194 protein-coding genes and 2 tRNA genes (2 of these 196 cut by a window edge) are annotated in these 230,686 nt (G+C 42.7%); 80 read left to right on the forward strand and 116 right to left on the reverse strand.

Features of this window, described 5'->3' with window-relative positions:
* A protein-coding gene (locus tag AC59IL_RS09545) for a glycosyltransferase (protein ID WP_496551886.1) crosses the window boundary here: on the forward strand, positions 1-1,029 show its 3' portion. Its footprint begins 114 nt before the window's first position; only the last 1,029 of its 1,143 coding nucleotides appear in the window; the start codon falls outside the window, past its left edge; the stop codon is at positions 1,027-1,029.
* A gap of 10 nt (positions 1,030-1,039) precedes the next feature.
* Here the strand turns inward: AC59IL_RS09545 and AC59IL_RS09550 are convergent, their stop codons facing one another.
* The 9 genes from AC59IL_RS09550 to AC59IL_RS09590 form a co-directional block, all read right to left on the reverse strand.
* Positions 1,040-1,531 (reverse strand): SixA phosphatase family protein, encoded by a 492-nt coding sequence (locus AC59IL_RS09550; protein ID WP_496551887.1) that lies wholly within the window; start codon positions 1,529-1,531, stop codon positions 1,040-1,042.
* Positions 1,532-1,798: 267 nt separating this feature from the next.
* Positions 1,799-2,434 (reverse strand): response regulator, encoded by a 636-nt coding sequence (locus AC59IL_RS09555; protein WP_496551888.1) that lies wholly within the window; start codon positions 2,432-2,434, stop codon positions 1,799-1,801.
* A 258-nt stretch (positions 2,435-2,692) separates the two neighbouring features.
* Positions 2,693-4,540, reverse strand: coding sequence for an amidophosphoribosyltransferase (locus AC59IL_RS09560; protein ID WP_496551889.1), 1,848 nt, complete (start codon positions 4,538-4,540; stop codon positions 2,693-2,695).
* 495 nt (positions 4,541-5,035) lie between these two features.
* Complete coding sequence (locus AC59IL_RS09565; RefSeq protein ID WP_496551890.1) at positions 5,036-5,677, reverse strand: response regulator; 642 nt, start codon at positions 5,675-5,677, stop codon at positions 5,036-5,038.
* A 16-nt stretch (positions 5,678-5,693) separates the two neighbouring features.
* Positions 5,694-10,712: a PAS domain S-box protein gene (locus tag AC59IL_RS09570; protein ID WP_496551891.1), complete on the reverse strand. Its 5,019-nt coding sequence runs from the start codon at positions 10,710-10,712 to the stop codon at positions 5,694-5,696.
* Between the two features lie 367 nt (positions 10,713-11,079).
* Positions 11,080-12,450, reverse strand: a complete 1,371-nt coding sequence (locus tag AC59IL_RS09575) for a peptidylprolyl isomerase (protein WP_496551892.1) — start codon at positions 12,448-12,450, stop codon at positions 11,080-11,082.
* A gap of 219 nt (positions 12,451-12,669) precedes the next feature.
* Positions 12,670-15,855 (reverse strand): translation initiation factor IF-2, encoded by a 3,186-nt coding sequence (infB, locus tag AC59IL_RS09580; RefSeq protein WP_496551893.1) that lies wholly within the window; start codon positions 15,853-15,855, stop codon positions 12,670-12,672.
* Between the two features lie 207 nt (positions 15,856-16,062).
* Positions 16,063-17,310, reverse strand: a complete 1,248-nt coding sequence (gene nusA, locus AC59IL_RS09585) for a transcription termination factor NusA (protein WP_496551894.1) — start codon at positions 17,308-17,310, stop codon at positions 16,063-16,065.
* A 45-nt stretch (positions 17,311-17,355) separates the two neighbouring features.
* Positions 17,356-17,820 (reverse strand): LSm family protein, encoded by a 465-nt coding sequence (locus tag AC59IL_RS09590; RefSeq protein WP_496551895.1) that lies wholly within the window; start codon positions 17,818-17,820, stop codon positions 17,356-17,358.
* Between the two features lie 409 nt (positions 17,821-18,229).
* Between AC59IL_RS09590 and AC59IL_RS09595 the strand changes: the two genes are divergently transcribed.
* Positions 18,230-18,490 carry a DUF4834 family protein gene (locus AC59IL_RS09595; RefSeq protein WP_496551896.1) on the forward strand — a complete coding sequence of 87 codons (261 nt, stop codon included), beginning with the start codon at positions 18,230-18,232 and terminating at the stop codon, positions 18,488-18,490.
* 124 nt (positions 18,491-18,614) lie between these two features.
* On the opposite strand, the gene AC59IL_RS09600 is transcribed toward AC59IL_RS09595, so the two are convergent.
* The 8 genes from AC59IL_RS09600 to AC59IL_RS09635 form a co-directional block, all read right to left on the reverse strand.
* Positions 18,615-19,226, reverse strand: coding sequence for an HAD family hydrolase (locus AC59IL_RS09600; protein ID WP_496551897.1), 612 nt, complete (start codon positions 19,224-19,226; stop codon positions 18,615-18,617).
* A gap of 205 nt (positions 19,227-19,431) precedes the next feature.
* Positions 19,432-21,711, reverse strand: coding sequence for a beta-glucosidase BglX (gene bglX, locus AC59IL_RS09605; protein WP_496551898.1), 2,280 nt, complete (start codon positions 21,709-21,711; stop codon positions 19,432-19,434).
* Between the two features lie 234 nt (positions 21,712-21,945).
* Entirely contained in the window at positions 21,946-24,051 is a 2,106-nt protein-coding gene (locus AC59IL_RS09610) for a family 43 glycosylhydrolase (RefSeq protein ID WP_496551899.1), read from the reverse strand.
* 231 nt (positions 24,052-24,282) lie between these two features.
* Positions 24,283-25,662, reverse strand: a complete 1,380-nt coding sequence (locus AC59IL_RS09615; protein WP_496551900.1) for a glucoamylase family protein — start codon at positions 25,660-25,662, stop codon at positions 24,283-24,285.
* Positions 25,663-25,772: 110 nt separating this feature from the next.
* Entirely contained in the window at positions 25,773-27,290 is a 1,518-nt protein-coding gene (locus AC59IL_RS09620; RefSeq protein WP_496551901.1) for a RagB/SusD family nutrient uptake outer membrane protein, read from the reverse strand.
* Positions 27,291-27,307: 17 nt separating this feature from the next.
* Entirely contained in the window at positions 27,308-30,712 is a 3,405-nt protein-coding gene (locus AC59IL_RS09625; RefSeq protein WP_496551902.1) for a TonB-dependent receptor, read from the reverse strand.
* A gap of 176 nt (positions 30,713-30,888) precedes the next feature.
* A complete protein-coding gene (locus AC59IL_RS09630; protein WP_496551903.1) occupies positions 30,889-32,040 on the reverse strand; it encodes a FecR family protein in 1,152 nt (383 codons plus the stop codon).
* Positions 32,041-32,186: 146 nt separating this feature from the next.
* Positions 32,187-32,759, reverse strand: a complete 573-nt coding sequence (locus AC59IL_RS09635; protein WP_496551904.1) for an RNA polymerase sigma-70 factor — start codon at positions 32,757-32,759, stop codon at positions 32,187-32,189.
* A 255-nt stretch (positions 32,760-33,014) separates the two neighbouring features.
* On the opposite strand from AC59IL_RS09635, the gene AC59IL_RS09640 reads away from it, so the two are divergent.
* The 4 genes from AC59IL_RS09640 to AC59IL_RS09655 all read left to right on the forward strand — a co-directional run bounded on the left by AC59IL_RS09640 (position 33,015) and on the right by AC59IL_RS09655 (position 35,841).
* Positions 33,015-33,088, forward strand: a tRNA-Ile gene (locus AC59IL_RS09640).
* 213 nt (positions 33,089-33,301) lie between these two features.
* Complete coding sequence (locus AC59IL_RS09645) at positions 33,302-34,063, forward strand: outer membrane beta-barrel protein (protein ID WP_496551905.1); 762 nt, start codon at positions 33,302-33,304, stop codon at positions 34,061-34,063.
* Between the two features lie 147 nt (positions 34,064-34,210).
* Positions 34,211-35,398 (forward strand): GTPase HflX, encoded by a 1,188-nt coding sequence (gene hflX / locus AC59IL_RS09650; RefSeq protein ID WP_496551906.1) that lies wholly within the window; start codon positions 34,211-34,213, stop codon positions 35,396-35,398.
* Positions 35,399-35,484: 86 nt separating this feature from the next.
* Entirely contained in the window at positions 35,485-35,841 is a 357-nt protein-coding gene (locus tag AC59IL_RS09655) for a Rieske (2Fe-2S) protein (protein WP_496551907.1), read from the forward strand.
* A gap of 8 nt (positions 35,842-35,849) precedes the next feature.
* Here AC59IL_RS09655 and AC59IL_RS09660 read toward each other — a convergent pair whose 3' ends face one another.
* The 3 genes from AC59IL_RS09660 to AC59IL_RS09670 all read right to left on the reverse strand — a co-directional run bounded on the left by AC59IL_RS09660 (position 35,850) and on the right by AC59IL_RS09670 (position 40,559).
* Positions 35,850-36,299: a response regulator gene (locus AC59IL_RS09660; protein ID WP_496551908.1), complete on the reverse strand. Its 450-nt coding sequence runs from the start codon at positions 36,297-36,299 to the stop codon at positions 35,850-35,852.
* Positions 36,296-39,739, reverse strand: a complete 3,444-nt coding sequence (locus tag AC59IL_RS09665; protein WP_496551909.1) for an ATP-binding protein — start codon at positions 39,737-39,739, stop codon at positions 36,296-36,298. Before AC59IL_RS09665 ends, AC59IL_RS09660 begins: the two co-directional genes overlap by 4 nt.
* 340 nt (positions 39,740-40,079) lie before the next feature.
* Positions 40,080-40,559 carry a DinB family protein gene (locus AC59IL_RS09670; RefSeq protein ID WP_496551910.1) on the reverse strand — a complete coding sequence of 160 codons (480 nt, stop codon included), beginning with the start codon at positions 40,557-40,559 and terminating at the stop codon, positions 40,080-40,082.
* Between the two features lie 524 nt (positions 40,560-41,083).
* On the opposite strand from AC59IL_RS09670, the gene AC59IL_RS09675 reads away from it, so the two are divergent.
* The 4 genes from AC59IL_RS09675 to AC59IL_RS09690 all read left to right on the forward strand — a co-directional run bounded on the left by AC59IL_RS09675 (position 41,084) and on the right by AC59IL_RS09690 (position 43,738).
* Positions 41,084-41,157 (forward strand) — tRNA-Asn (locus tag AC59IL_RS09675).
* A gap of 226 nt (positions 41,158-41,383) precedes the next feature.
* Complete coding sequence (locus AC59IL_RS09680; protein ID WP_496551911.1) at positions 41,384-42,178, forward strand: hypothetical protein; 795 nt, start codon at positions 41,384-41,386, stop codon at positions 42,176-42,178.
* A gap of 71 nt (positions 42,179-42,249) precedes the next feature.
* Positions 42,250-43,221, forward strand: a complete 972-nt coding sequence (locus tag AC59IL_RS09685) for a hypothetical protein (protein WP_496551912.1) — start codon at positions 42,250-42,252, stop codon at positions 43,219-43,221.
* A 175-nt stretch (positions 43,222-43,396) separates the two neighbouring features.
* Positions 43,397-43,738 carry a HopJ type III effector protein gene (locus AC59IL_RS09690; RefSeq protein WP_496551913.1) on the forward strand — a complete coding sequence of 114 codons (342 nt, stop codon included), beginning with the start codon at positions 43,397-43,399 and terminating at the stop codon, positions 43,736-43,738.
* 39 nt (positions 43,739-43,777) lie between these two features.
* Here the strand turns inward: AC59IL_RS09690 and AC59IL_RS09695 are convergent, their stop codons facing one another.
* Positions 43,778-44,749: a sulfotransferase family protein gene (locus AC59IL_RS09695; protein ID WP_496551914.1), complete on the reverse strand. Its 972-nt coding sequence runs from the start codon at positions 44,747-44,749 to the stop codon at positions 43,778-43,780.
* A gap of 125 nt (positions 44,750-44,874) precedes the next feature.
* Between AC59IL_RS09695 and AC59IL_RS09700 the strand changes: the two genes are divergently transcribed.
* On the forward strand, positions 44,875-45,936 hold the full coding sequence (locus AC59IL_RS09700) for a class 1 isoprenoid biosynthesis enzyme (protein WP_496551915.1): 1,062 nt from the start codon (positions 44,875-44,877) through the stop codon (positions 45,934-45,936).
* A 126-nt stretch (positions 45,937-46,062) separates the two neighbouring features.
* On the opposite strand, the gene AC59IL_RS09705 is transcribed toward AC59IL_RS09700, so the two are convergent.
* Positions 46,063-46,209 carry a hypothetical protein gene (locus AC59IL_RS09705; RefSeq protein WP_496551916.1) on the reverse strand — a complete coding sequence of 49 codons (147 nt, stop codon included), beginning with the start codon at positions 46,207-46,209 and terminating at the stop codon, positions 46,063-46,065.
* 125 nt (positions 46,210-46,334) lie between these two features.
* On the opposite strand from AC59IL_RS09705, the gene AC59IL_RS09710 reads away from it, so the two are divergent.
* From AC59IL_RS09710 to AC59IL_RS09725, 4 genes are all read left to right on the forward strand, one after another.
* Complete coding sequence (locus tag AC59IL_RS09710; RefSeq protein WP_496551917.1) at positions 46,335-47,531, forward strand: hypothetical protein; 1,197 nt, start codon at positions 46,335-46,337, stop codon at positions 47,529-47,531.
* Between the two features lie 226 nt (positions 47,532-47,757).
* Positions 47,758-49,179 (forward strand): MBOAT family O-acyltransferase, encoded by a 1,422-nt coding sequence (locus AC59IL_RS09715; protein ID WP_496551918.1) that lies wholly within the window; start codon positions 47,758-47,760, stop codon positions 49,177-49,179.
* A 4-nt stretch (positions 49,180-49,183) separates the two neighbouring features.
* Positions 49,184-50,203, forward strand: a complete 1,020-nt coding sequence (locus AC59IL_RS09720) for a hypothetical protein (protein WP_496551919.1) — start codon at positions 49,184-49,186, stop codon at positions 50,201-50,203.
* Between the two features lie 163 nt (positions 50,204-50,366).
* Positions 50,367-50,900: a hypothetical protein gene (locus AC59IL_RS09725; RefSeq protein ID WP_496551920.1), complete on the forward strand. Its 534-nt coding sequence runs from the start codon at positions 50,367-50,369 to the stop codon at positions 50,898-50,900.
* A 239-nt stretch (positions 50,901-51,139) separates the two neighbouring features.
* Here the strand turns inward: AC59IL_RS09725 and AC59IL_RS09730 are convergent, their stop codons facing one another.
* From AC59IL_RS09730 to AC59IL_RS09765, 8 genes are all read right to left on the reverse strand, one after another.
* A complete protein-coding gene (locus AC59IL_RS09730; protein ID WP_496551921.1) occupies positions 51,140-52,567 on the reverse strand; it encodes a hypothetical protein in 1,428 nt (475 codons plus the stop codon).
* A 2-nt stretch (positions 52,568-52,569) separates the two neighbouring features.
* On the reverse strand, positions 52,570-53,820 hold the full coding sequence (locus AC59IL_RS09735; protein WP_496551922.1) for a HesA/MoeB/ThiF family protein: 1,251 nt from the start codon (positions 53,818-53,820) through the stop codon (positions 52,570-52,572).
* 2 nt (positions 53,821-53,822) lie between these two features.
* Positions 53,823-54,020: a hypothetical protein gene (locus tag AC59IL_RS09740; RefSeq protein WP_496551923.1), complete on the reverse strand. Its 198-nt coding sequence runs from the start codon at positions 54,018-54,020 to the stop codon at positions 53,823-53,825.
* 10 nt (positions 54,021-54,030) lie between these two features.
* Entirely contained in the window at positions 54,031-54,456 is a 426-nt protein-coding gene (locus tag AC59IL_RS09745) for a ubiquitin-conjugating enzyme E2 variant (RefSeq protein ID WP_496551924.1), read from the reverse strand.
* A 16-nt stretch (positions 54,457-54,472) separates the two neighbouring features.
* Positions 54,473-55,414 (reverse strand): hypothetical protein, encoded by a 942-nt coding sequence (locus tag AC59IL_RS09750; RefSeq protein ID WP_496551925.1) that lies wholly within the window; start codon positions 55,412-55,414, stop codon positions 54,473-54,475.
* A gap of 306 nt (positions 55,415-55,720) precedes the next feature.
* Positions 55,721-57,442, reverse strand: coding sequence for a CocE/NonD family hydrolase (locus tag AC59IL_RS09755; protein WP_496551926.1), 1,722 nt, complete (start codon positions 57,440-57,442; stop codon positions 55,721-55,723).
* Between the two features lie 27 nt (positions 57,443-57,469).
* A complete protein-coding gene (locus AC59IL_RS09760; protein ID WP_496551927.1) occupies positions 57,470-58,189 on the reverse strand; it encodes a LytR/AlgR family response regulator transcription factor in 720 nt (239 codons plus the stop codon).
* On the reverse strand, positions 58,186-59,247 hold the full coding sequence (locus AC59IL_RS09765) for a sensor histidine kinase (RefSeq protein ID WP_496551928.1): 1,062 nt from the start codon (positions 59,245-59,247) through the stop codon (positions 58,186-58,188). Before AC59IL_RS09765 ends, AC59IL_RS09760 begins: the two co-directional genes overlap by 4 nt.
* A gap of 254 nt (positions 59,248-59,501) precedes the next feature.
* Here AC59IL_RS09765 and AC59IL_RS09770 point away from each other — a divergent pair, with 254 nt between their 5' ends.
* Entirely contained in the window at positions 59,502-59,924 is a 423-nt protein-coding gene (locus AC59IL_RS09770; RefSeq protein WP_496551929.1) for a secondary thiamine-phosphate synthase enzyme YjbQ, read from the forward strand.
* A 2-nt stretch (positions 59,925-59,926) separates the two neighbouring features.
* Here the strand turns inward: AC59IL_RS09770 and AC59IL_RS09775 are convergent, their stop codons facing one another.
* The 7 genes from AC59IL_RS09775 to AC59IL_RS09805 form a co-directional block, all read right to left on the reverse strand.
* Positions 59,927-61,381, reverse strand: a complete 1,455-nt coding sequence (locus tag AC59IL_RS09775) for a glycoside hydrolase family 30 protein (RefSeq protein ID WP_496551930.1) — start codon at positions 61,379-61,381, stop codon at positions 59,927-59,929.
* A 73-nt stretch (positions 61,382-61,454) separates the two neighbouring features.
* Positions 61,455-62,921 carry a glycoside hydrolase family 30 protein gene (locus AC59IL_RS09780; protein WP_496551931.1) on the reverse strand — a complete coding sequence of 489 codons (1,467 nt, stop codon included), beginning with the start codon at positions 62,919-62,921 and terminating at the stop codon, positions 61,455-61,457.
* 25 nt (positions 62,922-62,946) lie between these two features.
* Complete coding sequence (locus AC59IL_RS09785; protein WP_496551932.1) at positions 62,947-63,783, reverse strand: glycoside hydrolase family 16 protein; 837 nt, start codon at positions 63,781-63,783, stop codon at positions 62,947-62,949.
* A 1-nt stretch (position 63,784) separates the two neighbouring features.
* Positions 63,785-64,642 (reverse strand): hypothetical protein, encoded by an 858-nt coding sequence (locus tag AC59IL_RS09790; protein ID WP_496551933.1) that lies wholly within the window; start codon positions 64,640-64,642, stop codon positions 63,785-63,787.
* A 70-nt stretch (positions 64,643-64,712) separates the two neighbouring features.
* Positions 64,713-66,236 (reverse strand): RagB/SusD family nutrient uptake outer membrane protein, encoded by a 1,524-nt coding sequence (locus tag AC59IL_RS09795; RefSeq protein WP_496551934.1) that lies wholly within the window; start codon positions 66,234-66,236, stop codon positions 64,713-64,715.
* Positions 66,237-66,261: 25 nt separating this feature from the next.
* Positions 66,262-69,384 (reverse strand): SusC/RagA family TonB-linked outer membrane protein, encoded by a 3,123-nt coding sequence (locus tag AC59IL_RS09800; protein ID WP_496551935.1) that lies wholly within the window; start codon positions 69,382-69,384, stop codon positions 66,262-66,264.
* A 244-nt stretch (positions 69,385-69,628) separates the two neighbouring features.
* A complete protein-coding gene (locus AC59IL_RS09805) occupies positions 69,629-71,380 on the reverse strand; it encodes a cellulase family glycosylhydrolase (protein WP_496551936.1) in 1,752 nt (583 codons plus the stop codon).
* A 245-nt stretch (positions 71,381-71,625) separates the two neighbouring features.
* On the opposite strand from AC59IL_RS09805, the gene AC59IL_RS09810 reads away from it, so the two are divergent.
* Positions 71,626-74,580, forward strand: a complete 2,955-nt coding sequence (locus tag AC59IL_RS09810) for a ligand-binding sensor domain-containing protein (protein ID WP_496551937.1) — start codon at positions 71,626-71,628, stop codon at positions 74,578-74,580.
* Here the strand turns inward: AC59IL_RS09810 and AC59IL_RS09815 are convergent.
* On the reverse strand, positions 74,577-75,560 hold the full coding sequence (locus tag AC59IL_RS09815; protein ID WP_496551938.1) for an aldo/keto reductase: 984 nt from the start codon (positions 75,558-75,560) through the stop codon (positions 74,577-74,579). The genes AC59IL_RS09810 and AC59IL_RS09815 overlap by 4 nt on opposite strands.
* Before the next feature lie 384 nt (positions 75,561-75,944).
* On the opposite strand from AC59IL_RS09815, the gene AC59IL_RS09820 reads away from it, so the two are divergent.
* The 3 genes from AC59IL_RS09820 to AC59IL_RS09830 all read left to right on the forward strand — a co-directional run bounded on the left by AC59IL_RS09820 (position 75,945) and on the right by AC59IL_RS09830 (position 79,687).
* Entirely contained in the window at positions 75,945-76,703 is a 759-nt protein-coding gene (locus AC59IL_RS09820) for a carboxypeptidase-like regulatory domain-containing protein (RefSeq protein WP_496551939.1), read from the forward strand.
* An 852-nt stretch (positions 76,704-77,555) separates the two neighbouring features.
* Complete coding sequence (locus tag AC59IL_RS09825; protein WP_496551940.1) at positions 77,556-78,167, forward strand: hypothetical protein; 612 nt, start codon at positions 77,556-77,558, stop codon at positions 78,165-78,167.
* Positions 78,168-78,394: 227 nt separating this feature from the next.
* The gene (locus tag AC59IL_RS09830; protein ID WP_496551941.1) at positions 78,395-79,687 is read left to right on the forward strand and encodes a hypothetical protein; all 1,293 of its coding nucleotides are present in this window, start codon (positions 78,395-78,397) and stop codon (positions 79,685-79,687) included.
* A 132-nt stretch (positions 79,688-79,819) separates the two neighbouring features.
* Here AC59IL_RS09830 and AC59IL_RS09835 read toward each other — a convergent pair whose 3' ends face one another.
* Positions 79,820-80,818 (reverse strand): hypothetical protein, encoded by a 999-nt coding sequence (locus AC59IL_RS09835; RefSeq protein ID WP_496551942.1) that lies wholly within the window; start codon positions 80,816-80,818, stop codon positions 79,820-79,822.
* 167 nt (positions 80,819-80,985) lie between these two features.
* Entirely contained in the window at positions 80,986-82,035 is a 1,050-nt protein-coding gene (locus AC59IL_RS09840; protein ID WP_496551943.1) for a hypothetical protein, read from the reverse strand.
* Positions 82,036-82,192: 157 nt separating this feature from the next.
* Here AC59IL_RS09840 and AC59IL_RS09845 point away from each other — a divergent pair, with 157 nt between their 5' ends.
* From AC59IL_RS09845 to AC59IL_RS09855, 3 genes are all read left to right on the forward strand, one after another.
* Positions 82,193-82,960, forward strand: coding sequence for a patatin-like phospholipase family protein (locus tag AC59IL_RS09845; protein ID WP_496551944.1), 768 nt, complete (start codon positions 82,193-82,195; stop codon positions 82,958-82,960).
* 409 nt (positions 82,961-83,369) lie between these two features.
* Positions 83,370-84,509 carry an FIST signal transduction protein gene (locus AC59IL_RS09850; protein WP_496551945.1) on the forward strand — a complete coding sequence of 380 codons (1,140 nt, stop codon included), beginning with the start codon at positions 83,370-83,372 and terminating at the stop codon, positions 84,507-84,509.
* Positions 84,510-84,516: 7 nt separating this feature from the next.
* The gene (locus AC59IL_RS09855) at positions 84,517-87,570 is read left to right on the forward strand and encodes a PAS domain S-box protein (protein WP_496551946.1); all 3,054 of its coding nucleotides are present in this window, start codon (positions 84,517-84,519) and stop codon (positions 87,568-87,570) included.
* Positions 87,571-87,574: 4 nt separating this feature from the next.
* Here the strand turns inward: AC59IL_RS09855 and AC59IL_RS09860 are convergent, their stop codons facing one another.
* The gene (locus tag AC59IL_RS09860) at positions 87,575-88,282 is read right to left on the reverse strand and encodes a Crp/Fnr family transcriptional regulator (RefSeq protein ID WP_496551947.1); all 708 of its coding nucleotides are present in this window, start codon (positions 88,280-88,282) and stop codon (positions 87,575-87,577) included.
* Positions 88,283-88,412: 130 nt separating this feature from the next.
* Here AC59IL_RS09860 and AC59IL_RS09865 point away from each other — a divergent pair, with 130 nt between their 5' ends.
* From AC59IL_RS09865 to AC59IL_RS09880, 4 genes are all read left to right on the forward strand, one after another.
* Positions 88,413-88,820 carry a glycine cleavage system protein H gene (locus AC59IL_RS09865; RefSeq protein ID WP_496551948.1) on the forward strand — a complete coding sequence of 136 codons (408 nt, stop codon included), beginning with the start codon at positions 88,413-88,415 and terminating at the stop codon, positions 88,818-88,820.
* Between the two features lie 12 nt (positions 88,821-88,832).
* Positions 88,833-89,438: a class I SAM-dependent methyltransferase gene (locus tag AC59IL_RS09870; RefSeq protein ID WP_496551949.1), complete on the forward strand. Its 606-nt coding sequence runs from the start codon at positions 88,833-88,835 to the stop codon at positions 89,436-89,438.
* Positions 89,439-89,625: 187 nt separating this feature from the next.
* The gene (locus tag AC59IL_RS09875; protein ID WP_496551950.1) at positions 89,626-90,723 is read left to right on the forward strand and encodes a DUF695 domain-containing protein; all 1,098 of its coding nucleotides are present in this window, start codon (positions 89,626-89,628) and stop codon (positions 90,721-90,723) included.
* Between the two features lie 242 nt (positions 90,724-90,965).
* Complete coding sequence (locus AC59IL_RS09880; RefSeq protein WP_496551951.1) at positions 90,966-92,240, forward strand: NAD(P)/FAD-dependent oxidoreductase; 1,275 nt, start codon at positions 90,966-90,968, stop codon at positions 92,238-92,240.
* A gap of 32 nt (positions 92,241-92,272) precedes the next feature.
* Here AC59IL_RS09880 and AC59IL_RS09885 read toward each other — a convergent pair whose 3' ends face one another.
* The 8 genes from AC59IL_RS09885 to AC59IL_RS09920 form a co-directional block, all read right to left on the reverse strand.
* Positions 92,273-92,968 carry a phosphodiester glycosidase family protein gene (locus tag AC59IL_RS09885; RefSeq protein ID WP_496551952.1) on the reverse strand — a complete coding sequence of 232 codons (696 nt, stop codon included), beginning with the start codon at positions 92,966-92,968 and terminating at the stop codon, positions 92,273-92,275.
* Between the two features lie 157 nt (positions 92,969-93,125).
* Positions 93,126-93,581 carry an RDD family protein gene (locus AC59IL_RS09890; protein WP_496551953.1) on the reverse strand — a complete coding sequence of 152 codons (456 nt, stop codon included), beginning with the start codon at positions 93,579-93,581 and terminating at the stop codon, positions 93,126-93,128.
* 73 nt (positions 93,582-93,654) lie between these two features.
* Positions 93,655-94,128, reverse strand: a complete 474-nt coding sequence (locus AC59IL_RS09895) for an RDD family protein (RefSeq protein WP_496551954.1) — start codon at positions 94,126-94,128, stop codon at positions 93,655-93,657.
* Between the two features lie 134 nt (positions 94,129-94,262).
* Positions 94,263-96,428 carry a S46 family peptidase gene (locus tag AC59IL_RS09900; RefSeq protein WP_496551955.1) on the reverse strand — a complete coding sequence of 722 codons (2,166 nt, stop codon included), beginning with the start codon at positions 96,426-96,428 and terminating at the stop codon, positions 94,263-94,265.
* Between the two features lie 114 nt (positions 96,429-96,542).
* Positions 96,543-98,813: a hypothetical protein gene (locus AC59IL_RS09905; RefSeq protein WP_496551956.1), complete on the reverse strand. Its 2,271-nt coding sequence runs from the start codon at positions 98,811-98,813 to the stop codon at positions 96,543-96,545.
* A gap of 181 nt (positions 98,814-98,994) precedes the next feature.
* Entirely contained in the window at positions 98,995-100,035 is a 1,041-nt protein-coding gene (gene obgE, locus AC59IL_RS09910) for a GTPase ObgE (protein ID WP_496551957.1), read from the reverse strand.
* A gap of 103 nt (positions 100,036-100,138) precedes the next feature.
* Positions 100,139-100,516, reverse strand: coding sequence for a four helix bundle protein (locus AC59IL_RS09915; RefSeq protein WP_496551958.1), 378 nt, complete (start codon positions 100,514-100,516; stop codon positions 100,139-100,141).
* A gap of 122 nt (positions 100,517-100,638) precedes the next feature.
* Positions 100,639-101,235, reverse strand: coding sequence for an acyltransferase (locus AC59IL_RS09920; RefSeq protein WP_496551959.1), 597 nt, complete (start codon positions 101,233-101,235; stop codon positions 100,639-100,641).
* 104 nt (positions 101,236-101,339) lie between these two features.
* Here AC59IL_RS09920 and AC59IL_RS09925 point away from each other — a divergent pair, with 104 nt between their 5' ends.
* The 6 genes from AC59IL_RS09925 to budA all read left to right on the forward strand — a co-directional run bounded on the left by AC59IL_RS09925 (position 101,340) and on the right by budA (position 106,812).
* Positions 101,340-102,242: a helix-turn-helix domain-containing protein gene (locus AC59IL_RS09925; RefSeq protein ID WP_496551960.1), complete on the forward strand. Its 903-nt coding sequence runs from the start codon at positions 101,340-101,342 to the stop codon at positions 102,240-102,242.
* 80 nt (positions 102,243-102,322) lie between these two features.
* Complete coding sequence (locus tag AC59IL_RS09930) at positions 102,323-103,330, forward strand: aldo/keto reductase (RefSeq protein ID WP_496551961.1); 1,008 nt, start codon at positions 102,323-102,325, stop codon at positions 103,328-103,330.
* An 86-nt stretch (positions 103,331-103,416) separates the two neighbouring features.
* Positions 103,417-103,704 (forward strand): YciI family protein, encoded by a 288-nt coding sequence (locus tag AC59IL_RS09935; protein ID WP_496551962.1) that lies wholly within the window; start codon positions 103,417-103,419, stop codon positions 103,702-103,704.
* Between the two features lie 94 nt (positions 103,705-103,798).
* A complete protein-coding gene (locus AC59IL_RS09940) occupies positions 103,799-104,968 on the forward strand; it encodes an MFS transporter (RefSeq protein WP_496551963.1) in 1,170 nt (389 codons plus the stop codon).
* 36 nt (positions 104,969-105,004) lie between these two features.
* Positions 105,005-105,982, forward strand: a complete 978-nt coding sequence (locus tag AC59IL_RS09945) for a zinc-dependent alcohol dehydrogenase family protein (RefSeq protein ID WP_496551964.1) — start codon at positions 105,005-105,007, stop codon at positions 105,980-105,982.
* A 5-nt stretch (positions 105,983-105,987) separates the two neighbouring features.
* Positions 105,988-106,812, forward strand: a complete 825-nt coding sequence (gene budA, locus AC59IL_RS09950) for an acetolactate decarboxylase (protein ID WP_496551965.1) — start codon at positions 105,988-105,990, stop codon at positions 106,810-106,812.
* A gap of 156 nt (positions 106,813-106,968) precedes the next feature.
* Here the strand turns inward: budA and AC59IL_RS09955 are convergent, their stop codons facing one another.
* From AC59IL_RS09955 to paaA, 6 genes are all read right to left on the reverse strand, one after another.
* The gene (locus tag AC59IL_RS09955; protein WP_496551966.1) at positions 106,969-107,397 is read right to left on the reverse strand and encodes a hotdog fold thioesterase; all 429 of its coding nucleotides are present in this window, start codon (positions 107,395-107,397) and stop codon (positions 106,969-106,971) included.
* A gap of 80 nt (positions 107,398-107,477) precedes the next feature.
* A complete protein-coding gene (locus AC59IL_RS09960; protein ID WP_496551967.1) occupies positions 107,478-108,254 on the reverse strand; it encodes an enoyl-CoA hydratase-related protein in 777 nt (258 codons plus the stop codon).
* A gap of 44 nt (positions 108,255-108,298) precedes the next feature.
* A complete protein-coding gene (paaD, locus tag AC59IL_RS09965) occupies positions 108,299-108,817 on the reverse strand; it encodes a 1,2-phenylacetyl-CoA epoxidase subunit PaaD (RefSeq protein WP_496551968.1) in 519 nt (172 codons plus the stop codon).
* 83 nt (positions 108,818-108,900) lie between these two features.
* The gene (gene paaC / locus AC59IL_RS09970; RefSeq protein WP_496551969.1) at positions 108,901-109,746 is read right to left on the reverse strand and encodes a 1,2-phenylacetyl-CoA epoxidase subunit PaaC; all 846 of its coding nucleotides are present in this window, start codon (positions 109,744-109,746) and stop codon (positions 108,901-108,903) included.
* 41 nt (positions 109,747-109,787) lie between these two features.
* On the reverse strand, positions 109,788-110,192 hold the full coding sequence (gene paaB / locus AC59IL_RS09975; protein WP_496551970.1) for a 1,2-phenylacetyl-CoA epoxidase subunit PaaB: 405 nt from the start codon (positions 110,190-110,192) through the stop codon (positions 109,788-109,790).
* 121 nt (positions 110,193-110,313) lie between these two features.
* Positions 110,314-111,261, reverse strand: a complete 948-nt coding sequence (gene paaA, locus AC59IL_RS09980) for a 1,2-phenylacetyl-CoA epoxidase subunit PaaA (RefSeq protein ID WP_496551971.1) — start codon at positions 111,259-111,261, stop codon at positions 110,314-110,316.
* A 465-nt stretch (positions 111,262-111,726) separates the two neighbouring features.
* On the opposite strand from paaA, the gene AC59IL_RS09985 reads away from it, so the two are divergent.
* The 3 genes from AC59IL_RS09985 (at position 111,727) to AC59IL_RS09995 (ending at position 115,357) form a co-directional block, all read left to right on the forward strand.
* Positions 111,727-112,131 (forward strand): hypothetical protein, encoded by a 405-nt coding sequence (locus tag AC59IL_RS09985; RefSeq protein WP_496551972.1) that lies wholly within the window; start codon positions 111,727-111,729, stop codon positions 112,129-112,131.
* 102 nt (positions 112,132-112,233) lie between these two features.
* Positions 112,234-113,628 (forward strand): amidohydrolase family protein, encoded by a 1,395-nt coding sequence (locus AC59IL_RS09990; protein ID WP_496551973.1) that lies wholly within the window; start codon positions 112,234-112,236, stop codon positions 113,626-113,628.
* 70 nt (positions 113,629-113,698) lie between these two features.
* Positions 113,699-115,357, forward strand: a complete 1,659-nt coding sequence (locus AC59IL_RS09995) for a SulP family inorganic anion transporter (RefSeq protein ID WP_496551974.1) — start codon at positions 113,699-113,701, stop codon at positions 115,355-115,357.
* A 74-nt stretch (positions 115,358-115,431) separates the two neighbouring features.
* Here the strand turns inward: AC59IL_RS09995 and AC59IL_RS10000 are convergent, their stop codons facing one another.
* From AC59IL_RS10000 to AC59IL_RS10040, 9 genes are all read right to left on the reverse strand, one after another.
* Positions 115,432-117,522, reverse strand: a complete 2,091-nt coding sequence (locus tag AC59IL_RS10000; RefSeq protein WP_496551975.1) for a copper-translocating P-type ATPase — start codon at positions 117,520-117,522, stop codon at positions 115,432-115,434.
* 105 nt (positions 117,523-117,627) lie between these two features.
* Complete coding sequence (locus AC59IL_RS10005; protein ID WP_496551976.1) at positions 117,628-118,938, reverse strand: efflux RND transporter periplasmic adaptor subunit; 1,311 nt, start codon at positions 118,936-118,938, stop codon at positions 117,628-117,630.
* 196 nt (positions 118,939-119,134) lie between these two features.
* On the reverse strand, positions 119,135-120,499 hold the full coding sequence (locus tag AC59IL_RS10010) for a heavy metal-binding domain-containing protein (RefSeq protein ID WP_496551977.1): 1,365 nt from the start codon (positions 120,497-120,499) through the stop codon (positions 119,135-119,137).
* A gap of 7 nt (positions 120,500-120,506) precedes the next feature.
* Entirely contained in the window at positions 120,507-121,790 is a 1,284-nt protein-coding gene (locus AC59IL_RS10015) for a TolC family protein (RefSeq protein ID WP_496551978.1), read from the reverse strand.
* 191 nt (positions 121,791-121,981) lie between these two features.
* Positions 121,982-123,919 carry an efflux RND transporter permease subunit gene (locus tag AC59IL_RS10020; RefSeq protein ID WP_496551979.1) on the reverse strand — a complete coding sequence of 646 codons (1,938 nt, stop codon included), beginning with the start codon at positions 123,917-123,919 and terminating at the stop codon, positions 121,982-121,984.
* Positions 123,916-125,205 (reverse strand): efflux RND transporter permease subunit, encoded by a 1,290-nt coding sequence (locus AC59IL_RS10025; RefSeq protein WP_496551980.1) that lies wholly within the window; start codon positions 125,203-125,205, stop codon positions 123,916-123,918. Before AC59IL_RS10025 ends, AC59IL_RS10020 begins: the two co-directional genes overlap by 4 nt.
* A 120-nt stretch (positions 125,206-125,325) precedes the next feature.
* A complete protein-coding gene (locus AC59IL_RS10030; protein WP_496551981.1) occupies positions 125,326-125,940 on the reverse strand; it encodes a DUF3347 domain-containing protein in 615 nt (204 codons plus the stop codon).
* Between the two features lie 35 nt (positions 125,941-125,975).
* Positions 125,976-126,311, reverse strand: a complete 336-nt coding sequence (locus AC59IL_RS10035) for a heavy metal-binding domain-containing protein (protein ID WP_496551982.1) — start codon at positions 126,309-126,311, stop codon at positions 125,976-125,978.
* A 105-nt stretch (positions 126,312-126,416) separates the two neighbouring features.
* A complete protein-coding gene (locus AC59IL_RS10040; protein WP_496551983.1) occupies positions 126,417-126,824 on the reverse strand; it encodes an HYC_CC_PP family protein in 408 nt (135 codons plus the stop codon).
* A 308-nt stretch (positions 126,825-127,132) separates the two neighbouring features.
* On the opposite strand from AC59IL_RS10040, the gene AC59IL_RS10045 reads away from it, so the two are divergent.
* The 4 genes from AC59IL_RS10045 (at position 127,133) to AC59IL_RS10060 (ending at position 130,783) form a co-directional block, all read left to right on the forward strand.
* Positions 127,133-128,230 carry a sensor histidine kinase gene (locus tag AC59IL_RS10045; protein WP_496551984.1) on the forward strand — a complete coding sequence of 366 codons (1,098 nt, stop codon included), beginning with the start codon at positions 127,133-127,135 and terminating at the stop codon, positions 128,228-128,230.
* Between the two features lie 11 nt (positions 128,231-128,241).
* Positions 128,242-128,940, forward strand: coding sequence for a LytR/AlgR family response regulator transcription factor (locus AC59IL_RS10050; RefSeq protein ID WP_496551985.1), 699 nt, complete (start codon positions 128,242-128,244; stop codon positions 128,938-128,940).
* A gap of 245 nt (positions 128,941-129,185) precedes the next feature.
* Positions 129,186-129,533 carry a hypothetical protein gene (locus AC59IL_RS10055; RefSeq protein ID WP_496551986.1) on the forward strand — a complete coding sequence of 116 codons (348 nt, stop codon included), beginning with the start codon at positions 129,186-129,188 and terminating at the stop codon, positions 129,531-129,533.
* 491 nt (positions 129,534-130,024) lie between these two features.
* Positions 130,025-130,783, forward strand: a complete 759-nt coding sequence (locus tag AC59IL_RS10060) for a DUF6089 family protein (protein ID WP_496551987.1) — start codon at positions 130,025-130,027, stop codon at positions 130,781-130,783.
* A 189-nt stretch (positions 130,784-130,972) separates the two neighbouring features.
* Here the strand turns inward: AC59IL_RS10060 and AC59IL_RS10065 are convergent, their stop codons facing one another.
* The 6 genes from AC59IL_RS10065 to AC59IL_RS10090 all read right to left on the reverse strand — a co-directional run bounded on the left by AC59IL_RS10065 (position 130,973) and on the right by AC59IL_RS10090 (position 136,696).
* Complete coding sequence (locus tag AC59IL_RS10065; RefSeq protein ID WP_496551988.1) at positions 130,973-131,794, reverse strand: murein L,D-transpeptidase catalytic domain family protein; 822 nt, start codon at positions 131,792-131,794, stop codon at positions 130,973-130,975.
* Positions 131,795-131,949: 155 nt separating this feature from the next.
* Positions 131,950-132,951: an MlaD family protein gene (locus tag AC59IL_RS10070; protein WP_496551989.1), complete on the reverse strand. Its 1,002-nt coding sequence runs from the start codon at positions 132,949-132,951 to the stop codon at positions 131,950-131,952.
* 70 nt (positions 132,952-133,021) lie between these two features.
* Positions 133,022-133,795 (reverse strand): ABC transporter ATP-binding protein, encoded by a 774-nt coding sequence (locus tag AC59IL_RS10075; RefSeq protein WP_496551990.1) that lies wholly within the window; start codon positions 133,793-133,795, stop codon positions 133,022-133,024.
* Entirely contained in the window at positions 133,796-134,596 is an 801-nt protein-coding gene (locus AC59IL_RS10080) for an MlaE family ABC transporter permease (protein WP_496551991.1), read from the reverse strand.
* A gap of 100 nt (positions 134,597-134,696) precedes the next feature.
* Positions 134,697-135,875: a S8 family serine peptidase gene (locus tag AC59IL_RS10085; protein ID WP_496551992.1), complete on the reverse strand. Its 1,179-nt coding sequence runs from the start codon at positions 135,873-135,875 to the stop codon at positions 134,697-134,699.
* 302 nt (positions 135,876-136,177) lie between these two features.
* Positions 136,178-136,696 carry an NADPH-dependent FMN reductase gene (locus tag AC59IL_RS10090; protein ID WP_496551993.1) on the reverse strand — a complete coding sequence of 173 codons (519 nt, stop codon included), beginning with the start codon at positions 136,694-136,696 and terminating at the stop codon, positions 136,178-136,180.
* A gap of 84 nt (positions 136,697-136,780) precedes the next feature.
* Between AC59IL_RS10090 and AC59IL_RS10095 the strand changes: the two genes are divergently transcribed.
* The gene (locus AC59IL_RS10095) at positions 136,781-137,524 is read left to right on the forward strand and encodes a TonB family protein (protein ID WP_496551994.1); all 744 of its coding nucleotides are present in this window, start codon (positions 136,781-136,783) and stop codon (positions 137,522-137,524) included.
* Positions 137,525-137,594: 70 nt separating this feature from the next.
* On the opposite strand, the gene AC59IL_RS10100 is transcribed toward AC59IL_RS10095, so the two are convergent.
* Positions 137,595-138,830 (reverse strand): DUF2264 domain-containing protein, encoded by a 1,236-nt coding sequence (locus AC59IL_RS10100; RefSeq protein WP_496551995.1) that lies wholly within the window; start codon positions 138,828-138,830, stop codon positions 137,595-137,597.
* A 146-nt stretch (positions 138,831-138,976) separates the two neighbouring features.
* On the opposite strand from AC59IL_RS10100, the gene AC59IL_RS10105 reads away from it, so the two are divergent.
* Complete coding sequence (locus tag AC59IL_RS10105; protein ID WP_496551996.1) at positions 138,977-139,408, forward strand: response regulator; 432 nt, start codon at positions 138,977-138,979, stop codon at positions 139,406-139,408.
* Between the two features lie 87 nt (positions 139,409-139,495).
* Here the strand turns inward: AC59IL_RS10105 and AC59IL_RS10110 are convergent, their stop codons facing one another.
* Complete coding sequence (locus tag AC59IL_RS10110; RefSeq protein WP_496551997.1) at positions 139,496-142,108, reverse strand: T9SS type B sorting domain-containing protein; 2,613 nt, start codon at positions 142,106-142,108, stop codon at positions 139,496-139,498.
* Between the two features lie 210 nt (positions 142,109-142,318).
* A complete protein-coding gene (locus AC59IL_RS10115; RefSeq protein ID WP_496551998.1) occupies positions 142,319-142,684 on the reverse strand; it encodes a winged helix-turn-helix transcriptional regulator in 366 nt (121 codons plus the stop codon).
* Positions 142,685-142,806: 122 nt separating this feature from the next.
* Between AC59IL_RS10115 and AC59IL_RS10120 the strand changes: the two genes are divergently transcribed.
* The 3 genes from AC59IL_RS10120 to AC59IL_RS10130 all read left to right on the forward strand — a co-directional run bounded on the left by AC59IL_RS10120 (position 142,807) and on the right by AC59IL_RS10130 (position 145,270).
* Entirely contained in the window at positions 142,807-143,862 is a 1,056-nt protein-coding gene (locus tag AC59IL_RS10120; RefSeq protein ID WP_496551999.1) for a zinc-dependent alcohol dehydrogenase family protein, read from the forward strand.
* Between the two features lie 343 nt (positions 143,863-144,205).
* Positions 144,206-144,736 carry a carboxymuconolactone decarboxylase family protein gene (locus tag AC59IL_RS10125; RefSeq protein WP_496552000.1) on the forward strand — a complete coding sequence of 177 codons (531 nt, stop codon included), beginning with the start codon at positions 144,206-144,208 and terminating at the stop codon, positions 144,734-144,736.
* Between the two features lie 282 nt (positions 144,737-145,018).
* Positions 145,019-145,270 (forward strand): hypothetical protein, encoded by a 252-nt coding sequence (locus AC59IL_RS10130; protein ID WP_496552001.1) that lies wholly within the window; start codon positions 145,019-145,021, stop codon positions 145,268-145,270.
* 91 nt (positions 145,271-145,361) lie between these two features.
* On the opposite strand, the gene AC59IL_RS10135 is transcribed toward AC59IL_RS10130, so the two are convergent.
* From AC59IL_RS10135 to AC59IL_RS10150, 4 genes are all read right to left on the reverse strand, one after another.
* Positions 145,362-145,568 (reverse strand): hypothetical protein, encoded by a 207-nt coding sequence (locus AC59IL_RS10135; protein ID WP_496552002.1) that lies wholly within the window; start codon positions 145,566-145,568, stop codon positions 145,362-145,364.
* A 166-nt stretch (positions 145,569-145,734) separates the two neighbouring features.
* Positions 145,735-145,911 (reverse strand): hypothetical protein, encoded by a 177-nt coding sequence (locus tag AC59IL_RS10140; protein ID WP_496552003.1) that lies wholly within the window; start codon positions 145,909-145,911, stop codon positions 145,735-145,737.
* Positions 145,912-146,213: 302 nt separating this feature from the next.
* Positions 146,214-146,693 carry an acyl-CoA thioesterase gene (locus AC59IL_RS10145; RefSeq protein ID WP_496552004.1) on the reverse strand — a complete coding sequence of 160 codons (480 nt, stop codon included), beginning with the start codon at positions 146,691-146,693 and terminating at the stop codon, positions 146,214-146,216.
* 80 nt (positions 146,694-146,773) lie between these two features.
* Positions 146,774-147,385 carry a TetR/AcrR family transcriptional regulator gene (locus AC59IL_RS10150; protein WP_496552005.1) on the reverse strand — a complete coding sequence of 204 codons (612 nt, stop codon included), beginning with the start codon at positions 147,383-147,385 and terminating at the stop codon, positions 146,774-146,776.
* Between the two features lie 590 nt (positions 147,386-147,975).
* Here AC59IL_RS10150 and AC59IL_RS10155 point away from each other — a divergent pair.
* From AC59IL_RS10155 to AC59IL_RS10165, 3 genes are all read left to right on the forward strand, one after another.
* Positions 147,976-149,412 carry an MATE family efflux transporter gene (locus tag AC59IL_RS10155; protein ID WP_496552006.1) on the forward strand — a complete coding sequence of 479 codons (1,437 nt, stop codon included), beginning with the start codon at positions 147,976-147,978 and terminating at the stop codon, positions 149,410-149,412.
* 220 nt (positions 149,413-149,632) lie between these two features.
* A complete protein-coding gene (locus tag AC59IL_RS10160; RefSeq protein WP_496552007.1) occupies positions 149,633-150,658 on the forward strand; it encodes an AI-2E family transporter in 1,026 nt (341 codons plus the stop codon).
* 220 nt (positions 150,659-150,878) lie between these two features.
* Positions 150,879-151,649 (forward strand): murein L,D-transpeptidase catalytic domain family protein, encoded by a 771-nt coding sequence (locus AC59IL_RS10165; RefSeq protein ID WP_496552008.1) that lies wholly within the window; start codon positions 150,879-150,881, stop codon positions 151,647-151,649.
* 173 nt (positions 151,650-151,822) lie between these two features.
* Here the strand turns inward: AC59IL_RS10165 and AC59IL_RS10170 are convergent, their stop codons facing one another.
* Positions 151,823-152,488, reverse strand: coding sequence for a hypothetical protein (locus AC59IL_RS10170; RefSeq protein WP_496552009.1), 666 nt, complete (start codon positions 152,486-152,488; stop codon positions 151,823-151,825).
* A gap of 8 nt (positions 152,489-152,496) precedes the next feature.
* Positions 152,497-153,987, reverse strand: coding sequence for an RNA polymerase factor sigma-54 (gene rpoN / locus AC59IL_RS10175; RefSeq protein ID WP_496552010.1), 1,491 nt, complete (start codon positions 153,985-153,987; stop codon positions 152,497-152,499).
* Between the two features lie 104 nt (positions 153,988-154,091).
* On the opposite strand from rpoN, the gene AC59IL_RS10180 reads away from it, so the two are divergent.
* Entirely contained in the window at positions 154,092-154,454 is a 363-nt protein-coding gene (locus tag AC59IL_RS10180) for a hypothetical protein (RefSeq protein WP_496552011.1), read from the forward strand.
* A gap of 58 nt (positions 154,455-154,512) precedes the next feature.
* On the opposite strand, the gene AC59IL_RS10185 is transcribed toward AC59IL_RS10180, so the two are convergent.
* From AC59IL_RS10185 to AC59IL_RS10215, 7 genes are all read right to left on the reverse strand, one after another.
* Positions 154,513-154,941, reverse strand: coding sequence for an immunity 22 family protein (locus AC59IL_RS10185; protein ID WP_496552012.1), 429 nt, complete (start codon positions 154,939-154,941; stop codon positions 154,513-154,515).
* 3 nt (positions 154,942-154,944) lie between these two features.
* A complete protein-coding gene (locus AC59IL_RS10190; RefSeq protein WP_496552013.1) occupies positions 154,945-155,475 on the reverse strand; it encodes a hypothetical protein in 531 nt (176 codons plus the stop codon).
* Between the two features lie 89 nt (positions 155,476-155,564).
* Positions 155,565-156,782 (reverse strand): DegT/DnrJ/EryC1/StrS family aminotransferase, encoded by a 1,218-nt coding sequence (locus AC59IL_RS10195; RefSeq protein WP_496552014.1) that lies wholly within the window; start codon positions 156,780-156,782, stop codon positions 155,565-155,567.
* A gap of 242 nt (positions 156,783-157,024) precedes the next feature.
* Positions 157,025-158,596, reverse strand: coding sequence for a glycoside hydrolase family 10-like protein (locus AC59IL_RS10200; RefSeq protein WP_496552015.1), 1,572 nt, complete (start codon positions 158,594-158,596; stop codon positions 157,025-157,027).
* A 36-nt stretch (positions 158,597-158,632) separates the two neighbouring features.
* On the reverse strand, positions 158,633-159,085 hold the full coding sequence (locus tag AC59IL_RS10205; protein WP_496552016.1) for a MarR family winged helix-turn-helix transcriptional regulator: 453 nt from the start codon (positions 159,083-159,085) through the stop codon (positions 158,633-158,635).
* A 45-nt stretch (positions 159,086-159,130) separates the two neighbouring features.
* Positions 159,131-159,592, reverse strand: coding sequence for a DinB family protein (locus tag AC59IL_RS10210; RefSeq protein ID WP_496552017.1), 462 nt, complete (start codon positions 159,590-159,592; stop codon positions 159,131-159,133).
* A 239-nt stretch (positions 159,593-159,831) separates the two neighbouring features.
* Positions 159,832-160,863, reverse strand: coding sequence for a radical SAM/SPASM domain-containing protein (locus AC59IL_RS10215; protein WP_496552018.1), 1,032 nt, complete (start codon positions 160,861-160,863; stop codon positions 159,832-159,834).
* A 136-nt stretch (positions 160,864-160,999) separates the two neighbouring features.
* Between AC59IL_RS10215 and AC59IL_RS10220 the strand changes: the two genes are divergently transcribed.
* Positions 161,000-161,773, forward strand: coding sequence for a glycoside hydrolase family 25 protein (locus AC59IL_RS10220; protein WP_496552019.1), 774 nt, complete (start codon positions 161,000-161,002; stop codon positions 161,771-161,773).
* 210 nt (positions 161,774-161,983) lie between these two features.
* The gene (locus AC59IL_RS10225) at positions 161,984-162,220 is read left to right on the forward strand and encodes a hypothetical protein (RefSeq protein WP_496552020.1); all 237 of its coding nucleotides are present in this window, start codon (positions 161,984-161,986) and stop codon (positions 162,218-162,220) included.
* A 153-nt stretch (positions 162,221-162,373) separates the two neighbouring features.
* Here AC59IL_RS10225 and AC59IL_RS10230 read toward each other — a convergent pair whose 3' ends face one another.
* The 9 genes from AC59IL_RS10230 to AC59IL_RS10270 all read right to left on the reverse strand — a co-directional run bounded on the left by AC59IL_RS10230 (position 162,374) and on the right by AC59IL_RS10270 (position 172,745).
* Positions 162,374-163,231 carry a DUF6089 family protein gene (locus tag AC59IL_RS10230; RefSeq protein ID WP_496552021.1) on the reverse strand — a complete coding sequence of 286 codons (858 nt, stop codon included), beginning with the start codon at positions 163,229-163,231 and terminating at the stop codon, positions 162,374-162,376.
* A 295-nt stretch (positions 163,232-163,526) separates the two neighbouring features.
* A complete protein-coding gene (locus AC59IL_RS10235; RefSeq protein WP_496552022.1) occupies positions 163,527-164,342 on the reverse strand; it encodes a prohibitin family protein in 816 nt (271 codons plus the stop codon).
* 204 nt (positions 164,343-164,546) lie between these two features.
* Positions 164,547-164,972 (reverse strand): YybH family protein, encoded by a 426-nt coding sequence (locus tag AC59IL_RS10240; protein ID WP_496552023.1) that lies wholly within the window; start codon positions 164,970-164,972, stop codon positions 164,547-164,549.
* Between the two features lie 171 nt (positions 164,973-165,143).
* Positions 165,144-166,016, reverse strand: coding sequence for a sugar phosphate isomerase/epimerase family protein (locus tag AC59IL_RS10245; RefSeq protein ID WP_496552024.1), 873 nt, complete (start codon positions 166,014-166,016; stop codon positions 165,144-165,146).
* 119 nt (positions 166,017-166,135) lie between these two features.
* Positions 166,136-166,711 carry a gluconate 2-dehydrogenase subunit 3 family protein gene (locus tag AC59IL_RS10250; protein ID WP_496552025.1) on the reverse strand — a complete coding sequence of 192 codons (576 nt, stop codon included), beginning with the start codon at positions 166,709-166,711 and terminating at the stop codon, positions 166,136-166,138.
* 96 nt (positions 166,712-166,807) lie between these two features.
* The gene (locus AC59IL_RS10255) at positions 166,808-168,520 is read right to left on the reverse strand and encodes a GMC oxidoreductase (protein ID WP_496552026.1); all 1,713 of its coding nucleotides are present in this window, start codon (positions 168,518-168,520) and stop codon (positions 166,808-166,810) included.
* 110 nt (positions 168,521-168,630) lie between these two features.
* Positions 168,631-170,310 (reverse strand): GMC oxidoreductase, encoded by a 1,680-nt coding sequence (locus AC59IL_RS10260; protein ID WP_496552027.1) that lies wholly within the window; start codon positions 170,308-170,310, stop codon positions 168,631-168,633.
* Positions 170,311-170,448: 138 nt separating this feature from the next.
* Positions 170,449-171,339 carry a hydroxypyruvate isomerase family protein gene (locus AC59IL_RS10265; protein ID WP_496552028.1) on the reverse strand — a complete coding sequence of 297 codons (891 nt, stop codon included), beginning with the start codon at positions 171,337-171,339 and terminating at the stop codon, positions 170,449-170,451.
* A 98-nt stretch (positions 171,340-171,437) separates the two neighbouring features.
* On the reverse strand, positions 171,438-172,745 hold the full coding sequence (locus AC59IL_RS10270; protein WP_496552029.1) for an MFS transporter: 1,308 nt from the start codon (positions 172,743-172,745) through the stop codon (positions 171,438-171,440).
* Between the two features lie 175 nt (positions 172,746-172,920).
* Between AC59IL_RS10270 and AC59IL_RS10275 the strand changes: the two genes are divergently transcribed.
* The 5 genes from AC59IL_RS10275 to AC59IL_RS10295 all read left to right on the forward strand — a co-directional run bounded on the left by AC59IL_RS10275 (position 172,921) and on the right by AC59IL_RS10295 (position 177,393).
* On the forward strand, positions 172,921-174,087 hold the full coding sequence (locus tag AC59IL_RS10275; RefSeq protein WP_496552030.1) for a Gfo/Idh/MocA family protein: 1,167 nt from the start codon (positions 172,921-172,923) through the stop codon (positions 174,085-174,087).
* Positions 174,088-174,128: 41 nt separating this feature from the next.
* Positions 174,129-175,184, forward strand: a complete 1,056-nt coding sequence (locus AC59IL_RS10280) for a sugar phosphate isomerase/epimerase family protein (RefSeq protein ID WP_496552031.1) — start codon at positions 174,129-174,131, stop codon at positions 175,182-175,184.
* A 54-nt stretch (positions 175,185-175,238) separates the two neighbouring features.
* On the forward strand, positions 175,239-175,631 hold the full coding sequence (locus AC59IL_RS10285; protein WP_496552032.1) for a c-type cytochrome: 393 nt from the start codon (positions 175,239-175,241) through the stop codon (positions 175,629-175,631).
* Positions 175,632-175,680: 49 nt separating this feature from the next.
* Positions 175,681-176,406 carry a 3-keto-disaccharide hydrolase gene (locus AC59IL_RS10290; protein WP_496552033.1) on the forward strand — a complete coding sequence of 242 codons (726 nt, stop codon included), beginning with the start codon at positions 175,681-175,683 and terminating at the stop codon, positions 176,404-176,406.
* Positions 176,407-176,607: 201 nt separating this feature from the next.
* Entirely contained in the window at positions 176,608-177,393 is a 786-nt protein-coding gene (locus tag AC59IL_RS10295; RefSeq protein ID WP_496552034.1) for a 3-keto-disaccharide hydrolase, read from the forward strand.
* A gap of 120 nt (positions 177,394-177,513) precedes the next feature.
* Here AC59IL_RS10295 and AC59IL_RS10300 read toward each other — a convergent pair whose 3' ends face one another.
* From AC59IL_RS10300 to AC59IL_RS10320, 5 genes are all read right to left on the reverse strand, one after another.
* Entirely contained in the window at positions 177,514-178,845 is a 1,332-nt protein-coding gene (locus AC59IL_RS10300; protein ID WP_496552035.1) for a Gfo/Idh/MocA family protein, read from the reverse strand.
* A gap of 120 nt (positions 178,846-178,965) precedes the next feature.
* Positions 178,966-179,835, reverse strand: coding sequence for a sugar phosphate isomerase/epimerase family protein (locus tag AC59IL_RS10305; RefSeq protein WP_496552036.1), 870 nt, complete (start codon positions 179,833-179,835; stop codon positions 178,966-178,968).
* A gap of 84 nt (positions 179,836-179,919) precedes the next feature.
* Positions 179,920-180,423, reverse strand: a complete 504-nt coding sequence (locus AC59IL_RS10310; protein WP_496552037.1) for a hypothetical protein — start codon at positions 180,421-180,423, stop codon at positions 179,920-179,922.
* 156 nt (positions 180,424-180,579) lie between these two features.
* Positions 180,580-181,254, reverse strand: coding sequence for a hypothetical protein (locus AC59IL_RS10315; protein WP_496552038.1), 675 nt, complete (start codon positions 181,252-181,254; stop codon positions 180,580-180,582).
* Positions 181,241-181,756 (reverse strand): RNA polymerase sigma factor, encoded by a 516-nt coding sequence (locus tag AC59IL_RS10320; RefSeq protein ID WP_496552039.1) that lies wholly within the window; start codon positions 181,754-181,756, stop codon positions 181,241-181,243. The genes AC59IL_RS10315 and AC59IL_RS10320 overlap by 14 nt, the downstream gene beginning before the upstream one ends.
* Before the next feature lie 212 nt (positions 181,757-181,968).
* On the opposite strand from AC59IL_RS10320, the gene AC59IL_RS10325 reads away from it, so the two are divergent.
* Positions 181,969-182,337, forward strand: coding sequence for an arsenate reductase family protein (locus AC59IL_RS10325; protein ID WP_496552040.1), 369 nt, complete (start codon positions 181,969-181,971; stop codon positions 182,335-182,337).
* Positions 182,338-182,439: 102 nt separating this feature from the next.
* On the opposite strand, the gene AC59IL_RS10330 is transcribed toward AC59IL_RS10325, so the two are convergent.
* Together AC59IL_RS10330 and AC59IL_RS10335 are read right to left on the reverse strand one after the other, a co-directional pair.
* Entirely contained in the window at positions 182,440-183,042 is a 603-nt protein-coding gene (locus tag AC59IL_RS10330; RefSeq protein WP_496552041.1) for a transposase, read from the reverse strand.
* Between the two features lie 472 nt (positions 183,043-183,514).
* Positions 183,515-184,042 carry a transposase gene (locus AC59IL_RS10335; protein WP_496552042.1) on the reverse strand — a complete coding sequence of 176 codons (528 nt, stop codon included), beginning with the start codon at positions 184,040-184,042 and terminating at the stop codon, positions 183,515-183,517.
* Between the two features lie 239 nt (positions 184,043-184,281).
* Here AC59IL_RS10335 and AC59IL_RS10340 point away from each other — a divergent pair, with 239 nt between their 5' ends.
* The 4 genes from AC59IL_RS10340 to AC59IL_RS10355 all read left to right on the forward strand — a co-directional run bounded on the left by AC59IL_RS10340 (position 184,282) and on the right by AC59IL_RS10355 (position 187,673).
* Positions 184,282-185,139: a DUF6089 family protein gene (locus AC59IL_RS10340; RefSeq protein WP_496552043.1), complete on the forward strand. Its 858-nt coding sequence runs from the start codon at positions 184,282-184,284 to the stop codon at positions 185,137-185,139.
* A gap of 193 nt (positions 185,140-185,332) precedes the next feature.
* Positions 185,333-185,674: a hypothetical protein gene (locus AC59IL_RS10345; RefSeq protein WP_496552044.1), complete on the forward strand. Its 342-nt coding sequence runs from the start codon at positions 185,333-185,335 to the stop codon at positions 185,672-185,674.
* Positions 185,675-185,785: 111 nt separating this feature from the next.
* Entirely contained in the window at positions 185,786-186,952 is a 1,167-nt protein-coding gene (locus AC59IL_RS10350) for a sensor histidine kinase (RefSeq protein ID WP_496552045.1), read from the forward strand.
* Complete coding sequence (locus tag AC59IL_RS10355; protein WP_496552046.1) at positions 186,945-187,673, forward strand: LytR/AlgR family response regulator transcription factor; 729 nt, start codon at positions 186,945-186,947, stop codon at positions 187,671-187,673. Before AC59IL_RS10350 ends, AC59IL_RS10355 begins: the two co-directional genes overlap by 8 nt.
* Positions 187,674-187,753: 80 nt before the next feature.
* Here AC59IL_RS10355 and AC59IL_RS10360 read toward each other — a convergent pair whose 3' ends face one another.
* The 5 genes from AC59IL_RS10360 to AC59IL_RS10380 all read right to left on the reverse strand — a co-directional run bounded on the left by AC59IL_RS10360 (position 187,754) and on the right by AC59IL_RS10380 (position 195,233).
* Positions 187,754-190,105 carry an ATP-dependent helicase gene (locus tag AC59IL_RS10360; RefSeq protein WP_496552047.1) on the reverse strand — a complete coding sequence of 784 codons (2,352 nt, stop codon included), beginning with the start codon at positions 190,103-190,105 and terminating at the stop codon, positions 187,754-187,756.
* Positions 190,106-190,344: 239 nt separating this feature from the next.
* Positions 190,345-190,698: a hypothetical protein gene (locus AC59IL_RS10365; RefSeq protein ID WP_496552048.1), complete on the reverse strand. Its 354-nt coding sequence runs from the start codon at positions 190,696-190,698 to the stop codon at positions 190,345-190,347.
* 298 nt (positions 190,699-190,996) lie between these two features.
* Entirely contained in the window at positions 190,997-192,862 is a 1,866-nt protein-coding gene (locus AC59IL_RS10370) for a M1 family metallopeptidase (protein WP_496552049.1), read from the reverse strand.
* 252 nt (positions 192,863-193,114) lie between these two features.
* Positions 193,115-194,701: a C1 domain-containing protein gene (locus AC59IL_RS10375; protein ID WP_496552050.1), complete on the reverse strand. Its 1,587-nt coding sequence runs from the start codon at positions 194,699-194,701 to the stop codon at positions 193,115-193,117.
* A gap of 283 nt (positions 194,702-194,984) precedes the next feature.
* Positions 194,985-195,233, reverse strand: coding sequence for a hypothetical protein (locus tag AC59IL_RS10380; RefSeq protein ID WP_496552051.1), 249 nt, complete (start codon positions 195,231-195,233; stop codon positions 194,985-194,987).
* Positions 195,234-195,446: 213 nt separating this feature from the next.
* Here AC59IL_RS10380 and AC59IL_RS10385 point away from each other — a divergent pair, with 213 nt between their 5' ends.
* Positions 195,447-197,696, forward strand: coding sequence for a helix-turn-helix domain-containing protein (locus tag AC59IL_RS10385; RefSeq protein WP_496552052.1), 2,250 nt, complete (start codon positions 195,447-195,449; stop codon positions 197,694-197,696).
* 32 nt (positions 197,697-197,728) lie between these two features.
* Here AC59IL_RS10385 and AC59IL_RS10390 read toward each other — a convergent pair whose 3' ends face one another.
* Positions 197,729-197,971 carry a hypothetical protein gene (locus AC59IL_RS10390; RefSeq protein WP_496552053.1) on the reverse strand — a complete coding sequence of 81 codons (243 nt, stop codon included), beginning with the start codon at positions 197,969-197,971 and terminating at the stop codon, positions 197,729-197,731.
* Positions 197,972-198,034: 63 nt separating this feature from the next.
* A complete protein-coding gene (locus AC59IL_RS10395) occupies positions 198,035-198,196 on the reverse strand; it encodes a hypothetical protein (protein ID WP_496552054.1) in 162 nt (53 codons plus the stop codon).
* Between the two features lie 278 nt (positions 198,197-198,474).
* Between AC59IL_RS10395 and AC59IL_RS10400 the strand changes: the two genes are divergently transcribed.
* Positions 198,475-199,176 (forward strand): phosphatase PAP2 family protein, encoded by a 702-nt coding sequence (locus AC59IL_RS10400; protein WP_496552055.1) that lies wholly within the window; start codon positions 198,475-198,477, stop codon positions 199,174-199,176.
* 98 nt (positions 199,177-199,274) lie between these two features.
* Here AC59IL_RS10400 and AC59IL_RS10405 read toward each other — a convergent pair whose 3' ends face one another.
* Together AC59IL_RS10405 and ypfJ are read right to left on the reverse strand one after the other, a co-directional pair.
* Positions 199,275-199,772 (reverse strand): META domain-containing protein, encoded by a 498-nt coding sequence (locus AC59IL_RS10405; protein WP_496552056.1) that lies wholly within the window; start codon positions 199,770-199,772, stop codon positions 199,275-199,277.
* Between the two features lie 131 nt (positions 199,773-199,903).
* Entirely contained in the window at positions 199,904-200,752 is an 849-nt protein-coding gene (ypfJ, locus tag AC59IL_RS10410) for a KPN_02809 family neutral zinc metallopeptidase (RefSeq protein WP_496552057.1), read from the reverse strand.
* A 312-nt stretch (positions 200,753-201,064) separates the two neighbouring features.
* On the opposite strand from ypfJ, the gene AC59IL_RS10415 reads away from it, so the two are divergent.
* The 7 genes from AC59IL_RS10415 (at position 201,065) to AC59IL_RS10445 (ending at position 210,058) form a co-directional block, all read left to right on the forward strand.
* Entirely contained in the window at positions 201,065-201,676 is a 612-nt protein-coding gene (locus tag AC59IL_RS10415) for a YceI family protein (protein WP_496552058.1), read from the forward strand.
* A 33-nt stretch (positions 201,677-201,709) separates the two neighbouring features.
* Positions 201,710-203,023, forward strand: a complete 1,314-nt coding sequence (locus tag AC59IL_RS10420) for a hypothetical protein (RefSeq protein ID WP_496552059.1) — start codon at positions 201,710-201,712, stop codon at positions 203,021-203,023.
* Positions 203,024-203,131: 108 nt separating this feature from the next.
* Positions 203,132-203,728, forward strand: a complete 597-nt coding sequence (locus tag AC59IL_RS10425) for a hypothetical protein (protein WP_496552060.1) — start codon at positions 203,132-203,134, stop codon at positions 203,726-203,728.
* A 5-nt stretch (positions 203,729-203,733) separates the two neighbouring features.
* Entirely contained in the window at positions 203,734-204,141 is a 408-nt protein-coding gene (locus AC59IL_RS10430; protein ID WP_496552061.1) for a hypothetical protein, read from the forward strand.
* 188 nt (positions 204,142-204,329) lie between these two features.
* Positions 204,330-205,667 (forward strand): TolC family protein, encoded by a 1,338-nt coding sequence (locus AC59IL_RS10435; RefSeq protein WP_496552062.1) that lies wholly within the window; start codon positions 204,330-204,332, stop codon positions 205,665-205,667.
* A gap of 19 nt (positions 205,668-205,686) precedes the next feature.
* The gene (locus tag AC59IL_RS10440) at positions 205,687-206,835 is read left to right on the forward strand and encodes an efflux RND transporter periplasmic adaptor subunit (RefSeq protein WP_496552063.1); all 1,149 of its coding nucleotides are present in this window, start codon (positions 205,687-205,689) and stop codon (positions 206,833-206,835) included.
* 64 nt (positions 206,836-206,899) lie between these two features.
* Complete coding sequence (locus tag AC59IL_RS10445; protein WP_496552064.1) at positions 206,900-210,058, forward strand: efflux RND transporter permease subunit; 3,159 nt, start codon at positions 206,900-206,902, stop codon at positions 210,056-210,058.
* A gap of 95 nt (positions 210,059-210,153) precedes the next feature.
* Here the strand turns inward: AC59IL_RS10445 and AC59IL_RS10450 are convergent, their stop codons facing one another.
* The 3 genes from AC59IL_RS10450 to AC59IL_RS10460 form a co-directional block, all read right to left on the reverse strand.
* The gene (locus tag AC59IL_RS10450) at positions 210,154-212,517 is read right to left on the reverse strand and encodes an ATP-binding protein (protein WP_496552065.1); all 2,364 of its coding nucleotides are present in this window, start codon (positions 212,515-212,517) and stop codon (positions 210,154-210,156) included.
* 380 nt (positions 212,518-212,897) lie between these two features.
* Positions 212,898-213,764 carry an OmpA/MotB family protein gene (locus AC59IL_RS10455; protein ID WP_496552066.1) on the reverse strand — a complete coding sequence of 289 codons (867 nt, stop codon included), beginning with the start codon at positions 213,762-213,764 and terminating at the stop codon, positions 212,898-212,900.
* 486 nt (positions 213,765-214,250) lie between these two features.
* Positions 214,251-214,715: a DUF4920 domain-containing protein gene (locus AC59IL_RS10460; protein ID WP_496552067.1), complete on the reverse strand. Its 465-nt coding sequence runs from the start codon at positions 214,713-214,715 to the stop codon at positions 214,251-214,253.
* Between the two features lie 753 nt (positions 214,716-215,468).
* Here AC59IL_RS10460 and recA point away from each other — a divergent pair.
* Positions 215,469-216,476: a recombinase RecA gene (gene recA, locus AC59IL_RS10465; protein ID WP_496552068.1), complete on the forward strand. Its 1,008-nt coding sequence runs from the start codon at positions 215,469-215,471 to the stop codon at positions 216,474-216,476.
* Between the two features lie 611 nt (positions 216,477-217,087).
* Here the strand turns inward: recA and AC59IL_RS10470 are convergent.
* A complete protein-coding gene (locus AC59IL_RS10470) occupies positions 217,088-217,714 on the reverse strand; it encodes a T9SS type A sorting domain-containing protein (RefSeq protein ID WP_496552069.1) in 627 nt (208 codons plus the stop codon).
* Between the two features lie 149 nt (positions 217,715-217,863).
* On the opposite strand from AC59IL_RS10470, the gene AC59IL_RS10475 reads away from it, so the two are divergent.
* The 4 genes from AC59IL_RS10475 (at position 217,864) to polA (ending at position 224,369) form a co-directional block, all read left to right on the forward strand.
* Positions 217,864-218,316, forward strand: a complete 453-nt coding sequence (locus AC59IL_RS10475; protein WP_496552070.1) for a methylglyoxal synthase — start codon at positions 217,864-217,866, stop codon at positions 218,314-218,316.
* Between the two features lie 629 nt (positions 218,317-218,945).
* Complete coding sequence (gene uvrB / locus AC59IL_RS10480) at positions 218,946-220,985, forward strand: excinuclease ABC subunit UvrB (RefSeq protein ID WP_496552071.1); 2,040 nt, start codon at positions 218,946-218,948, stop codon at positions 220,983-220,985.
* Between the two features lie 192 nt (positions 220,986-221,177).
* Entirely contained in the window at positions 221,178-221,306 is a 129-nt protein-coding gene (locus tag AC59IL_RS10485) for a hypothetical protein (RefSeq protein WP_496552072.1), read from the forward strand.
* Between the two features lie 210 nt (positions 221,307-221,516).
* Entirely contained in the window at positions 221,517-224,369 is a 2,853-nt protein-coding gene (gene polA / locus AC59IL_RS10490; protein ID WP_496552503.1) for a DNA polymerase I, read from the forward strand.
* A gap of 195 nt (positions 224,370-224,564) precedes the next feature.
* Here the strand turns inward: polA and tmk are convergent, their stop codons facing one another.
* Positions 224,565-225,221, reverse strand: a complete 657-nt coding sequence (gene tmk / locus AC59IL_RS10495) for a dTMP kinase (protein WP_496552073.1) — start codon at positions 225,219-225,221, stop codon at positions 224,565-224,567.
* Between the two features lie 281 nt (positions 225,222-225,502).
* On the opposite strand from tmk, the gene AC59IL_RS10500 reads away from it, so the two are divergent.
* The 5 genes from AC59IL_RS10500 to AC59IL_RS10520 form a co-directional block, all read left to right on the forward strand.
* Positions 225,503-228,097, forward strand: a complete 2,595-nt coding sequence (locus AC59IL_RS10500; RefSeq protein ID WP_496552074.1) for a hypothetical protein — start codon at positions 225,503-225,505, stop codon at positions 228,095-228,097.
* Between the two features lie 182 nt (positions 228,098-228,279).
* Positions 228,280-228,858, forward strand: a complete 579-nt coding sequence (locus AC59IL_RS10505) for a GNAT family N-acetyltransferase (protein ID WP_496552075.1) — start codon at positions 228,280-228,282, stop codon at positions 228,856-228,858.
* Between the two features lie 112 nt (positions 228,859-228,970).
* Positions 228,971-229,486, forward strand: a complete 516-nt coding sequence (locus tag AC59IL_RS10510; protein ID WP_496552076.1) for a hypothetical protein — start codon at positions 228,971-228,973, stop codon at positions 229,484-229,486.
* Positions 229,487-229,616: 130 nt separating this feature from the next.
* On the forward strand, positions 229,617-230,267 hold the full coding sequence (locus tag AC59IL_RS10515; RefSeq protein ID WP_496552077.1) for a DsbA family protein: 651 nt from the start codon (positions 229,617-229,619) through the stop codon (positions 230,265-230,267).
* Between the two features lie 80 nt (positions 230,268-230,347).
* Positions 230,348-230,686 carry the 5' portion of a 1-phosphofructokinase family hexose kinase gene (locus AC59IL_RS10520; RefSeq protein WP_496552078.1) on the forward strand. 615 nt of this gene lie beyond the right edge of the window, so only the first 339 of its 954 coding nucleotides appear in the window; its start codon is at positions 230,348-230,350; its stop codon lies off the right edge, out of view.

The raw sequence follows: 230,686 nt of genomic DNA on the forward strand, positions 1-230,686 counted from the left end.
ATTCACGAACTCATACGCCTTGGCTGCGAGGTTATTATTGCCTGTAATTCAACTCAAAAACTGTTGTTGCAACAGGAATTTCCGCAGCTCTCGTACGAGCATTTGCAAGGCTATGATTTAAGGTATGGGAAAACAAGGTGGGGTACGCCAGGTCGAATTTTTCTTCAGCTACCAAAAATATTGATCAAAATCAATAACGAAAACAGGTGGTTAAATATTTTTCTGAAAAGGCGGCCGGTTGATATAATTATTTCCGACAATCGTTTCGGATTCTATTCCAGATCGGTTGAATCTGTTTTTATCACGCACCAGCTATGCATAAAAACCGGTATGGGCAACCTGACCGACCGTTTTGTGCAATGGCTCAACTATCGCAAAATTGCCAGGTTTGCCACCTGCTGGGTGCCCGATTTTAAAGGAGTCAATGCTTTGGCAGGGGAATTATCGAATCCCGCTAAGCTGCCACCGGTTACGGTTCAGTATTTAGGAGGACTTTCGCGTTTGCAACCCTGTTCAAACTATCATAGTCCGGAGCCGCTTGACCTGTTAATCATTCTTTCAGGGCCCGAGCCGCAACGCACCATTTTTGAAAATAAATTGTTGATCAACTTACAGGAATATAAAGGTCGTGCAGTGTTGGTGCGCGGACTGCCCCAGCGTGAGCACGCCATTGAGCAAAAAGGCACTGTTACCATTTACAATCATGCGCCGGTAAGCGAAATAAATAAACTGATCTGCAGCGCCCGATATATTATCAGCCGGGGTGGTTATACAACTATTATGGATTTGATGAAACTGGGTAAAAAAAGCATTGTAGTGCCAACGCCGGGGCAGGCCGAACAGGAATACCTTGCTTTATATCTTTCCCAAAAACAGGTTGTGCACCATTCGAACCAGGCTGATTTTTCATTACAGCATGTTCTGCGTAACGCCCCTGGTTTTCTGCAGCAGCAATTGACACCATTGCCGATGGACGCCTATAAGCAGGTGGTTTATCAGCTGGTTGAACAATTCAGTAAAGAGGATTAATGACTCCGACTCACTGTGCTTTCGGAAAATCAAAAAACCAATATTGTTTTTGGGCATCTTTAAACTGCTTCCAGTCCTGTATATCGGCTTTTATTGCAAATATGGAGCAGGTGGGCATGTCATCGACCCGTACATCGGTCAATTCGTTGGCAAACTCGGTAATACCGGGGTTATGTGAAAACAGGGCAATAGTATTTGCTTTGGAAGGGGCATTGGCAATGGCTGCATAAAAAGCCCCGGTGGCCGGCAGATATAAATCAGGCACCAGAATAATTTCATCCTTATCGCCCTCAAATTCTTTTACAAAAAGCGCTGCGGTTTTGCGGGCCCTTTTGGCGGGACTTGAAATAAAAGCATCGATGAAAACATTTCTATCAACAAGCCGTTTAGCCATTCGGGGAGCATCTTCTTTACCACGAGCATTTAACGGGCGATCAAAATCCGATACACCGGCATCATCCCAACTGCTTTTCGCATGCCTGACGAGAATAACTGATTTCATTTAATTGGTTTTTTATCAAGGATACCCGGAATTTATATGCCACTCAGGTTGTTCCTAAAAATATAATAGGGGGAATAAAATCCCCCTAAAAATAATGAGTTCGATCAAAGGAATCAGAAATTTAACAGGCCTGTTACTAATGGTCCCTCATAGGAAGCTAAACGGTCGGCAAGCCAATAGTGCCACAAATACTTTGCCAAATGCATTTAGTTGCAAGGGAAAGTACGTAGTAAAATGATGTATTTATCAACAGAAAAGATCGGAAAATTACAATCCGCTTGAGTTAATATAGTTAATAAGGGAGGCTGTGTTCTTTACTTTTAATTTTTTCAGAATGTTATGCCTGTGAACTTCAACCGTTTTAATTGAGATGGCTAATTTATCGGCTATCTCTTTCGACGATAATCCGTTTCTGATGAGGTTGATTACTTCGATTTCGCGTTCAGACAGCTGGTTCAAACCATCTGCGGCCTCATCTTCATTCATCATTTGATCAGAAAGAATATTTTTTACTTCCTGGCATATGTAAACATTACCTGCCTGTACCTGTTGAATGGCATCAAGCATTTCTTTTCGGGGTGAATTTTTGGTTACATAGCCTCTGGCGCCAAGCCGCAGCATTTTTTTGGCGTAGGCGGGTTGTGAGTGCATAGATACTGCAATGACCTTTGAACCGGGAGATAGTTTGCGGATCATTTTTAAAATGTCGAACCCGTTCAGGGGCGACATGTTAATATCGAGCAATACAATGTTGGGGCGTTTATCTCTGGCAATTTCAATGGCTCGCTGACCGTCGCCCAGCTCGGCAATAACCTCCAGTTCTTCGTTCCTGCCTAATAAATATGACCAGGTTTCACGAATTAAGGTGTGATCATCTACAATCATAATGGTAATCTTACTCATACGATGTTTTTTTCAGTAGTGTGTGAATGAACTTTTAATCTGCACAACGGCACGCAAAAACAGCCAAAACTGTTTTGTTTGAGACCTTTTTGTACAACTACTAATGTATGAGTCTTATACCGTTGTTTTCTGCCGGGTATCGAAGATGGAGTTACATATATTCCCGTACCTGATATTAAGCATTTTTTCTGATATAATCAAACCTGATTTAAAAAATGCTTAAATAATCTGGTAATTGTCAACAGAATAGGGTCCCTTTTAGTATCCGCGTACGTTTTTGCCTTCCATATAATTAATAAACGCTTTATTAACTACACGGTTGCCGCCGGGAGTAGGATAATTTCCAGTAAAATACCAGTCGCCTGTATTGGTTGGGCACGCCTTGTGAAGTGATTCAATGGTTTGAAATATCACCTGCACAGGCAAGGTAAGGCCTTTTGGAGTAATTAATTCTGCAATTTTATCGGAAATCTGTTCGGTTGTAAATGGTTTATATACCTGTTTTACTACATTTTCGGTATGCAATTGACCCATACGCTGCAATTCTTTGCACTTCTCATACAATTCCTGTAAACAGGCTTCTTTGCCGTTTTCTTTCATCAGCTCAATAGCCGCTTTGAAAGCAATAAAATCACCCAGTTTGCTCATGTCGATACCATAGCAATCGGGATAGCGGATCTGCGGAGCACTCGAAACCACAATGATCTTCTTAGGTTCAAGCCTCGCCAGCATACGCACAATGCTTTCTTTAAGGGTAGTACCGCGTACAATGGAGTCGTCGATCACCACCAGGGTATCGGCGCCTTTTTCGACCGTACCGTAAGTTACGTCATAAACGTGTTGCACCATTTCATTACGGCTTACATCTTCCGTAATAAATGTGCGCATCTTAACGTCTTTTATAGCAATTTTCTCAATACGTATTTTACGATTGATCATCTCCGACAGCTTCTCTTCGGTAATATCTTTTCCCCACGATAAAATTCGTTGAATTTTTACCTTCTTTAAATAATCGTCGAGGCCCTTCCACAAACCATAAAAAGCTACTTCGGCCGTATTGGGTATAAAAGAAAAAATGGTATTCTTAAGATCGTAATCTACCGCACTCAATATCTGGTCGCTGAGGTTGTAACCAAGCGCAATTCGCTCGCGATATATCTTTTCGTCGCTGCCTCTTGAAAAATAAATACGTTCAAAGCTGCAGGCCCGGCGTTCTTTGGGCTCCACTACTTTATCTATTATGATCGATCCATCGGCTTTTGCTATCAGGGTCATACCCGGCATCAGCTCCTTCACTTCGTTTTCTCCTACATTAAACACCGTGCGAATGGCCGACCGCTCAGAAGCAGCTACAATTATATCCTCATTTATATAATAATAAGCAGGGCGAATGCCATTGGCATCGCGAAAAACAAAGGAGTCGCCATTGCCCAGCAGACCACCAACAGTAAAACCGCCATCGAACAAAGGCACTGCTTTTCGCAATACCCCAAGCACATCCACATCGCCGGGCGATTCTTCATCATATTTCACCAAAAAATGATGGATCACTTCCATCATAGCGGCCAGATCGCTTTGCTTCTGGAACTCGCCGGGTTCAATATTAATGAGGTCGAATAATTCGTCGGTATTAACCAGGTTAAAATTACCGGCCAGGGCCATGTTGCGGGCCGGGATGGTATGCCGTTTTATAAAAGGATGGCAAAATTCAGCATTGTTCTTTCCCTGTGTGCCATAGCGCAGGTGACCGAGCAATAATTCGCCTAAATACGAAATGTGCCCTTTCATGAGGCCGGGATGCTTCATTACATCGGGCTGGTATTTTTCCAGCTCCTTTACTTCCTGATTTATTTGTCGGAAAATATCGGCAATTGGCTGCGGAGCACTGCTGCGAATGCGTTGTAAAAAGGGATAACCAGGTTCAACATTCAGTTTTACAGCTGCTACACCAGCGCCATCCTGGCCCCGGTTGTGCTGCTTTTCCATGAGCAGGTACAGTTTATTAAGGCCCCACATTACTGTACCGTATTGTTGCAAATAGTAGGAGAACGGCTTCCGTAACCTGATGAATGCCAATCCGCATTCATGTTTTATTGCATCACTCATGAATAGCTCCTGGGTTGAAAAAGAAAGCGCAAAGTTACAGCGAAAAAAGTTACAAAGAAGATAAAGAGTAGAAGTGGGGAGAAGAAAATAAAAAAAACCCCCAGTCTTCATAGGTATTGGGGGTTGTTCCTCTTTAGGACATTGGATCAATATCTGCGCCGGTTTAGTTTTTAGTTAAACGGGCATTGGACGGTTCGGTTTTCATCAGGATTTGGACCTTTGGACGTTGGATTTTGTTGCTTCCATTGGATATTGGTACTGCTAAATTCCTACATTTTCTGAAAGAAATCATAAATCTTTCAGTGTATTTCTGACACTTAATGAATTTTTTCAGCCGGAACTAATGGTTTACACGTATATGACCATCTAAATGACCCCCATTTGGCCACTATGAAACCACTTATTTTCCGGTTTTTGCATATGTTGCCGCCAAAAATTCTACATATACTTTTTGCATATGTAAGTAAAAAACCAACTAACTGTGCATGGTACCTGCTAAATGCTGGTGGCAACGTTGTTGATAAAGTTCACCAGCGAAGCTGAATTTTTTAGCTTCAGTTTTTTCAGAATATTATGCCGGTGCACCTCTACAGTTTTGAGCGAAATATTAAGGGTACCCGCAATTTCTTTCGACGACTGGCCTTCTTTAATAAGGTTAATGATCTGAATTTCGCGCTCGGTTAATGCGTTTACATTCGGCACATCTTTATTTTCTTCAAGCACCAGTTCAGAAATATTATTTTTTATTTCATCGCAAATGTATTTGTTACCGTTATGCACCTCCATGATGGCAGTAATCATTTCTTCTTTGGATGAGTTTTTGGTAACATAGCCGCGGGCGCCTATCTGCAGCATTTTTTTCGCATATGCGGGCTGCGAGTGCATTGAAATACCAATAATGCGCGATGCCGGAGAAACTTTTCTGATTTTTTCGGTGGCTTCAAAGCCCGAAATAGGCAGCATGTTAATATCCATGAGCACTATTTGCGGTTTTTTGTTTTTAGCCATTTCAACCGCCTGCTCCGAATCGCCGCACTCGGCCACTACGGTAAACCGGGGGTCATTATTCAGAATGAAGCTCCAGGTTTCACGTATCAGTTTGTGATCATCAGCAATTAATACACTTATTTTTTCCATAACCAAACGGGGGATTTTAAATATTTGAAATAGGAACGTTTATTTTTAGCTTACAGCCCTGTTCCAAAGCCGTAACAATATTTACACTGCCATTAAATAACTGCACGCGACTTGTTATATTGGATAAACCAACGCCTTTTTTTAACCGAATATTTTCCAGTTCAAACCCTTTGCCATCATCGCTTATGGTAAGGTCAACAACATGGCCTTCGGCATCGGCTATTAATTCAATCACCAGGTTATTCGCCGCCGCATGTTTGAGCACGTTATTAACCTGCTCCTGAATGATGCGAAAGAGCATCAGCTTTCTTTTTTCATCCAGCAAATCGTCAACCGATCCTGTATAATAAAATTCAACATGTAATTTTTTGGTAGCTTTTATATTTTCAACCAGGTCCTGAATTGAATCTACCAGGCCGAGGTCGCCAACGCTGGGTGGTACCAGTGAACGGGAAATAGTACGAATTTCATTAATAGCATCTGAAATATTACGGGTGCACCGGCTGATGAGGTCGAGTCGGCTGTCATCATCGGTTTGCGCCAGTTCGAGGTACAATTTGGCGGTCGACAAAATCTGGTTTACATTGTCGTGAAGCTCCTTGCCAATTTCGGCCCGTTCTTTTTCCTGTGCATTTACCACTGCCTGTGCAATCAGTTTTTGTTTGTCGACCTCCTGTTTCAGCAGCTTTTTTTCAAGTTCCTTTTTATCGGTGATATCCTGCATCGAGCCCACCATACGGGCAATTTTTCCGGTATGGTCGTAAATCAAAAAGCCGCGGTCGTACACCAATGTATATTCACCATCGGGCTTTCTGAAACGGTATTCATCTTCCCAAATTTGTGAGGTGTTACCGTTTATAAACTTATCCAACCCCGATATTACCCGTTCCCGGTCTTCGGGGTGAATGCAGTTTTCCCAAAAGTTCGATGAGTTATCGATATAACCGGGCTTAAAGCCAAACAGGGTGTAAATGCCTTCGCCCCAGTACAGCGTATTGGTATTTACATCCCAGTCCCAGATAGCATCATTGGTAGCTTTTGTTACCAATAAATACCTTTCGTTGCTTAGCCTGATCTTCGACTCGGCGATTTTGTTTTCGATAATGATCCTCAGCAAACTGCTTACACGCTCAAATAAATTCAGTTCTTTTTCGGTAGGTACGGCGCAAAAACGGCGATACACGGCAATGGTTGCCAGCACATCGTTCGTTGCATTAATAATAGGGAACGACCAACATGATTTTAACCCATAGGGTAATGCGAGGTGTTTATAATCGGCCCACAGGGGGTCTGTTTCAATATCGGTTGTAATTATTCTTTCTTTCAGATATGCAGCCGTACCACACGAACCTACCACCGGACCAATTTTGGTACCATTAATGGAGGCTGCATACTCTGCCGGCAGGCTGGGGGCCGACAAATGTTGAATGGTTAATTTATCGTCGCTCAGAATAATTACCGAACACAATGTTTCGGGAAAAGTTCGTTCGAGCCCTTCAAGAAAAAAGTCAACGGTTGCTTTTAATGACGAAGCAGGCCGCGCATTCACTTTCAGTACTTCTTTCTCAAGTTCTACCAGACTTTCCTGCTTTTTACGTTCGGTTATATCGCGGAAATAAATAAATGCCCCCTGCGAAAACGGGTATATACTGGTTTCGAGCCAGCGGTTATATACCGGAATATAATGTTCAAAATTGGCTGAGGTGCCGTTATTGATTGCTTCAATGTAATGATGGTATTCGTCGGTTGCGCCTAAATTGGGGAATACCTGTTTTACGCTCAGCCCGATTACATTTTTTGCTTGCAACCCGGTTATGCGCTCAACGGCATGGTTCCACAAAATAATGTGCAGGGTTTTATCTACTGCAATAAATCCATCGGTTATGCTGGCTAATATATTCGTAATACGTTCAGAATATTCGCTAAGTTGCTGCTGGCTGCGCTTCAGCTCAATTTGCGCCGCCTTTTTTTGTGTAATATCAACAAACGACGATACTACAGCATCGGGGTGTATGCGCTGCTGTGTATAATAAACCGGCTCGGTGTTCATTGATATCCAAACCAGCGTACCATCTGAACGCTGAAAGCCAAGTGTTACATTTTGCAGCGAATTACCTGTTTTAAGTGTTATCAGCGAAGGATGCTGATCGGTAGCCAGGGGCGTTCCATCTTCATAAATACACAGGTTTTCGGTTCCGCAGGCAGTTCTGCCGATCAATATGCTGGCCGGTATGCCCAATATAATTTCTGCACTATGGTTACAGGTTATGATCTCGCCGTTTTTATCGTGCATCATAATGCCTTCGCCCAGGGCATGTACTACCGAGCGATATCTTTCTTCATTAATACGTAAGGCTTCCTGCGATTGCCGCGCCTCGGTGATATCGCGGTAAATACCTGCGAGCCCTATGCGCGTACCGCGCTCATTTTTTACAAACGACAGGGAGCAATACAGGTAAATACGTTTTGCATCGTGGCGGTTGTACCAGGCTTGTCCTTCCCAGTTGCCTGTTTCGTGCAGTTGTTTTAATGCATCTTCCCAGGTATTGGAAACATAGGTGAGATCGATAAAATCGGTTAACCGTTTTCCAACTATTTCATTGCGCTGAATGCCGTATATGGTTTCAGCCGCTTTATTAAATGATATTACTGTAAAATCAAGGTCGGTTGATATAATGCCTTCCGAAACATCTTCCATCACCTGAACCTGAAAGCGGATCTTTTCTTCGGCCAGCTTACGATCGTGTATATCTACTATGGAGCCGATATATCCTACAAAGGTGCCATCTTCCAAAAAGCGGGGGGCGCCGTGGTCGAGCACCCAGCGGTATTCGCCTTCTTTATTTTTAAGCCGGTACTCCAATACAACGGATTCCCTGAACTTAAAATACTTTTTATATTTTTCGATGGCTACCGGTATATCGGCGGGGTAAATGATCTTTTCCCATCCATCGCCTTTAACATCATTAATAGTTACACCGGTAAATTGTTCAAAACATTTATTTACGTATATCGTATTATCTATTTCATCCGACACCCAAATCATTACGGGGGCGGCATCGGCAAACTGCCTGAAGCGATCTTCACTTTCGCGAATCGCCTGTTCGGCCTGCCTTCGTTCGGTAATATCTTTATTAACGGCAATAATATCGGTAATGCGGTTATACTTATTTTTTAACAGCGAAACCGACGACCAGAAAACGATCTTTTTCTTATCTGATGGCCGAATAAAAAAGGCTTCTCCTGACCATGTGCCGTTTTCATACAATTCGTGCAACAGTTTTTCGGATGTGGTGTTCTGGTAGTTAAGCTCAATAAATCCGTCGAGCATATGGCCCATAATATCGGCGGCCTTTATACCGAATAATTTTTCTGCTGCGTGGTTCCAGCTTCTGATACGAAAATCGGCGTCGGAAGAAACTACAGCATCAAATACATTCTCAAGCACACTGGCCTGGTACCGGTTGGCTTTTTCGGCCATGCGTTGCTGTGTGATTTCGTTTTGGGTGGTCCAAACCCGCAACAGCCTGTTGTTTTCAACAACACCTACGAGGTTATTGAGAAAATATCGTTGGTTGCCTTCGTGATCGATGTGCATCGATAACCGGCGATACAGCTTATATCCCTGCTGAATAAACTCACGTACAATTTGATTGGTAACCGGCTCATTGCTATCAAAAAAAACGGATATCTTTTTGCCGGTTAAGGCTGCGGCATTTTTATAGCCGTAAAAATGCGCCATCTGATCGTTACATTCTGCCATATAGCCTTCGAACAATTGTTGCAGCTGTTCGTCTTCGCTATCGTGAATATTGATCGGCTTTTGTAATTCGCACCGCCATATAATTTCAGAGCTTTGCTGTACAAATACCTGGTACCGTTCAATTACATCTTTCAGCTCCTGATGTGCATTTTTTAACTGAATGCTTTTTTGTTCAATGGCCAGCTCTACCTTTTTCTTTTCCGAAATGTCGGTGATGCGCTGGGCAAGCCCTTTGGGCGATCCATCGGCATGAAAAAGGGGAGATATTTTTGAATTAAACCACCTTATTTCATCATCGGCAGCTATAAAAAAATCGCGGTATTCAATTTCGTTTTTATGCAACAATGCCTGCTGCAGGTCTTCGGTAAACAATTGGGCAATGTAGGGTTCGCCGGCAAATACCTGTTGTGGTGTTTTGCCTAAAAATTCAGCAGGCAATATTTTAAGCAATGTGCTGTTATGGCACCATACTTTTTTAAACCTGAACTGCTCATCATACTCAAAAACTATATCATCGAGCGAGGATACAATGAGATCAAGTTCTTCGCTTTTTGCTTTCAGCTCGGTTTCAAACTGGTTTTTGTCGGTAACATCGCGGCCTGCAAGCAATATTAAATGATCATCCTGCAAATGGGTAACCGACCACAACAGCCATTTTACCTTCCCCTTTTGGTAATATCTTGCTTCAAACTGTTTTCCGTTATTTAAGATATTATCAATATCAGGTATCGAAGGCCTGTCGCCGGTATGAACAAAATCAATAAATAATTTGCCGTGCAATACTTCTTCACCTTCGCCCAGCAGCTCAGTAAAAGCCTGGTTTACTTTTTTGAATATGCCCGAAGCATCAACAAGGCATACGGGATCGCCCGATCTGCGGAAAAATTTTTCGAACAGGTTAAAGGCGTCGCCTGTATTTGCCTGAGCTTTAACATCAACAGCCTTCCACTCTAATATGGCTGCTTTTTTATTACTCTTCTTTTTATGTTTGATTTTAAAAACAACGGTGTGGCCGGGGCTGCCTTTAAGATGCAATGGAACCAGTGAGCCATCTTCGATACCATTATTTAGTATGGAAGAAATTTTGGCTTTATGGCCGGCATCAATAATTTTTTTTATAGAATTTCCAGGGAGTTCTTTTTGCTGTTTACCTAAAAACAAAAGAAGTGAGGGGGAGGCAGACAGAATGATACCCGCGTTATCAGTTTGCAGGCGGAGGGCGCTAAAATCAGGACCTACATCAGGAATGGATTTCTTTGACTGTTTAAGCATACAGCTTTTGAAAGTATTACATGATAATTATAAGGCTCTATTTACATGTAAATACTTATACAAAGTACTACAAAGCTGGTTTATAAAAACATAATATCATACGTTTTCTGGGTTATTTAAGGGTTTTCTCTTACTTTTTTCTGGCTGATTACCGCATATACAGGTGAGATAGTAACTATGGGTATATATAACACTTTATCAATGGGTTGGCCATAAAAGCAAACCGTGCCACAGCTTTGAGCCGTGGCACGGTTAAAAAAAGGCACCGGTTTGGTATATCCGGTGCCTTTTTATAAATGATATTTCGACTTCGCTCAATGAAAAATCCCTTCGACCCGCCAGGTGGTCGGGCAGGCTTCGCTCAGGGCTACTTGCCGGGGGCCGAAGCATACTGCATCCAGTTATGCAGGGTGCTGCAGTTTTTGAACTCCTCGTCGATCATAATGTAATACGAAGGAATTTTAGAAGCGAACCAGGTTTCAAGCGAGCGTTGCTTTTTTATTTCTATGGCTTCTTTGGCCAAACGGTCGTAATCGTCTTTTATATTTTCACGGTGTGGCGTAGTGCGTGTTTTAAGATAAACGATCCTTACGCCTTTTTTGCCTCTTTCATCGGTGAACGGAGTAGGTTTCGAATACTCACCTGCCTTCAGGTTGGTTTTTGCCAGTAATTCAACCATGTCTTTATCTAACTGGCCCAACTCCATTAATGTACCTGTTTGTCCCTGTCTTATACCACCGGTGAATTTTGAATTGTCGTCTTCGCTGTATCTGTTCACTGCTTCACCAAAGGTTATGGTACCTGCAATTAATCTGGCGCGAACAGAATCTAATTTATTGATGGCTTCGTTGATTTCGTCGTCGGTAACTTTCGGAATACGTAATATATGGCGCACGACGGCATCGTCACCAGCCCGGCTTACCATTTGAAGAATATGGTATCCGAATTTCGATTTAAATACCGGGGAAATCTGTCCTTCTTTAAGCCTGAAAGCATTGTTCAAAAAGGCGGGGTCCCAGCTTTTTTCGGAACGGTTTATGGAATATTGTCCGCCGTTTTCCTTACTGCCGGGGTCATCGGTATACAACCTTGCCAGCGTTTCAAATTTCTGCTGGCCCGATTCAACCTGCTTTTTAAAATCATTCAGTTCGTCGATGGTTAATTTTTCGAGGTCACGGCTTGCTTTTGGAAAAACAATTATTTCGCCTATTTCAACCATCGATTCGTAAAAGGGTAAGTTATTCTGATCTTTCTTTGAAAAATAGTCTTTTACTTCCTGCGGGGTAATCTTAACACCTTCTACTATTTTATCGCGCATGCGTTCGGCCAGTTTCCTTTCTCTAAAAGTTTGGCGAAAATCTTCTTTGATCTGGTAAACGGTTCTGCCAGCGATCTCTTCGAGGGCTTCCTTGGAACCGTACATATTTATAAAACCGCGGATCTGATTATCGAGCAGGGCGTCTATTTCATCATCGCCTACCTGAATGGAGTCTTTCTCGGCCTGCAGCACCAATGCTTTCAGGGTAAGAATTTGTTCCATGATAGAACAATTGGCGTTTTCGGGTATTTGTTCCCCGCGCCGCTGCCGGTCGAGTATATCGTTATATACATCTGATTTCAGAATAATTTTATCGCCCACAATGCCAACTATTTTGTCGGCCACCACCTTGCGGGGAGCCTGGGCAAAAGCTATTGTACCTAACAATAAGGCTGAAAGGAAAGTAAAAACAGATTTCATCTTACAGTTTTTGAAGAGATAAGGCGAATTTAGTGGTTACCCCAATGATTATACAGTGGAGGTAAGGTTATTTAACAAAAGAATAAGCTGATAAGGCACAAGATTCAAGATACAAGGCTCAAGGTCCTGGAACCAGGGCATAAGAAAGAAAAAAGGCACAGGAAACAAGGGAAAGCCCGAAACTCAGGACTTGTACCTTGTAACCTGTGCCTTGTACCTTTATAATGTTCGTTTTACTTCTTCCAATTCAAAGGCTTCGATGATGTCGCCTACCTTAATATCATTAAAGTTTTTAACGGTTAAACCGCATTCCATACCCGAAACAACGTCTTTCACATCGTCTTTGAAACGCTTTAATGACTGCAGTTCAGCACTTTGACCTTCACCTTTGGGATATTCAACGATACCGTCGCGAATTACGCGGATCTTCGAGTTACGCTGAATTTTTCCATCCAGTACATAACATCCGGCAACGGTTGCTTTATCGAATTTGAATACATTGCGCACTTCAACATTGGCCACGATCTTTTCAGTGATCTTCGGCTCCAACATACCTTCCATCGCGCTCTTGATTTCTTCGATGGCATTGTAGATGATGGAGTACAGTTTAATTTCCACTCCTTCATTTTCGGCCAGTTTGTTAGCCTGTGCCGAAGGCCGTACGTTAAATCCTAATACAATGGCGTCGGATGCGGTAGCCAGCATAACATCGCTTTCGCTGATGGCACCCACTGCCTTATGTACAACCGATACTACAATTTCTTCGGTACTTAACTTCTGCAATGAGTCGCTCAACGCTTCAACCGATCCATCCACGTCGCCCTTGATGATCAGGTTCAACTGTTTGAAGTTGCCCAATGCCAAACGACGGCCAATTTCATCGAGCGTGATATGCTTTTTGGTACGTATACCCTGTTCGCGTAAAATTTGTGCGCGGCGGTTGGCTACTTCTTTAGCTTCGGCTTCATCTTCGTATACCCGGAATTTTTCACCAGCCTGCGGGGCACCATTCAACCCTAATATCAGCACGGGTGTTGAAGGGGGCGCATCACCCACCGATTTGTTCCGTTCGTTGAACATGGCCTTGACACGGCCATAAAACTGACCGGATACAACCAGATCGCCTTTTTTCAGCGTTCCGTTCTGAACCAGTACGGTAGCCACATATCCACGTCCTTTATCGAGCGTAGCTTCTATAATAGTACCTGATGCTTCGCGATCGGCATTTGCTTTCAGATCGAGCAGTTCGGCTTCAAGCAAAATTTTCTCAAGCAACGAGTCTACATTCAATCCTTTTTTAGCACTTAATTGCTGGCTTTGGAATTTACCGCCCCATTCTTCAACCAGCAGGTTCATACCGGCCAGTTGTTCATAGATCTTTTGCGGATTGGCGCCTTCCTTGTCGATTTTGTTTATCGCAAAGATCATCGGAACGCCGGCAGCTTGTGCGTGGCTGATAGCTTCCTTAGTTTGCGGCATCACCGCATCATCGGCAGCAACAACAATTACAGCAATATCGGTAACCTTGGCACCACGGGCACGCATGGCAGTAAACGCTTCGTGACCCGGTGTATCGAGGAATGTTATTTTCTTACTATTCGGCAATGTTACCTCATAGGCACCAATGTGCTGGGTGATACCACCCGCTTCACCGGCCACCACGTTAGCGCTACGAATGTAGTCGAGCAACGAGGTTTTACCGTGGTCAACGTGACCCATGATGGTAACAATAGGCGCCCGGTGCGACAGATCTTCATCAGCATCTTCTTCGATCTCTTCCTCCATTTCCATCTGCTTTTCCATATCGATGAACTCTGCCTCAAATCCAAACTCACCGGCTACCAGTTCAATTACTTCGGCATCGAGACGCTGGTTGATACTCACCATCAGACCCAGGCTCATACACTTGCTGATAACTTCGGCAAAGCTTACGTCCATCAGATTGGCCAGTTCGCTTACGCTGATGAATTCCGTTACCTGCAGCTTATTGTCCTGCTGATCGCCGGCGCCCTGTTCGGCCATACCCTGACGTTTTTCATAACGTCGTTTGGCTTTGAGGTTCTTTCCGCGGCCACCGCCACCAGACAATTTAGCCTGTGTTTCGCGTATTTTATCCTGTATTTCTTTTTCGTTGATCTCTTTGGGCTCGCGCGATATATGGCGATTGCCTCCTGGCCGGTTCGGGCCACGATTACCACCACCTCTGAAATTACCGCCGCCGCCTTGCTGGTGACCGCCCTGGCGGTTACCCTGGCCCTGGCCGTGACCATGTTGCTGGCCACCCTGGCCTCCACGCTGATCGCCGGGTTCTCTTTTTTTGAAGAGATGTTGAGCCCGTTCCTGCGGCGTTTGCTGTTGATCTTTCTTTTCTATAGGAATACGCTTGCGCTTCCTTTTTTCCTCGTTGGGCTGCTTCGGTTTGGTGCGGGCTTCGTCGCCAACCGGTAGTTCAATTTTGCCCAGAATTTTCGGTCCCGTAAGTTTATCTGCTTTAATATTTTCAATGACCGGTTGCTGCGCTTCCTCTTTTTCCTCTTCCTTTTGTTTCGGAATTTCTTTTACCGGTGGCACAGCTTCCGGTTCTTTTTTCTTTTCAACTATTATAGGCTGAGCAGGTGGGGCCACTTCTTCTTTTGGCTTTTTCACCTTTTCCTCTGCCACGGGTGCGGATTCTTCTTTGGGCTTTTTCGGCTTTTCTTCCCGAACCGGCGGTTTTTCTTCTTTCGGTTGTTTAACCGGCTGTTGTTGTTCAGGTTCTTTTTTCTTTACAACAATAGGCGTTTTCTTTGGCCTGGTCGATGAATCAATAGCCGAAAGATCGATTTTGTCTAATACTTTAGGCCCTTCAATTTCGGGCGTTTCGACCTTTGTTATTTCGGGTTGTTGCGGTTGAGGCTCAGGCTGAGGTTTTTCCTCGACTTTGGGCTCTTCTACAACTTTTTCTTCTTCTTTTACTTCTATTATCGGAACTACTTCCGGCGTTTCCGGAATTACCGGCGTTTCCGGCGTTTCAACAATTACAGGCGGTGGCGGAGGGGGCGGCGGTGGAGGAGCTACCTCAACAACTTCTTCTACTTTCTTTTCTTCAACAACCGGAGCCGGTTCCTGTTTTTTAACCACTTCTTTTTTCACAGCCACAGCAGCGGCAGCAGCATCTTCTTCTTTCTTTTTCTTTGCTTCCAAACTTCCCTTCGGCAGATCGATCTGGTCGCTTTTTAACTTGGCCACTTTATCACTCTGGAATTCCTGTTGCAAAGCGCGATACATATCCTCCGTCAGTTTAGACGTGGGTTTTAGATCGTCTTTGCTAAATCCCTTTCCTACCAAAAAGTCTACCAGCGTTTCCTTGCCGATGTTAAACTCTTTGGCTGCGGCCATTAATCTAAGTGTTGTTGTTTCTGCCATTCGTTATTGTAAGACAATTTTTTGTTTTGTTTGCTGTTTGGATAAGCAAATTACTCTTAAAAAGTCACATTGATCACATTTGTGACTACAGTCATAAAGTCAAAATAGTCATATTGTCCATAATAGTCATATAACAAAATCCTTTATATGACTTTTTGACTCATTTGACTTTTTTGGCATACCTAACCAGCATGACCTTGTCTTCGCCTATCCTTTTTCAAATTCTTCATTCAATATGCGGCGTACTTCATTGATGGTTTCTCTTTCAAGGTCGGTTCTTCTTTCCAGTTCTTCGGGTGTAAGATCCAGCACACTGCGCGCTGTATCACAACCGATGCGTTTAAACTCATCAATAACCCAGGTTTCAATTTCATCGCTGAATTCTTCCAGATCGATATCGAATTCCTGGGGTTCGCCTTCTGTATCGCGATAAACGTCGATACTAAATCCTGTTAATTCCTGTGCCAGCTTAATATTCACGCCTTTTTTACCGATTGCCAGCGACACCTGGTCGGGTTTCAGGTACACATTGGCCTGTTTTTTATCATTATCCAGCTCCATGCTGGTGATTTTGGCAGGTGTGAGCGAGCGCTGAATCAACAGCTGAATATTATTGGTCCAGTTAATTACGTCGATGTTTTCATTTTTCAGTTCGCGAACGATACCATGGATACGGCTACCTTTCATACCAACGCAGGCGCCTACGGGGTCGATACGATCGTCGTAGGATTCTACGGCTACCTTGGCTCTTTCGCCAGGTTCGCGCACTATTTTTTTAATAACAATTAAGCCATCAAATATTTCAGGCACCTCAATTTCAAGCAGTTTTGCAAGGAAAGAGGGAGAGGTACGGGATAAAATAATGACCGGAGAATTGTTTTTTAATTCTACTTTTTTAACAACGGCGCGGATATTTTCACCTTTCTTGAAATAGTCCTGCGGAATTTGCTCCGACTTTGGCAATATTAATTCATTCCCTTCTTCGTCGAGCAATAAAATTTCCTTTTTCCAAACCTGGTATACTTCAGCGCTGATAATTTCACCAATGCGATCGCCATATTTTTTAACCAGTACGTTCTTTTTAAGGTCGCTTATACGGCTTGCCAGGGTTTGTTTGGCGGCGAGAATGGCGCGACGGCCAAAATCGAGAATATTTATTTCTTCATATAATTCTTCCCCAACTTCAAAATCGGGTTCAATTTTTACGGCATCACTGTATGCAATTTCTGCCAGAGGGTCCATAACAGCTCCGTCTTCGACAATAGTACGACGGCGCATAATTTCCAGGTCACCTTTTTCGGCATTCACAATTACGTCAAAATTCTCATCACTGCCATATTTTTTACGCAGCAGGGTTTTGAAAACATCTTCCACCACTTTCATCATGGTAGGACGATCAATATTTTCCGCTTCCTTGAAGTCTGCGAAGGCCTCTATCAGGTTGATGCTTGCCATATGCTACATTTTTTTTTCCGTCCCGCAGGGCGGGAGCGAAAGCTATTAAAATACTGTTTGAATTTTTGTTGATTTTATTTGATCAAATAGAAAGTTATGCTGCAGCACTTCTTTCTTTTTATTTTTCCCTTTTGTTTCTTCTACCGTAATAGCCTGATCGGTTACTTCGAGCAGTTTACCGGTAACTTTTATACCGTCTTTCAATATCACTTCTACCATGCGGCCAATATTTTTTTTGTATTGCCTGAACAACTTGAGTGGTTCATCAACGCCGGGAGAGGATACCTCAAGCGAAAAATCTCCATTAGGGAACAGATTTTCCTCTTCAATTTTTTTGTATAAAGCCCGGTTCCAGGAGATGCACTTTTCAATAGTTACTCCCTGGTCACCATCCAAAAAAAGCTTTACGTTATTGGTGGGTTTTATCTTAATCTCAACCAGGAAGTAAGCCGGGTCATTAGCCAGCATATCCTGTAACATTTTTTCAATTGCCTGTACTGGTGTTTCCATGCTCTTACGGGAAATAAAGAAGGGAACGATTCCGTTCCCTTTCTAATCATCTTTTGCCTTAGCAAAGGTAAGGTAATTAGATAATTAATTCCAAAATACCTGTTGTTAATTTTGCAAGAAATAGTTTTAATACCCGAAGTCAGAACTAAGAAGTCGTCCCGATAGCTATCGGAACGAAGCAATTAATATGGCAGGGGGTAATGTATAAGATGGGGGAATTTTTGTTTGTACGCCTGGTCCGTTATGAACTTTTGGGGCGCTGCATTTGTTGATAGAATACGCATTGGATGTAGCATACCGGGGAAAGTTTATCGCTCTTTTTTCGGTTGTTGCACCACTGGTTAAAATTTGATTTTGTGCGCCTTAACAGTTTTTTTGGGGCGCCATTTGTACCTTTAGCTTTTATTGTATGATGTTAGCACGCATTTTATTATACATATTGCTGGCCTATTTCATTTTCAGGTTTGTATTTAATTTTCTGGCCCCGTTGGTAAAAGTTTCGTTAAGAATGCGCCGCCAGATGAAGGAATTTCAACGTCAAAACCAGCAGGGGCAGTATCAGCAAAACACCCCGAACGGTTCTAATAATAATACTACTACACAAAATAACGGCTCCGCTACCCAACCCAAAGCGGGGGAATACATTGATTTTGAGGAAGTAAAGGACTGAAAATAATGAATATCGAATGAAAAATATCGAATATCGAATTTTAAATGTCGAAGGCTGAAGTAACCCCTGAAGGTTGTTTTTACTTCTACATTCAATATTCGTTATTCATTATTCAATATTTATTTCAGAGGTCTACATCCAAAACAGTTTTACCATCTGTCAGATGCAGAGCCTGTAAACCAGCCTGGCGTGCGCCTTCAACATTTACAAGGGCATCGTCGATAAACAGGGTGGTCGAAGCATCTATCTTACAATCCTGAATTACATATTTAAAGGCGGCTACGTCGGGTTTTCGCTGGTTGATGATATGCGAATAATATGCCTTTTCGAAATGGTCGTCGAGCAAATTGCCATATACCGTTTGATAACTTTTTTGAAAATACTGCAGGTGAATGGCGTTGGTATTGCTGAATAAAAACAGGCGGTATCGGGTTTTTAACCGGTTTAAAAAATGCACCCTTTCCTGCGGAAAATCGAGCAACATCATATTCCAGGCATCAATAATTTGCTGATGCGTAGTACCCGGGTGCGCCAGCTCGCGTGCTTTTTCAACAAATTCCTCATCGGTTATTGTTCCTGTTTCGTACTGTTTAAAAAAGGAAGCTGCATGGCCTATGCGAAAAAGGTCATCAATTTGGGTAAGCCCCAGTTTGATGAACTCGTTTCGGGTACGTTGCATATCGAGGTTCAGTAAAACCCCGCCCAGGTCGAATATGATATTTTGTACGGATGGCATGCCGCAAAATTAGTCTGAAAGACCGAAAGTCAGAAAGTCAGAAAGAATCAGGCCGCCAACTGTATATTCTTCCGGACTTTTCGTCTTTCGGACTTCCCGACTTCCGGACTTTTCATCAGCAAAGCCGTGCCACGGCTTGCCCTTCGACTACGCTCAGGGCTTACGGAGCAATCCTTCGATTACGCTCAGGACTGCGCTCAGGACTTTACTGCACCAGCTTAAAATCAGCCTCTTTCACATCCCTGCTGTTGGTACCGATGAAAAGTTTAAAATCGCCGGGCTCGGCCACATATTTTAAATCGCTGTTATAGAACTTAAGGTCGTTAACGGTGATGGTGAAACTAACGGTTTTTGATTCACCGGCTTTGAGAAACACCTTTTGAAAGCCTTTTAATTCTTTTACCGGCCGGGTTACACTGCCCACCATATCGCGGATGTACAACTGTACGGTTTCTTCGCCATCATATTTTCCGTCGTTGGTTACCATAACCGTGGCAGTTAGCGATTGACCAGGTTTCATGGTTGTTTCGCTCAATTTTATGTGGCTGTAGGTAAAGGTGGTATAGCTGAGCCCATACCCGAAGGGATACAATGGGTCGTTACTAACATCGAGGTAATTGCTTTTGAATTTGGGGTCACCGCTTTCGTATGGCCGTCCGGTATTCTTGTGATTATAGTAAATGGGAATTTGTCCTACATTACGCGGAAAGCAGGTAGTTAGTTTGCCCGATGGATTGTAATTACCAAACAGCACATCGGCAATGGCGTTACCGGCTTCGGTTCCGGCAAACCAGGCTTCCAATATAGCAGGCGCCCGTTCCTGAATACGCGAAACAGTTAGCGGTCTTCCGTTCAATAAAACTACTACCAGCGGCTTGCCGGTCGTTACGAGGGCATCTATGAGCTTTTGCTGGTCGCCGGGAATATCCAAACTGGTACGACTGGCCGATTCGCCCGACATTTCGGCGGCTTCGCCTACTACAGCCACCACCACATCGGCCTTACCGGCTGCATCAACCGCTTCCTGAATCAGGGAGTCGGGCGACCGGGGATCAATTTCAGTGGGAGGCCCAAACGGACTGATGCGTTTGGCAAAGGCAGTATCGTTGGTAATATTGGCGCCTTTGGCATAGAGTATTTTCACGGCATTGCCCGCTACATTCTGAATGCCCTGTTGAATGGTAATACTTTTGGACCTATCGCCCGAAACAGCCCATGTGCCCAGCATTTCAGCCTGATTATTGGCCAGCGGACCCACCAGCGCAATAGTGCCTGATTTTTTTAACGGTAATACCTTTCCTGCATTTTTTAACAATACCATTGAACGGGCGGCAATTTCGCGGGCGGCCGAGCGGGTTTCGCCGGTTAATATTTCTTTAGTAAACCGTTGTTCGCTCACATACCGGTAGGGATCCTGAAATAAACCGAGCTTGTATTTTGATTCCAATATCCTGCGGCACGCATCATCAATTTGTTTTTGGGCAACTTTTCCTTCTTTCAGTGATTTGGTAAGTGTGGTTAAGAACCCCTCACCCACCATATCCATATCCAAACCGGCTTTCAGCGCCAGGGCAGAGCAGGTTTGCAAATCGCCCATGCCGTGGGCGATCATTTCGTTCACGGCGGTGTAATCCGATACTACAAATCCTTTAAACCCCCATTGGCGGCGCAATAAATCGGTAAGCAACCAGCGGTTGGCCGTAGCCGGAATACCATCTATTTCGTTGAACGAACTCATTACGCTACCCGCACCGGCATCAACAGCCGCTTTATAGGGCGGCAGGTATTCGTTATACATTCTGATTCGGCTTATATCGGTGGTATTATAATCACGGCCCGCTTCGGCAGCTCCGTACAAAGCAAAATGTTTTACACAGGCCATTACGGTGTTATCTTTTGCCAGGTCGTTGCCCTGATATCCTTTTACCATAGCCCGGGCGATTTTTGAACCGAGATAAGGATCTTCGCCGGCGCCTTCGGCAATACGCCCCCAGCGCGGGTCGCGGGCTATATCAACCATGGGCGAAAAAACCCAGCACAACCCATCGGCTGTTGCTTCAGTAGCCGCAATACGCGCGCTTCGTTCAATCAGCGCCGTATCCCATGAGCATGACAATGCGAGCGGAATGGGAAAAATAGTTCGGTGACCATGTATTACATCCAAACCAAACAGCAGGGGAATTTTTAAGCGACTTTCTTTCATGGCCAGGTCCTGCGCCTGGCGTACTTTATCGGGGCCCGTTACGCCGAACAGTCCGCCAACCTGCCCCTTTCGAATCTTATCTTCAACACCTTTACTTACTACCGAACCGGTTGGCACACCCCAGCCGGGCGTTAAAAGATTCAACTGGCCGATTTTTTCTTCCACCGTCATTTTGTTCATCAGGCTGCTGATGAAGGCATTCATTTTGGCATCGGGTGTAGTTTGAGCTATAGCCGGTACCGTAAGAATTATTGCAACAACTAATAAATAACTCCTGATCATTTGCTCAATGTTTAGCGTATCTTTAAATAAAAGTATGCGTTCTCAAATGTGCATAATAAAAAATCTGTGTTTATTGCCCCTTTGGTAACTACTTATGGACTCCTTTCTTACTATCGCCTTACTATTCTATTACTATTCCCTTACTATTGTCTTACTTTTTATATGCCGTTACCATGGCGCAGGCATGCCGCAGCTATACATGCGATATACATGATGTATGGCCCATTACCCTACTCATTCTGCTTTTATCACTTTACTTCGTGCCGACACCCCGTTCTCGTTTATAGCTTCTATGCAAAAATAATAGGGTTTTTCTCTATCCATCGACTTACAGTAATATTCATTGCTGCTATGCACCATAATACAGTTGTATAATTTATCGGGGGCGGTGCCCATATAAATATTATAGGCATAGGCGTTATCAACCGGTGACCATTTAATCCAGGCGCTTCGTTTGTCTTTTTCGGTTCGCAATACAATAAACTGTTTTACCGTATCAGGTTTTGGGCCGTTGCCATTGCCAAACACACGTAATCCGCTGATGGCAAATTTGCCGCCGGGCATATGTATGTTTTCGAGTTTTATAAATCTGGTTTGAACCGGATTTTCCAGTTCAACATAATCATGCGGCACATCGGTTTTGTTGTTGCTTTTATCAATCAACAGCTTCCAGTTTTTGCCATCGGCTGAATGATATATTTTATACTGATGAAAGGCCTCCCGCCAACCCTCTCCGGTGGAGGGGTAGTTGCCCTGTTGCTTGCCCAAAAAATCAACATCCTGATCGGCATAATTAATTTGAATGGCCTGTACGGTGCTGATATTGCCCAAATCGGTTTGTATCCATTCGCCTTTGTTGCCTGTGGCGGCGCTCCAGTATGTTTTTATGTTTTCATCAACCGCATAGTTGGGGTAATAGCTTGCCAGAGTAGAAGATACCTGAACGGGTTTGTTGTAGTTGAGGAGCATCCAGCCGCAAAAGGCGGCCTCCCCCCGGCCCCCTCCGGTGGAGGGGGAGGTTGGTGATACCCGACTATTTTCCTGAGCACCTTGCTTTTTAATCAGCGTAACGGGCAGTCTACTGCTATCATTTAAGTAATAAGCTGTTCTTTTATCTGTATTATTTGATTTGATTAACTCTGCGTTTTTTTCAGAAGAAGGTTGCTTGAGATAAATCTGAGTGCTGCTTTTTCCTCCCCCACCGGGGGAGTTAGAGGGGGCCGGGGCTGCTAAATAGTGCGGATAATCGCCGAAGGCGGCATCCATATAAAGTACACCGTCTTTATCAAAACCGGCGGGCCACAAACCGAGGCGGCGCTCGAAATTGTTCTTAACCGAAATGGCAATGGTTGATACATGCCACCAGTGATCGTTTTTATCTTTGAATGTGGCGCCATGGCCTGCCCCACGGGCAAAGCCACCTGGTTTATAACTAAAGGGCATCGACTGGGGCGTAAAAGGCCCCAGGGGATGATCGCCCACCACCACGCCATCGGCATAGCCGCTGAACTCGGTGCCGGGCGCCCCGTATTGCAGGTAATACTTACCGTTGTATTTGGTCATCCAGGCGCCTTCAATAAAAGGATCTAAAAATGTATTGTCGAGGTATTCGCCAAAGCGCTGCCAGCCGTATCGCCAGGGTTCAAGCAAATACATTTCTTTTCGCGTTCCTATTGGTTGAAAGGTTTTTCGATTGATTTCAATTCCATATAACGGATACCGGTTGCTGCTGCCATTATACATATACAATTTGCCATCATCATCAACAAAAAAATCGGGGTCCCAGCCGCCGATCTCAAAAGAATCTACTGCTTCTTTCCATTCATTGGCTTTTGGATTGGTGCTCATCCAAATGGGAAAGTTTGAGGAATACGTTGACCCGAATACCAGCAGGGTATCGCCCTGCACCCAAACCGCCGGCGCACATAAATCGTCGTATACTTTATGATATGGTTTCAAAAAATGGCGGGCAATAAAATTCCAATTATACAAATCATTGCTGTACCAGTAACCCCACTGGTTGGTGCTGAATAAATAATAATCGCCTTTGTACAGTACAATGACGGGGTCGGCCGTGGCGCGGTGTTTGCCCCATTCGGTAAAATTGGGTATAGGCGTATACCCGTAATCGATATTAAGGGGGTTGCAATACGTGCGTTGTTTTGTTTCGTTAGGGCCTGCCGGCAAAAGGGTGAGCCTGCTTTTCGAAGATGACTCACCCTTTTGCCGTTCGCCAGCCGGCGAACGGCCCCGTTCAACACTTATGCTTCTGCTTTGAGGGAATACCTGCGGAACTATCGTTATTACAATTACAACTATATTAATAAGAAGTTTCAGCATTACAATTTTGTTAAAGCTGAACGCTAAACGCTTAATGCTTAACGCTCAAAGCTAAATGCAACTTCCACATAAACAGTGCGCCATTTTGCGTACAGCGTAAACGTACTGCATTAAGCTTTTCGCGTTCTGCGTTTTGCATTAGGCGTTCTGCGTTAAGCGTTGGGCGTTGGGCATTAAGCGTTAAGCGTTTGGCGTTCTGCATTAAGCGTTTCGCGTTTGGCGTTTCGCGTTTTATTTAAAATACGGGCTTGTAAACCCTAATTTTTTCAACCCTGCTTTTACTTCGGGGCAGCTCATGAACAAACTCCACAATAAGCCACTGCGGTAGTTTTCCATCATTACAACAATCGGGCCCTGGTCAATGGCCAGGTACCGTTTCGGAAACCAGGCAGCGGTTTGACTAAACGCATCATAAAACCCATAAGGCCCCCATAGCTTATCTTTCATATCATTATACCAGTGGCGTATGGCCTGCATACTTTGTTGAGGCGTATACGGGAACGACGACAAAGCAGCCGTTGGCGCTATTACTCCCAGATCATTTTCTTTACCCGGTGCATGGCCTGCATAACCAACTACCGAGTAACTCGATGTAAGCCCCCAGTTATCGGGCCCATAGCCTTTGAAATATTTGGGATTTTTTACGCACCAGGTATAGTTGATCAGAGCCTGGTTTTTATTTTCGGCCCAGTAATCGGCATACCGGTCTTTTAACCCATGCGGATCAAGGCCGAGGTACGAATAATGCGCCCAGAACAACGGCCCTCCGTATGGTGAATCGCCCTGGTGGTATAACTGCAGCGTATAATCGTATATAGCGCACTTTGAAGCGATCTTTCCGTTTTGGGCCCAGCCCTGGTGATATACCTCAGCCGGCACACCAAATGTTGGCGACGATGCCGCCAGCACGTACATGATCAGGCATTCATTATAGCCATGCACCGGAAAATTCATTTCCCAATTATAAGCAGGGCTCCAGTGCCAGTATAAAACATTTTCACCATGGCGGTACCAGTTGAATTCAACCTGCCTCCATAAGGTATCGATACGGGCAGCGAGCACTTTTTCGGTTGAATCTCCCTTATAAAAAAACTGGCGGGCACACAGTAAGCCCTGCAGCAGAAAAGAGGTTTCAACCAAATCGCCGCCATTGTCTTTTTTGCTGAAGGGTTTTACCTTTCCTGTTTCGCCATATAACCAGTGCGGCCATGCGCCATGAAAACGATCGGCTGTTGCAAGAAAGCCAACAATCTTTTCAATTCGTTCCCGGCCCTGATCGCGGGTAATAAAGCCCCGGTGTATACCTGCCAGTAAAGCCATAACGCCGAAACCGCTGCCTCCGGTGGTTACCACATTTTTATCGTTTTCGGAATATTCGCCATCTACATGAAACCGTTCACGAGCCATACCACTTGCAGGCTCGGCTCCCTCCCAGAAATACTGAAAGGTTTGCTGCTGCACATCAGTAAATATTTGCTCATCATCCGGAGGAATTTTAGCCTCGGCAATAACTGTTTTCTGCGGATAAGTGCACCGGGTTATAACGAGGATACAAGTAATTGTTATAACGGTGACTTTAATTATTCCCATGATCTTATAAAATTGTTTCATTGTTAAATTGTTTGATGGCTGAACCTGCGTTTCAGAAATACTGCGAATAATTAATCAGATTTAAAATTCGAAGGACCAACCATCAAACAATTCAATCATCAAACCATCAATTAAAGATTCGGATTGAGATCTTTTTGCGCCGTTGGAACCGGCAGGTATTCTTTTCCGGGTGCAAAGCCAACCGGCGCCAGCACTGTAGCAGCCTGACCTGTACGAATAAGATCATTATAACGTTCGCCCCACCATTCGCAGGCAAATTCGGCCCGGCGTTCATCCAGTACATTTTGTAAAGTAACGCCGGTGATCGGGTTCAGTTTGGCACGTGTACGCACGAGGTTCAACGGCACATCGCCATTTTGCCCTTTACGAACCTTTGCTTCGGCATTCAATAACAGCGCATCGGCATACCGCAATACGCGCACATTATTATTAGATCCGTAGTTGGTTCGTCCGGGAGTCATTTGATTGGCCGGCAGGTAAACCTTTCCCATGAACCTCGATTGACCATTTGAATTGCCATATACCTTATCGCCGCTGGGCGTAGTTGCAAAAGTGCTTTCGGTAGCGCCGGCAAAAAGAACAGATGTTTTTAACCGAACCGAATCATTGCGGCCATTGAAAAAGTCAACAATGGTTTGTGTGGGCGACATAAATCCCCAGCCTGCAACCGGACTGCCATGCTGGTCGCCGTTTGGTCCCTGAAAATCGAAGAAGGCGCCCGGTGAAATAGATGTGCCTGTGCTGGTACCAAAGTCGGTGAACTGTAATTCGTACATCGATTCATCCGACAGCTTACCTGGTATCTTAAACAACTGGTAAAAATCAGCATACAACGAGAACTTACCGCTGTTGATAATATCGTTGGTTGCCGATAATACAATATCCCAGTACGGACTTCCATTATCGTTACCTGCCGCATCGGCAGCCGCTTTGGCTTTCAGCAAAAGAGCTGTGTACTTAGTTACGGCGCCTTTGTGCGAAGCCTGGTTTGGCCGCGCATCTTCGAGATTATCAATGGCACTATCCATTTCGCTGATGATCCATTTGCGCACATCCAGTACGCTGCTTTTGGCCACAGTTGTTAGGGTTTTATTGTCGGTAACAATAGGCACATCGCCAAAAACACGCGAAATCAGCAAATGGGCAAACGCCCTGATTACCCGCACCTCTGATCTGTATTGCCGGTACGAGGCCCAATTTTCCTGGTCGCTTGTCGAAATATTAGCGGCATATCTATCCAAATCATTCATGGCCTCGTTGCAATACAGCACCAAACCATAATGATCGTTCCAGTAGTTATTATTGCCCCAAAAAGAAACTACACCGGGGTTACTGTTTTGAAAATTCTTTATATCGGTAAGCGTTCCCTGGTCATTAGGGGCCGATCCTTTGGCCACATCATCGCCGCGAACGGTTCTAACCCCCACATCCATCCAGTGAACCAGTCCGGGGTTTTCGTTGGCCGCTGTTCTATAAACGCCCGAAACCGGAGAGTACATGGAGCCTAAATTGGTATAATCAATCGAAGCGCTCCTGGGCCTGTCTTCCAGGTCGCGGTCTAAAAACTTTTTACATCCCGCTGTTGCGAATACCAGCAAAAGGAGTATAATATTTTTAATCTTATTCATGATCTGAATTATTAGCATTAATAAGTGATTCTTACACCGATCGTATATACAGCAGTGGTAGGATACACATTATTATCGTATCCGAATCCCGAAACGAATGTTGACGGTGTGTTGGATGGACCAGCAGCACGGTCTTTGGGAAGTTGCTGGGGTGAAGCCACCTCAGGTGTTATACCGTGGTATCTTGTCCATATAACCGGGCGATCGGCTGTAGCATATAATCGAATGGAGGCGCCATCGCCTTTTCCAATCCTGAAATTGTATCCCAGCTGAATGTTCTGCAGGCGCAGATAAGATCCATTCTCTACATAAAATGAGCTGGCATTGTTGTTCCATGACTGGGTAGTTGCATAAGCTGATGGATATTTATTGGTAGAACCTTCGCCCGTCCACAGATGTGTTACAAAATCTTCATCGCCATTCATGTCGGGAAATTTTTGTCGCAGCGCACGATTAAAATTCAGAATACTGTTTCCGCCAACACCCTGGAAGAAGATGGTCAGGTCGAAATTTTTGTAGTCGACTCCCAGATTGAAACCATAAGTGACTTTTGGAAAATAGCTGCCGAGGTTTACGCGGTCAAGGGCATCGATCACCTTATCGCCATTCTGATCTTTGAATTTAAAGTACCCCGGTTTCAAATTATTGGCAACAGCAACGGGGTCGGCATTTATTTCGTTTTGGTTCTGATATATACCTTCTACCTGATAGCCATAGAAGAAATTAAATGGTTCGCCCACCTGCGAAAGCGTTGGAAATTCGGCAATACCTCCGGGCAGATTTTTGAGGCCCTGCAGGTCAGCCACTTCATTTTTTATCGTGCTCAGGTTACCTCCGATCTGGTAGCCAAAATCACCAATCTTGTCTTTCCAGTCGAGGGTAACTTCAATACCACTGTTATTTACTTTGCCCCAGTTACCAAACTGTTTTACGCTGCTTATAAAAGGTACATTTCTTTCAAAAGCCAGTTTATCTGTTTGCCGGTGATAATAATCGAGTGAACCTTTCAACCGGTTGTTCATCAAAGCGAAATCAATACCTCCATCCCATTCGGTCACCACTTCCCACTCAACCTTACCAAACAAAGGATCGATGCGATAACCTGTTTGCAATGTACCATTTGTAGTACCTGTGCTGCCAAACACACCCGAATAATCGTTACCGGTATATACCACGGCATAGCCGGTGCTTGGATTAACACCATCGTTCCCTAACTTACCCCATGACCCACGCAACTTAAGCAGGTTGAACAATTTTTGGTCTTTCATAAAGTCTTCATCCGAAATAACCCATCCTACACCTACAGAGGGGAAGTAGCCCCATTTTTCCTGGTATTTCGAAGTGCCATCGGCACGGAAAGTAGCCGTTAATAAATATTTGCCGGCAAAATCATAGCTCAGGCGTCCGAAATAAGATGATGAAGCGTTCCTGTAACCGGTTTCGTTGTAACCGGTTGGGCGGCGGGGTCCCTGATCGGCATACCAGTATATTTGATCACCAGGTATACTGTCGGTGATCATTTGTGAAGATCTGAATCGCTCTTCACGAATCGACTGGCCCAATAGCAATGTCCAGTGATGACGATTTATCGAACCTTTGTAGGTTAATAAATTATCGAGAATATAATTTTCAAACCGGTCTTCGGTTGTTGTTAAGGTAGATACTCTTAAACGCTGAATGTTATCAACGTAATATTCGGGAATATAATTCTGGTTCAGGTTCGAACCATAACGCTGACTTAACTGCGTACGAAACGACAGTTTGTTTTTTATGATGTCTGCTTCAGCATACAACGTTGGCAAAATCTGAAAGCCTTTTGTTTTGTCGTACCAGTAATCGGCAGCGGCCACCGGGTTGCTAAACACACCATTGGCAAAGCCCAGTGTTGATGAAGAAGCATATTTTTTAGGATAAGCCAGTGTATTTGTTTCGTCATACACAGGATATAAAGGCGAAGCATTATACGCCAGCGAAAAAGCGCCTGTATTGGGATTGCGCAGAATGCTGTTGCTCAAATGGGTGGTGATGCCCACTTTCAGCCAGTCGTACGGCTTTGCCTCCATCTGAAAGCGGAGGTTATACCTTTTATAATTGTTATCAAATTCCATTATCCCATCCTGATACAGGTAATTCAACCCAACCGTGTAGTTTACTTTATTACTGCCGCCGGCCAGATCGATACTGTGGTTATGCATAAGGGCCGACGCTTTCAGAATCTGATCGTACCAATCGGTATTGGTTTTTGGATTCAATCCGGTGCCACCAAATTTGGAAACAGACGAAGTAACCCTTGCCGTATCGGTACCGGTACCTTTTGCCAGTTCCATAGCAGCATACTGGGCGCCATTGGCTAGTTTATAATTACCGGTAGGTTTTTGAACACCGAAGTAACCGTTATAGGTTACCCGGGTTTTCATATTATACTTACCTTTTTTGGTAGTGATGATCACAACACCGTTGGCTGCCCGAACACCATAAATAGCAGCGGCAGAAGCATCTTTCAATACCGACATTTCGCCAATATCGTTCGTATTCAGAAAGTCGATATTATCTACAAACATACCGTCGACCACATACAGCGGAGAAGTATTATTGAATGAGCCCACGCCCCTGATGCGCACGGTAGGCGATCCGCCGGGAGCTCCGTTGGTAACCACCTGCACACCGGTAACATTACCCTGCAAAGCCTGCATGGGATTAGCCGCCATGCGTTTGTTCAGGTCTTCGGGGTTTACCACACCAACCGGGGCCGTTAAATCTTTTCGGGTGGCGGAGCCATAGCCTATAACCACCACCTGTTGCAGAGACGAAATGTCGGCTGCTTTCAAACTAACGTTAATGGTAGTTTGACCGTTAACCGGTATTTCCTTTGTTTCAAAACCCAGTGAAGAAATTACCAGCACAGCGTTATCGGGAACAGTGAGCGCAAAACTTCCCTGAGCATCGGTGGTGGTGCCTATGGTGGTATTTTTTACCACAACCGATGCGCCAATGATTGGTTCGCCGGTGGCGCCGGTTATTTTACCCGACACCCTGATATCCTGTAATTCGGCTGCCATGCCCGTTTTTAATATCACCAAGTTATTGGCCATTAGCTGGTACGATAAGCCGGTTTTGTTAAGTATTCGGGTCAAAACATCTGTTACCTCCGCATCGTTCATGGTGAGGGTAATGCGGGGTGCGTTCGAAACCAGCATTTCGTTATACAGAAAACGAAAATTGCTTTTTCTTTCAATAACCGACAGTGCTTTTTTTAATTGGGTCGCCTGAAAATCTACGCTGATCCTGTTTTGCGAAAAGCCACCGGCAGAAACATGAAGACAAGTGAGTAGTATTATGGCAAATGAAAGCTTCATAACCCGGGCTAACTTTAGTAAAAGCGGGTCCCTGCCGAAACTCAGCAGAATTCCGTTTTTTTTCATACTTTGTTAATTGGAAGGTTAAATAATAGGTGTTTCCTGTGCCTTAAACAGGAAAGCTCATTTCAGCCTGTATTTTACCTGGCGGAATCTCACTGCAATGAGGTTCCGCTTTCGTTTATAAAGAATTTATGTGCTGTTGTTTTTATTCATTTGGCAGTCGTTTTTATTTTAAAAAATCATCTTCCGATAATAACCTTATTGCCTTGTATCGAATAGCGAAAAGGCGCCGTTATGCTCATATAATCCAAAGCCTGCTGTATAGTTTCATTATTAAATGTTCCGGTAAAACGCAGTTGTTTCTTTTGCACATCGCTGAACTCGAACTGAACGTTGTACCAGCGTTCCATTTTTGCAGCCACGTCTTCAAAAGACTCATTATCAAAAACCAGTTTATTCTGAACCCAGGCCGTTTCAATCAATGTGCTATCTTTTTGGGTATAGTTTAATTTGCTCAGCGACACAATGGGTTGGTCATGTACTGCAGATGGTTTATCGGGGGTGCGGGCAGGTTGTACTTCTTCATTCAGTACTACCAGCTTTTCGTTGGGACGAAGAATTATTTTTTCATCGGGCCTGTTGTGGATTAACACTTCTACTTTACCCCGTACCAGGCTGGTTTCGGTTTGCCGGTCGCCGGGATATGATTTTACATTAAAAGCTGTGCCGAGCACCCGCACATCGATGTTTCGGGTATGAATAATAAAGGGCATTGGCCTCCCGCCGCTTCCCTCCGGGAGAGGGGGAGTAAGGTGAACCACATCGAAAAAAGCCTCCCCGCTTAATTCCACTTCACGTACGTCATTTCCGAAATCTTTATTATAGGTAAGTTTACTTCCGGCATTCAGCCACACTTTCGATCCATCGGGCAGGGTGATTTTTGTTTTAGAGCCGTTGCGGGTACTGATTTCATTTTTTTCATTGGTATGGCGGGCGATAAAAGGGCCGGCCGAAGCAGCCGGTTTTGTTTTTGAATAATACCAGATAAAACCGCTTACCAGCAGTAGCATGGCAGCTGCACTTATTAATAATATGCTTTTGCGTGAACGGGGTTTTGGGTAAACGGGGATCTCTTCACTTTGCGGCTGGTTGTTCCCATCCTGCCACTGAACGGCGGCCTCTTTCAGCCGGCCGACATGGCGGTCAAAAGCATCTGTTGCATCATCCTGGTCAGCAGGAGCATTCAGGTTCCACAGATCAGTAATATTTTGGAGGGCATAATGCATATCAGGATCGCTACGCAACAGTCCTTCCAATTCATTCAGCTCTTCGGCAGTTGCCTCACCCGCCAGTTTTTTGCTGATCAAAAACCATGTTCTGTCCTTACTCATGTGTTTAGATGGTATATACCAGTAAGGACACCATTAATAAAAGGATACCCCCATAAGACGCAAAAAAATATTGAATAATAAATGACGAATGTTGAATATCGAAGTACTTCAACATTCGACATTTAATATTGGATATTCAGTATTTTTCAGTGTCCGGAAAGGGTAGTACGAATGTCGAAATGAATAGCCGACCCGATTTTGCGGATGGCAGTAGTCATTTGGTTTTCAATGGTTTTTACCGACAAATGTAGCAGGTCGGCTACTTCGCGATACTTCAATCCATCTTCCTTAACCAGTTTAAAAATAAGTTGACAGCGGGGTGGCAGATCATTGATGGCTTTTTGCACGCGGTTCATCATTTCGGCGGTAAGCATAAGTTTTTCGGGGTCGAACCAGATGCTTTGCAGCTGAACCTGGTATTCTTCAAAATGCAGGAATGTTATCTTTTGTGACCGCAAATAATTCAGCGCCCCATGTTTGGTACTGATGAACAGGTATAACTTCAGGTTATGTATCCTTACAAGGCCCGCTCGTTTTTTCCACACCTTTATAAATACGTCGGATACGATTTCTTCGGCTATTTCGGGTGAACGAACAAAGGAACAGGCAAACTGCTGAAGGGATTTATAAAAGTGTACAAACAGTTCTTTATAGGCGAATTGATCATCGTATAGAGCAATACGTCGCTGCAGATCCTGTATTTGAGGGCTGGCAAGCATAATAAATTATAAAAAACCGCTAATCGTTCAGAAAAAAAGACCATTCCGGAGGTTGGAATGCTGCTGCACAAGGTAACTTAAAAATTAAATAAAGATTTGTATGGGGTACTGAATGAATTTTTCTAATTTTGCTGCTCTTTGAAACAATCCTTCGACTTCGCTCAGGACTTTTACGGTTGGAGCATCTGTTTAACAGGCAGGAAAGTCGCAGTAAAATTGAAATGTTCTTTTAAAAAATATTTCCTCATTCGAGGAGGATCCTTAGCTCAGACGGTTAGAGCATCTGACTCATAATCAGAGGGTCGCTGGTTCGATCCCAGCAGGATCCACATTAGTTGAAAGGTCGTTAGTCGATCAATACAGGGTTTTAATAGTTCTTATTTCATTGTTTGACGTATTGTATCCCGGTAGATACCGGGGAACGATCCTGAGAAAGTCAACATTCACCTCATTTTGCCCATGGCAGTGCTATGGGCTTTTTTGTAACCTTAACCTTTCATTAACCCTGTGAAAGATACTTTTGACAATCATTTGAGAACAGTATGAAAAAATTGATTACGCTTTCCCTCGCATTGGCATTTGTATTACCCTTGTTTGCACAGGATTCGACCACCACTAAGACTACTATTACAACAGTAAAGTCGAAAAAAAAGGACTGGAGTAAGATTAATCTTTCAAACAGGCCTAACGACCATTTTATGTTGCAGATAGGGTACAATGGCTGGGCGCAAAGGCCTGATACCGTTAATACGAAAGGCATTCCCCGTAGCTTTAATATGTACTTCATGTTCGACTTCCCATTCAAAAGCGATCCGAGGTTTAGTGTAGGTATCGGCGCTGGTTTGGGTACCGATAACATGTACCTGAATAAAATGACTGTTGATATCGCCGGCCGATCTAACAGCACCCTCGTTTTTAAGAATGTTGCGGATACCAACTATTTCAAGAAGTATAAGATTATGACCACCTACCTCGAAGCACCGGTTGAATTGCGTTTTGCCGCCAACCCGGCCAATACCAATAAAAGCTGGAAAGGGGCCATTGGCGCCAAGATCGGTACTTTACTGGCAGCCTCTGCCAAAGGAAAGAACCTCATGAGCCATAGCGGTGGTACCCTTAACACATTAATAGAAAAAGACAAATCAAAACGGTTTTTTAACGGAACCCGGTTATCGGTTACCGGCCGCATCAGTAAAGGGGTGTTTGGCATTTACGGTAGCTACCAGGTGAACCAGTTTATAAAAGACGGATACGGACCCGATATACGTCCGTTCCAGATAGGCATATCGATCAGCGGGTTATAATATAGTCCGGAAGTCAGCAAAGACCGGAAGTCCGAAAGAAGTTACCCTTGCCGGGAAGCTTCTTTCGGACTTTCTGACTTCGGGACTTTACCGACATCCCGGACTTTCGGACTTGTTTGATTACTTTTACACTGAAAACTGAAGGACTTGTTAGACAAGAAGAATATCATTCAAAAAGAAGAGAAAGCTGTACTGGTAGGACTGGTACATAAACTGCAAACGGAAGAACAGGTAAAGGAATACCTGGAAGAACTGGCATTTCTGGCCGAAACCGCCGGCGCCAAAGCCGTAAAGCGTTTTTTTCAAAAACTGCCTCATCCCGATAGCCGCACCTTTGTGGGCAAGGGAAAGCTGGAAGAAATAAAAAAATACATCGACGGACACGATATCAACATTGTTATTTTCGACGATGAACTCAGCGGATCGCAGATCAGCAATATTGAAAAAGTACTGGAGGTAAAAACCATCGACCGCAGTGACCTCATTCTCGACATTTTTGCCCGGCGCGCTAAAACCGCCCAGGCCAAAACACAGGTTGAGCTGGCCCAGTACCAATATTTAATGCCCCGCCTGCGTGGTATGTGGAAGCACCTTGAACGTTTGGGTGGTGGTATAGGAACCAGAGGTCCCGGTGAAACGGAAATTGAAACCGACCGCCGTATTGTTCGCGAAAAAATAGCGCTGTTGCGCAGACGCCTTGCTGAAATAGATAAGCAGTCGGCCACCCAGCGTAAAGACCGGGGTGAATTTATTCGCGTAGCGCTGGTGGGTTATACCAACGTTGGCAAAAGCACCATCATGAACCTGCTGGCCAAAAGCGAGGTTTTTGCCGAAAACAAACTGTTCGCCACGCTCGACACCACTACCCGAAAAGTAGTTTTTGAAATCACGCCTTTTTTATTAAGCGATACGGTAGGGTTCATTCGCAAACTGCCCCACCACCTGGTAGAAAGCTTCAAAAGCACCCTCGACGAGGTGCGCGAAGCCGATATTCTGCTGCATGTGGCAGATACCTCGCATGTGCAATACGAAGAACAGATCGGTGTGGTAAATAAAACCCTGCAGGAACTGAATGCGTTTGATAAACCGGTGATCACCATTTTCAACAAAATGGACCAGTACGAAAAAAACACCTTTGATCCCTGGCTTGAAGAAGAGGTAAGGGCAGAGATATTAATCGACTTAAAAGAACGTTGGGAAAACCAGCTGCAGGGCAATTGTGTATTTATATCTGCTACTGAAAGAACCAATATCGACGAACTGCGACGCACCATATTAAATAAGGTTAAGGAATTATATCATATTCGTTATCCGTATAAAACTGGTTTCTTTTGACGTGAAACGTGAAACGATAAACGTGAAACGGCCCTTCAACTACGCTCAGGGCGCCCAAAGAGTCCGGGATGTATATTTCTCTTCCTATGTCTGAAAAAAAATACACCTTTCATAAGGTAGCCGATCACCCTGCCGAGCTTTCCTTCAGTCAACAAGGTATTGCCGTGGTGGAAATAAAAGGCAAAAACATCTGCATTTCACGCTTCCGGGATCAGTGGTTTGCGTTCGCGTATAAATGTCCGCATGCAAGTGGTATTATGGCCGAAGGGTATATCGATGCTGTGGGAAATGTGGTTTGCCCGGTTCACCGCTATAAGTTCAGTTTACAAAACGGGCGCAATACCAGCGGTGAAGGGTATTACTTAAAAACGTATCCGGTTGAGGTAAGGGATGAATCGATTTGGGTAGGATTTCCTGAAGGCGGATTGTTCGGTTGGTTGTAGATGATTTACTATTCATTGGTCAACGCATTTTCGATATCGCCTCCTGCTATTAACAGCGAATTTTTATTGAGGTGGTTCACTACAATTTTCAGCATGGTTTGTACGGCTCTGAAGCTGTTGGGTTTTGTTACAAAACAAAGAGCGCCCATGTTCATGGCCATTTTTTTATCGCGCTCAACAGAAGATGTAGTATAAATTATAACGGGAACATCTTTATAAAAGATATCCTTTTTTAACCGGGTCAGCAGTTCCCAGCCGCTCATTACAGGCATATTCAGGTCAAGGAACAGCACATCGGGCGCGTTCAGTTCTTTATTCAGCAATATGCTTAATGCCTGTCCGCCGTCTTCGGCATAATGGCAAATTATACCAGCGTCAATAGAAACGAGCGCTTCTGCAAACATTTCACGATCGTCCCTGTCATCGTCGGCTAACAGAAATCTTTTGGCCTTTGTCATAAGGGAAATTTTCTGTTTTGCACCAATGGCAACAGAATTGTAAAAACAGCGCCTTTACCGGGTTCGCCATTGGCCGATATACTGCCCCGATGCCGTTCAACGATCTTTTTGCACAAAGACAAACCAAGGCCGGTTCCTTCATATCTGTCTTTTGAATTTAACCTGGTAAATGCATCGAAGATTTTAGATGCATCCTGCTGATCAAATCCAATACCGTTATCGGTTAATACAATTTTCGCATATTCACGGTCATCGGCAGTAACAATCAGGGAAGAAATATTAATAATGGGATCGGCTTTGCAAAACTTAATCGAGTTATTAATTAAATTATAAAAAAGCTGGTAAAGAAGTGTTCCATCTGCTTCCAATGTTGGTAAAGCGCCCTTCACTATTCGTACTTTCTTTTGATTGATCACCACTTCCAGATCGGCTTCAATACTTTTAATGATCTCATTCAAATCAATGGTTGTAACGGATTCTTCCGATGGATTCAGCGAGGAATATTTCAGCACACCTTCAATCATGGAAGACATTCTATCGGATGCATGCAGCATTCTATCGAGGTAATCTCTGCCTTTTACCGGCAGCGATTCGCTGTATTCATCTTTTAATCTTCCTATAAAAGTTTTGAATTTTCTTACGGGTTCTTTCAGGTCGTGGCTTGCCACATGGGCAAACTGCTGTAAATCGTCGTTCGACCGTTTCAGCTCTTCGGTTCTGTTTTCAACAATTACTTCGAGTTTTTCGGTAAGCTCCCTGTACCTTTTTTCATTTTCTTCAATTTTCTTCCGGTTTTCAACGGCTTCGGTTACCTCGATAGTAAAATTCAGCACACCCTGCACGCGGCCGTGCATATCGAACCAGGGTTGAAAAATAAAATTAAAGTACCGTCCTGTTAACCTGCCTTCTGCATTTTTCAACTTTACAAACCGTTCCTGCTGCGCTACCGTTTTACCTGTATGATATACTTCTTCGAGCAATTCAAAAATACCTTGTCCTTCCAGCTCGGGCAATGCTTCCCGTAAGGTCATTCCGGTATAGTCAACATCGCCCATCAGGTCTTTATTTTTAGGATGAAATAATTCGAACCTGAAATCGGGGCCTTTCAGTACATTAATAATAGCGGGCGCCTGCAGAAAAAGCTGATAAAACTCCTGTTCCGTTTCGCGGCGTACCGCACTAATATTTATAAGATTAGTTACCCGTGCAATCAATTCCTTTGCCGAAAACGGTTTTACGAGATAATCATCTGCACCGGCATCCAAACCTTCAACCCTTGCTTCTTCACCTGCGCGGGCCGATAAAAAAATAACCGGAATATTTTTGGTTTCGGGGTGTGAGCGGATCTTCTTCAATAATCCAAAACCATCCAGCTTTGGCATCATAATATCCGACAATAGCAGGTCGGGTTTATTCGCCAACGCCTTGCTGAATGCTTCCTGACCATTTTTGGCGGTAATAACAGTAAAGCTGTCCGATAGCAATCTTTGCACGTAATTTCTCATGTCGGCATTATCATCGGCCAAAAGCACTTTGCGAATGGGTTTTGTTTCGTTAGCATACCCGGCCATTTCGTTAACCAGTGGATTGTTACTGATCTGTTGGCATTTTTCTTCAGGCAGCCATTTCATGGCTTCTTCAACAAAAGCAGCGGAGTGTTTATATCCGGTAAGTATTGCCGGGGCATCTGTGATTTTATCTTCAGGCAAGTGGTTTTTACCTACCGGAATCGTCACTGTAAAAGTTGAACCTTTATTGGGTTCACTGGTAACCTGAATAGTGCCGTGATGCAGTTTAACCAGTTCTTTTACCATGGCGAGTCCAATGCCTGTTCCTTCCATGCTACGGCCATTTGAATTTTCGACCCGGTGAAAACGATTAAAAATTTTATCGAGCTGGTCTTCGGCAATACCAATTCCTGTATCGGTTACAGCTACCTGCACTTCGTTCTGTATCTGTTTTACTTCAATCGTAATGGTTCCTTCAATGCTATATTTAAAAGCATTGGAAATAAGGTTCAGAATAATGCGCTCCCACATATCGGGGTCGATATATACGTCATCTTTAACCGGGTGGCAACGAATGATCAATTTCATGCCCGCTTTTTCAATGGCCGAGCGAAACACACTAGCCAGGTCTTCGGTAAAGGAGCAAATATCCATACGAACAAAGCGGCCTTCGACCCGGCCGGCTTCAATTCTTGAAAATTCAAGCAGCGTGTTAACCAGTTTTTGCATTCTCAGGGCATTGCTTTGGGCAACGTTCATGAGCATTTTTTGTTCGGGGCTTGTATCCGGGCTGCTTAACACATCTTCAATAGGAGCCAGCAAAAGAGTAAGCGGCGTTCTGAACTCATGACTTATGTTAGAAAAAAATATAGTTTTTGCACGATCTATTTCGGCAAGGGCCTCGGCGCGTTTTCGTTCTTCTTCCAACACATGCACATCCGCAAAACTTGCAGCTACCTGGTCGGCTACCAAATTAAAAAAGCTGCTGTACTTTTCATCCAACAAACGATATGGATTAAAACCAACCACCAACAGACCATAAGGTTCTTTTGAGCCTGATTGCACTATTGGCAACACCATTGCTTTATCGGAATTAATTTCCCAGGCGCCTGTTGGCATATTGCCCAAACTGCTTTTTACCCCATCGAACATTTGCAGTTCTTTATTCACAATGGCCCGTTGTAAACAGGCAGCAAAAGGGGTATTGTCATGCAACCCGATCTCAACAGGCAAACCGGCGCCGGCCTCACCCAGGTTGGACGTTTGGGAAAGCAAGATTTTATCGTTCTTAATGGAATAAAATAATGTAAAAAGAAAATCGCGCTGGTTATCTTTTAAACTGTCGATAGTTTTTTCGATTACCTCTCCGTTTGTTTGACAGTTGTTGAGATTTTTACCCAGGTTGGTCAAAGTTCTTAATTGCCGTTCGCTGATAATGCGGTCGGTATCATCGGTATTGGCGCATATCATGCCGGCTGTTTCTCCATTATCGCCCGGGATGGGGGTATAGGAAAATGTATAATACGTTTCTTCGGGATAACCGTTGCGCTCCATGATCAGCAGCTGCGATTCAACATAGGTACCTTCATCGTTTACCATTACCTGCCTTAGCATGGGCTCAATATGACGCCAGATCTCTTTCCACACAAATGAGGCTGGCATACCCAGCGCATGAGGATGTTTACCCCGTACAATGGCTTTATATGGATCGTTATATAGCTTAATCATTTCCTTGCCCCAGCCAATCCACATGGGCTGGCGGGACGTGAGCATAATACGAACGCAGGTACGCAGGCTCTGAGGCCAGGTATACACCGGACCAAGAGGTGTTTTTGACCAATCGAAGTTGCGAATACGTTGTCCCATTTCGCCACCTCCTGACAAAAACTCCGGTACAGCCGAAAGCTGCGGTTGAGTCACTTGCTGTTCCATATAATAGCTGATGAAAACCGGAAAGTGGTTATTAAAAATATACTTAAAGTGTTATGCCACCTCACCATACGGGAAAGGAGATCAATAATAATTTCTGTGCCACGGACTGCACATTTCTGATTTTGGGATATATTGATTTGTGATTTCTCTTGTTTCGGTCTGAACCGGTGTTTTCCAACTCCAAAAATCTCCAAATCCCGAAATCCTCAATAAACTAAGATGCACCTTCGGCAGCATGAATATCACGAGTAGTTGGCAGACCAAAACATGCATATCATTACCTGCATTGCCTGTAATGCAATTAAAAACAACAGCAAAACACGCTATTACATACATGCCATTACTGTTGCGGCGACTGAAGGAGAAGTTTTTTTATCAGAACGATTTGACCGAGGTGATAGTGAGTGTGTTCTATTACGCCGTGCAGATTTCGGTAATAATTACCATATTTTTCGTCGGCAAATGTTTCCCAAAGCATGCTTTCGGGCAATTGCTCAACAAGGGTTGCGAAGGTTTCTGCATCGGCCCAGGTTTTATTTAATAATTGGTCCCAATCTTCTTTTGAGGCAATTGGCGGCAGATCGAAGCTATATTTATCACTGGCGTTAAGAGGATTACCCTGCAATACCATTAATATGGCGCTTACATAATAATTCATATGAAAAACGAGGGCGGCAATGGTGTTGAACGAATATACCTTTGTTGTGGCCTGTTGCCAGGTAATATCGGCGAGATGATCTTTCAGGTTCGACCAGGTCCAGTTACCACCATAATGTACGGCCCTGAATTGTTTTGCAATTTGTGCAGTTGTATTACTCATATAGGATTAGTTTTTGGTATTTGAAGGGAATTGTAAATTAAGATTTCCCGGGGGAATTGAGAATGGAGTTTAGCTGGCTTTTGAAATTAACCGGCGTGAAATCCAGGGGCATAATAAAAATTGGCTTTATTAAACGAGATCATTACCGGCCGCTATTTCAATGTTAACGTAATTCGTTTTTTAGTAAAGGTTAGTTTGCCGGATTCATTGTTCGGGTTTTGCTCATTTCTGTAAACGACCCTGTATTCCCAGGCTAAAAGCGCCTGTTTTCGCATTTCAGGAGCAGTATTAACCATTACGAAATCAGATTTTGCGGTGTTCCGATGGGCCAGGTGGATAACCAATTGAAGAACATGCCATAAAAATCTGATTTCCCGATTAATTTTTCTTTTTTCGTTGTTTTGTTAAATAGGAAAATCCCTTATTTTTGCAACCCCTTTCGGGAATGTCGTTACGGACCCAATGGTTTAAGCCAGATAAGCTTATCCTTTGGCCGGTTTCCAAGCCCGCAACGGCATACATATTCCTCCTTAGCTCAGTTGGTTAGAGCATCTGACTGTTAATCAGAGGGTCGCTGGTTCAAGTCCAGCAGGGGGAGCTGAAAATCAATCACTTAGAAAGTCGCCGCTTGGCGACTTTTTTATTTTTGCCAGTAATTTGCCAGCAAGTGGGCGAAGTGGTTTAAAAGAGCTTGTGTTGTTATATAAAATAAAGATTTGTATCTGAAGATTTTTCGGATCAAGTCATATTGTTGGAGGATGTTTTTAAGATTGACAAATTTAGAAACATAGCCTGTCATGACCCTATAATAAAACGAAGGCTCAATGGAACTCATACCGACAAATTATACTGATTTCCTGCATTGGTTGAAGAATCAAACTGAAAATTATTGGAGCCAGGATCCCAGGACATCACTGAACGAAGACAAATGTCCGCTATGGGTACATGGTGCTAAATGGATTGGCATGACTGACGAGCAGATCAATCTGGTACAGGAACGATATGCAATAACATTTTCGCCGGAGCATAGAGAATTTCTTAGGATCCTGCATACGATTGACCGAAAAGAAAGAGTATATGAAGAATATGGTAGTGAAAATGGTCCGTATTATGAAACCTCATTTTTCCGTAACTGGCTTGAAGACGACGAAGATATAAGACCCAGATTAAACTGTGTTTATGATCATATATCGGATGATATTAAAGCAAATAAATTTTGGCTGAATTCCTGGGGGCCGAGGCAGGATACGGCTGAAGAAAGAATGAAAGTTTTTAACGAACTATATGCAAAGGCACCTAAACTGGTCCCAATCATGGGGCACAGGTATCAGGTAGTAGATCTCTCATTGGAGAAAAGGCCTGTTTTATCAATCCTGGGGACCGATATTGTTTACTATGGCTCTGATTTTCGAAATTATCTCCTTAACGAAATCAGGAATCATCTCAATATATATCATCGGGAATATGATGAGGAAGATCAGGTATGGTATTGGGTTTTAAATGAGGAGTATAAAGACTGCTTTGAGTATTATGATAAAACCAGGCTCCCGGATATGCCATTCTGGAAGAATTTTGTTTTGTTCGATTGGACAAATCATGCGAATAATGCGCATTTGTAAACCCGGTGGTAGGAATGCGTAAAGATTAATTATAGATTTTTGTTGATATTAGCACAACTTTATCAGTTTACATGAAAAAATACATTGCATTAACCCTATTTATTGGAAGTTTATTACTATCTATCCTAAGTTGTCATAAAAACGACAACGAATCCTTATCTGACGAAGACATTATAGATATAGATTCGGGAAAATTTCTGGCTTTAATCGACAGCTCAAAATGGCATCCCCTATTACATTCTGCTACTTATTTTCCCAAATACAACCAATTGTATATTTCAGCTAAAGATAGCCGTTCATCATTATGGGGAGGAATAGATATTGACCCTACAAACCCCATAAAAAAATACCTGTTGGAACCAAATGGAGATAACGCTTTCAGTGTTAATATTAATTCGAAAAGGGAATTCTATTCAGACAATAATATGGCTGATGCCGGAGGAGAATTTACACTTACAAAATTCGATACAGTCAATAAGAAAATAAGCGGAATGCTTCAATTTATAGGATATGACAGGTACAGAACAGATAGAGGTAAATTTGCCTCAACTATTATTGAAGACATTCCATTAAAAATTGACACTGCAAATTATAAAGGCAATAACGTGTCCTGTACTGTAAAGGGAGCAACTACAACAAACTGGCAAACAAAAAATGTATGGGCATCCATCAACTGTAGTGTAGAAACGCAGTATGGAAAAGAAAGTACATTAGATATCCGGATTAGTTCAATGGTAAAAAATTATATCTCTGGAAAATCTCTTTTATTCATTATACCTTTAAAAAACAGTAAAGGAAAATATCAGATCTACCCTGAATTACCGCCTTATGATTATTGCGGTGATAATCGTATGAAGTCAAGCTTTTGCTCATACAATTATGATAATAAATATTATGCAACATCAGGAGAATTGAATATTATCAATGTGGATACAGCCCTAAGAAAATTAAACGCCACGTTCAATATTCAGTATCGTGATATAACCAGTAAAGGCGAAATAGTTCAAATTTCCAATGGAATAATCAATCTGAATACCTGGTGAAGATGAAATTGATGAAAACCCCATGATGTAAAGCAACTTAAAACTTTTCCAATGCTTGTTGAAAAGCTACATCTTTAAATTTTTATTTTTGGTCCGTTAAATGAGGTGTGCTGAGGTTGAAATCACAGGCTTCCCCGAACAGCCTCATAATAATTTTAGATACATATTATTCTGAATGAAAGAGCAACTGATTACTTTGATTAAAAAGGTAAAAGACAATTCAATCTCATTCAAAGAGGTGATTGAGTTTATAGAAACTTACTATCAACATCAACCAACAGCCTTTAAAAATGGTGAGGCACATAATGAGTCAACGCAAAATCAGGGCAGCGCAAAGATTTTTAGTTTCGCTCAACTAAATAACCTGAATAAAGAAGATACCCTTTACTTATTTGCAGAACACTATCAATCGGTATTAAATAATCCGAACGGCGCAGATCACCAAAATATCAGGCAATTTATGATTCATGGATGGCCAGGGATAGTTTTTGAAGGACAAGCCCTGCTTGCGAAATAGTAGCAGAAGAACCACCCTTGCCTTTTACTATATTGACATCTACAATTTTATGGCAACATTAGCCATAAAGCTCCTTCTTTTCTCAAGAGCTTCATATTTTTCATAAGCAGCCCTGCAATATTCAGGTACAGGATCACGGATTGCTTCTTCTGCAAAAACCTGTTCAGGGTACTTTGCATGATACATGGCCCGGCTTTTTATTTTTTCCATTTCGGTGCTGCCGATAGGAGCGCCGGATACGTTTGCTATCTTTTCTACCATTGCCATGGGACCTTCACTATAATTGATTGGAACGGCAAGGGCATCTTTTTCGAGTATGTTAAGAAAGGTTTGAAAATATTTTTCCAGTAACGTACCGAGATATACGTTCTGGTTCATATGACGCACTTCATTTTCATCAAAACCAAGCAGGGCAGGTTCAATCAGTCCGGGTATTGCATGCATTCCCCTTCGTTTCTGTTGAGACCTGATCACTTCATCGGGCCTGCGATACAATAAAATAAAAGGTGTTTGCGGATACAGTTCCCTGATCTGTTTGTAAAAGAAGATATGCCAGCTATCTGTTTTTATAAATAAGCGTTTTCTATTGTTTTTTACAGGTGCATAGAAGGTTATGGCAGCCTTCAGCAATTGCCGGGGAATATTTTTTTCAGACCTCAGTAACGCATCAAAAAAAGGAACTTCAGAAAGTACAATGTTGGTGTGATCCAGGGCCAGTAGCTGGGAAGCCAGCGTAGAGCCGCATCTCGACACATGGAAAATAAAAGCAGAAGGCGGAACGCTCCCGATTTCATTTGACCACTGTAATAACATATCTATACTACTGATGCTTTTGATGCTTTTGCGGCTGCGGTTGTTTAATTGCCGGCATTTGGCAATCGTTTCATCAAAAAAAGGTTCAGTAAAATCTTTGTCGCCTGTGTACAGCCATTCACAGCACGGCCTGTCTTCATCGAAAAAAAGTTTATACGGTATCCAGTTTGCCAGCGCCGATGATATATTGGCATCCATATTGGAGATTTTATAGTGTAAATCTTAAAATTATCAATTTACAAAAAGATATGTTTTATAAGCAACCGGGTCGATAGGCTTTCTGTATTATCATCTTTCATATATTTACCCAAACGTACATATACATGACCACAACCGGGAGCAATGCCCGCCTCCACCATGTTAGCACCTATAATATTTTGACAAGAGTGCTTACGATGTACCGGCAACTTAAAAAACAGGAACGATACCTTAACAGTTACCTGCCGGTGCTGATGGATGAAGTTGTACCCGGCTGTTATAAGACATTTACCCCAGCGCACATCAAAAGAACCACCAAATACTGGCAGCTGTCACTGAATGTAATATGCGACAACCTGTACAAACTGACCGGTGAAAAATTAAACAACGACGAACATAAGAGAATCATCCTGCTCAGTGTTTTTGGCCCTCTCTTCGACGACCTGTTTGATGACCACATCCTGGATCATGAACAGATCGCATCGCTGGTGGCAAAGCCTGAAACATATGTTCCGGTAAATACAGCAGACCATCTTGTTACAAAAATATATCTTGAATTACTGCGTCTCACTCCTCACCGGAAGTTGCTCATAAACCATATGCAGGAGCTTTTCCACTGGCAACAGGCCTCGCTGAAACAATTAAACGAAAGTATTTCAGAAGAGGAACTTTACCAGATCACCTACAACAAGAGCTACTATGCCGTTCTGTTATATTGCGCTGTGCTGGACCATTATCCCAATCAGGAAATACTGGAGATTCTTTATCCGGTAGCCGGCCTGTTACAACTCACCAACGATGCATTTGACGTATATAAAGATGTTCAGAAAAGCGTTTATACATTGCCTAATCTGTATCGCAATTTCGAACAGGTGCAGCAACAGTTCATGGCCGAAACTGCACTGATCAACCATAAGCTTTGGCAATTACCTTATCCGCCGGGGAACAAAAAGGCCTTTGCCATTACAGCTCATTGTCTTTCTGCAATGGGATGGATGGCTCTGGAACAACTTCAAAAAGTTATTGGAGGGATCTCAGGCTATGCAGCACTTCGCGGGTTAAGCAGGCAGCAACTGATCTGTGATATGGATAGTGTACCCCAAAAAATGAAATGGTTGCAACATATCCGGCGTTTTACGAATTATTATGCTGTTGCTTCATCTCATAAACCTTCCCATTTGCAATAAACCTCGTTTCCTTTACTGCCGCAGCGCCATTAAACCGGTATTGAACGCCGATAATGCCCGAGGTGTTGAGCGTTGTAGCACTATCATATTTCAATTTTCCCCATATGCGTTTGAGGGTGGTCACACTCAGGCGCACCTGTGTGCGGTCAAAATGGCGTTGGACAGTTTTTCAAAGTCGTATGAAATCCATCTGTCGCCGGCGCCCCGGTCAAATATCGCTTCGATACGTTCAAGTACCCGCAACAGATAATATTGCTCCGTGTTGTTATCCATTTTTTTGATGAAAAGTGAATTGAACCATTTTGTACAGGTTTGGCACGCACTTGCACACACTTGCACACGTTGTGCACGACCCTCCGGTGTAACTTGCCCGTACTGAAAGTTAAAAAACGGTCATTATGAAATCATCAAACAAAAAAATTGTAATTCTTTTCACAATCCTGCCGCTGATTTGCATTAATGCTATGGCTCAAAAAGGCAAACCAAAAGCTAACCAGGAAATCAGCATACCCATGGAGCCTGCGTATTGGGAGTACGACACGGCAAACGCTGAATTTATCATGAACAGGAATGTCAGGGCCATCCATACAAAAAAAGCAACACCGGTATTTCTGAAGGACCATCAATTTTCAAATGGAACTATTGAATACGATGTAGAACTGGTCCGCGGTTTTCCGGGCATTACATTCCGCATGTCGGGCGACAGGAAGAAGGGCGACCAGTTTTACCTGCGTTATTTTGGCACCACGTCGCCGGAAAACCGAACCACCATGCAATATTCCGCCATAATCGATGGCATGAGCATTTGGAACCTAACCGATGAATACCAGGCTGCTGCAACACTGAACATTCCAGGCTGGAACCATGTGAAACTCGTTGTGTCGGGCAGTCAAATGAGAGTCTATGTTAATGATATGAGCCGTCCGGCAATGCTGGTGCCTAAACTTGAGGGCGGAACAACAGAAGGCGGCATTTCTTTTTCGGGCGGAGAAGTAACAATCGCCAACCTGGTGATCAGGCCCGATGCTATTGAAAATTTGAATCCGGCCCAGGGATACATTTCAACGTATAATGATCCACGATATTTACGCAACTGGCAGGTAACCGCGGCCAGTGATTTTGCTTTTGGAAAAGATATTGTACTGCCACAGATGCTATTTGGCGGAAAGACCGTGCCCCCCGGATTGCCCGACAGCACCACAACATGGAAGCCGATAATAGCCGAAGACCGGGGAATAATCAACTTAACCAGACTTTATGGTCATGTTGAAAGAAATGAACGCCGGCTGGCATGGTTAAAAACAACGATCGAATCGGATCGCGCGCAGGAACGCACACTCAATCTGGGTTTTGTTGATGATATCTGGCTATTTGTGAATGGACAGATAGTGTATGTAGATAAAAACTATTTTGGATTTCCGGCTCAGAAATTCCCGAGGGGAAGATGTACGATCGAAAACGCAAGTATCAGATTGCCCTTGCAGAGTGGCAAAAACGAGATCCTGATCGGGCTGGCCAACAATTTTTTCGGATGGGGTATTATAGCACGGTTAGATGATATGGATGGGGTTCATTTACCTGCCAACCGACGATGAAATAGCTACAAACAGAGTCAGTTTGTCTGCAAACTGCGATATTCAGCCTTAACCAACCCGCTATTCTATTGAAAAAGAGACTGTCATAGTGTTGAGGCAATCTCTTTTTTATTTTAGCGCCGGCAGCAATAGTTTTGCAGCCGGGAAATCGCCATTAGCGGGGGTTTTGGCATAACCGGATGGTTCCGGATTTAGGCATATTTCGTAATAAAATCATATTGTATTAGTGTTATTTAATTCATTCGAGTACCTGTTTTTTCTACCGATCGTATTTATCCTTTATTGGTTTGTTGTCAATAAATCATTACGCTGGCAAAATGTATTGGTTTTAGTGGCCAGTTATTTCTTTTATGGCTGGTGGAGCTGGAAATTCATGATCCTTTTAGGCATCAGCACTTTTTTGGATTACCTGTATGGTTTTTCGGTAGCATCCAAAAACCGAAAAAAGGCCAAACTGTTTTTATGGCTGAGCATTATTAATAACCTTGGCATATTAGGCGTATTCAAATACTATAACTTTTTTGCGCTTCAATTTAAACAGGCATTCGAATTACTGGGACTGCATACCCATCCCGTTTTATTGCAGGTTGCTATACCCATTGGCATTTCGTTTTATACGTTTCATGGCATGTCGTATGTATTCGACATATACCGGGGCGTGCAAAAACCTGTTAAGAATTTTATTGACTACGCAGTGTTTGTTTCATTTTTTCCACTATTGGTTGCCGGCCCCATTGAAAGGGCCAGTCACCTGTTGCCACAGGTTCAGCAAAAAAGGATTTTCAATTATAATCAGGCCGTTGAAGGTTGCAGACTCATGTTGTGGGGATTGTTTAAAAAAGTAGTGATTGCAGATAGTCTGGCAGTAATTGTAGATAACATATTCACGCATTACCAGGACCAAAACGGTGTGTCATTGATAATCGGGGCCATTGCATTTTCATTTCAGATATATGGCGACTTCAGCGGATATTCAGACATTGCATTGGGTACAGCGAAGCTGTTCGGATTTGAATTATTAAGCAATTTCAGGTTTCCTTATTTTTCACGGGATATTGCAGAGTTCTGGCGACGCTGGCATATATCACTTTCAAGCTGGTTCAGAGATTATTTATACATACCGCTGGGAGGTTCAAAACAGGGAAAATTAAAAGCGGTACGAAATACTTTCATCATTTTTTTGGTTAGCGGCTTCTGGCATGGCGCAAGCTGGAATTTCATTACATGGGGATTTATACACGCCTGTGGTTTTTTACCCTTGTTATTGCTCGACCGAAATCGAAAATATGCATCAGATGTAGTGGCCCAAAACCGCAAACTCCCCACATTAAAAGAGCTATCACAGATGATCGCAACGTTTGCTTTTGTAACATTTGCGTGGGTATTTTTTCGTGCGGCCGGCATGAAAGAGGCAGTAGGGTATTTAAAAGGAATCATTACCAACTTTAAACAGCCAAAAGACACCATGGTTTATCAAACGGTGTTGTATTATATCCTTCCCTTAATACTGGGCGATTGGTGGTTACGAAGAGATGAGCGAGGATTAAAAGCTCCGAAAAGAATTAAGGGTATCATTTATGTTTTATTAGCATTATTTATAGTGTTCTACTTTGGGAAGAAAACAAACTTTATCTATTTTCAGTTTTAGTATAATGAAGCCATTTATAATAAAAGCAACCGGGTATCTTTTACTAATTGTACTGTTATCAGGTGCGATCATATCTCTATTCATTTGGCAAAAGCCTCAATTCTTTTTAGGCGCTCCGTTGGATTATTTCTATTGCAAATACCAGTATGACCAAATCAATAAGAAAACCGACTTCACAAATATTGTTATCGGCGATTCCAGGGGAAATGCATCGATAAACCCCAAACTGATGGGAGAAAAGTGGGTTAATTTGTCTATCCCCGGAAGCGATTTTTTTGAAGGATATATTACATTAAAGAGATATCTGCAGAAGAATAAAATTGATACGCTGGTAATGGTGTATGGACTGAATTATATAGCCGAAAACTCGCGTTTTTTTAATGCAAGGACCGTTCCTTTTCAATTTATAAGTTATAGTGAATTGAATAATCTTGAGCAGGTTGAAAAAAGATATAACTATCTGTTTCATGGCAGTGCAACTTCAGATCCCAAAAACCTTAAGATTGATCAATTCGACAGAAAATTAAAATACCTGCATTTCCCGTTTTCGTACCGCGAAACATTTATCGATGGGTTAAACAGTTATTGTTATCCTCAATTTGATGTGAATGTTAACAGAAAAAAAATCATTAAGCAGTTAAGTAACTATCTGGGTTGTATGAATTTTGGTGAAGCAGATTCGAATAACACGGATGGCGTTAATCCGGATTATGAATTTACCCCCGGATCAATCACCCAACATTATTTTAGTTTGATAATGGATCTTGCTTCAAAACATAAGATAGCGACTTATTTAATCATCGCTCCGATGAATGAAGCTTCGTATGAGACGTACAGCAAGTCAACATTTGAATCTACTGTAAATAAGTTTCTGGAAAGGCTGCAAAACAAATATCCCAAGCTATGTATTTTACAAAAACCGATTAATTTGCCCAATACGATGTTCGGGGATGCATGGCATTTGAATAAGAGGGGAACGGAGTGGTTTACGGAAATAACGAGGAGGAATTTGGATTGGAAGTGACTTAGATACCTGGTTCAAAAATGAACGCATTAATTCCAGCGTTTGTCGCAGACTTTCCCCGGTTTGTATCAAATTAATAATTAGCTCTCTGCACCAGCATTAATTTGCGTGAATACTAAATTTAGCCCCCAATCTCAGAATCAACAATCTTAAATTATAACATATGCAACAGAATGCAAATAGCACAAGGAAAAATCTTCGCTGGTATATGCGTTATCTTCACAACAAGATTGGTTTTTTCATTGTAGGATTGGTGATCATCTATAGTCTGAGCGGACTTATACAAACCTATAGAGATACCAATTTATTAAAGCATGAAGTATTGCACGAAAAACAATTGTCGCCAAATTTGTCTGAATCGCAGCTGGGCGCCAGTTTAAAATTGCGGAACTTCAAAGTCAATAAATCGGAAGGCAATACGCTTTATTTTCAGGAGGGTACCTACAATATTCAAACCGGCAAGGCCAGCTATGTAACCAAAGAATGGTATTCGTGGATAGTTCCTTTTACCGATTTACATAAAACAGCCAGTAAAAACATCACCCATTATTTCACAACACTCTTTGGTATTGCCTTGCTTTTTTTGTCGATCTCAGCATTCTGGATGTTCAAGCCCGGAACAAAACTTTTTAGTTCAGGAGTTTACCTCACCATTGCAGGTGTTATTGCTTCGATTATTTTGTTATTGCTGCAATAAAAATTATGTGTACTTCGATTTTTGGGAAAGGTTCTGCCCCTGGATCATAAATACTGTTTTGAAAGCCTGCCAGGGAAGCCCCCTGGCATCTTCATTAGTTTAGTTTTTCTAATGCCAGCTATTTTTTTAGATTATTGGTTAATATTAGCTACCTGTTGTTTACGGCCAATTAATTGTAAATATTTACCCCCGGGTAATTGGGAACAGTTGTGTTGATAAGGGCAATACACTTTAATGTATCAATTACCATTTATCTTAAATTCGGTACAAGCGCCCTCAACAACCTCAAATTCTCCCTTCCAGCCTCCCTGGCTCGATGATTCGGCTGAATATTTATAACGGCCTGCATGAATTGTTAAAGGAAGCGTACCCGACTGCCCGCAATCCGGTATTCCTCCCGAAGGAAAATAACTACTTAACATGCCCATATACGAAAAATAGGTTCCATCCATATTGCCTACATAAATCCGATATATTACATCGTTGCTTTTCCACAAACTTATTCTACCATTACCATCACCATATATATTCGATTTATGAAAATTTTCCAATGGATACGTTTTACATTGATTTTCACGTAGTGTAACATAGCCCGACCACTTATTGCCATCATCATCACTGGCCGTTATTTCATAAAAACCAGACGGCAAAATTTTAGTTATTGCCCTATTATCATTTGAACCGCATTCAGGGCTTTCATAATTTTTTAAATAATCATCTAATTTACCTATGTAATTTCTATCATTAATATATACCCGTACATTTCTGCACGACGAACAGTTATGATAAATGGTTAGCTGACCATTACCTTGTCCATATGGATAATTGCTTTGCAAATTTTCAGGCTGGTACAGTACACATTCACCTTCCTTTATTTCGGCATTGCCCGACAACATATTTCCATTATCATCCACAGCTGTAATTTTATGTGTGCCGGCATTTAAAACTGCCGAAACAGCAGCTTCAGTATTTAAACCGCACAATCCAAAAGCAGTATCTGTGTAGTATTTCGTTAAGGTTCCCACATAATGGTCATCGGCATATATCTTTAATGATGATACTGTGGGTGACGTATTGTAAAATGTAATTTGACCATTCCCTGCTCCAAATGCATTTGATTTTGTGGCATCTTCTTTGGCTATTTTTTCTGAAGTACAAATACCTGGTAATACTCTAAATCTGCGATCCCAGGTATTTCCATAACTATCCTTAGCCGTTAATTGATGATCCCCTGTTGTTAAAATGGCAGAAAAAGTAGAGGTATCACCACATTCAGGAAGGCCATGATTAAAAGATCGGTTCAATGTGCAAACCCATTTCCCATCAATGTATACCTCCAAACCAGTACAATCATTACACGTTTTATATATGGTTACCTTGCCATTGCCCCAGCCATAAGGATTTTCGTATGCCGGCGAAGAATGTGTTGTAGAAGAAGATACATTTTCAGTTCTATTAACTGGTTTTTCATTTTCGGTTTTGTATACGCTATATACAATGAATCCAACTAAAACCAATATAAACAAAAACGCACAGCCCGACCGGTTATCACCCCCCCGATCCGGGGGTCTGTTTACAGTCTGGCGACCAGAACTGGCTGTTGAAGTTATTTCACCTGTTTGTGGATTGAAAGTGGTATTGTCATCAATTCTAACTCTATTGGCCATATTCAGCGTATGTTACAAACCAAACATTCGGGGTCTTTCGGTACTTTTACACCAAACCACCTTAAAATGGTTGGCATATTGCCGGCATGGTTAAAAGGCGCCCAGTTCTTATACTCCTTGTCTCTTCTGTTTGCCCAGATATAATAGTCGTATGAAAGCTCTTCCTCCAGTAAGTTGATTCCGCTGTTCAACCCTTTTGATAATTCAATCAGCGCAAGCTTCACCAGCATATTCCAGAGCGGCAGAATGTCGCTCGATAACCCAACCTGTATTGCTGTGTTTATGCTTTCAGTAGATTGTTGCATATATGCAGGCAGTACTTTTTTTGCCTGATTCAAAGAAGAAATTTCTTCTTCTGCAACTTTTATATTACCTCCGATTAAACAATTGTAACAAGGGCCCTGGTGGGGTCGTAAACGAAAAACGTCGCCACCTTCGGCTCTTGTAATAGCCCTTCCAAAAAGCACTGTTTTGTTTAACGCCAGGGCTATTTCATTAATATTAAACCGACTTCTGTTATTATCGGTAACACATATAACAAGATCAACGTTCTCAATCGCATTTGTCAGTTGCTGCAGGTTAAGGGTAATATCCTGTTCAAATGTTGTGATTTTAGCGAATGGATTTTTTGTCAGAACAGCATCTCTTACAGCAAAGGTTTTGTATCTGCCCAGTTCATTGATACCGCAAATATGCCGGGAAATATTCGAAAGCTCAATCCTGTCAAAATCTATGAGCGTAAAATTGCCAACGCCCGATTTGGCGAGCTCAACTGCTATGTGAGATCCGAAACTTCCTAATCCAACAATCAGCACCTTTTTATTTTGAAGTACATCTGTTTCCAACAATCCATTACTTCTTGAATACAACTCGCTTTTTTCCGGAACATACTTTACTTCACAGATTTTGATGCCTTCATTGTCTTTAAGAAACCCTACCTGATTTAATTTTCTATTGTCAACGAACAAGGTTATGCCAATAACCGGGCTCATCGATCCATTATCAGATGCCGGAATAGAGGCTACATCCTGTTTAAATAAGCTTTCGGCATTTTCAAATTCAGCGCTGTTCCGTGCCATTTTAAGATAGGCAACAGAGGGAGTTCCTGATGGCGCTACTTTCGGGTATGTGGTATGAACATGAAAAACGTTCTCACCCTTCCATTCGAAAGCCACACCGCGGGTAACGATTTTATCAGTATTGGCGATAATTTCCCGCAACTGATCTTCGTAAATGTATATTAGCGGATTCATGTTTACTGATTTGCAAAACCATCCTGAGCTATTTGGTTAATGGTAGTAGCATCAGGCGATATTTGCTGATTGGCTTTTGCTACTACAAATTCACCAGTTGAAGGGTCAAACACCAGCTGATTACTATTGTTTGAATAGCCCTTGTTCATTTTCTCCAGTGTATTTGCAAGCTCCTGGTTGGTAGTTTTTTTATTCTCCATTTGTGTGTTATTAACTTTTTAAATAAGCATCAACCGGTTTACCTGTTGAAAGATGGGCTTCATATGCTTCAAGCCAGATCCTCGCTTTCAAAATAACCCTATATAATGTTACGTTGGGATGCCAGTTTTCTGATTTATAATGGCATAGTTGAACATTATCGCCATCATTTGAAAGTGTATGCATCTCGTGGTTAGCCCCCGTTATTTTTGATCCGTCTTTTTTATACATCGGCAACGGATAGGTTACAAACACCCTCGGCATTACATTTGGATAATCTTTCGCCAGCGTTATTTTAAGCCGGTACACATGACCCGATTGAACTTTTAAGCCAACATCCAGGTATTCGTTTTCCTGATTTAGATTTTCAAATTTGAACTTCCTGGGAAAATACATTTCCAGTATGGTTGATTCTATTTTCAATCGCTGGGGCGTCATATATCTGAATTGGAATCTACTTATCTGCAAAATTGTTTTGAGTAGCAAGACACTTAACACTATAGTTAATAGTCGAATCGGCAATATCGTTTTCCTGCGACCAGGGAACACCAACTTCAATTTCCTTTCCGCTCAATTCCGTTAACACAGGCTTTCCGGCCGGAAAATCGTTTGGAAATTGCAACCGGTAAGTCATGTTCTGCTGCATAAATTGTATATAAACCGACTTATCCGCTTCGTTTTGAAACGTATTTACATCAACGAAAATTTTGCTAAATCCATCAATTATTTTTTTCAATACTAAGTGATTCTCTTTATTATTCAACCAGTAATCCTGCTGATATTCCGGCTTTATATATTCCGTGTTATCTAACGAGGCTGTTGTTAAATTATGAATGGAAGCCTGCTTTGTTGCAGGCTTATAAACAAGCTCGTTATATTTTTTATCAAAATTTTCTCTGATTGGACTTTCTCCATCGAGAATAATCCAGCCGGTATAGTCAAATATCCGGCCTTGTTCACGCCTGAACATAAAACCGTTAATGGCAGTTGAGGTGTCATGAATGTTGGCAATTACCAAAAAAAACTTCCCGAGATTGTAATTGTTTATCGCTTTTACAACCGTCGAAACATCATGGCCGCTGGGCTCTGCAAGACCTAACCGGTGATGCGAATGCCATTCGCCAATATGCTGCAATCCATGGGTAGATCTTAATACTTTACCTACCTTATCGAGATATTCAATATCCTGATTAAAAAAAGCAATTTGATGATTGGCTCTTTTTCCCGGACCAATAACATATTGAATAACAGGGTAACCTGAATAGGTCCAAAATCCAAAAAGGTCGCCACCTGTTTCAATATGCGGATAATCGAGTACGCATTTTGAAATATATTCAAGTTCACCCTGATAAATGACCGCTTTTGACTTTATCGCATACTTGTTTAGGTAACTCATTGACTTTGTTTCAGTTTTGATAACAAGGCGCTCTACAGCAGTTTATTTAATTGAGTGAGTTTCAGTGAATAAAATATTAAACAACCCTGTATTTAATCTAAAATAAGCGTTTTCCTGAAAATATAAAATAAAGCAGGGCGTTAATCTTATTGACCGCGATCAATTTTTAGACAGCTTTGTTTTCGCATACCCGTTTGGGATCAGGACTAACGGCGCAAAGCATTGCTACACCTTCGGGAAAACCAGGAACTGCATAACAACATTAAGCGCATATATAACGCCACCCGGCCCCTTTTTCTAAACCACTCACCTGCACACCGGAATCTTTATAAAACTATCGTTATACCATTTTATCCGTAACGGCTCCTTTGCATCGTGAATGGTTTCATCACTTACAGCTTTACCGGTTCCATAATTGATCTGTGCGAATTTATTTTTATTGATATTCAACACAACCAGCAACCTGCTTCCCCGGCTTAGTTGACGGCTTACCATTCGTGTTCTGGTAAAAGGAATGGTTTCTACTTTACCTGGTGTTAGCAGGCGACGGGTGCTCATATCTTTTGCATAACTGGCTCTTCCTAAAAAATACGATAAATGAAAATACCGTCCGTCGGGCATTACTTCGTACAATACAACGCCAATGTCCATATCTTTTTTGTTGATGCTTGCTTTTAACTCTCCTACAAAGCTGCCATTAACTGAAACAGGTTCACTAAATGGTTCACTGATAAAGAATAGTCCGTTTGTATTGTTCAGATTGTCGCGTATAATAGGCCAGGGATAATAATCATTATTCATGGTTTGCCGGTCGGCAAAATCTACTTCCTGGTTCAGAAATCCGGGTGTTGCCGGCTTTTTTGCAGATAATTGATACTGGTCGGCGGCCGGTGTATTAGTTAGGTATAAAGTGAGATAGCCATTATTCATTTTTTCGAGCGATGGGGCATGCCTCCATTCGTTGGCGCCCATCACTTCATAGTTTATTTTATCTTTCAGCAGGCTGGGCTTCTTACCATTTTTTAAAATATAATCCATCCATTCAAAAGTTATTTGCCGGGTGTTGATGAGCGCTAAAGAGTCTATGGTATAATCGCGCAACACCGGCTTACCGCCCCGCTGTGCGCCTATATGATCATAGGGGCCGATGATTAAATAATGCTGTGCATTTTGGTTGTATGTATAATGCTCGCGTAAATAATGTAATGCCGATATCTGTCCGTCGTCATAATATCCTGTGATGCTTAGTACCGGAATATTAATGTTAGCATACTCCTGCCGGTAAGGCACCATTTGCTGCCAGTATTTATCGTAATCAGGATGTTGCAACCAGCGCTGCAACCATTTATTCGGTGTTCCGTCAATGCTGTCGATTTTGCGGTAGGCTACTCCGCCCGCATACCATTTGTTTTGCATGGCATTCCATCGTTGGGGATCATTATATACTTTATCGTCGAGGTATTTGTTATTGGTAACATAAAAGGCCCATCCATAATTGGCGTTTAAGAACACATTGTTTTCCATGGGTAAACCCAATCCGGGTATCGCAGCCACATAGGGCACAATTGTTTTGAGAGCCGGATGCAGGTGTTTGGTGGCAGCCCATTGCGCAAATCCATTATAACTGCCGCCATACATACCAACCTTTCCGTTACTCCATGGTTGCTGTATTATCCAGTCAATAACTGCATTTACATCATTCACTTCATTTTCATAAGGGGCTATTTCATCATTACTTAATCCTTTACCGCGACTATAGGCAATGATGCTTATATAATCATAGGCAGCAGCCGCTTTGGCCTGATCCCCATCTTCGGGCCTGGCATAAATGGTAAAGTTCAGCACGGCGGGTTGCGGTTCGTTAATACCTTTTTTTTGAACAATGATTGCTTCAATGGTTGCGCCATCTTTCGTTTTTATAAGTACACTATCCTTTATAAAAGGGTCAGAAGAAGAAGAAGATTGTTGCGCATATGAAGTTGTATACAGGGCAATACAAGCCCATAAAAGATGAAATATCTTTTTCATTATCTGGTATTTTAAAATGTTAGTGGATTATATACCGTTCAGGTTTTTGAATTTGACCGATTGACGGCCCGACACCTCGAGCAATTCGCCTGTTTTGAGGCGTATGGTGAGTTTACCTTTTGCTTCAGAATTAACCTGCTGAATATATTGGGTGTTGATGATATGGGTTCTGCTGATCCTGAAAAACTGCGTGCCATCCAGCATTTCTTCCCATTGCCTGAGCGAACGCTTCAGCAGTACTTTTTTTTGTTCGAAATATAAACGTGAATAATTGTCAACCGATTCAATCATATAAATGTCACTCAGCTTTATGAAATAACATTTCTCTCCATCCTTTATAAAAATCTGCCGGTCGGCTGGTAATTCTTTATCAGCAGAGGTTTTTTGATTGATACTGTTCCGGTATTTTTCAATTGCTTTTGCAAATCGTTCTTCCCTGATGGGTTTCATCAGGTAATCCAATGCATTTATTTCAAAGGCCTGCACGGCATACTGGTTAAAAGCGGTGGTGAATATAACAGCAGGCACTTCGTCGAGCGATTCCAGCAATTCAAAGCCGTTTTTTTCAGGCATCTGAATATCCAGAAAAATCAAATCGGGTTGCTTAGTTACGATCTGTTCTTTTGCCTCATCAGCGTTTTTTGCTTCGCCGATCACTTCAAAACCGGCATAGCTTTTCAACGCGCTTTTCAATTCTTCGCGGGCTGAACGTTCATCGTCAATAACTATTACCCGGGTCGTTTTCATGTCATGGAAATTAAAATGGTTGCCTGAATTTTTTCATCCGACAGTTCTTCAATGTTGAATGTGGCCTTTCCGTTGTACTGCAATTGCAGTCTTTCTTTCAGGTTTTTTAATCCCAGTCCTGTTTGCGTTGCAGCGTTCAGCTTTCCGGGATTTTGAACAGAGATGTGTAAATACCCGGCCTGTTTCACTGCTTTTATTGCTATAAGTCCTCCCGCGGCTCTTTTTTCAATTCCGTGTTTGATGGCATTTTCAACTAAAGTCTGAATGCATAAGGGAGGAATGTATATTTCTGCCAGGTCTTCTTCCACCATAATATTTATCTGCAACCGTTCTTCAAACCTCAGTTTTTCCAGTTCGAGGTAATCCTTCACCAGGCCGATCTCTTCTTTTAATGGCACCAGTTTATCGTTTTTACCATACAGCGAATTTCGTAGCAGGTCAGATAACAAATCAATCGCCCTTCTTGCCTGACCGGGATTTTCTGTTACCAGAAATTTTATATTACTCAGCGAATTAAAAAAGAAATGCGGATTAAGCTGGGCCGACAAATTATTTAACTGGGCCTCTTTTGCAATAACCGATAAACGGGCATTTTCTTTGGCGATGAATATTTCTCTTTGTGCATAGTGATAAAGATGCCAGGCCAATACCCAAACGCTCATCAACCTTGTACCCGTAATAAAAACGGTTAACCAGTTACCTGTAAAATACGCTTTATAAGAAACATTGAAATATTCATTAAACCACAAACGAATTAGATACAGTTTACCAATGATCAATACCATGTATAGCGTCGACAAAATAACAATGGTAGCCGCAATTCGTGATACCAGCTTTGTAAGTTTCAACTGGTGCCAGTTCTTTTGCCGGGCAAAACTCCGGTAGCAATGGGTAAGGCCGATGCCAATCAAAACATCAAAAGCAAAATCGGCCAATCCTTGTTTAAAGTTGAAATTACTGCTACCAGCAAAAGCCGCATATCCCCAGTAAAACGAAGCTATCGACCATCCGATAACCTGACATTTCCAATAAAGTGATATAGGGATATTTACCTTCATTCGCGCCGTTAATTCTAAACCAAAATAATACTATTCTTTTCAGGCTAAAAAAAGAAGGTACAGGAGTGAAGAATTAAGGGGGATGAGCGCAGTAATCTCTCGCGAAGGCGCCAGGGCGCAAAGGGAAATACGCAACACTGCTTTTTTAACACGTTCACTTCAAAGTATCCCTATTACTCAGACAAATAGGTTTCCGGCTTAACTTTCTTTCGCTAATTTCCGGATTTATAGAACATTCCCTGCAATTTTGTATTATGAAAATGTACCAGCAAACCATATCGTTGCCGCAAAGAAGAAGAGGTTTTCACCTGATAACAGATGAAGTAGAGCAGGCGTTGCCTGAAATAACAAATATAACCACCGGCCTTTGCCAGGTTTTTATACAGCATACTTCGGCATCGCTCACCATCAACGAAAATGCCGATCCAACTGTTCGAAAGGATTTTGAGATGTTCTTTAATAAAACGGTGAAAGAAAATGATCCTGATTATGCGCATGATTACGAGGGCTCCGATGATATGCCGGCTCACCTGAAAGCATCCCTGCTGGGAAGTTCAGTATTGATACCCATCCGCAACGGACAGTTAGCGCTTGGAATGTGGCAGGGCATCTATTTATGTGAACACCGTAACCACGGCGGATCAAGAACGCTGGTGATCACCGCATGGGGACAGTGAACCTACTCAATAACCAACGTAGCAATTGAATGCGGTAAACTGGTGATCGCCGCCGCATTGCCCTGCAACCATATATTGTAGCCAACCTCATCATTCGTTGTATTTAAAACCACTACTACCAGCTTACCATCAGGATTTATAAATGCAGTGGCAGATAGTTTATCGCGGCTCGAAGCAGTACCAATGCGGCGGGCGCCGGCTTTGACAAACTTTGAAAAATGACCTAAATAATAGTATGCATTCGTATACATCAGCCTGCCTGTTTTGGTATCGGCATGTACGGGCGCAAAACAAAAATTGCCTACGTGGTTCGGACCACCGGTTTCATCGAGCAGAATATTCCAGTCGGTCCAGGCAACGGTGCCGCTGTTAAAATCATTGATCATGGAATACCCATATCGCTCGCCGAGTGACCAGTCGTTTATCCGGTTGATATCAAATTTCTCAACACATCCTTCGGTAAAAATTAAATTCTTATCAGGAAAAGTTTCATGCACCCTTTTTACATTCTCAAATTGCATGGCACTGCCGGTCCAGGTTTCGTACCAGTGAAAACCTACACCCCAAACATACTTCGCCGCTGCCGGATCGTTTAATATGGTAGTGGCCCGCTGATACACCAAATCGCGGTTATGGTCCCACGCAATGAGTTTTTTATTTGCCAGGCCCTGTTGCTGCAACGTTGGACCCAGATATTTCTTTATAAAATCTCTTTCTTCTTCGGCCGTAAAAATGCACGACTCCCACCGTTGCTTTGCCATGGGTTCGTTTTGTACTGTTAAACCCCAAACCGGAATGCCCTTTGCCTCGTATGCTTGTATATACTTCACATAATAATTGGCCCAGCTTTGTTTGTATTCGTCTTTTAATTTTCCGCCCTGTAGCATGCTGTTGTTGTCTTTCATAAAGGCAGGCGGGCTCCACGGGCTAATGAATAATGGCAGCCGGCCGCCTGCAGCTGCCATAGCCCGCCTGATCATAGGAATACGATACGCCTCGTCGTGGGCAATGCTGAATGTTTTCAGGGCTGCATCATTGTCGGCCACATAGGTATAGCTGCTACCCGAAAAATCGCAGCTGTTCATATTCGTTCTGATCAGCGAATAGCCGATGCCTTTCTCTGTGTTAAAGTAGGCAGTTAATAACTCATCCTGACTTGCAGCGGGCAGTTTGGCAAATGTTTCGGCACTGGCATCGGTAATGGCGCCGCCGATGCCGGTAATGGTTTGAAATTTTTTGGCAGCATCGATAAATACACAAGGCTGTGTTTCCAGTGGCTGACCAAACGGTTTCAGGGTTAGGGTGGCTGTTTTTGAAAGGCGATCACCGGCTTTTTCGGCAGTGGTGTACACGGTAATGGTTGTATAGGTTTTGCTACCAGCCTTCACCGGTTTTTGTTGCGCCTGCAAACCCATTACATAGGATATCAGTATTAAAAACGGGGCTATATTTTTCATTTTAAGCTTTTAAAGTTCTCGCAAAGGCGCCAGGGCGCTTAGATGTTCGCTTGAAATCATTACCTCGAAGAGCTTACCACACATAAGTTCCTACAGCACCACCGTTCAAACCGGTGGTCACTATTTTGCCATTGAATTTTATATTGAAAGATTCGTTGTTCGTTCCTTTGTTTAAAACAATCAACACCTTTTTGCCTTCCGGGTTTTTAAAGGCTACGGTCAGCAATGCACCGGCATGATTAGATGCAATGCGTACCGAACCCGGACGAACGAATTTCGAAGCATGCGCAATAATGTAATAAGAAACATTTCGGGTTACCGTAGAACCAATAGTCAATGCTCCTAAACAGGTGGTACAACCGCCGGTTGTATGTGGCAGATAATTGGGATCAGCTGCCAGATTCCACTCCAAAACATTGCGGCTCCAGTTACGGGTAGCACCAATGATCAGGTTTTCGACATGCCATTGCAAATCGCTGGGAAAACTGCCAGGACCGCCCACCCATTGCTCCGTGAAATAAACATCTTTGTCGGGATGTGCATTATGCACCTGCGTTAAGGCCGTAATGCTACCACCGTATAAATGAAAAGCCGAACCGTTAACAAAAGGCTTAGCCGCCGCATCATCCAAAACCGCTAAAGGATAATCGGGCCGGTCGGCATTATGATCGTACACGATAATTTTGGTAGCAATACCTGCTGCTGCAAAAGCAGGTCCTAAATTATTTTTGATGAATGTTGCCTGTTCACCAGCCTGCATCACCATGCTGGGGTTATTGCCACCGTGCAATGGTTCGTTTTGCGGCGTAATGGCATCGATAGTGATGCCTTCAGCCTTCATGGCCTGTATGTATTTCACAAAATAGTTCGCATAGGCAGCATAGTATTCAGGTTTCAGACTACCGCCTACAAAGCTGCCGCTTGTTTTCATCCACAAAGGAGCCGACCAGGGCGAGCCTAATATTTTAATGGAAGGATTTAAGGCAATGATCTTTTTTAAGATGGGTATCAGATCCTGTTTTTCTTTTTCAATGCTGAAATGAGTCAGGTTGGTATCGGTTTCCCCGGCAGGCATGTCGTCATAGGTAAAGGTAGTTGCACTCATGTCGGAAGCGCCGATGCTGATGCGCAAATAACTTACACCAATGAACGAGCTGTCGTACAGAAACATTTCTTTTAACAACGGATCGAGCGTTGAAGATGGAAGCGAGTTCAATAATGAAGCGCTGCCGCCTGTTAGCGTATAACCAAATCCGTCGATAGACTGAAAGGTTTGGGTGGTATCTACTTCAATAGTAGCATATGAATTACTGTTCTGTGAAAACAGCAGACTAACATTTTGTTTTTTAAACAGGGTCGACTGATCGGATTGGGTTAAATAAAATTGCACGTCAGATGCTACCGGTGCAGGAGGCAGCGGGTCTTCTCCTTCCTTATCTTCACCGGCTTTTTTACATCCGCCGGTAAGCACAATCCAGGCCAGCATTAACACCGCCCCGTTGAGGATCCAGAATTTGTATATTGGTTTTATCAATTTCATCTGATTAATTTTTTTCAGGGCGCAATTATTTTTCATTCATCTTATAAAATCTTACATAATCAATTTCGAAAGAAGCTGGAAATATATTATCGTCAACACCTTTTACGCCACCCCAGTTACCACCTATCGCAAGGTTTAACAGTATATGAAAGCGTTTGTCGAATGGCCATCGGGCGGCGCCTTTTCCCTCATTAACAAAAGTGAATACCAGCTGGTCGTCGTAATAACCCCGCACGGCATAAGGCGTCCAGTCGACCCGGTATTTATGAAATTCCGTTAAAGCAGTTGGAATAATTCGATTGGCTGTTTTTTGTGTATTTATGGTATGATTATACGCTTCAGTATGCACACTAAAATGCACCCGGGTTGAATCATACCCTACATGTTCCATGATATCGATCTCGCCCGAGTTGGGCCATGATCCGTATTCCCAGTCGGTAGGCAGCATCCAGATGGCTGGCCATGTACCAACTCCTGATGGAAGTTTGGCACTTACTTCAATGCGGCCATATAAAAAATCGCCTTTGGTGCGGGTAACCAACCGGGCGGAAGTATAATTTCTTCCGCCCATTGGTTCTTTGATAGCAGTAATAACCAGTTTCCCATTAATCGCTCTTGCATTATTTAAGCTGTTGGTATAGTATTGCAGCTCATTATTTCCCCAGCCGCTGCCGCCAATATCATATCCCCACTTTGATGCATCGGGTGCCCCATCGGTTGAAAATTCATCGAACCACGAAGGCGTTGTATCAAAAGTCCAGCCTTTATCTACCGGGGTGGTATCTACGACTACCGGCGGATCAGTATCTTTTTTCGGCGAGCAGGCTGTTAAAAATAATATAGCGAACGAATACAGTTTCATATTACATCCCTCTCAGTTCTACATTATCGATTGAAATTCCCGAAACACCCAGGTTGGCCCCGCCGGTTTTGATCACAAGGTAAATGGTGCCACCTTGTGAAAAGCGAATTACGCCGCTTTTACCTGCCAAAAGCCCTACACAACCAATTGTTGCCAGATTGCCGTTGAACGCCGTGTTGCCGCAACCATCCCAGGTGCTTAAACCAAGCTGTTTTCCGCCCGATGTATAATCCGAATTTTGAACAGGAGCAGCCGTTCCAAAATACACTTCAAACCAGGTGTCGGTTGCACCGCTGCCCGAAACGTTCATGCCGAAGCGGTAATCTTTGTTAGCCTGCACTTCTAACGCCTGATAAATGGCGCTATGGCCCCAACTGCCGCCTGTTGCAGTCATTGTACCATTGGCCATTGCCCATGCAATTGCAGGACTGCTAATGGTTAACCTTGTCCATTTTGCATCATCAGCGGCTGTTTCAAATTTACCGCCCTGTACAAGGTTGCCGGCAGCAGGATCAGAGGTAGCTACCGTGATGGTTTTTTTGGCCGTAAACGAGGCGCCTCCTTTACCGTACGCATAATGGGTAATGTTATACGAACCTGCATCGGGCAAAAAAAGCTGCATACTGTGCCTGTCAGGAACCGCGCTGGCGCCATTGTCGATATACCATTTCGAAAAAATATAGCTGCTGTCGTTCGCGGCTAACTGAAACTTATTGGCACTTCCCGAAACGGGTGTTATGGTAAAATCTGCATTCAGGGCGGTTTCTGTAAGGCCCCTGTCTTCTACTTTAGTTTTACTGCAGGAAGCCGGAATTATGGCTACAAGCACTATATACCAAATACCATATTTATTGTTCATGTTTTGTTTTTTTAATTTGTGAGTAACCCTGTAAGGTGTGCCACACTTTGAAAGTGTGGCACACCTTTTTTCAATTGTACTTGTCGTTCTGTATCAGTTTGGTGCCCTGCAATTCCCTGAAAGGAATGGGAAACACTTCATGTTTTCCGGCAACAAAACCACGGCCTCCCAATACGGCAGGCGCATCGCCCCACCTTACCAGGTCGAACCACCGGTGACCTTCACCTGCCAGTTCGGCCCTGCGCTCGGTTTTAATGGCAGCCATAGAAACAACCACAGAAGGCAAGCCTACTCTTGCTCTTACTGCATCGAGCAGAGCCTGCGCTCTTGCGCCGGTTGCGCCCAGGGCTTCGGCTTCCATTAAATAAGTATCTGCCAGCCTGATGATATAAGTATTTTGATGATAATTCAATTCTGAAGCGCCGCCGCCAGTTGATACATCAGTTGTACGTGGTAAAAATTTATTCAGGAAGTAACCGGTATTCTGGTATCCTTCAATATAATCTGCCTGACCAGCTGTTTTCAATGCTTTTAAATCAAATACAGTAGCAGCGAACCGCGGATCGGTTTTGATGAAATCATAAAAGTTCTGCGTAAATACACTGAAGCTCCAGCCTGAAGGCAGTGAAGGCGCTGTTGAACCGGAAGGCCTTGAATAGCTTCGGGGACCCACCATTACGTTAAATGAATTTCCTTCATCACGGCCGCTGCCCCAGAAGTCCCAGTTTGAATTGCCGGCAGCGCTGTGTGTTTCTTCCAAAATAGATTCGCTGTTGAATTTATTCGATACTACCCACAGGTCGCTGAAATTGGTAAGCAACTTATATCCGAAGCTACTTGTGCCGCCGGGTGTGGGCCCGTTCACTTCGGCCAGTTGCTGCGCTGCCTGTGTATTTTTCTTTTCATATAAATAAACTTTTCCGAGCAATGCCTTTGCAGCGCCTTTGGTAAAACGCCCGGCATCGGTGGCAGCAGAAATGGTAGCAGGCAAAACGGCAATGGCATCGTTCAGGTCGTTTTCTATCTGCGTATATACGGCATCAGGGCTTGCCTGTTCAACACCGTACATATTGGTAGCGGTTAACGGCTCTAACAACAGAGGAATTTTTCTAAACATCCGAACCAGGTTGAAATAATAAAAAGCCCGCAATGCTTTGGCTTCGCCTTCTAACCGTGATTTTGTTGTATTGTCCATAGGAACGCCAGGTAATTTTTTCAACAGGGTATTGGCCCTGAAAATTCCCTGATATGGATCGTTCCAGTAGCTGGCGGCCATGGTATTGGCCGTCATGGTATAATTTGAAAAAGCCTGCAACTGCAATCCGTCTGTTGCATTACCACCGCCGGCATAATGATCGTCGGAACCGGCATTCATCAGGGCAAGCATATTTTCAAAACCGCCTGAATTTTTTCGCAGCGGATCATATACACCCACCAATGCTGACAATGCCTGGTCCTGGTTGGCATAATAATTTTCCGACAGAAACTGTCCTTCGGGCTTTACATCTACAAAACTTTTTTTACACGATGCCATCATATTTACGATAACTATGGCAATCAGTATATATTTTATATTTATTGTTTTCATTTTCATAACCTCTGATTAGTTTGGTAAATAATTAAAATTGCAGCTGAACACCACCCATAACCGAACGGGCCTGGGGATAAACACCTCTGTCTACGCCAAACACAGTGCCGCCAATTTCAGGATCATACCCTGTGTACCCGGTGATCGTAAATAGGTTCTCCGATGTGATGTACACCCGCAATCTGCTTGCTTTGATCTTACTCGCAATTTTCGCCGGTAATGTATATCCTAACTGAACCAGCTTAACGCGGGCATAATTTCCTTTTTCGAGGTAAAAATTCGACATTCTGCTAAAGTTGCCATTGGCATCGCTGGTGGTTAACCGGGGATAATCGTTTGTAGATCCTTCACCCGTCCAGCGACCGAGTACAGCGGTTTGATAATTGGCATTGCCAATATCGAGCCTGCGCAATCCCTGGAATATTTTGCTGCCTGCAGTGCCCTGTACAAAAACCAGGATATCGAAGTTTTTGTAATCGGCATTGAGGGTAAATCCAAATACATATTTGGGGATACTGCTGCCGAGGTATGTTTTATCGAGATTATCATTGGTGATTTTGCCATCGCCATTAACATCTACCCAACGAAAATCACCGGGTTTGGCATCGGGCTGTAATAAATTGCCATCTTTATTTCTATAGTCATCAATCTCTTTCTGGTTTTGAAAAATACCGGCTGATTTAAAACCAAAAAAGTAATTGTAAGGCTGTCCTTTCTCTATACGTGTTATAGCACCCATCGTTTGGAAACTGGCTTCGCCGGTTATATAATCAGCATCTGCAGCTACGTAGGTTACTTTGTTTTTCAGGTAAGAGAAATTACCATTTGCCCCAAAACCTACCTCGCCAAATTTATGTCTGTAGCCCACCTCAATGTCGATACCGCTGTTTTCCATATCGGCAATATTTCCTACCGGTGAAGAAGAAACGCCTACATATCCGGGGATGGTTATCGGACGCAGGATGCCGGTGGTTTTTTTCTTATAGAAGTCTACATTCAATGAAATGGATTTTAATAACATCGCTTCAAAACCAATATTGGTTTGTGACGTTTCTTCCCAGCGTAAATCGGGGTTATCGAGCGAGGTGGGAGAATAACCGGTAACAATGCCGTCGGAAGTACCGAGTGTATAATTGAATCCGCCGGTAACTGTGGCCAGATAACCGAAATCCCTGATTGCATCGTTACCTACTACACCATATCCGCCCCTGATCTTTAACATGTCTACAATTTTATTATGGGGCCAGAAATCTTCATTCGTCACGTTCCATCCTACAGAGAAAGAAGGGAATACGCCATATTTGTTGTTCAATCCAAATCGCGATGATCCGTCTCTTCTTATAATACCGGTGAACAGGTACTTTTCATTGTAGTTATAGTTTACGCGTGCAAACAGCGACGACAACTTATGCTGTACATTATCGTAGGTGGTAGATATTCTGTTTGTTTGTGGAATATCGAAATTAAAAGAAGCGTCTTTGTAACTCGATATCGGCAAATTAAACAAGGTATTCGTTGAACCTCCGCCAATGTTCTCAACATAAGCGCCCTGACCCAGTAAAACAGTGAAATTATGTTTGCCAATAGCATCGGTATACGTAGCGGTGTTCTCGAGTATCCAGTTTAAGCTGTTGTTATTCGATTTTGAATAGTTGTTCTGTGTATTTTTTACTGTGGCGCTGAGGTAAAACCAGGGAGTAAACTGCTGGCTGCCCCAGTAAGATAATTTACCGCCGAGTGTAGATCTTATTTTGATCTTTTTCGTGATGGCGGCCTCCACATAAGTATTGCCTACAAAATCGTCTGACCAGCCATATCCGCCTAATCTTGTTTGAATATAAGCGGCAGGATTGGTCATTTCCTGTCCTACCAAAGAAGAAATGCCATATGGATTGCCATTCACGTCTCTGAGAACAGGATTCACACTGTATGGAGCTGCATTGGCAATCGCAGGATCAGTAACTACCAGCGGTGTGATTGGATCAAGATTAATGGCAGAGCTTAACGGGCCGCCAAATTCGCTATTGGTATTTCCCAAACCAACGGCTTTCTGATGCGAGTAGCCGATGTTTTCACCCACCGTAAATATGTCGAACAGTTTGTGGGTTGAATTGATACGGATATTTTTTCTTGTGTAGTTCGAAATCGGTCCGGCCACAATACCTTCCTGGTCCTGCATGCCGAACGACAAATAAAAAGTAGATCTTTCATTACCACCGCTCAGGCTCACTTCATGCGAATAGCGGGCTGCCTTATCATTGAAAATAGCATCCTGCCAGTCGGTTCCCACTCCCAACGATTGGGGATTATTGAAAACAGCGCCGCCTCCGCCATTCACCGAACGTTCATTCATAATGGTGGCATATTGGGTGGCGTTCAGCAATTTTAATTTTGTTTCGGGACGTGATATACCATAGAATCCGTTATAGGAAACGATTGGTTTACCGCTTTTTCCTCTTTTTGTAGTAACCAGAATAACTCCGGTAGCTGCCCGTGTACCATAAATGGCAGCGGAAGCAGCATCTTTCAATACTTCGATAGATTCAATATCGCTTTGGTTCAGGTAACCGATACCACCCTGATCAACTACCACGCCATCGACTACCCAAAGCGGGTTATTGCCACCGCCAAAAGTGGTAACACCTCTTATCAGAATGGTAGAGGAGGAACCGGGTTGTCCTGAGCTTTGTGCAATGGTTACGCCGGCCACTCTTCCCTGCAGCGCCTGTTCAATGCGGTTGCTTGGTACATTTTCAAGGTCTTTTGACCGAACACTTGAGATGGATCCTGTAACCACTTTTTTTCGTTGGGTGCCATAGCCTACCACTACAACCTCATCGAGGCCTGTAGTCGCCACATCATCTAATTGCACCGTAAGGTTGCCGCTTTCGGGAACAGCCATTTCAAGGTTAGCCATTCCTATATACGAAATAACAAGTATGGCATTACGGTTGGGAACATGAATGCGAAAGTTTCCATTTACGTCGGTAGAAGTAGCCTCGTTCGTTCCTTTTACAGTAACGGTAGCCCCGATCAATGGCTCACCGGTTTTTTTTGAGTTGACTTTACCTGTTACTATAATATCCTGTGCCATAACAGGAGAGAAGAGGGCATGCGATATCAGCAATGCAATGGCATAAAGCAGAATTTTCATACGCAAGTCAGTTGAGTTATAAATGTTCAAATTCAAAAATCTAAAGTAGTTTGTTGGGGAGGGCTAGCCTAATCAGGCACCACATCAATACCACATCAAAAACCACACATACGGGTATAGGCCGTGGTTTTTACTACTTCATTACTACATCATGGGGGAAGTGTCCGTTTGTTTCTTGTTTTTGGTTTATGGTTTATAGTTAACTTCAAACTGAACAAAAGAACCATAAACTATAAACCTCAAACTATAAACTTTTTATAAACTGAATCGAACGAAGGTTCACGCCTTCAGATTCAAAACAAATGCGAAGGGTATTCTTTCCTTTTTTTAATGCTATGTTCTTTATTGGGAGCGATTGCCAGCCCGAAGATTTGGGAACCGTTGCTACAGGAACTTTTTTATTATCATTGACTGATATGGCCATTTTTCCTGAATCCTTTTCTGTATTGTAATTCAGATTAATATTATAATTGCCGCCTTTAATCACATTAATAGTGTACTGCAGCCATTCACCGGGTTCGGTATAAGTAATAAAATAACTATCCTTTGCAGCTGGTTCCAAAGCAATATCAACTCCATCATTACGATATGCACGGCCGCGGTTACCGCTTCCACGCTCACCGGTAGATACATGGTAGTCGGCCGTATCGGTATCAAAATAAGCTACGCCATTTCTTCCGAGGTCGTAATCAACCGCATTTAATACAGCACCGTTTTGAATATCATGTTTTGCAAAAGGAATTGCGGCCTGTGAAAAAGGTTGCCTGATCAGCGCATCAATCACATCGCGCTTAATGATTGTATTTTCAAGTTTAGTGTCGGCGGCCAGTTGCATCAGTCCGTTAACCACTTCTGTTGCTGAGGGCTGAGGTCCGTTGCCCGACCAATAAGCGAGCACTTTATCATAACCGGCATTCGATGGCACCTGCATAGGATTATTATTACCTAATTTTTTCAAAGGCCACCAGGCCCATCCGATATTGTTTTCTTCCAACAACTGAACGGCTTCGGTAAACCATACATTAGAATTTTCGCCGGTTTCGCCTAACCACACAGGCACGTTGTATGTATTTCTGGTATCTAATATTTTTTGAATGGCCGCCCTATTATTAAAGTTCCAGTACTTATGAAAGCTCAGCACCATATTGTTGTCCCACGGAGGTAGTATGCCATTATAATTATTACCCCATCCGTTTCCTTCTATTATTATGATATGATTTTTATCTACCTCGCGAATGGCTTTAGTAATATCCATCATCAATTGCCTGAGGGGCTGATTGACTGTTTCTTTCAATCCGTTTTTATCATTAGCCGGGTCGCTAAATCCCCAGTTGGGCTCGTTCAATATATCGTAGCCGCCGATCATGGGCTCATTTGCATATCGTTCTGCGAGTTTTTTCCACAGCGCAATAGTTTTTTGCCGGTTGGCTTCACTTTCCCAAAGCGATGGTTTCGAAGGATCTCTGTCAGAAATATTCAGGTCATTGCCTTGTCCGCCGGGAGCTGCATGCAAATCAAGGATCAGGTACATGTTGTTGGCTTTGCACCAGGCAAGCAAACTGTCGGTGATCTGGAAGCCTTTTTCGAGCCAGGTATTTCTTCCAGGCTCCGGTTCCTGGTCAACCGGCAACGTATATAAATTGTAATGCATGGGCAGGCGCACCGAATTAAAACCCCATGCCTTCATGGAGTCAATGTCGATCTTTCGCGTATGGTTAGCCAACCAGGCATTGTAAAATTCCTGCGTTTTTTCTTCACCGATCAAATCGGCAATACGGGTGCGGATGGTGTGCTGCATTCCCTGCCCGTTCACCCGCAGCATGTAGCCCTCCTGCAACATCCATCCGCCTAAACCAACACCTCGCAGCAAAACAGCTTGCCCTTTTTCATTCACAATCTGTTTATCATGGGTCTTTAAAAATCCCTGTGCGTTGGTTTCGGGGCGAGCCAACATTATTTGTATAAAAAGAAGCAAGCTCGTTAATCTGTATAACATGGGGTTACTGTTGATTATTTGGATTGCGTATTGACCATTGACCATTCACCATTGACGTATTAAAATTAGAAATCAAAACACCAAAAATGTGCTTTGGCACCCCATCAATACCACATCATAAATAACATAAATGGTTAAAACACAATTGCTTTACCCCATTTATACCCTATCAGCGCCCTTTTCTTATCATGTATTTAAGTAACTTAGAAGTCAGGAGTGAAAAAGAATTGTAACTGATTGCCATAATGAGAAAATTATTTCCTGCCATATTATTCTTTGCTTTTATTCAAGGGCATGCTCAAAATACTATCGCCCTGCCCGATATCATCAATTATTCCAAACAAACCTATAATGCCGGTACCCAAAACTGGAAGATCGCCCAGGATAAACAGGGCATCATCTATGTGGCGAACGATGAAGGCATGTTGAGTTTCGACGGAAGTTTCTGGAAGAAATATACCATACCAGGCGGTGGAGGGGTGCGTTCTCTGGCCATAGGAAACGATGGCCGCATTTATATAGGCTCACAGGGTGAGATTGGTTTTTTTGAACCCGGCAAATATGGAAAGCTGCAATACAAATCGCTCAACGACCTGATTCCGGATAACGAAAAAGATTTTACCGATATATGGGATGTTGTTCCTGTTGGTAATGAAGTTTTTTTTCGCTCTTACCGCAAGATCTTTCAGTTGCAAAACGAAAAGATCACCGTTTTTGGCAATCCGGCCTGGAGTTTTTTGGGCTTACACCACAACAAACTCATCACCAAAGCCTGGCAAAAAGGACTGCTGCAATTTCAAAATGGTACCTGGGTACCTTTTTCACAACCCGATTTTTTTCCTGAGAAGGCCGAAGTCACAGCAATCATACCCTTTGAGGGCGATACTTCACTGTTGCTCACCAAACATCATGGCTCGTGGCTGGTGCACAACGATATAATCACCCCGTTCAATACCCCGGATATGCAACTGATCGATGAAAAGAATCCCTACGGCGCGGTGGTGATCGATCAAAATCAGATTGCTATTGTTACCAACCTGGCCGGATGTTTCATTATAAATAAAAAAGGCGAGCTCATACAACGACTTTCCAAACAGGACGGGCTGCAAAGCAACAATATACTGACTGCGTTTATCGACCGCAAAAAAAATATATGGCTGGGTTTGGATAAGGGCATCGATTTCATCGCTTATAACAATGCCATCAAACATATTTATCCCGATTACCAGGAGCAGAGTGCCGGCAAAGCAGCGATCATCTTTAAAAACAATTTATACATCGGTACATCCAACGGTCTGTATCAGGCAGCGATTTCACCCAACAACGATATCGGTTTTATAAAAAGCAAATTTGAACTGATGCCGGGGCCCAAAGGACAGGTATGGAATCTTTCGGAATTAAACGGCCATGTAGTTATGGGACATAACGACGGCTTTTTTGTTGTTGATAACAAAACAACCAAAATGATCGACAGCAGCTCGGGCTTCTGGACTTTTTTACCATTGAGTAATGTAACGCCTTCGTCGGTAGTGGTGGCCGGAACGTATAACGGATTGAACTTTTACAATTACGATAATGGCCGCTTCATCAACCACGAAGTTCATTCACATTTTGAATCGGCCCGCTTTGTGGCACTCGACAATAACATTGCATGGGCTGCGCATCCGTACAAAGGCTTATATAAAATACAATTGAACGGAGGCATCCATCCCACCAACACCACCTACCACGATACGAAGGGCATACTTTCGAATAACAACAATCACATATTTAAAATCAAGAGCCGGGTTGTACTCACTAACGACAAAGGGATATTTGAGTACAATGAAAAAACCGGCGACTTCGAACCCTCTGTTTTTCTATTAAAGATATTACCTAAAGTGCCTATCAGGTATATGAAAGAAGATGCCAATGGCAACATCTGGTTTGTACACGACAAACATTTGGGTGTAGCCGATCTTTCGGGCAGGCAGCCGCGCATTATATATTTTCCCGAACTCAATAATAAGATCACCGGCAATGGGTTGGAATATGTTTATCCGTATAACAGCAATAATATTTTTGTTGCGGCCGACGAAGGTTTTTATTTGATCAACTACGAGCAGTATAAACAATTCAAAGAAGATATTCCTATTCAGATAAGCGATGTGCGCATCGTAAATAAAAAAGACAGCGCCATTTTCGGCGGTTATTTTAATAAGGAAACAGAGCAGCGGCGATTAATAAATGATGAGGTGCCCGAAATACAATATGCCTGGAACTCGATACACTTCGATTATTCATCGACTTTGTATGACAAACCAGGTATTGAATATGCGTACTACCTCGAAGACTTTGACAAAGGCTGGAGCGCCTGGTCAAAGAAAAATGAGAAAGACTATACTTATCTCTCCCCGGGAACCTATACATTCAAAGTAAAAGCGAGAACGCACGAAGGGCAGGAGTCGGCCGTAACCAATTACCGGTTTACCATACTGGCTCCCTGGTATCGCACCACATGGGCTTACCTTGTATATGCCCTGTTAACAAGCTTGTTATTGTATGGCATATATAAGTGGCAAAAGAAAAAGTTTATTGTTCAGGAGCAACAGCACGAAGAAGAGCGCAAACGGATGGCGTACCTGCACCAGTTGGAAATTGAAAAACACCAGGAAGAGCAAAAGCAATTGCTATACCTGCATCAGCTTGAGTTGGAGCGCAATGAAAAAGAAATCATCCGACTGCAAAACGAAAAGCTGCAATCAGAAATTCAGCTGAAAAATACCGAGCTGGCATCTACCACCTTTAACCTTGTGCAAAAGGGCGAAATGTTGATGAAAGTAAAAGAAGAATTTGTGCGCATGAAAAAATCGAGCGAGGTAGATAAAGAATCCGACGATTACAAAAAGATATTGCGTATGCTCGGCGACGATAAAATGAAAAGGAACTGGGAGCAATTCGCCATTCATTTCGACCGCGTACACAGCAACTTCCTTACATCGTTAAAACACACCTATCCCAACCTCACAGGGAGTGATTTAAAGTTATGCGCTTATTTACGGTTGAATTTAACCAGCAAGGAAATAGCGCAAATCATGAACATCACCATCAAGGGTGTTGAATTAAGCCGGTACCGGTTGCGGAAAAAGTTAGGTATACAACAGGAGGTGAATTTGGTGAATTTTTTGCTGGAGTTTAGGGAGGGGGGAGCTCAACTTTAATAAACTCCCCTTATTTGCGGCTTTATCTTAACATCATACAGTTCGCGAAGCTGGTTATGTGTAACCTCACTTAATGGCGGTAGTGAAGCTGCAGCAACATTACTCTGCACCTGACTTACTTTGGTAGCTCCCGGAATTACAGTAGTTATAGCAGGGTGATCTAATATCCAGCGGATAGATTGTGTTGCCAGGTTACCATCGGGCATCAGGCTCTTAATTTCTTCAGTCAGAGCAACACCATTATTAAAGGGTATTCCGGAGAATGTTTCGCCCACGTTAAAAGCTTCACCATTCGCATTATAATTGCGGTGGTCACCTTCCGCAAATGTGGTTTGCCCGGTAAATTTACCGCTAAGTAATCCGCTTGCAAGAGGCACCCGTGCTATCAGCGCTACCTGCTGTTGTTGCGCTTTGTCAAAAAATTCGTTTTTAATATGCTGGCGAAAAAGATTGAATATTATTTGTAAAGAAGCCACGTCATTATGTTGTAAGCAAATCAATGCTTCTTCAGCTGTTTCAACACTTACGCCAAAATGTTTGATGAGCCCTTCGCTTTGCAATTTTCTTAAATGGTCAAACACTTTGCCTTTACGCAATTCTTCAGTAGGTATGCAATGCAACTGCTCGAGGAACAACTGGCTTACCCCTAAATTTTTTAGCGAATCTTCTACATGGCGTTTTATAGCATCGTATGTAAAGTTTTGTGGCCAGCCGTACGGGTTGTCGTGCCGCCGACCGAGCTTCGTTGCTATAAATAATTGTTTTTTCGTCGACTTCAGAAATTCCCCGATAAATCGTTCGCTTACACCCATTCCGTAAACGTCGGCAGTATCTATAAAGTTTCCACCAGCATCAACATATGCCTGCAAAATTTCAAATGCGCGCGTGCTGTTTACCCGGCCCCAATCAGCACTTCCCAGTTGCCAGGTGCCCAGCCCCACTTCGGCTATGCGTACTCCTTTAAAATCTCTATAGTTCATTGTGCGAAAATAAGGATTTGTGGTGACTGAAGGATTTGTTGGAGCAGGGGATTATTTATTGAAAAAGATTTATAGTCGGCCAAATCATGTATGGGTCTTTTCCATAGTCACGAATTTTCAAAAAAAGGTGACATTTTATTAATCCGCGGAAAACACCCTGTTTGCTATCTAAAAACCGCAGAAAGACAGGGCCTCAACTTCCTCCATGGGAAAGCCCATACTGCTTAATACTAAGGATGGCCGGGAGTATTGAGGCTGCATTGCACTAACGGCCGCCATATCTGGCAAGTATAAACCAGCAACTATTCTGCTTCGCATACCCACTTTCGGCTATTGCCTTGTGTCAATATTTTTAGTATATTCAATGACCAAAAACCTTTTACTGTGAAACCCTTCCTCTATTTGCTTTTTGCCATAACGCTATACTCCTGTTCCAAAAAAACAAGCGATACGGACAACCCGCCTCCAACAAAAGGAACATTAAACGGCAGCATTAAAACATATGACAGAAGTGGAAAAGAAAATCAGGACTTTAACGGTATCAGCATCAAATTAATTGATAATCAAAACCAGGCTTCGGTCGGGGCTGTTACTTCCGATGGTAAATTTCAGTTTAATAATGTTCCGTTCGGAGATGTAATATTAATTGCCGATAAACCAGGATATGGTTTTATTGATTCCCTTAAGTTCGAACACAAAACAGCAAACGATGCCGTGTCAAATATTGATCTGATACAGGATTTGCCCTTTTCGTTTAATTTAAACTTCATTAATTATTACAATGGAATGTTTTACTATTATGTTTCCTGTAATTACCATACAACCACAGAATCATATATAGTTTCGCATTTCTTATGCTTTGGTAAAGATGCCAACGTATCAATAAATCATAATAATTTACTGTTGAGCTCAGGTGCTCTTATGAGCGTTCAGGTTATCAGCGGTTTTGGTGGAGGAGGTTCCAGTGCAACATATGGAAAGCTTATTGATGCCGGTTTTAAAAAAGGAGACCTGATCTACCTAACCATTATTCCCGGCATAGAAAAATTTTGGGATTTTTATAGCAACCCAAACAGAAACTATAAAATCATCTCTTACAAAGTTGGCAATGCATCAAATGTATTATCCTTTACTTTACCTTAATTATTATTTAATGCACCTTACTTTGTATGACTTAATTGAACAAATTGTACGTTGTCTTCTCCTAAACCATCAATTTAAAGCTTTAAACCCTCATTGAATTGTTCAATAACACCATTTAAACCTTCAAATCAGCAATTTTAAATCTTAATTGGCCGATTTAAATCTTTATTCGATGTTTTAATTTTTCAATCAAGCGATTTAAATCATTAAATCACCGGTTTAAAACTTAATCCACCGATTTAATTAATCAATTGGCTGATTTAATCCTTCAAATGCCCGATTTAATTCTTAAAATCGTCGATTTGAATAATTTTGCCATCGTTTAATTCTTCAATACGATGATTCAATTCTTTTAAACCATGCTTTTGAGCATTTAAAGCACCACTTCAAAGCTCATTGCCTTTATTCATACCATTCAAACCTTCATTGAATTGTTCCGGGCGATACTTTGTTATTTCCTGGCCACGGGTTAAAAAATCACCCCCTCTACCATCATTCTTTTTACCGGCATTAAAAAGCTATATACATCACGACAAAAGCGTCAAAAGGGCACAAAATGGCCAAAACGGCCATCGCCCAATTGAACCCTCCCTACATTTGAATCGCAAACGAAAACAACCGGTACCACTAAGGCACAACCGGTCCTGACATGTCAAAATTTAAATGTGCTTATTCGTTACTCTTCGAAATAGAATGCAATGTGTTCCGGTCTTTTTGCAAAGGATCCAACAGGGAGGCTGGTAATACAAAGCACCGATTAATCTGCATCCTTTTCCATTGGCCAATGGTTCGTTACGCTCTGTTTGGTAGCAAACTGGTATCATTATTTTTTCACCTTCTAAATTGTATTTTATGTACAGGATAAAAATCAAACTTACGTTCATCTACTGCCGCGACGGTGATCTTGTAACACTAACGCGCAGATTTCTGGATAGTCTGAAAGACAATCCGAACTTTCAAACGCCTACACCTCTGCTGGCAGATATTGAAAAAGCGCTGAATGATTATATTCAGGCTTTATCAAATGCCGCCGGGCGCGACAAGGAAATGGTGTCTGTTAAAAATGATAAAAAGGCGATTCTGCAGCAATTGCTGAAAGCGCTGGCCCAGTACGTAATGCAAACGTGCAAAGGCGACAAAACCATGTTAATCAGCAGTGGTTTTGATATTACCCGCGAAAGAAGCAAGCCGCAACAATTACCATCCAAACTGGTAGTTGAAATGGAATCGCCCGGACAGACCACCTGTCGTGTAAAAAAAGTAACCGGCGCCCGGGTGTATGTATTTGAATATACTGCAGACCCGCTTACAACCGAAAGTGTGTGGATAAGCGAAACCACGCTTACCAATTTCCACACATTTACCGGTTTTAAATCCGGTTCCAGAATCTGGTTGCGCGTTATCGCCATTACCAGCGAAGGAAACAGGTTGTTTTGGGAACCTGTTTCACGGATTATTCAGTAATGTTCTGAGCCCCGCTCTAATTGCAGGGTAAAGAAGGATTTACATAAAAACCGGTGGTTGTTACCGCCGGTTTTTTTATTGTGCGCCAAACAAAAACTTTATGATATCAATCAGTAAGATTAATTCGCTCTGCTGCTTTTAATGCTAACAAAAACATATTATACTTGCACTTCCAAAAACAACCAAACCAAAAACCAAATTTTTCGAAGCTCATGAAAAAACTTTTTATGGCATTAGCCATATGCCAGTTGATTATTTCCTGTCATAAAAACAACGATGATCCCGCTCCTGTTTCGACTTTTAAACTACTGGGTGGCTCAAATGAAGACCATATCGTTGACCTGGTTAATGCTTCGGATGGCGGACTTTTAATGGTCGCCGAAACTGAAAGCAATAAAACCGGCGACGTGGGCGCCAACCACGGACAGTCGGATGTATGGGTGGTTAAACTAAATAGTAACGCCGATACAGTATGGACGCGCACTATGGGAGGATCTAATGAAGAACAACCCGCCGGCGCCATAGCCACTTCCGATGGCGGTTTCGTGGTAGCCGCTACTACGTATAGTGGCAACAGCGGCGATGTAGTGGGTTTGCCTAACGGAGGTTGGGCTTCAGATTTCTGGATCGTAAAACTAAAAAGCAATGGCGATACGGCCTGGACACGGTTGGCAGGCACTACTGGGACCGATCAGGCGAATTGCATGGCAGCTACTCCCGACGGTGGTTTTATAGTGGCCGGAACAACCCAGCCTTCAGGCAGCTCCCAGGATGTTTATGTAATGAAACTGAACAGCAATGGAAACAAAGTATGGGAAAAAACTTACGGCGGATCTTACGATGACGTTACGAATGCTATTTCTGTAGCCGCCGATGGTTCTATATTACTGGCAGTTTCTACCGAAAGCGATAATACCGGTGATGTGCCTGCAAATCATGGAGGGCAGGATGCCTGGATAATAAAATTAAATTCGAATGGCGACAAGCTGTGGAGTAAAATGTTCGGTGGAGATGATGAAGAATTTCCGGCTTCAATAAAAAGCACATCCGACGGTGGATGTATTATCGCAGGGTATACCCTCAGCAGCGAAAATGGTGATGTAAAAGGTAAAAATCATGGTGCTGAAGATATGTGGGTGCTGAAGCTGAATGCCGGCGGAGATATTAGCTGGACCAGCCTGTTCGGGGGCTCAAACAGCGATGCAACTTTGGGCAAAACTGCAATTGCCACCACTGCCGATGGAGGTTATGTAATAACCGGCACCTCTGCTTCCTCAGATGGGGATGTAAGTAAGAACCAGGGAGATTCCGATTGCTGGGTAATAAAAATAAACAGCACCGGAAGCAAAGTATGGAGTAAAACTTATGGCGGTTCGCAATATGACGATGCGGAAAGTGTTTTATTGAACACTGATGGCAGCTACTGGGTCGGCGGATATACTTCAAGCAATAACTCCGGTGATGTAGGAGCGAATCATGGCAGCGGTGATGTATGGATAATAAAAATTAAAGATTTATAACCCTGATTGCATCCGGTTATAAAAAAGAGGCCGTTTCAAATGCAAATTTGGAACGGCCTTTTTATTTCAGATTTGTGCAAACAATTTCAACAAAAAAATCTTTCGCTATGGGAAGACTACCCTTTAAATACTTCACCTCTGCAGACTACCTGGTTCCAGCTTCTCAACCGGAACAAATCCGTTTATTTTACTAAACTTCATATTATGGATAAAATTTTTCATCGAATCTGAAGGGTCTATCGTTTCAAAATTTATTTTTTCAAATGTTTCGGGGTAGAACGCAACAGACAGAATAGCCTGATCTTCCATTTTCCCTGTAACAGTATTCAACATGTTTCCCAAGGCATTTACAACAACATACTTCAATGGCAAATGTGCCAATATTTCACGGCCAACGCGCAAAACACAGCTGCATACATAATCCTGATACAATTCGTTGAATTTGGTGGCAGTCATATTCTTTTTTGAAAGCTTGCCGGTAGAGGTTTGCGACAAAATATAATTGGGAATTACGTCGTCGTTATTAATAAACAAATCAACTGATCCCCGGTCACTTTCAAAATTGCATGTTAGCCGGGTGCCTAATTCATTTATATCACTGAATGGAGTAAAATATTCCAGCACTTTTTTATAACACTCTGTATCTTTTAAAAGAACGCCCTTTGAAATATTATTTACTTCCTCCCATTCCTTATGTTCTATTTGATACTTTTCTAATTGAGCTTTATATATTTTCTGATCTTCCTGTATTGCCTGTGTAATCTTTTTTTCAAACCGCTTGGCCTTCCCTTTACTTAACTTAAATAGCTTATCAATAAACGATGGCCGGTAATTGTCGGCTTTCCTTTTTGCTTCCTTTTCTTTTTGCTGCAATAAAACAGGCTCCACAGGCGCCGGCTCTTTATTTATCTGTTCCCAGTTGAATAATTCAGCTGCATTCTTATGAACAGATTTCAACACCTCAACATATTCCTCATAATCATGTACCGCTTTTGCAGCGTTTTCAAGGTCCTGTTGCTTTTGTTGAAGTTTATATTGTTTTACTGCTTCTCTTGCAAGCTGTTGCTGAGCTCTGTCTATTCTGCGCATAGTGGCGGTTGTTGAGCGCATAAATCCTTTGAAAGTGGTCATGTTTGTTGGTTTAACGGTTTTTCAATTCCACATAATAATAAATGTTAGTGAATACTGAAACAGATGCAAGCGTTATAATGCAGGAGGAACATATAAAAACCAACAAATTGACAAAGATCAATTTTCATATTGAGGCTGCCTGGCTATTGCTCAACTGAAAATGATAACTATTCAGCAATAATATATTTAAGGTTTTTTGAAATAGTTTCTGTACTGCCATCAGGTTTGGTAAATGAAATTTTTAGCTGCACAACATGCTTCCCCGGTTTGCCATTGGCAGTGAAGTTATATACAGCGGCAGCGTCCTCATTCAACTTTACTATTTTGCCATCAATCATAATCACAGGCTTTGAAGCTGCACTCAACGAGCCTACTGCTGCAGTTACTTCAATAGACTGACCTTGCTTTACATAACTACTACTTAACACGCCTAATGCATGAAATACTTCATAAAAGCCAGGTCCATCAATCACTCCAATTTGATTGTTGCAATAATATGCGAATGTTTTTTCTGATGTAAGCACATCATTTTCTATTTTATTTAAAACCAGCATTGCCATTAATGAAGAGCTTCCGGTAAAATTATGTTGAATCCAGTTTTTTGCATATTCCCCGCGTTCTTTTTCAGACATACTATCTGTATACCCGGCAAGCAAAAGCATTCGTTTGGTAAATTGCCCAATATCCCTCGCTAATCGTGCTTTCCGTTGATCATTACCCTCAAGTTGCTCAATACCAAAAATTACAGGAATACTATCTTTAAAAATAGCCAGTTTATTAAACAGTTCCTGCGCTTTTCCATCGGTAATAAATAAATGCTTTACCAACCCCTGATCCATATTTTTTAAACTATCCGATTGCTCAATTAATGCTGTTTTCAAATTTTCAACAAACATGTTGATTGCAGCAGCATGCTTCTGAATTTCGATTGCCCTCGGTTGCCATATAGCTGCCGTTTGATTTGTTTCAGGGGCCCGTAATTTATTCTGCAATTCCACATAAACAATATGAGTGCCCTCGTATATCACCGCATTCGAAAATTCCAGGCTTTTATTGATTTCTTTTAACTGCGTTACATTATCCTGCTCTCTGCAGGCAGCCATAAAAAAGACAAGAACGATCAGGGAAAGGTTATACCGGTTCATGGTGATGTTATTGTTATCCTCAAACGGAAAGTACCGGGCTTTATTTTTGCTGTTTTTCCGATTGCAATACATAGTTTTGTTAAATTCTGATAAGGCCTTTCTTCAGTAACTAACAGAAGAACTTTAACCAAAAATACCATCCTCATCTGTTGCAATTACAAATAAATGCTTATACATTGCCGTTCATCTGGTACTACCTTATTTTGTTCAACATAATTTATTCTATATAATGAAAACTGGTGTTGTTCTTAGCGGCGGCGGTGTAAGAGGCTTCGCTCATTTGGGTTTGTTACAGGTTTTGAAAGAATTGAATATTGAACCCTATGCCGTATCGGGCGTTAGCGCCGGCGCCATCGTAGGCGCCCTGTACGCTGCAGGACATTCACCTGAAAAAATAAGAGACGTCCTTAAAAAGAATTCCTACTTCGGCTGGTCGAGCTTTCTACTGAATAAAGACGGCCTGTTTTCCATGAAGGCATTACTGAAAGTGTTACAAACTTATATACCCGAAGATTCATTTGAAAGCCTGAACCTGAAACTTTACATAACCGCCACCGATTTCGCTAATAATAAAGCCATCACTTTTTCAAAAGGCAAGCTCATTCAAACGGTTATTGCATCGGCCTCGGTACCCGTTATATTCGAACCGGTTAAAATTGATGATCATGTGCTGGTAGATGGTGGCCTGCTGAATAACTTCCCCGTTGAACCCCTCGAAAAAAATTGCGATAAGCTCATCGGCTGTTATGTAAATAATATTCCGCAAGGTCTGGGTAATGGCAAACGCATTGGCAAAATGAACATGATCGAAAAATGCTTTCACATGGCCATCGCCTCTAACGTATACAACAAAGTGAACAGCCTGGATATTTTTATAGAACCACTGTTGCATGAATTTGGTATGTTCGACGTTAACAAAGCCGACCTCATATACGAAGCCGGTTATAAAGCAGCTATGAAAAATAAAAGCAAACTGCTCGAGCTGGTAGGCAGCTAATACTGTTCCTGGTTTTTTGTTTTTGGTTTCTTGTTTCGCGGCCTGGCCTTTCCTATGGCCAAGCCTTGCATTGCCCGGTATCCCGGGCTTTGGGTCTTGTATCTTGTACCTTGCTTTTTGTACCTTGAGCCTTGTACCTTGCGCCTTCTTTCCAATTGACTTAAATCAATAAACTAACCGTTATTTTCCTTACTACAACCCTTACATGACAACTTATTGCAAACAATTCTGCTGTATTAAAAAATTCAGCTAAATTACATAAGGGTTACCCTATACGCTGCGCATTTCGAATGTGAATAATTTTATCTTACTTGCGTTTTTTAAACAGAGATTATTTTTATTACCCGGCCCGTTTCATTATAAAACGAATTGCATGAAACCCTTTTTTAACCTTTAAACCCATTGCCACATGCGTACAACCCTTCTTTTATATAACAACAATGAATTGCAGGTACAGAACGAAAGTCTCAACGCACATCCTGCAAAAACAAGGCTGGTATTGGGTTTTGGCGCAAAAAGCATAATCAGCACACAGCCCGTTTTTGAAAAACTGAAAGAACAATATCCCGAAGCGCATATTGTTCTTTGTTCTACAGCCGGAGAAATTTTAAACAACAAGGTGAACGACAACTCTGTTTCGGTAGCAGCCATTGAACTCGAAAAAACTTCTATCAGTCCGGTTTCGGTAAAAATCAGCGACTATGCTAACAGTTATGAAGCCGGCAAAGCCTTAATACATTTAATCAATTTCGTAAACCTCTCCTACATACTTATTATATCCGATGGCAGCAACGTTAACGGCAGTGAACTGGTGAGGGGAATTAATGAACTGGTAAATAACAGGGTTCCGGTTACGGGCGGACTTGCCGGCGACGGAACATCTTTTATTTCAACTGTAGTGGGATTAAATGAAAAGCCTTCATCGGGCAATATCGTTGCCATACCTTTTTATGGTAAAAACTTCGTGGTTTCACATGCCTCTATGGGTGGATGGGAAATCTTTGGCCCCGAACGCATCGTTACCCGGTCAACTGCCAATCAGCTTTTCGAAATAGAAGGCCAAAAAGCATTAGACCTGTATAAAAGTTACCTGGGCCCTTATGCCGATGAATTACCACAATCGGCATTATTGTTTCCGTTAGGTGTAAAATTAAACGACGATGATGAGCCCGTGGTAAGAACGATTCTTTCTATTGACCAGGAAAACGGCAGCATGGTATTCGCCGGTGATATTCCCAATGGATCGAAAGTTCGTTTTATGAAAGCAAATTTCGATAAACTGGTAGATGCAGCTACCCATGCAGCAGGTCAGGCTTTTCAAAAACTGTCTGCAGCGCCGCAGCTGGCGTTGCTGATCAGTTGCGTAGGTCGCAAGATCATTCTTGGGAAACGCACCGAGGAAGAAGTAGAAACCGTTGCCGATACTTTTGGCAGAAATACATTGTTAACCGGTTTTTATTCCTATGGCGAAATTTCACCGTTTAACGAAAATGCAAAATGCGAACTGCATAATCAAACAATGACCATTACAACCTTCGACGAGTTATAATAGTTTTATGAGCTTTAATAAACTTCTTGAACGTCAAATAAAAAAATATCTTCCGGAAGATTATCTTAAGCAGGAACATCTTATCCGTTTCATTCAGGCGGTGCATGATTCGTATGAACAATATGAAAAAGACCGAAATCTGTTCAATCATGCCTTTGCCTTAAGCGAAAAAGAATATATTAAGATAAACGAAAAGTTAACAAAAGAAGTAAAACTTAAACAGGCTTCGCTTCAACAACTAAAAGAAACGATCAGCAAGTTCAAAGGCACAGTGGCTATCCACAACGATGCAGACGATCTTTCGGGCGTAATTAACTATCTCGAACACGAGCTGGAAGAAAAAAAGAAAGCCGACACATTACTCAAACAATCAGAAAAACGCTTACGGCTTGCCCTGCAAACCATCGACGATAATGTATGGGAATATCATTTTCCTACCCGCACCATGACGTTTGCGTTGAACGAAAACTCAATTCTCGATCTGAATAAAACCGAATACATCGGAAAAGAGAATATGATGTGGTGGGATTCGATCATTGATGAAGACCGACCGATAGCTATAGAAACCTTCAGAAAATATCTTCACGGTCAATTAGACAAACATTGCCTCGAATACCGGGTAAAGCAAAGCAACGGAACTATAAAATGGGTATTGAACCGCGGTGGCGTTATACGCAAAACAAAGAACGGCAAACCTATTACCATTATAGGAACACTAACCGATATTCATAATTATAAAACCATACAGAGCGAATTAACCGCTACGGCCAACCGCCTGAGTCACCTGCTCATAAACTTACAAACCGGCGTATTGCTCGAAGATGAGAACCGGAAAGTAATACTCACCAATAAACAATTCACCGAATTTTTTTCAATTCAGGCCGCCCCCGAAACGCTGGTAGGTACCGATTATGCTAAAATTGCCGAAAGCAGTAAAGCCCTGCTGAAACAACCCGGGGAATTTGTGCCCAGGATGCAGGAACTTTTGAAAAACAAACAGCCACAGGTTAACGAGGAAATTATAATGGCCGATGGGCGCGTGCTGGAAAGAAATTATATTCCTTTATATTTAGATGATACCTACAAAGGCCACTTATGGACCTATACTGATATAACTGAAAGAAAACGGTCGGAGATCAAAATTAAGAGGCAGGAAGAAAAATACAGAAGCATCATTGCCAATATGAACCTGGGACTGATTGAGGTAGACCTTAACGAAAATATCCGCTATGTGAACCAAAGCTTTTGCACCATGAGCGGGTATGAGGAGCATGAGCTGATCGGCAAAAATGCCATGAATCTTTTTGTGAAAGATGAGTACAGGCACATAATGCAGGCAAAAAACAATTTACGCCAGCTGGGTCAATCCGATGCCTATGAAATGAACGTTAAAACAAAACACAGCAACAACCGTTGGTGGCTGGTTTGCGGAGCTCCGCTGTACAACGATAAGCAACAACATACAGGTTCTATAGGTATTCACCTCGATATTACCCAACAAAAATTACTGGCCCAGCAATTACTCGAGGCTAAGCAGGTAGCCGAAAAATCGGCCCATGCCAAAGATCTGTTTCTGGCCAACATGAGCCATGAAATAAGAACGCCCATGAATGCCATAGTAGGCATGAGCAAGCAACTGCAAAAAACAAACCTCAATCAGCAACAACAATCATTTCTTGATATTATAGGAACGGCGGCCGATCATTTGCTGGTTATCATAAACGACATACTTGATTTTTCGAAATTAGATGCCGGTAAAGTTACCCTCGAAGAAATCGGATTTAATATGCATGAGCTGGTGCACAATACCAGCCGTGTATTGAAATTAAAAGCCGAAGAAAAAGGATTAATCTTCGCTTTATCCGTAGCCGATGACATTGCACCGGCATTAAAAGGCGATCCCTATCGCATTAACCAGATACTGATGAACCTGTTGAGTAATTCGATAAAGTTTACCAACCGGGGAAGCGTTACGCTAAAATGCCGGTTAATGAGCGACCTGCCCGACCGCCAGCAGCTTGAGATCATGATCAGTGATACCGGCAAGGGAATGGATGAAGCATATTTAAAAAATCTGTTCAACAAATTCAGTCAGGAAGATGAAAGCATTGCCCGAAGCTATGGCGGAACCGGCCTTGGCATGAGCATAGTGAAACAATTGGTTGAACTTATGAACGGAACCATTACGGTAGATAGTAAAAAAGGCGAAGGCACAAAGGTTGGCATTATGTTGTCGTTTCCAAAATGTGCAGAGTGCTCGTTGCCCAAAAACGATAATACCCAGGTAGATTCACAGGTGCTATCGAACAAAAAAATATTACTGGTAGAAGATAATGAAATGAACCGCGTGGTGGCCGAAACCATATTAAACCAGTATGGCGCCATTATTCATGAAGCAGTGAATGGGGCCGATGCAGTTGAAGCTTTACGAAACAACCGGTTCGACATTGTATTAATGGATATACAAATGCCGGTGATGGATGGCCTTGAAGCCACTAATATTATTCGCGAAGAAATAAGATCGGCAATTCCTATTATTGCATTAACGGCAAACGCCGTTAAAGGCGAAATGGAAAAATGCATAAAGGCAGGCATGAACGATTACCTAAGCAAACCCTTTGAAGAAGAAGACCTGATTCGACTGATTGCCAAATGGCTTTGCCGCGAAATTTCATTTACCGAAGCCAAAGAATCCATGCCGGTTGTTGACAGCTCACTGTACGACCTTGGTAAACTGAAGCAAATTACCCGCGGCGATGAAAAATTCATTTCAAAAATGTTGCAGGTTTTTATACAGGAAACGGTGAACTCGCTTGGTCAGCTTGAACAGGCCTATGAAGAAAAGGATATGAAAAAAGTAAAGTTCCTGGCGCACCGCATGAAATCTTCCCTGGCTAACCTGAGCGTTGTTTCGGCCTCCAATATTGCCAAACAAATTGAAACTACCGAATGGACGGAAGAAAATTACCCCTCGTTGGAAAAACTGATGAATGAATTCAGAAATATTATCGACAAACTGATTCCGATGATACAATCAGAATGTATGCAACTCACGCCTTGATGCATTATTTGTAGTTGGCTATTTGTATAAGCTGGTTCACATCGTGCACAATAATCTTTCTTCCTTTTGTTTCTACAATACCGGCTTCTTTAAATTCGGTAAGAATGCGCACTACGCTTTCCCGCGCAGTACCTACTAAATTTGCCAGATCATCGCGACTCATATTAATTTCAACAGGCATGCCCGGTTGAAAATTCACTTTGTATTTTTCCCTGAGCACGATCAGCTGTAATGCCAGTCGCTCCTTAACCGATTTTTGGGCAAATACCGATAAACTGTTTGCCAGCACAGCAAACTCATGACTTAAGGTTTTTAGCAGGCGTCTGTTTAACACCTCCGACTGTTGCAGGGTATGCAAAAAATCTTCCTTGGGTATAAAGGCTATTCTGCTTTTTTCGAGTGCCGAGGCCGAATCGGGATAACGGTCTTCTGAAAGTATGGCATGATAACCCAACAGTTCGCCCGAATTGGCAACATATATAATTTGTTCTCTTCCTTCTTTATCAACTTTATACTTCTTTGCTTTGCCTTCAATGATATAAAAGATGCCCGAAGGATAGGCGGCCTCCCTGAAAATGATTTCGCCTTTTGAATATAGTTGTTCGGTTTTATTGGCGGTGAGTAATTCAAAATCGGCAGCAGGTAAATCCTTCAATATAGATTCACTTTTAAAATCCCACTTATCAATCGGAAAAATACCTCGTAAGCTCATGTATGTATGCAAATTTAACTGTTTTAGGGGTGGTAACCCGCCTTCGGCGGTAATAAAAAGTTGACAAACCTCACTATTTCAATTGATATAGCTTACCGCAAGTACCCCGTTTTGAGAATAGCTTTGCACCATGAAAAAAGACAATCCCTCTAAAAGAGATCTGTACTACACAAAAGACCATGAATGGGTCGATTTTCAGGGATCCGTTGCCTATGTGGGGGTTTGCGCCTTTAAATTGACCGGATTTAAAGAGGTTGAAGAAATTCTGTTACAGGATCTGTCGGGCTTTAAAAAGCAGGGCGAAACAATCGCCACCATCCGGTATGTCGATTACAGGATTGATATACATATGCCTGTAGATGGTAAGATTCTTGAAGTAAATGATGTATTAACCGATAACCGCAACTTATTATTACAACAACCCGAAAACAACGGTTGGATCGCTTTGATTATTCCGGCTCAACCTTACGAAAGAAAAGGTTTATTGCTGCCTAAAGAATATCAGATGAACGGCAAAAGCAAATATGCCAAATCGTAAAGAAATAGAAGTATGCTTTTACACGAAAGAAGAAAAACAGCCGGAAAATGGTTTTATTCTGATGAACAGTTCAATCAGCTGTATCCTTTAGATATCAGAACCCTCTCTGCCAGGCACTGGACGCCCCTGCATGTTGCCCGTGTTGCAGCCGAATTTCTGGCAACCGAAAAGCATGTAAAAATATTAGACATAGGCAGCGGTGTTGGCAAGTTTTGCCTCAGCGCTGCACACTTTTATCCGCAGGCAACTTATTATGGAGTAGAACAAAGACGCCATCTGATCAAACATGCTGAAACAGCCGGAAATATTCTGGGCTTTGAAAATGTTTCGTTCATTCACGGCAATTTCACCCAGCTCGATCTTAAAAACTTCGACCACTTTTATTTCTTCAATTCGTTTTACGAAAATCTTACAGGAACCGATAAAATTGATGAAGACATTCATTATTCAGCCGAATTGTTTAATTATTACAACCGCTTTTTGTATAAGCAACTTGAAAAAATGCCCGCCGGAACCCGGCTGGTAACCTTTCATAGTCTTGAAGATGAAGTACCCGATTGCTACGAGGTAGTCAACACACAAATGAGCAATATGCTCAAGTTCAGAATAAAAGTTTAACCCCTCCCTGTGACCAGGCATTAAAAGTCATATGTTTATTTATAAGCATATGACTTTTGCCTGTTTTTAACACAATACTTTTCGGCGGCGATGCGTATGTGCCTTTTTAAGTGCTCATTCATTCTGAAAAAACAAAGGAAATCCTGTATTTTGGCCCTTTATCAGAATGGATAACATAAAAAACCCAATGAGCTTTCTTAAAAAATTGTTTGGCACCAAAGAAGAACCTGTTGTAAACAATAGCGCTTTCTGGAACTGGTTTATACTGCATGAAAAATCTTTTTATAAAATTGTAAAAGACGACAAGGATGTTGACCGCAACTTCCTCGACAAGCTGATGCAAAAGCTTGAGCAATTAAACTCAAAGTTTTATTGTTCAACAGGTATGTTCAACACACATACGGCCGAACTGGTAATCACGGCCGATGGCGATTTAAAAACTTTTGTTTTTGTAGAAGAACTTATTGAAACAGCTCCGCCTATACAGGGATGGAAGTTCACGGCTTTAAAACCGCCAACAGGAATAAAAAATGTAAACCTCGAAATGAGTGGTTACGAGTTCAACAGCGACAATATCAGTTTTTACAGCAATGAACACAGCGAATACCCCGATGAAATTGATATAACCCTTGTACATAAAGACCTGACTCCAATTAACAAAAGCGACATCAGCAATGGGTGTCTTCTTTTTTTGGATTATATACTTGGCGAATTGAATGCCGCTACATTAATCGATTCGGTGCATGTAGCAGGCGAAGCACCGGCCGGTAAAGACCTGATCCCATTTGCTAAACTAAACGACTTTTTAAACTGGCGCGAAAAAGAGTTTGTAGAAAAATATAAAGCTACCCGTCATAATACCGAAAACGATTCGCATTCGGCCCTGGAAGGTGAAGATGAAAAAGGATTTCCTTTGGTAGCTGTTATAAACCAGGATCTACTCGACTGGGAAGCAAAGCCTTCGCACCCATGGATAATGGTAATTGAAATAAAATATGATGCAAAGGAAACCAACGGTATGCCCGATACCGAAACCTATGCCACGATAAACCGCTTCAACGACGAATGTACCGAACAGCTGCACGATTATGATGGCTACCTGAACCTCGGAAGACAAACCTACAATAGCAGCACCCACATTTATTTTGCGTGTAAGGAATTTAGAAAAGTATCGAAAACGATATCGGAACTAATTTATAACTACCACAACCAGTTAGATATTTCGTACGATATTTTTAAGGATAAATACTGGACAGTCATGAACCGGTTTAATAATCACAACTAAAACAATGATTTCGCCATGTTTTTGCTTGCCCGGTTGCTGCAACCATATGAAGCGCATTTAATATGTTGCAATATTTTTTAGAATTGAACCTGATTTCAGGAATAGTAACGACCTTTGCGTTACGTTTAACCCTCCCTTAAAGTAACCAGCACTTGCCATAGCCTGAAAAAAAACAGGTAGAGTTCGCTTTTTATCATTGCGAAATCCCGGTTCAAGCATTTATAACTTTAAGAAGAATCAGTATGGAACAGGCTACAAAAAAAGTAATAATCGCAGGTGGTGGATTTGCCGGTATTAATCTTATCAAAAAACTTTGCAAAGACAATCGTTTTCATGTTACCCTGGTTGATAAAAACAACTATCATTTTTTTCCCCCGCTTTTGTACCAGGTAGCAACCGCGTTTATTGAACCTTCGAATATCAGCTATCCTTTTCGACGAATGTTTCAGAAGAAAACCAATTTGCGTTTTCACATGGGTGCACTGCTGAAAGTGAACCCCGATAAAAACACTATTGAAACAGAAACCGGTGTGCTGGAATATGATTATCTGGTATTGGCGCTGGGCACCGAAAGCAATTATTTTGGCATGGAGCAGGTAAAGAAAAATGCATTGCCCATGAAATCTATCGACGATGCCCTTAACCTGCGAAATCATTTGCTGCTGAACATGGAAAAGGCGGTACGAACTACCGATAAAAATGAAAAAGAAAAGCATTTAAATATTGTAATTGCCGGCGGAGGACCAACAGGTGTTGAACTGGCCGGCATGCTGGCCGAGCTGGGCCGCAACATCGCCCTTAAGGAATATCCTGAAATAAAAGATCTACGTTCACATTTGTATTTAGTTGATGCAGGAAAAGTGCTGTTAGGCCCTATGAGCGAAAAATCACAGAAAGAAGCTACGCGGGTATTAAAAAGGTTAGGGGTGCATGTGATCAACAATACAGCCGTAAAAGATTATAAAGATGGGGTTGTGTTACTGGCCGATGGAAGAACTATAAACACCAACGCGCTGATATGGGCCTCGGGTGTAATAGGCCGCGAGGTACCAGGCTTACCGGCCGAAGTAATTGCCCGTGGCAGAAGGATTATGGTAGATGAATTTAATAAAGTGCAGGGCACGCAAAATATTTATGCGCTTGGCGATTTGTGTTTACAAACAACAGATAAAAACTTCCCCAAAGGTCACCCGCAACTGGCGCAGGTAGCCATTCAACAGGGAAAATTACTGGCCGAAAATTTTATCAGGTTACTGGATATGAAGCCGCTAAAGCCATTTGAATACAACGACAAAGGCAGCCTGGCCATTATTTCGAAATACAAAGCCGTAGCCGATTTACCAAAGTTCTTCTTCAAAGGATTTTTTGCCTGGTTTGTATGGCTGTTCATTCACATTATACCGCTGATAGGATTTCGAAATAAAGTAAAGCTGGCCTTCAGCTGGTTCTGGTCGTTTATTACCAATGATCCTACCTTACGGTTGATCATCAGGCCGAAGAAAGAAGATTTGCACTGAAGAAAGGATATTGCAAACCGGTAACAGGTTATTTAATTGGATGCGGTTACACCAATGATAACTCCAAAGGAACCTGCTGTTTGATGCATGTCTTTTTCAGGGCAATACATTTCTGAAACCGAGCCATCAAGAAAAAGAGCGTTCTTACAACCTTTTTGTTTGAAGAACATGGCAAAATCATAAAAATTAACTTCATCGCGTGAGATAGCAAATAATACATTTCCATCAGGTAGTATCCCAACACCATTTCTTATATTGGTGTTCGAAGATCCACGCGTAAAGGCATGATGAATTTCTCCGTTTACAACCAACATTGGACCCGATTGAGTAGCATATTTAATTTCCCCGTTGTTACGAAAGTCTTCAGTTTTGCATATCACTGCCTGATTATTGGATTTAATATAAAAAACACCGTTTGGTTTTAATCCGAAATTTCCACCTCCCCGTACTTTATTTATTGTTTTTATCTGCTTGTAGTTTTCAATGTAAAGACCAACAGGTGATAATTCAGGTGTAAACATGCCTCCATTCATAGCAAAAACAAGTTTTTGTTTTTTAGAAGACAACCAGTTTTTCAAATTTTCAATCGTAGTAATTCCTTCTCCTGATTCGTTTTTATAAAATAACTTTATTTGTTGTTTATTTTTCACAACATAACCTGTTATTTTATCCTGAGCGTATAGATGAATACTGCTTATAGTAAGTATTATCAGAAAAAGCTTTTTCATATGCAGCATGTAATCTTTTTTAAATTATTACCAATCTGAAAATACACTATTTATAATAAAAAATAAATAAGTCACAGGAATCATATCAGCACTAAAAAACAACAGTTGCAGCTAATATCGGGAAGCTGCAACTGTTGCTAATTTAAGACCAATTATTTTATCGCATTTTCTTCACGAGTATCGTTTTCGAAAACCGGTCGTGCCAGGGGCGGTAGCCAAATGCGCTAAATGGCTCAAATGGTATAAGACGGCACAGGCTGCGCATCATAGCATCGGTGAAGGTGATGGGACTGCCATCTTCTTTTAAAACAACAGTTCTGGTAACCAGTTTGCCAACAGATCTGCCTTTTGAGGCGCCTTCCATAATACTATAAAAAAGGAAATACAGAACATATGATAACAAATATTGTTCTCCCATTCCCAGATTTAACCTGGGAGTTGAACCGGTGTTTATTGCAATTAAGGCCCATATTAAGCCTATTAAGAAAACACCTGCATAAAATATTATCAGGTCGATAATAAAATTGGTAAATCGAATACCTGTGGAAACAGGTTCAAGATTAATTTCAAACTGAATATCTTCCAGTAAGCCGGGGTTGTTGGTTTCTTCCATAAAAGTTTTTGGTTTAGGGTATGAAAGAAAATAAAAATTATCGACAAATCATAGCACCGGCTACTAATTAACATCACCAGGTTTTTTTTATCACGGTTGTTTTGGTGATGCTGTCGTGCCAGGGACGAACGCCCAGCGCACTAAACGCATTAAAAGGTATTAAGCGGCAAATACTGCGCAAAAAGGCTGTTTTAAACGTTAAGGGGTTACCATCTTCCGTTACAGCAATTGACCCCGTAACTAACTTTCCGATCGTTCTTCCTCTTGTAACCGTTTCTAAAATAGTATAGTACCCAACAGTTAGAACAACATTAATTACAATCTGCCACAATTTTGCAGATACCGTATCCTGTTTGAGGTTAGTTACTAATTTTTCGAAATACGAATAATCGAACATTGCCCATATAAAGAAAACACTAAAAAGGCATGCACAAAGTGAAAGAAGGTCGATCACAAAATTCGCCAGCCGCACGCCCTTCGAAACCGGATCCATATAAATTTCCTGCTCAACATCTGTCAAAACCTCCGATTCATTTTCCTGATACATATATTGTAAACTTTATTTGAACTGCGAAAGTACAAAAGAATGTCCGGAAGTCCGGAAGACGGAAAGTCCGAAAGATAGTCGCAACTACGGCAACTTTCTTCCGGACTTTCGGACTTACTGACTTTTCTGACTTATTACTGTTTTACCAGCTTCAATTCACTTATGAGATTACTTGCACCGCCCAGTTTATCGATACACCACAACACATATCGAACGTCAACACAAATAGTGCGGTTATAAACAGGATCGAAAGCAATTTTATGGCTTAAAGCTTCATAGTTGCCATCGAATGCCAAACCAATGAGGTTGCCGCTTCCATCAATTACCGGTGAACCTGAGTTACCACCTGTAATATCGTTGGTAGTGATAAATCCGATTACGAGGTCGTTGCGTTGCTTATCAATATACTGACCGAAATCTTTTTTCCTGGCCAGTTCAAGTAGTTTTTCGGGCAGGTCGAATTCGTAATCACCGGGTTGATATTTTTCCAGTACGCCCTTCATGGTAGTTACATAGTCATAATGCACGGCATCGCGCGGATTATAACTTTTTACATTTCCAAAACTTACCCGCATAGTGAAAGTAGCATCAGGATACATTTTTTTAGCCTTTACCGTATCCATTTGCATGATTCCTTTCAGGTACAGGCGGGCAAATTCATTGTTCTTAGCCATGAACTGCTGAGAGTTCTGCATGTATTTACCCTGCCAGTTCTTTAAAAAGGCGCTGGCAGCAGCATAGGCAGGATCGGCCTGCAGCACCGTAGCATCGGGATTATTGTTAAAGGCATTCCATTTGTTGTCGTCGAAGATCATGGTGTTGGCAAATATGCTGGCCGCATATTTCTTATAGGTGGCCTCGTCGTTCAAATCGCCGTAATTCGATCTCACACCTTCATAAAAACCAATCGGGTGCTGACTTTTATCAATATCCTGATAGTACATCAGCAGCACGGTGGCTACAATGTTCTGGTCAGAAGTTTTGTTTTCGCCTTTAATCATTTCGGCTCTTGCTTCTTTAGCTGCTTCAAGCGCTTTTTTAATATCTGCTGAACTGCCTTTTTTTACAATGGCATTTTCAACCTGTTGCAGCGATGCAGCGTATGCAAGCAAAGGCGAACCGAATATGCCTTCGTTTATATACATACGATGTTTTGAAAAAGGCCGCCACTGGTCATATGCAGTAGCCCACTCTTTGAAAATGTTTTCATATTCAGGCTTGCCATTGGCCCAGGTTTGAAACTTAGCTTCTGCCGCTTTTTTCTGATCGTAAATGTTGTATTTGAGCAATTGTTTGGTTTCGCCATCGAAAAACTTCCAGTAATTGGCAATGCTGGCATAATCGCTGGCAAGCTGCAGTTTAATTGCGGGATCTTTTTTCATTTCTTCAAACATGTACTTCAACCGCATGTCGCGCAACTTTACCAGAGTGGGATTATCGATATCAATTTTTTGCTTGATGCCATACGATGTTTCGTAGCGGTTGGTGCTGCCGGGGTAACCGTATATCATAGCATAATCGCCATCTTTAATGCCTTTGATCGAAACCGGTAAAAAATGTTTAGGCTTTAAAGGAACATTCTCGGGCGAATAACCGGTGGGCTTGCCATCTTTACTCATATACACACGGAATATCGAAAAATCACCCGTGTGGCGGGGCCATTCCCAGTTGTCGGTATCGCCGCCGTATTTACCTACGCTTTCGGGCGGAACGCCGGCCAAACGAATATCAGAATAGCGTTTGTAAACAAACACTAAAAACTGGTTGCCTTTAAACAGCGAGCTAACACGGGCTATGGTGTTGGTGCTTTCGTCTGAAAAACGTTTATTGATCGCTGTTGTTGCTGCTGTAACCCTTGCTACACGATCAAGGCCTGTAAGTCCTTTTGCAGAATCGAGCACTTCGGCGGTTACATCTTTTATTTCTGTTAAAAACTCGGCATATAAACCGGGTGAGGGAATTTCTTCGGTTTTGCTTTTTGCCCAGAAACCGTTTTTGAGATAGTTGTTGGTTACCGAACTGGCGGTAGCCACAGCATCGTACCCGCAATGGTGGTTTGTAAAAATAAGTCCTTCGTTACTAACAATTTCACCGGTGCAAAAACCTCCGAAAATAATAATGGCATCTTTAATTGAGGCTTTGTTCATGCTGTACAACTGCTCTTTGGTAAGCTTCAAACCGCGCTGTACCATATTGTTATACACCTGCTGACCAAGCAGCAGCGGCAGCCACATGCCTTCATCGGCAAAGCTGCGCAACAGTGAAACGGCTAATACAACCGTTACAAGAATTTTCTTCATATTATGATAGCTTTTGTGGCGGCAAACCTATTGAAAAAATTCAAATTGTTCGATTGTTCAATTGTTAGATGGCTTAGCAGATGGTTTGATGGCTGGATTGATCCATCAAACAATTTACCTCCTCACCTCCTGACAAATGCGTGTCATGTACGCTCTTACATCAGGGGAATATAAGCGCTGGTCCATACTGTCGAGCGTACGGCCCGAAATAACCCAGTTCATGGAATATTTTAATGGCTCACGGGGGCGGTACAGGTTAATCGGTTTATAATGTAACTCGTTGCCGTACAGGCTGCGCAGGTAGCTTTTAAGGCGGCTGTCGTTGATAGTGGTTTGCACGCCGTAAGCCCCCATAAGGGTTTGCAGGGGCCCTGCCAGATCATTCACAAAAGGATTCACTTTTTTCAGTAACCGCTCACCTTCGGGTCCGTTACTGATATGCATTACATAAAAACTGATCTTGCGGCAGTTATTGCGCAAAATGGTATCGGCGGCTGACCGGCATATTGAATCGCGCAAAAAATTGAGTTTAATGATCATTTCATGAACCACGCCTGCACCCGAATTGTCAACATACCCGCCATCAACAAAATAAAAGGGATATTCTTTGGGCTGTCCGTTCATGAGCTTTATGCCATCGATACGGCCGGCGGGGCTCACATACGGAAAGCTGGCGCCCAGCACCACTGCCGTGCTTAGTTTCATATCGCGCCCGTTGTTTAATCGGGCCAGCACGTCGATCCGGTTATTAAAGGTAACCGGGTCAATGGCTATGTTGCTCACAACGGCCGGCTGACCGTCCTGCATACGCGTGGTATTGATGCACAGCACCGGCAAACTGGTATTCACGTTGCCTTTATATACCGCCAGTTGTGAAAAAGGCACCTGCAATTGCGATTTCAGCAGCACACTGTCTTTCGGCGCCTGTTCCAGCGCTTCGGTAAGCGCCTTTGCCCGGTCGCCATGCGTACTAAACGGCAGCATGTTCACAAAAAAATCGTGCCCCAGCATACGGCTGAGGGTATAGGTAAGAAAATCGCTGCGCAGGTATTCTTTTCCTGCCTGGTAAAACGATTGGTTATTGGGAAGGTTTTTACCTGGCTGTGTAGCTGCATTCCTGAGCAAAGTAAAAAAAGCGGCATTGCCTACACTGCCACCCGAAGCGCCCGACAAACAGAAAAGATGTTTTGAAAAAGCGTGTTGCGAGGTGTCTTCCAGTTTACCTAACACTGAAGCCACCCAGTATCCAGAGCGGGACGCGCCGCCGTCAGATAGTACAAAGTACACGGGAAACTCGTTCGATTTTTGAATAAGCGAATCCCTGTCTTTTATCCATTGAATAAAATAATCTTTCACACCTGCTTTGCCGGTAAAACTCTGGGCAACGGCACCCTCGTTTTCGATCAAATCAACGCGGTGACGTTCGGTCCATTGACCAAAAACAAAAACGAGCAAGAAAAGCACAAGGTGAATATTGATACCGATGCGAACCGAAATAAACGCAAGAATAAATCCAAAGCCCATAAACACCGAAAAAGCCAGTATTACGAATGGAAAGGTGCCTAGGCTCACGGCAAACGACACACTCAAAGTACAGGCTAAATATAAAGCCAGCGCTATTAAACTGATGAAAAGAAAAATTGCATGAAACCGTAATTCTTCGTGCGGAATACCTATACGGCTTGCTATTTTAAGCGATGTACTGTTCGCTGCAGGCGGGGCATTGCGTGTTTTTTGTTTTTGTAACATTTCGCGGCGGGTAACCACCAGTATCACAAAACAGGCCTGTAGTATTAACAACATCACAATTACCAGCCACGAGTATCGCCTGATGTTTAAGGTAATTAATGCTGAACCTGTTAAAACAGCAAAAAACGTTATAAGAAAAAGGTGATTCAGTTTAATCACTTTAAACCGGCGTTCAAAAAATTTATTCAGCAAAACATAATAGGGTATCGAAGCAAACAGTAAAACAAAATATAAAGTGCTGCTGTCTTCAATGCCCTGGTGGAACAACGGTGTTTGAGCAAAAGCAAGAATGATTATAGTGAACAATGAAAACCCGATGAAACGGGGCGTATGCTTATAATAACTTTCTTTCAGATAACCGGGTGCAGTATAACCACATTCTTTTTTACCATTGGCTACTGTACGGGCGGCATACCAGCTTACCAGCACCAGAAAGCTCAGCAATGACTGAAACAACAGAAAAAAACCGCGATGTTCGGTTGCCAGCACCATCAGGTCTTTTCCCTGCGGTAAATTCCAGAAGCAAACCAGCGTGAGCACCAGGAATAGAAAACCGGGAAAAAAGACCCATAACGCCCGGAAAATATTACGCAGAAAAGATGCGAGATCTTTGATCAGAGCTACAAAGGGTAACATAACCAACTGTATTAGGGATTTTGAAAGGTAGCTATATTAGGGGCAATCGCAATACCCTGAAAGTTGTATTTCAGTCGCTGAGCGTAGTCGAAGCGTCCCTTATATCCTGAGCGTAGTCGAAGGATGGTTATCGCCCTGAGCATCCTAAGCGTAGTCGAAGGATGGTTGGCACAGCGTGAAATCAACCTGCCTTATTCGCAGTTTCCCCACCTTCATTCAACGCCATCCAAAGTAAATCCTTCAGTTCGCTTAAACCCTGTTGTTTAAGTGACGTAATAAAAACATGTGGAATATTTGAAGGCAGCTCTTTTTCGATTGCTTCTTTCAATTCATCATCGAGCATATCGCTTTTGCTGATGGCGATAATGAATTGTTTATGCAGTAATTCAGGATTGTATTTTTCAAGTTCGTTTACCAGAATGGCAAATTCTTTTTTATGATCGTTGCTATCGGCAGGTATTAAAAATAATAATACCGGATTGCGTTCGATATGTCGCAAAAAGCGGTGCCCTAAGCCACGTCCTTCGGCTGCACCTTCGATGATACCCGGCAGGTCGGCCACGCAAAAGCTTTTGCTATCACGGTATTCAACGATGCCTAATTGTGGCGTAAGCGTGGTAAATGCATAATCGGCAATTTTAGGTTTGGCGGCGGTTATAACCGATAACAGGGTCGATTTGCCGGCATTGGGAAAACCCACCAGTCCTACATCGGCCAGCACTTTCAATTCCAGCACTTTCCAGCCTTCTTCACCGGGTTCGCCGGGCTGGGCGTGTTCGGGCGCCTGGTTGGTTGGGGTAGCAAATTGGGCATTGCCTAAACCACCCCGGCCACCTTTGATCCAAACAACTTCCTGCCCATGTTCCAGAATTTCAACTTCCTGTTCCTCGGTTTCCTCATCGCGGGCAACGGTACCGAGGGGCACTTCAATTATAATATCCTTGCCATCACGGCCGGTCATATTGTTTTTATTGCCGCCCTGGCCGTTTTCGGCCAGTACATTTTTATAATAGCGAAGGTGTAGTAAGGTCCAAAGGTTCTGATTTCCACGCAAAATAATATGTCCGCCGCGGCCGCCATCGCCCCCGTCGGGACCAGCCTGGGGGTTGAATTTCGTACGCAAAAAATGTTTGCAACCCGCACCACCATGTCCGCTGCGGCAAAAAATCCTGATCTGATCTACAAAGTTTGACTTTTCCACTACTTTAAATAATTGGCGCAAAGATAGTTGATTGTTGATAAGTTGATCAGTTGAAAAGTTTACAGGTTGATCAGGCGACCAGTTGGGAGTATTTTACAAGTTGAAAAGTTGACTTGTTAACAACTTAATCGGCATTTTTTTGTAACCAGGTGATATATCCATTTAAAATTCGCTCAACCTCACTTATTTTACTGCGATATAATTTTAGCTGTCGATCATTAATATACGAGCAATCAAAAGCGTCAATCAGGTGGTTAAGGGTTTCGCTTAAAGAACCCGGGGATTGAATACAATATTTTATTTTTTCCTTATTTGTACGCCTCCCATGCCCTTCAGCAATTTGAGCATTGACCGACCTTGAACTCCTTACAAGTTGATCAATAAGCCGGTATTTTTCTTCAGCAGGGAAGGTTTTTACGAGTTCAAATATTTCATTCTTTAGTTCCCTGGCTTTTTTCCATACAACCAACTCTTCAAAACTTTGATACCCCGCCTCCGCCATAACTTATTTGTTTAACCGATAAGTTACCATTTTTACTAATTGATCATTGTCTCTATTTAAAAACTTGTCTTTTATCAATTTTCCACTTGTCAACCTTATCAACTGATCAACTTGTCAACTCATCAACTCCCCTTCACCTCATTCCAGGTTTTATATAACACTTCCTGCTCCGGCCGATCAGCGGGTACTTCACGCAAAGGCTCACACGCCTGCCAATGCTCATACATCTCTGCCGGCAATGCCTGATATAAGGCGGTTCCTGCCGTTTTCCATTGTATCATATCATCCGAAACTTCTTTTATAATTTTTGCCGGATTGCCAACGAGCAGGCTGCGCGCCGGGATTTTTTCTTCGGCCTTAATAAAACTGAGCGCGCCAACAATGCATTCATCCCCCAGTTCAACATTATCCATGATCACACTATTCATGCCTATCAAACAGTTTTTGCCAATAGTAGCACCATGAATCACAGCACCATGACCTATATGCGCACCTTCCTTTAATAAAACTGTTACACCGGGAAACATATGAATGGTACAATTCTCCTGCACATTGCATCCATCTTCAATAACTATGGCACCCCAATCGCCCCGGATGGCAGCACCCGGCCCTACATATACATTTTTTCCGATGATCACATTTCCGGTTACAGCCGCCTGCGGATGTATGAAAGAAGTGGGATGAACTACCGGTACAAAACCTTTGAACGCGTACACCATAACTGAGATCTTTGATCAAAGATAGTTTTGTGTTAATAAATTACCCGCGTTAACAATCTGTTATTAAAATCACTTCCATTATTTGATTTTTATAACTTTGGTAAATGAAGAAAAGCGAAAGTCTGCAGGAATTTTATGCCCGCAACGGCCAGATCCAACACCATGCGGTTGACACTGCCCAGGGACATTTCAATGTGTATGCAAGGGCTGATTATTGCAACCGGGTAGTGCCGTACAATCGCCGCGATTTTTATAAAATAAGCCTGATAATCGGCACAGGTACACTGTACTACGCTGATAAAGGAATTGAAATAGATAAACCCGCCCTGTTATTCTCTAACCCGTTGATCCCTTATTCCTGGGAGGCGCTGAGCGTTCAGCAGGAAGGTTATTTTTGCCTGTTTACCGAAGATTTTTTTATGGTCGACGGAAGGTTAACCAGCCTTCAGGAGTTGCCGATATTTAAGGTAGGAGGTACGCCTGTTTTCTTTGTAACCGATGAGCAGGTTGATTTCCTCAATGGCCTTTTTGCAAAAATGCTTGCCGAAATTCAGTCGGAATACGTTTACAAATACGATCTGTTGCGCAATTATACCAGCATTATTCTGCACGAAGCCATGAAAATGCAACCGGCCGATTCCTATTTCAAACATAATAATGCATCATCACGAATTACCAATTTGTTTATCGAATTACTCGAACGCCAGTTCCCGATCGATTCGCCCCGCCATGCGTTGAATTTAAAAACAGCCACCGATTATGCCAGCCGCCTGTCGGTACACGTAAATCATCTGAACAGGTCGGTAAAAGATGCAACCGGCAAAACCACCACCGAACATATTGCAGAAAGAGTTGTGAAGGAGGCGAAAGCACTGTTGCTGCATACCGACTGGAATGTGTCGGAAATTGCCTATTCACTGGGCTTCGAATATCCATCGCACTTCAATAATTTCTTCCGTAAACAAACCAGCCGAACCCCTTCTGCCTTCAGAGAAGTGATTGTTTGATTTATTTAATTTTTGGTTTGAATTGTTTTACAGGCCGGGCATGCTATTGGATTAGCTTTGCTTTATAAAACTTATTTACTATGAAGTATAGGAATCTTGGCAACACCGGCATTCAGCTGTCGGCTATCGGACTGGGCTGTATGGGAATGAGCTTCGCCTATGGCCCGCGTAACGATGAAGAATCAATTGCAACACTGAACAGGGCGCTTGAACTGGGCATCAACTTCTGGGATACGGCAGATATGTACGGATATGGACATAATGAGGAACTGATCTCAAAGGTATTGAGGCCAAATCGCAACAAAGTGTTTATCGCCACCAAGTTTGGTTTTCGTCAAACAGAAGGAGCTACCTCAAACTTTGCCGGCACATCGGCCACTTATTTCGACGGTTCGCCTGCCTATCTTAAAACAGCCGTTGAAAAGAGCCTGAAACGTTTACAAATAGATACCATCGACTTATATTATGCGCACCGCATCGATCCCAAAGTACCGGTTGAAGATATGGTGGGCGCTATGGCCGACCTGGTAAAAGAAGGTAAAGTGCGTTATCTGGGTTTATCCGAAGCTTCGGCCAAATCTATCCGTAAAGCGCATGCCGTGCATCCCATCACCGCATTGCAAAGCGAATATTCATTACTCACCCGTGATGCAGAAGGCGAAATACTCGATACCATTCGCGAACTGGGTATTACGTTTGTGCCTTACAGTCCGCTGGCCCGGGGTCTTGTAACTGCTACCGTTCAGGACAACACTGCATTACCGGCTGATGATTTTCGCAGAACCCTGCCGCGTTTTGATGGTGAACACTGGCAAAACAACCAGAAACTGGTAAACGAGTTTGCCGAACTGGCCGCACAAAAAGGCTGCACACCTGCTCAGCTGGCATTGGCATGGGTACTGGCCCAGGGCGATGACATTATACCCATTCCCGGTACTAAAAAAAGAAAATACCTCGAAGAAAATGCCGCTGCAGTTGATATTGCATTAACAAAAACCGACCTGCAACAGATTGAAGAAGTGATTAACCGTTATCCCAATACAGGTAACCGGTATAGCGAAGGTTCTTTAAAGATGGTCAATCGCTAAAGATTGCGGGGGTAGATGATACCAGGCGCCTGAAGGTTGAACACCCTCAGGCGCTTATTAGTTCATAAGCCTGAAAATTTGTTATTATGTTTTTAATCGATCTTACCTATAAAAAACCACTGAGCGAAGTGGACAATTTTTTGGAGGAACATGTAGCCTTTCTTGATAAATATTATGCACTGGGAAAATTTATTTTTTCAGGCAGAAAAAATCCGCGCACCGGCGGAATTATACTGGTACAGCATGTTGATGGCGAAGAGTTAAAGAAAATCATAGCCGAAGATCCGTTTAATAAAAATGATATTGCCAGTTATCACGTGCAGGAATTTTTTCCAACCAAATATGCCAAAGCGTTTGCTGCATTTGTGCGATAAAGCAAGCTGAAAAACCAGTATTTGCAGCAAGGCGTGGCACACTGTGAAAGTGCGCCAGGCCTTGTTTTATCCTTATTTCATAAAATTTTACAGAATGCATAGCAGGGGATTGACTAAAAGCCAGGTATTTTTAATGGCAACAGCAGCCGGCGCTTCTGTTGCCAACATATATTATAATCAACCGATATTAAAAGATATCGCCGCCACCTTTCATACCAACGAAACACAGGCCGGCACCATATCGGTGCTTTCGCAGGTTGGTTACGGACTGGGATTATTTTTTGTAATTCCTTTAGGCGATAAAGTAAATCGTAAACGGCTTATTCTATTACTCCTGGTATTATTAGCAGCAGTTCTTGTGATGATGAGCGTTACCCAATCGTTATGGGCTGTTTGGCTTGCCAGCGCTGCAATTGGTATACTATCAGTATCTGCACAGGTAATATTGCCCATGGCTGCAACACTCGATAAGGTTACCACAGGAAAAACCGTAGGCAGTATTTTCAGCGGAATAATTGTAGGTATTCTTTCGGCCCGCGTATTCAGCGGGCTAATTGCCAATCATCTCGGATGGCGCTACGTATACGGCATTTCGGCCGGGCTTATTGTTTTGATAACAGGTTTACTGTACCGGTATTTACCCAATGTGCTAAGCGGGTTCAAGGGCAATTATGCAAAGCTGCTTCAGTCGACTTTATTACAAATTAAACGATTTTCAATATTGAGACAGGCAGCTGCAGTAAGCGGTTTGCTGTTCGGCGTTTTTTCTTCTTTCTGGACAACACTTACATTTCAGCTAAGCGGTGCGCCGTTTCATTACGGGCCCGATAAGATCGGTTTGTTCGGAATAGTAGCGATCGGAGGAGCAATGCTGGCTCCTGTATTTGGCAAGTCGGCCGATAAAGGCCATGCAGTGCGGTCGCTTGTAACCGCTTCATCAATGGTTATAGTAAGCCTGTTGCTTATTCACTTCTTCAATAGTTCTGTTATCGCATTTATACTGACTACTTTTTTGCTCGACGTAGGCGTTTCAGCCACGCATGTTACCAATATTGCCAGAATATATACGCTCGATGCCACTTCGCATAGCCGCATAAACACTATTTACATGACTATGTGTTTTACGGGTGGCGCTTTAGGAACTTCAACCGGTTTGTTGTGCTGGAAATGGGGCGGCTGGCATTTGGTTACCTGGGAAATGACGGCCTGGGCTGTACTGGCCCTGCTGATCATTGTGATTAATTATTACTTCAAAAAGCAATGAGTTTGATAGTGCAAACAATAAACGAATAAAAATCTTATGAAAGCAATTTTTTTTGAAAAGGAAGGAGAACCGCAAAGCGTGTTACATTTAAGAGAAACAGCCATTCCTGAACCAAATGAAAATGAAGTAAGAGTTAAATGGCTCGGTAGCCCTATTAATCCTGCAGATGTATTATTTATAAAGGGCAAATATCGTTTTAAACCACAGTTTCCGCAAATAGCCGGTTTGGAAGGAGCGGGCATTATTGAGGCTGTAGGTAAAAATGTGCGACTGACAACAGGTACACTGGTGGCCTTTTTTAGCAAAAAAGCCTGGGCCGAATATGTGATCGTTCCCAAAGAAGAACTATATGTATTACCAGATAATTTCCCGGTAGAAAAAGCGCTGCAGTTTGTATTAAACCCATTTACGGCATGGGGCTTATTAAAACGAGCCAACCTAAAAACGGGCGACTGGTTATTATTGTCGGCCGGCAATTCAATGGTATCGCTTATTATAACACAAATTGCCCGCAAGCTGGGAATACGGGTAATCGCTACCGTTCGAAACAGCGATTATGCATCCGGAATAAAAGAATTGGGAGCTGCCGAAGTAATAAACACTTCATCTGAATCTATCGTACAGCGTGTAAATGAAATAACAGAAGGCAAAGGAGCAGCAGCGGCCATAGATTCGGTAGGCGGCGATACCGGAACCCAGCTGGCGCAAAGTTTGGGCGTAAACGGAAGGCTTATTGTTTATGGTGTATTAAGCGCAGAGCCGGTTCAGGTACACAACTCGCTTTTCGTTTATAAAAACATTTCGATGAGCGGTTTTGGGGTCCGGGGCTTTTTGGAAAGCCTATCGGCAGAAGAAAAGCAGCAAACAACCCAATCGCTCATAGAAATAATAGGAGCCGGCGATTTTAAAATGGAAGTGGCCAAATCGTTCTCCTTAGATAATTTTGCCAACGCGCTCGCAGCATATGAATCGGGCCCGGTTAATGGTAAAATAATTTTAAGGCATAACCAATAGCATACATGAAACGAACAAAACAGTTAATTGCTTTTGCATCATTACTAATCATATCAGCAGCAGGTACGGCACAAAGCAAAAAGGCAGGCAATACGCAACCCGGCAGCATTACAAACGGATACGATTGCCTGTACCAGGCTGGTCTTGCCAATGCTTTTATAAGTGGCTTATACCGTGGCGTAGTACCTGTTAAAGAAATTAAGAAACATGGCGACTTTGGATTAGGCGCTCCCGATATGCTCGATGGTGAACTGGTGATGAACAAAGGCAAAGTGTATCAAACCACTTTTACCGGCCAAACCAGGCAGGTGGCAGATTCTTTAACCACCTCTTTATTTTTGGTAAATTATTTTAAAGCTGATACTGTTTTTACCTCGTCAACGGCAGTAGGCAAAGAAAAAGCGTTGCATTGGATCGATTCTTTTGTTACCGGCAACAATATGTACGCTATTCGTATATCGGGTGTTTTTGAGTATGTAAAAACAAGGGCCTTTCCGCCTGTACGAAATGAGCCTTTTGCCCCATTGGCCGCTATGATTGATAAACAACATTTTTTTGAGTTTCACAAAGTGAACGGCGTATTGATAGGCTATAAATTACCTCAGTACCTCGATGGTGTTAGTATAGGCGGTTATCATTTTCATTTTATTTCTGATAAGCAGGATGCAGGCGGGCATATTATAGACTTCACCTGGCAAAATGCAACCATTGAAATAGATGAACTTCATAATTTCAGTGTGCATTTTCAGCGGGGCGCCGATTTTGATAAAATGAATCTGAAAGAGAGTAAACAGGATGATTTGCGAAAGGTTGAAACGGGGAAGAATTAAGTTCGCGCAAAGGCGCAAAGCCGCAAAGGATAAAATCAGATTTTTTCTCGCAAAGACCGCAAAGGCAAAAAGGCATTGAGGCGATAATGCCCCGATGCATCAGGCGCGGAATTGCCTAAATATTTTTGTATTCTTTTTGCGCCTTTGCGCGAGCTTTTAGCCAACATTCCACTCAGTTTCCTTTCTGAAAACGGTACCCTTGAAAAGAGCCGATAGTTCTCCATTTTCTTTTTCAACACGCACTTCGTATATCGCTATTTTATTGCTGCAGCTTTTTTCTTCGGCAGTGGCTATAATTGTATCGCCTGCTTTTAAGGGTTTAATATGCGAGATAGATGTTTCAACCGATACCGCCTGCCGGCCATGACTGTTCGATGCAAATGCAAGGGCACTATCGGCCAGCGAATAAGTGATGCCTCCGTGGGCTATTTCAAAACCATTGCACATTTCAGGTCGAATAGTCATCCTTAACCGGCAAAAGCCCGCTTTTTCTTCCAGTCTTTCAATACCCAGCCATTGACTGAAATAGTCTTTATGCATCATGGTATCAACGATGGCTGTGGCTTTTGATTTTTGTAGCGACATACATTATATTTTTTAAGCCGGAATGGCTCACTACTAACATTAAGTAAAAGTGAGCCGTCCCGAAAAGGGCGACCTACTTTTTACTCGCCTTTAAACGCAGGCGCCCGTTTTTCAAGAAACGATTGCAACCCTTCTTTAAAATCACTGGTATTGGCAGCTTTTTGCTGAAATTCATCTTCAAGCAGTAATTGCTGTTCCAGGCTATTAGTCATTGAATAATTAAGAACATGTTTGGTATAGGCTAATCCTTTTGTGGGCATTTGCGCAAGGGTGGCGGCTATCTTTTTAGTTTCAGTTATAAAATTTTCATCCCTGAACACTTTATACAACATACCCATTTGTTCGGCCTGAATGGCAGGTATTTTATCGCCCAGCATCATAATAGCGCTTGCTTTTTGCCAGCCTACTAAACGGGGCAGCATATACGTTCCGCCGCTGTCGGGTATTAAACCAAGTTTTGAAAACGCCTGAATAAAAGAAGCCGATTCGGCAGCCACCACAATATCGCAGGCCAGGGCAATATTGGCGCCGGCGCCGGCAGCTACTCCGTTTACAGCAGCCAATACCGGTTTTGGTAAATTACGAATGCGGATTATAATAGGATTATAATGTTCACTCAAAATGCGTTGCATGCCCGGACCTTGTGGGTCCACTACCTCTGCGAGGTCCTGCCCGGCCGAAAATCCTTTGCCGGTGCCTGTAATAACCACACAGCGGATGGTATGCAACGAGGCGCATTCATCGAGCTTTTGCTGCATCAGCAAAGCCATTTCGCGGTTAAACGAATTTAACTTGTCGGCACGATTTAAAGTGATGGTAGCAATACCTTCTTCAATGCTGAAAAGAATGGGCGACATATTGATCGTTGATTTTTGCAGTACAATTTATGAAGCAGACTTTATTAATGACATTTAAAATAGTCGAATGGTTCGTGGCAAGCATTGCATTGATACAACGCTTTGCAGGCGGTTGACCCAAACTCACTTATACGGCGGGTGTTGTACGAGCTACAATGCGGACATTGAATCGCTTCTTCTTCAGCAAACAACTGTGTGTTACAAACCTGTTGTTTTGGATTAGGCGGCGCAATGCCATATGCCTTTAGTTTTTGTTTACCGGCTTCGCTCATCCAGTCGGTTGTCCAGGCAGGTGATAAAACAGTAGTTATCTGAACGTTCCGGTATCCATGTTGCAGCAGCACCATTCGTATGTTCATGCGAATAACATCCATGGCAGGGCAACCCGAGTAAGTAGGGGTGATCACCACTTCAATACCTTCTTCACCGGTTGATGAACTGAACAATTTAATATCTCTGATTACTCCCAGATCAATAACCGACAGCACAGGCACCTCAGGATCGGTTACTTCTTCGAGTATCGACCATATATCCTGAATTGATATGTTTGTAATTGATTGCACTCAGTTGAAAAGTTGACTGGTTGAAAAGTTAACATGTTGACAAATGCTATTGCCCATTGCCTGCTGCTCACTTTCTGCTTCGATCACCATTCACATCCGGGATAAGTCCGTTGCATGTATTGCATTTCGGCCAGCACAAAACCGATGTGTTCGGTATGCAGACCTTGTTTACCGCCGGTATGACTAAAGCCCTGCCCATTTGCCGCAGGAACGGGGAGTGTAGCTTCTGCGAATATTTCATTTACCCGCTGATGCCATTCATCTTTTAAGGCAGTTACATCAACACCTGCTCCCTGTTTATATACGTTTAATTCGTATTCAACCGGAATAAATAATTCACCTGTATACATCCACAATTCGTCAATGGCATGCAGCATACGTGCATGGCTTTCTTCGGTGCCATCGCCTAACCGAATTACCCATTCGCTGCTCCAGCGCAAATGGTAAGTCACTTCTTTTAATGATTTTTCGGCAATGGCAGCAAGCGTAGCATTTGATGAATGCTGTAAGCGCTGATAAAGTAAGAACTGCCAGGTGCTAAAAAAGAACTGCCGTAATATAGTTTGTGCCCAGTCGCCATTGGGCAACTCGGCTAATAAACAGTTTTTATATTCCCGGCTGTCGCGCAGGTAGGCAAGGGTATCTTCTGTGGTTTCACCACCGCCTGCCACGTTCATGCCGTTCAGTGATGTGGCCTCCCCCTGACCCTCCCGACTCGTCGGGGTGGAGGGGGAATTAAAACCATTAATGAGTTCTGCAGCATATTGATATAAGCTTCTTGCCTGGCCTATCAGGTCAAGCGAAATATTGGTGAGGGCAATATCCTGTTCCAGCACAGGTCCGTGGCCGCACCATTCGCTGTTACGCTGGCCAATGATAAGGGCGCTATCGGCCAAATGAAGTGTATAATCAATTAGTGTGTTGTTCAACTGTAAAAACTTTAAAATTCAATTTTCAAAACACCTTGAATTTACATATGTGTAAGCTCATCGGGTAAATCGTAAAACGTAGGATGCCGGTATACTTTATCGTTGGCCGGTTCATATAATGAAGCCGCTTCATCGGGGTTCGAAGCATGAATATACCTGCTTTCCACAACCCAAATGCTTATCCCTTCCATACGGCGCGTATATACATCACGGGCATTTTCAATGGCCATTTGTGCATCTGCTGCATGCAAACTGCCTACATGTTTATGATCGATGCCCTGTTTGCTGCGAATGAAAACTTCCCATAGGGGCCAGTCGGGAGCGGCCTCCCCCTTTCCCCCTCCGGTGGAGGAGGAGTTAGAAACAGCCTGAGTATTTTTCTCAACGCCCCCGCCTTTATCTTCAGGTATATCGCCGTAATAGTATTTTATGACTTGTATGTTCATGACAATAATTTCAATTTAAAATTTTCAATCTGGCAGCCCACTTCCTGTTTTTCCTGTATCTTGCCTCTCATTTTTTTCCGACTTCCGACTTCCGACTTCCGACTTCCGACTTCCGACTTCATCACGCAATCTGCTTCTCCTGCTTCGCTTTTCTCTTTGCTGCATATGCAGTGGCCGCTTCTCTTACCCAGGCGCCTTCCTGCCAGGCCTTGCGGCGGGCATCGAGCCGTTGTTTGTTACAGGGACCATTTCCTTTAACCACATTCCAAAATTCAGCCCAGTTTATTTCACCAAAATCGTATTGCTGCGTTTGTTCGTTCCATTTTAAATCAGGATCGGGCAGGGTCATGTTCAACACCTTTGCCTGCTCTGCAATCATATCAACAAACTTTTGCCGCAATTCGTCGTTGCTCATGCGCTTTATCTTCCATTGGGTGCTTTGTTCACTGTGTGTTGATTCGCTGTCGTGCGGACCAAACATCATCAACGAAGGCCACCACCAGCGATTAATGGCATCCTGACACATGGCTTTCTGTTCATCAGTACCTTTTGAAAGGATTAACAGAATTTCAAATCCCTGACGCTGATGAAAACTTTCTTCTTTACAAATACGCACCATCGCCCTTGCATAGGGGCCATAGGAGGCACGGCATAACATCACCTGGTTTAAAATAGCGGCACCATCTACCAGCCATCCAATAGCGCCGATATCGGCCCAGGTAAGCGTTGGATAATTAAATATCGATGAATATTTGGCCTTACCGCTGTGCAAATCGTTGATCGTTTGTTCGCGGGTAGTACCCAGCGTTTCGGTAGCAGCATACAGATATAATCCATGCCCGGCTTCGTCCTGCACTTTAGCCAGCAGAATCGCCTTGCGCTTCAAACTCGGGGCCCGGGATATCCAGTTACCTTCGGGCAACATACCCACTATTTCGCTATGCGCATGCTGCGATATTTGCCTGACCAGGGTTTTACGATATGCCTCTGGCATCCAATCCTTTGGTTCAATCTTAATTTCCTGTTCAATTTTTGATAAAAAGATTTTTTCCAATTCCTGCACCGACATGGGAATTAATTTTTAATGGTACCAAAGATAACTATTATTGTTTTAAATACTAACAATCGTTAGTGGACATATTTAAATAACTTATTTGTAAATAGTGTCAGCAACCCTCTTCTGAATGGTGTTTTTCCCGAAAAACCGTTAAGGAATTATTAAGTGAAGCCCTTTTTTCATGCCGCAAACAAGGTTGGACATCATGCCTGTTATTTTACAAAACCCGCTCCCACAGCAGGTTTTAACATTTTGTACAGGGTTTTACCATCCTAAAAACGCCTTTGAGTTGTTTTGTTTCGAGGTGCTGAGAGGGTGTATGTTTGCATCACGAAACGCAACTATCCCGCCATCGGCGGGACACACACAAAAAAAGTTGCTTACTACATATAACTTCCGATTCGCCTGCCAGCCGCGATTGCACTCCATAGCAAATAATTAAAGTTGAAATATCAATTATCTATAAAATACACTATTATGAAAAAGGCAATGAGGAATTTTGGAATTTTTACTATCGCTTTACTCGCTTTTACCTTAGCATTTTCAACCGTTACGCTGGCTAACGATGAAAAACCTGCCCCTGTTACTGAATTAAAGTTCATCGGAAACCTGGAAAATCAACCGGTATTTCAGCTGAACCTGAACAATACAATCGAAGATGAGTTCACCGTAACTTTCCGCGATGAAATTGGTAACATTCTTTTTACCGATAAATTCAAAGGCGCCAACATCACTAAAAAGTTCATGTTGAAATCTGAAGAGCTGGGAGATGCAGCGCTGAATGTAGTGGTAAGAGGTAGAAAGAACAACACGGTTGAAGTATACAGCATCAACAGAAGCCATAGCTATGTTGAAGAAACAGTTGTAAACAAAGTAAAATAAGAACCCCGGTCCAGTCATTCAACAATTATATGTTTTCACAAAGCATCCCGCCACCTGGCGGGATGTTTTATTTTATTCCTACCTTTCTCAACAAACCTTGTCATGAAAAAAATAACACTGCTTTGCCTAAGCGTTTTTTTACTGTGCCTTACACAGGCCCAGCACACCATTTTAATAAAGCAAATAAATATTGTTGATGTAGAAAAAGGAACGCTGATCAAAAATGCCAGTGTTTTGATCAGAGATTCGGTTATTGCAGGTATTTCGGAAGATAAGTACCCATTTACAGCCGATACCATCATCGATGGCGGTAACGGTTATCTGATACCGGGTTTGTGGGATATGCATGCACATATATGGTCCGATGCCACCTTCTTTCCACTTTTGTTAGCCAACGGAATAACGGGCGTGCGTGATATGTTTAGTATGATGGGAAGCATACAATACTGGCGAAAAAGCATTGCGTCGGGCCAAATTGCAGGACCTTCAATTGTAGCTGCCGGCCCTGTTGTAGACGGACCTCAGCCCATATGGCCGGGATCAGTGGCCGTTAAGGATGCCGCACAGGCCCGCCGCGCAGTAGATTCACTCAAAAACATACTTCACACAGATTTTATAAAAACATATTCATTACTTCCGCGCGAGGCCTATTTTGCTATTGCCGATGAAGCCAACAAACAACATATACCATTTGCAGGACATGTACCGCAAGTGATATCAGTAACAGAAGCAGCACAGGCCGGCCAAAAAAGCCAGGAACATTTATCAGGGTTTATGGATGCTGCTTCTGACAGCGCTGATTACTGGATGCAGTTAATGCAGAACAAAATAGCCGACAGTTCTTTAAAAGATCTTGCCAATAAAAAGAAATTTCTGCTGCGTACTTTTAACTGGCAAAAACTAAAGCAGGTATTGCAGCAAATCAAACAATATGATACCTGGATCTGTCCTACCCTTACCGTAATCTACAGTGTTGGCTTTATGAATGATTCTTCAATGTTCAACCTTGCGCCGATGCAATATATGTCGCACGCTGTCATCAATTCATGGAAGCCCGACAATAACCTGCTTTATAAAAATTCAAGCCCGGAGATATTTGCTTTAAACCGGCAGCAATTTGATGTGAAACTAAAAATAGTAAAAGCCATATATGATGCCGGTATTCCGTTACTGGCAGGCACTGATTTTCCAAATCCTTATTGTTATCCCGGTTTTAGTCTGCATAGTGAATTACAATGGATGGTAAAAGCCGGATTAACCCCTGCGCAAGCTTTGCAAACCGCCACTATTAATCCTGCCCGTTACCTGAACCGACAAAACCAGCTTGGATCGGTTGCCACCGGTAAAATAGCCGATTTGGTATTGCTACGGGCCAACCCGCTAACCGACATAAGCAACACGCAAACCATTCAGGCAGTAATTGTGCACGGCAGGGTGCTCAATAAAACCGACCTTGACAATATGCTTGAAAAGGTAAAAAAGATGGCCGGAAAGTGAGAAATATCATATTACCGGTTGACTTTTATTACGCCACGGGCTTGTATACAGCTGTAGTTTTGCATCAGCCATGTTTACACCCAAGCTATTTCAAACCCTGAAGAATTATAACAGCCGGCAGTTTGTAAAAGACCTGATGGCCGGCGTAATTGTTGGCATTGTTGCATTGCCGCTTGCCATTGCATTTGCCATTGCCTCGGGCGTATCGCCCGAAAAAGGATTGTATACGGCCGTAATAGCCGGTTTTATTATTTCGGTTATGGGTGGCAGTCGTGTTCAGATCGGTGGACCCACAGGGGCTTTTATTGTTATTGTATACGGCATTGTGCAACAATATGGTTTAAATGGATTGATCATTGCCACGTTCATTGCCGGCATTATGCTCATCATTATGGGCTTCGCCCGTTTGGGAACCGTTATCAAATTCATTCCGCACCCGCTGATCATTGGTTTTACCAGTGGTATTGCCCTGATTATTTTTTCGTCGCAGATAAAAGATTTCCTGGGTTTGAAAATGGGCGCCATACCGGCCGACTTCATAGGCAAATGGCAATCCTATGCGCAACATATCGACAGCATAAACTGGTATGCGTTTGTACTGGCAGCGGTTACAGTAGCCATTGTGTTGCTTTGGCCAAAGGTTACCCATAAAATACCCGGTTCGCTAATTGCAATACTCGGTACAACGGCCATTGTACAGTTTTTTCACCTGCCGGTTGAAACGATAGGAAGCCGTTTTGGAAGCATCCCTTCTTCACTTCCATCGCCTGTAATGCCGCACATTGATTTAGCCACTATTAAAAGCCTTATGCGACCGGCCTTCACGATTGCCCTGCTGGGAGGTATTGAATCATTATTATCGGCTGTTGTGGCCGATGGCATGATCGGTGGCAATCACAAATCGAACATGGAGCTGGTAGCACAGGGCACTGCCAATATTTTTTCTTCAATATTCGGCGGCATACCTGCTACGGGAGCCATTGCGCGCACGGCTACCAATATAAAAAACGGCGGACGAACACCTATTGCAGGTATTACACACGCCCTTACACTTTTACTGATCATGTTGTTTGTTGGAAAATGGGCGTCGCTGATACCCATGGCCACGCTGGCGGGCATACTTGTTACAGTAGCCTACAACATGAGCGAATGGGAAAGCTTCAGATCGGTATTAAAAGGGCCCCGGAGCGATGTGGCAGTATTGCTTACTACCTTCTTTCTTACAGTACTTATTGATCTTACCGTAGCTATTGAAATAGGCATGGTGCTGGCTGCCTTTTTATTTATGCGTAAAATGATACAGTTCAGTGATGTAAATATTTTAACCAGCCTGGCAGAAGACAGCAGAAAACCAAACAGCACGTATGTGGGCGATTACACCATTCCCAAACATGTAGAAGTATTCGAAATAACCGGTCCGCTGTTTTTTGGTGCTGCCTATAAGTTCAAAGATGCCATACGGTTTATTGAAAAAGCACCCAAAGTGCTTATCATTCGTATGCGGCAGGTGCCCATCATCGATGCAACCGGTTTGCGAACACTGGAAGAAGTTTATAAAGAATCGAAACACCGCGGCACCAAACTTATTTTAAGTGAAGTGCAAAGCAAACAGGTGATGCAGGAATTACAGGACGCCCGGTTATTATTCGCCATTGGCAAAGCCAATGTTACTACGGGTTTTGAAGAAGCGTTGAAAAGATGCAATGCTATTTTGCAGGAGACTAAATAACAGATTTTACTTAAGCAACGGTGCCACGGCGCCCTTCGAATTAGCTCAGAACCGTGGCACGGCTATGCCTGGGCTTATTTCACCTTTAACAATCCTGCATTGATGGCCACAATTACCGTACTAACACTCATCAATACGGCGCCCGCAGCAGGGCTCAGCAAAATGCCCGATTTGTATAATACACCGGCCGCCAGTGGCAACGCTACCACGTTATAACCGGTTGCCCAAACAAGGTTCTGGATCATTTTCCTGTACGTAGCTTTTCCAAACAAAATTAAATTCACGATGTCTTTCGGATTGCTGTTCACCAGTACAATGCCGGCTGTTTCGGCCGCCACATCACTGCCCGAACCTACCGCTATGCCAATATCGGCCTGCGCCAGTGCAGGAGCATCATTCACTCCGTCGCCCGTCATGGCAACAAATTCGCCTTTATCCTGCAACTCTTTTATTTTTTCCAGTTTCTGATGCGGCAATACTTCGGCAATGTAAGTATCAATGCCCAGTTCCTTACTTACACTTTCGGCAACCAGTTTATTATCGCCTGTAAGCAAGGTAGTTTTAATATGATGCTGATGCAGTGTTTTCACCGCCTCGTATGATTCGGGCCTTATCTGATCGGCCAGTGCAACAAAACCGGCTACTTCATCATTCACTAAAACATACACCAACGTTTCACCCGCTTTAATTTCTGTAGCAGTAAATGCATCGCCTGCTTTATCTTTCACATAACCGGGACTTACCACACTTACTTCTTTTCCGTTTACCTGGCCCGTAATTCCTTTGCCTGTTAACGCCTGTATACTGGCAGCTTTTGGTGCGGATATATTTAACCCTTTTGATTTTTGTACAATGCCTGTTGCAATCGGATGTTCTGATCCCTGCTCAAGAGCTGCAGCCAGCTGTAGTATATCGTTGTTCGAAAATTCATTTTTTAAAGAAGAAAAACGCACCACTTCAAAATTACCTACGGTTAGGGTTCCGGTTTTGTCGAACACAAGTGTGGTGATCTTCCGGGCATTTTCAAATGCCGTTCTGTTTTTGATAAGCAACCCGTTTTTTGCCGAAAGCGCTGTTGATTTTGCCACTACCAGCGGAACCGCCAACCCTAAAGCATGCGGACAACAAATCACAATTACGGTTACCATTCGCTCAATGGCAAATGCAATAGGTTGACCGTTTAAATACCAGTATACAAAAGTGATGATGCCTGCTACAATAGCAATAATCGTTAGCCAGCGTGCGGCTGAATCGGCCAGTAATTGCGTTTTTGATTTTGCGTTTTGCGCATCATTCACCAGCTTTATTACCTGCGACAAATACGACTCTTTTGAATCGTGCAAAACCTTTACTTTAATGGCGCCGTTCCCGTTTACAGCACCGGCGATTACTTTATCATCTTTTGTTTTATGAGCGGGTTTCGATTCACCGGTTAACATCGACTCATTAACAGCTGTTTCACCTTCGACCACAATGCCATCAGCTGCAATTTTTTCGCCCGGTTTAATCAGAATAATATCATCCGGCTTTAAAGAATCGGTTTTTACATCCATTATATGATCGCCATGCACCAGGTGCGCTTCGGCAGGCATCAGCTGCACTAACAATTCCAGCTCACGCGAAGCGCCGGCAATTGATTTCATTTCGATCCAGTGGCCGAGCAGCATAATCAAAATCAACGTAGCCAGTTCCCAAAAAAAATCCATACCCTTTAAACCAAAAACCGTGGCGGCACTGTATACATAGGCCACAGTTATGGCAAAGCCTATGAGGGTCATCATGCCGGGATCTTTTGCTTTCATTTCACCGGCCCAGCCTTTTAAAAACGGCCATCCGCCATAGGCAAATACAATGCTCGACAGCCCGAATAATACATATTGTGAACCTGCAAACTCAATATGCAAACGAAGCCAGTGCTGAATCATGGGCGATAATAACAAAATAGGAATGGTAAGCACCAGCACTACATAAAACCTTTTTTTAAAATCATCGATCATCATGGCATGGTGATCGTGCCCGGCATGACCATGCGCAGGATTTTTTGAACGATCATGGCCCGCATGCATATCGGGTTTTTCCGTTGAAGCAGGAGTATGCGCTTCATGTTGATGGTGTTCATGACCCGCATGGGCATTTCTTTCTTCAGGATGATGGTTATGTTCCATAAAAACTGATTTCTGATTTCTGGATTTTGAGATTTTTAGAGTTAAGAGAGTTATGCTTCGAAACAAATCGCAAAATCTAAAAATCACTAAATCTCAAAATCCCAATTAGTGTTTGTGTCCTATGGTAGCATCGGCTCCCTTCTTAAAAATGTATTCGCTGTTCAGTAAATAGGCGCCGCTTACAACAATCACTTCACCGTTTTGCAGACCCGATTTTATTTCAATGCGGTCGCCGCTTTCGGATCCGGTTTCTATCATTTTTCTTTTAAATGAATTTTTGGCTGTTTGCACCCATACGGTTGCCATTTGGCCGTCGCGCAATACTGCATCAACCGGCAGTGTCATTGAATTACCTTCGTTTCCTTTTAATAATACATAGGCCGGCATGCCTGGCTTTAACTGATTGCCCGAATTAGGGATAGATACACGCAACAAATTGATGCGGGTATCGGCACTTATTTCCGGATTGGCAAATGTTACTTTGCCTGTTATTTCTTTTCCGGGCATGTCGGGCAATTGCACCGTAGCCATTCCTTTATAATCAACACTTGCCAGCTGCGATGCATATACCTGTGCTTCGGCCCACAGCGTGCTCAAATCGGCCATTTTTACTACCGGACCGCCTTCCATTACATATTGTCCTTCTTTAACCGGCAATTCGGTAACATAGCCCGAAGCGGTACTGTAAAAAGAAGTATGTGCCGAAAACTGTTTGGTTTTGGCCAATGCATCGATCTGGTCTTCGCTTACCCCCCACAGCATCAACTTGTTTCTGGCGCTTTGCAGTAACTGTTTAAAATCGATAATAGAATTTCCCAAAGTTTGCTGCCGTTCCAGTGCAGCGAGATATTCCTGTTTGGCGGTATTTAATTCTTCGCTGTACAGATCGTACAGATGATCGCCTTTTTTTATAAAGTCACCGGTATTTTTGAAATACAGCCGGTCTATTCGACCGCTAATGCGGGCGCTTACCGTATTTACTTTCATTTCATCGAAATTCAATGTAGCGGTCAATACAATTTTATCGCCCGCCATAGCATGGCCAAGCGTATCGGTTTGAATATTGCCTAATTGCACCTGCTCGTCGCTAAGCATAATTTCATCATTGGGCTGGCTCGATTTATTTACCGGAATTAAATCCATATGACAAATGGGGCAGGTGCCGGGATGGTCCTGCATGATCTGCGGATGCATAGAGCAGGTATAATAAACATCGGCCTTTGCCGCTGCCGGCTGTTTTTTTCCCTTACACGCCGCAGCAAGCAACGCCATTATAAAAAAAGCTGAATAGAAAACAAATCGTATCCCGCTTAAAGCGGGACGACTAGCCTCCGCTAAAGCTCCGGCGGCCAGGCGCAAGGGACGATGAAAAGCGTTACTATCGCCTGAGTTATTATGAAAAATATTTAGTGGCATTTGAATGAATTATTCAGTTTAATTTTCAAACAGTTGATCCTGTTAAGAAGTTACTCCATACTTACCCCATACTTACTCTATATTAACTCCATACTTACTCCATACACGCTCCCTCTTACTTCCTTGTTACTTTCGTAGTACTTCCCTATTTCTTGTATATCTAACGCTATGCTTGGCCGGAATAAGCCGGAGCATGTTATTGTTTTACTTTAATAAAGCTTTCGCTATCTACCAGGTATTGCGCATTCGCCGCTACTTCATCACTTTCCGTCAAACCATTTAATACCTGTATCAGGTGGTTATTCACAATACCTGCCTCAATTTTATGGGCTATAAACGCATCTTCTTTTTTTACAAACACCACTTTATCGAGCCCCAGTGTTATTACCGCTTCTTCGGGTAACCATCGGGCTGAACGGGCGCCAGCAAAAATGGTAGCTTTTACCTGGCTTCCTATAGGAATGCCCATACCCGGATTATCGAAGTATACCCTTGCCGTAGCCGTTTTGCTATCGGGCCGGTAAAACGGTTCAATAAAACTGATAGAAGATCTGAAATCTTTACCGGGAGCTGTTTCCGGAACAATGCGCACCTTATCGCCCACTTTTATCATATTGGACTGGCCCGAAAAAATATTCAACACCGCCCATGCTTTTGTTGGATTATAAATGACGAACAGGTTTTGCCCTTTTGTTACATACATGCCTTCTTTTAAAGGAAGCTCTTCGGTGATCAGCGAAACATCTTTCATACCGGTTTGTGCTTCGGGTTTCATTACACCGGCACCGGTGCTTTCGTGAATGTGACCGTTGTAACCACTATAAATTGAAACTGTAAAAACTGTTTTTCCTGTTTTTTCAACCTGTTGCAATTGCTGATTGCTCATGCCCAGCAGCAACAATTTTTGCCGGGCGGCAGCAATTAACACGCTGTTATCGGGATCATTCTTTAACAGGAACAACAGGTTTTGTTGCCCGGTTAATAAATCGGGACTGTATATGTCCATGATCTTTTGCCCCTTACTTATTTTCTGAAACCGGTATTTAATGTACAATTTTTCGATGCGGCCCGATACATTGGATGAAACGGTGCCTAACTGACGTGTATCGTAAGTTATAAAGCCATAGGTAGCTATTTCAACCGGTTCATCGCGCAATTGTATATTAACGGTAGGAATAGACGAAATAACGTACTGGTTCGAGGGCCGCAGGAGGTCATTGAGCGAAATATCGGTAACTTTTTCAGAAGCGGTTGATTTTTTCACCAGGTCCATACCGCAAATAGGACAGCTGCCGGGTTTATCTTTAATGATCTGCGGGTGCATGGGGCAGGTGTATACTTCCTGTGCGGTGGTGGTTTGCTGCACGGGTTTAGTTTTTTGCTGCTCACGACAACCCCAAAAGGCAATAGGCAATAAGCAATAGACAATAAGTAAGAGCCAGTTTGCCCTAAGCGAAGTCGAAGGGCTGGCAGTTAATCCTGAGCGAAGTCGAAGGATTAACCATTGCCTATTGCCCATTGACCATTGCCCATTCACCATTGACCATTCACGATCTTTCATAATATCTTTATTTAATTTCAAGAACTCTCTCCAGCTCGGCCTGCATCAATAAAGCAGATTTTAACTGGTCGAGATATTCGATTTGCGTCATATTTAAAGCATCCCAGGCATCGAACAGCTCAAACAACTCTTCGGTATTTTGTTCATATGCAAGCTGCATGGTTTGAAAATTTTTTTGCAGGGAAGGAACGATCTGCGTTTCGTACAAACGCATTTGTTTCTTTTTGGTATCAAGCTCGGCCTTTGCCGAACCGGCCATACCGGCCGCTTCGTTCAGGATCATTTGCTGTTGATTTTTCAACGATTCATTTTGCCAAACAAGGCTTTCGGCCTTTGCCTTATTCATGCGCGACGACCATTTGGCCAGCGGCAGTTTAACCATCGCCATCAATGAAAATTGCCAGGGTTGTGTACTAAGCGGCACCATTTGATCGTACTTAATACCAAATTCAGGTTTCAGTTTTGCGAGCTCAGAAGTTCGCTGCATGTTATTTACTTCAATGCTTCGCTGCAGCACCTGAATATCGCTGCGGCGCATAGCGAGTGATGCCGAATCGAGCAAAGCCGGTGAAAATTCTTTCCACGAATACAAGGTGTCGATAGCCAGTGATGTACCGGTATTGCGATACATGAGCGTATTGAGTGCAATGCGCTTTTGCGTCATGTCGTTTTGCAACATCAGCTGCATGTTTTCGATATTGGCAAGAGCTGCCTTAGCTTTATAATAAGCGCTGATCTTTCCCAACCCGTTCTTATATCGTATTTCAGCGCTTTTGATCATAAAGTCAAGTATGCGACTGCCTTCATCGAGCACTGCTACTTTTTTTAATAACACGATCCACTCGTAATAATTTTTTTTAGCTGAATACAACAACTCGTTCAACGTTACTTTTCTTTTTTCGCTTTCCACTTTCGACATCGACTGCATCCAGGCGGCTTCGGCTTCCTGTTTTTTTCGGTTAGGAAACATTTGCTGGGCCGATACCATAAAAAATCCCATCCCTTCTTTCATGGCGGCTTTGTCTTCTTTGATCATTCTGGGATTATTCGGCGTCATAAATAATCCTGCGCCGCCCTCGGGAGGCATCCAGCTATAAGCGCCTTTGGCCGCTTCATTAATGGATCGGGCTTCGGCCTCATACATTCTTAACGAAGGATTGTTGTTTTCAACCGCCGTTAAAATATCCTGCAATGTCATGGGCGCCTGTGTTTGCGATGTGATCAGAGCCTGCGCCTGCAAAGCGCCGGCGACACCCAATGATATTGCTGTTATGATTATTTTCTTATGCATAATTTTTTATTTCTCGCGGAGGCGCCAGGGCGCTAAGTGTGTTTGTTTGTAGTTTGAGAAAAATGCGACAGGAACAAAATCGCGCGGTATGTTTCACCTAAAGAACCACAAACTACAAACCACAAACTATAAACTGTTAGCGCCTTTACGTCAATTATTGTTAACAACCTCACATTGATTCACCATTGACCTTAATGCTTCGTTTCCAGTACCTCTATCTTACCGTGTTTGCGCAATTCATATTCTTTGGCCATTAAAAATATCAGCGGAGTTACCAGCAAAATATGCGTGGCCGAGGTAAGTACGCCGCCTACCATTGGTAACACAATCGGTTTCATTACATCACTGCCAACTCCATGGCTCCATAAAATGGGCACCAGTGCAAACAGCGATACACATACCGTCATAATTTTAGGACGTAACCGTTTGGCAGCGCCGGCAATAACATATTCACGCAGTTCTTCTTTGGTAATTGTTTCTTTTGAATTACCTTTTTTAGCCACCAGTTGCTGCATGGCATCGTTGAGGTAAATCACCATTACAATACCCGTTTCAACGGCCAGTCCGAACAAGGCAATAAAGCCAACGGCCACTGCCACCGATAAATTCACGCCCCAGAACCAGATCATATAAGCGCCGCCGATCAATGCAAACGGAATCGTAATGAGGCTCAGAAATGCTTCGCGTGCCGAATGAAAAGCGAAATACATTGAAATGAAAATAACTACCAGTACAACAGGCAAAATGAGTTTGAGCGTTCTTTCGCTACGAATGAGGTTTTCGTACTGGCCGCTCCATTCAAGATAGTATCCTTTGGGTAGTTTGCCGATCATGGTATTCAGTTTTTCGCGTGCTTCGGTTACCGTACTGCCCAAATCTCTTTCGCGCACATTGAACAAAACCGTTCCGCGCAGCATGGCATTTTCTGAATTGATCATAGGCGGCCCTTCGGCAATGGTTACATCGGCTACTGCTTCGAGCGGAACAGGTCCATAATTCATCGTTTGCACCTGCAGCCGTTTTAAGGCCTGCAGGTTATTACGAAAATCCTGTCCAAAGCGGGCGTTCACCGAAAAACGCTGACGGCCTTCAACGGTGGTAGTAAGCTTCATACCACCGAGCGCAATTTCTATAACGCGGTTTACATCGTCAACGCTCAGCGCGTAGCGGCTGATTTCATCCCGCTTTATATGTATATCGATGTATTTTCCACCGGTGATGGGTTCAACATACAGGTCTTTGATACCCGCAATGCCTTCGAGCTGTTTTTTAATCATTGCCGAAAAGGCATAAATGGTATCGAGGTTTTGTCCGTATACTTTTACACCCACATCGGTACGAATACCGGTCGACAGCATATTGATGCGGTTGATAATGGGTTGCGTCCACCCATTGGTTACACCCGGTATCTGCAGTTTGTTATTAAGCTCATTGATGATATCATTCTTTGTTATGCCCGGACGCCATTCCGATTGCGGCTTCAGCAGTATGATGGTTTCGATCATGCTAATGGGCGAATTATCGGTAGCGGTATTGGCGCGGCCTGCTTTACCCAATACATTCTTTACTTCGGGAACGGTTTTAATGATCTTATCCTGCACCTGCAAAATGCGTTTCACTTCGCTGTTCGATACATCGGGCAGGGTTACCGGCATAAACAACAGCGATCCTTCATCGAGCGGCGGCATAAATTCGCGGCCAAGACTTAACAACAAAGGAATGCTGATGGCCAAAGCGATAATATTTACCGCAATGGTTGTTTTTCGCCATTTGATACAGGCCCGTATCACAGGTTCATATATGCGTTCGAGCAGCCTGTTCACAGGATTTGCTGTTTCGGGCCTGAAGCGGCCGCGCATAAAGAACGAAATCAATACCGGCGCCAGCGTTACTACCAATACGGCATCTACCACCATGATAAATGTTTTGGTATATGCCAGCGGATGAAACAGCTTTCCTTCCTGACCCGTTAATAAAAACACCGGTAAAAAAGAGGTAATGATAATAATCGTTGAAAAGAACACCCCGCGTGAAACCTGCTGGCAGGCCTTTTCGATGATCTGCATGCGCATCAGTTCGGGTATGCGGTATTTATCTTTTCCACGTATTGTATTGAATAGTTTCATCATTGATTCGGGTTTTTAGCGGTGTGCTGTTGCTGGTATTCGGCCAGATGCCGGTATGCATTTTCGCTCATGATAATGCCATTGTCTACAATAACCCCAATAGCCAGCGCAATACCTGTTAACGACATAATATTCGATGAAAGTCCGATGGCATTGAGTAAAATAAAACTAACCGCAATGGTAATGGGTATCTGAATGATAATACTTAACGCGCTTCGCCAGTGAAATAAAAAAATGATCACAATTACACACACCACAGTCATTTCTTCTATCAGCTTGTTCTTTACGTTGCCAATAGCGGCTTCTATCAGTTCGCTGCGGTCGTACCCGGTTTTAAAACCTACGCCGCTCGGTAAGCCTTTTTCTACCTCTTTCATTTTTTCTTTAACTGCGGTTATTACCTTATCGGCATTTTCGCCGTAACGCATCACCACAATTCCGCCTACCACTTCGCCCTGGCCGTTTTCATCGAATAAGCCTACCCGCAAGTCGCCGCCCATTTGTACGGTGCCAACATCTTTTACGCGAACAGGAATACCATTGTAATTGCCTACGGCAATACTTTCGAGGTCATCTTTATTTTTTACATAGCCCAGACCGCGGATGATATAAGACATGTCGCTCATTTCAAACTTGCGTCCGCCCACATCGTTGTTGGCTGCTTTTACTTTGTTCATAACATCCATGAGTGAAACATTATAAAACTGCAGCTTTACGGGGTCGAGCACCAGCTGGTATTGCTTTTCAAATCCGCCAAACGAAGCTACTTCGGCCACACCGGGCACGGTTTGCAGGGCCAGTTTTACATACCAGTCCTGCAAAGCCCGTTGTTCGCCCAAATCCATTTGTTTTGCATCGAGTGTATACCAGAACACATGGCCAACACCTGTACCATCGGGGCCCAAAGAGGGCGTTACGCCTTCGGGCAATAAACGCTGTGCATAGTTCAGTCGTTCGAGCACCCGCGTACGCGCCCAATAGATGTCGGTATTATCTTCAAAAATCACATACACAAAACTCATCCCGAACATCGAAGCGGCCCTGATGTTTTTTACACTGGGTATACCCTGCAGGTTGCTCACCAACGGATAGGTTACCTGGTCTTCGATGATCTGCGGACTGCGTCCCATCCATTCTGTAAAAACAATCACCTGGTTTTCCGACAAATCGGGAATGGCATCTATGGGGTTCTTTTGTACATTGATGAAGCCCCATGCCAGCAACCCGACTGCCAGCACCAGAACGATGTACCTGTTTTTTAACGACCAGCTTATTATTAGAGGGATCATTGTTTTTAAATTATTGGCAATAAACAATTGGCAGGGAAAGCCAATAAGCAATTGACAATGGGCAATAGGCAAGTTCAAAATCGGCAATTGACGCTTTGCTTTTTGCCTATTGCTTATTGCCTATTGTATTTCCTCTTCCACACTACCGCAGGTCATCATTTTTTCGCCTAAGTATGGGTTCTTAATTTCTTTGCTTTCGCTTAGCCACATGGCGCCTTTATTTTCATTGGCCATGGGACAATGATCGTGGTACAGGGTTTTACCGGCGCCAAATGCTTTCACCAGTGAATACATATCTTCGCTCATCATTGAAAAATGCTCACGCTGGTGTTTGATATCCCCGGTGCTTTTTGATATATGCTCGGCATGCTCCCTTAAATCTTCTTCATTCTGATCATAGATTTTCTTTTGTTCGGCGGTAAGAAGCGATTTATCGAACCCTTTAATGGATTCATACATTTTTTTCGATGCATCACCTGCTTCAGCTGCTTTTCCATTGATTAAGGCATCTTTAACCAGCAGGTAATTATCGGCCAGATTTTTAATGTAGGCTGCAACACCTGCATCTACATTGGTAAAGCTGGCTTTTACAACTTTCACCTGTTCAGTATCTGCAGCCGGTTTTTCGGGGGCCGCGGCGGTATGATCATCCGGGTGTGCGGTTGACGAATGGTCGTTACATGAATAAACAATTACCGATAAGGCGGTCAGTAAGCCGAAGAACATCATTTTCATGGTATTATTTTTAACTTTAAAAATTATATAAGTACTTACATTTTATGGGTATGGGCAGTATCGCGCTTATGTTTTGGAGCATCAGTCTTTAACTTCAGTTGCATACCACATTTCGGACATTTGCCCGGTTTATCGCTCACTACTTCGGGATGCATGGGGCACACGTACATTATTTTTTCAACCAGCGCCATACCGCATTTGGGGCATTTACCCGGTTTGTCGCTTAACACTTCGGAGTGCATTGAGCAGGTATAGATTTTATGCATAGCCATAGTATCCATTTTGCTTTTCGGCATCTTTTCTTTTTTATCCTGCGAAAAGGCAGCAAATACAGTAATACAGGCAAAGGCCAGTAACAGCATCTTTTTCATACACTAAATTTTTATGGGTGAAATAAAATAAACAGAAGCACTATCAGGCATATACAAATGCCTTTAGCCCAACAGAACGCCGGGCCTACTGAAACGGAAAGCAAATCAAATACGGAAAATACAATAGCGAATACGGGCGGGTACCCCACTTCGCGGAGGAGCATTGCTAACAGGATGTTCTTCACTAACAGAAGCAACAACCGGAGAAATAAAAGAAGGGAACGGGGTAATTACTGCTGCTGTGATTGGTGGCTGGCCGGCCCGATAGGCGTTTTCGGCCTTTTGGTCTTTTTCAACCTGCAACAGCTTGTATTTATCTTCGCAACAGCCTTTGTTTTTGGTTTTCGCCTTTTCCATGCCGCACTTGCTGCATCGTTCGTGGGCCGTGGATTTTTGCTTATGCGAAAAGTTCCAGTTTACCAGCCGTCCCATGCAATAATGCAGGTTTACCGTGGCGCCTACCGAGGTGCCCAGGTAAAAAACGGCTAATATGAAAACCAGGAGCTTTTTCATGTAAGTGTAAAAGTATACTGTTTTTTTGGAAACGTTTTTATAAAATTCTGGAAAAAAGTTATAGCCCGGTCCCAGGTACCAGTTACCGGGGTACCAGTTACCAGTTGCCAGTTGCACCTGTTACCTGTTGCCGTGTGCCGGGATAACCGGAAACCGGTAACCGGCAACCTGAACCTTGTAACCTGCAACTCATTCCTGTTTCGACTTCCATTCTATAACAGCTATTGGCTGCCGACTTCCATCCATACAATCTGTTCGCCTGCCGATACAATGAAGAATATGTAATTTGGCCTTTATTTCTTTGTAAAATGCCTTATTCAAGGATATCCGACATACTTATTCATGTGTTTGCAGGGCTGGCCTTTCTGGCTCTGCCCCTGTTGTTCATGAGCGGCATGCCCAATAACGGGGCAGGTGTGATCGTTTTGTCGGTTGGCTACTGGTTGTTTTGCCTTACTTACATAGGTATTTTTTACCTGCATACTTACCTGCTGATCCCTAAACTGTACCTTCAGAAAAAGTATCTTTTTTATTTCACCGCAGTGCTGGCGCTGTTTCTTGTGATTTTCTTTGCCCGCCCCTTTGAATTGCTGCTATTGCACCAACAACCCAATGCAGCTCCACCGCCGCCCGATATACTTCCCGAAAACAGTCCGTTCGGCGATGGTACACATGGCCCTCCGCGGGGACCCGGCGGCCCGGGACCCAGGTCGATGCGGATAGATATTGTTAGCATTTTTTTATATATAATGACCATTGCCCTTGGTATGGCCATTCAGGTAACCCGCCAATGGCGCACCAGCCAGCAACTGGTGGCTAAGGCCGAGGCAGCCAAGGCACAGGCCGAGCTATCGTTCCTGAAAGCGCAGATCAATCCTCATTTTTTATTCAATACCCTGAATAATATCTACTCTCTTGCTATAACCAAAAATGAAAAAACCGCCGACAGCATTATGAAGCTGTCGAACATTATGCGGTATGTAACAGATGATGTATCGCAACATTTTGTTCCGTTGCAACACGAGATAGATTGTATCAATGATTTTATTGAACTGCAACGCCTGCGCCTGAGTAAAAAAGTAACCGTTGATTTTAGCGTAAAAGGCAGGCTCGAAAACAAAACCATAGTACCTTTGATGCTGATGACCTTTGTGGAAAATGTATTCAAGTACGGCATCAGCAATCACGAAAGCGCAACCATTACCATACAGCTGATGGCCGACGAACGAAGCATCACATTTTACTGCCACAATAAAATTTTTAGGCCGGCCGGTAATCCGCAACGAACCGGCATAGGTATTGCCAATACCAAAAAACGGCTCGAACATTTGTATCCTAACAAACATTTACTGAACATAACCAACGAAAACGGTTTTTTTTCCGTAGAATTGATTTTACTGGCTTAAACTGTTTCGTTATGCAATTGAAATGCGTTGCCATAGACGATGAACCATTGGCACTGGAGTTAATACAGGAGTTTGTTTCGCGCTTTCCGCAACTAAAGATGGTGCATTCATTCGACGATGCTATTTCGGCCGTTGAACTGTTGCGCAATACAAAGGTTGACCTGTTGTTTATTGATATCAATATGCCCGACATTACGGGTATTGACCTGGTACGTTCGCTGCAGGAAAGACCTTTAATTATTTTCACCACAGCGCACAAGCAATTTGCCATTGAGGGGTTTGAGCTGGATGCGGTTGATTATTTACTGAAGCCTATCAATTTCGAACGTTTTAGCCGGGCAGTAAACAAGGCAATAGATTACTATAAATATAAGAACACAGCAGCGCAGGAAGATAATGACTGCTTATTTGTTCATGCCGAATACCGGCTGGTTAAAATACCGCTGAGCGATATTGAATACATCGAAAGTCTTGAAGATTATATAAAGATACATGTGGCCAATGCCAAACCGGTATTAACCCTGATGTCGATGAAAAAAGTATTGGAAAAGCTGCCTGCCGAAAAGTTTCAGCGAATACATCGCAGCTATATTGTGTCTGTTGCCAAAGTAAAATCTATACAAAACCGAAAAGTGCAACTGACCTCAGCAACCGAATTACCTATAAGCGACAGCTATGTTAATTTCATTAACAACTGGAAGAAGAGTTGAATATATAGCGCTTTTCCCCGATACATTTGCCTGATTCGTCTATAACATTATTATATTTATCTATAGCATCTTAATTTTATTCCACCAATACAATAAATATTTATTCAGGCTGGTTATTTAATAGAAATTAATTCACTTCAAAAATTGTCATTTACCAGAAAGGAACTCTACGTAAAACAGGCAACCAATTCCTACAAGGATTCGTAGTTAAAAGTGATAATTAATTTCTGTTAAAAACCTTGTTTATGAAGAAATTTATTGGTTTAGGTGTATGTGCGACATTTTTAATAATTGCATGTACTAAAAGCAGCAGTGAAAAAGCTGATCCGCCGGTTGATTGCGGCACCATAACCACAACCTTTTCTGCTAACGTATTTCCTTTGATGACATCAAGCTGTGCAAAAACAGATTGTCATGCTGCAGGAAGCACCAACGGTCCCGGCGCCCTTACAAACTATACGCAGATCTTTAATAGTCGCGATCGCATTCGAGCCAATGTAGCCAGTGGAAATATGCCGCAGGACGCAACTTTTACGGCCATGCAAAAAGCTATTATTATGTGCTGGATCGATGCAGGCGCGCCGAATAATTAATCCTTCGACTACGCTCAGGATTAAAAAAGCAGCCCTTCGACTTCGCTCAGGGCCAATAAAAAAATGAAATCTCAGAAAGATGATATTCAAAATGTCGTCAAACTGAAAAAAGATATTCTATATAAACTCGTTTTTCATGGGTGTTACTTTTAAAGTGCAAGGCCCTGTTTCTACAGGGCTTTTTCTTTTTCTAAAAGCGAGTTGAAGAAGAAATCAGTAAATTTGTACACACATTAAACCTTTGTTCATAATCCCCTTCCTACACTATTACAGGGCGAATCATTACAAATCGTTAACCCGTTTTTAATCCCCCTGAAAACTAATTTTTTGACAATCATTTTAACAATTCTTATTTAGCTATCGCGCTACCTCTTTACGTAAATTATTTTTATTGAACTGCATTTTTACTTTTTAATACTGTACATAAAAAACATCTAATAACGTAAACCAATTGTTTATGGCCGCTTTCTACTTGCTAAAACAACCATCACATGAATGTTTTTTCCGGAAAGGCCATTGCAATTATCATTGTATCTGTTAGTTATTGTATGTCAGCGCATGCGCAGTTAAATGTTCCCAAACATGAAGTGGGTATAACTGCAGGTATGTTTATTTATCAGGGCGATCTAACGCCCGAAGCAGCCGGTGCATTTAAATCACCGGGCATCGCTATAAACCTGTTCTATAACCGTTTACTTTCTCCTTCATTTTCTTTACGAACCAATCTGGCTTTCGGCAAATTAAGGGCCGATGACGCCAATTATGGCGACCCTTCATGGCGCAAGCAACGCGCTTTGGCTTTTACCGCACGAACTACTGAATTATCTGAATTACTGGTGTGGAATATTCTGGGTAATAATTATGGCGACAAGTATAAATTTTCGCCCTATGTTTTTGGTGGCATAGGACTTAATTCATTGCGCATTACACGCAACTGGAGTCGTTTTAATTATGATTACTTTGCGGGTGATTCTTCAGTTGCAAAGGGCCTGGCTGCCGATACTACGCATTCGGTTCCCGGAACAATTCCGGTTATTCCTGTTGGCGCCGGTGTGCGGTATGCCATTTCATCGCGGTTATCAATAATAGCCGAAGCATCATACCGGTTTACGTTTACTGATTATATTGATGGGTTTAGCCAGGTGGCCAACCCTGACAAAAAAGATTATTATTCCAGTTATTCGATAGGGATTATTTACACTTTTGGCAGAGATAATAATTCGCTAAAGTGTCCGCATATGCGCTATTAAAATTCTATTAAACAGTCCTATAAAACATGTTGCTGTAGTCGGCAATGGTCTGGTATTTGTGGGGACATACCAAATAAACCGTTTAAACGCATTCTTTAGTGATTACATCCATTTTTCACTAAATGAAAAACCGAAAAGTCCCGCTTTTCAGCGGGACTTTTTTTTATGTCTGTATCCGGTGAAAAATGTTTAAACTTTGGGCAATGTTGAATCAGGTTGTTGCGACGCTTCCGGCACTTTGATCAGTTTTGAAGTAGCTAAATAATGCTGGTCGGGACTGTATAAAAATAAACAGCTGCCGTCTTTAATAGTGTTAATGATCGCTTTATTTAAAGCTGGTGGTACAGCCGGGCAACCGAGGCTGCGGCCTATAAACCCTTTCACTTTTACAATTCTTTCGTTTACATAATTGGCGGCATGCATTACAATATCCCTGTCGTATGCATTGTCGTTAATGCCTTCTTCCATTCCTTCAAGTCGCAATGAATAACCATGCTCCCCCTTATAAGTGTTGCCGGTTATATAAAAGCCCAAACTGCTTTTAAAGCTGTTCGGGTCGTTGCTGAATTCGGTGGCCATATCTTTACCTGAATTGCGGCCATGCGAAACAAAAGTGTTGAACAACAACCTGCCGGTTAACAGGTCAATAACGAATAATCTTTTTTTCGACGAAGGCAAACTGAAATCTGCAATGGTAAGAATATGATCATTTTTTATCTGGCCATCGGCAGTAAGGTCGGTATACCCCTTCAAACCATACATAAAAGCCTCGTGCGAAAGCCCCAGGCTGTCTAAATTCATCTGATCATACAAAATGGTATAACGACTGTTAAATTCACTTTTGGCTGAACCGGCGGAACTATCTGAATAATTCACTTCAATAGCTGCAACGGTTTTTTTGTTACCTAATAAATCAGCAGCATGCAAAGCATACATGAACAATAAACAACCAATAAAAAGCAGAGATGGGAAAACAATAAATTTAAATTTTGAATAGTTGGATTTTAACATTGCTACGCTTTTGGGTTTGTAAAACTTTGCTGTTAATTAAAAAGCACATTCTTTATAACAGCGAGCTCAGCAAGCGGTTTGAAAATTACAGGCATTAAGTAAATTTTAACACCTCACCCTGTCCTTGAGGAGAGGGGTTAGGGGTGAGGTGACATTCAGTCAGAAGTGATTACGCTTTTATTTTTGTTTTTAGCTTCCTGGCGGGCTTTCTTTTTAAAAAATCCACGTAATAAAAAGTTGTGTTGCAGGGCTTCGAGGTCTTCATCTAATTTACGGCTGCCCGAGTTCAGATTTTCAATAATACCTTTTACCTGCCCCGCAGTTTCGGCATCGTTCAATAAAAGGCCAAGCGTGTTATCGCTGCTATTAAGCTGATTACCGGCCGTTTTTAAATTGGTAGTAAAAGAGTTCGCAGCATTGGCAGCGTCGTTTATTTGCCTTGTAGCCGTTTTTAAATTGGTCATTATAATGGTATCGTGCACCAAACCGTTTGCCAGGCTGCCGGGATTTTGCAGCTGTGCCGTATAATCAGCGATGTGGCTGCTTAGTTGTTCGCTGTTGTGCGCAGCCTGCTGCAGTTTGGTGGCTGTATTTTGCAATGCTTTATACAGGGTTTCATCGGTCAATAAAGCGCCGGCAGTGCCCTCGCCTTTTACCAACCTGCTGCTTACTGTTTTAAAATCGGTAGTAATAGCCACCAGGTTTTCGTTGTTCTTTTGCAGGGTAGCCATCATATCATCGGTGCTTAATGTTTTTTCAACCAGCAGGTTTTCTCCGCCTGAAATGGGATCAGCCTTTGGGGTACCGCCATAAATAACCACTAATTTATTACCAATAAATCCTTCGGCGCTTATTTTGGCTTTGGCATCTTTACGAATAAATTCCTGCGCTTTTTTTTCGATGTGCATGGTTACTTTTATCTGCGAATTGCCATTGAAGTCAACCGATTTTACAATACCTATTTTAACGCCCGAAAACCATACATTATCCCCTTTCTGAAGGCCATTTACATTATCAAAAACAGCGTGTACCGTTAGCGAGGGAACAAATGCTTTTTGTTGCCCCCCTAATGTAAAAATGCCCACAATCAAAATCAGCAGGCCTACTATCACAAAAATGCCTACTATAACTGTTCGCTTATTTTTTTCGGTGTTCATTTGCTTTGCTGTTTTAGAAAGTTCTTTTGCAACAAGGCAAATTCATTTACCCTATTACCAAAGAACCTGATCAGGTAATAAAATTGTATTCATAAAAGCTTTTCACCCGCTCGTCGCCATTTTTAAAAATGGCATCAAAGGTGCCTACCTGTACAAAACGCCCGTCGAGTAAAACGGCTATGCGATCGCCGGTCAACTTAGCGCAGGTAAGATCATGCGTAATAATGATAGAGCTGGTATTAAACCGTTCCTGTACTTCATTTATAAGGTCATTAATTTCCATACTGGTAACAGGATCGAGTCCGGCCGTAGGTTCATCATATAGCATAATGGCCGGTTGCATTATTAAAGTGCGTGCAATACCTATTCGCTTTCGCTGGCCGCCCGATAATTCGGCCGGCCACTGGTTAATGGTTTGCGACAGCGCCACCGCATCCAGCGCGGTTTCAACCGCATGGGTTACCTCGGCAGCGGTTAAATGCTTTGAGTTTCGCAATAAAGGAAATTCAAGGTTTTCGCGAACCGTCATACTATCGTACAGCGCGCTGCTCTGAAATGAAAAGCCGATCTTTAACCGTAGTTGTTCCAGCTCGCGGTTACTGATGGTGGATACATTTCTATCTAACACATTTACCGTGCCTTTATCGGGTTTCAGCAAACCGGCGATAATTTTTATCAATACCGACTTACCGGTTCCCGAACGACCAAGTACTACTACATTTTCGCCCTGGTAAATATCGAGGTCAATGCCCCGCAACACGTGATTCGGCTCAAATGATTTATGTAAATCACGTATTGAAATAACCACTTTGTTTTTATCGATATGCCGTTCTTTCTTTTTCATTTAATAAACCCTGAACCAGTTGGTGATTTGTACAATAATTATTTCTTCAATAAAAATCAGGAACATGGAGGTTACTACCGATGTGTTGGCCGCACGGCCAACGCCCTGTGTTCCCTGCGTGGTGGTAAAACCCTGGTAACAGGAAACTATACCAATGGTAAATCCAAATACAATTGATTTTATAACCGATGAAAAAAGATCCAGAAATGAAATGTTGTGAAATCCGTTTTCAATAAAAGATGCAAAACTGGTTTCTTCGTTCGCGTGCACATTTACGTAAGCACCCAACATGGCCACCAGGGCCATATACAGCATAAGCAACGGCACCATATAAGTAGTGGCCAGCACACGGGTTGTAACCAGAAACTTAAATGGGTTGGTAGCCGATACTTCCATGGCATCTATCTGTTCGGTAACTTTCATCGACCCCAGTTCGGCACCGATATTTGAGCCAACTTTTCCGGAAGTTATCAATCCTGTTACCAATGGCGCCAGGGCGCGTATGATGGCAATGGCCACCAGCGAAGGCAGCCACGAAGTGGCGCCGAATTCAGACAGCGACGGTCGCGATTGTTTCGTAAATACAATACCTGTGATAAAGCCGGTGAGGGTAATCAGCGGAAGCGATTTAACGCCTACCATATAACATTGCCGTATAACTTCTTTGAACTCGTAGGGCGGTAAAAACAACTCTTTAAAAAAGCGCCCTGTAAATTGCACGAATGCATATACGTCAAAGAAAAAATCATCGGGTTTCTTTGAAATAACATACCGGCGCGATTGCTTCTGTTTTACTTTCATCTGCATGGATCATGCAATGAAATTTAATAGCCGGTATAGTTGGGCAACCTTTTCCCCAAAACGTGTAATATGAATAAAGAAAATGAAGATTTTACAGATGCTATTTGTGGGCAATAGGATCGGGAGTGCCGTCGGGGTCGTTTTTGGCGGTACCTGAAGAGCTTATGTTTTTACCATTCAACAACAACAAACCAGCTACATGCGGAGCGGCCATTGACGTTCCGGAGAAAACAGCGTATTGCCCATTCAGGTAAGTCGATAAAATGCGAACGCCGGGGGCGGCAAAATCAACAACATCATTACCATAATTCGAGAAAGAAGCAAAATTATCAAGGCTATCAATAGCCGATACGGTGTAAATATTACTTCCGTTAGCCCGGCCGGGCGAAAACTGAACAGCCGGTTTATTATCATTACCGGCAGCGATGGTCACGAAAATGCCTTTCGAAGCGGTATTTTGCACCTGTTGATCAAGTATGTTTGAAACCTGGTCTTCGCCCAGGCTCATGTTCACCACATCACCGGCTTTGGCGTTTTGGTTAACGTACGCAAGCGCCTGAATAATTGATGAAACAGTGCCCTCACCATCTTTATTAAAAACTTTTAAAGCAACGAGGTTAGCACCTGAAGCCACACCTAATACACCAATCGAATTATTTTTTGCTCCGATAATGCCAGCCACATGCGTACCATGACCATTTTCATCGGCGGCAGATGTTACGCCGTTTATAAACGACCGGCTGCGGGTTTGATCTACATTCAGATCGGGATGTGTAAAATCGATACCCGAATCGATGATCCAGGCTGTTTTTCCGGTTCCATCACCATAACCGACGCGGGCTACATTCCAGGTAATTGATTTCGGTTCAACAACCTGAAAACAGGTTCCGAAAGCAATAATTCTGTCCTGCTCAATGGCAGCAACAGATGTATCAGATTTGAGTCGTTGTAATTCATCTGCAGATAAGCGGGCAATAAAACCGCCGGGCATACCCGAAAAAGTGCGTTTTAATGCGGTGCTGCTTATTTTATTTCTTTGCAATAAGGTGCTGATAAAATTGGTTTCCCGTTCGGCAGCCGACATTTTTTGGCTGGCCAATGCATTGTACGCTATTATGTACTGGCCTTCGATAGGCGTTCCGCTAATTACGCTTTTCTGTACCACACAATTATTGGTAGAAGCATCTGTTTGTGATGAAACATCGCTTTTACGGCAGGCATTAAACACTATCAGGCCTACTACTACAATACCAATAATACCAAATACTTTTTTGTGCATGAGTATGGATCTCCCCTTAATAATAACGAATTTTTCTAATATATCGATGGGTGGCCGCCCCATCGTTTAACATTTTTTTTAATATAACGGGGTAGAAGGGACAAATAATAAGCCAAATACCGTATTTTTTACATATGTATATTGTATGGTATTGTAAATCAACACCACATATATTAAAATTACCTATTTACCTCATGCGTAACTAATATAATACCCTTATTGGCAGTTGCATTATAAAAGTTTTTAATTGAGAAGATTTGGTGGGATAATTATTGATTTTCAATGTTATAAGACAATATCGCTCATATCATTTTTATCAGCGCCTGAATAACCTGCTGAATGGCCTGCCAGGTTGCTTCATCCTTTACCTCGCCTTTATCGTTCAGTTTCGATCGAACATAGGGAACCAGCAGCGCCCCGCCTTCGGGGATATTGGCCGATAAAGCGGTGAATATTTGTAACCAGGCGGCATGAGCTTTATCGCCGCCAGTAGCAGCTGTTATTAAGGCCATCGGTTTATTTACCAGTTCGCCCGAGCCCACCGTCCAGTCGAGGGCGTTCTTTAAAGCACCGGGTATGCCAAAAGCGTATTCGGGCGAACAAATCAAAACGCCATCTGCTTCGGCCAGTTGATTGCGAAAGTTGATCACCGGCTCAGGCGCCTCCATGTTGTCGTCGAAGGCCGGCAGGGTTGCCAGGTCCTGGTAAATTGTATAATCTACGTTTGCAGGAACAATTTGCTGAATAGCTTTTAAAATAATGGTGTTGGAAGAAGTAGCACGCAAACTACCGGATATGGCGAGTATTTTTTTGTTTGGCATTATTAAATTTTAATCTGTTACTTGAAAAACCTGCAACCGTAACGATTTGTTTTATTTTGCGACAAATTCTGAAACCTGACCTTTATGAAATTGAAAATCGTTCCTCTGCTTTACCTGTTCGTGCTTCCCTCTTTATCTTTTGCCCAGAATACCAAATTAATTACAGTAGAATCTGGTGAAAAATACAGCAAAATAAAAGAAGTATATTATGTACTGAGCAATGATGAAACAATAAAACACGGTAGTTACCAACAGTACAGAAACGGCGACCTGGAATATTCAGGTTTTTATAAGATGAATAAAAAAGACAGCACCTGGCTGCATTATGCCAGAAACGGTAAAGTGATATCGAAAAAAACATATGCCGAAACTACAAGGTGCGGGACCTGGGAGTTCTTTGATATGGATGGCTCACTCGTATGGAAGTACGATTTCGCTAACAAAACGGCAACACCGGTTCAACCCGACACACTTAATTATACCTACCAGGCCGAAAATGGTGAATGGGTGAAGGCCAAAACAACCCAGGCGCCGGTTTGGCTTATTACAAAAAACGAATGGAACATGTTTCTTAACCGTACCCTCCGCTACCCGCAAAAAGCCATTGATAAAAACTGGATGGGTACTGTTTGGATAGATATTACAATTGATGAAAATGGCAATGCGGTTGAATATTCCGTTGCTCAAAGTGCCAAATTACCTCTTGACGAAGAAGCTTTGCGGGTTTTTAGGTTATTTGAGTTTGAATTTGTACCTGCAGAACAAAATGGCAAAAAAGTAAAAACGAAAATAAGATTACCGCAAACATTCAGGCTCGAACGGGGATAGCATTACTGTCCCCTCGTTTAAATTTGCAGTCACATTACCTTTAATTAACAATCCGAGGTTTATTCCTGCATTAATTTTCAATAGCATGATCGATAGGAATGGCTTCGCCGTTCCAGACTTTTTTGGCCGTCCAGTCGGCATCTTCGTTTTGCCACAAAGGGTCCGAAGAGGGCAATCCCAATACCAGAAATACTTCGGAACACAAATACAAACTACCGGTTGAAATATAGCCTTCGCCAATATCGGGCTGGTGGCCGTATAAACCAATTTGCAGCCATCCGTCTTTATCAAAGGTGCCGGGCGCTTCCATTTGCTTTTTAATAATCGCATACAAAGCGCAACGCACCTGCTGCGGCAGTATTTCTTTTGGCAACTGATGCAATTGAGCAATCTTCGATAATAACTGAAAAGCGCCAAAGCGATAGGCCAGCGAACGGCCAATGGGCGGGTAGGTTCCTTCGGGCGATATAAGCCTTTCCTGAATGGCCGCATAACGGCGGGCGCGGGTGAGCTCAAGATCGTACAATTTACTTTCGTCCTGCCCCGAACTGATCAGCGTTTGCAATACTTCGATAAACATGGGTTGAATAACAAAGCTGTTGTAGTAATCCCAGTGAAAATTAGCGCCATCGCCATAGGCGCCATCTCCCTTATACCATTGCAAATGTTGCCTAACGGCATAGTCAATGCGCATTTTATCGCCGACGCCCTCAAACTGCAGCAGGGCCGCTTCGACCATAGCACTAAAAAAAAGCCAGTTGCTGGGCCCGGGCGTAATCACACGCGATGACTTCAATGCTTCGAGCACATTCTTTTTTGTGCCGGCATCGAGCCTGCCCCACAGCTGATTGGGAGCGCGCAACAGGCCCTGTGCTAAAAATGCTGCGTCTACCAGGGCCTGCCCCCCTTTATTAAAGTTCATGAAATCGGCTGCCGCCGGGTCGGTTGCATTTCGAATACACATTACAGAAAGATCGATATATTTCTTTCGTAACTTTCCTTCAGCGCTGCTGTCGGGTCCCAGCTCAAGCCAGGGAGCCATACCGGCCATCAAACGGCCAAAGGCTTCGAGATGGGTATAATTTTGCCGGTCGTTTGTTTTGGCTTCAACCGGCATTTTCTTTTTAAGTTCATTTTTACTCAGGGCCGTTAGCAAAGGATCGGCAATACGCAGGAGCGACTTCACCATATAATCGCGGTGCATGGCGCCGTTTACCTTTGATTTATTCAATTGTGACTGGCCATACATTGGCAACAGCAATACGGTTACAAGCAGGTACTTTGCGCTTATTTTTTTCCCATTCATTGAAGGTAGGTTTAACTATCAGGCAATGGAAAGATAAGTGATTATGATAAAGCGCAACATAACATTAATTAGTTTCGAATTAAATTGTTCATGATAAGGATAAATACCCCCAAAAATTGTTATTTTTATAACCAATGCAAAGGCTCATGGAACAACCAAAAACCCTGTTTATAATAGACGATGATGAAGATGATCAGCTGTTTCTTCATGAGGCTATACATGATCTCAAAATTCCCATCGATTTCTTTTATGCCAATAACGGGGAAACCGCTCTTCAACTGCTGAAAGGCGAAGAAATTCCTGTTCCTGATTATATTTTTCTTGACCTGAACATGCCTAAGCTCAATGGCAAAGAATGCCTGATTGAAATAAAAAAGCTTTCGAAATACGCCAACGTTCCCATCATTATTTATACCACAAGCTCCAATCAAAAAGACAAGCAGGAAATAATGCAGCTGGGTGCGCATTACTTTTTAACCAAGCCCACCCGCATCAGCGAGCTATGCAACTGCCTGCTCGATGTGTTTTCAATGAACTGGAAGCTGATATTTGAAACACGCAACGAACATGTTAAATAACGAATATTGAATATTCAATGTAGAATATTGAAGTTCTTTTTACTTCGACATTCATAATTCATTATTCAATATTCGATATTAAAGGCTTTACCTGATCAGCACTAAAGTGCCCCGTTGTATATAAGGCGCCCCTTTATAATCAGTCGCTTTTACCAGCCATACATAAGTTCCTGAAGGTTGTAATTTACCGGCAATGGTACCATCCCACCCGTGTTCATTTATCGAAGTGCTGAACACCAGCTGCCCCCAGCGGTTAAAAATCTGAAAATTATCAATGCGGGCCATGCCCACCGCTATCGGGCGAAGGTAATCGTTACGGCCGTCGCCGTTGGGGGTAAATGCATTAGGAACAAAAACCGACGGCATGGTTTGAAATACTTTCACTTTTATAAAAGCCGAATCAATACAACCGGCTTCATTATACACCAGCACTTTGTACAAAATGCCGGTTGAAGGATAACTATATAAAGCAACCGGGTTGGCAATGCCATCGTTCGACAGGCTGGTAGAAGGTACCCATTTGTAGGTCACACCACCCGAGGCCTTTAATTGTAACGACTGACCTGTTATAACCGCTGTATCTCTTCCGGCAAATGCCATGATATCGGGCAACACGTTCACCATCACGGTATCGAAACCTGGCTTGGGACATCCTTTATTATCGTAGGCCGATAGCACGTAGGCGGTAGTAGCTTTGGGTGAAGCGACCGGATCAAGCACCGTTAAATCACTGAGCGAAGAAGCCGGTAGCCAGGCGTATGAAATAGCTTCGGTGCTTCCATTCAGCCGGGCCCGGGTATCAAAACAAATGGTAGTATCGGGGCCGGCATCAGCTACCGGGTAGGGCACCGTAGTAACCATTACCTTATCCCAGGCAATACAGCTGCCAATGCTGGCTATTACTTCATACCTGGTTGTGAAGCGTGTTACTGCCAGGGGGTTGGCGGCTAATGGATTCAACACCTGTGTGGCCGGCGTCCAGCTGTATTTCAATCCATCCGATTGCAGGTGCAGGCGAATGGTATCGCCCTGGCAAATGGCAGTATCGCTCATGGCCGTCAAAGTAACGTGATCAACTACCCGAACGTTTACTGAATCGTGGTTTACACATCCGTTATCATCGAGGTATACGGTATAGGTGGTTGTATTTACAGGCGATACTGTTGGCGTGGCCGTATTGCCATTTACCATAGCAGTGCCCGGCGTCCAGCTGAATACACCATTGCCATCAGCCTGCAGCTGCACGGCATCGGGCACGCAAATGAGCGTATCACGAAATGCCAGTTTTAACGGAGGCTTATCTACAATATTTACATCTTTAACAACCGTATCGCGACATCCTTTTGTATCGGTGGCAATCAGCCGCGCATTTTTCAACCCCATTGCGGTATAGGTGTATACCGGCGAGGGTAGAACCGATACATCATTGGCCGTACCATCGCCAAAATCCCAGTCCCACGAATTAACCATACCATAAACACTAACCGAAGCATCGGTAAACTGCGTTGGTTTGGTATAACAAATTCCGTTTACGGTAAAATCGGGTTTAAAACCCGGATACACCCGGGCCATGGAAGTGGCCGAATCGGAACATTGCTGGTTGCGGTTTATAACCAGCTTTACGGTATAGGTGCCTGTATCAGTAAACGTATAACTGGTAATGGGGGAAGATGAATTATATAGCGATACACCTTTGCTATCGAATACCTCCCAGTTAGTGGATGTAATCAGGGGGCTGGCGCTATTATTGGCCAGGCTAATGGTTTTTGAATTTTTGCAAAGCATAAATTCCGGTGGCACCGAGGCCGAGGCAATGGTACAGGCCGTAATGCGTATCTGCAAATCTTTACGTTGCGTGGCAATTACAACACCATTCCGTATTTCTTCAACCTGCACAGTTACCACATAAATGCCATCACCGGGGGCAATGCCGGTAATAAGACCGGTTTTGGAATCGATTTTTACATTGGTGCCCATAGGCGAACCGGCGCCGAAATTTGAGCCGTAGGGAACCGATGCATAAGGAGGCGGTGCAGGAGGAAAATTGGTTCCACCGCCGCCCGACCCGCCGATATAGGCATTGGTAAAAGAATACCGTAATACATCGCCGTCTTTATCTTCGGCCGCGAAACTGTATGAAAAAGAATTATTGGCGCAAATCACCACCATATCGTCGCCTGTGAAACGGGCACTGTTATTTTGAGGAGCTGTTGATAAGGAAGAAGTACCCGGAATTTCGCCGGTATAGGTGGCGCCGATGTTGCCATAACCCGATGTAAGGTTCGAAATTCCCTGAACACGATATACAACCTGTATCACAATTACATATCCTTCGGCCGCCGCCGGCAGCGATACACTGAAATCATAAAAACCTATCTGATAACATACCGCCGGGGGGTTAGTAATGCACGGACTGGGATTGGTTAACTGTAATCCGTCCTGATGGGCCATGGGCACCGAAATATCTGTAATGTGAGCGCCTGTTGTACGGTTGAAGATGCCAAAGTAAGCCGGATTGGGAAGCCTGCGGTTACTGTAACAATCCATAAATAGTTTAGCGGTGATCTGATAATTGTACAGGCCATTGCTTACGCCGGTAAATGTATAGAACATTTCTCCGCCGGTGATATGATCAGCCCTAACCCTGAGGGCACAGGTCATCATTAGCATTAGCATGCAGCCAATAACAGTCTTCTTCATGCATTAAGCAAAAAGTGGTTACTATAATTGCAGTAAAGGGTATTTGATCAAAGATGGGTTAGTAAAATGCCGCCTGGTACAGTAAACATTGTGCAATAGTAATATACGATTTTTTGAGGAGAAGGTTGCTAAATAACTGCGTTTATAAAATAGAAATCTAATTATCCGGAGCCGGAATAATTTGGTAGAATTCTAAATAAAGAGAAGACGTTATTGCGATTCCCCGCTTTCCCCCATTTCGGCGATGCCCTGTTGCTTCATTTGTACCATGCCCCAGTTACTGATCAATTCAATGGAAGGAATAAGTGCGTGGCCGTTTTCGGTTAAATGATATTCTACCCGGGGTGGCACTTCAAGATAAACGGTGCGAACAATTAACCGGTCGTCTTCAAGCTCGCGTAAAACCTGGGTGAGCATTTTGGGGGTTATACCGGTAATCAATCTGCGCATTTGACCATATCGTTTTACACCATCTTTTAAAAACCACAAAACACGGCCTTTGTATTTACCTCCAATACGCTGAAAAGCATAATCAACAGGACATTGTGGGTTAACCGGCTGTTTTATTTTAGCCATTTCTGAAAATTTTTAGTGTTGATTATCAACAATAGTATACAAATGGTATGTAGGGTACCAAATAGTGCATACTTGACTCAAATATACTACCTCCCATAGATTTGCTGCTTAAATAAATTTTTATGCTATCCGCTGAAAAAAGGAATCAGGCAGAAATAATTAAAACACAGATGAAAAGCTTTCACGTTCAGTATGGACATGGCCTTGAAGGGATCAGTTTAAAACAACATGCCGTACCAAAACCCGGCAGGCATGAAGTGCTGATAAACATACGGGCCAATTCGCTTAGCTATCGCGATGTAAATATTCTGAACGGTAATTATCCATTGCCCGTGAAAGATGATGTAATAGCCGTGTCAGACGGGGCAGGCGAAATAATAGCCATTGGCGAAGCCGTTACACGCGCAAAACCGGGCGATCGCGTTGCTGTAAATATGTTTCCCTTATGGATAGATGGACCGTTTGCCTGGGAATATGCACCACAGATCGGTGGTTCGCTCGATGGCCTTTTAACTGAATATGCCGTTGTGCATGAAGATGCAGTAGTACCTGTTCCCGATCACTTGTCATATGAGCAGGCCGCCACCTTACCCTGTGCAGCTTTAACCGCCTGGAATGCATTAACCGGCGGAAAGCCTTTGCAGGCAGGTCAAACCGTATTAACGCTGGGATCGGGAAGTGTTTCACTTTTTGCCATTCAGTTCGCAAAGCTGTTTGGCGCCCGGGTTATTGCAACAACTTCAACCGATGAAAAAGCCGAAAAACTGAAAGCATTAGGCGCCGATGAGGTTATCAATTACCGCCAGCTACCTGAATGGCATAAAACAGTTCGGCAGCTAACCAATGGCCGTGGGGCAGACCAGGTAGTTGAAGTGGCAGGATCTACTATGGAACAATCTATTTTATCTGCCGCAGCAGGAGGACAGATAAATTTCATCGGTCGCATGGGCGGCGATTCGAAACCGGTAAACCTAACGTTGCTGTTTATGTCGGCCGCGCACATAAGGCCTATTGCCGTTGGCAACCGCTCACAGTTTATTGCCATGAGCAGGGCAATTGCGGTTAATAAACTACAACCGGTAATTGACCGCATTTTTTCATTTGATGAATCGCGGGAGGCATTCAGGTACCTGCAGGCAGGCAATTATTTTGGAAAGATTGTGATCAGCCATCAGTAATTCAATGCAAATGAATTTAAGCCGGTGTTCCTCCCGATAACTATCGGGAGACCGTTGAAAAATAACCGTTACGCCAGGGCGGTACATAGGTGCAGCGTTAAAAAAATAGTTTTTCTCTGCGTCTCCGTGTCTCTGCGGTAAAAATCAACTTAATTCACCGGTAAAAATTCTGTAATCATTCTATCATCTTAGGGTCATCTTAGGGTATTCTCAGGGTTTTTTTAGGATTTAAACCCATGGTTGATCCTAAGAATATCCAGACAATATCCTAAGATGGTACAACTCTAAAGGTTAGCTGCCCGAAATTTTATACAGCTTTATCATTTTTAAATCACTAATACAAATGCATTTTACAGTACCTACCAATGAACAGGTATCAGAAAATAACCGGAAAATATTCGATCAGTTTAAAAAAGCATATGGCTTTGTTCCTAATTTGTTAGCGATGTTTGCCTGGAACGAAACAGCCCTTACCGATTACATCGCTTTTCAAAGCCGTAAAAGCACTTTATCGGTAAAAGAAAAAGAAGCCATTAATTTGATCGTAAGCCAGGTAAACGGATGTAAATATTGCCTGCGGGGTCATACACAAACAGCAAAAGCAGCAGGCTTTACCGAAGAGCAAATCATTGGCATCAGAAAGGCCGATGTACCATTTGATAACAGGCTGAATGTCCTGGTACAATTTGCGAAAGAAATAACCCTGCAACGTGGCCGCCCTTCGCAATCGTCTGTTAATTGTTTTTTTGAGGCGGGTTATACCAACGCAAATTTGATAGATGTAATACTAACCATATCAGGAAAAATTATCAGCAATTATTTGCATAACATCACGCAAATACCGGTCGACTGGCCCGAAATTCCGGAAATATGATGCTTCGTTGATTAGAAAATGCCGCTTATCCGGCTAAATAATAAGACCAGGATATTTTTTAGAGAGATACGCCTGTTTTGATCACCGTCAACAAAAAGCAGGCGCCAGCGCTTTGTTCAACGGCCTGGCAGGCCGCAATTGACTAAAAACTCCCCGGTAAGCGGTTAATTTTCAACACTTTTCCCATATGAATGATTTATTTATGTAAGGCAACAGAATTGCAGCACTTTGCAGAGTGGATAGATTATTGATATACTTTAAATAGCATTAAACCACCTGATCATGCAAACTGATTTTTCAACTACCATTCTGTGTACAGACGGGCAGAAAAGGGAATTTCATTTTGCCCGGATTAATTCGGTGGCTATTTATTTTCACATTTCTGTGGTTGATAACAGCGGCCAGCTGGTTACTGCAACCCTGGCAAGAGATGAAGGCGGTCATTGGCGATTGCACGAACCCGAATTACCCGGCTGGTTCATTAAAGCTGAACCGGCATTGGGTAACCTTGTTGAACTAAAAGAAGGCAGTTAAACCCTGCAGGTTTTCGATCTTTTCGTTAGTTTGAATTATCTGTTTCAGTTTGTTCTATGCAGCAGTTTATAGAACACGTAGGGTTTATTTTCTAAACGAGATCTGTTTTGTCGTCACCAAGCCGGGCAGTTTCTTCTTCATCAAGGTCATCATTAGGACTGTGAACACTTAAATCGGCATCACTGTCAATATCTTTTTGTGCTTCGTTGTAAGCGCTTTTTACATCATTCGGTGTTTTGTTTTTATCTGCCTGCTTTTGCTTTGGGTTCTTTTTGTTTTTGTTTTTTTCTGAAGACATATGTTTTTTTAACAGCTATAAAAAATTTGTGCCCGAAATCATTAACAGTTTATCAAAAGGGTGAGCTTCTCCTGAAAAGAGAGGCTTCCCCTTTGGCAAAAAAAGAACCGGCTAAAAAACCGGTTCCTATACCCTTATGTTATGGCTGAAAGAAGCAAAAATTATATTAACTCAACACTGTTTTTTTATTGGCAAGAACATAAATCCATAATGCAGCCGACAAATAACTTGTTAATACCAGTAAGGCCGAAAATGTATATTGTCCGTTTTGAAACAAAGTAAAACTAACTAAGCTTGCAATAACTATCAGTACAATTGTAGTAAGCGTAAAAATCGTTTTCATATAAAATGTTTTTTAAGGTGATTTGTTTTTTAAGTGCTTTAAGCAAATTGCTTTTATGTACTAATAGATTGCCGAAAAGGCAGGAAGTTTATTAATGAAATGCTAAGAAGAAAGACGTATATAACGGCCTGTACGCTTAGGAAAGTGGTATTATAAATTCATTAACAGAAGCGCATTAAACACCGAAGCTGGAAGTCCGAAGTCGGAAAAACCAAAAGTCCGAAAGATGATTACCTTAATGCATCATCTATCAGACTTTCTGACTTTACTTACTGGAGTTTTCCGACTTCTGACATCCGACCTCAGACCTCAGACTTCTGGTTCATTAACGTTCTAACTCTTTCGGGTACCCCGCCTTGTATGTTTACATCATGTACCTGCATGCCGGCGGCAAAATCCATAAAGGTTGCAGGATGTTCTTTTTTGCGCCCGGTTTTTACATCAACGCAGGTAAAGTTGGTCCAAACGATGGCTTTCAAAGCGGCTTCTTTTTCATCGAACATCAGCATTTCTACCAGCAGGTGCGATTCGCCCAGTTCAATAAGACGTGATTCAATACATACGATTTCATTATAAAAAGCAGGCCGCACGTATTGTATATCGTGCCGGCGTACTACCCATGCCAGTCCCTGTTTGTGAAAATCGGGAAGCGTTACCTGATAAAACTGTTTCAGGTGGTCTTCTCTTGCGTTTAACATGTAATCAAGATAGCGGGCATTATTCAAATGTCCCAACGGGTCACAATCACTAAAGCGTACTGTATAAAATGTTTTTAACTGCATAAAACGGGAATGTTTGTGGTCAATTGGCAATGAGCAATTGGCAATATGCAATTGGCAAATTTTTATTGCTTGCCTGTTGTCTATTGCTCATTGCTTATTGGCCTATATTCTGTTTCAACACGATGTTTAAGGTTATCGATCAGCCTGTTCAGCAGGGCTACATCATCAAGCACTTTGGCCATCATAATGCCGCCTTCGATCTGGGCGAAAATCAGCTCTGCTTCTTTTTTAACAGGCAGGTCGCTGCGAAAAGCTTCTTCCTGAATACCTTTTTTAAGAATGTGCTGCAGCGTGCCCAGCATTTCGTGCATTGCCTCGCGGGCTTTCTTTTTCAAAAACGGATAGGCATCATCGGCATCAATGGCCGTGTTCATGAGCGGGCATCCGCCATCAACGGGCGGTTCGATGGTATAATTTTTATAATACTGTAAAATAGTAAGCAGTTTTTCAACAGCAGTTTTTTTAGCCTTTATCCTGCTGCCGATATCCTCCTTTAACTGATTATATGAGTATTCAAATGCCAGCCCGGCAATTTCATCCTTGCTTTCAAAATTGCCATACAATCCACCTTTTGCCAAACCGGTAGCCTGCATAATATCACTCATAGAGGTACCGGCATAGCCCTTCTTGTTAAACAGGGGCGCTGCTTTGGCAATAATAAATTCCCGGGTTTTTTCGGCTTTTGTCACCATGTAAAAATAAACCGTTCGGTCTATTTTTCAAAATTAATAATGGCCTTGATACTTTTAAAAAACAATTACCCCTGTTATTAACTTTTTTGTAATTGTGTTGAGCTGAAGCGAAAACGTTGGTGAGCAGGTATTTAAAAACCAGTTGTTATGCATATTGGAATAACTGCTGCACTCATGATAATTACATCAAAATTAAACAGAAGTATTTACTGGCATTGGGGTAGTTGTGTTCTTACTGATTTTTTACACCGAACTTCTTATTCACAAGCCACGCCGTTTCTCATCGGTACCTCAAACCACCAACATCAAACTATAAACCATAAATTTCTTCTTCGCCGGTCATCCTTCAAATATCAGTTTCCATCGCCTTTAATTGGCCATTCACTCCTTTGCAATGAAAAAAAATTTTGGTTGTTAATGGCATTATCTACCTTTGTTGCTCTTCAACTTTTCAAATTATGAAAATCTAATTAAATGTTCGCTGTTGCATTTTAATTGCTCCCCGAACATTTTTATTTTCTCTGCAACGATTTGTTAGCGCCAAAAGCGCAATCTCATCTTTATTCATTTATCTATTAAACAGGATTTGTATGTCGGATCAAACACCCAACATAGGCACTATAACGCGCGGGCGTGGAATTAAATCATTTTTTTCGTTATTTAAACTGGCGCTTTCGGGCGAGCAGCAGGACTATACGCAGGGAAGTATTCGCCGGGCGGTATTTTTACTGGCAGTACCCATGATACTCGAAATGTGCATGGAGTCGGTTTTTGCGGTAGTTGATATTTTCTTTGTAGGCCGCCTTAGAAAAAACGAAGCGGTTAGTACGGTAGTGCTTACCGAATCGGTTCTTACAATTGTATATTCACTGGCTATTGGCTTAAGCATGGCTGCAACGGCTATGGTAGCCCGACGAATTGGAGAAAAAAATGCCGAAGCAGCAGCAAAATCAGGCATGCAGGCTTTGTTGCTTTCCTTATTTGTGACGGTAACTGTAAGTATCACCGGTTTGATATTTGCCCAGGATATATTACGGCTCATGGGCGCTTCGAAAGAAACCATTGCAATAGGTACCAATTACACCCGCATCATATTCGGCGGTAGTATTGTTATTATGTTGCTGTTCCTGATAAATGGCATTTTCAGGGGAGCCGGTGACGCGTCGATGGCTATGCGCTCATTATGGATCGCCAATATTTGTAATATCATTTTATGTCCTTTACTAATTCGCGGCGCGGGCCCCATTCCTGCATTCGGAATTACCGGTGCAGCCATGGCAACTACTATTGGTCGTGGTATAGGCGTGTTGTACCAGCTGTACCATTTATTCAGCGGCAAACGCATCATTAAAATCAAAAAGCAATACACTATACCCGACTGGCCTATCATTAAATCAATCACAAACATTGCCTGGACGGGCACTGCACAATTTTTAATTGCATCGGCCAGCTGGATGATACTTGCACGCATCATGGCCGAGTTTGGCGATACAGCCGTAGCGGGCTATGGTGTTGCCATCAGGTTAATTATGTTTTTCTTATTACCAGCCTGGGGCATGAGCAATGCAGCAGCCACGCTGGTAGGCCAAAACCTCGGTGCGCAACAACCGCAGCGCGCCGAACAATCGGTTTGGAAAACAGCGCAGTACAATACCATTTTCATGATTTTTGTTACGCTCATATTTTTATTTTTTGCCCAACCCATTGTGGCATTTATGAACAAAGATGTAAGCGTTGAAAATTATGCCGTGCTGGCCCTGCGTATTGTTAGCCTGGGGTATATTTTTTATGGTGTAGGGATGGTAGTTACCAATGCTTTTAACGGTGCCGGCGATACTAAAACGCCTACGCTGATCAATATTTTCGGGTTCTGGTTATTTCAGGTGCCGCTGGCCTACCTGCTGGCGCTTGCCCTGAACCTGGGGCCAAAGGGTGTTTTCATTGCCATAGTGCTTGCCGAAACAGGTATAACCATTGCGGGTATCATTATTTTCAGGAAAGGAAGGTGGAAGAAGGTGAAGATATAATGAGATACACTCCCATAAATAGATGCAGCCCGCTCAGCAAGTTGGCAATGGGCAGTCCTTCGACTTCGCTCAGGGCCTACTGCAAACTGCCAACTTAATATCAAGGCATGCATAAGCGTCTTGCAAAACAACGACCCCTGCTTATAAGCGGGGGTCGTTGTTTTTTAAGCGGAATAGCTTTTGCATTTATTGATTACTTTTAGCATTCACTACAACCTGCATGAATCAAATTCCCAATAATGCCATCAGGCAAATATTAATATTAGCGCTTATCATTACGCTGGGTGTAACACTGTTCATCCAGTTGCAAAGTCTGATTCCTGCGTTTTTAGGCGCTTATACATTATATGTTCTGCTACGCAAATGGATTTTTATTTTACAGGGCAAGTATAAGTGGAACAGGGGTGCAAGTGCCGCTCTGCTGATGCTTTTGTCGTTCCTGATCATTCTGCTGCCGATTTTTGTAGTGGCGAATATGCTTACTTCCAAAATTGCATTTGCGTTACAGCATTCGCAGGAAGTATTGGCTTCATTGCAGGGTTTTGTTCAGAAAATAGAACTTCAATATAAAATTCAAATTCTTACCGACGCCAATCTTGAAAAAATAACCAACTGGGGCGGGGCTACCTTACCCAAAATCCTTGGCGCTACTTTCGATACGCTTTTCACCATCGTGATCATGTATTTCATTTTATACTTCATGCTGGTAGATGGCAGAAAAATGGAATCGAAATTTTATGACTGGGTGCCGCTGAAAGATGAAAACACCCTGCTGTTGCGCAAAGAACTTAACCACATGGTTTTTGCGAATGCGATTGGTATACCACTGATCGCTATTTTACAGGGGGTAGTAGGTTTAATCGGCTATCTGATCTTAGGGGTAAATGAACCATGGTTTTGGTTTGTGATCACCTGCATTGCCAGTATGATACCGGTATTGGGAGCAGCTATTGGTTATATACCTGTAAGCCTTTTGTTTTTTGCCGCTAACCAACCTGGCAGGGGTGTTATCATGCTTTTATACGGTTTTGGCATTATTGGTACGGTAGATAACCTGTTCAGGTTTTGGGTGCTGAAGCGCATCGGCGATGTTCATCCTCTTATAACCGGCTTTGGCGTTATCATTGGCGTAAGCCTGTTTGGCTTTATAGGCCTTATATTCGGTCCAATTCTTATATCTACATTCCTGGTGTTCATTAAAATATATGCTAATGAATTTAATATTGAGCGTCGGGGCCATGCATAACAACTTCGCAGGAAATATACTCCCGTTGTATTCCCATATGCAATAGAACGTTTACTAAGAATTTTCCCTTAGACCTTAAAAAAAAGCGGTTTCATCGGCCAATCCAGGCCAAAAAACGATAATATTTTCTCCAACACGTCGTTTTACAGCGGTATTCTATTTAACCATTAATTGATCACTGTTAGTAAGTTCATAACCTATGCATCGACCCGTAAAATCCATGTCCTTCGGAATCCTGTTGGGATTTTTGTCTGTATCGCCCGTAATTACATCGGCCACAGATAGTGAAATGAAGGAATTAAAAGGAACAGACCCTGTGACCAGTACGTTTAGAACCGCTGCCAAAGTAATTAATGCAACGGGAGACCTTACAAAATCGGCAGCAGAGGCAATAGCAGAAGAGGCGTATAATTTGTACAACCTCATGGACCTTAAACAATTCGGCTTGTCGGTAAAAGCTTTTGAGTATGCGTGGAAGGGGTATAAATATCTGACCGAAAGCAAAAAAATAAACAGCGGATTGCTTTCGATCTGTGATTTCAGCCAGTCGTCGCGCAATAAAAGATTTTATGTAATTGATGTGGCCGAAAAGAAATTGCTGATCAATACCTGGGTGGCTCATGGCCGCAACTCGGGTGGTGAATTTGCCCGGTCGTTTTCGAATAGTCCTGAGTCGCACAAAAGCAGCCTTGGATTTTATGTTACCGGCAGCACCTATTTTGGCAGCCACGGTTTGTCGCTGAAAATTGAAGGGCTTGAAAAAAATATAAACGACAAAGCCGACCGCCGCAATATTGTTATCCATGGGTCGGAATATGTGGGAGAAGATTTTCTGGCCCGCAGCCCAATTAATGGCCGCAGCTTTGGATGCCCGGCGCTTCCGGCAGGTGAAACAGAAAAAATTATTGAAACAATAAAGGATGGTTCATGCTTATTCATTTATCATCCCACAAAGAGTTACTTGCAAAAGTCGAAAGTTTTGAATGGTTAGATAGGACAACTTCAGATGGTTTGAAGGTAGAAAGCTCAATATAGGATTCGTACCCTATGGTTGGGCTTTTCTTTTTTTATTCGTCCGGAAGACCAGAAGACGGAAAGTCCGAAAGAAAATACCTGATAATGACACTTTCTTTCGGACTTCCTTACTTTACCGACTTTCCGACTTTACTGCAACCACAGCGCTATTACCTGGCACAACGCTCCTGCAACAAAGCCAAAATAAATTTCACCCTGTTTATGGTCTGAAACAATGAGACGGGCAGTACATACCAGGCCGGCAATTAATATAGCAAAGGAGAAGTATACACCAGTTACATCCTGCTGGCTAAAAGCCTGCAGTAAAAAGAACATAGCCATGCCGCCCACACCAATTGCATGCATGCTTATTTTGTTCACAATATTTAAAAACCAGGCAGCACAAACGGCCAGAAATGATCCCAGCAAAAAGGTCATTATCGATTGCGGATTATCGTGCTGGTTATGGAACACATACCAACCCCAGAAGTAAAATATCATGGCTGCCGCATAGGGAATGATGCGTTCTTTTTGGGTTCGCAATAACATCGATTGTATTAACCCCAGCCTCCACATCAAAAAAACGGCAAAGCCCGGTATAAAACCGGTATTGAAGAAAACCGAAATAAGCCTGAAAACTTTAAGCTTAACAGGTACCCCGGCAAATGAATAGGGATCGATAAAAAGTAAAAATGCGGTTACATAAGTCGGGATAAACAACGGATGAAATACATAGGAAATAAGATGAGCCGCTACGCGAACCGGAGCGGGTTGTTTGGGACGCAGGGCAATAACAGGGGGTGTTGTAGTCGACATATTTATTATTACAGTTCTTTACGTAACCGCGCAACCGGAATATTCAGCTGTTCGCGATATTTGGCTACTGTACGACGGGCAATATTGTATCCTTTTTCCTGCAGCAACTCGGTGAGCTTTTCATCGCTCAACGGTTTCTTTTTGCTTTCGCCTTCGATCAAATCGCTGAGAATTTTCTTTACCTCGCGGGTAGATACTTCTTCACCGCTGTCGGTACTCAACGATTCGCTAAAGAAGAACTTCAACCTGTATGTACCAAATTCGGTTTGTACAAACTTACTATTGGCCACACGGCTTACGGTCGAAATATCGAGCCCTGTTCTTTCGGCAATATCTTTCAGGATCATGGGCTTCAGCGTGGTTTCATCACCGGTAAGGAAAAACTCCCTTTGATACGACATGATGGTTTCCATTACGCTGCTTAAGGTATGCTGCCGTTGTTTTATGGCATCAATAAACCACTTGGCCGCATCGATCTTTTGCTTAATGAACAGGATGGCTTCTTTCTGTCGCTTATCTTTTTTAGTGCCTTTATCGTATTCGCGCAACATATCGCGATAGCCTTCGCTGATGCGCAGGTCGGGGGCGTTCTTTGAGTTGAGGGTTAGCTCGAGCTTACCGCCATTGTTATAAACAAAGAAATCGGGCACTACATAGCTTTCGGCTTTGTTTATATCGCCGTGGTTACCCCCAGGCTTGGGCGTTAGCTTGATAATGTGACCGATCACATCTTTCAATGCTTCGTCGTCGAGGTTCAGCCCGCGTTGTATTTTATCGTAATGCTTTTTGGTAAACTCGTCAAAGTAATCGGTAAGCACATCGATGGCCTTATCAACCTTTTTGCCGCCACGTTGTTGACGGTTCAATTGCAGCAACAGGCATTCCTGCAAATCGCGGGCGGCAACGCCCGGCGGATCAAATTGCTGCACGAGGCGAATCACCGATTCAACTTCCTGTTCATTGGTATCGATATTTTGTCTGAAAGCCAGATCATCTACTATTGCAGCGGTTTCGCGTCGCAGGTATCCATCATCGTCAATACTACCAACGATCTGTTCGGCAATACGGCGTTCTTTATCGCTCACCTTCATCAGGCCCAGCTGACTGAGTAAATATTCATGAAAGGATGTTTCTATCCGGTAAGGGACAACTTTTTTGTCATCCATTTCGGGATAATTATCATCGCGCAGTTTATAATCTGCAATTTCTCCATCTTCATCGCCTACATACTCACTGATATCAATATTGCCATACTCATCCTCACTGCCATCTACTTCATAATCCTCATCATCGCTGCTGTCAAATTCGTCTTTGGTTTCGTTATCAAACTGATCATCGTGATTATCTTCCGACAACTCCAAAGCCGGATTTTCTTCAAGCTCCTCTTTGAGCCTTTCCTCAAGATTGGCAGTAGGCACCTGCAACAGCTTCATCAACTGAATCTGTTGTGGAGAAAGTTTTTGTAATAGCTTCTGCTGTAAACTTTGACTCAATGCCATGTGCGTCAATGTATTTTATTCAGTTAGTCACCAAATTTTTTTGAAAAATTTGCGGCTTCCACAAAAATCAGGCCGTAAATTTACAGACAAATGTAATCAACGTTGTGAAACGATTTTATAAAATTATTGGGTTTGCGGTTTTTTGTTTGCAGGCAGGGGTTGTTCCGGCACAAAATCAGGTAAATTTAACATATGGATTTCGTTTGTTTACGCCCGGAAAAGTGCCTGTAATTTCGATGTACAACGCCCCCGGCAAATGGAAATCACAGCATAAGTTCTCTGAAACAGAGCTTATTAGCAGTCATTCATTGAATGCTAAACCCGTTTTGGCAAAACCCGCTGTTACTACTATTATCAGCAGTAGTTTTTATACGCAGCATTTTGGTTTTTTTGTAAAAAGGAGCTTCAGTTTGAAAAAAGCACCAGCATTCCGCTCAGGTTTCGCCTCGGTTCGGTGGATTATGTGAATAAAATTGAAAAATATCCGTTGACTTCGCTTCCGTGATTTTATGTTTTCAACCCGGGCTAAAAAAACTTTTCATCCTTAGAAACCAGATACTGAAACAATCCAACAAACTGTAAATGTTCTTTGCCGTTGTTTGTTGGTGTAAAGTTGAACAGGAAGTTGTTTATATCATCTCTGATACCAGAAAGAATAATGATTGAATTTTTATCGGAGTAATCAATAGTGTTTAACTTCTTTTGAAAGTCTGTTAAATAGTATTCTACAAAAGAATGCCCTTCAATATTTTTTAATATTTCGGATGATGTTCCGTAATATCCGCTTTCTATAAAATCATGGTCAAACCAGTTGCCCCCAATTTCGTTGGCAAACATACAGGTCGAATCCTCTTCCGCATCCTCATCGTCGGGATATATCCATTCTACATAATCGCTCAATTCAGTACTGTTGTTAAATTTTGCGAGCCATACAGCCGAAATAAATTGTTCCATGTTTTATCGCCTTACAATTTTATTGATAACCGCACAGTCGTTTTGAAATTTCGCAAGCGGGGTAAGTGCTGCCGACGGCGTTAATCCTTTAAAATATTTCTGAAGCCATAATTTAGAGCTGTCGGGCATTCTCATGGCTCTGAACTGATCCTTTTGGGCATAGGATTCTGCGTATACAGCGCCTGCTTCATACATTCTCCTCAACACTAAATATAATGTATCGCCTTTGGAACTATTAATGATCAGGCTATCTACCATTTGAGGCTTATTGCCGGCATAGTCGGCTTTTTCAAGCGCCATTTGCGCCTGCATGATTTGCGAAGAGGCATCGAGGAAAATAATCGACAGGTCGTTATTTCTATAGTGGGTTTTTCTGAGGCTATCCAATCTGTCCTGGGCATCCCTTGCCGAGTCACTTACATTACCAGCTCCCTGTTTATTTTGCGCAGAGTTGCTATTGCAGCCAGCAAGTATTAATAATGCCCCCAGGCAAAGGCTCAGACCTGTTTTTATAGAAACAGCAGCTATTTTCATTTTTAAATACGCAGGTTTTCAACGGTTAGAAGATGATCTTCCGGTGCAGAAATCATCTTCTAAACGCCGACGTAGTATTAAAATTATCGTTAGGCAGATATCTTTTGCGAAGCCAATACTTTTTTAATAATACTGACCATTTTTTCGCCTTTCTCTTTCATTTGCTGTTCGCTTATCAGCAAACTGATCTGCGTTGAAATACCCCGGCTCATAATGGCATCGCTTGCTGAAAAATCTTTATTGGCCTGCTCAAGCACTGCCGCTTTCAATTCGGGAGTCAGCGCATTTAAAGTAGTTGCTTTTTTAAAGTGTTCCCATTTGCGTATGTAATGCCAGTTGTGATCGAACCAGTAAAAATTACCGCCCCAGCTGTTCTGCGCTTTCATTTCGGCCACTACTGCCTGTGTTAAGGCTTCGGTTGGTAAATACCAGCTCAGGAAGGTGCAGCTGTCGCCAGCCTCGTCGATTATACGGCGGAAAGTAAGTTCAGGTACCTGCGAAAGAATGGCTTTTAACTGCGCATGACGGGCGCGTTGTATGGTAAGAAATTCATCGAGCCTGCCGAATTGCGCCAGGCCAACGGCTGCGTGCAATTCAGAAATACGATAATTATAACCGAGGAAGGGATGCAGATCGGCGCCGCGGTCAACGCCTTTATGGTCGTGGCCATGATCGCTGAACCCATCGCTGTTGATGTATACATCTTCGCGATTGGTAACAATAGCACCGCCTTCGGCACAGGTAACTATTTTTACAAAATCGAACGAATAGCAACCGGCATCGCCAATGGTTCCGAGATATTTCCCTTTATAGGTTGCGCCAAAGCTTTGACAGGCATCTTCGAGCAAAATCAATTTATGTTCTTTACAAATCTGCTGAAGGGCATCCATATCGGCCATAGCGCCGCACATATGAACGGGCATCACGCATTTCGTTTTTGGCGTAATGGCTTTGCGAACAGCATCGGGGTTCATGGTAAGAGTATCATCCACATCTACCAATATCGGAGTTGCGCCTACCCCTACAATGGATTCAAAACTCGCTACAAAAGTAAATGTGGGCATTATCACCTCATCGCCATATCCAATACCCAAAGCGCTTAATACCGTGGTTAATGCGGTGGTACCGCTTGATACGAGGTGGGTATATTTATTACCGAATTTATTGCTGATCGCTGCTTCCAGTTCTTTTGCTTTCCAGATCCCTTTACGGGCGCCATCGAAACCAAATCGCATCAGGATACCGGTTTCCAGTACTTCATTCACCTGTTTGCGTTCTTCTGCGCCAAATAGTTCAAAGCCGGGCATGGTTTAAATGTTTGTGGTTTGTAGTTTGTTGTTTATTGCCCCGAAAGCTATCGGGAGTGGTATTCAGTTTCACAAAAAAGCTAAATTTTTAGCTAAAATGCGTGAACAAAGGTAGAAAAATCCCGAAATAACGAATCTTAAATAACGAATGTCGAATATTGAATGTTGAATGATGAAGTATAAAACGAAAAATGTCGAAGTATGGGTACTTCGACATTCAAAATTTTATAATTCGATATTTTCTACCGGGTGGCGGCAGTTGCCGATTCTTTATTGATGGTCCAGCCGATCCTATCCATTTTAACGGCTTCGAGTTTTATTGGCCAGTTGGGATAGGGTTTGCTTTCGTTGTTCTCGTCATCGAGACAGGTTACATAAAACCGAACAAACTTTCTATCGTTTCGCAGGGGCGCATAAAATATGCAACTGTCGGCCGAATCAAAGCGGCAGCCGATCAACTGCGAATTATAAAAATTATTGTTATTGTATTCTTCATTATAACAGGCGTATAAGCGGTAGCATTTTATCTTTTTCTTTTCGGCGGCCATTTTAACCAATTCAATACGCAGCACGGTATCAACCGGTTTTATCGATACCACATCGGGGCTTGCCGGGCGTACCGAATCGATCCAGGGCATAGGCGGAATGGCGGCGGGTTCCTTATAATAAGTAAACCGCAAACTATCGCTCCAGCCCAATGGATTTTTTACAAACGACTGTGTGCTGAAATAAATCGCTCCCTGTATCTGTGGATACTGGCGCATAGCCCTAATCTGCCGGGGCAGCTGGGTTTTATCTTTCCAGGCGGCATTGGAACCTGCTTTAAAAATGCCGATGCCTACATAGCAATGTCTTCCGTAGCTGTGTTTGGCCCACCAGTCGAGCAATACTTCATAGGCAGCGCGCGGATGACCGAACTCGAAATAGATCTGGGGCGCCACATAATCAATCCATCCGTTTTTTAACCATAGTAAAATATCCGCATATAACTCGCTGTAATTGGTAATGGCGGCTGTTTCACTGCCTTCGGGGTCCTGGCTTTTGTTACGCCAGATGGCGAAAGGTGAAATACCAAACCTGCAAAGCCTGTTCTCTTCTTTAATAGCAATACTTAGTTTCAAAATGATTGAATCGGTATTGCTCCGGCGCCAGTCGGCCAGGTTCATTCCATTTCCATATTTCTGATATGATTCTTTATCGGGGAAATCCTTGTTTCCTTCGGGATACGGATAAAAATAATCATCAAAGTGAATGGCATCTACATCATAGCGGCTAACGATATCGCGTATAATATTAACCACGTATTGCTGTGCTTCTTTATTGCCGGGGTCGAAATAGCGGGTACCGGCATAACTTAAAAACCATTCGGGATGCGTGCGGGTAATATGATTGGGGGCGATGGATGATTTGCCTATCGCAAACTCGGCGCGGTAGGGATTGCACCAGGCATGAAACTCCATGCCTCGTTTGTGGGCTTCATCGATCATGAATGCAAGGGGATCGTAATAGGGAACCGGCGCTTTGCCCTGCCTGCCTGTGAGCCATTGGCTCCAGGGCTCGTATTGCGAGGGGTAAAAAGCGTCGGCACAGGGCCGTATCTGCACAATTACGGCATTTAAGCCGTTGCGCTTATGCATTTCAAGCAGATTTATGTATTCTGCTTTCTGGCTTTCGGTATTATAATTTCCTCTGGTGGGCCAGTCGATATTATCAACAGTAGCAATCCATGCGGCACGGAATTCGTACTTCGGCTGGGCTACGGCAATAACTACACACAAGCAGGCGCTAACCAGCAGGCTGAGATGTTTTTTCATACTCGGATTAAAGATTAACGGATGTATTACTTTACGTTATTCTGAACTTCTTATTTTGTCCAGCAAATGATTTAACATTTTTGCTTCTTCTTCGCTAACACTGCCAAGTAAGGCATCCATTTCCTCATTATAACTATCCAGGCGATCGAGTAGTTGTAAACCTGTATCGCTAATGGTTACATCTACCAGCCGGCGGTCGGTTTTACAGATCACTTTTTGCACCAGTTCTTTTTTAACCAGCCTGTCAACAATTCGGCTGGTATCGCTCATTTTGTCGAGCATGCGCTGGCGGATCTGCAGGGTTGACAGGGGTTTGCCGGCTCCGCGCAGGATACGTAAAATGTTATATTGCTGGGGTGTTATATCGCCCCTTTCAAAAATCGCTTTGGTCTTTTCTGTTAACCAGTTAAATGTATAAATCAGATTAACCGCTGCTTTATGATACTCGTTCCTGAACTTCGATTGTTGTATGTCTTTTTCAATACTCATGGCTCTACACTGGAATGATTTGTAAAATGATCTAAATAAAAACCTTTAGCGGATTGCCCGCGTTAGCATAAATATGCTGAACAAATGATGCGCTTCATGCAGCAAAAAAAACTCTGTCCATTCCGGTATAGTAAGCACCCCATATTTAGGATGACGACCCGTTTTGCTTAAAGAAGCGCCTGACAAAGTCATAAGATGATTGTAAATACCAACCCGTTGCGTCACCAGATTGTTCAGTAATTCATCTAACGATTTTTTACAACATTCGGTAAAGGCCGGATCATCACCAGCTGTATAACGATCAAATAAAGGATTATCGCCCTGTTCAATTAAATGCAACCGTTGTAAAAAAACAGGTTGAAACGATGTCAGGTGCGCCAACTGTTCAAAGGCGCTCCATTTATCATTTTGTATCCGCTGCTTTAATTGCTCTTCTGAAAATCCGTTCAATAGATCGTGAATGGTTTCATGCTGATGATGCAGCCGACTACTTACAGATGCAGACAAGGACATGTTATTTTTGGATTTTTGCTTGTTCTGCGGTCAGGTTGGGGAAGGATTCAGGTTTCTTTATTCCGGGTCCTATAATTTCCGGGCGCTGTGTTTTTGGGTTTTTTTCAATCTTTCCAGGATTGCCGGCTTCTTTTATTACCTGCCTTTTTCCTGTGCCTTTCAGCTATTATTTTTCGAAATTACAGATTTTTGGTTTCCTTTCTGATTTTCATTTCTCCTTCTTCATTTCCCGTTCAATCGCCCCAAACTCTTGTTCCCTCGCTGCAGTTGGCGCAAATATCAATATTTTTTCGCCCCATCAGCACCTGTTCGCGGAATCGTTTATACTTATCGTTATGCCAAACTTCTTTAAAACTTTTGCCTTTTAAATCGCCCAGCGTATGTTGCGCATCTTTATCGAAACAACAGGGTACTACTAATCCGTCCCAGCTAATTACAGTAGCATGCCATAAACGCCAGCAATGGTTGCTCAGGGAGTTTTTAAATTCCATTTCGCCCTGCTGGTTTTTGCGGTACCTGCTGAATTTATCAATAGTAGGGATCAGGTTATTGGGATCATTTTCATAATCGTAAACCTGAGCCGTTTTAAACCGCACTTCATCAACACCGATTTCTTTTGCAAGCCGCTTTACATCTTCTATCTGATGTTCATTGGGCTTCACCACCAGGAACTGGAAAAATACAAACGGTTTTTTGCTTTTCAGTTCTTTTTTCCATTTTACAATATTGCGCGCACCTTCCAACACTTTATGCAGCTTTCCGCCTACGCGGTATTGCTGGTATACATCCTGTGTGGTGCCGTCAATAGATATGATCAGCCTGTCTAACCCGCTTTCTACTGTTTTGCGCGCATTATCTTCGGTAAGGTAATGGGCATTCGTAGAAGTTGCCGTATAAATACCTTTCGCTGATGCGTAATTCACCATATCAAGGAACTGCGGATTGAGATAAGGTTCACCCTGAAAATAAAAAACCAGGTATAACAGGTCCTTTGATAACTGATCGATCGTATCGCGAAAAAAATCTTTTTGCAACATGCCGGTTGGCCGGGTAAACGCCCTTAATCCGCTGGGGCATTCAGGACAACGAAGATTACAGGACGTTGTAGGCTCAAAAGAAATAGAAATCGGATATCCCCACTGCACAGGCTTACCTGTAAATTTACTTATATAATAACTGCATAATACTTTACCCGCATTCCATACCCGGCGCGGTGTTAACCTCGATAATAAATTGAAACTATCGTGCCAGTTAATTGCGGGCATAGATTGTAAAATTAGGGTTCAACTGCTTAAAGACAATGTTTTATATGGTGAAACGTTTAAAAGAGTTAAAATTTTCCACTTAAAACTATATAAATATCGCTTTGTATAGCCGCTCTAATATATTTGTAAACCGCTTATGGTAAGTAAAAAGAAAGTAGCCTTAGTTTGGAAAATTATGACCGGCCTGTTTGTAACAGCCATTGTAGTAATGCTGGCATTCAGGACTTATGAATGGTGGCTCGAACGAAGGGCTCATTTTATCAGATATGAAGCTTTTGGCATTGAAGTTCCCACCCGCTATACAATTCATGGTGTAGATGTATCGCGTTACCAGGAAATAGTTGACTGGACAAGTGTGCAATCGATGGATGTGGAAGGCATAAGGCCGGGTTTTTGTTTTATTAAAGCCACTGAAGGACTTGAAAGCGAAGATCCCCGATTTAAGCGAAACTGGGCAAAGTCAAAACAGGCAGGCATGGTACGCGGAGCCTATCATTTTTTTATTCCCAGCCGTAGCGGTAAAGCGCAGGCCGAGCATTTTATAAAAACGGTAGAACTGCAACCGGGCGATTTGCCTCCGGTGCTTGATGTGGAGCAAACGAACGGACTTGCTTCGAAAAAAGTTCGCGAACGCGCCAAAGAATGGCTGGTAACTGTAGAAAATTATTACGGGGTTAAACCCATTATTTATGCGAATGTTGATTTTTACCAGCAAATACTGAAAGATGAATTCGACGATTATCCATTATGGGTAGCGCATTACCTGCAAAAAGAAAAACCCCGCATTTATCGTCCCTGGCATTTTTGGCAATACAGCGAACAGGGTCATGTGAACGGCATTTTCTGTAAAGTTGATTTCAATGCTTTTTACGGCGATTCGGCTGATTTTAAGAATTTGCTTATTCATTAGGAGAAGGCAGTGGGCAGTAGGCAATGGGCAGTAGAAAATTGACAATAGCAGCGATCAACTCTTCGGGCTGGTTCAAGAACCATTGGCAACTTCTCACAACTTGCTATCCGGTTTCCGATTTCAGATTTCAAACTTCCGAAATCCGACTTCTGATTTCCCACCTCCGACTTCCTGCTTTTATCCTAACTTGGCATTATTAATTTCTACCTGATGAGCCAGATGGAAGATGATGTAAAAGATTTTCTAAAGCGGATCGTATGGTCGGTTTCTCTGGGATTATTTTGGCTGATTACCACACTGGGCATCGGCACCTACAATCACCTGCTGGTTCCTGAACCTTCGATCGGCATTGGTAATATTATTTTTTACATATGGATGGCCGGCAGCCTTATTGGCCTTATTTATATTAATTACCGCATCTGGAAGAAGAAATTTCCTCACGGATAGGGGCGCCAGCGCCCTTTGCAGTAGCGCTAAGAGATTAAAAGAGAAAAAGAAGAAAAAAGAGAAGTTTCTAAAAATTTAAACCGCTAAATAAATGGCAACCTGGCCGAATCGCGTAACCTCTTTTAACTCTTTCGACTCTTATATCCTCCTGGCTTAGAATCGCGTTGCCGGGCAGCCCACTTTTTTATCTCTTCTGTAGGTAGGCAATCCTGCAATGCGCCTGTAAGTATCGAAAATAACTGATCGAACTGTTAAGGTAAGCGCCATATAATAATACCCGTCTTTATCTTTCGAATTACCGCGCGAGGTTTTGGCGGCAGGATAAGTACCGGCACCCACTTCATCGCCCCGGTAGGCAAGATCAACGGCTGTTTGACCACGCGCAGCCAATAAAGTAGCCTGATCAACATATTCACCGCTTACATCATCGAGATAATCGGTAAATAATTTGCGATAGCCCACTTCAAATCCTACTCTGACGTTTTCATTAAGCGCATACATGGCGCCTATGCCGAGAGGAATGCTGAACTGGGTAAGACTATATGATTTTTTACCTGCCACAATGCCTTCGCCTTCGGTGCTGAGCGGTTGTAAAAAAGTTTTGGTGCCATCTGTATTATGGGTATACGGTTTATAATGAAATAAACCAATGCCGGCAAATACATAGGGGGTGATCCAGCTTTCATTCAGGCTTAAAATATTGTATTGCGCGCCCAGCTCCCAATCGAATAGTTTGGTTGAAAAATTCAGGTTGCGCTTTTGCATACTGGCTGTACCTTTTTTATCATCGGCCCCCAGCGAGGATAGCGTGAAATAGGTGCGGGCAGTAAAATGCTCCGATAAATCGTATTGAGCGCCCAATGAACCCAATAAATGGCTTTGTTTAAAAGTTATTCGTTTTGCCTGCAAATCGCCCTGGTAATTGGCAATTCCTAAACGGGCCGAAAAATGAAAATCCTGTGCGGCAACTGCAAGGGGCCAACAACAGAACAGGGTGATAATCTTTCTCATCGATATTCAATTAGGATATAATACGTCGCTCCCCACAAATCTACGGTTTGGTTGAATTTATATTAAACGTATTGATAGAGAAAATATTACCCCTGAATTCGGAAGTCAGCAATCGGAAGTCAGATTTGAACTGCCAAATGGCATGGGATGTACCTCCCCGAAACCGCCCTGTATTAATTCCACTCATGAAAAATTCTTCGGTAAACCACGCAGGGTGGGCCTTTACACCTTCCGGCGGAAAGACTCACACCCTGAACATCGTCTGACTTCAGACCTCCAACTTCTGACTTCGACTTTATTGTTTTGCATCAAGGATCACCGGCGTATTGCCTTTGCCCATGATCACCATTTTGGCGTTTGTTGATCCGGCCAGGTCTTTCATGGCTTTTATTTGTTCGTACTGCAATTGGCGGTCGGTTAAACTTTCGCTGATGATGTGCTGGTAATCTGAAATACCCTGCGCTTCGACCCGCTTACGTTCGGCTTCCTGCCGTTCTTTTTGCAAAACGAACTGCATTTTTTGCGCTTCCTGCTCGGCAGTGATCTTTTGCTCAATGGCGCTTTTAACCATCTGCGGTAAAGTAATATTACGCACCAGTAATTGTTCCAATACCAGGCCGCGATTTTTAAAATCAAGTTCTATGCTTTTAAAAATGCGTTGCTGAAATTCATCGCGCTTGGAAGAATACAGGGCAACAGCCTCATAGTACACCGCATTATCACGAATTTTAGTACGGGTTAAAGGGCGAACAATTTTATCGGTATAGTCCAGCCCGGTTTCGCGTACGATGCGCGGTGCATCCTGGGGTAATACCCTATACAATACCGTTAAATCAATTACGACTTCCAGTCCATCGGAAGTTAATGCCCTGATGGCATCATCGCCCGATTTCTGACCTTCGTCGTGCACGCCGCTCATGGTATAGTTTTGCGTTCTTACATCCATTTTTTCAACATTGAGCAGTGGGTCAATGAAATGCAGACCGCTGCCTAATACATCGTTCTGCACTTTACCGAATAATTTTTTTACACCGATTTCACCGGCCTCTACCTGTACAATGCAGGATGTGAGAATGCCAATTGAAATAAAAATCAGGCCTATGATGCGCACGGGAGAGGCGAACCGACGGAAATTATTTTCATTGCTGCGGGTAACAGCGAGGCCTATAATAAAAATGATAAACCCGATAATGATAAGAGCCATAAATATATAGTTTGTGGTTTAAGGCTTGAGGTTAATATTTTGAGATTTCGGGATATTGAGATTTTGGGATTTAAATCCAGAAATCTCAAAATCAAAAAATCAGCAATTGTTCTAACTGCTATGGTCAGCTATAATAACCCACTGACCGTTGATTTTACGGAACAGCAGGTTATAATGGCCGCCCACATCGCCGACCTTTCTATTTAAGTGCCATTTGCCTACAATAAAATAATATTCAGGCGATAAGCGCTGTACTTTAACCAAATCGAACGACAGGGTGCCCATTTCATCGGCATTGCTGTAATGTTTCTTATAGTTCATTAGTGTATTCTGATAGCCATATGTTACACCGCTTTTACCAATAAACATTAAAGAGTCGTTATTCCAGTATCCTTTCATAAATTCATCGATGTTACCATTGTTCCACGCTGTGATTTGATCGTTTAGTATTTTTCGAATGCTTTGTTCATCTTTTGACTGGGCTATTGCAAACTGTAACATGAATAAGGCAGCGAGTAAACAAATCGTTTTTCTCATAATATGTTGTTTTATTTAAAGGTAGGAAAACGAAGTCGGAAGAACCCGTGAGTGGATCATGTTGTGTAAAAAACAAAATCCGAAAGAGGCTGCTACTTTAATCACAGCTTCTTACGGACTTTACTGATCAGCCAGTAGGCGGGCAGACTTTACGAACTTCCCGACTTATATCTACATTTTAAATTTCTTCATATACGCCGCATCAACGGCTGCACTTTTTAATGGCGTGCTGTTATCATACCGTTCCTGCTCAACTATATAGTATTGCATTCCTTTGCCGGAAGCTATTTTTAAAATCTTTTTGAAGTCGATACCACCGGTTCCCACGTCGGTCGAAGCATCGGTATCTTTTGCATCGGCACCTTTTTTACGGTCTTTGATATGACACAATTTAAAACGGCCAGGATATTTGTTAATCCATGCTATAGGGTCAGCGCCTGCCGTTACAACCCAGTAAATATCCATTTGAAAATCTACCAGTGCTGCATCGGTATTTTGCATCATCACATCCTGCGGCAATACGCCATCTATAGCATTAAAACTATATCCATGGTTGTGATAGGCAAACCGCAACCCGTTCTTTTTGCATATGTCGCCGCAGGCATTAAATTTTTCCGCAGCTTTTTTATAATCATCCATTGATTTTTGAGGACCGAGGTAGGGGCAAATCAAATACTTCATTCCAATTTCACCTGCCTGCGCTGCTTTTGTTTCAAAATCAGTATTAATGTTGCAATGACTCGAAATAATGCTCATTCCAAGCTCATCCATATACGTTTTAAATTCCTTATTGGTCATACCCCAGAACATGCCTTGCTTACCTTCAAAACTTTCTACCTGTTTATAACCAAAAGATGCCACCTGTTTTAAAACACCCTTCGGGTCTTTTGGCAAATCTTCGCGCAAAGAGTACAGCTGAAGGCCAAAATTTTTAATGGCTGCATTGGATGAAAAAGGCTCATCCATTGAAAAAGCCGACCGTGCAATGAGTAACCCTGAAGCAAGTGTACCGGTTGTTTTAAGGAAATCTCTTCTATTATACATGTGTATGGTTGAGTGATTATCAGTTTCTATTCAAAATATTGAACCGAAGAATATCCAATTATGAACTTCGAAGTGAATGCAACTTCAACATTCATTATTCATAATTCGACATTCAATATTTACAGAGCCCAGGCTTTATCGCCTTTTTTATAAGGAATACAGGCGTCGAACCGGCCCGGCACCGCCACATAACGCAATGCTTCGGTGGCGCCCGGTTTTGAAGTAAAGTAACCCAATAAGGTTAACTGCTTCATTTGGGTAAAGTAATGGGCGTCGTCGTCTTTCTTTTTATTTTTCGCATACTCCTTCTGTTCTTTATCCAGTTCAGTCAAGAGTTCTTTACGTTGTTCAGGAGTTATTTTCATGAACCCACTGCCGTTGAATTTATTTTTGCTGGCTTCGTTCAGCTTTGTCATTCCTTCGAGAAATATCTTCTGATTTTTTTCGTCGTAACAATCCTTTACCATAACGGTCATGAACGTACCTACCTGAGCTGCTTTGGCGCCCGGTGTATCGGTAGCAGGAATTATCGTTTCTGCCACTTCGTTGAGGTAGGCAATATCATCCGGTGTAAAGTCGAGCGACTGGCCAACTTTTTTATCGGCTGTGGTACAACCATTCAAAAAAAACTCTGCCCCTATCACGGTTCCACCCAGCAATAACGCAACACGGGATAATGCGTCTCTTCTATTCATAAAAATTAATTTGACAATTCGATAATTTGATAATGTGCTAATTATACGTGTCATGCATTAGCAAATCAGCACATTAGCTCAATTAGCACATTGAGTTTAAATATTTCCTTTCTTCAACTCGCTCACTGCATAGTCGGCAGCCCTTGCCGTAAGCGCCATGTATGTAAGCGACGGGTTCTGGCAAGCCGACGAAGCCATGCAGGCGCCATCACTTATAAACACGTTCTTTACATCGTGCATCTGGTTAAAGCCATTTAACACCGATGTTTTAGGGTTTTTCCCCATGCGGGCTGTACCCATTTCGTGAATACAAAAGCCGGGCGCCAGGTCTTCATCATACGTTTCGACATTCTTTAATCCTGCTTTTTCGAGCATCTCAGCTGCACTTGCCATCATATCTTTACGCATTGTTTTTTCATTTTCCTTAAACTCACAATCGATGTCGAGCGTTGGCAGGCCCCATTTATCCTTCTTGTCTTTATTTAAAGTTACTTTATTCTCATAATAAGGTAAATGCTCACCCCAGGCACCAATTCCAAACCTCCAGTTACCGGCTTCTGTTAATTGTTGTTTCAGCTCAACGCCAATTCCATCTGCTGAACCGTGTCTTCCACGGCTTGCGCCACCCTGATAACCAAAACCGCGCACATAATCGTTTCGCTTTGTTTTTTCACTGATGTTCCTGAACCGCGGAATATAAATACCGTTGGGTCTTCTGCCATAGTAATACTCATCGGCAAACCCCTCGAATATACCATCCGCGCCTACGCCATAATGATGGTCCATCAGATTGTGTCCTATCTGGCCGCTGCTGTTGCCAAATCCGTTCGGAAAAGCATCCGAAACTGAATGCAACAATATGTGCGCCGTTCCCAGGGTTGAAGCGTTCAGAAAGATCACTTTTGCATAATACTCCTCGGTTTTCATGGTAACGGCATCAAGTATGCGTACGCCGGTTGCTCTTTTTTTATCTTTATCGTATAATATGTCGAGCACTATTGAATCGGGCCGTAAAGTATAATTACCTGTTGCCTTCGCGGCTGGTAAGGTTGCAGAGTTACTGCTAAAATACCCACCAAACGGACAGCCCTGATGGCATTTGTTACGGTACTGACAGGGACCGCGGTCGCCCACTCTTTGTGTGTGATTGGCCGAACGGCCAATGATCATTACCCGGTCGGCAAAGCTTTCTTTAATGCGTGCCGCAACATGCTTTTCGAGGCAATTCATTTCCATCGGAGGCAAAAATTCTCCGTCGGGCAATTGCGGCAAGCCATCTTTTGAGCCATTGATACCGGCAAACTTTTCAACGTAACTGTACCAGGGCGCCAGGTCTTTATATCGAATGGGCCAGTCAACACCATGACCGTCTTTGGCATTCGCTTCAAAATCTATATCGCTCCACCGGTAACTTTGCCGGCCCCACATCAATGAGCGGCCGCCCACATGGTAGCCGCGGATCCAGTCGAACGGCTTTACCTGATTGTATGGATTTTCAACATCGTTTACAAAGAACTTTTTCGATACTTCATCAAAAGCATAACACTTACTTTGAATAGGACTGTTCTTTTTGTCTTCTTCTGTGGTTTTTAACCGGTGGGGCAGTTCCCAAATATCCTTCTCGGTTCCTTTATAATCTTTTATGTGCTCAACGTTTCTTCCTCTTTCAAGCACCAATGTTTTCAATCCTTTTTCGCACAACTCTTTGGCTGCCCAGCCGCCACTAATGCCCGACCCTACCACAATAGCATCAAAGGTATTTTGTACGGTTGCTTTGTTATTAAGGTGTACGTTTAACGAATCTCCCATTGAATCAATTTGATAATTTACTAATATGCTAATGTGCTAATTTGATTAATTTTTTCGGTTCAGTACTAATATTAGCAAATTAGCATATTGGCACATTAGCACATTTGTATTTAAAGGTTTCCTTTTTTCAGTTCATTTACAGCAAAATCAGCAGCCCGGGCTGTTAATGCCATGTAAGTAAGAGAAGGATTTACACATGAAGCCGATGTCATGCAGGCGCCATCTGTAACAAAAACATTCGGTGCATCCCATACCTGGTTGTGTGCATTGAGCACCGATGTTTTGCGATCTTTACCCATACGTGCTGTACCCATTTCATGAATGCCCATGCCCATGTAATAATTGGTTTCCGTGGGCTTCACATCTTTCAAACCAGCAGCTTGCAACATTTCAACGGCATCATTTTTCATATCTGTGCGCATCTTCATTTCATTATCCTTTATCTCACAATCTATGGCCAGCACGGGTAAACCCCATTTATCTTTTTTGTTTTTATCGAGCGATATTTTGTTTTCGTGGTAAGGCAATATTTCACCAAAAGCGGTCATGCCCATTGTCCAGGGGCCTGGTTCAGTTAAGGCGTTTTTCAATTCGGCGCCAATACCCAGTTCGGCAATCTGCCGGTTCCAGCCCTGGCGGCTGGCTGCTCCCTGATAGCCAAAGCCACGCACATAATCTCTTTTATCGCTCATTACATTTCTAAAACGGGGAATGTAAAAACCGGTTGGTCTGCGTCCGAAGTAGTATTTATCATCATAGCCTTCTGCTACGCCTTCGGCGCCTACCCTGAAATGATGGTCCATTACATTATGCCCCAGTTCACCACTGCTGCTACCCAACCCTTCGGGCCATACATCGGAGGCAGAATTTAACAACACCCACGAACTATTAAATGCCGACGCGCACAGAAAAACCAGCTTCGACTTAAATTCATAGGTTTTATTTTCCTGTGCATCCATTACTTCAACACCGGTTGCTTTCTTCTTGTCTTTATCGTACAATACTTTGGTAACAATCGAAAACGGACGTAGTGTAAGATTACCGGTTGCCAATGCAGCCGGTAATGTAGATGATTGTGTGCTGAAATAGCCACCAAACGGACAGCCGAGCCAGCATTTATTGCGGAACTGGCATTTGGTGCGGCCTGGAAGCGGTTGAGTAATATTAGCAACACGGCCAATGAACAGGTGCCGTTGTCCTTTGTAATAATCTTTTAAACGGGCAGCCACATCTTTTTCAACGCAGTTTAATTCCATGCCCGGTTGAAATTGCCCGTCGGGCAGGTGAGGTAGTCCTTCTTTGGTACCGCTGATGCCTGCGAATTTTTCAACATAATCGTACCAGGGTGCAATTTCTTTATACCTGACAGGCCAGTCAACACCGTGACCATCTTTTGCATTGGCTTCAAAATCCAGATCACTCCACCGGTAGCTTTGCCGGCCCCACATCAGCGAACGGCCGCCTACATGATAGCCGCGAAACCAGTCGAACCGTTTGGTTTCGGTATACGGACAATCTTTTTCATTTGTCCAGAAGTTGAGGTTCGTTTCGTTTAACGGGTAATCCCTGTTCAACACGGGATACTCTTTAATCATTTGCTGGGTTTTACCGCCACGATGCGGAAACTCCCATGGATCTTTATTGGTATTGGTGTAACCCGTTACATGTTTTATATCTTCACCCCGCTCGAGCAACAGCACTTTTAATCCTTTTTCAGTTAATTCCTTTGCAGCCCATCCTCCGCTAATACCCGAACCAACTACTATAGCATCATAAACATTTTCTGCCATGATTCATTGTTTTAAAAATTGAATGGTCAAGAGTGAATGGTCAATATAAACACTGCACCATTCTATAATTCTGATAGTCGATTAACTACGCTTAACCCCTTAAAAAAATCAGAACTTTTAACCGCAATTACACACTGCTTATACATCACAAATTTTCACCGCTTTTTCAAGCGAAACCAGCCGTTCTTCATTGGTTTTGCGCGCCGGAATGAACTCCTGGGCAACATAGCCTTTAAAGCCTGTATCTACAATCGCCTTCATGATCGCCGGGTAATACAGTTCCTGCGTTTCATCAATTTCATTTCTGCCCGGAACACCGCCGGTATGGTAATGTGTTATATACTGATGATTATCTTTTATAGTTCTTATCACATCGCCTTCATCTATCTGCATATGATAAATGTCGTACAGCAATTTGAAGTTTTCTGATCCAACCCGCTTTACCAGTTCAACGCCCCAGGGTGTTTTATCGCACTGGTAATCTTTATGGTTCACCTTGCTGTTCAACAGTTCCATTACGACCATCACCTTATTTTTTTCGGCTAAACCCATGATTTGTTTTAAACCTTCGACACAGTTGTTCCATCCTGTTTCATCGTCTATACCACGCCGGTTGCCGCTGAAACAAATCAGGTTTTTGTATCCTGCTTTGGCTACCAGCGGAATCATTTCAGTATAATTTTTTATCAGCTTGTCATGGAATTTTTTATCGTTCCATCCATCTACCAGGTTCAGTTCGGCGCCATTGCACATAGAAGAATAAAGGCCGTACTTCTGTAATACAGGCCAGTCTTTAGGCCCCACAAGATCAATAGCGCCAATGCCGATCTTTTTTACTGCAGCACAAAATTCTTCGAGTGGTATAGAATCGTAACACCAGCGACAAACAGAGTGGTTGATATTTCCTTTCAAGGTATTCGTTTTAATTTCCTCGGTGGTTGTAAAAGACGAAAGCATGTTGGCGGTACCAATGGCTGCGGTGCCGGCAACCAGATTTTTAATGGCAACTCTTCGGGATTGATTAGCCATGTTGTTAAAGTTGGGATTGAAATTTACTAAATGTTCAAACAATATCAATTAAATGTAAAACCGTTAATGTTAAAATATCACAAAACGTTAAGAATCTCTTATGCACTTACAGGTGTTAGCATCCCGGCTTTCTTTCGCCCCCTCATATAAATCACCAAACCGGTGAAGGCAAGTACCAATGCAATAGGTATCATTAATGTGGTATTTAAAATTTCAGGACCTGCGGCTTTTTTAGCTTCGGCCAGTGCATTGGCCATTTCACTTCCTGCAGGCGCATCACTGTACAATTTCAAATCGGCCCCTGATGGTAATTTTTCGCCCAGTAATTTATCGTAATGGCCACCCATAAACATCATGTAAACCGATACGGCGAACATGCCGGCGCCTCCCATAAGGTTCAAACCTACAGCGCCTGTTTTAGGCAGGTTTTCCGAAACAAATCCCAGCATGGTAGGCCAGAAATAACAAACGCCCATTCCAAATACCAGAGCTCCTGCAAAAATCATATTGCCTGTTGTATGACCCAACAAGTAAATACCCAATGCCGATAATATGGCTGAAATAAGCAGTACACCCTGAGGCGATAACCGGTGTACAACGGGCTCTGCCAAACCTCTTCCCACCACCATTACACCCGTTTCCAAAGTAAGGATCAATAAGGCATTATCTGTTACATTTTTTAACAACACATCGATCCATTGCCCGGTAAACAATTCGGTAATAGCTGTACCAAACATGCAAATGATCATAAAAATAAATAGCGGGCTTAATAACGAGCGGTACATTTCGCCTGTTGAAACGCCTGCAGCCACCCGTTCGGTAACCGGGAATGTTTGCTTAGAAACAAGGTAGCCGTAAATAAGTGTAGGAATAAGCATTACTGCTACCTGTACCTGCCATGGCTCAAGGCCGGCAATTTTGCCAATTCCTGCTTTGTTATAAGCAAATACAATTAATGTACCCAGCACAATGCCTCCGGGAAACCACAAATGAAAATGGTTCAGTTTGGTGGTTTTGTTATCGGGGAATATAGCTGCCACCAACGGATTACAGGCAGCCTCTACGGTGCCATTGGCAATACCAATTAAAAGAGTTGATAAAAATAAAGTCCAGTAACCGGTGGCAAAAACCGTTAATAAAATGCCGCTCATGTGAAATAAACAAGCGAGCAGCAACAATTTTTTCATGCCGATAATATCAACGATCATTCCGCCGATAATAACAGCCAGCGGAAAACCCCAGAAAGCTGTTGCAGCAATGGTTCCCAGTTGTGAAGCACTCAGGTGAAAATTTTCACCCAACTGATTTAATATGCCGGCACGAATGCCAAAGGATAAAGATGTAACTAACAGGGCTAAACAACTGGCCCAAAACAGTTGCCCACGGTGAATGGTTGGTTGTTGCATGGCAAGAAATCTTTTGGTTAATAAATGGTTCCTAATTGATAATTTTTAAAGTTTTTATCGAACCACCGTAACTTTATCAAACACTAATGTAAATTCGTTAGACTCAAATAAGCATGTAAATGTAATTTTTTATTTTAAAACAAATCCTTTTTCACTTTTTTCTAATCTCTTTTTCATGAACAGAAAATTACGAATGGGAATGGTTGGTGGAGGCAAAGATGCCTTTATCGGCGCTATTCACCGCATTGCTGCCAACATGGATGGTCTTATTGAATTAAGCTGCGGCGCATTAAGTCATCATCCCAATGTAGCAAAGGAATCAGGCAAAATGTTATTTCTTCCCGACGATCGCACATATACGAATTACGAAGATATGATTAAGGCTGAAAGTAGTTTAGCAGCCGATAAACGTATGGATTTTGTAACGATCGTTACACCCAACTTTGCGCACTTTGCTCCGGCTATGATGGCGCTCGATCACGGCTTTCATGTAGTGATAGAAAAGCCCATGACCTTCACATTGGATGAAGCTAAACAACTTCAAAAGAAAGTACAGGAAACCGGTTTGCTGTTATGTCTTACACATACCTATTCGGGTTACCCGATGGTAAAGCAGGCACGCTATATGGTGCAAAACGGCGCATTGGGAAAGATTAGAAAAGTATATGTTGAATATCCGCAGGGATGGCTGAGCAAACTTAGTGAACGCGAAGGCAACGCACAGGCCGCCTGGAGAACCGATCCCAAACGTTCGGGCAAAAGCGGTTGCATGGGCGATATTGGTACACACGCTGCACACCTCAGCGAATATATCACCGGATTAAAGATCACCCATCTTTGCGCCGATCTGAATATTATGGTAGAAGGCCGCGCACTCGACGACGATGGTAATGTGTTATTAAAGTTCGATAACGGTGCCGCAGGAGTGCTGATGGCATCGCAGGTAGCAGCCGGTGAAGAAAATGCATTAAAGATTCGTGTATACGGCGAAAGAGGCGGCATTGAATGGGCGCAAATGGAACCCAATACACTTATTGTAAAATGGCTCGATCAGCCCACACAAATATTGCGCGCCGGCGGCAATTACACCAACCTGTTATCGAGCTTCGCTACCCATAACTGCCGCACACCTGGCGGGCATCCCGAAGGTTACCTCGAAGCATTTGGTAATATTTACCGCAATTTTGCTCTTACATTATCGGCACATATCAATGGAGAAGAACCTTCCAAAGAAATGCTCGATTTCCCACGGGTTGATGAAGGTGTTCGTGGTATGGCATTTATCGATAACGTTGTAAAGAGCAGCACCAGTAAAGAAAAGTGGACTTTGTTTGAAGTGTAATTAAACGCACCAAATTTCAAATACCAAATTCCAAATCACACATGCGAACAATAAAAGGACCCGGAATTTTTTTAGCTCAGTTTATGGGCGATCAGGCACCGTTCAACTCACTGAAATCAATTTGCCAGTGGGCAAAAAGCCTTGGCTTTGCAGGTGTGCAAATACCTTCGTGGGACAGCCGTTGTATTGATCTGCAAAAGGCCGCTGAAAGCAAAACCTATGCAGATGAAATTAAAGGCATCGTAAAAGAATGCGGACTTGAAATAACGGAACTGTCAACGCATTTGCAGGGACAACTGGTAGCAGTTCACCCTGCCTATGACGCTTTATTTGATAGCTTTGCACCCGAAGCATACCGTAACAATCCAAAAGCCCGCACCGAATGGGCTGTGCAACAATTAAAATATGCCGCCAAAGCCTCACAAAACCTGGGACTGAATGCTCATGCCACTTTTAGCGGCGCATTGCTATGGCCAACTGTTTATCCCTGGCCACAACGACCAGCCGGACTTGTTGAAACAGGCTTCAAAGAACTGGCCAACCGCTGGCTGCCTATATTGAATTACTTTGATGAATGCGGTGTGGATGTTTGTTACGAAGTGCATCCGGGTGAAGATATACACGACGGTATTTCATACGAGATGTTTTTACAACATACCAATAACCATGCACGGGCCTGCCTGTTGTACGACCCATCGCACTTTGTGTTACAATGCCTCAATTATCTCGAATATATCGACAACTACCACGAACGCATTCGTATGTTTCACGTAAAAGATGCAGAGTTTAACCCCACCGGTAAACAGGGTGTGTATGGTGGCTATCAAAGCTGGATCGACCGGGCAGGCCGTTTCAGATCGCTGGGCGATGGTCAGGTAGATTTTAAATCGATCTTTAGTAAACTAACGGCATACGATTATGCGGGGTGGGCCGTGCTGGAATGGGAATGTTGTATAAAACACCCCGAAGACGGCGCAGCCGAGGGCGCAGTTTTTATTAAAGACCACATTATTCGGGTAACTGAAAAAGCATTCGATGACTTTGCAGGTACAGGCAGTGATGAAAAATTTAACCGGTCGATATTGGGTTTGCAATAATATAATCAGCTAAACAAGTATCTTGCACAATTCCTGAACTAAAATTTTGTTTCGATGAAGAAAATATTCGTCTTCGCTGCTTTTTGCACTGCAATGGTAGCCTGTAACTCTTCTGATAACAAAGGTGCCGAAAAAGCGGCCGATACCAGCAGCAAGGCAGCTGCCGGTGGCCCTGTTGCCAGCGCCGATGAAAAAGGACTGGAAATGATCGGCGCGCTCGATTGTACTACCTGCCATAAGATCGGCGAAAAGAACATCGGTCCTGCTTATACCGATGTATCTAAAAAATACGAAGCAACAGAAGCAAATATTGATACGCTTGCTCATAAAGTGATTGCCGGCGGCTCAGGCAACTGGGGCACAGTGCCTATGACCCCGCACCCAACGCTTAGCCTTGATAGTGCTAAAGAAATGGTTCGCTATATTCTTTCGTTAAAAAATAAATAAGTTGCTGTTACCCTGCCACCACCGGCAGGGTAATTTTTTTGATGTACTTATGAAAAAAACATTCATCGCCTTATTCCCGGTTGTGTTGATGGCCTGTGCTACAGCAACCAAAACAACCAGCTCATTAAACACATTAAGCGAAAAGGAAAAGAAAGAAGGCTGGCAGTTATTATTCGATGGCACTTCGAAAAACGGCTGGCATATTTACAATAGCAAATCAGATGGCGGCGCCTGGACGGTGAATGCCGGCATTCTGTATCTTGATCCTGTTGCCAAACAAAAAGGTGGCGGCGGAGGTGATCTGGTTACCAATGAAACATATGAAAATTATGACCTGAAGCTTGAATGGAAAATTGATTCGGCCGGTAACAGCGGTATCATTTTTTTAACACAGGAAGATCCTAAATATGGTGCATCCTATTTAACCGGGCCCGAAATGCAGATCATCGATAACAATGGTCATCATGATGCAAAGATCAATAAACATCGTGCCGGTGATTTGTACGACCTGATTGCAGCCGATCCTCAAAACGCCAATGACTGGGGACAATGGAATCAGATAGAGATGATCGTTAATAATGGTTCGCTTGAATTATATCAAAACGGTAAAAAAGTTGTTGCAACAACTATGTGGAATGATAACTGGAATAATTTAGTTGCCAGCAGCAAGTTTAAACAATGGGCCGATTTTGGAAAATTTCACAAAGGTAAAATCGCCTTACAAGACCATGGCAATGGGGTTGCGTTCAGAAATATTAAGATCAGAAAATTATAAATGCATATTGCCTTTACAGGCTTACGGCAAAGGGTGGGTCATCTGCACAAAAGGTGGCCCACCCTTTGTGCTTTACAACCCAACATATGTGGAATAACAGTTGCATAACAAAATCGTACTTGTAGCACATTAATTAATAACCATAACAGTCACAATAATTTTTACCTTTAGTTACTTCATTTTAAAATCAACTAAAATCGTATGCGCCTAACTTTTGCTGTATTAGTACTGGCTGCTGCTATTGGTGGCTGCCAGTCGAACACCAACACAAAACCAGCCGAAACCGACACTACAAAAAAAGATACCATGGCAGCAACACCTGTTGATACTACCAATCGGTTATCCGATGCTGAAAAAAATGCCGGATGGCAATTGTTGTTCGATGGTGCTTCGAAAGGCAATTTCCATGTATTTAATAACAAAACCGACGGCTCGGCCTGGCAGGTAACCGATGCACAACTGCACCTTGATACTACCAACAAAAAAGATGGCAAAATTACCGGTGGCGGCGACCTTGTTACCAATGATGAGTATGAAAATTTTGACCTGAAGCTTGAATGGAAAATTGATCCGGGTGGTAACAGTGGCATTATGTTTTATGTGCAGGAAGGACCTAAATTTCAGGAAACTTATCATACGGGACCCGAAATGCAGGTGTTAGATAATGAAAGGCACCCCGATGCTAAAATTATTAAGCACCGTGCCGGAGATCTGTACGATCTTATTACCAGCGCACCGGAAACAGTTAAGCCGGCGGGCCAATGGAACCAGGTTGAAGTAATATCAAACAAAGGATCGCTCGAATTTCATCTCAACGGCACCAAAGTGCTCAGCACTACTATGTGGGATGATAACTGGAAAAAAATGATAGCCGCCAGCAAATTCAAACAATGGCCTGGTTTCGGCACCTATAAAAAAGGAAGAATTGCTCTGCAGGACCATGGCAATTCGGTGTGGTACAGGAATATTAAGATTAAGACCTTATAAATTGTTTGATGGCTGAATTGTTTGATTGTTATTGACTCTGAAATTTATACAGGCTGCCAATATTCAGGCAGGCTTAAAATTCAACAGCCCAACCATCAAACAATTCAGCCATTCAACCATCTAAATTTTCGGCAACACATATCCATTATTATACTGCTTCATCAGATACTGCTCATTCACTTTATCATCGGTAAACTTACCCGCTTCTTTATCCCACACCAACCGTTGGCCGCTTCTGAACGAAATGTTTCCCATTTGCGCCACCGTTGCCACATGCGCGCCTGCCTGTATAGAGCAGCGCAGCTCATCGGTTTTTCGCGACTTCACCACATCGATAAAATTCTGCATATGCTTCTGCAAACCATTGTCGACCGGTTTTGCAAAGGCCTTGCTTGCTTTATTTTTACTTTGTGGTTCTTCCAATACTTCCCATCCGCCACGGTATAGCACCAGCGTTCCGTTATTGCCAATAAATGCAATGCCGTGATTTTTTCCATACGAACCATTGTCGATGCCCATGGCCGAATCCCATACCAGGTTGAATTTGTCGAACTCGTAAAGGGTTGTCAAAGTATCGGGTGTTTCCTGCGCCAGATCGGGATAGGCGAATTTGCCACCGAGGGCAGCAATTGATTTAGGCACATCGGCCTTCATACCCAACAGCGCATAATCGAGCAGGTGCACGCCCCAGTCGGTCATTAAACCACCGGCATAGTCCCAAAACCACCTGAAATTAAAATGAAAACGGCTGGCATTAAAAGACCGTATGGGGGCCGGGCCCAGCCACATCGCATAGTCAACACCGGCAGGCGGATTGCTGTCGGGCACTACCGGTTCGGGGCGCATCCATCCCTGATAACACCAAACCTTTACGGTTCTGATCATGCCCAGCTGACCACCTTGAACGTAATCTACCGCATCTTTAAAATGCTGCTGGCTCCGTTGCCACTGACCGGCCTGCACAACTTTGTTATATCGTTGCTGGGCTGCCACCATGATACGGCATTCAACAATTGAATTGCCAACCGGCTTTTCAACATACACATCTTTGCCCGCTTCGCAGGCATGTATCATTTGCAAAGCATGCCAGTGATCGGGGGTACCGATAATCACAAAATCAATATCTTTTTGCTCAAGCAGCTTACGGTAATCATTGTATGTTTTTACCTTCGAAGTATCGATATTCATTTTTGCCAGCTCGCTCATTCTTTTATCAAGAACGTTCTTATCTACATCGCACAAGGCAGTTACATTTACGCCAGGCACTTTTAAGGCGGCTGTTAAATCAACCCATCCCATGCCATTTATACCTATAGCGGCCACGTTTAACTGATCGGATGGGGCCAGGCGGTTTTTAAATATGGCAAAGGCTTTATTGTCGAGCGACGATAAAACAGTTCCCCCTGCAAGCAACATACCGGCGTTTTGCAGAAATTTTCTTCGATGGATCATGTTTAATAGTTATAAGGTTATGAAATAAGTCGGAAAGTCCGGAAGTCAGTAAAGTCAGAAAGAAAAACGCATCCACTCTACTGTCTGTCTTTCGGACTTCCGGACTTTCGGTCTTTCGGACTACTTAATGATATTCTTCTTCAGGTATGCAATACTTTTAGCCGTGCTTTCAAGCGGTGGACCGGGGCACACATCCTGCTCAACAAAGAAGTACTTCATGCCGCTTTGTTTGGCGTAATTGAATATCTTTTTGTAATTGATAACACCGCTGCCTACTTCGGTAAAAAACTTTTTGGGCGTGTTGTCCATGTCTTTCACGTGCCACATGGCAAAGCGACCGGGATATTTTGTAAACAGGGCAATGGGATCTTTGCCGGCTTTGGAAGCCCAGTAAATATCCAATTCAAAAAACACCAGTTTGGGATCTGTTTCTTTTAAATAAATATCAAAGCCTGTTTTACCTTCTACATTGGCAAATTCAAAATCGTGGTTATGATAAGCCAGCTTCATACCGGCTTTTTTACAAATTTCACCGGCCTTGTTTAGTCCGGCAGCCACTTTTTTAAAATTATCGGCTTTGTTACGGTATTGTTCTTCGAGCCAGGGAATAACAATAAACTGCTGTCCTATGGCTTTGGCATCATCCACAGCGGTTTTCCATTTATCTTCCCAGCCGTTTTGTAAAAATATACTAGCGGGAAATGTATGTCCGCTGGGGGATGTTAAACCGTTTGTTTTTAGCGTGGCAATCAGTTCGGCCGCATTCAAACCAAACCATTTGCCATCGGCATAGCCAAAGGTTTCAACAGTTTTATAGCCTTGTGCAGCCACTTTTGCCAAAGTGCCTTTGGCATCTTTGCCCATTTCGTTGCGCAGGGTGTATAATTGCAGCCCAATTTTTTGTTGTTCTTTAAACCATTCTTCCTTGTTGATGAGTAAACCGGCGGTAAGCACAGAAGTTTGCCGAATAAAATCGCGACGGGTTGGCATAACAAATCGTTTTAGTGAAATTACTTAAAATTTCACTTGTATTGATTATGTTACAGCAGATGGGTAGTTACAGTAAAAAAAGTATCAGGCCGTAGCGGAAACACGTGCTGAATCCTCTGCAACAAGAACCTGAAACCAGGCAATTGATATTAACAAAAATGATTCTTTGTTTACAGGCTGGTGAAGCAGTACCTCGCCGCGATTGTTTTTTGAAAATGAGTTGGATTTCAGTTGTATTACTGGTTCATTTTTATCATTGAACCAGTTCCATCTTTTTTTCCAGAAGCCAACCGGTTTTAAAAACCAGTTATTCCGTTCATCGCTAGTAAAGGTGAGCTTGTTATCCCAGCATAATTTAATGCGGCTTTTGGTATAGGGCGATTGCTGTGCATCTACTTCAAGAAACTGTTTAAAAAAACCGGTTTTTTTAAACGTCCAGGTCAATTCTCCGAAACTGGCTTTGGCTTTATAGCAAAAGGCTTTTTCAAAATTCAGCACACCTACAACTTTATTATTTACGCAGAACTGAAAATAACGTTTAAACGTGTGCGGTTTTTGAATTTGTATTTGAAGCTCAGGTATTGACATAAAATAAGATTTTCTTTTGCCAATTGCCTGTTCCGTCTTCCGCCACTATGCTCTGGCGTATGTGCCTAAGCTAAGGCGGCACTTGGGTCGCGTAGTTTCAGCAAATAAAGGCCGGCAGGCAGTTTTACCTTTGCTTATTGTTCATTCACTATTCCCTTACTCAACTTCTTCCATCTGATACAGCAATTCCTTCAGCTTTTGAATATGCTGACCGTACATTTTATTAATCAGCCAGCGGTTTACAAAATAGGTGCTGATGGTAAGACCAACTCCAATGGAAACAAACAAAAAGAAAAAGCGGCTATTGGTAATATGATTTACGATAGGAATTTGTGAAACTGCAACAACACCTCCATCGGTCGGCAGATCGTTTATCGGTGCAGTACCCGGACTATCCATTAAAATAATAATTCCGGCAGCAAAATAAGCAAGGGGGGTAAGAATGGTTCCGGCAATAAAATAAAAGCGAACGTATTTTTCGAGTGTAACCAGTTGTTGTTTCAGATTTGATTTCACTTCGCAGGCCACACACTGCATTTGTTTCAGCAGTTTGTTTTTGTGATAGTAGTAAAATAAAAAAGCAAGGCCTACAAAAAACAACAATAAAGCAAGTTCCCAGTATAAACGCTGATAAGTTATAATGTACCAGATGGTAAGTGTATAAATTATCAGTAAGGCGGCAAGCTCCCTGTTCAGGTTGCGTTTCAACCTGGTGATTGCACTCTGCGACCGTTTTTGCAACATGGACAAAATAGGTACTTCTTCTTTGCCTGGTCGCAGATCCTGTTCATCGAGGTTTTTCCATAAATCTTTCAGGCTATCCAACTCCATGTTCAACAGATTTAGTGAGTTTACGTAATTTTTCTTTGATCCGGTTCATTTTCACTCTCAGGTTATTTTGATTAATGCCTAAAATATCTTCCATTTCTTCGTAACTCTTGTCTTCGAGGTACAGCATCACAATAGCCTTTTCTATTTCAGTAAGATGGTTAATAGCTTTGTATAGTTGCTGCAATCGTTCTTCCCGTTCATTATTATACTGTATATCCTGAATTTCGGTTGGCAATGATTCCGGCTCTACGGATTTTATGTGCTTTTTTTGTTTGCGCAGGTCAGATATTGCCGTATTCAGGGCAATACGATATAGCCAGGTGCTGAATTTTGAATCGCCCCTGAATCGTGGATAAGCGCCCCAAAGTTGTATTACGATTTCCTGGAACAGGTCCTGTTTATCGTAATCAGATGAGCAATACAAATTGCACACCTTGTACAACATAGCCCGGTGTTGATGCACTAATGCCACAAACTCATTTTGATTAAGTTTTGCCTGCAAAAGTTTTTGGTTTTAGCGAAAAGATACCAAATTGGTCGGCTAAATACACAAAAAATTACAGTTGAAACACCTTTTTTTCCTGAAACTGAGGTCTGAAGTCCGAAGTCGGAGGTCGGAAACCTGTTGCGACGTATTTTCCCTGAGGATTTCCGCCTTTCCGTTTTTCGGTCTTTTCTGACTTCCGACTTCAGTGTCGTATTTTGCAGTCACTTATGAAAAAAATTTACCATCTGGGAAATTGCACTACCTGTCAGGCCATTATCAAAGAAACAGGCATTAATAATAAAGGCTTTGAAATGCAGGATATTAAAACAGAAGCCATTACACCGGCGCAGCTCGATGCCATGAAAAACATAACCGGCAGCTACGAATCGCTGTTTAGCCGGCGGGCAATGAAATACAAGGAAATGGGTCTGAAAGATAAGGCCCTTACAGAAACCGACTACCGGCAATTGATTCTCGACGAGTACACTTTTTTAAAGCGCCCCGTAACCATCATTAACGATAAAATATTTGTTGGCAGCGAAAAGAAAACTGTTCAGGCCCTGAGTGATAAGCTCAAAGATGACTCGATGGCTTAATGGCTCATTGGCTGTTGAACCCGGTAATCAACCAGGTTGATACATAATTCAACCTGCTGCCCAAAGGGTTACAAACAATCAAACTATTTAGCAATCAAACCATCAGGAAGCCCCATTCTTCAGCAACGACATTCGAAGGGCTTCAAAATTTATAACATTTACTTTCACTAACCCGGGTTTACCGGCATAATCACCGGCAGAGCTGTATAAATAATGTTCGGGCTCGGCCACTATTCCATCACGCACCGGATTTTCATGTATATATAAAACCCGTTCCTGTAATTTATATACCTGTTTAAAATCGATAAATGACGGGTTGGTGCAACTTTGCCACAATTGAAATTTTTCAATTTTTTTAAGGCTCAAACTGAAATTCTCAAACCGTTGCAACATCCAGGCACGCCGAAGATCGGGTTCAATATCTATAGCTTCAAGAATCTTTGTGGTAGTATATTTTTTAAACTCTTTTTCAATCATGGCAAGTCCCGAACCGTTGTGGGCCCTTGCCAGTATATGCAGGTGATTGGTCATTAAACACCAGGCATACACGGTAAACTTTTTTGTTTCGATGCAAAAATTTAAAGCATCTACAATTGCTTGCTTGTAAGTAGGTCTTATAAACACATCAATCCAATCTACTACATTAAAAGTAAGATAGGAGCAATCCTGTTGGTTAAGACCCTGGTTTTTATTTTTATTGATCATACCAGCGTGCTTTTATCAACAATACATTAATAAAATGAATACATCGGGTGATATATAATTATTCCTTTCTATTGAATTGGATCCCGGGTGCGGAAAACACTAATAATCAGGCTCAGAAATAAATTGAAGAATTTAAGGAATGTAATATACTAAATGTTACTTATAAAAAACGCTCATGTTAATACAGGTTTTATAATAAATACACGGATGGCAATGAAGTTTTACCATTAAAATTTGCTTAAACGTTTAAATTGGTTAAAAGGCCCATCAGTTAAGCAATTCATGCCATTTCATAGATCAATTGTTAAATGAATCCTATTTCCAAATCAGGCGGTCGGCCATATGGGTCAGTGATGATAATGTCACTGTTTTGACGCCTTTATCTTTCCTCGCTTTCGACTCCTTTAATTTTTAATATCCTTTAATTCCATGCGGCTTTATTTCATTCAACATATCTGACTTTATGACTCTCTTACTTCCAGTTGTCGAGCTTAACCCGTTGCCTGGGATGGGCACTGCTGTACACATAATGTTGCGGATCATCTACCAGTTTTGATGAAACCGGCAGATTCACTACATCGGTTACATGCCGGGCAAACAATTCTGAACTGTCGAGAACAACGGGATGGTTACCAAACTGCCAGAAGTGATGTTCAGCATCGTGCTGATACCGGTTACTGTAAAAATGAAATAAGCGCATCATCCATTCTTTGCGCTTTTCATCGGGGTTTTCAGAAATCGATTTAAGAATCTGCTTGGCACTGCCGTTTTTAAACTCTCTTAAAATAGTAGAAATATGTTTTTTCTTTGAGGAGGCAACGATAGATATGTAACTGGGCATTAGTACGTATTCATAAACATGCAGACTTTTGTTATCGATACAATAATTTAAATGGTCGATAAGAATATCACAATAAGCATGGCATGTGAACACATCGATCCAGCCAGAAACACTTAAAGTTACTACGTAAGAGCCGAAGGGTGGGGGTTTTTCGTACATTCATATAAGGTAGTAAAGTTTTGGGATTATACCAATCCCGTATCGGTTCTTTGTAAGGGTTCACACGGTTTTTGACATTAATCAACTAATAAGTTATACAAACTCAATTACTTACCCGAATCAGGTCACGCGGCGCTTACAGAGTCCCGGTAACCGGTCTGCTGATGCTAAAATTTTGAAGGCTTTTGCATTTATGGCATAGTTATCGGGGAATATTCTGCTTCAAATATCCATGTCCAATGAAGAATCTGTTACTGCTTTGTTTTGTGGTATTGACGGCAGCTGGTGTAAAGGCGCAGCGTGTTCAGGTTGAACTTTTGGGCGGCGTTTCAAATTACCAGGGCGATTTGCTTCCCATCGTGTTTACTTTTCGGCAGGCGCAACCAGCCTTTAATGCCAATGTAAAATACCAGCTATCCAATCATTTTTATGTACGAGGTGGCATTGCGGCCGGCGCCGTAAGAGCCGATGATAAAAAGAACCGCGATTACCTCCGGATCCGCAACCTGAACTTCCAGTCGCGCATTGCTGAAATAAACGTGGGACTTGAATATGATTTGATCAGTCTTGAAAAATTTCCGGTTACACCATACTTCTTCACGGGCATTGGCCTGTTTCATTTTAATCCATATACATACGATCAAAGCGGTCAAAAAATTTACCTGCAAGCCTTAAGCACTGAAGGCCAGGGATTGCCCGAATATCCCGGTCGAAAACCTTATTCCCTAACCCAACCCTGCTGGCCGCTGGTAGCCGGCATTAAATACGAGCCTTGCATCAATCTGCAAATTTCGGTTGAGTTTGGTTTTCGTAAGTTGTTTACCGATTACCTCGATGATGTAAGTAATACCTATGTTGATGAAGCCGTACTGTTAAACGAACGGGGCGCCAAATCGGCCGAATTATCTTATCGTGGCGACGAGCTTCCCGGTGGCGATCCCAATTACCCGAAAGGATTGGTAAGAGGCAATAAAAATGAAAAAGACTGGTACTACTTTACAGGGCTGAAACTCACTTTCAGGTTGGGAAATGGCGGCATTTGCAATATCGGCCGGGGTTCTTCAAAAAATATGCTGGGCTGCCCGAAAGCCTGGTAACCGGCACTCTAAATATATACTTATCAAGTCATTGCATACTTCGTCGACAAACATATTTTATCGGTCTTCAGGCTGTTTATCTACAATTAACCTGCGTTTGTCGTAACCGTTAGTATAACCGGCTACTTTATAATTTCAGGCCTTATTTAATCAATAGTTTTATCTGGTTAATTCATTCAGTAAAGCTATAGTCATGAAAAAAGTTCTCTTTGTGCTTATCACCTGCACTATTATGCAGGCGCCTGCTTTTGCCCAGCATAAACAACGCGTATCGCCACCCTGGGTATCCGACAAAGGGTGGTGGGTGGTTGAAAGCAATATTCATTCACCCAAACAACACATCGTTTATTTTTACAACAACGAAGGCGTGCTGGTTTATAAAGAAAAACTCGAAGGCATTCGCCTTAAACCCGAAAAAGAAGCCACCAAAATGCAGTTAAAAGATGTACTTGAAGCTTCGGTACTAGCCTGGGAACAGCAACACCTGTTAAAGGAAAACGAATCGCTGGTTATAAACCGGCTGCGAAAAAAATAACGTTCATCCGGTCATCCACATTAAAACTCTTTTGTCGACGAAAAACTGATATACAGCGATATTAACACCCCCGACCCGCTTTACAACAAAAAGGGAATGTAATTTTAATATATGCAATCCATATTGCAATACCCTTTTATATTTTCCGACGAGCCAAAATACCGCATTCGCCGGCATCTGGCTTTTTGGGTGTTCTGGTGGCTGGTTCAGGGGGTGCTGTATTCTGTTATTGGTTTTCCGGAAAAGTATGGATATCTATTACTATTGCTATGCTCTATTCTTGAATCGTTGGCATATATGATAGCGCATATATCTCTTTCATATGCCCTCATGTATTTTGTAATTCCACGATACCTGCTCAAACAAAAATACATTCATACAGCAATTTGGGTATTTATATGTTTTTTAGGAACAGCGCTCATTTCAATCGCTATTTCTGTTACTATCATTCCCGAAATAGAGAGAATCATTTTAAATGAAGATGCTTCCCATCACTATTTACGCATGCGGGCCACTACCCAATTTCACTTGTCGCTTATGGCCGGATTACGGGGCGGCATTACAATCGGAGGTATTGCCGCTTCCATTAAATTAATGAAACACTGGTATGTAAAAGAACAACGCAACCTGCAGTTGCAAAAAGAAAATGCCGAGGCAAAGTTGCAATTGTTGAAAGCACAGGTTCATCCGCATTTTTTATTTAATACACTTAATAACATTTATTCACATACGCAAAACACGGCACCGGTGGCTTCGCAACTGGTAATGGGCCTGTCGGATATGTTGCGATTTATGTTGTATGAATGCAACCAGCCGCTTGTTCCTTTATCAAAAGAATTAAAAATGATTCAGGATTATATTACGCTTGAACAAATTCGCTACGATGATCATCTCGATGTACACATTGACCTGCCTGCCGAAACAAACAATTTAGGCATTGCTCCCCTGCTGCTATTGCCCTTTGTTGAAAATTGCTTTAAACATGGCACCAGCCATATGCTGGAGCAACCCTGGCTGAATTTGCAGGTAACGCTTGAACAAAATAAACTGTATGTAAAGCTGATGAATGGCAAAACAAATAAGGTGGTGAATGATAATCATAATGGTATTGGCATCAGCAATGTACGTAACCGCCTTGCCCTGTTATATGCCGGTAAACACGAACTGACTATTTCTGATGAAGAAGATGTTTTTATTGTAAATCTCTGGCTGCAGCTGGAGCTAATGCCAGAGGTTAAAAAACAAAGCGGTACATTTAAGCTTACCTATCATGAATGACCCGAGAACCATACGTTGTTTAATTATAGATGACGAACCACCAGCACGCGAAATTATTCGCCGTTATGTTCAGGATGTACCCACCCTGCAGCTTGCCGGTGAATGTGCCAATGCAATTCAGGCATTGACCGTTTTACAACAGCAACCGGTTGACCTGTTATTTTTAGATATACGTATGCCGCAGTTGAACGGTACCGATTTTATAAAAACACTCAAAAATCCGCCGAAGGTTATTTTTACCACTGCTTTTTCAGAATATGCTTTGGAAGGTTATGAACTGGATGTAGTTGACTACCTGATGAAACCAATCCGGTTCGACCGTTTTTTAAAAGCAGTAAATAAAGCTTTTCCAATGCACGCTGTTTCAACCGAAATGAAACCGGCTACTGCGGATGTAACAGAAGAAAAGAAAAACGAAAGTTTTGTTTATTTCAGGGCCGACCGTAAAATGGTAAAAGTGATGCTGGATGATATTTTATATATCGAAAGCATGAAGGATTATATAAAAGTATTTACGCTGAACGGAGTTATTATCACCAAACAATCTATCAGTTCGGTTGAGGCCATGCTGCCCGATAAATTATTTATTCGCACACACCGGTCGTTTATTGTGGCTCTTAACAGAATAAAATCATTCACCAACGAAATAATTGAAATCGACAAAACCGACATTCCTATTGGGAAATTATACCGGAATGGCGTGATGAAGATGCTGTCGTGACGTGAAACGTAAAACGTGAAATGGCAAACGGGAAATATAAAATATCGCTGCCGTTTCACCTTTGCCGTTTCACGCCTGACTTAACTAATGATCCTCAGCTTGGCATAATTAAGCATAATCTTTTTTTCGCCATTCAGTTCAAACTTCACAGTTGCAATGGGATTGTGCGCGCTTCCTTCCATTTTCACCACTTCACCAAATCCAAACTTCTGGTGCTCGACCCGCTGACCTACCTGTAAATTCGAAATGTCACTGGCAACAAAATCGGCCGAGGGCACATGTTCAACAGCTTTTTGCTGAGGCTTGGGCGCTACGTATGAAGGCGTTGTGTTTGTTTTCTTCGACGGAGGGGGGCCATATTTTTTCTCTGCCTGATTGGCCTGGTTGCCCCAACCGCCACCGCCATGCATTCTGTCGAAGGCACTTCCGCCGCCGCCCCAGTTGCCCTGGTTGCGCATTCCGCCTCCGGCATAACTTCTGTCTAAATATTTTTCGGGTAATTCATTGATAAAACGGCTTGGTTCATTTTGCACCAGGCTGCCAAATCGATAGCGGGTGTTGGCATAGGTGATCCATAGTTTTTCCTTTGCCCTTGTTATCACCACATAAAACAAACGGCGCTCCTCTTCAAGCTCTTCGCGGGTGTTAATCGCAAGCGCATTGGGGAAAAGCATTTCTTCAAGACCGGCAGCAAACACACAACCAAACTCCAATCCTTTTGCTGCGTGAATGGTCATCAGTTTTACCGTATCGGCATTGGGATCTTTTTCATCGGCATCGGTAAGCAGGGTAATCTGCTGCAGATAAGCGCCCAGTCCTTTATCGGTCACTTCACCTTCTTCGGTATCCGGACTTTCAGTCCACTCCTTAATACTGTTCAGCAACTCCTGCACGTTTTCGTACCGCTGAACCCCTTCGGTGCTTTTATCGTTAAATAACTCTTTTACAAAATTTGTTTGCTTGCCTACATGCACCGCAACTTCATAAGCGTTTTTGGTTTGCAGCATGCTGGCAAAGCTTTTGATCATCGTTACAAAATTGTCGATCGATTCGAGCGTACCTGATTTAAAACCAAATTCGCGGGCGCGTTCAATTACTTCCCACATGGAGATGTTCTGCTCATTGGCAATCAGTACCGTTTTATCGATAGTTGTTTTACCAATGCCGCGTACAGGATAATTGATAATACGCTTTAAAGCTTCTTCATCGCGCGTGTTTACGATAATGCGTAAATAGGCAACGTAATCCTTTATTTCCTTGCGCGAATAAAAGCTTACACCACCGTACATGGTATAGGCAATGCCCATGCGGCGAAGACTTTCTTCAAAAGCACGGCTTTGGGCATTGGTGCGGTATAAAATAGCAAAGTCGCGGTTGTTATAGTGATTGCGCAGCTTTTGTTCCTGAATGGTATCTGCCACATAACGGCCTTCGTCGTTATCGGTCATCATGCGCACCAGCCGTATTTTTTCGCCTTCGTTTTTGTCGGTCCACAAGGCCTTGGGTATCTGCCCTTTATTATTACTGATCACTTCGTTGGCTACTTCGAGAATGCTTTTTGTACTGCGGTAGTTTTGTTCGAGCATTACCACTTTAGCATCTTCATAATCTTTCTGAAACTGCAGAATGTTTTCAATCGTAGCGCCGCGAAAACTATAAATGCTCTGTGCATCGTCGCCCACCACACATACATTTTCGTGCATAGCGCCCAGCAACTTAATAATTTCGTACTGGGCAGGGTTGGTATCCTGGTACTCGTCGATCAATATATATTTAAACTTGCGCTGAAACTTGCTGAGCGCTTCGGGCACATTCTTCAGCAGTTCATAAAATTTCAGCAACAGATCGTCGAAGTCCATGGCGCCGTTTTTAAAACAGCGTTTTACATAAGCATCAAAAATTTGTGCAATAGCCGGGCGATTATTGCGCATATCTTCCTGCTGAATGGCATAATCATTTGCGTATTCAGCCGGACCCACCAGGGCGTTTTTGGCGCTGGAAATACGGTTGTAAACAGTTGCAGGTTTATAATGCTTATCGTCTAAGTGCAGTTCATTCACCACTGTTTTCACCACGCTTTTGGCATCGTCGGTATCGTAAATGGTAAAATTATTCGGATAGCCTATTCTATGCGCTTCGCCGCGTAAAATGCGTGCGAATACGCTGTGAAAGGTGCCGATGTATAAATTTCTTGCTTCGTTGTTACCCAGAATTTTTTCAATACGCTCCTTCATTTCTTTGGCAGCCTTATTGGTAAAAGTGAGCGCAAGAATGTTAAATGCATCTACGCCCGTTGCCATCAGGTGAGCAATACGTGTTGTAAGAACTTTGGTTTTACCACTTCCGGCACCTGCCACAATCATTATCGGTCCGTCTTTATGTAGTACAGCTTCGCGCTGTTGTTCGTTTAACCCCTGTAAATAATCCTGCATAAAAAATAAATTATTACCGTTCAACCCGCTTTATAATGAACCGGTTGTATGGCTGCAATTTACGTGGTTCCCGGCATTAATGACGTTTGAATTAACTACTGTGGGTATTATGCAAATAAAAACGCCTCGCATTGCTGCGAGGCGTAAAAATTTTGCAACATTTCTTCCAAAAAGGAAAAAGTAATATGTAAGATGCGGAATTTATTTCCCGATCAAAAGCTTCAGATACATTGTACCTGTTACGCAGTTGTTTCTTCCAGCGCCAGCGCTTCGGGCTGGGGGGTGCAATTTTTAATGCTCAACTGAAATTTCGTGTTCAAACTAACCTGATAGTTGTTTGAAGCAAACAGGTTTTTGATGGTGGCGTCTTCGAGCATCACAGTAGCCAGGTCAAGGGCCAGCTGCGATGTGCTGATTACATTTGCCACTTTTCCATTGGTGTATTCAATGGTGAATTTGTATCCGGCTTTACGCGCAACACCGGCTTTTTCAAAATCCGGGCGATTAAGATTCAGGGTTTGATCATCTGCTGCCGATTTCTTCATTAAAATTCTGATAATGGGCAGGTACTTAAGCCAAATGTGGGTATACATTATAAAAAAAACGGTTTTACAATGGAATAAAAATCGATTTCTTCAATGGCAGCGAGCTTTTGCAAAGATGAGAATAATATTGCCGAAAAACGAAGGAAATTTAAAAAAAATGTAACGTTGAAAATGACATTAACATTTGCCAATGATTATTGCATCATTTAAATGATAATTTTCAACATTTTACTGCCAAACCCCTGTGCAAAGCCCATTTTGCGCGTTGCGGGTGTGTCATTTATCACTTGCAAGGGTGAAATTACCGGATCCGGCCTGCCATTTTCTTTTCCAGCCTGCCACTACTTCAGTTTTCCCACATGTTATCCTTTTTGTTAACATCAGGCGTATACGTACTTCCCAGCGAAATTGATTTAATTGTCTTTTTTACAGGAATCGAAAGCGTTACGCTTTTCGAGTTTTCCCAAACCGCAACTGAGCGGTGAGCACTTGTTTTTGATCCGTCGGTAAATGTAATGGTCACATCTACCGGAACCGGTTTATCGCCTTTATTTTCAATCAAAATATTGTATGCAGCGGGCTGTTTACTTACTTTTTTTATAGCCAGATCGGGAACGCCTTTGTCGAAAAACCATTTTTTCCAGAACCAGTTTAAATTTTTGCCGCTGCCTGTATTCATGCAATTAAAAAAATCGAATGGTATGGGGTGTTTGCCGTTCCATTGCTGAATGTAATAATGCAGGGCAACTGTAAAAAGCGAATCGCCCAGCAAATCTTTTACATACAAATACCCCAGTCCCGGTTTGGGGTAGGAATTTATAAAGAAAGAACCTCCGGTCATTTGCGTTGTGAGCGTATTGATGGGGGCATCTGTATCGGTACCTGCTAAATTTTCATACCCGTTAACGCCATAATCATCCTTAAGGCTCGTATCGATAATAGATGAAATAACCCATTCGCCAATAGTGGCCCAGCCTTCATCCATCCACCCGTATTTCGTTTCATTGATACCCATATAAAACGGAAACATGGTATGAAATATCTCATGATCTGCCAGTTCAATTGTTTCGGCCCTGCTTTCGAGTGGATTATCATTTACCATCATAGGATATTCCATCTGATCCAATCCATCGAACACGGTTTCGTGCGCGTACGGAAAAGGCCATTTTGGAAATACATAGCTCATGGCCCATACCGTTTTGCGTGAAAAATCAATTACCTCATAATAATCTTTATGCTTTGGATTGAAAACCGCATCAACCCGGGCTCTTCTTTTTGAAACGGGGTCAACGACCAGGCTGGTCGATTTCCACATATAATGATCGCTTACTGCAAAGGCAAAATCGGTAACATTATTAGCGGTAAACTTCCAGGTATTTGTTTGGTTTTGTTTGGTGATATTCTTTTGTTGCAGATCGGCAGTGTCAATAATATTCACCACACCATCCTGCTGTTCGGCCTGTTGCAGTCGCCGGCAATAGGTGTCACTTAAAACATCATTGCAATTGGTGAGATCGCCGGTTGCCCACACCACATAATTGGCAGGAACCGATACCGAAACATTGAAGTTGCCGAAATCGTTATAAAATTCCTGCGGACCAAGGTAGGGCTCCATATTCCAGCCATCTACATCGTCGTACACTGCAATACGCGGAAAAAAGTAAGCTATAAAATCAGCGCCCGGTTCAATTTCACCGGTTCTTATATGAGAAGTTTTATTGAGTGTATACGAATAATTTATGCTTAAGCGAATGGTACCACCGGGTAAAACCGGCGATACAGGCACCATCATATTGGTGCCGTCGATCCTCCATTTTGTGCTGTCTAATGCACTATTATTAATTTGTAACGCTGAAATATGAACGCCGTCGGTTATATCCTGCGGTTTCACCGGCATCATTCTTACATTTCCTTTTTTATATATGTTGGGATACAGCTTAAAAACTATTTGCTGTAATGTGTTCGGACTTTTATTGAAGTATTCAATTTCTACCGTACCATTTATTAACCGGGTATCGGGATTAAAATTTACATTGATGGTGTAATTGCCTGTATTTTGCCAGTATTTACTACCCGGCTGTCCGCTGCTGCTGCGGGTACCTTTTTCATAAGCTGAAAGTATATTGCGGGGAAGGGGCAATGCCACCTGCCCCTGCGAAATTGTGCTGAGTAAGAGAGCAAATAATACAAGCGACCTGGTTAAAAGCATCATGGATCTTTAATTATAGATAAATATACAAACAACAACCCATTGTAATGATAAACCCAACCTCTCTATAAACCGCTGGTACCATCGAATGCCATTAAATATAATGTTTTATAAATACTTTAAATGCCTTTACGTACAGGGATATACTAAATTGAAGCGTATGGCTGAATAATTGAAAGGGGCTTAAAAAAGAACAGGTTACAGGTTCGCTATAACACGAAACCTGTAACCTGCAACATATTCCTGACAGCCTGTTTAAGAGGCCGTTTTCTGTTTTTGCGGTTCCTTCGCTTTACGATGCTTGCTTTTCAGGTATTTTTCATAAACTACTTCACGCATCGGTTTATCAAACACTTTACCTTCTGTCCATGAAATAATATCCAGGTACGCAAAGGCTCTTGTTTCGTACCTGTTCTTTTCGAGGTGTTTGATCTTATTCAGAAATTTTTCCAGCTCGGGTTTCATTTCACGGGGGCTAACATAAAACGATGTTCGCAAAAACCGGAACATCTCTTCTTCTACTACCGTTAAATTTTTCATGCGGGCCATAAACCGGTAAACCGATTTGGTGAGCGATTCCATCAGCTCATAATTACCCATTTCAAAATGGGCCATCATGTGCAGCAGGCGGGCATAACATTGCAAATCGATGCGCAGGTCTAACGGACCGTTGATGATCCTTTGCAGGTAATCGATACACTTTTCGTAATTGCCGTTGCCAAAATGTAGGGTAGCAATTTTATAGTTGAATACCAGAATGCGGTGCTGGTCAACAAACAACAGCCCGTATTCCATCAGCTTTTCTTCAATTTCAGGCACCAGCGCCAATCCTTCGCGAAAAGTTCCCTGCATCAGGTGCTGATTAATTTTAGCGCTGTTAATATAAATAAAGGTGTGGATCCTGAAATTATCGTGGTGATTGGCTACCGGGGTTTTGGAAAACTCTTCAAATTGCTGCAGGGTAATTTCAAATTGTTTGAAGTTACGCAGGTCGAAATGCGCATTCAGCAAATTGTGCATGCCTTTCACATAGTGGCCTGTTTCAACTTCCTTCATCAGGGGTTGCTCGTTAAACAGGTCGATCCATTTTTGGCTATACCGGTAGTACATTAAAAAGTCCTGCTGAATAAACGCGTACCAGCAATAGCTTTGGTACAGGTATAACTTTTCGTAAAAACCGTTAACTGCATCAACATCACCCGGCAGGTAATTTTTGAAAAAGGTTTTCAGGTCCTGCTCATCGGATGCGTTGCGGGCATGACCATTGAGCACAAACCAGCGGTAAAGCAGGAGTGCCAGGTTCGAAAACCTGGTAACCCGGTCGATATGGCCGCTGATTTCAAGCGCCTCTTCGGTTAGTTCACGTGTTTTATCGGTTGAACTGCGGGTAATGTGAAGGGTTTCGATCTTTTTTTCAAGGGAAATAACCTGGGCCAGAAAATTAAATTTCTGGTTGGAGCGTGCGATTTCCTTAGCCTTTTCAAGAATCTTGAGGCTTTGCAGTTTTAATCCCTTATTGTAAAGCACGCGTGCATGATCGAGAAGCTCACTGAGTTGAAGATCAATATTTTCGGTAGCTTTTAACAGCCTAAGGCTTGCGAGTAACTGCTTATATAAATGTGTTTTTATATTGGCCAGCTGCGGTTTTTGAATATCCGGAAGCTTTTTAAGCAACAACTTTTCGTCATACTCGGGCAACTTATCCAGCGCATCAAATAACCGTATGATTTTCAAGTCTTCCTTAGCCGAACTTCTTTTTATATAAAGTTTAAAATGCCTTTTTTCCGACTTCTCCAGTGAATGAACCAATTGAAACAACGCGTCTGTAAATCGGTTGGACATAATTATGAAATTTGCCTGAAACTCAATACCGGTAAGGGTTTTAGGATTTCTTTCACGCTTTTGGCGTAATTAAACCGGTAGTAAGATGTTTTGAAAGGTACGGATTTACATCCTACTTTTGATTCAGCAAATGAGCAAAATGATAATGGGAAGCAATCGTTAGTGAAAAAGCAATCATTAGAGGCTCAAAAAGAATACGGCAAGTTAGTATACTGTATTCAAAAACGCAAGCAGATTTAACTCTTTTTTCATATGGCAAGCAATCGTTAGAGGCCAGCCGTTTCTACGGGTGGCTTTTTTTATTTGCCTCTGCTAAAATAGAAGTTATTTTTATTATTCCAACATTTTTATGATCTAAATCATATAAAAAGGCAAAAATTTCTTCTTTTTGGTCTAAAAACCTGACACAAGCTCCTCCTTTCTTCAAAAAATCTCCGCTGATCATATTAAAAATCACAATAAAAAGCCGAATTGCATATATTATATAATATGTAATATATTTCTTCTGCCATGCGGGTATAAAGCGATTCACACCGCAAAAAATTAGTTACTGTCTAAGGTCACAAATTGTGACCCTTAAGCATTTTAAGGCTTTTAACCTGAGGTAACATTTTGTGACTCGAATCTTTTTATTCTAATCAATTGATTTTAAACTCAATTCTTTCGCGATTGGCAAACTTGCTTAATATCATAAAATAATTGACGTTTTACCCGCATTACTTATCTTGCCTCAAAGTGAGGCGTCATGGCATTTTCTACCGATACATCTAACCATCTTTTTCAGCTGGCTGTTCGGTTTGTAAATCAAACAAACCGTCATATTTTTCTCACCGGTAAGGCGGGTACAGGTAAAACCACTTTTCTTAAATACATCCGGGAAAATACCTTCAAAAAAATGGCGGTGGTAGCGCCTACAGGCGTGGCGGCTATTAATGCAGGCGGTGTTACCCTGCACTCTTTTTTTCAATTGCCTTTTGGCTCATTTATACCCGGTCAGCATAGTGGCTGGAACAGCAACAATAACTTCAACACACCGCATACGCTTTTAAAAAACCTGCGGCTCAATAACGATAAACGGCAATTACTACAGCAACTTGAATTACTCATCATTGACGAGGTAAGTATGCTGCGGGCCGATATTCTGGATGAAATTGATTGCATTTTACGTCATTTCAGAAAACGCTTGTTTGAACCATTTGGCGGTGTGCAGCTATTATACATCGGCGATCTGTTTCAGCTGCCTCCTGTGGTAAACAACGAAGAATGGGAAACGCTGAAACATCATTACAGAAGTCCGTTCTTTTTCGATGCACAGGTAATACAACAAAAGCCACCATTATACCTTGAATTAAAAAAGATTTACCGCCAGCACGAACTGGATTTCATCAATGTGCTTAACAATATCCGCAACAACCAAACAACTGATGCCGACCTTGAACGCCTGCACCGGCATTACCTGCCCGGATACGAATCGCCCGATAATGAGCCATATATTACGCTTACCACTCATAATGCCAAAGCAGATACCATCAACCAGAACCAACTGAACAAACTGCCGGGAAAATTATATGAATTCAAATCAGAACTAAAGGGTGATTTTAATGAAAGGGCTTTACCGGCCGATGACAGGCTGCAACTGAAAGAAGGGGCGCAGGTAATGTTCATCAAAAACGATAAAGGCGAATCGCGAAGATTTTACAACGGAAAAATTGCCACTATTTCAAAAATCGGCAAAGACGATATTTTTGTTCGTTTCCCCGGCGATGAGTACGACATGTTGCTTGAAAAAGAAACATGGAAAAACATTAGGTATCAGTACAATAATGAAAAAGATAAGATAGATGAAGAAGAAGTAGGCACCTTTAAACAATATCCCATTCGACTGGCATGGGCTATTACTATTCATAAAAGCCAGGGACTTACTTTTGAAAAAGCCATTATCGATGCCGGCGCCTCTTTTGCTCCCGGTCAGGTTTATGTTGCATTAAGCCGTTTAACTTCGCTGCAGGGATTAATTCTTTACTCCCGTATTCAACCGCATTGCATTAATACCGATGAACGGGTGATTGAATTTACCCGTTTGGAAAAGGAAGAAGATCAGCTGGAGCAGGAGCTGCAGGAAGAACAAAAAACTTTTATTGCACGCTCATTACTGTTAACCTTCGACTGGATTAAATTAACAGATGCCGTTCAAATGCATTATGATGAGTATGAAGGTCGAACGCTGCCCGATAAAAATCAATGCATAATATGGGCAAAAGGGGTATTAGACAGTGTTGCAAAACAACAGGAAATGGCCGAAAAATTTACCAGGCAGCTCGATCAGTTATTGACGGCCGCCCCGCAGGATGGTTTTCAATATTTGCACCAGCGGGTTACAGCAGCGAGCACCTGGTTTATAAATGCCATGGATGAAACAGCTGCGGCTATACAAAGCCATATAAACGAAATAAAAATAAAGACGAAGGTCAGAAAGTATGTTACCGCCCTGCAGCAATTATATTTATTACCTGAACGTAAAAAGCATCAATTAAAACAGGCGGTACAAATTACCGAGGGACTATTAAAAGGAATAAATACAACCGCTTTGCTTGAACTGGTTGAAGAACAAAAAAAGTCGGAAGAAATTAAAGTAGTTGAGCAAACAGAAAAAATTACAGCCAAACCCAAAAAGGGCGATTCGCATCGCACCAGTCTTGAAATGTTCAGGGAAGGAAAAACCATTACCGAAATAGCTGAACTGCGCAATCTTGCCAAATCTACCATTGAAACCCATCTGGCTTCATTTATTATCTCCGGTGAAATTGACATAAAAGAAATAGTGCCTGAAGATAAAATAGCCATGATTCTTCAGGCACTTGAAGAAATAAATCCGCCAACATCGTCGACAGCCCCTGTAAAAGAAAAGCTTGGTGATGCGTTTTCTTATTCTGAGATCAGGGCTGTGTTCATTTACCGGGACTGGTTGCAGGTAAGTAAAGCCGCTGAGTCGTGAATGATACTTTTACTGCTACCTACCATTCACGTTCACGCAAATGTTCCCAACAAATGTCCCGATATCGCATCTTCGAGATTAACCGGTATAGAATCGGTGCCATCGCCAATAGCGGTAAGGCGTTTTAATTCAGAATCCCAAACAAATATATAAATAGGGCTACCGTTAAAACTTACGCGAAACCTTGTTTCGTCGTTAAACTGAAACGGGGTTGCCTTTACTTCATAGGGCATTCCATCTACCAGAAATTCCATTTTTTGTGTTTGCACTTTCATAAAATATCATGTTTTAATAATTAATCAATTGAGTGGCGCGTTGTATCCTCGCGATGAATTCAATTATGGCTTCTGCGTAGTGTCTCTCTGCATAGTGCCTGTTGTATCGGTTTTATTATTGTTTGTTGTACTGTCGGTTGAACTACCTGTAGTTGGTTGCGGCGTATCGCAGGCAACAAAGCCGGCAAGCATTATTATTATCAATGCAAAAAAGATGTTTTTCATAAAATTGATTTTTGAATTAATAGTTTAAATAAAACAATTTGGGTAACGCATCAATAATTTTGCCATAGCGCGATTTGGGATAATTAGCCTTTACACTCAAAGCATCCTGTGCAAATTGTTGGAATTATTTCTACACTCATGCAGAAGTGTAGCTGCATATAGATCATTTCTACATTTTCATTTTGTTTAGTACAATAATTTTATTAAGTAAATTTTAAGATTTGTTAAACGCCTAAATATTTATATATTAACGTCTCGATTGAATTAACACACTACGTATGTCACAAACACATCTGTCGCCCGAAGAAAGAAAGGTAGCCGACAAAGTGGTTTTATTATCAAAAGAACTGGTCATTATACTGGCCGTTTTTACTATCAGTCTTTTTGCTTTTCTTTTAATTGCCTATCGTGTTTTTTATCTCGATAAAACAGGAGCTGATGAAAAAGCATTTGCCTTTGCGCATTCGCTGGTAAGCGACAATACCACCAAAGTGATGGAGTTTGTTACTTTTTTCGGATCACATTATTTTCTGATCCCGGCCAATGTTATACTGTGTGTTTTTTTCCTGTTGCGTAAAAAATCGAGGCATTCAATAAAGATCAGCGCCATTGCACTTAGCAGCCTGCTGATCATGCTTGGACTGAAGTTATTATTCAGCCGGCATCGTCCGCTTACCCCCTTGCTGGAACCGGCGCGTGGATTTAGTTTCCCCAGTGGCCATTCATTTATGAGCGTATGCTTTTACGGGTTATTAATGTTAATTATCTGGAAAGAAGAAAAACCTCATCCTGTATTAAAGTGGGTATTGCTGTTGCTGGTGTTACTGCTGGTGGTGTTTATCGGGTTCAGCCGTATTTACTTAAGGGTGCATTATTTTACCGATGTGCTGGCTGGTTTTTGTGTTGGCGGCAGCTGGCTGTTCCTGAGCTCATTTTTAATTGACCAGATAAAACCCATAGGCTTACGCAAGCCCATCTGATTTCGGAATTTTTTGATTTTTAGATTAACTCCGGCACAAGCAGTATTATTAAATCCCAAAATCTCTAAATTTCAAAATCAAGAAATATACTTTACAGCTTAGGTTTTGTTCGAAACCGGCTTTGGCATCACCTTTCGTGTCCAGTGTGATAATTCTGTTTGATCGAACATTAATATCAACATACCGTTCTGTAGCCTGTAGCTATTAGTGCGCAGCAGATTTTCGAGAAAGGCTTTTTCATTATATCCTACACAATTCATTTTTGTAATAACAATACGCTGGTTAAAAGTAAGCGTGCTATCGGTAAAATCGAAAGTGCCGTTCATATTATTACAACCTGTATTTCCGGTAAACCGTTTTGTCGACAAATTCAATGCAAGCCGGGGTATTTTACCTGTAGCAGTATCCGAAGCAAGTATTGGCTGCAAAAACCATAGCCCACCTAATTTGGTGGTATCCTTAACAATTTTTTCAGTTATCGCCGTTTGAGTATCTTTTAATGCGGTTTTTTGGCTGTTGTGAACCAGCAGGTTGTTATTTGATGAATTGTTGCAGGCCAGCACGTTAAGCATTGTTATAATTACATAGGCTTTCATACCTGTATGAATTAAAAAATAATGCCAGCACTGGACTGAGATAATTGGGATATCTGGGATATTGGGATTTTTGATTTAATCAAATTCCAAAATCCCAATAATCCCTTAATCCCTTCAATCCCAGTTTTAAATCAATTCAATGAGGGGTCTTTAAAGGTATTTCCCTGGCTAACGTCGCCTGTTTCGAAGCCTTTTTTAAACCAGTACACGCGTTGCTGCGAGGTACCATGGGTAAATGATTCGGGCACCACATACCCGCGGGCTTCTTTTTGCAGGCGATCGTCGCCAATTGCGTTGGCCGCATTCAGCGCTTCTTCAATATCGTTTTCTTCGAGTATATTTTTCATACGTTGGGCATGATGGGCCCAAACACCTGCCAGAAAATCGGCCTGCAATTCAAGCTTAACACTATACTTATTGTATTCTTCTTCGCTTAATGATTGCCGCAAACGGGCCATCTTTTCACTGGTACCATTTAAATTCTGAATATGATGACCTACTTCATGCGCTACTACATAGGCCATAGCAAAATCGCCGGGTGCATTTAATTTGTTTTGCATGTCTTCAAAAAAAGATAAATCGATATAAAGCTTTGCATCACCGGGACAATAAAAAGGTCCGGTAGCAGAGCCGGCCATTCCGCAGGCCGATTGAACGGCATCTCTGAACAGCACCAGCGTGGGATCCTGGTAGGTTTTTCCCTGATCGGCAAATAATTTGCCCCAAACATCTTCAGTATCTGCCAGTACCACTTTTACAAAACTGGCTCTTTCATCATCCAGTTTCTTTTCCCCGGCAGTCATTTCATGTGCCGGAGCCGAAGGCGCCACTTCAGGAATAGAAGATACGTCGCCCCCTAAAAAAAGCTTTATTAAAATGGCAATTACACCAATTATACCACCGCCAACGGCCAACCCGCCGCCCGAAATACCCCTGCGGTCTTCAACATTGGTGCTTTCGCGCCGTCCTGCCCATTTCATGTTGTATGTTTTAATTATGATACAAAAATAAAGTGATCCCTTATTACAAAAAATTTTGTGCCTTGTTCAGTTCGTTCTCAGCTTCTTAACCCGGGTTTACTCTTAATATTATAAAGCTATCTGTTGTTTTGGTTTGGGATGTTGCCTTTTGTCAATTGCCTGTTGTTTCCTGCACACATGATTTTTTCTACCTGCTAAAATGATAAGCTTCATGCGCCTGTTTGACTATAGTCAGGTGCAGCCTTCCCGGTCGAATATAGTTTTGCTGTATCAAACGAACACACAATATCAGCAAATAATTAAAAGAAGATCATGAAACGCTTAACTAAAAATACACGGCTTGCAATAAGGATAATAGTTGCCATCCTTATTATATATGGCTTGAGTGTATTAAATACAGCTAATGCACAAATCACGTATCAAACCGCAGGCCCTGTAAAAATTTCAATCGAAGGTACCTCCAACATCCACGATTGGGAAATGAAAGCCGAAAAGGGAAGCAGCACTGCTGTGTTTGTTACAGATGGCAACGGATCAATAAACGGTTTATCGTCGCTAACGTTTACCATGCCTGTTGAAAGCCTTAAAAGCGAGCACACAGCCATGGATAATAATGCCTACAAGGCCATGCACACCGACAAGTACAACTCCATCACATTCACCGCGCTGACCGCTGCCATTAAACCGGTTGGCAATGGCTACCAGGTTAACTCAAGAGGCAGGCTCACTATAAGTGGTGTAAGCAAAGATGTTGATGTAACGGCGATCTGTATCGTAAATCCCGACAAAAGCATATCAGTAAACGGTTCGTATAAACTTAAAATGACAACTTATAATGTAACACCGCCCAGCATCATGTTTGGCACAATCAAAACCGGTGACGACATCACTGTAAAATTCAATCTTCTGTTCAAAGGCCGATAACCAAAATTTATTTAAACAAAAAAATTTAAAACTATGAGATATTTTACCTGGCTTTCTAAAACATTCATCGCAGCAGTATGTATTCTGCCTGCAGTCACTCAGGCACAGTTCAGCGACAGCATCCCTTATATGCGTTACAATGACAAAAGAGGCATTAATGTATTCGAAACAACAAAAGAAACACCTATGCCATTTACCGGTGTAAAAGTTCGCTTTGGCGGAGGATTTACCCAGGAATTTCAGGGGCTGAAACACGAAAACAGCTACGGAAAAAATTCAACCGTTAAATTATATGGCATTACTCCAGGTTTTAATACAGCTGAAGCTAATTTAACCATGGACGTTTCACTGGCAGAAGGCATCAGGTTGAACCTTACATCGTATCTGTCTTCACGTCACCATAACGAAACATGGGTAAAAGGCGGTTATATTCAAATCGACAAACTTCCTTTTAAAGGCGAAATATGGGACCAAATCATGAGTGTAACAACCATTAAAGTGGGTCATATGGAAATCAACTATGGCGACCAGCACTTCCGCAGATCAGATGGTGGTCATACATTTTACAACCCATTCATTGAAAACTATATCATGGATGCCTTCAGTACAGAAATCGGTGGTGAAGTATATGTTCAGAAATATGGTTTCCTTGGTATGATTGGTCTTACCAATGGTTTGATAAAAGGTAATATCGATTCCGTTACAGCAACTCCACAGGACGATAATTTGCACAAAAGCCCGTCTGTTTATTTCAAAGGCGCTTTCGACAGACAGGTAACCGATAACGTACGCATTCGCCTTGCAGGTTCTTACTATCACAACAGCAGCTCAGGCAAAAACGGCAACGTATTATATGGTGGCGACCGCACAGGTTCTAACTACTTTATGGTGCTGGAACCAGCATCAGGTTCATACAGTACAAATGCTTTCTCAGGTCGCTTAAATCCCGGCTTTACCAAAAAAATCGATGCTGTTCAGGTAAATGGATTCCTGAAAGTAGGTGGTGTTGAATTGTTTGGTACTATCGAAAAAGCAAGAGGCCGAAGCAATACAGAAACTTATTCAAGAAAAATGCGCCAGTTTGCTATAGATGGTGTTTACCGGTTTGGACCCTCTGAAAACTTATTTGTGGGTGCACGTTATAACAAAGTAAAAGGATTACTTCAAGGCTTTGATGATAACGTTACAGTAGAACGCATTGTTGGCAGCGCCGGTTGGTTTATTACAAGAAATATTCTGTTGAAAGGTGAATACGTTCAGCAAAAATATTTCGACTTCCCCGGCTCCGATATTCGCAACGGTGGCAAATTCTCAGGCTATGTAATTGCCGCAAGTGTTGGATTCTAACTTCAATCAATAAACCAGGCTGGGGTGCTTGCCCCGGCCTCTTTATTTGCACCAGGTAACAAACAGCGTATGAGGCATGCTCTTTAGCCGATTAAATTATTCGAGGTTATGAAAACCGTATTATTTTTTCACCTGCTTTTTCTGCTTATTTCACCCAACACCATTAACAACAATAATGCTGTTAACCGGTGGGTGGTTGAAAGCAACAGCTCGATAAATATCGAAGGCAGGTCGAATGTAACCTCGTTCCGTTGTGAAGTAATCAAATATCTGAAAGCCGATACACTTGATTATTATAAAAATGAAGCCGCCAAACAATATATATTCACCAACAGTTGCCTTACGGTAGATATTAATGGGTTCGACTGCCACCAGCGGTTCATCACCAGCGACTTCAGAAAAACATTAAAAGCCGATCAAAACCGCTGGTTAAAAATTCACTTCATCAGCATGGATATATTTGATACACGTAACCGGCAACAGGTGAAAGGAAAAGTTGAAATAATACTGGCAGGTATATCAAAAATAACCACCATCGACTTTATTGCCAACCCAACCAATACCGGACTTATCCAAATGAACGGCACTAAAACATTAACCTTTTCTGATTTTAATTTAACGCCTCCCCGCAAACTGGCAGGATTTATCAGGATAGAAGAAGAAATCAAAGTAAATTTTCAGTTGTTCTTTAAAACCGTTGAATAGATATTATGAAAAAAGCACTGATCGCCGGTTTTACAGCCGGAATAGTTTTATTGCTGTTAAGCCTGGGAATGATTTATGGCTCCATTCAATTTTTTCCCGGCATTACCCAGGAATACCTGAGCCCGGTTTTCAGACCGGCCGGCCAGGCCGACTGGATGTTCTTTGCGCATCCTTTTGTATTGAGCTTTGGCTTAAAGTGGTTTTGGGAACGGTACAAAGGCATTTTTAGCGGTCACCTGGTATTGCGGGCGCTTGAAGTGGCGCTGGTATATGGCATCGTAGCCATGTTACCCGTGCTTTGGCTAACATTTAGTGCTATTGACGTTTCATTGGCCATGATACTTACCTGGCTGGCATATGGCTTAATTCAGGCATTTGCAGCCGGAATTGTTTTTGCCTGGCTAAATCCCTGATATATACGATTTGATACTACCTTTGCACCGGTCAGTTTAATGAACCGGTTTTTTTATGCCCTTTTATAACCGCTCAACAACTTTAACCGGGCCGGTTTGTTATTAACGAATAATTTTAATAGCCGTTTTCCTACCCTCCTGCCCCAAAGTCTGTAGCCTTCATTCATTAACCCGTTATTACACGTTCTATGAAAGGTGTATATGCTATTTTTTTGCTATTACTGCTGTACCCGGCCATGCTATACCCACAGGCAATAACTGATAGCGCTGCACAACTAACGTTGCAAAGCTGTATCAGATATGGATTAGAACATCAACCAGCCATCAGGGCCTCGCAAATAGATGAAGAGATTACCGAAACAACTATTAAGAACAAACTGGCCGACTGGTACCCGCAGCTGAACCTGAATGCCAACATACAGCATTACCTGAAAATGCCGGTTTCGATTTTTCCCGATCTTAACAACCCTTCAGGTCCCAAACGCGAAATACAAACCGGTGTGCGCAACGTTTCTACACCACAACTGGCTTTAACGCAAACTATTTTCAACCGCGATGTTTTACTGGCCAGTCGCACCGCAAAAGATGTTCGGTTACAGGCCCGCCAAACAACTACCGCCAATAAAATCGACGTTGTTGCCGGCATTTCAAGGGCTTTTTATGATGTGCTGCTAACCCGTCAGCAAATTCAGGTGCTTGACGAAACCATTACCCGGCTCGACCGGAGTTTAAAAGACGCTTACTATCAATACCAGAGCGGTATTGCAGATAAAACCGATTACAAACGGGCTACTATTTCTTTAAACAATGCCAGGGCCGATCGCAAGGCGGCACAGGAACAACTCAGTGCCCGGTACGCTTTACTAAAACAGCAAATGGGTTATCCGGCCGAAGAGTCATTAAAAATTTCATATGATACTACCCGTATGGAAAAAGAGATTGCCATTGATACCCTGCAGCCCATACGATACGACAACAGAATAGAATACCAGCAATTACAAACACAACAACGATTGCTGCAGGCCAACGTAAAATATAATCAATGGAGCTACATACCTTCATTCTCGGCTTTTGGCACCTATAACCTGGTATACCAGAATGACGAGTTTTCAAAATTGTACAGTCAGTCGTATCCCAACTCTTTCATTGGCGTGCAGTTGGCATGGCCGCTATTTCAGGGTGGCAAGCGAGCCTTAAATATAAGGCAGGCCGCCTTACAACTAAAGCGAAGCGAATGGGAGATGACCGATCTGAAAAACAACATCAATACGCAGTATAGCCAGGCAATGGCCGCCTATAAAAGCAACCTGAGCGATTTTTATGCGCAGAAAGAAAACCTCGAACTGGCGACTGATGTATATAATACCCTGCAGTTGCAATACAAGGCAGGTGTTAAAACTTATCTCGAAGTGATCATTGCCGAAACCGATCTGCGCACCACCCAACTGAATTATTACAATTCGCTATACCAGCTATTATCAAGCAAAATAGATGTTGAAAAAGCATTGGGTACGTTGACGTACTGATTTAAAAAAGCGTATGCATATGAACAAACTGCCATACTTAGCTATTCTGGTTTCCGGCGCCTGTAGCCTTTTATCGTCGTGCAGCGACGATAAAGCAAACACACAGCCGGCCACCCCGCCACCCGTTGCCGTTAGTGTGTATACGGTAACAACCGGTAAAGCGTCTTATTACGATCAGTATCCGGCTACAGTTACCCCGCTGAACCAGGTTGACCTGCGTCCGCAGGTAAACGGATACCTCACCGGCATTTTCTTTAAAGATGGCAACCGCGTTAAAAAAGGGCAGAAGCTGTATGAAATAGACCGTCAGCAATATATAGCCAATTACCAGCAGGCACAGGCGAATTTGCAGGTACAGCAAACCAACCTGATGAAAGCACAAAAAGATGCCGATCGCTATCATGAGCTTGAAAAACACGATGCTATTGCCAAACAACAGGTTGACTATGCCGATGCCGCGCTCGAAGCCGCTAAAAAACAGGTGGATGCAGCTAAAGCCAATGTACAAAGTGTTCAAACCGGTTTACGGTACACCACTATATATGCTCCTTTTGATGGCACCATTGGCATATCGCAGGCAAAGCTGGGTACAGCCGTTTCGGCCGGACAAACTTTGCTGAACACCATTTCTTCAGATGACCCTATGGCAGTTGATTTTGCTTTTGATCAGAAAGACCTTTACCGGTTTGCACAATTTCAAAAGAAAACGCCCGATGCACATGATTCAACATTCAGACTGATACTTCCCGGTCAGCAACAATACCCCGGTACCGGGCATATTTACTTTATTGACCGCGCCGTTGATCCGCAAACGGGCACCATCAAAGCGCGCCTGCTGTTTGGAAATAAAGAAAATTTATTAAAAGCCGGCATGACGGGCAATATACAAATACTGAACAATGCCAATACCGAAAAAACGCTTATACCGCAAAAAGCGGTGATGGAGCAAATGGGTGAATATTTTGTATACCTCATCGATGGTAAAGTAGTGCATCAGAAAAAAATATTGCCGGGTGCTAAGATCGGCGATAAATTAATTGTAAACGATGGATTGAATGCCGGTGACCAGATTGTAACCGAAGGGCTGCAGAAATTAAAGGAAGGAGCAGCGGTTACCATTGGTCAGCAACCTAATGCAAATGCAGCCGCAGCTGCGCCGGCAAAATAAAAATTTCGATTAATGATCGATGTAAGGCATTGAGTTTTTTAGAATTTATTCAAGAAGCTGCAATATGATCGCCAATACATTTATAAAAAGACCGGTAACCGCCATAGTGATTTCAATTGTTATTGTAATGACAGGTTTGCTGGCGATGAACGATTTGCCCATAGCGCAATATCCTAACATTACACCGCCAGTTGTGCAGGTAACCGGCGCATTTACCGGGGCAGATGCACAAACTGTTGAACAAACAGTAACCACAGCCGTTGAAACGCAGGTAAATGGTACCCCCGGTATGGCCTTTTTGCAAAGTAACAGCACCAGCGATGGCCGTACCACTATGAATGTAACCTTTGAAGTAGGTACCAATGTTGATATTGCAGCGCTTGATGTACAAAACCGCGTGAGCGTAGCCACCCCCGCTTTGCCCGATGATGTAAAAAGACTTGGGCTAACCGTTCGCAAACGCAACCCCAGTATATTAATGCTGGTAGCCATGTTTTCACCCGGTGGCACACACGCCGTTCCCTTCCTCGACAATTTTGCCAATATATATGTTAAAGACGCCCTGTTACGGGTAAAAGGCGTAGGCGATGTATTTTCCCGTGCCGATGATTTTAGTATGCGCATTTGGCTTCAGGCCGATAAACTGGCGCAGTTAGGCATTACAGCCAATGAAGTAATAGCGGCATTACAGGAGCAGAATCTGCAAATCGCCGCCGGCTCGGTTGGAGCGCCTCCACAGCGATCGATTCAGGCTTTTGAGTACACGGTGTTTACCAACAGCCGGTTGAATTCGGCAGATCAGTTCAGGAATATTGTTGTGCGATCTAACCCGCAAAGCGGCTCTATTGTTTACCTGAAAGATGTGGCAAGGGTAGAGCTGGGTAAATTCAATTATGCCAGCAATTCGTTCGTAGATGGCAAAAGAGCTTCGTACCTGCTCATTTACCAGGCGCCCGGCAGCAATGCCCTTGAAACTGCACAGGGTGTATACGATGTAATGAGCCGATTAAAACATTCTTTTCCAAATGATGTGGATTATGTAATTCCGTTCGAAGCCGTTTCGGTGGTAAAGGTTTCCATTAAAGAAGTCGTTTTTACCCTGCTCGAGGCATTGAGCCTGGTAGTGCTGGTAGTATTTCTGTTTTTACAAAACTGGCGGTCCACCCTGATACCTGTTCTGGCTATTCCGGTTTCGATCATAGGCACGTTTGTATTTTTTATTCCACTGGGTTTTACCATCAATACGCTTACCCTGTTTGGATTTGTACTGGCCATTGGTATTGTGGTTGATGATGCTATTGTTGTGGTAGAAGCGGTACAACATAATATGGAAGAACGGAAAATGTCGGCCAGAGAAGCTACCAAACAAGCCATGCAGGATATTTCAGGACCGGTAATAGCTATTGCGCTGATACTGGCATCGGTGTTCGTACCTGTTGGATTTATTCCGGGTATTGTAGGCCGGTTATACCAGCAGTTTGCCATCACCATCGCCATATCGGTGCTGATATCGGCATTTGTTGCCCTTTCATTAACCCCCGCTCTTTGTACTTTGTTATTAAAGCCTTCGCATATTAATAAAGAAGCCAAAGGCGTGAACCGGCTTTTCTATTTATTTAATGAATGGTTTGGCCGCACCACTTTTGCCTATAGCCGGGGTGTAAAAAAATTCATCGGCGGCGCCCGCTATGTGGTTATACTGCTGCTGTGCCTATTGATTGGTACTTTTTTACTATTCAAAAATAAACCTACCGGATTTATTCCAACCGAAGACGAAGGACGCATATACATAACATATGAATTACCCGAAGCATCTTCCACATCGCGCAGTGTTGAAGTGCTGACGACCATTCAAAAAACACTGAGCAGCATGCCTGCCGTAGCACATTATGCAGCGTTGGCCGGGTTGAACGTGGTAACATTTTCAACGAAATCGAACAGCGGTACCGTATTTGCGCAGTTAAAGCCATGGGACGACAGAAAAGAAAAATCGCAGCAGATAAATGGTGTTATCGCTGAATTGCAAAAAAGGCTGGCGGCTATTAAAGATGCCAATATCGTTGTTATTCCGCCGCCGCCTATTCCCGGGCTCGGACAAACAGCCGGTTTTACTTTTGAACTGCAGCAACGCGAAAGTACCGATGATATTAAAACATTCGAAAAAGTAGTGCAGACCTTTGTTGCCGAAGCCAATAAACGGAAAGAGATCAACCGGGCATTTTCATTTTTCACAGCCCGTACGCCGGGTTACCAGTTAAATGTTGATCGCGAACAATGTAAAAAGCTGGGCGTTTCGATAGCCGATGTGTTCAATACCCTGCAAACCTATTTAGGCAGCCGTTACGTAAATGATTTTAATATTTATGGCCGCAACTTTCGTGTAGTGGCACAGGCCGATACATCATTCCGGGGCGACATTAGTGAATTGCAAAAATATTATGTACGTAACAGCGGGGGTGAAATGATCCCGTTAAGCGCGCTTACCACTTATACCATTACCGAAAGTGCACCACTGATTCAGCATTTCAACCTGTTCAGATCGGCCGAAGTGAACGGCGGTTCAAAAGAAGGCTATAGCAGTGGCGAAGCCATTGAAGCATTGCGACAGGTGGCCGATAAAGTATTGCCGGTAGGGTATGGTTATGAGTTTTCGGGTTTAAGCCGTGAAGAGATCAATGCGGGTTCAAAAACCGTTTACATATTTGCCTTATCGGTATTGTTCGTGTTTTTGTTTCTGGCAGCTTTGTACGAAAGCTGGTCGGTTCCCTTTTCTGTTTTGCTGGCGGTACCGATCGGCGCCTTCGGCGCCATTCTTACGCTTACCTTGTCCAAATCACTCACTAATAACGTATATGCACAGGTGGGTCTGATAACACTGATAGGACTGGCGGCTAAAAACGCCATCCTGATCGTTGAGTTTGCCAAAGAACGTGTAGACCGTGGTATGGAGCTGATAGCCGCTACGCTGGAAGCTATTAAGTTGCGTTTGCGGCCGATTATCATGACCTCCATGGCGTTTATATTAGGTGTGCTGCCCCTGGCCTTTGCCAGCGGCGCCGGCGCCAATGCCCGCAAAACCATCGGGTGGACCGTTTTCGGCGGCATGTTATCGGCCACTATGTTATCGATATTTATTGTACCGGTGCTGTTTGTGATCATTACCCGGTTCTCGTACGGAAAGAAGAAACTGGAAGCGTTGAAGAAGAAGAGTGTGACCGAATAAGATGGCTTGATTGTTGGCTTTCCAAATTACAGGCATTCCTTCAAAAATCAGCAACCTGTAAATTGAGCGGTATAACAATCAAACCATCTAACCATTTATAATTTCACGTACTTCAAAATAACCCTGAACAACTCTTCGGGGTTGAAAGGCTTCACCACTATATCGGTAAGGCCGGCGCTGTGTACGTCTTTTTCAACTTCGGCCGGCAGGCTGGCCGTTAATGCAATAATCGGCAGGGTTTCGCCCCGCTCGCGTAATTTACGGGTGGCATCGTACCCGTCCATAACGGGCATGTTCAGGTCCATCAGCACGATATTATATTTACCGGGTTTTATCTTCCCTAACGATTCTTCTCCATTCGAGGCTACCTCTACAACAGCACCGCTTCGTTCAAGCAACGACTGAGCCACCATAACATTAAAAGGATTGTCTTCAACCACCAATATCGAAATACCCTGCAATTGCTTTTCTGAAATAGTTTTTTTATCGGCGTCTCCGTTTGGCGTTACGGGTTCGTTACTTAAATTAAAAGTTTGGGTAAAATAAAAAACCGACCCTTTGCCTGGTTCACTTTTCAGCTGCAATTCAACACCCTGCAATTCGAGTATGCGTTTCGTAATGGCCAGGCCAAGACCGGTACCACCATAATTACGCGAGGTCGATGAATCGGCCTGGGTAAAGCGATCAAAGATCAGCTTCTGTTTTTCGGGATCAATACCAATACCTGTATCCGTTACGCTTATTGTAATGGTAGCGGTGGTATCGGTTATCTTTTCGATAGTTATTTTTAACAATACTGAACCCTTTTCGGTGAACTTAATGGCATTTTGCACCAGGTTATAAATCAGCTGGCTGGTACGGGTAGGGTCGCCTATTATTTTCTTCGTTAAACGGGCATCGGTTTCGGCATTTAAGGTTACATTTTTTTCTTCGGCCTTACTGCTTAGTCCATTAACAATATTATCGGCAATGAACCCGATATCCATTGGTATCATTTCAAAATTTATTTTACCGGCTTCAATTTTATTGTAATCGAGAATATCGTTTACAATAGCCAGCAGGTTATTGGCCGAAAACAGCAATACGTTCAGGTTTTTCTCCTGGTCTTTCCGGGGGGTATTGCGCAACAACAGGTGAGTCATGCCAATAACCACATTCAACGGAGTGCGTATTTCGTGCGACATGGTCGACAAAAATTCCGTTTTTGCTTTTAGCCCCTGTTGTGCTTCTTCGGCCGCTTTTTTCAATGTAAAGGCGAAGCGATGCGATAAAACCAGCGATTGTAAAAAGAAAAACGAAACGTAGCCGGTAAAAACAATCCATTTTGAGGTGGCGACAATTGCAAAATAGTGCAGGTTGATGATTAAAAACACCACCAGCAAAACGCCACAGCTGAGTAAAGCAAAGAAGGCACCCACCCGTTTGTATTTAACGGCTCTGATGCATATGTAAAAGGCAAACCCTATGTACAGGAACATGATGCCCAAAAACGGCACAATGCCTTTGGTGAAAATGAGCGGAGGCGTTACTACAATAATTAACGAATACAACAGGCAAAGCCACACTACTGTATTTACTATTGTACGGTTGGCATCTTTGGGGTAAACGCATGCAAAGTATCGGGCAAATAAAGCAACAGCCAACGTGAGGCACAGGTATTCAATGCGAATGGTTACAAACCAGCTTAAATCAGGAAATACCGAATGCAGCACATACAAACTTGTGCCAATCATGCGGTAGCTGTACACAATACAAAACAGCGAAAAATACAAAATGGCTTTGTCCCGGCTTCCGAAAGTAAAAAATCCAAAAAAGAACAGGCCGCCCATAAACAAACAGCCTGCCAACAGCAGGTCATACGATTTATCGCGCTGCAGTTGCAAATACAGTTTGTCCCGTTCACCTATGATCATTTCTTTATAGGAGCCGCCTTTGGTATGCCAGTAATTGGCAATCTGTAAAAGCAGGTGCAGCGTATCGGCATTTGAAGGAAGTGCTATGGTTTGGGTGCTCCAAAAAGGTACTGCTTTATCGGCGGAAGTATCGGGAAGGCCGTTTTGCAGCCATAACGAATCGTTTATGAACAACCGGTATGAACAATATACATCGGGTACAAGCAGGGACAGATACGGACGGTGATGTGGTAATAAAACAGTGAGCTTATAGGAGGCATAGCCCTGTGAGGACAATGTTTGTCCGTTGAGCCTATTGTTCTTCCATAACGAAGGGTATTGGATAAAAACCGGCGCAGTGGCTGTATCGCCCGGTTGTACAAGGCGGTGCCAGAAAAAGCCCCATTCACCATTTAAAGCGTGCGATTGTTCTTTTAAATTTACATTACGCAAATCAAGAACACCCTGCCGGGCAGTTACAGAAAAAGGATCATCCTTTGCCACGCATTCGGGCAAAACAACGGCTATACAAAGTACAGCAATAATGATCCATCTGATATATCTCATAACTACCAGCCAGCAGTTTAACTCAGGGATTCATCACTCAAACGAATCATGCCCAAAAAAATGTTGCCGCCAGACAAAATATTACTTTCAATCTGAATCAAAAAAAATTATGCCTTTTGTTGATTAAAATTAAACAGGATTGCGCAGCAACTAAGTAAAAGCACTTAAGAAAGTCCGTAAGACCGAAAGTCGGAAAGTCAGAAAGAAGCGCCCTGTAAATATATCCTTCTTCGCAACTTTCGGACTTTTCTGACTTTCGGACTTACACAAAAAAAAGCCATCTGCCGTTAGCGACAGATGGCTGTATAATTTAAGTCGGAAAGTCAGGAAGAAGCACCCGGTTAAAAATTTCTTTCTTTCGGACTTCCGGACTTTTCTAACTATTTCTTCGTTTCGAGTAATTTGAAGAACTGATCGAGCTGCGGTAAGATCACAATACGCGTTCTGCGGTTGGCAGCACGGCCGGCAGGCGTATCGTTCGGTGCTACCGGTAAGTATTCACTACGGCCGGCAGCTGCGATATGGGCAGGATTTAAGCCATATTGATTTTGGAGAACACGAACAACTGCGGTGGCGCGATGTACGCTCAGATCCCAGTTGTCGAGCAACACGCCTTTGGCAAATTTTACGCTATCGGTATGGCCTTCTACCATAAATTCAATATCAGGTTGATTCTTTAACACTTTGGCTACCTTACCCAATACGTCTTTGGCCCGTGTAGTAATATCATAACTTCCACTGTTGAACAACAGTTTATCAGAGATGTCGATATACACAACGCCTTTATCAACTTTAATATTGATATCCTCATCGGCCAGGTTGCCAATGGCGCCTTTCAGGTTCATTACAAGGGCCATATTCAAGGAATCCTTGCGGGCCAGTGATGATTGAAGGTCCTGAATATAGGCATCTTTGGCGCCGATATTGTCAAGTGATTTTTTAATGCTTTCGGCCTGTGAAGAAGAAATTACCGACAGGTCCTGCAGCTGTTTCAAAGCCTGGGTATTGTTCTCTTTTAAAAAGTCGTTTTGTTTTTTCAGGTTGGCTATTTCATTTTCAAGAGCAGCTTTGTTGCGGGCATATTCATCTTTTGCATCTTCACAGCTTTTCAAATCGCCCTGCAATTTGGAGTAGTTCGAATTCAGCTGTTCGTATCGTACTAATTCGCCTTTATATTTTTTTGAGCTAACGCATGAAAAAAGTAACAGGGAAGAAAGCCCTGTAAATAACACCTGTTTACTGTTCATATTAAGTTGTTTTATTTTGTTATCTAATCCCACCCTTCAAATTCCAAACACCCGCTATAAGCAAGTATTATGCCCGGTCGCCGCAAAGGTATTGATGAAACCAATTATGGCTCTATCAATTTTTAATAAAACAGGAATTTAAGATGGTTTTAATAAAAATTTTCGAACAAGTGTTACAAAAGGCTTAAAATAACCCCCATGGGCAATAAACTTTTTCACCTATGCAACCGGGCAGGAAGGTTATACAGTCAATAAAGGTTTGGCTTTAATAATAACCGGATAGCCGGCGGGTATTTTCTAATCAAAAAAAATCTGATTGCGATTATCCAATAAGGTTATATTTTGTCACAGAATTCCGAAATCGCTAAATCAGAAACAACCCGTTTCTGCATTTTGAGATTTGGAGATTTAGAGATTCTGCGATTTCTTTTGGTGCAGCCTTCTTAACAAATCACAAAATCCCAAAATCGCTAAATCAGAAATCTTTTACAGTACCAGTACGCCTTTGGCAATGAACATCAATTCTTTTTTGGGCTCTTTTATTTTTTTGATTTCTTCTTCTGATTTGCCGGCGTCTTTGGCATAGTGTTGCAGTTGTTTAACCGGAATTTCTTTTACAGATGCATCGCCATCTACCACAACCTCTTTGCCCACAATGTTTTTGGGCATAAAAAAGGCGTAGTCTTTAAACTTCACCATCATTGTTTCACCGTTGGATCTTTCAATTTTCATCCAGCAACCTTTTTCACGGCATACGTCAACCACTTTGCCGGATACTTTTCCTTCAAATTTATTTTCTTTCAGATTTTTATCGAGCTCGTTTACCGGAATAGCGCCTGTTGCAGTGGTACCGGCACCATAGGTAACACCAGTTGAGGCCGGTTTTGGGTCCTGTGCAACAGATATTGAAACAATTACGATTGAACAAAGAATTGATATGAACTTTTTCATTAGAGCATGATTTAATAGTTACACTAAAATTACCACTGTTTTGGATTTTGCGATTTGGAGATTTAGGGATTTTGCGATTTCATGTAGTGCAACCTTCTTAACAAATCTCAAAATCCCGAAATCCCAAAATCAGAAATATTCCGGAATGTCATATATGTGCTGGGTTTTGCAGACGGTTTAAAAATACCACTAAGTGGTATTGACTGGTATTAATATTTGTTGTCACTTTGTTTTCCCATGTGGTTTCAGCCATTGCCTTTTCCTGAAGTAGTTTTTTCAGAAATTTCATGTGGGAGCCCTGCTACGTCGCGCTGGCAGGGTTTATTTTTTAGGGCCTTCCCCGGCTATTAATTCTTCTCAATAAACCTGGTTTGTAACAGGGCGCACCCGTGACCGATTAATCAACGCAATACATTATTGATACTATACAATTGCTTTCAGTTCTGGCCTTTTGTACCACAGGTATGTCGCCCTACGGGAAGCATGAATACAGATTAAATAATTTGCCACCTGACCTGGAAGTTTTTGTTGGAAGACACCAATGAACACTAACAGGTTCCCCAATTATCGGCCGGATCCGGCACTAAAAGTTTTTGTCCAAACTACACATTTGCGTTTTTTAATTGACCCTATATATCGGACGCCTATCGCCAAAAAAATTAGTGCTAATTTTACTAAATTAATTAGTGTAGATAATATAATTTTCTCTACATTTGGCAATCGGTAAATTTGAAACAACATAAAACTCCCCATATGTCACAACAAAACGAAAAACAAAAAGCGCTAAAACTTACAATAGATAAAATTGAGAAAGATTTTGGTAAGGGAAGTGTGATGATGATGAACGAAAAGTCGCAGGACCCGATTGAAGTGATATCTTCCGGTTCCATCGGCCTCGATTCAGCACTGGGTGTAGGTGGCTTACCAAAAGGTCGTATTGTAGAAATCTACGGCCCCGAATCTTCAGGTAAAACAACCATTGCCATTCACGTTATTGCCGAAGCGCAGAAAAAAGGCGGCATGTGCGCCATTATAGATGCCGAGCACGCCTTCGACAGCTTGTACGCTAAAAAACTGGGCGTTGATGTAGATAACCTCCTCATTTCGCAGCCCGATTATGGCGAACAAGGCCTCGAAATCGCCGACCGCCTTATATTATCAGGTGCACTGGATGTAGTTGTAATCGACTCTGTGGCTGCCCTGGTGCCCAAAGGTGAACTGGAAGGCGAAATGGGCGACAGCAAAATGGGTTTACAGGCCCGCCTGATGTCGCAGGCACTGCGTAAGCTCACCGCCACTATCAATAAAACAAATACTATTTGCATATTCATTAACCAGCTGCGCGAAAAAATCGGTGTAATGTTCGGCAACCCCGAAACAACTACCGGTGGTAACGCCCTGAAGTTCTATGCATCGGTTAGGCTCGATATTCGCCGTACCGCACAGATCAAGGATGGTGACGAAGCAATTGGTAACCGTGTAAAAGTAAAAGTGGTAAAAAATAAAGTAGCTCCTCCTTTCCGCGCAGCTGAATTTGATATTGTATTCGGAGAAGGCATTTCAAAAACCGGCGAAATTCTGGATATGGGTGTTGAACTGGGTATTGTGAATAAAAGTGGAAGCTGGTTCAGCTATAACAGCGATAAACTGGGTCAGGGACGCGACGCTGTTAAACAATTACTGATCGATAACCCTGAATTGTCGAACGAAATCGAAATCAAGATCAGGGAAAAGATCAAAGAAATGCAAAATGCATCATAATTAATTTGAAAATCAGCAAATGAAAAAATCAGCAAATGAAGCCGGCTTCGATTTCCGGTGTGCCTTAGCTTGATTAATCTGGTTCACCGGTAAGCACGCAGCGGCTCCTGAAATCTAAATTTGCACATTTGCCAAATGAGTTTTAGTTGAATTATATGGGTTAGTAAGTTAAATCGTCCCGGTTCCCCGGGACGATTTTTTTTGAAACATATTTTCTTTAGGGAAATATATGGGAGAGGTTAGTACGGAACTTGTATAAAATAAAAAAGGGGTCTGAATAGACATTCAACCCCGCTTTTAAAATCCAATATCCTATGAAAAACCGAGGTAAAAATAGGGCTGATATTCGATATCTGCAATACCATTTTGTGGTAATAGTAAAAATACCAAGGTAATTGGCCATTTACTAACTGTTTCTCCGTACTAATACATAGTTTCCTAAACAACTAAAAGCCAGTAAATTATAAAACACCGTTAGGAGGCAAAAACCCGTGTTTACCGGGTGGTCAATTGTGGATATATTATTTGAAATGTACAAGACCAACCCGCCATAAAACCATCAAATTATGAGTTTTATGTTCTCAATACACGGGACTCCTATTCATCTCAACTCAGTTCTTTAATAGTTTTTCCTGGGTAAGAAGTCCGGTTGTATGATTGTTGATACGAAGTAAATAAATGCCTTTTTCGAGCGAGGAAACATTGATGGTTTGAAGGCCCTGCAGGTTACTCAGGCTTACGCGTTGTTTGCCTACCGCATCTACAATTTGCAGATCGAGTACCGACTCGGAACGAACGATTAAAATATTATCGACGGGATTGGGATAAAACCTGAATGAAATATCGCCGGCTATTAATGCCGAAACTACCTTAGAGTACAACGGTTGATTGTCTTTACCCGAAAAACGCACCCGGTACAAACTACGGCCCCGGGCCGGTGCGTCATCTACCCATTCGTTCTCGGGTTTTATATCGGATTGCTTTAAAGCAGCCACCACTTCAAAATCGCGTCCGCCGCTGCTTCTTTCTATTACAGCAAATTTAAAAGTAGTGTCTTCGGGCTGTTTCCAGTTCAGAACCACCCTCGAATTTTCCCTAATAATTATTGAAAGATCGGCTATAAACGAAGAAGTATCCACAGAAAAGACCGAAGCTGCCGGAAATCCCGACGCTTCATCCTGTGCTGTACACACATACGCACACAGGCATAAAATATAAACCAATACGCCTTTCTTCATTGAATTTAATGGGATTACACTATTTACAATTACTATGCCCGAATGTGGAAAACGTTTCGGCGTTTCAGAAATTTCTTTTACATCAGTTAAAGTTTTTCAAAATCAAACTACCTTGTCGCACATATAAAAAATAACAAGACCATAAGTTTATGCTAAGAGTTAGAAAATTAAATGCACGTAAACGCATAGCCCTTGTAGCGCACGACAACAAAAAAAAGGATCTGATAGAATGGGCTGAATTTAACAAAGTGGTTTTAGCACGACACGAATTGCTTGCAACCGGAACAACCGGCAAACTGCTTGAACAAAGTTTAGACCGCCCGGTAAAATCCCTGCTAAGCGGCCCTCTCGGCGGTGATCAGCAAATCGGCGCGCTTATCGCTTCGGGCGAAATCGACGTGCTGATCTTCTTCTGGGACCCCATGGAAGCACAACCGCACGACAGTGATGTAAAAGCTTTGCTGCGCGTAGCCATCGCCTGGAACTGCATAGTAGCCAGCGACCGCGCTACCGCCGATTTTGTACTCACCTCGCCCCTGATGATGGAAGACTATATGGCTTCGATACCTGATTATACCAGTTATCTGAATCGTAAAATTTAACGCACACCATATATTACCCTTAACAACCTTTTCCAAAGACCAACGCTTTGGAAAAGGTATTCCTGTTTTCAAATCTTTTTCTACAACCAACTCTTAATAAACCGGTATGCCTTGTGCTGATTACGCTGGTCACCGGCAGGCACCTCAACAGTTGTTTTATCTATAAGTTGTGACCACCAATTTTTAAAGTTTTGCTTTCCTAAGTCATGAATGGATTTTTAAACAGGTATATCCTGGGTCACCGGCACCTAAAATTGTTCCATGCCCAAAAGTTGTGTAAATCTCCATTTAAGGTTGTTGTATCATAAGGTGTTCCCTGCATTTTCTTACGGTCATCTTTTGGTTTTTAACCTGAGATAATCCTAAAAATACCCTGAGATAACCCTAGGATGACCCTAAGATGATACATCTTTTAAACATGTTTAACCCCACAGAACAATATGCCTTGCGCTGATTACGCTGGTCACCGGTATACTTGGAAGTGCAAACAAATTCTCCCTCAACTTTTTTAAGCCTCAACCGTTTAATTAAAGCACAGTAAATGCCTGACTTGTATTAAATTGAATAACGATTTTGCGGCCTTGCTTCTTTGAGCGAAATTTACCAGCTCTTATCCTGATTAAAATACTATGAGTTTCAACCTATATTCACCATATCAGCCTGCCGGCGATCAGCCGGAAGCCATTCGCCAGCTTGTTGAAGGAATCAGGGAAGGTGAAAAGTATCAGACCCTGCTGGGAGTAACCGGTTCCGGTAAAACATTTACCATGGCCAATGTTATACAGCAGGTGCAAAAACCCACTCTGGTGCTTACTCATAACAAAACCCTGGTGGCCCAGTTATACGGCGAGTTCAAACAATTCTTTCCTGAAAATGCCGTGGGGTATTTTGTTAGTTATTACGACTATTACCAGCCCGAAGCCTATATGCCGGTCAGCGATACCTATATCGAAAAAGACCTGAGCATTAACGAAGAACTTGATAAACTGCGGTTGCATGCCACCACCGAGCTGCTCAGCGGCCGCCGCGATATTATTGTGGTTGCCTCGGTAAGCTGTATTTACGGTATTGGTAACCCGGCCGAGTTTGAAAATGGTATCATACGCATTCAGCAGGGCCAGGTTTTATCACGACAGGGCTTTTTGCATTCGCTGGTAAACTCACTATATATGAGAAGCCAGGGCGATTTTACCCGTGGTACTTTCAGGGTTCAGGGCGATACGGTCGACATCAACCTGCCTTACGTTGATTTTGGCTATCGTATTACTTTTTTTGGCGATGAAATTGAAACCATCGAAAGCCTCGATATCAAAACCGGTAAGCGCATTGGCATGGTTGAAAACGCCGCCATCTTTCCGGCCAACCTGTACCTGGCGCCAAAGGACATGATTCAGCAGGTATTGAACGAAATACAGGACGAATGTGCAGCACAGGTAGCCTATTTTAAAAATACCGGCAAATACATCGAAGCCCAACGCCTGAACGAACGGGTGAATTACGACGTTGAAATGATTCGCGAACTGGGTTACTGTAACGGCGTTGAAAACTATTCGCGGTTCTTCGACCGCCGCAAACCAGGCACCCGGCCTTTCTGCCTGCTCGATTATTTTCCAAAAGACTTTTTATGTGTTATAGATGAAAGCCACCAAACCGTTCCGCAGGTAAGCGGCATGTATGGGGGCGACAGAAGCCGAAAACTGATATTGGTAGATTACGGCTTCAGATTACCATCAGCCCTCGATAACCGGCCACTCAACTTTTACGAATTCGAATCCATGCTCGATCAAACCGTGTTCGTTTCGGCCACCCCCGGCGACTATGAGCTCGAAAAAACAGGTGGCGTAGTGGTTGAACAGGTGGTTCGGCCAACCGGGTTGCTCGATCCGCCAATAGAGATCAGACCAAGCGTTAACCAGATCGACGACCTGCTCGATGAAATTGATCTGCGGGTTAAAAAAGGCGACCGGGTGCTGGTAACCACTTTAACCAAACGCATGGCCGAAGAAATGGATAAATACCTGCACCGCATCAATATCAAATCGAAATATATACACAGCGAAGTTGATACCCTGGAGCGGGTAGAAATACTGCGCCAGTTGCGGCTGGGCGAAATAGATGTACTGGTAGGCGTAAACTTATTACGCGAGGGGCTCGACCTGCCCGAAGTATCGCTCGTGGCTATTTTGGATGCCGACAAAGAAGGCTTCTTACGTAACGAAAAATCGCTTACCCAAACTGCCGGCCGCGCAGCCCGAAATGTTGATGGTAAAGTTATTTTTTATGCCGATACCATGACGGTAAGCATGCAAAGGACTATCGACGAAACCGATCGCCGCCGCGAAAAACAAATCGCCCACAACATACAACATGGCATTACGCCAAAAACAGTAATAAAATCACGGGAACAGGTGTTTGCCCAAACATCGGTATTGGATATTAAAGGGTACGACCCCGCAAACCCATACGCTCTGGCGCCCAATGAAGAACTGGTAACCATGGTGGCTGAAGAACAAGCCGTTTACCAAACCATTCCGCAGCTCGAAAAAGCCATTTCCAAAACCAAAAAAGAAATGGAAAAAGCAGCACGTGATCTTGATTTTATGGAAGCGGCACGCCTGCGCGATGAAATGTTTTCGCTGCAGAAGCAGTTACAGGAAATGAAACAATAATTTTTTTTATTATAAATTACAGATTGCAACTTACAGATTTCGGTTTAAAAGAACGCTGCAACATTAAACCTGTAACCTGTAACCGTTTCTTATTCGCAGAATTTTTATTTGCGTTTAAAATATTTATCCCCATACAGCCGTTCTTAACTCTTTAGATATCAACCAAAAATCCCAATCCAAAATCCCTATCACATGAAACGCCGTCATCGTCGCCGCCTGTTTAACCTTTTCGCTTTTTTGTTGCTGGCCGCCGTTCTTTATATGATCGCTGTTGACAAAGGAACTGTTGTTCAGCAAATCGCTTCGGAAAACGGAAAGTAAACCGCGGTTTATTTCAGCCCATGGCTACCCCGACAAAAGAAACTGACCTTCCATTCAAACTTTTTACCTGAAAACCGCTCCCGTTAAGGGTTGCAGTACATTACCTTTTTATCTCCATTTAACTATACAACCGGTGGCTATTTAACCATCATTGTTGCTAACTTCGGGGCATTGAGAATATTAAAGGAGATCAAAATGGAGAAACAAGTAATGGAAAAAAAAGTATTCCTGCTCGATGCCATGGCGCTGATTTTTCGTGCTTATTATGCCCTTATCCGCAATCCACGAATTACCTCCAAAGGCAAAAACACCAATGCACAGTTTGGGTTTATCAATACCCTGCTCGATCTGATAAATAACCAGAAACCTACGCATATGGCTGTGTGCTTTGATACGCACGCACCTACTGAACGCCACACTGAATTTTCCGATTACAAAGCCAATCGTCAGGATGCGCCTGAAGATTTGCTCGCCGCCATTCCTGATATCAAAAAATTAATTCGCGGTTTTAATATTCCGGTGCTTGAAGTTGATGGGTTCGAAGCCGATGACGTTATTGGCACTTTAAGTAAACAGGGAGCCGCCGCCGGCTATCAGGTGTTTATGGTTACCCCCGATAAAGATTACGGACAACTTGTTGATGGCAATATTAAAATTTATAAACCCGGTTACCAGGGTGGTGATGCCGAAATACTCGGCGCCAAAGAAGTTTGTGAAAAATGGAATATTAAAGAAGTACACCAGGTTATTGACATACTCGGTTTAATGGGCGATGCCGTTGATAATATTCCGGGCATAGCTGGCGTAGGCGAAAAAACCGCCGCCAAACTACTTGCCGAATATGGTACGCTCGAAAATGTTCTGGAAAAAGCCGACGGCATTAAAGGCGCGCTTGGTGAAAAGATCCGCAACGGAAAAAATTCCGCTATTCTTTCAAAAAAGCTGGCAACTATTATTACCAACGTGCCGATAGAATTTCACGAAGAAGATTTCAGGTTGAAAGAATGGAATAAAGACCTGCTGAAAGAAGTGTTTATTGAACTGGAGTTTAAAACCGTTGCCAAACGTATTTTGGGCGAAGAAATATCGATTGTTCCCGGTGTAGCACCGGTACCCCAGGGCGTTCAAACCGATTTGTTTGGCAATGCCGTTGAAACAAAGCAGAAGTCGGAGGTAAGAAGTCAGAAGTCAGAAGCCACAGCAGATGAAGATAGAGTTGAAGATAGCGAGGCATTACAGGCAGGAAAAAATATTCACAATACGCAGCACCAGTACCGTAGTATACAGGAAGAAGAGGCCATTCAAAAACTGGTGAAAGAACTGCTCGAAGAAAAAGAAATATGTTTCGATACCGAAACCACCGGCATAGACGCCAATGATGTGGAACTGGTGGGCATGAGCTTTTCGTACAAACCCGGCGAGGCTTACTATGTTCCCTGCCCGGCCGATCAGGAGGCTACTAAACAAATACTGAAGCATTTTGATCCCGTATTCAATAAAAAAGATGTTTTATGGATTGGGCAGAACCTGAAATACGATATGCTGGTATTAAAGTGGTATGGTTATGAACTGAAAGGCGAAACCTTCGATACCATGCTGGCGCATTATGTAATTGAACCTGATGGCAAACGCAGTATGGATTTGCTCAGCGCCCGCTTTTTGGGTTACGAACCCGTTCACATCGACGAACTGATCGGAAAGAGAGGCAAGAATCAGCTGAACATGCGTGATGTGGCACTTGATAAAATAAGCGACTACGCAGCTGAAGATGCCGATATAACCCTGCAGTTAAAACAGGTATTTGTTCCATTAATAAAGAGCCGCGAAGTTGAAAAGGTTTTTCAGGAAGTAGAAAATCCGCTGGTAAAAGTGCTGACTGATATGGAATATGAAGGCGTAAAAATTGACGTTGACTTTTTACGCGAATATTCAAAAGAACTGGAACGCGAAGCTGCGATTGCAGAAGACAGCGTATACCAGCAGGCCGGCATTAAATTCAACCTTGCATCGCCGCGTCAGTTAGGCGAAGTGTTATTCGAAAAATTAAAGCTCGATCCCAAAGCCAAAAAAACAAAAACCGGTCAGTATGCAACCGGTGAAGATGTGCTGATGAAACTGGCGCATCAGAATAAGATTGTTGAAGATATTCTGGTGTTTCGTGAGCTTACCAAATTAAAATCAACGTATGTAGATTCGCTGCCCGAACTGATCAATCGTAAAACAGGCCGCGTGCATACATCCTATGCCCAGGCTGTTGCAGTAACCGGCCGCCTGGCAAGCAATAATCCCAATCTGCAGAACATACCAATACGCACCGAAAAAGGACGAGAAATTCGTAAGGCATTTATTCCACGCGATAGCGACCGCATATTGATCTCGGCCGACTATTCGCAAATTGAATTGCGCATTGTTGCAGGCATCAGCGGCGATCCTGCCATGTGCGAAGCATTTAAAAAAGGAGTGGATATTCACACGGCCACTGCAGCTAAGGTATATGGGATAGAAGAATCGGCTGTTACCAAAGAACAACGGTACAAAGCCAAGAGTGTAAACTTCGGTATTATTTACGGACAAGGCGCCTTTGGTTTGGCCGATAACCTCGGCATTAGCAGAACCGAAGCCAAAGAGATCATCGACAACTATAAAAAGCAGTTCTCAGGCATTCAGAAGTATATGGATGATACCATTAATTTTGCCCGGGAAAACGGTTTCGTACAAACGATTATGGGTCGCAAACGCTGGCTGCGGGATATTAATTCAAGCAATTTCACCGTTCGCGGATTTGCCGAGCGAAATGCAATTAACTCGCCTATTCAGGGAACAGCGGCCGATATGATCAAGCTGGCCATGGTGAAGGTATATCATGAGTTTCGTAAGCATAAGTTTCAATCGAAAATGATTCTGCAGGTGCACGATGAATTGGTGTTTGATGCCGTAAAAAATGAACTGGAAACTATAAAACCTATTATTCTCGACTGTATGCGCCAGGCGCTGCCATTACCAAACGAGGTGCCCGTTGAAGCAGAAGTTGGATCGGGCGTTAACTGGCTGGAGGCGCATTAAAAATCCTGAGCAATTCGACCGCTGTTAGCGAGTCGCTGAAACTTTAGGCGTCGGCGCCAGAGCACGGATAAGACTTAGCGCAGATGAGAAGGCGAAGGATCGAAAAATTCAGGCATCAGGCGTAGGCGAGATGCAATTCATAAAAAAACCGGCAGTCATAACCGCCGGTTTTTTCTTTATACTGATGAAGTATACCTACCGGTTTTTCACAATTGTCTCCTGTACTTCTATCCTCTTCAACACTTCTGACCAGATATCTTTTGCAATTAACTCAGTCGACCGGTTTCCATCAACAATAACAATATTCTCTTCCGACTTCAGCTTTTCAAACGCTTCAAAATATTTTGCCCGAACCTCTTTTAAATTTTCGAGTGTCTCAAACAGCTCTATATTATCCCTGTTGCTGTGCAGACGTTGCATGCTCACTTCAGGATCAACATCAATGAAAATATTTATATCGGGCCTTAATATTGCGACGCTCATGGAGTTTGCCTGAATCACCCAATCCATGCTCATATGTGTACCCTGGTATGCGTATGATGAAAAACAATACCGGTCGGTGATCACCGTATATCCTTCCTCAAGCTTTTTTACAATACCGTTTTCTTCATTCAAAAGATGGTCTAACCGGTCTGCCACAAACAATCCGGCAATAATGCGGTGGTCGGCTTTAGCATTGCCCTTTAATATATTTCTGATCAAAGAACCTATGGGGCTATCAGTTGGCTCAAATGTGGAATATACTTTATGTCCCTGACTTGTTAATTGCTGGCTCAGGAGTTTCGTTTGAGTACTTTTACCACTTCCGTCGATCCCTTCAAGGGCAATAAATAAATTTGATCGCTGTTTCATATCGTAATCGACCAAAAATAAGTCAAATCAGGCATATCGGTCAAACAGTCATAAAGAGTCCAAATTATTCACATAAAGTTATTCGGTAATTCTTATTTGATTATACTCCTTACATATACAAAAATTTACCGAACGGAATTGACGCCAGTGACGCTTTCGTTAACATATGTTAACCTAATATTTTGCCAATACTGTTCATCTTTACAACCTACTAACTAAAACTACCGTCAAATGATAGTAAATTAGGTTATAATTTTCCGTAATAATAAACACATTCCCATATGAAGATCTTTACACTTGTGGCGGTTTTGATGGGTAGTCTGGTCACCCACCTTGTTATGGCCCAGGAAAACTGGCCAAAAACAGCCACAACACCCGAAGGCACCATCGTTAAATTATATCAATGGCAGCCCGAGTCGTTCCAAGACAACACTTTAAAGGCACACGCCGCCATATCTGTAATGGAAAACGGTAAATCAGAACCCGTTTTTGGGGTTGCGTGGTTAAAAGCTACCACAAGCACCGAAGGGCAGCAGGTATTGGTGAAATCTATTTACATCACCAACATTAAACTCCCCGGCATAACCGACGACGATAAACTCGAAAGCATCGCCAACACTGTGGAAGATAAAATTCCCGCGTGGGACATTGCTTTTTCCCAAAGTGAATTGCAAACAGCCCTCGATCTGAACAAACAACAAAGTAACCTCGCAGGTCAAATCAATAACACCCCGCCAAAAGTTATTTATGCCAATGTTCCTTCCATTCTTGTGGTGATGGATGGCGCTCCCAAATTGCAGCACAACGACCAGTGGGGCGTTGATGCCGTTGTGAACACTCCCTTTGTGATTGTAAAGAACCACGACGACCGTTACTATTTGTACGGCGGCAAGCACTGGTACACAGCTACCGCTGCTACCGGTTCTTACAAAATGGTCACCAACGTTCCATCGAACCTTGAAAAAATTGAATCTGCTATAAAAGACGCCGATAAGAAAACCGATGCCGATCAGGGAAAAGAAACCGATGCCAATACGATTTACAATATCATCGTTAGCACCGAGCCGGCCGAACTGATTCAGTCAAAAGGTGAAGCCAATTTTGCTCCTGTTGAAAGCACCGGTTTATTGTATGTAGCAAATTCGGAGAACGATATTTTCATGGACATCAATTCACAGGAGTATTACGTGTTGCTGTCGGGTCGCTGGTATCATTCCAAAACACTCAGCGGTCAGTGGCAGTATGTAGCTTCTGATAAATTGCCGGCCGACTTTGCAAAAATTCCAAAGGGATCACCAAAAGACAATGTACTGGCCAGCATAGCAGGCACCGATCAGGCAAATGATGCCATAGCCGATGCACAGGTACCACAAACCGCCAAAGTAGAACGTAATAAAGTGCACGCCGATGTAAATTACGATGGCGATCCACAGTTTGAAGATATCGACGGAACCGATATGGCTTATGCGCTTAACTCGCCGGTATCGGTAATTCGCTGGAGGGGCAGATATTATTGCGTGGATGATGGCATCTGGTTCGAAGCGTACAATGCGGTTGGACCCTGGTCAGTTTGCGTAACCCGCCCTTATGCTGTAGCGCTTATACCGCCCCGCTACCCGGTTTATTATATGAAGTATGTTGATATCTACGATGTAACACCTGATTATGTGTACATGGGATATACGCCGGGCTATTTGAATGCATATGTATATGGCCCTACAGTAGTTTATGGAACCGGTTATTATTACCGCCCCTGGTACCACAGATATTATTACGCTCGTCCGTATACATGGGGTTTTGGCGTTCGCTATAACCCATGGTTTGGATGGGGTTTTGGTGTAGGCTTTGGCTACGACTGGTTTAATATAAACATTGGTTTTGGCAGTCCGTATTATTCTTCGGGCTACTGGGGTTATGGCGGCGGATGGTGGGGCCCCCGTGTTTACCGTCCCGCTTATTATGGTCCTTCGTACAACTACCGCGGTGGCTATTATGGATACAACAGCTATAATGTATATCGTCGATCTACCAACGTAACAGTAATCAACAACAACTATTACAACACTAATATCTATCGGAACAGAACCGGCATTGTTACCAGAGATTATCCGCGTAACGGGCCCGACAGAGGCGGCCGCTATGGCGGGCAATGGGCGAATAATGGTTCGGGCCGTTTCAATGATTTCAATCGCCGCAACGACCGTAACGGATTCAATGATGTTGGTGGAAACAGGGGAGGTCGCCAGATGACGAATGATGGCAACGGCGGAAACTTTACGCAGCGGAACGGAATGAACAACGGCGACCGTTTCGGCAATCAGGCTAATGGCAATAACCGTGAATGGAGAAATCCGGGCAATTTCAATGGCGACAGAATAATTGCTCAGCCTCAAAACAGAAACCAGATGCAGGGCAATGGTGGTGATATAAACCGTAACTGGCGAGGTAATAACCCGGTTGGTCAAAATCCTGGCGGCCGCGTTCAGCAAAATCCTGACCGTGGTGTTCAACAACCACAAAACAGTGATCCGGTACGCCGCTTTGATCAAAATGGTAACATGCCAAACAGGGGTAATTACAACCAGTTTGAGAACAGAACGCCCCGCGAAATGCCCAGCCAGCCGCAACGCAATTTTGAAAGGCCTTCAGGAGGTAATTATGGTGGCGGCGGTGGTGGAAGGGTTTATCAACCCCAGCAACAAAGCCGGCCTTCGCAGCCTCAGGGTAATTTTCAGGCGCCCCGTTCATTTGAACGCCGCGAAAGCGGTGGCAACGGTGGTGGCGGTGGAGGAAATTTTTCACGCCCATCGGGTGGTGGTGGAAGCAGTGAAGGAAGATCTTCAGGCGGTGTCGGTAGTCGTGGAAGACACTTTTAACCATTATATTTATAAAAGTATATTTTGCAGTCCCCGGAAACCCGGGGACTTTTTTATTCTGAAAGCTTCGCCAACGCAGTTTAAGCGAAGTCGGGTAGTTGAAGGATGCCTGAAAATACACTGAGCGAAGTTGAAGTGTGAGTGAATCGAAGTACAATAAAGTTTAACCAATCATTCAAAGCATGCATTTTGAACCAATCCTGCATGGAAATTACATTACTCTTGAACGGTTTACCAACGACCACATTCCTGAATTGCAAACAATTGTATTTGACGCATCGATCTGGCAAAACCTTCCATATGTTATAACAAACGAACACTCTTTCAGCAGTTTCATTGAAGATTTGAAAAACAAAAATCTGAACGATCAGCAGGTTACGTATGTGATACGATCAAAATCAAACAACACCGTTTGTGGCAGTACCGGTTTTATAAATATCGACGTTAACAACCGCCAGCTCGAAATTGGCCCTACGTGGTTATCGCCAAAAGTTTGGGGCACAAAGATTAATATAGAAAGTAAATATCTACTATTAAGTCAGTGCTTCGGGAACAACATCATGCGAGTTGAATTCAGAACAAGAGAAACCAATATCAGATCACAAAAAGCCATTGAAAAAATCGGAGGTATCAGAGAAGGAGTTTTACGATGCCACAGAATAAACACCGACGGAACATTTCGCAATACAATTGTATATAGCATTATTCAACCCGATTGGCTGTTAACAAAAACAACACTTGAAACATTGATTAATAAATAAATTATGAAGTTTTTTTTAACCAAAACATTTCCTTTTTAAAGAAATATTTTTGATCTTTCGGCGTTTTTTTAACAGAAGTCGTTTCTGTAAACTATACCCTTAATCTTATACTATGAAACGAATTTTAGCCTCTTTTACCGCATGTTTTCTATTTATACTAACATTGTATGCCCAATACGACACGTCACAGTTTACGGGTTTTTGGGTACTGCAGAGTGTGAAATTCAAACATCCTGTTGACTTAAATAAAGATGGATATCGCTCATCTGATGCCTTTTGGGAATTTGATGAATGCCGTAAAGACCAGCAACTGGAACTGATGCCCGATTTCAATGCTAAAACCTACCTTGGCACCAGCAAAAACGGATGTACAAATGAGATTAAACAGTATAAATGGAATCTTAAAGAAGAACTGGTAAAAGAAGTAAAATACGAAATGGGAAAAAGAGTGGTTGACGAACGTCACCCCACCGTATTAAAACTTAATGATGCCAATGGCGGCACCGATTCAAAAGTATTTGTAGTAATTGGTGTTGATGAAAATATACTAACGTTAAAAGGACTTGTTCGAATCGGTAACAATCAACCCGAAGAAGCCATTCTTATTTACAGAAAGCGAAAAAAATAACCAATAGAATTATACCTGCCTTACGGCTATCTGTTCATTATACAGATAGCCGTTTTTTTATAATTAAGCTGTCCCCTTTCGCAACTACTGACTTAGCAATTGAAAGTATCGCCGTAATTTCACGTGAATTATGAGGCCTGTTATTTATTATTGTTACGATGCTTATTGCAACTGGTGTTATGCGTTTAGTTCGGTTATTACCAAAATTGCCGGCAACTTTAGCAACCGGGCACAGTTTGAAGTGCTTTCGGGCGGCATGATTATTACCGATACACCTAAACCCATTGCAGTTATGGCCGAATACATGTTAAACAACTGTAACGTTGTACAGGAACATACCGGTGTTGCATTTGGCCAGGATTTTTTGTGGCATTTGAAAAATCCAAACCTGAGCGATTGGTTTCCCAATAGTGAAAAACCGGCTATAGCGCTATGCATATTTAAAGAGTATTACCCCGATAACCAGGTTGCCTTTGCTGCTGATATGCTATTTGCTTTGCAATACGAAGGCCGCGATTTAGACGACAACGAAGCCTATCGCCACCTGCTGCTGAAATATGCTATTCAGCCCGAAGAATTTTATCAGCTGCTCAAAGACCCGGCTTATAAAGAAAAGGCTTATTATGAATTTACTGTATGCAAACAACTGCAGGTAACCGGTTTTCCTGCCCTGTTGATGCAGGTTAGTGAATCGAAATTTATAATGCTGGCTTCGGGCTACACCCCCTATGAAGTACTGCACGAAAGAATAGAGAAAACATTTATGGATTTGGGGATTTAGAGATTTTGGGATTTCTTCTGTTCAAAAGTTTCTGATTAAATCTAAAAATCCCAAAATCTCAAAATCAAAAAATTTTAGCTATGATAGTTACTATTACGATGAACCCCGCGGTTGATAAAAGCACATCTGTAAACAAACTGGTGCCTGAGAAAAAAATGCGATGCAACGAATTGATCACCGAAGCCGGCGGCGGAGGCATTAACGTAAGCAAGGCCATAAAGGAATTGGGAGGCGAATCACTGGCTATATTTCCATCGGGTGGTATGAATGGAAAGCTGATCGAAAATTATTTAAAAGGTCGCGGTATACAATTTAAATCCATTGCTGTTGAGCACGAAACCCGGGAAAATTTTGTTGTACGCGAAACCGATACCAATTCGCAATACCGCTTTGTAATGCCCGGGGCATCGCTTAGTGAG

The organism is Niastella sp. sgz303648, from assembly GCF_059587045.1.

Excerpts from the sequence above, each read along its gene's own strand:
- AC59IL_RS09875 (WP_496551950.1), top strand. The coding sequence starts at position 89,626 with ATGAGCTTTCTTAAAAAATTGTTTGGCACCAAAGAAGAACCTGTTGTA.
- AC59IL_RS10230 (WP_496552021.1), bottom strand. The coding sequence starts at position 163,231 with ATGAGAAAGATTATCACCCTGTTCTGTTGTTGGCCCCTTGCAGTTGCC.
- AC59IL_RS10255 (WP_496552026.1), bottom strand. The coding sequence starts at position 168,520 with ATGGGAGATTCGTTAAACGTACACCTTAATAACAAAGCAACCGTACAA.
- AC59IL_RS10145 (WP_496552004.1), bottom strand. The coding sequence starts at position 146,693 with ATGCAGTTAAAAACATTTTATACAGTACGCTTTAGTGATTGTGACCCG.
- AC59IL_RS10130 (WP_496552001.1), top strand. The coding sequence starts at position 145,019 with ATGCAAACTGATTTTTCAACTACCATTCTGTGTACAGACGGGCAGAAA.
- AC59IL_RS09900 (WP_496551955.1), bottom strand. The coding sequence starts at position 96,428 with ATGAAGAAAATTCTTGTAACGGTTGTATTAGCCGTTTCACTGTTGCGC.
- AC59IL_RS09805 (WP_496551936.1), bottom strand. The coding sequence starts at position 71,380 with ATGTTATACAGATTAACGAGCTTGCTTCTTTTTATACAAATAATGTTG.
- AC59IL_RS10095 (WP_496551994.1), top strand. The coding sequence starts at position 136,781 with ATGAAATTGAAAATCGTTCCTCTGCTTTACCTGTTCGTGCTTCCCTCT.
- polA (WP_496552503.1), top strand. The coding sequence starts at position 221,517 with ATGGAAAAAAAAGTATTCCTGCTCGATGCCATGGCGCTGATTTTTCGT.
- AC59IL_RS10510 (WP_496552076.1), top strand. The coding sequence starts at position 228,971 with ATGAAACGAATTTTAGCCTCTTTTACCGCATGTTTTCTATTTATACTA.
- AC59IL_RS10050 (WP_496551985.1), top strand. The coding sequence starts at position 128,242 with ATGCAATTGAAATGCGTTGCCATAGACGATGAACCATTGGCACTGGAG.
- AC59IL_RS10260 (WP_496552027.1), bottom strand. The coding sequence starts at position 170,310 with ATGGCAGAAAATGTTTATGATGCTATAGTAGTTGGTTCGGGTATTAGC.
- AC59IL_RS09630 (WP_496551903.1), bottom strand. The coding sequence starts at position 32,040 with ATGAGTAAGGACAGAACATGGTTTTTGATCAGCAAAAAACTGGCGGGT.
- AC59IL_RS10355 (WP_496552046.1), top strand. The coding sequence starts at position 186,945 with ATGAATGACCCGAGAACCATACGTTGTTTAATTATAGATGACGAACCA.
- AC59IL_RS09690 (WP_496551913.1), top strand. The coding sequence starts at position 43,397 with ATGAAAGAGCAACTGATTACTTTGATTAAAAAGGTAAAAGACAATTCA.
- AC59IL_RS09835 (WP_496551942.1), bottom strand. The coding sequence starts at position 80,818 with ATGACCACTTTCAAAGGATTTATGCGCTCAACAACCGCCACTATGCGC.
- AC59IL_RS10370 (WP_496552049.1), bottom strand. The coding sequence starts at position 192,862 with ATGATGCTTTTAACCAGGTCGCTTGTATTATTTGCTCTCTTACTCAGC.
- AC59IL_RS10065 (WP_496551988.1), bottom strand. The coding sequence starts at position 131,794 with ATGTTAAAATCCAACTATTCAAAATTTAAATTTATTGTTTTCCCATCT.
- nusA (WP_496551894.1), bottom strand. The coding sequence starts at position 17,310 with ATGGCAAGCATCAACCTGATAGAGGCCTTCGCAGACTTCAAGGAAGCG.
- AC59IL_RS10285 (WP_496552032.1), top strand. The coding sequence starts at position 175,239 with ATGAAGAAAATATTCGTCTTCGCTGCTTTTTGCACTGCAATGGTAGCC.
- AC59IL_RS10485 (WP_496552072.1), top strand. The coding sequence starts at position 221,178 with ATGAAACGCCGTCATCGTCGCCGCCTGTTTAACCTTTTCGCTTTTTTG.
- AC59IL_RS10075 (WP_496551990.1), bottom strand. The coding sequence starts at position 133,795 with ATGAAAAAGAAAGAACGGCATATCGATAAAAACAAAGTGGTTATTTCA.
- AC59IL_RS10080 (WP_496551991.1), bottom strand. The coding sequence starts at position 134,596 with ATGAAAGTAAAACAGAAGCAATCGCGCCGGTATGTTATTTCAAAGAAA.
- AC59IL_RS09990 (WP_496551973.1), top strand. The coding sequence starts at position 112,234 with ATGAAAAAAATAACACTGCTTTGCCTAAGCGTTTTTTTACTGTGCCTT.
- AC59IL_RS10405 (WP_496552056.1), bottom strand. The coding sequence starts at position 199,772 with ATGAAAGCCTATGTAATTATAACAATGCTTAACGTGCTGGCCTGCAAC.
- AC59IL_RS09870 (WP_496551949.1), top strand. The coding sequence starts at position 88,833 with ATGCTTTTACACGAAAGAAGAAAAACAGCCGGAAAATGGTTTTATTCT.
- AC59IL_RS09765 (WP_496551928.1), bottom strand. The coding sequence starts at position 59,247 with ATGAAGGTAAATATCCCTATATCACTTTATTGGAAATGTCAGGTTATC.
- AC59IL_RS10280 (WP_496552031.1), top strand. The coding sequence starts at position 174,129 with ATGCGAACAATAAAAGGACCCGGAATTTTTTTAGCTCAGTTTATGGGC.
- AC59IL_RS09735 (WP_496551922.1), bottom strand. The coding sequence starts at position 53,820 with ATGAATCCGCTAATATACATTTACGAAGATCAGTTGCGGGAAATTATC.
- AC59IL_RS10365 (WP_496552048.1), bottom strand. The coding sequence starts at position 190,698 with ATGTATACCCACATTTGGCTTAAGTACCTGCCCATTATCAGAATTTTA.
- AC59IL_RS09665 (WP_496551909.1), bottom strand. The coding sequence starts at position 39,739 with ATGGAACAGCAAGTGACTCAACCGCAGCTTTCGGCTGTACCGGAGTTT.
- AC59IL_RS10205 (WP_496552016.1), bottom strand. The coding sequence starts at position 159,085 with ATGAGTATTGAAAAAGACATACAACAATCGAAGTTCAGGAACGAGTAT.
- AC59IL_RS09720 (WP_496551919.1), top strand. The coding sequence starts at position 49,184 with ATGAAGCCATTTATAATAAAAGCAACCGGGTATCTTTTACTAATTGTA.
- AC59IL_RS09705 (WP_496551916.1), bottom strand. The coding sequence starts at position 46,209 with ATGGATAACAACACGGAGCAATATTATCTGTTGCGGGTACTTGAACGT.
- AC59IL_RS09700 (WP_496551915.1), top strand. The coding sequence starts at position 44,875 with ATGACCACAACCGGGAGCAATGCCCGCCTCCACCATGTTAGCACCTAT.
- AC59IL_RS09635 (WP_496551904.1), bottom strand. The coding sequence starts at position 32,759 with ATGCTTGCCAGCCCTCAAATACAGGATCTGCAGCGACGTATTGCTCTA.
- AC59IL_RS10150 (WP_496552005.1), bottom strand. The coding sequence starts at position 147,385 with ATGGTGACAAAAGCCGAAAAAACCCGGGAATTTATTATTGCCAAAGCA.
- AC59IL_RS10440 (WP_496552063.1), top strand. The coding sequence starts at position 205,687 with ATGAACAAACTGCCATACTTAGCTATTCTGGTTTCCGGCGCCTGTAGC.
- AC59IL_RS10090 (WP_496551993.1), bottom strand. The coding sequence starts at position 136,696 with ATGCCAAACAAAAAAATACTCGCCATATCCGGTAGTTTGCGTGCTACT.
- AC59IL_RS09845 (WP_496551944.1), top strand. The coding sequence starts at position 82,193 with ATGAAAACTGGTGTTGTTCTTAGCGGCGGCGGTGTAAGAGGCTTCGCT.
- AC59IL_RS10275 (WP_496552030.1), top strand. The coding sequence starts at position 172,921 with ATGAACAGAAAATTACGAATGGGAATGGTTGGTGGAGGCAAAGATGCC.
- AC59IL_RS09850 (WP_496551945.1), top strand. The coding sequence starts at position 83,370 with ATGCGTACAACCCTTCTTTTATATAACAACAATGAATTGCAGGTACAG.
- AC59IL_RS10310 (WP_496552037.1), bottom strand. The coding sequence starts at position 180,423 with ATGTCAATACCTGAGCTTCAAATACAAATTCAAAAACCGCACACGTTT.
- AC59IL_RS09780 (WP_496551931.1), bottom strand. The coding sequence starts at position 62,921 with ATGAAATTGATAAAACCAATATACAAATTCTGGATCCTCAACGGGGCG.
- AC59IL_RS10270 (WP_496552029.1), bottom strand. The coding sequence starts at position 172,745 with ATGCAACAACCAACCATTCACCGTGGGCAACTGTTTTGGGCCAGTTGT.
- AC59IL_RS10190 (WP_496552013.1), bottom strand. The coding sequence starts at position 155,475 with ATGAAAATAGCTGCTGTTTCTATAAAAACAGGTCTGAGCCTTTGCCTG.
- AC59IL_RS09695 (WP_496551914.1), bottom strand. The coding sequence starts at position 44,749 with ATGGATGCCAATATATCATCGGCGCTGGCAAACTGGATACCGTATAAA.
- AC59IL_RS09810 (WP_496551937.1), top strand. The coding sequence starts at position 71,626 with ATGAGAAAATTATTTCCTGCCATATTATTCTTTGCTTTTATTCAAGGG.
- AC59IL_RS10360 (WP_496552047.1), bottom strand. The coding sequence starts at position 190,105 with ATGCAGGATTATTTACAGGGGTTAAACGAACAACAGCGCGAAGCTGTA.
- AC59IL_RS09730 (WP_496551921.1), bottom strand. The coding sequence starts at position 52,567 with ATGGCCAATAGAGTTAGAATTGATGACAATACCACTTTCAATCCACAA.
- tmk (WP_496552073.1), bottom strand. The coding sequence starts at position 225,221 with ATGAAACAGCGATCAAATTTATTTATTGCCCTTGAAGGGATCGACGGA.
- AC59IL_RS09755 (WP_496551926.1), bottom strand. The coding sequence starts at position 57,442 with ATGAAAAAGATATTTCATCTTTTATGGGCTTGTATTGCCCTGTATACA.
- AC59IL_RS09880 (WP_496551951.1), top strand. The coding sequence starts at position 90,966 with ATGGAACAGGCTACAAAAAAAGTAATAATCGCAGGTGGTGGATTTGCC.
- AC59IL_RS09925 (WP_496551960.1), top strand. The coding sequence starts at position 101,340 with ATGAAGAAAAGCGAAAGTCTGCAGGAATTTTATGCCCGCAACGGCCAG.
- AC59IL_RS09760 (WP_496551927.1), bottom strand. The coding sequence starts at position 58,189 with ATGAAAACGACCCGGGTAATAGTTATTGACGATGAACGTTCAGCCCGC.
- AC59IL_RS10250 (WP_496552025.1), bottom strand. The coding sequence starts at position 166,711 with ATGAATAGAAGAGACGCATTATCCCGTGTTGCGTTATTGCTGGGTGGA.
- AC59IL_RS10350 (WP_496552045.1), top strand. The coding sequence starts at position 185,786 with ATGCAATCCATATTGCAATACCCTTTTATATTTTCCGACGAGCCAAAA.
- AC59IL_RS10085 (WP_496551992.1), bottom strand. The coding sequence starts at position 135,875 with ATGCACAAAAAAGTATTTGGTATTATTGGTATTGTAGTAGTAGGCCTG.
- AC59IL_RS09795 (WP_496551934.1), bottom strand. The coding sequence starts at position 66,236 with ATGAAAATGAAAACAATAAATATAAAATATATACTGATTGCCATAGTT.
- AC59IL_RS09590 (WP_496551895.1), bottom strand. The coding sequence starts at position 17,820 with ATGGAAACACCAGTACAGGCAATTGAAAAAATGTTACAGGATATGCTG.
- AC59IL_RS10225 (WP_496552020.1), top strand. The coding sequence starts at position 161,984 with ATGAGCCAGATGGAAGATGATGTAAAAGATTTTCTAAAGCGGATCGTA.
- AC59IL_RS09550 (WP_496551887.1), bottom strand. The coding sequence starts at position 1,531 with ATGAAATCAGTTATTCTCGTCAGGCATGCGAAAAGCAGTTGGGATGAT.
- paaA (WP_496551971.1), bottom strand. The coding sequence starts at position 111,261 with ATGTCGGTGCAGGAATTGGAAAAAATCTTTTTATCAAAAATTGAACAG.
- AC59IL_RS10070 (WP_496551989.1), bottom strand. The coding sequence starts at position 132,951 with ATGAACACCGAAAAAAATAAGCGAACAGTTATAGTAGGCATTTTTGTG.
- AC59IL_RS10300 (WP_496552035.1), bottom strand. The coding sequence starts at position 178,845 with ATGATCCATCGAAGAAAATTTCTGCAAAACGCCGGTATGTTGCTTGCA.
- AC59IL_RS09945 (WP_496551964.1), top strand. The coding sequence starts at position 105,005 with ATGAAAGCAATTTTTTTTGAAAAGGAAGGAGAACCGCAAAGCGTGTTA.
- AC59IL_RS09815 (WP_496551938.1), bottom strand. The coding sequence starts at position 75,560 with ATGAACTATAGAGATTTTAAAGGAGTACGCATAGCCGAAGTGGGGCTG.
- AC59IL_RS10290 (WP_496552033.1), top strand. The coding sequence starts at position 175,681 with ATGAAAAAAACATTCATCGCCTTATTCCCGGTTGTGTTGATGGCCTGT.
- AC59IL_RS10120 (WP_496551999.1), top strand. The coding sequence starts at position 142,807 with ATGCTATCCGCTGAAAAAAGGAATCAGGCAGAAATAATTAAAACACAG.
- AC59IL_RS09940 (WP_496551963.1), top strand. The coding sequence starts at position 103,799 with ATGCATAGCAGGGGATTGACTAAAAGCCAGGTATTTTTAATGGCAACA.
- AC59IL_RS09555 (WP_496551888.1), bottom strand. The coding sequence starts at position 2,434 with ATGAGTAAGATTACCATTATGATTGTAGATGATCACACCTTAATTCGT.
- AC59IL_RS10435 (WP_496552062.1), top strand. The coding sequence starts at position 204,330 with ATGAAAGGTGTATATGCTATTTTTTTGCTATTACTGCTGTACCCGGCC.
- AC59IL_RS10470 (WP_496552069.1), bottom strand. The coding sequence starts at position 217,714 with ATGAAGAAAGGCGTATTGGTTTATATTTTATGCCTGTGTGCGTATGTG.
- AC59IL_RS10055 (WP_496551986.1), top strand. The coding sequence starts at position 129,186 with ATGAAGAAATTTATTGGTTTAGGTGTATGTGCGACATTTTTAATAATT.
- AC59IL_RS09840 (WP_496551943.1), bottom strand. The coding sequence starts at position 82,035 with ATGTATTGCAATCGGAAAAACAGCAAAAATAAAGCCCGGTACTTTCCG.
- AC59IL_RS09740 (WP_496551923.1), bottom strand. The coding sequence starts at position 54,020 with ATGGAGAATAAAAAAACTACCAACCAGGAGCTTGCAAATACACTGGAG.
- AC59IL_RS10515 (WP_496552077.1), top strand. The coding sequence starts at position 229,617 with ATGAGGCCTGTTATTTATTATTGTTACGATGCTTATTGCAACTGGTGT.
- AC59IL_RS10115 (WP_496551998.1), bottom strand. The coding sequence starts at position 142,684 with ATGGCTAAAATAAAACAGCCGGTTAACCCACAATGTCCTGTTGATTAT.
- AC59IL_RS09660 (WP_496551908.1), bottom strand. The coding sequence starts at position 36,299 with ATGACAAAGGCCAAAAGATTTCTGTTAGCCGACGATGACAGGGACGAT.
- AC59IL_RS10390 (WP_496552053.1), bottom strand. The coding sequence starts at position 197,971 with ATGAAAGTGCAAACACAAAAAATGGAATTTCTGGTAGATGGAATGCCC.
- AC59IL_RS09775 (WP_496551930.1), bottom strand. The coding sequence starts at position 61,381 with ATGAAAAATATAGCCCCGTTTTTAATACTGATATCCTATGTAATGGGT.
- AC59IL_RS09750 (WP_496551925.1), bottom strand. The coding sequence starts at position 55,414 with ATGAGTTACCTAAACAAGTATGCGATAAAGTCAAAAGCGGTCATTTAT.
- AC59IL_RS10185 (WP_496552012.1), bottom strand. The coding sequence starts at position 154,941 with ATGGAACAATTTATTTCGGCTGTATGGCTCGCAAAATTTAACAACAGT.
- AC59IL_RS10505 (WP_496552075.1), top strand. The coding sequence starts at position 228,280 with ATGCATTTTGAACCAATCCTGCATGGAAATTACATTACTCTTGAACGG.
- AC59IL_RS10325 (WP_496552040.1), top strand. The coding sequence starts at position 181,969 with ATGAAAAAAATTTACCATCTGGGAAATTGCACTACCTGTCAGGCCATT.
- AC59IL_RS10035 (WP_496551982.1), bottom strand. The coding sequence starts at position 126,311 with ATGAAAAAGATGCTGTTACTGGCCTTTGCCTGTATTACTGTATTTGCT.
- AC59IL_RS10100 (WP_496551995.1), bottom strand. The coding sequence starts at position 138,830 with ATGAATGGGAAAAAAATAAGCGCAAAGTACCTGCTTGTAACCGTATTG.
- AC59IL_RS10200 (WP_496552015.1), bottom strand. The coding sequence starts at position 158,596 with ATGAAAAAACATCTCAGCCTGCTGGTTAGCGCCTGCTTGTGTGTAGTT.
- AC59IL_RS10425 (WP_496552060.1), top strand. The coding sequence starts at position 203,132 with ATGAAAACCGTATTATTTTTTCACCTGCTTTTTCTGCTTATTTCACCC.
- AC59IL_RS10020 (WP_496551979.1), bottom strand. The coding sequence starts at position 123,919 with ATGATGAAACTATTCAATACAATACGTGGAAAAGATAAATACCGCATA.
- AC59IL_RS10040 (WP_496551983.1), bottom strand. The coding sequence starts at position 126,824 with ATGAAAAAGCTCCTGGTTTTCATATTAGCCGTTTTTTACCTGGGCACC.
- AC59IL_RS10385 (WP_496552052.1), top strand. The coding sequence starts at position 195,447 with ATGGCATTTTCTACCGATACATCTAACCATCTTTTTCAGCTGGCTGTT.
- AC59IL_RS10265 (WP_496552028.1), bottom strand. The coding sequence starts at position 171,339 with ATGGCTAATCAATCCCGAAGAGTTGCCATTAAAAATCTGGTTGCCGGC.
- AC59IL_RS09860 (WP_496551947.1), bottom strand. The coding sequence starts at position 88,282 with ATGAGCTTACGAGGTATTTTTCCGATTGATAAGTGGGATTTTAAAAGT.
- AC59IL_RS10415 (WP_496552058.1), top strand. The coding sequence starts at position 201,065 with ATGAAACGCTTAACTAAAAATACACGGCTTGCAATAAGGATAATAGTT.
- AC59IL_RS09725 (WP_496551920.1), top strand. The coding sequence starts at position 50,367 with ATGCAACAGAATGCAAATAGCACAAGGAAAAATCTTCGCTGGTATATG.
- AC59IL_RS09770 (WP_496551929.1), top strand. The coding sequence starts at position 59,502 with ATGAAAATGTACCAGCAAACCATATCGTTGCCGCAAAGAAGAAGAGGT.
- AC59IL_RS10475 (WP_496552070.1), top strand. The coding sequence starts at position 217,864 with ATGCTAAGAGTTAGAAAATTAAATGCACGTAAACGCATAGCCCTTGTA.
- AC59IL_RS09895 (WP_496551954.1), bottom strand. The coding sequence starts at position 94,128 with ATGTATCAGGAAAATGAATCGGAGGTTTTGACAGATGTTGAGCAGGAA.
- AC59IL_RS09985 (WP_496551972.1), top strand. The coding sequence starts at position 111,727 with ATGAAAAAGGCAATGAGGAATTTTGGAATTTTTACTATCGCTTTACTC.
- AC59IL_RS09560 (WP_496551889.1), bottom strand. The coding sequence starts at position 4,540 with ATGAGTGATGCAATAAAACATGAATGCGGATTGGCATTCATCAGGTTA.
- AC59IL_RS10295 (WP_496552034.1), top strand. The coding sequence starts at position 176,608 with ATGCGCCTAACTTTTGCTGTATTAGTACTGGCTGCTGCTATTGGTGGC.
- AC59IL_RS10455 (WP_496552066.1), bottom strand. The coding sequence starts at position 213,764 with ATGAACAGTAAACAGGTGTTATTTACAGGGCTTTCTTCCCTGTTACTT.
- AC59IL_RS10140 (WP_496552003.1), bottom strand. The coding sequence starts at position 145,911 with ATGAAAACGATTTTTACGCTTACTACAATTGTACTGATAGTTATTGCA.
- AC59IL_RS09865 (WP_496551948.1), top strand. The coding sequence starts at position 88,413 with ATGAAAAAAGACAATCCCTCTAAAAGAGATCTGTACTACACAAAAGAC.
- AC59IL_RS09575 (WP_496551892.1), bottom strand. The coding sequence starts at position 12,450 with ATGAAATCTGTTTTTACTTTCCTTTCAGCCTTATTGTTAGGTACAATA.
- AC59IL_RS10030 (WP_496551981.1), bottom strand. The coding sequence starts at position 125,940 with ATGAAAATGATGTTCTTCGGCTTACTGACCGCCTTATCGGTAATTGTT.
- AC59IL_RS10345 (WP_496552044.1), top strand. The coding sequence starts at position 185,333 with ATGAAAAAAGTTCTCTTTGTGCTTATCACCTGCACTATTATGCAGGCG.
- AC59IL_RS10215 (WP_496552018.1), bottom strand. The coding sequence starts at position 160,863 with ATGCCCGCAATTAACTGGCACGATAGTTTCAATTTATTATCGAGGTTA.
- AC59IL_RS10000 (WP_496551975.1), bottom strand. The coding sequence starts at position 117,522 with ATGGAACATAACCATCATCCTGAAGAAAGAAATGCCCATGCGGGTCAT.
- AC59IL_RS10240 (WP_496552023.1), bottom strand. The coding sequence starts at position 164,972 with ATGAGAAAAACGATTTGTTTACTCGCTGCCTTATTCATGTTACAGTTT.
- AC59IL_RS09935 (WP_496551962.1), top strand. The coding sequence starts at position 103,417 with ATGTTTTTAATCGATCTTACCTATAAAAAACCACTGAGCGAAGTGGAC.
- ypfJ (WP_496552057.1), bottom strand. The coding sequence starts at position 200,752 with ATGAAATGGGCAGGACGGCGCGAAAGCACCAATGTTGAAGACCGCAGG.
- AC59IL_RS09785 (WP_496551932.1), bottom strand. The coding sequence starts at position 63,783 with ATGAAACTGTATTCGTTCGCTATATTATTTTTAACAGCCTGCTCGCCG.
- AC59IL_RS09710 (WP_496551917.1), top strand. The coding sequence starts at position 46,335 with ATGAAATCATCAAACAAAAAAATTGTAATTCTTTTCACAATCCTGCCG.
- uvrB (WP_496552071.1), top strand. The coding sequence starts at position 218,946 with ATGAGTTTCAACCTATATTCACCATATCAGCCTGCCGGCGATCAGCCG.
- AC59IL_RS09685 (WP_496551912.1), top strand. The coding sequence starts at position 42,250 with ATGAAAAAATACATTGCATTAACCCTATTTATTGGAAGTTTATTACTA.
- AC59IL_RS09790 (WP_496551933.1), bottom strand. The coding sequence starts at position 64,642 with ATGAACAATAAATATGGTATTTGGTATATAGTGCTTGTAGCCATAATT.
- AC59IL_RS09905 (WP_496551956.1), bottom strand. The coding sequence starts at position 98,813 with ATGTTACCCTTTGTAGCTCTGATCAAAGATCTCGCATCTTTTCTGCGT.
- AC59IL_RS09960 (WP_496551967.1), bottom strand. The coding sequence starts at position 108,254 with ATGTCGCCCATTCTTTTCAGCATTGAAGAAGGTATTGCTACCATCACT.
- AC59IL_RS09615 (WP_496551900.1), bottom strand. The coding sequence starts at position 25,662 with ATGAAACAATTTTATAAGATCATGGGAATAATTAAAGTCACCGTTATA.
- AC59IL_RS10445 (WP_496552064.1), top strand. The coding sequence starts at position 206,900 with ATGATCGCCAATACATTTATAAAAAGACCGGTAACCGCCATAGTGATT.
- AC59IL_RS09680 (WP_496551911.1), top strand. The coding sequence starts at position 41,384 with ATGGAACTCATACCGACAAATTATACTGATTTCCTGCATTGGTTGAAG.
- AC59IL_RS10245 (WP_496552024.1), bottom strand. The coding sequence starts at position 166,016 with ATGTATAATAGAAGAGATTTCCTTAAAACAACCGGTACACTTGCTTCA.
- AC59IL_RS09920 (WP_496551959.1), bottom strand. The coding sequence starts at position 101,235 with ATGGTGTACGCGTTCAAAGGTTTTGTACCGGTAGTTCATCCCACTTCT.
- AC59IL_RS09620 (WP_496551901.1), bottom strand. The coding sequence starts at position 27,290 with ATGAATAAGATTAAAAATATTATACTCCTTTTGCTGGTATTCGCAACA.
- AC59IL_RS10375 (WP_496552050.1), bottom strand. The coding sequence starts at position 194,701 with ATGTCCAACCGATTTACAGACGCGTTGTTTCAATTGGTTCATTCACTG.
- AC59IL_RS09565 (WP_496551890.1), bottom strand. The coding sequence starts at position 5,677 with ATGGAAAAAATAAGTGTATTAATTGCTGATGATCACAAACTGATACGT.
- AC59IL_RS10195 (WP_496552014.1), bottom strand. The coding sequence starts at position 156,782 with ATGCCCGGCTTTGAACTATTTGGCGCAGAAGAACGCAAACAGGTGAAT.
- AC59IL_RS10460 (WP_496552067.1), bottom strand. The coding sequence starts at position 214,715 with ATGAAAAAGTTCATATCAATTCTTTGTTCAATCGTAATTGTTTCAATA.
- AC59IL_RS10015 (WP_496551978.1), bottom strand. The coding sequence starts at position 121,790 with ATGCATAAGAAAATAATCATAACAGCAATATCATTGGGTGTCGCCGGC.
- AC59IL_RS09655 (WP_496551907.1), top strand. The coding sequence starts at position 35,485 with ATGTCTGAAAAAAAATACACCTTTCATAAGGTAGCCGATCACCCTGCC.
- AC59IL_RS10450 (WP_496552065.1), bottom strand. The coding sequence starts at position 212,517 with ATGAGATATATCAGATGGATCATTATTGCTGTACTTTGTATAGCCGTT.
- AC59IL_RS10165 (WP_496552008.1), top strand. The coding sequence starts at position 150,879 with ATGTCCTTCGGAATCCTGTTGGGATTTTTGTCTGTATCGCCCGTAATT.
- AC59IL_RS09890 (WP_496551953.1), bottom strand. The coding sequence starts at position 93,581 with ATGGAAGAAACCAACAACCCCGGCTTACTGGAAGATATTCAGTTTGAA.
- AC59IL_RS10420 (WP_496552059.1), top strand. The coding sequence starts at position 201,710 with ATGAGATATTTTACCTGGCTTTCTAAAACATTCATCGCAGCAGTATGT.
- AC59IL_RS09885 (WP_496551952.1), bottom strand. The coding sequence starts at position 92,968 with ATGAAAAAGCTTTTTCTGATAATACTTACTATAAGCAGTATTCATCTA.
- AC59IL_RS09595 (WP_496551896.1), top strand. The coding sequence starts at position 18,230 with ATGATGTTAGCACGCATTTTATTATACATATTGCTGGCCTATTTCATT.
- AC59IL_RS10005 (WP_496551976.1), bottom strand. The coding sequence starts at position 118,938 with ATGCCACTAAATATTTTTCATAATAACTCAGGCGATAGTAACGCTTTT.
- AC59IL_RS10105 (WP_496551996.1), top strand. The coding sequence starts at position 138,977 with ATGGAACAACCAAAAACCCTGTTTATAATAGACGATGATGAAGATGAT.
- AC59IL_RS10330 (WP_496552041.1), bottom strand. The coding sequence starts at position 183,042 with ATGATCAATAAAAATAAAAACCAGGGTCTTAACCAACAGGATTGCTCC.
- AC59IL_RS10110 (WP_496551997.1), bottom strand. The coding sequence starts at position 142,108 with ATGAAGAAGACTGTTATTGGCTGCATGCTAATGCTAATGATGACCTGT.
- AC59IL_RS10170 (WP_496552009.1), bottom strand. The coding sequence starts at position 152,488 with ATGTCGACTACAACACCCCCTGTTATTGCCCTGCGTCCCAAACAACCC.
- AC59IL_RS10430 (WP_496552061.1), top strand. The coding sequence starts at position 203,734 with ATGAAAAAAGCACTGATCGCCGGTTTTACAGCCGGAATAGTTTTATTG.
- AC59IL_RS10060 (WP_496551987.1), top strand. The coding sequence starts at position 130,025 with ATGAATGTTTTTTCCGGAAAGGCCATTGCAATTATCATTGTATCTGTT.
- AC59IL_RS09825 (WP_496551940.1), top strand. The coding sequence starts at position 77,556 with ATGTACAGGATAAAAATCAAACTTACGTTCATCTACTGCCGCGACGGT.
- AC59IL_RS10220 (WP_496552019.1), top strand. The coding sequence starts at position 161,000 with ATGGTAAGTAAAAAGAAAGTAGCCTTAGTTTGGAAAATTATGACCGGC.
- AC59IL_RS10045 (WP_496551984.1), top strand. The coding sequence starts at position 127,133 with ATGCCTTATTCAAGGATATCCGACATACTTATTCATGTGTTTGCAGGG.
- AC59IL_RS10025 (WP_496551980.1), bottom strand. The coding sequence starts at position 125,205 with ATGATCCCTCTAATAATAAGCTGGTCGTTAAAAAACAGGTACATCGTT.
- AC59IL_RS09645 (WP_496551905.1), top strand. The coding sequence starts at position 33,302 with ATGAAAAAATTGATTACGCTTTCCCTCGCATTGGCATTTGTATTACCC.
- AC59IL_RS10315 (WP_496552038.1), bottom strand. The coding sequence starts at position 181,254 with ATGGAGTTGGATAGCCTGAAAGATTTATGGAAAAACCTCGATGAACAG.
- AC59IL_RS10010 (WP_496551977.1), bottom strand. The coding sequence starts at position 120,499 with ATGAAAGATCGTGAATGGTCAATGGTGAATGGGCAATGGTCAATGGGC.
- rpoN (WP_496552010.1), bottom strand. The coding sequence starts at position 153,987 with ATGGCATTGAGTCAAAGTTTACAGCAGAAGCTATTACAAAAACTTTCT.
- AC59IL_RS09915 (WP_496551958.1), bottom strand. The coding sequence starts at position 100,516 with ATGGCGGAGGCGGGGTATCAAAGTTTTGAAGAGTTGGTTGTATGGAAA.
- budA (WP_496551965.1), top strand. The coding sequence starts at position 105,988 with ATGAAACGAACAAAACAGTTAATTGCTTTTGCATCATTACTAATCATA.
- AC59IL_RS10500 (WP_496552074.1), top strand. The coding sequence starts at position 225,503 with ATGAAGATCTTTACACTTGTGGCGGTTTTGATGGGTAGTCTGGTCACC.
- AC59IL_RS09855 (WP_496551946.1), top strand. The coding sequence starts at position 84,517 with ATGAGCTTTAATAAACTTCTTGAACGTCAAATAAAAAAATATCTTCCG.
- AC59IL_RS10400 (WP_496552055.1), top strand. The coding sequence starts at position 198,475 with ATGTCACAAACACATCTGTCGCCCGAAGAAAGAAAGGTAGCCGACAAA.
- AC59IL_RS10335 (WP_496552042.1), bottom strand. The coding sequence starts at position 184,042 with ATGTACGAAAAACCCCCACCCTTCGGCTCTTACGTAGTAACTTTAAGT.
- AC59IL_RS10125 (WP_496552000.1), top strand. The coding sequence starts at position 144,206 with ATGCATTTTACAGTACCTACCAATGAACAGGTATCAGAAAATAACCGG.
- AC59IL_RS10160 (WP_496552007.1), top strand. The coding sequence starts at position 149,633 with ATGAATCAAATTCCCAATAATGCCATCAGGCAAATATTAATATTAGCG.
- AC59IL_RS09625 (WP_496551902.1), bottom strand. The coding sequence starts at position 30,712 with ATGAAAAAAAACGGAATTCTGCTGAGTTTCGGCAGGGACCCGCTTTTA.
- AC59IL_RS09830 (WP_496551941.1), top strand. The coding sequence starts at position 78,395 with ATGGCATTAGCCATATGCCAGTTGATTATTTCCTGTCATAAAAACAAC.
- AC59IL_RS09745 (WP_496551924.1), bottom strand. The coding sequence starts at position 54,456 with ATGACGCCCCAGCGATTGAAAATAGAATCAACCATACTGGAAATGTAT.
- AC59IL_RS09570 (WP_496551891.1), bottom strand. The coding sequence starts at position 10,712 with ATGCTTAAACAGTCAAAGAAATCCATTCCTGATGTAGGTCCTGATTTT.
- AC59IL_RS10305 (WP_496552036.1), bottom strand. The coding sequence starts at position 179,835 with ATGCCAACCCGTCGCGATTTTATTCGGCAAACTTCTGTGCTTACCGCC.
- AC59IL_RS10135 (WP_496552002.1), bottom strand. The coding sequence starts at position 145,568 with ATGTCTTCAGAAAAAAACAAAAACAAAAAGAACCCAAAGCAAAAGCAG.
- infB (WP_496551893.1), bottom strand. The coding sequence starts at position 15,855 with ATGGCAGAAACAACAACACTTAGATTAATGGCCGCAGCCAAAGAGTTT.
- AC59IL_RS10340 (WP_496552043.1), top strand. The coding sequence starts at position 184,282 with ATGAAGAATCTGTTACTGCTTTGTTTTGTGGTATTGACGGCAGCTGGT.
- AC59IL_RS09610 (WP_496551899.1), bottom strand. The coding sequence starts at position 24,051 with ATGCTGAAACTTCTTATTAATATAGTTGTAATTGTAATAACGATAGTT.
- bglX (WP_496551898.1), bottom strand. The coding sequence starts at position 21,711 with ATGATCAGGAGTTATTTATTAGTTGTTGCAATAATTCTTACGGTACCG.
- AC59IL_RS10155 (WP_496552006.1), top strand. The coding sequence starts at position 147,976 with ATGTCGGATCAAACACCCAACATAGGCACTATAACGCGCGGGCGTGGA.
- AC59IL_RS09600 (WP_496551897.1), bottom strand. The coding sequence starts at position 19,226 with ATGCCATCCGTACAAAATATCATATTCGACCTGGGCGGGGTTTTACTG.
- AC59IL_RS10395 (WP_496552054.1), bottom strand. The coding sequence starts at position 198,196 with ATGAAAAACATCTTTTTTGCATTGATAATAATAATGCTTGCCGGCTTT.
- AC59IL_RS09995 (WP_496551974.1), top strand. The coding sequence starts at position 113,699 with ATGTTTACACCCAAGCTATTTCAAACCCTGAAGAATTATAACAGCCGG.
- AC59IL_RS09800 (WP_496551935.1), bottom strand. The coding sequence starts at position 69,384 with ATGAAAATTCTGCTTTATGCCATTGCATTGCTGATATCGCATGCCCTC.
- recA (WP_496552068.1), top strand. The coding sequence starts at position 215,469 with ATGTCACAACAAAACGAAAAACAAAAAGCGCTAAAACTTACAATAGAT.
- AC59IL_RS09670 (WP_496551910.1), bottom strand. The coding sequence starts at position 40,559 with ATGAGTAATACAACTGCACAAATTGCAAAACAATTCAGGGCCGTACAT.
- paaB (WP_496551970.1), bottom strand. The coding sequence starts at position 110,192 with ATGAACATACAAGTCATAAAATACTATTACGGCGATATACCTGAAGAT.
- AC59IL_RS09955 (WP_496551966.1), bottom strand. The coding sequence starts at position 107,397 with ATGTCGCTACAAAAATCAAAAGCCACAGCCATCGTTGATACCATGATG.
- AC59IL_RS09930 (WP_496551961.1), top strand. The coding sequence starts at position 102,323 with ATGAAGTATAGGAATCTTGGCAACACCGGCATTCAGCTGTCGGCTATC.